Below are 230,686 nucleotides of genomic sequence, written 5' to 3'. Positions count from 1 at the left end.
ATCACGCTGATCGTGGTCGGCGTCGCCGGACATTTCCTCGGCTTCGAATTCATCTGGGGCGGCAGCAAGCTGGTCGAGACGCCGTCGCAGCCCGCGCGCGGCGGGGCGGGGGCGCGCCGAACCTCCCAAGGCGTCGGCGCGCTCCTCGCCGATCTGGCCGGCTGGCCGATCCTGCGTCTGATCGGCCGCCTGCCGGCCGGGGCGGGCGCCTGGACGGTGCGGATCATGGGCGGCGCGGTCATCGCCACGCTGATCGTGCCGATCGTGGTGGTGATGATTATCTCGTTCAGCAAGTCGAGCTTCCTGACCTTCCCGCCGCCGGCCTTCTCGCTGCGCTGGTACGAGAAGTTCTTCTCCGATTCCGAATGGATGGCCGCCTTCTTCAACTCGGCCATGATCGCCGCGCTGTCGGCCGCCATCGCCGTGTCGCTCGGCGCCGCCGCCGCCATGGGCATCGTGCGCAGCACGATCCGCGGCAAGACGCTGCTGATGTTGATCCTGGTCAGCCCAGTCGTGGTGCCGCCGGTGGTGCTCGGCCTGTCGCTCTACAGCCTGTTCCTGCGCGCCGATCTGGTCGGCACGCCCTGGGGGCTCGCGGCGGCGCATGCAGTCGGCGGCATCCCGATCGTGGTCGTGATTGTGGCGGCCGCGCTGCAGGGTGTCGACCGCCGGCTCGAACAGGCCGCCGCCGTGCACGGTGCCTCGCCGGTAACTGTGTTCCGTACCGTGACGCTGCCGGCGATCGCGCCGGGGCTCGCGGCCGCGGCCTTCTTCGCCTTCCTGCATTCGTTCGACGAACTGGTGCTCTCGCTGTTCCTGTCGAGCGCCCAGCTCAAGACGCTGCCGCTCCGCCTGTGGGCGGACGTGAATTACCAGCTCAATCCGGTTCTGGCGGTGGTCTCCTCGCTCGAGGTGCTGCTGGTGATCGGGGGGATCGCGCTGGCCCGGCCCGTACTGTCGCGGTCCGGCGGCGCAGCATGACGACAATCAAGATCAAACGGAGGATATCGCTCATGACATTCCAGGCCGCATTCCGTCGCCTTCTGACCGGGGCCGCCACCGCCGCCCTGGTGGCCGGCGCGGCGACCGTCGCGACCGCGCAGGACAACGTGGTCATCATGCAGGATCCGGGTGGCGCCTATGGCGAGGCGCTGCGCAAGATCATGTACGATCCCTTCGAGAAGGCGACCGGCATCAAGGTCGTCACCGTGCAGGAGGCGCGCAGCGGTCCGCGCATCAAGGCCCAGGTCGGCGCCGGCAAGACCGAGTGGGATCTGACATTCATCTTCGACCAGGAGACCAAGCTGCTCGGCGATTGCTGTCTCGCCGACATCGACTATTCGAAGCTGTCGGAGAGCGCGCAGAAGACCCTGGCGACCATGCCGGACAATCTGAAGCGCAAGAAGGGCGTCGCCCTGCAGGTGATCGGCGTGACGCTCGCCTATCACACCGAGAAATACGCCAAGGCGCAGCCGAATAACTGGGCCGACTTCTGGGACGTGAAGAAGTTCCCGGGCAAGCGCTGTCTGCCGGGCTGGCCGCGCTTCGTCTTCGAGGCCGCGCTGATGGCCGACGGCGTCGCCAAGGACAAGCTCTATCCGATCGACATGGATCGGGCGCTCAAGAAGATCGCCGAGATCAAGCCGCATGTCTCCAAGTGGTGGAATACCGCCGCGCAGGCGCCGCAGCTTCTGCTCGACGGCGAGGCCGACATGTGCATGGCCTATGCGGGCCGCATCAACAACCTGGTCGTGGTCGACAATGCGCCGGTCAACATGACCTGGAACCAGGGCTTCGTCTATTACGACTTCTTCTCGATCCCGAAGGGCGCGCCGCATTACGAGAACGCCCTGAAGCTCCTGTCCTGGCGCCTCGACGCCAAGCGGGCCGCCGACCTGACCATCGGCTATCCGGTCGCCGTGCCGTCGCCGCTGGTCTTCCAGGCCGCCCCGAAGGATGTCAGCCGGCTCTGGGCCAACAATCCGGAGAACGTCGCGCAGGCGATCGAATGGAGCCCGGACTACTGGGGTGCCATCTCGCCGGACGGCAAGTCGACCAATGAGGAATACGGCCAGGAAAAGCTGAACGCGCTCCTCGCCAAGTGATCCGCGACGCCGTGTCCCCGGTCTCTCCGGCCGGGGGCGCGGCGGCGTTTCGCTCTGCCCTTGGTCCGCCCCGCAGGGTCGTGCTAGAGCAGGTTTCGTTCGGGCATGAGCGTCCGGACGGAATGAAATTCTCTCCCGGCCCCGCAGCGCGCAGGATCGGCGACCGTCTGGTCGCGCTCAGGCGCGCCGGCATCCGGGTTGCGGGCGCGCCGGGCGGACGGATGGACAAGGCCTTCATCAAGGGTTTGAAACTGCTCGAGACGCTGGCGCTCAGCGAGGCGCCGCGCGGCGTGACAGATCTCGCCACCGAACTGCAATTCACCAAGAGCAACGTGCACCGCCTGCTCGCCACGCTGCAGAGCCAGGGCTATGTCCGCCAGGTGCCGCCGCACTCGACCTACGAGCTGACCACCCGCATCTGGGAGCTCGGCAGCAACGTCATCCGCCGCATGGATCTGATCAAGGTCGCCCGCCCGGCCATGATCAAGCTGGCCGAGGCGACCGGGGAGACCGTCCATCTGTCCGTGCTCGACGATATCGACGTGGTCTATGTCGACAAGATCGAGAGCGCCCATCACATCCGCGCCCATACCAGCGTCGGCGCGCGCGCGCCGGCCTATACGGTGGCGACCGGCAAGGCGATGCTGGCGCACATGCCTGACACCTATCTGGAGCGCTTCCGCCCGCATCTGAAGCGCTATACGGAAACGACGCGGACCACGCTCGAGGAGCTTCGCGCCGACATCGAGCAGGCCCGTCAGCAGGGCTTTGCCGCGGTGCCGCACGGGGAGTGGCGCGAGGGGATTGCCGCGGTCGCCTGCGCGATCCTCGGCCGCTCGGGCGAACTGATCGGCGCGATCGGCATGTCGGGACCGGACTCGCGCATCAAGCGCAAGCAGTTGAAGCAATTCTCCGTCGACGTGATGGAGGCCGCCCGGACCATTGGGCTGGCGCTGGGCTATACGGGCGGTCGCTGACCTCGTCGACGCCGCCCCCGGAACGGATCACTGAGGATCACATGGCTGACTATCCCAATACCCGCCTGTTCATCGACGGCGCCTGGTGCGACGCCATCGACGGCCGCACGATCGACGTGCTCGATCCGGCGACCGACGAAGTCATCGGCACGGTCGCGCATGCGGGCCGCGTCGATCTCGATGCCGCGCTCGCCGCCGCCGACAAGGGCTTCCGGGCCTGGAGCGCGACCTCGGCCTTCGAGCGCTACCGCCTGATGCGCAAGGCTGCCGACCTGCTGCGCGCCCGCGCCGAGACGATCGCCGCCATGCTGACCCGCGAGCAGGGCAAGCCGCTCGCCGAGGCCAAGGGCGAGACGCTCGCCGGCGCCGACATCATCGACTGGTTCGCCGAGGAGGCGCGCCGCACCTACGGCCAGATCATCCCGCCGCGCGTCGCCGGCGTGACCCAGATGGCGGTCAAGCTGCCGGTCGGTCCGGTCGCCGCCTTCACGCCGTGGAACTTCCCGATCAACCAGGTCGTGCGCAAGCTCTCCGCCGCGCTCGCCGCCGGCTGCTCGATCATCGTCAAGGCGCCGGAAGAGACCCCGGCCGCGCCGGCCGAACTGATCCGCTGCTTCGTCGATGCCGGCATTCCGGCCGGCGCGGTCAATCTGGTCTATGGCGATCCGGCCGAGATCTCGTCCTACCTGATCGCCCATCCGGTGATCCGGAAGATCTCCTTCACCGGCTCGACCCCGGTCGGCAAGCAGCTCGCCGCGCTCGCCGGCACGCATATGAAGCGCGCCACCATGGAACTCGGCGGCCACGCGCCGGTGATCGTGCTCGACGACGCCGATGTCGGCCAGGCCGTCAAGGTCATGGCGATGTCGAAGTTCCGCAATGCCGGCCAGGTCTGCGTCTCGCCGACGCGCTTCCTGGTCCAGGACGGCGTGCACGATGCCTTCCTGGCCGGCTTCACCGCCGCCGCCAAGGCGCTGCGCGTCGGCAACGGGCTCGACCCGCAGACCCAGATGGGGCCGCTCGCCAACACCCGGCGCATCCCCGCCCTGGAGGCGCTGATCTCCGACGCCGCCGGCCGCGGCGCCGAGATCGCCACCGGCGGCCGCCGCATCGGCAATACCGGCAACTTCTTCGAGCCGACCGTGATCGCCGGCGCGCCGACCGATTCGCGCATCATGAACGAGGAGCCGTTCGGTCCGGTCGCGATCGTCAACCGGATCGGCTCGCTCGACGAGGCGATCGCGGAGGCCAACCGGCTGCCCTTCGGCCTCGCCTCCTACGCCTTCACCCGCTCCGCCGACGCCGTCCACGCGATCGGCATGCGCGTCCAGGCGGGCATGACCACCATCAACCACAACGGCCTGGCGCTGCCCGAGGTGCCCTTCGGCGGCGTGCGCGATTCCGGCTACGGCACCGAAGGCGGCTCGGACGCCATCGAGCCCTATCTGGTGACCAAGTTCGTCACCCATCTGGCGAACTGACGGTCTCGATCGGGCAGGGCCCGGTCTCCCGGCGCCGGCTCCTCGCGAGCCGGCCTCGGGAGCGCTGTCGCACGTCCGCCCGAGCGGCGAGGGGATCCGTTCCAGACCTCAGGTCCGGCTGTCGTCCGGGCCGCGACTGCCATCGACGATCGCCGCAACGTCCCGCAAACGCAGCTGCAGGCGCGGCGTGACGAAATCCAGGAACGCCCTGAGCTTCACCGGCAACTGTGTCCGCGGGGCATGCACGATCTGGACAGGAAAGGGTGCCGGCGCCCATTCCGGCAGGACCTCGACGAGCGCGCCGTCGCGAAGGCTCTCGGCCGCCTGGTAGGACATGACATAGGCGATGCCCAACCCCGCTGCGGCCCCCGCGACGACGGCATCGGCCGTGTTCACGGAATAGCGCGGACGGACGACGATGGTCTGCAGGCCGCGCGGGCCGGCGAAAGTCCAGTCCCGCCAAAGTTCAAATCCTTCATAGGCGATGCAGGCGTGCCCGGACAGGTCTCCGGGCGAAGCCGGCCGACCGCGGCGTGCGAGATAGTCCGGGCTGGCACAGGCCAGCCAGCGCAGCGTGCCGACGCGCCTGGCCACGAGGCGGCTGTCCGGCAGATGGCCGAGGCGCAGCGCGACATCGACATGCGTTTCGACCAGATCGACGATGCCGTCGGTCAGCGCAAGCCTGACCGTCACCTCCGGATAGGCATCGAGAAATTCGTGAACGATCGGTGCGACATGCGTCTTGCCGAACTGGATCGGCGCGGTGATCAGCAATTCGCCCCGGGGCACGCGATATTCGCCGGATACGGCGCGTTCCGCTTCCGCCAGTTCGTCGAGGACGCGCCGTGCGGACGCCACATAGGCGGCTCCGGCCTCGGTGAGCAGAAGCCTGCGCTGCGTTCGCACCACCAGTTGGGAACCGAGCAGCGTTTCCAGATCGGAGACGCGCCGGCTGACGGTCGGCAGGGGAATGTTCAATTGACGGGACGCCGCCGACAGGCTCCCGCCGTCCACGGCGGCCAGCAAGGTCCGCATGGCCTCGAACCGGTCCATCGATCCTCTCGCAATATGGAAGTTCGGGTTCCATTTCTACAGCCTACCGCCGAAATGCGATAGGCGGCATCTCTGTCGGCACCGGTCGGGTATGGCCGAGGCGCAGAGGGACTTCCCAAGAGCAATCGCAGGGCCGAACGCCCGGCCGGACCCCCTCGCGGGCCGGTCCCTACGTGCCGTCGCCGGCCGACATCCCGGTGCGGCCGCGGTCTTCCGTCCGTCCGGGTGCGGTCGCTCCTGCGCTCCGAACCGGGCCGCGAGACATCCCCCGCGGGCGCCGCGTTCGCCCTGACCTCAGGACGAGCCCTTCGAGCCGGCACGTGCCGGCCTGCCCGGATCACGACCTCCCGCAACCCGGCGGCAGCGACGCGGAAGCGCGTTCGCGATCATCCCGTTTCACGCTCAAACCAGGAGAACAATCATGACGGTTCGCCATAAGACGATCGATGTCGATGGTCTTGACGTCTTCTACCGCGAGGCCGGCGACAGGCGCCGGCCCGGCATCCTGCTGCTGCACGGCTTTCCCAGCGCCAGCCACATGTTTCGCGATCTGATTCCGGAACTTGCCGGCCACTACCATGTCGTCGCCCCCGACCTGCCGGGCTTCGGCATGTCCGAGCAGCCGCCGCGGGGCAGCTTCGACTACAGCTTCCGCACCATCGCGAAGGTGGTCGAGCGCTTCACCGAGGTGATCGGCCTCACGCGTTTCGCCCTCTACGTTTTCGACTACGGAGCCCCGGTCGGCTTCCGCCTCGCCGTCGAGCACCCGGACCGCATTGCCGCCATCGTCACCCAGAACGGCAATGCCTATCTGGACGGCGTGTCGCAGGCCTTCGCGCCGGTTCAGGCCTATTGGCGCGAGCCGACCCAAGCCAATCGCGATGCCCTGCGCGACTTCCTCGCCCCGCAAACCACGCTGTTCCAGTATACCCATGGCGTCGACGACCCGACACGGGTCTCGCCCGATGGCCGCAACCTGGATGATTTCTACCTGTCGCGTCCGGGAAACGACGAGATTCAGCTCGATCTGCTTCTGGATTACAGAAACAACGTCGCCTTCTACGGCACGATTCACGACTATCTGCGCACGCACCGGCCGCCGGTGCTCGCCATCTGGGGCCGGAACGATCCGTTCTTCCTTCCGGCCGGGGCTGAGGCCTTCAAGCGCGACGTGCCGTCCGCCGACGTGCGGTTCGTCGAAAGCGGGCATTTCGCGCTGGAAACCCATGCGGCGGAGATCGGCGCGGCCATGCGCGGGTTTCTGGCGGAGCATTTGGGGTAGCTGAGGCATCCGGCCGGGTCGTCCCGCAGGATCGGGCGTCCGGTCCGGCGGCGACGCACCGGGCGCCGGATGGGCGCCCGCCAATGTCGGGGCCGGTCGGGCCCGCCGGGCCGAGTGCACCGTCCGCATGGACACCGGCGGGCGCTGCCGCCGGATCGGCTTGCGTCCGCAGCCCGGGCCGCCGGCGGCATCCGATCGACCGCCGGCTGCGTGAAAGGGGGCGGGCGGGCCTCCTGGCGCCGCCGGGGACGGGAAAGCGCGGTGTGATGTCGACAGATCGAGGCCGAGGGCGGCTGGAAATTCTCCCGGCAGGCCTGCCGGCGGGAGCGGCCGGGACATGACGGTGCTGCGCGTCATCCTCGGCGACCAGCTCTCGCCGCGCCTCGCGAACGTCGCCGGGGCGGAGACGGGGCGGGACGTGTTCCTGATCGCCGAGGTGATGGCGGAGGCGACCTATGTCCGCCATCACGTCAAGAAGATCGCCTTCCTGTTCTCGGCCATGCGCCATTTCGCCGAGGCCCTGCGCGCCGCCGGCCATATCGTGCGCTACGTCGCCCTCGACGAGGCCGCCAACACGCAGAGCCTGGAGGGCGAGATCCGGCGCGCCGTCGAGGCGCTGCAGCCGTCCCGCATCGCCGTCACGGAGCCGGGCGAATGGCGCCTGCGCGAAAACTTCGAGGCGATGCGGGACGGGCTCGGCGTGCCCTTCGACATCCTGCCGGACACGCGGTTCCTGTGTTCGCATGCGGACTTCGACGCCTGGGCGGAGGGGCGGCGCGAATTGCGGATGGAGTATTTCTATCGCGAGATGCGGCGCCGGCACGGCCTCCTGATGGAGCCGGACGGCACCCCGGCGGGCGGGCGCTGGAATTTCGACGCCGACAACCGCAAGCCGCCGAAACAGGGCCTCACATCGCCGCCGCGGATCAGCTTCCGCAAGGACGCCATCACGCTGGCCGTGCTCGATCTCGTCCGCCGGCACTTTCCCGACGGCTACGGCCGGCTCGAGCCGTTCCATTTCGCGGTCACGCGCCGCCAGGCGCTGCGCGAGCTCGATCATTTCATCGCCGAGATCCTGCCGGGCTTCGGCGACCATCAGGACGCGATGGTCAAGGGCGAGCCCTATCTCAGCCACTCGCTGCTCGCCGCCTATCTGAATGCCGGACTGATCGATCCGCTGGAGGTCTGCCGCAAGGCCGAGGCCGCCTATCGCGAAGGCCTGGCGCCGCTCAATGCCGCCGAGGGCTTCATCCGGCAGATCCTCGGCTGGCGCGAATATGTCCGCGGCATCTACTGGCGCTTCATGCCCGGCTATGTCGAGCGCAACGCCCTCGGCGCGGCTGAGCCGCTGCCCTGGTTCTATTGGAGCGGCGAGACCCGCATGGCCTGCATGCGCGAGGCCTTCGCGCAGACGCATGACCACGCCTATTCGCACCACATCCAGCGCCTGATGGTCACCGGCAATTTCGCGCTCCTGGCCGGGATCGACCCGAAGGCCGTGCACGAATGGTATCTGGCCGTCTATGCCGATGCCTATGAGTGGGTCGAGGCTCCCAACACGCTCGGCATGGCGCTCTACGCCGATGGCGGCCTGCTCGCCTCCAAGCCCTATGCGGCCAGCGGCAACTACATCAACCGCATGAGCAATTTCTGCAGCGGCTGCGCCTACGATCCCGCCCGCGCGGTCGGCGCGGGCGCCTGCCCGTTCAACGCCCTCTATTGGGATTTCCTCGCCCGCCACCGCGACCGCTTCAGCCGCAACGCCCGCATGCCCCATGTCTACGCCACCTGGGACCGCATGGCCCCCGACAAGCAGGCGGCCCTGCGCCACCAGGCCGAGGCTCACCGCGCCGCCATGCGCGAGGGGCGGTTGTGAGCGGTGCGATCCGGCGGGGGGCGATCGGGGAAGGGGCGATCGGGAAAGTGGACGATCGGGACCGAGGCGAGCGACGAGGAGGCGAGCGGGACCGGCAGGGTTCGGCAGAGGCCCCCGGAGCGAGTCGCGCCCGGGAAGCACGGCGACCGACGCCGCCCAAAAATCGCCGACCCGCCCCCGCGACCGGCGCCGGGTCCCCGATCGGAGCCGCTACGCGATCCGGACCGTCTCCCGAACAGGTCAAACCATGAAGAAGAAGCGCATCGAAAAGGCCAACCTCCCGACCAAGCCCTGCACCGTCTGCCAGCGCCCGTTCACCTGGCGCAAGAAGTGGAGCAAGGTCTGGGACCAGGTACTGTATTGTTCGGACGCCTGCCGTAGGGGGCGGCGGGGCGGATTCGGGAGGATGTGAGTGAGAGCGATCGCCTAATACCATCCGTGCGCAAATATCTTCTAAATTGTAAAATGAACAATACTGAAAAATGGGTACTGGCGAAGAAGTTCGCGCACTCGCCGCGGTGCGGTTTCGTGGACTAGGCAGAATAAATCGCATTCGGGCCGTCTGCGCATATCGATCATACCGGACACCATCTCGGCGGCGCCGGCTGAGGCTTGACTGGATCTGATCACTCTTATGGACCGCAGATGCTAGGTACGTTCCGCGAGAGTTGCGATTCGGACCTGATTGCATCGCCCTTTGGCCAGTGGCGAATGCTCTACTGAGCGTTCTCCGAAACATGGCATCGAGCTGGAGATGACATCTTGTGCGACACGTTCGCAGAGGGTGTTGGGGCGGCGAGGCTTAGGCCACGACGCCGATCGTCAGCCAACAAAGCGCAGGCCCCATGCCCCCCAACGGCTTAATGGAGGCTAGTATGCAATTTTCAGGGGCGAGGCGTGGTCCTCGGGGAACCAAAAGCGCGCCGGATCGGGGCGACCTCTCCCGGTGGGCGGGATCTGCAGTAATGCTTGCAGTGTCGGCTATTTTGCTGTACAGTGAGACTGCGGAATTTCGACTTGCCGTGGGCAACTCGCAGGGCACGGGCGTCTTGGTCTGGCTGCGTGTTGGCGATACTTCAGTCGGTGTTGGCGAATGCTCTACTGAGCGTTCTCCGAAACATGGCATCGAGCTGGAGATGACATCTTGTGCGACACGTTCGCAGAGGGTGTTGGGGCGGCGAGGCTTAGGCCACGACGCCGATCTTGCAATGGCCGCCCGGTGGGGGCAATTCAGCACGGGCGGCGGACTGCACTTAAATGTCAAGCTCGACTCTTGAGCGTTTATTTTCAAAGCAATCTGTCATAGAAGCGTGGAAAAGCTTTTACAGTGAAGCGCGCTCCCAGCAGTCGTCGGGGGTAGATGGCATCACTGTCCAGGACTTTGAGAAAAATAAGACTGTTTACTTAAATCGGCTTTGCGCTGACATCCGAGATACCTATAGATTCACGGCTCTTAAGCCAGCATTTGTTTCAAAACCGAATGGCAAATGGCGAGTTATTTGTATTCCTACAGTTCAGGATCGAATTGTCCAACGAATTCTCTGTAGATATCTCGCAGAGCTTCCGCGCCTTAGGATCAACAACGAGGTGAGCTTCGGATTTATTAAAGGCAGGGGCGCTTCGGCTGCCAGAGACAGGGCTGTTAAGCTCCGAAATTCCTTCCCGTGGGCGTACAAATCAGACATAAGTTCTTTTTTTGACAACGTGCGACGGGCGGAGTTGACAGAAAATCTTTCTAAGGCTTTGAGAGTAAGAAGTTTAGACCTCCTCCTTGCTGACGCTATTGGTTGTGAGTGCAAGGAAGCCGATAGCAGGACGGCCAGAATACTCGCTAGCTGTGGGATAAAAAAAGGCATCGGGATTCGACAGGGAATGCCACTCTCGCCCGTGCTCGCAAACTTCGTATTGCGTGAATTCGACGAAGAGATGACTAGGCTTGGGTTCAAAATGGTCCGCTATGCAGACGACTTCATTGTGCTATGTAGCACGGAGGTGGAGTGCAGGGCCGCCCACGAACATGCTACATCGATACTTTCCGCGATCGGACTTTCATTGCCAGAACTTGGTCGGAGCGAATCGAAGACCTCGATTGCCGATCCTTTCTGCCCGGTTGAATTTTTAGGTTTAGAGCTACGTCGCAAGCGATCGGATGATTATAGCCTCGTTATAACTTCAACTCAGATTGAGAAAATACGAAATCGAATTAATGATTACTCCAATGTTGACTTTCTTTTAAAACAAAAAATCACCTTCTTCCAGATAATACAAAGGGTGCAGGATATGGCGATAGGCTATAAATCTGCATACGCTTGCGCGTCTAATTTCGACGAAATCGAGAAATTTCTGGCGGATGCTCCGTATGCAGTTGTTAGAGCGCTTTTTAGACACTCGTTCGGCCCGGATGCGTTGGATAAACTGAGAGTCAGACAAAGGGAGTTTTTTGGTATGGAGCCAAGCCGCAACTCCGCCACCCCACGAAAGGCGAAGCAGAAAGGGGCGCGCGGTAGGTATCCGGTCATATCGGGGTATTAAGATTTTTAATCTTTACTTTGTTGACGCATCTCTTGGAGATGAGGGTAAGGGGAAACGGGATCCGACAAGACGTCAACACATCACGGAAAGTCATCCAGGTGACCTTCTTGATTTCGCCATCCCGCAGCGCACTGCGTGAGTTGGCTGAATGATTATTTTTATGGGGTGGGCTCCTATTTTCTTGACGACTACGGCCGCGTAACTCGCCTCGACATTGCCGACGACCTACTATCTACGTTCGAACCTGGTAGCCGTTAAACACTCGTCCTGAACTGCGTCCGATCGATGGCGAACAGAGCGACGTTGGCCAACCTCGGTATCGTAGCCTGATGCGGCGCGCGCATTCGGAGGGGGAATGAGCGAAGACGCTCGGATTTAATCGGCCGCGCAATTCTGCGCCGGGTACTCTACCTTTTCGCCGCACCACAGTCCTCGAAGGCGCAGACGGAGGCTCAATGCCGATCCGCTATCAAGATCACAGAGCGAGCAAAAACTGAGACCTGATGAAATAGCCGGTTTGAAATACAAACTAAGGTACGAAATGAGGCATGCAACCCAAGTTAAGTTTCTGAAATCTAACAATTTCAATGAAGTGGCTGGGGGACCTGGATTCGAACCAAGATTAACGGAGTCAGAGTCCGCTGTTCTACCGTTGAACTATCCCCCAACGGGCTCGGCCTTTCCCTTGCGGACGATTCTCCTTGGAGAACCGGGCGCTTGCGGGCCGGCGCGGGGCCGGGTGCGGCGAAGCGGGGGTGTGGTAACACCGGGGCTCGGGCATTTCAAGCGTCCCGATGCAGGGGATGCGCGTTTCTCGGCGTCGTCCCCAGCCGGCTGGCCCCGAGGGCCGGGTCGGAGCGGCGAAACCGGCCGCGATCGGGGGCTTATTCCGTTTGCCGGCATTGCACCGGGCGGGCGCGGAACCGGTCCGCGGCAGCCGGAGCCGGGGCGGGGGCGGGGCGGCCTATCGGTGCCGCAGCGGCCGGCAGCGGTTGAGGTGCAGCGCCTTCGGGGAGCGCGTTGACCGCGCGGCGAACGAAGCGGCGGCATGAGGCCGACCGGGAGGGTGCCGGGTCGACCGGGGCGGACGGCGTGCCGGCGGCGGGCATGCCGGGGCGGCGGGCGGGGTCGGCGGCGGGCAAGGGGCTCCGCGCCGGTGGAGAATTCGAGTCGCAGCACCCGGGAAGCGGCGTTGCGGGGAGATGGGATCGGCGCGCGGGCAATATCGCGAAGTCGTGATCGTATCGCAGATCGGCGATCGATGATTCCTCTGCCCCTCAAGAACGAATAAATCGTTCGATCCGGCCCATCTCTCCGCTGCCCGTAAAGTCTATCGGCTGCGGTCGGCCGGCGAATGCCCAGCAGATGACTGGAGGATGAACGGCCTATTCAGGCTGTCACCATGAGGGGGTGAATATAATATGGCCGCAATTGGGGCAGACACCAATATTGTGCGCCTTGACAGCCCCTCGGCGGCGTGCACACTGACGGAAAATCCCCAATCGCGCCATAGTGATCCGATGCCCACGGTCGCCATCGAAGTCGTCAATCACCGCACTGCCGAAACCATGCGCCGCGGCTACATGCTGCCGGTGCGGATCGGGCGCGGTGCGACCTGCGACATCCAACTCGACCCCGAGAATCGGGCCATCTCGCGGCTGCATGTCGAGATCGGCGAGGAGGACGGCAAGCCGGTCCTGATCAATCGCGCGCTGAACCAGAATGCCACGCACTATCGCGGCCGTTCGCTGAAGGCGAGCGAGCGGGTGCCGCTGGAGACCGGCGACAGCTTCCGCATCTTCGATTTCGAGCTGAAGGTTCTGGAGCCGGCGCAACTGATGGTATTGGCCGTCGACCGCGCCGACCTGCGCCCGCGCGGTGAATTCCCGCTGGTCCCGGGCGGCGCGCTGCTCGCCTATGGCGACGGCCATCGGCTGGCGATCGAGCAGGTCGCCAATCTGGCGCGCATCGACGCGACCCGGCTGGCCGACAAGCTGGCGCTGATCTTCTACTACGACGAGAGCGAGCCGACCTTTGCGGTCCTGTCCAACCCCGAGCGCCTGCAGGTCTATCTCGATCGCGGCTTCGTGCAGCAGGACGCACTCTACCTGCAGCCGCTCGATACGATCGAGCTCGGCGACCACCGTTTCGAGGTGCATCCGGTCGGCCAGCCGGCCATCGTCTGCGAGAATCCGACCTGCCAGGTGCTGAACGAGTACGACCGCGGCGACAATTGCCGCCTCTGCGGCACCCGTCTGTTCGGCGCCACCCGCATCGTGCGCGGGAAGACCTGAGCCATGATGCCGATCGAGATCCAGGTCCGCGACGCCGGCGGAAGGACGCTCGCCCGGTTTCGCCTCGCCGACGAGGGCGAGTACCAGATCGGCCGCGAACAGGCGAAGGTCGAGATTCCGCTCGTCGACGGCTCGGTCTCGCGCCGCCACGCCGCGGTCCGGCTGTCGGGCGGCCGGCTGTTCGTGACCGATTCGGGCTCGACCAACGGCACCAGGCTCGGTGAGACGCCGCTCGGCAAGCACTGGTACGAATGGCTCGCCGGCGTGCCCTTGGTGGTCGGCATCTTCACGCTGGTCTACGAGCCGGGCGACTTCGCCGAGGAGGCGCCGGCGGTCGAGACCGACGACGAACGCACCGCGCCGGTGCCGCGCGCCGGCACGGCCGACCCGGTGCCGTGGCTCGAATCGGAATTTCCCGGCCGGCTGTTCGCGCGCGACACGGTGCCGGTCGCCGAAATCGTCGCCAGCGGCAAGCTCGCCGGGGAGACCGACTATCTGGCCGTCGGCGGCGGCATCGGTTCCTTCGTCTGGGTCGACCATCTGCGCATCTGGGGCGTGCCGCAGGACCGCATCCGCGTCATCGGGGTGACCGCGAGCTGCTACGAAAAATGGAAGGAATATTGCGAGAATTCGCAGATTCCGGGCCGCGAGCGCATCCGCTCCAACTCGATCTCGACGCCCGACAATCTCTGGGGCTTTCCCGGCTACGCGCTGCGCGAGACCTGGCGCGAGGTCAAGGGCGGCGACATCCGCGGCTTCCGGCACATCCTGAAGGTGTTCGGCGAGCCGACTCTGGCGGAGACCTATACGCCGCGCGCCGACGACGTCTATGCCGCGCTCGATCGCGAGGAGCTGCGCATCGGCTGGCGGCAAATGCTGACCTTCGGCCGTGCCATCGCGCTGCGCAAGACGGATGACGGCCGCTACGTGCTGGCCTACAAGATCCCCGCCGACCAGGCCGGCGACAGCGACCGCGACCGCTATTTTCTCGCCCGCGTGGTGCAATTGGCGACCGGCTATCCGACCACGCGCTATCTCGACGACCTGCAGTCCTTCAAGCGTCAGAACCGCGGCTCCAACCGGGTCGTCAACGCCTATGAGGAGCATGAGGGCATCTACCGGGCGCTGGCCGAGCGCGGCGGCACGGTGGTGGTGCGCGGCCGCGGCATCGTCGCCTCGCGCGTCCTGCAGCGGCTCCACGAGACGCGCCAGCGCAACAAGCAGATCGGCGTGCTGCATCTGATGCGCGGGCCGGTCGAGGCGGGGGCCGCGTTCGATCTCGCCCGCCGGGCGGTCGGCTACGATGTCGAGATGCAGCCGTTCAACTGGCCGAAGGCCTGCTGGGGCGGCGAGTATCGCCGGCTCCTGGAGGCGGCGGCGCCGGAGAAGCGGGTCGAACTCCTGTCCGCCTGGGGCGGGACGACGACCGCCGAACGCGCCGACTGGATGGCCATCCTGTCGGCCGGCAAGCGCGAGGGCTGGTACCGCATCTATTTCGGCGAAGTGAAGAAGATGCGGCTGAAGAACGACAAGGTGGTCACCGAGATCGTCGCCAAGGGGCCCTTTTCCGAGACGCTCGACCTGGTCGCCGACTATGTCATCGACTGCACCGGCCTGATTGCCGACGTGACCTCCTCGCCCTTCCTCAAGGACCTGCTGGCGCGCTACAACCCGCCGCGCAACAAGGCGACCGGCAGCGGGCCGGACCAGCGTCTCGCCGGCATCGCCGTGACCAACCAGTTCGAGATCGCGGCGCTGCGCAACGGCCCCGGCCGGGTCTACGCCGCCGGCGTCGTTACCCAGAACGGCCCCTATGCGGCGGTCGACAGCTTTCTCGGCCTGCAATATGCCGCGCTGCGGAGCACCGACCACCTCGCCGCGGCCCGCGCGCCGGGCCTGAGGAGGATGGGCCCCTTGCGCTCCTTCGTGCAGTGGCTGAAATGGACGGCGGGGGCGAAGCCTTGAGCGGGACGACAGCCGGCGCCGCACCGGCGAGGAGGCCGATCGCATGACGCCGACCCTCTTCGGGCGCCTGCAGACGCGCCTCGCCCTCTATCTGCTGATCGGCCTGCCGGTCACGCTGGCGATCGCATTCCGCGCCTCCGGCTGGTCCTGGCCGCCGGCCGCCGAGCCGTGCTGGTTCATCGCCACGCTGTTCGCGCTCGGCCTGGTGCTGGAGCCGGTCTATTTCCAGATGCAGCGGTTCCGCTGGGATCAGGACTGGCCTTTCGCCTTCTTCGCCTTCTTCTCCGTGATGGAGTTCCTGGCCGTCTATGCGGCCATGCGGCTCGACTGGCTCCCCTACCTGCCGGCCTGCCTGCAGTCGCGCCTCGATCCGGCGCGCCAGGTGCCGGTCTGCCAGGTGCCGAGCCTCACGCTCGCAGAAGCCGCCGCGCATTTTGGGCTGGTCTTCGTCCCCATGCTGATCGCGCTCCTCGCGGGGCTGCAAATCTTCATGGTCCGTTGGCGCTACCGGGGCGGCCAGTTCGGTCGTTTCCCGGTGATCGACTGATTGCCCCATGAGCGCGCCGGGCCGGAGCACGAGCCGATGGATGTGGAGCGGGCAGGGGCTCGTGGTGCTGGCATTCGCGGCGGCGCTGCTGTGGCAGCTGAGCGCCGTGGGACTCGGCCTCGGCGGCCTTGCCCGGCTGGCGCCGGGCGTCCTGCCGGCAGGCTTCTTCGCCGGACTGGTCTCGGGAGCGACCGGCGCCGGTTCGGGTCTGGTGCTGGTGCCGGTTTTCGACTTCCTGCGCGACATGGGGCAGATCCGCATCACGTTTCAGCAGGGCGTGGCGACCGCCGTCTTCATACAGGCCTTCGCCATGGCCTGCGCGGCCTTCGGCTGGGTCGCCCGGCTCTACGGGCCGAATGGGCCGGCCGCGGCCATGCGCATCCCCGGCAACGACCTGATCTCGATCGTCTTCGCGACCCTCGCCACCGCGCTGCCGACCATTCTGATCACGCAGTCCAACGTCCAGCTGACCGACCGCACACTGCAGACCGCCTTCGTGATCTTCGCACTGGCGCTCGGCGTCACGCTCCTGATCTTCGCCTGGGCCTTCCGGCGGGTCGAGGCGACGCGGCAGCGGCCGGAGCGCTTCGACCTCTACATGTTCCTCCTGATCGGCGTCGCCGGCGGCTACGTCTCCGCCTTCTTCGGCTTCGGCATCGGCGAGTTCCTGGTCGTCTACCTGATCTTCCGGAAATTCCCGGTCTATGCCGCGGTGGCGGCCTCCGTGATCGTCTCGGCCGCAACGGTCGGCGCCGGCACGGTGGTCAATCTGGGGTTCGGCCGGATCGTCTGGGATCTCGCGCTGGCGGCCATCCCGGGCGGCATCGCCGGCGGCGTCCTGGCGCATTGGGCAGCGACCGCGATGGGGCCGCTCTGGGTCAAGACGGTTGCGGCGGCATGGATCGTCGTTTCGAGCCTGGCCATGATCATCAGGGCGCTGGCATGAGGGCGCGCGCGCAGGGGGCCGGAGAGCGTCGGATACTGCCGCGCGGAGCGGCCGATTTCGCGGGAATCGGCAACTGTTCTAGTCTCGCGTCGCGGCACAGTCCGCATCGCGCCCTGACGGCGCCGGACCGTCCGGGAACCAAGAGGAGAGGCACGCCTTGACCGCCGCAGGACCTTTGCGGGCGCTCGCCGCCCTGGCCTTGGGCTTCCTGGCGCTTGCCGGCGCGGCCGGGGCGCAGGATGCGACCAGCTTCCAGCCGCGCTGCATCGTCGCCACGCTCGACAACGCGCCGCATGCCATCTGCGAGACCGGCGCGATCGCGGGCGGCCGGGTGATGCATGTCCGCTATCAGAAGGAAGGCGCCACCGGGGTTGCCGAAGCGAATTTCCTGTCCTTCACCTCGGTCGGCAAGGCGTCCTCGGTGTTGGCGGTGATCGATCGAGGCGACCGCCGCCGGCAGCGGGTGGTCAGCCTGGCGTCTGGCGATGCGGCCCGCCTGATCGAGGCGGCGCGCGTCGCCGGCCCGAACAACCGCTTCGGCGTCGGCCAACTGGCCGACCGCTACGAGACCCTGGTGCCGATCGGGGCCAGCCGCGAGGAAGTGGCGCGGGCGACCACGGGCATGCGCGCCGACGGCACGATCGGCGATTCCGGACGGCTGCTGATCGATGCGTTGCGCCAGCTGACGCTCGCACAGTCCGAACGCCTGGTGCTGCTGCTCGCGTCCGACGGCAAGCCCGAGGATCGCGCCTATGGCCGCGACGACGTGGTCAAGGCGCTGCGCGACGCGAAGGTGGTGGCGGTGACGGTGGCCTTCCGCGAGCGCCCGGATGCGCCCGGGCCGGAAATCGCGGCCTTGCGGCGTCTGGCCGAGGATACCGGCGGGCTGTTCTTCGATGTCGGCAGCCAGAGCGGCCGGCTCGAGGATGCCGCGGTCACCCGATTTGCCCAGTTCGTCGGCTCCGGCGGCACCGCGACCTTCCCGCTCAACCGGGTCGATCCGCGCGGACGCTACCTGCTGACGCTCGAATTCGAGAATGGGCGGGCGGTCACCGGCGCCTTCTTCGCCGACGTTCCGGCCGGCTCCGGAACGCCGGCCAATCCGCCGCCGCCCGCACCGGCGCCGCGTGCCGCGCCGGGTCCGGCCACCGGCACCAATACGCCGGCCGGGAGCCCGTCGCCGGGGGCCGGTACGCGCCCGCAGCCCGGCTCGACCGAATTGCCGGGGCTGATGGACCGTTCGGGTCTCGACAATCTCGCCGACTGGTTCTCGGCGGAATGGCGCCAGCGTCCGACCCTGGTGATCGGCCTGCCGGCCGGTGCCTTGCTGATCGCCGCCGGGGTCGCCTGGCTGGCGGTGCGGCGCAAGCGGCGCAAGCCGATCCTGGCCTGGCTGGAACTGGCCGATCAGAATCGGACGCGCGTACCCGTCAAAGCCACGGCGGTTCGCATCGGCCGCCATTCGGAAAACGACATCCGTTTCGAGAACCGGAGCGTCCACCGTTATCACGCCATATTGACGCGCGATCTGGCGTCGGGCCGGTTCGTGATCTCGGATGTTTCCAAGGACCTGGAACATTCCAACGGGGTTCTGGTGAATGGCGAGATGTCGCTGAAATCCGTGCTCGCCGACGGCGACACGGTGGAACTCGGGGAGGTCAAGTTCCGCTTCCTCTATCCGTGACGGCGCAGCCAGCGCCGAGCGGGCAGGGCCTGCGGGGCGGTCGGCCGGGGTGGGGCGCCAACCGCGATCCTTGGAATAGGCACGTGCATTCATCGGCCGATCTCGTCGTGGGTGGTGACGGGCAGACGGCCGGACCCAATCAGGAGGCAACAGCATGTCCGATCAGGACCAGGACAACGAACCGACCCGGATCGTGCAGCGTCCCGGACCCAAGTCCCTGCCGCTCACGGTGGGGTCCGCACCGCTGCTGGCCGGACCGGCGCCGGTCTCGGTCAGCCCCCGCTCGCCCGCCGAGCCGGCGCGCGCGTCCGACGATCCGGAGGCGACGCGCGTCGCTGTGAGGCCGCGACTGACGCCGCCCGGAACGCCGGTCGGACGGGTACTGCCCCCCGCCGGCGCGCCTCCGGTGCATCCGGTCGTGCCGCAGACGATCAGCCCGCATCCGTCCGAGCCGGAGCCCTTCGCGTCGCCGGTCCCGCCGCCGACCTTCACGCCGACGCCCAGCCCGGCCCCGCTGCCGCCGGTGCCGCCGTCGCCCTTCATGGCCGCGTCGGCGCCGCCCGCCCCGGCCGACACCTTCCCGGGCTCGGCCTCGCGCGAGACGGCGCCACCGGTCGACATGCCGTCCTGGCAGCCGCCGCCGGCCCCGGTCGTGCCGGTGCGGCCGTCCGTCGCCGCGCCGCCGCCGCCGGTCTATACGCCTCCGCCGCCCGCCTATCAGCCGCCGCCACCGCCGGCGGCCGAACCGCGCTACGCGGCGGCCGCCGCGGCCGAGCGCACGCCGCTTGCGGTGCCGGAGAAGCCCGCCGTCACCCTCAGTCAGGCGCCGGCCGAGCCGGTCGTCGGCTGGGTCGTGGTCATCAAGGGACCCGGCCGCGGCGCCTCCCGCGAGGTCTTCTCGGGCCGCAACGCGCTCGGGTCGGACCCGGAGCAGATGATCCCGATCAATTTCGGCGATCCGGCCTTCGCCCGGCGCGGGCATGCCTTCATCGTCTACGACAATGAGGAGCGTGCCTTCTACATCGAGGACGGCAAGCAGAAAGAACTGGTCCGCGTCAACGGCCAGCTTCTGTCCGAAACGCGTGCGATCCATCACGGCGACGAGATCCGGGTCGGCCAGACGACCCTGAAGTTCGTGGCGCTGTGCGGCCCCGAATTCGACTGGGCCGACCGGACCGCGCCGCGCACCGACGCCGCCGCGTCGGCCGCCACCGCACGCCCGGAACCGGCGGCCCCGGTCGAGGCCGAGCCGCGTTCCGATGCGATGACGGATTCCGGCGACATGATCTGAGCGCCGACCTCGGAGCGGATCGATGCGTCCGGCGGTTCGGTCCGCCGGTCGCTCACCCCGGGCCGGCTGCCGTCGCGCCTGGTGGCCGGGATCGGCCGCCAAGCGGGCCATGGCCGTGTGTCGGTTCAGGCGATCGTCTGCAGGCTGATGTCGCCGCCGTGCAGGAAGCAGGCTTTGGTGAAGTGCTGCATGCTGACCGGATTCGGCAGCCGAATGTCTGTGATGTCCGGCAGGGGCTTCTGGGTCGGGTCGAAACCTCGGTCGATCTGCGAGATGAAGCCCAGGACGATCCCGGTTTCGGCCGCAAAGTCGCGCAGGGCGCGAACCTGGTCGGCAAGCGCAGGCTTGCTGCGCTGCTGATCGAGGATTTGCAGATAGTCTATGATGGCGACGGTTCCGCGGGGCGCCCCCGACAGATGGCGGATGATGAAATCCGCACAGATCGCGTCGGAAGCCACAATCTCCAGCTTGTCAGCCCAGCCCGATTCGCTCCGATCGAGCGATTGAATCCGCTGCCGCGCTTCGCGGATGGAATATTCGAGCGTGAAGAAGACCGCGCTTCGGCCCGCGCGGGCGGCGTCGAGCAGGAGCTGGAGCCCCAGAAGCGTTTTGCCTTGGCCCGGACGTGCGCCCAGAAGCAGGAGATCGCCATCGGCGAGGTGCGGCAGCAGGGCCGTCGGCGGCGTCTCGGCCGCATGCCGCGCCGAAAGCAGGCTCCAGCGCGGGAAACCCTCGGCGCGTGCGACGCGGTCCAGGGCTTCGTGCAGGGGGATCGTCTCGCGTCGCGCCATGCGCTTGGCGCGGTGCTTCAAATGGGGAATGGGTGTCTTCGGCTTCATCGGAACAGCTCCAGTGCGAGCCGGATACGCAACCCCTCCTCATGCGATGGCCCGAACGGACGGTCCGACGATTCCTGTACCCCGTATGTCGGATACTTCCCCGGCAGGAGGGGGGAGGCGCGGGTCGAGCCTTGCGTCGAGACATAACGGCGCGACCGAGTCGGGGCAAGACTGCTCGAGGCGGCCCGGGTCGGCACCCGGGATGTGGTGCCGAAACATCGACCGGCCGCCGATCTGCCGCATCGAGGTGGTCTGAGGCCAGGGTCCCCGGCGCATTCCGCGCGGCCCGGGATCAGGGGGGGGCGGCGGAACGCTCGGCTCCCCGGTCGGTGCCCCTTGCGCCAGCTGCGGGCCGACGCGACGGCTGAGGGCTTCGATCCGGCGATCGTGATCGGGACCGGTGCGGATATCGGTACAGCCCTTCAGAATCCGTTCGAAATGCGGCTGATCCCCAGTGTTGCGGCCGGTGACCCGGTAGACGTAGCGCTCGGGCGCGTCGAGCATGGCGATGCCGCCATAGCGCTCGATGCCGTCCAGGCAACTGCGCGTGCAGCCGGGACTGCGACGGGTGCTCCACACGGTTGCATGGAGCAAAGGCATATAAACTGTCAGCCCTATAGCCAAGCCTTAGTATATTTCCTTGAAAATCATGTAATTCAGTCATCGATAGTCAGCCGGATAAAAACAATCCGGAACCTTACCGCATCGATAACGTTGATGGGGCAGACGGCGCCGGGCGAAGGCTGATGTAGCTGCATGATATAATTGTAGTTGTATGCCGCACTATCCGTGCACATCCCCCAGCGTCGTGTCTCATGATCACAAGGAGAATACGATGCGCAACCTTTTGTTGACTGGAACCGCCATTGCCGTGCTGGTGACCGGAATCGCCACGGCTTCGGCCCAGACCGACCAGCGCAAGCCGATGAGCGGCCAGACCGAAACTCAGTCGTCCCCCAACGGCGCCGGCCGCTCCGACGCTGCCCCGGGCCAGAACAAGCCGCCGGCGAACACCAACAAGCCGGGTCGTTCGGAATCCGCCCCCGGCCAGAACCGCGGCGAAGCCAACTCGACGGCGCCCGGCAGGTCGGGAACCGCTCCCGGACAGATTCGTCCCGGCGCGACCGGTACCGGCGGCGATGTGAAGGACAATCGCTCGGAGATGAAGGACGACGAGAACAAGGGGAACAAGCGACGCGGCGCGGCGGAGAACGATGAAGGTCGCGGCAAGACCGGCGAAAAGGACCGTCGAAACACGGCGGGCGCGAAGAATGACGACGACAACGGCGGCAATCGGCAGCGCAATTCGGCCAGTGACGGCGTCGATAACGACAACCTGAAGAAGGATGGAAAGGATCGCAACGGCCGCGACCGGACCAACAACGCCAGCGATGACCGCAACGACAACAACAAGGCCAACCGTCAGGCCGGTTCGGACAACGATCGCTCCGGTGCCAAGCTCACCTTCAAGCTGAGGGGTGAAGAGAAGGTCAAGATCACCTCGACCCTGGTGGAGCGTGCGCGTCCGGTCGACAAGACCAAGATCAAGTTCAAGATCAATGTCGGCACCGTGGTGCCGCGCGGCTCCATCCAACTGTATGAAGTGCCGACGACCGTGATTTCGCTGGTGCCCGAGTATCGTGGCTACCAGTATTTCGTGGTTGACGACGAGATCATCATCGTTGAACCGTCGACCTTCCAGATCGTCGAAGTCGTCGATCGCAGCGGCGGCGGTCCCGCCACCGGCGCCGCCCGCCTCGTGATCGACCGTTCGAAGTTCTCGATGATCAAGCGCGAGTTGCGCTCGCAGAGCGAGATCAAGGTCAAGATCAATGCCCGTCAAGGCGAGATCCTGCCCGAGTCCGTCGATCTCTGGGACATCCCCGGCAGCGTCGTGACCGAAATGCCGGAACTGCGCAGCTATCGCTACGTCGTCTACCAGAATGAAGTCCTGCTGATCGAGCCGCGCACCCGCCGCGTCATCGAAGTCATCGACTGAGACATCGGCATCAGGCGGATGCCAGTGTCCGCAATGTGAAATGGGACCCCGTCGCCGTCAGGCGGCGGGGCTTCCGTGCGTGCGGAGGTGATGGCCGACGCGGCCGGCGAGGCGCTCCACGCGACGGTCATGCTCGACGCCGGTCGAAAGCCCGGTGCAGGCCTTCAGGATCTTCTCGAAATGCGGCGCGTCCCAGGTGTTCCGGCCCGTCACCCGGTAGACATAGAGCTCAGGCGCGTCGAGCTTGGCGATGCCGCCATAGCGCAGGATGCCGTGGGTCACGAAGGTGTCCTCGCCGCGCGCCAAGGCCGGATAGATCGGGATGGCTTTGCGCCAAGCCGTGATGGTGCCCTCCCAATGGCGCGGCCGGCTGATCGCGATCGTCCGGCGCGCCGGCCACCAGAAGGTCACCCGGTTGAGCATCGCGGCGGCCTTTTGCGATCGCACAAGGGCGGCCGCTGTCAGGCGCAGGCGGTCATGGGCGTAGATGTCGTCGTCATCCCATTGGCAGACGATCTCGCCGTCCGAGCGGGCAATGGCGAAATTGCGCAATTCGCCGAGCGTCGCGCCGTCCGGTGCGGCGATGATTCGCGCCTCGACCGCCTGCGCGGCGGCCGACCGGCGCACCGCATCGATCTGAGGTTCGGGGACGACCACCACGAGTTCGCGCCGGGCATGGTCTTGGGCCGCGAAACTGGCGAGCGCGCCGCCGATGATGTCAGGGAAGCCGCGCGAGACCATTACGCAGGATATCGAGTGCCCGGCGGCATCGTCCGCAACGGCGGGCAGGGCCGCGTATCCGGGCCAGGCGGCGCCCGGATCGGTCACCAATTCGTAGGCATCCCCCTTGGCGAGCGCGCCGCGCCGAAGGGTCTCCCGGCGCGCCGCGGCGAGGGCGCGAAGGGTCGATTTCCGGAGGGTCTTCAGCTGCTTGCGAAACGACATGGCGGGTCCAGATGCGGAACCGAAAATGAGCGGAACGCACCACCATAAGTCAACCCGGTGCCGCGACCGGCGCGGCCGATGCGTCTTGCACTGCGGCAATCGGGCGACTAGTGTCCGGCACGCAGGCTGGAGCCCTCCGGCCGGTCCGGCGCAGGCGGCGCCTTCGATGTCCCGCGATGCCGGATGGCATTGCGCGCGGCGGCGGAACCCGCTAACCGGGCGGACACGGGAAGCCGGTCGACGACGGCCTTCGGCCGGACGCCGCGGCGGGTCCGGCGGTCTGACGGAGCACGAACGATGGTTGCGCGCATCTACAAGCCGGCGAAGAACGCCATGCAGTCGGGCCAGGCCAAGACCAAGCGCTGGTGCCTGGACTACGAGCCCGAGGCCGCGCGCTCGACCGAGCCGCTGATGGGCTGGACCTCGTCCTCCGACATGCGCAGCCAGCTGAAGCTGTTTTTCGCCGAAAAGGAAGATGCCGTCGCCTATTGCGAGAAGAACGGCATCCCCTACACCGTGCAGGAGCCGCACGAGCGCAAGCCGAAGACCATGTCCTATTCCGACAATTTCAAGTTCGGCCGCATCGGCCACTGGACGCACTGACCCGAATGATCGGGGCGGGGACGGGCCTGCCCGGATCCACCGTTCCATCCACCGTTCCGCATTGCAGGATTCCCCGGCCCACCGGCCGGGCACGGCCCCGTAGCTCAACCGGATAGAGCACTCGCCTTCTAAGCGAGTGGTTGCGTGTTCGAGTCACGCCGGGGTCGCCACTCTTTCATGCCGCCGAACGGATCGATCATCTCGGCGCGGATGGATCGGCACGGCTGATTTCAAGCAGAACGGCCTCGTCCGCCATCAGGTTGGCGGCTGTGTTGGGGACATTGAGGCCGGCGACGAAGTCCGACAGGCGCGCACAGGAGATGTCGGCATAGACGCCCGATCCCTCTTGCGTCTTCCATGCGAGCAACGTTGAGAACACGTGATCTGGTGCATCGTCCGGCACGATGACCTTGAGATCCCAGTCGCTGACTGTCGTCGCGTCGCCACGCGCACGGCTGCCGTAGAGCAGGATCGCGACCGGGCGGTATGTGGCGCGGATGTGCCCAAGAGGTGCGGTCAGCTCTGGATGGCCTTTCTCCGAAGCCACTCGGCCGCCGAGCATTTCAGCCAAAGCCTGCATCCGTATCTCCCGCGTGCGATCGGGCCACAGGATCGGCCACCGCACCCGCTCTTTCCGGACCTTCCCGCTGATCCGTGTCCGTTCAAAAGAAATGGGCCGGATCGCTCCGGCCCACATCATGGTGTGCGGCTGAAACCTGCCGTCAGGCCGACAGGGCCTGGTCGAGGTCGGCGAGCAGGTCTTCGATGTCCTCGATGCCGATCGACAGGCGGACCGTGTCGGGGCCGGCGCCGGCGGTGGTCTTCTGGGCGTCGGAGAGCTGGCGGTGGGTCGTCGAGGCCGGGTGGATGATCAGCGAGCGGGTGTCGCCGACATTGGCCAGGTGCGAGAACAGCTTGACGTTGGAGACCAGCTTGACGCCCGCCTCGTAGCCGCCCTTGAGGCCGAAGGTGAAGACGGCGCCGGCGCCGCGCGGCAGGTATTTCTGGGCCAGCGCATGGCTCGGATCGTCCGGCAGGCCGGCATAGGAGACCCAGGACACGTCCGGCCGAGCCTTCAGCCATTCGGCGACGCGCTTGGCGTTGGCGCAGTGCTTCTCCATGCGCAGCGGCAGCGTCTCCATGCCGGTCAGGATCATGAAGGCGTTGAACGGCGACAGGGCCGGGCCGAGGTCGCGCAGGCCGAGCACGCGGACCGCGATCGCGAAGGCGAAGTTGCCGAAGGTCTCGGCGAGGATCATGCCCTGGTATTCCGGACGCGGGGCCGACAGCATCGGATACTTGTCGGAGGCGCGCCAGTCGAACGAGCCGCCGTCGACGATGATGCCGCCGATCGAATTGCCGTGGCCGCCCATGAACTTGGTCAGCGAATGCACGACGATGTCGGCGCCGTGCTGGATCGGCTGGCACAGATAGGGGGTGGCCAGCGTGTTGTCGACGATCAGCGGCACGCCCGCCTTGCGCGCGACCGCCGCGATCGCCGCGATGTCGGTGACGATGCCGCCCGGATTGGCCAGGCTCTCAATGAAGATCGCCTTGGTCTTTTCGGTGACGGCGCGCTCGAAGGACGACGGATCGGTCGCGTCGGCCCATTTCACGTTCCAGCCGAAGCTCTTGAACGAGTGGTTGAACTGGTTGATCGAGCCGCCATAGAGCTTGTTGGAGGCGATCAGTTCGTCGCCGGGCGTCATCAGCGCGTGCAGCGCGAGCACCTGCGCGGCATGGCCGGAGGCGACCGCCAGCGCCGCCGTGCCGCCCTCGAGCGCGGCGACGCGCTCCTCGACGACCGCGCAGGTCGGGTTGCCGATGCGGGTATAGATGTTGCCGAAGGCCTGCAGCCCGAACAGCGAGGCGGCATGGTCGACATCGTCGAAGACGAAGGACGTCGTCTGGTAGATCGGCGTCGCGCGGGCGCCGGTGGTCGGGTCGGGCTGCGCGCCGGCATGGACGGCGAGGGTCGCGAAGCCGGGCTGGCGATCGGACATGGGACGCTCCTCTTGACGATCGTCTTCTGGGGCCGGGCTTGGATCCGGCCGGAGGGACCGTCTTTGTGGCCGAAGGCGGCGGAAGCGTCAAATCACGGCCATTGCGTCCGAGGGCACCGGGCAGGAAAACCATTCCCCGGATGGCGGCTGCCGCGCGACGGCGCCAACCGGGCCGGTCCGAGGCGCGGTGGCGACCTGCGGTGACGCCGTGGGCGGCCGGAGGGGACGGCCGGACCCGACGCCGGGACGGTTCAGACGACGCCGGGCGGGCGGCGCAGGCCGAGATGCTGGAAGCCGCCGGAGCGGGCCGGCTTCTTCGACGAGATGGTGCGCGAATTGACGCCGATCCAGGAGATCTCGCCGCACAGCCGGCCATACTCGATCTTCGGGCAGCGGTTCATCACCACCCTGAGGCCGGCGGCCTCGGCCAGCGCCGCCGCCTCGTCGTTGCGGACGGAGAGCTGCATCCAGATCACCTTGGCGCCGATGCGGATCGCCTCCTCGACGATCGGCACGGCATGCTCGCCGGCGCGGAAGATGTCGACCATGTCGACCGGCTGATTCAGCTCGGCAAGGCTGGCATGGACCGGGCGGCCGAGGATGTCCTTGCCGGCCAGGCCCGGATTGATCGGCCAGACCTCGTAGCCCTTCGAGATCAGGTATTTCTGCACGAAATAGGACGGCCGGACATTGTTGTTCGAGGCGCCGACGACCGCGATCGAGCGGACCGATTCCAGGATGTCGCGGATATAGGCATCGTCATAGGCGTCGTGATTCATGGGATCAGCGCGGTCCGGTTTTGGGGCCGGGTGGCCCGGTCGGAGGGGTGTCGTCGTCGATCAGGTCGTCGATGGCACGGCGGGCGGCGAGCGTGGCACGCACCGTCAGGCTGGCGGCGCCGGCGACGGCGAAGAGCAGCGCCAGCGCGAAGGTCCAGGCCGGCCAGCTGCCGGTCGAGACGATCCCGCCGGCGATGGCCAGAACCGCGAAGACGGCGGCGGCGCCGAACAGCAGCCGCCACAGGCCGGCGAAGGTCGACGCCGCCATGGCCTAGGCCCCCCGCCATTGCGGCGGGCGCTTCTCGATGAAGGCGCCGATGCCCTCCTCGGCATCCCGGATCAGCATGTTGTCGACCATCACGCCGGCCGCATAGGCATAGGCGGCGTCGAGGTCCATCTCGACCTGCCGATAGAAGGCCTCCTTGCCGATCTTCAGCGTGGCGGGCGACTTCGCCGCGATGGTCGCGGCGAGCCGGCCGGTCTCCGCGGTCAGTTCGGCCGGCGGGACGACCCGGTTGACGAGGCCGAAGCGCAGCGCGGTGGCCGCGTCGACGGTTTCGCCGGTCAACAGCATTTCCATGGCATGCTTGGGCGCGAGGTTGCGCGACAGGGCGACCATCGGGGTCGAGCAGAACAGGCCGATATGCACGCCGGGCGTGGCGAAGCGGGCGCCTTCGCCGGCCACCGCCAGATCGCAGGAGGCGACCAGCTGGCAGCCGGCCGCCGTGGCGAGGCCGGAGATCTCCGCGATCACCGGCTTCGGCAGGCGCACCACGCTGGTCATCAGCCGCGCGCAGGTCTTCATCACCGTCTCGAAATAGGCGCGGCCGCGATCGGCGTCGGCACGCCGCGCGGTCAGTTCCTTCAGGTCGTGGCCGGCCGAGAAGGCCGGGCCGGTATGGCCGATGACGACGACCCGGACGGCGGGATCGGCGGCGGCGCGATCGAGTGCTTCCTGCAGGGCCGCCATCATGGCCTCCGACAGGGCGTTGCGGCGCTCGGCATGGTCGAGCGTCAGGCGCAGCACGCCGTCGTCCAGCCGTTCGCGCAGGATCGCGGCTGCGGCCGGAGCCGGTGCGGCGGATGCCGCCGCGGTTGAAACGGAAATGGACATGGCCTGCCTCGCATCGCGTTTTCGCCAAGACTAGGACCAAACGCGCCGGGACGCCACGGCATGGCGAGCATGCCGGGTGCGAACGGCGGCGCGCGGCGGCCGGTCGTCCGGCCCGCGATCGTCGCCATCGCCGGGCTCGTTCAGGGCGCGTTTACGGTCTTCGGGCAAAATCCTGGTCAAGTGTCGGCCGACACGGGAACGACGGCGCGCGACGCCGAACCCCGGGTACCAGGTCTTGCGTAAGTCCGCCTTCGTCGGTCTCCTTCCGTATGTTCTGGCCGTCATCGTGGCGGTGGCGCCGCTCGTGCTCGGCAAGCTGATCCTGAAGGCTCACTACGCCTCGATCGGCGGGGCGGAGGTGGAATCGGTGGCGGGGCGCTATCTTTCGCGCGCCGAGCGGGCCCTGTCGGAAGCCATCACGCTCCTGCGCGATCTCGACCGCGCCTCCCGTCATGCCTGCCTGGAGGCCGACCGCATCGATTTCGCCGAAAAGGTCGCCCAGGCGGATTTCGTTCGTCGGATGGGCCTCGTCGACCGCAACGGCTATGCGATGTGCCTCGAGCCGCCGCCGCCGGCCCGACCCGCCGCCCTGCTCGGACCCGCAGAGGATGACGAACGGCAGGTGACCATCATGGTCACCTCGGTGCCGAAGGGCCAGAACATCCAGGGCTCGATGGTGGTCGGATGGCGCAGCGCGAGCGGCGCGCGGCTGATCGCCGAAGTCGCCCCGGCGGCACTCGACATCGATCCCGGGCCGAGCTTCATGCGCGAGCAGCGCTCGGTCGAGGTGATCGTCGACGGCTCCAAGACCTGGATGCGCCTCGGCCAGGCGGATGGCGGCGCTCCGGGCGGTCTGGTCTCGGTACGCTCCCGCTCGGACATCTTCCCGCTGGAAGTCGTCGTGCAGGCCCCGATCTCCGTCTTCTATCCGATCGTGCGGGCGCTCGACCTGACGCTGACGGTCGGGGCGGTCGCGGTCTGCCTGGTCCTGTTCGGCCTGACCGCCTGGGTCACGCGCCGGCCCGAGAAGCAGGTCGACGACGAGATCTTCCTGGCGATCAAGAACGGCGAATTCATTCCCTATTACCAGCCGGTCATGAATATCGAGAGCGGCCAGATCGAGGGCTGCGAACTGCTCGCGCGCTGGCAGCATGCCGACGGTACGGTGGTCTCGCCCGGCCGCTTCATGCCCTATGCCGAGACCTCCGGCCATGTCTTCGAGATGACGCGCCAGCTGATGCGCCAGTCGGTCATCGATCTCGGCCCGCTGTTCCGGCGCCGGACGGACCTGAAACTGTCGATCAACCTGTTCGCCGGTCATTTCGACGACCGCCGGATCATCGACGACATCATCGCGATCTATGCCGACGGGCCGATCGGCTACGACCAGCTGGTCTTCGAGGTGACCGAGCGCTACCCGTTGCGCGATATCGAGCGCGCGCGCCGGATCATCGCGGAAATGCACGTGCTCGGCTGCCGGGTCGCGCTCGACGATACCGGTACCGGCCATGGCGGGCTCGCCTACCTGCAGCAGCTCGGCATCGACATCATCAAGATCGACAAGATGTTCATCGACGCCATGGGGGCCGATCTCGGCGCCTCGACGATCATCGACGTTCTGGTCGAACTGGCCAATTCGCTCGGCATGGGCATCGTCGCGGAGGGCGTCGAGCGCGAGGAGCAGATCGAGAAGCTGCGCGAGAAGGGCGTCACCGCCGCGCAGGGCTATGTCTTCGCGCCGCCGCTGCCGGCCAAGCTGTTCCTCGAACTGGCCGGGGCCCTGTCGGCCGACGGCGAGACCTTCGCAGAGCTGAGCGCCGCAAAGGTCGCCTGACCGTCGCGGGCGGGCGCTCGGCCAGGATCGCACCGGATCGGCCGGCGGCCGCACGCCGCGCGCCGGACGCACGCGGATGGCGGGGGAAGGCCGCGGCGGCTATGATCCGGCGGCGATCGGCCGCCGTAGACCCGGCGGCCCGCAGCCGGAGACGCCAGTCATGTCCATCAGCCGCCGCACCTTCGCCGTCTCGACCGTCGCGGCTGCGACCGCGGCGCTGGTCCCGGTGGCGGCCGTGACCGCCGCCCGCGCGGCCGGACCGGTCGAGACCGGCAACGCCTGGCGCTTCGCCTTCACGGCGTCGGACGGATCGCCCCTGCCGCTCGATGCGTTCCGCGGTAAGGTGCTGCTGATCGTCAACACCGCCTCGCGCTGCGGCTACACCTCGCAATATCGGGGTCTGCAGGCGCTCTACGAGGCGCATGGTTCGGCCGGTCTCGTGGTGATCGGCGTGCCGTCGAACGATTTCGGCGGCCAGGAGCCGGGCACGGATGCGGACATTCGCGGCTTCTGCGGCGGCACCTTCGGGGTGACCTTCCCGCTCGCCGCGAAGTCGGTCGTGCGCGGCGCCGGTGCCCATCCGTTCTACCGCTGGGCGTCCACCGTGCTCGGACCGGCATCGGAGCCGCGCTGGAATTTCCACAAATATCTCGTTAGCCGCGATGGCCGCCTCGACCGGGCCTTCCCGTCCCATGTCGAACCCGAGGATCCCCGCGTGGTCGCGGCGATTCGGGCCGCCCTGGACGGACCCGCCACCTGACGGCGGCCTAACCGGCTGCCCCCAATGGCGAACCGGCCGCCGCGGTGCGGCATGCTTGATTTGCGCGGACGGCTCGCCCATTTTGGACGCTTGTAGGTCAAGGAGACCGATCTGATGCGTCGGAAATTCCGGTGGATGCGCCCGGGCATGCTCGCGGCCGCTGCCGTCTCCCTGGTGTCCGCGGGCGGTCCCGCCGCGGCGGCCACGCTCGAAACGGCGCGGATCGCCAATTGGACGGCGGTCGCGCATGCGAGCGATCAGACCGGCGAATTCTCGCATTGCAGCATGTCGGTCGCCTATCAGAGCGGCACCACCCTGCGCTTCGCGATCGACCGCCGTTACGACTGGGCCATGGCGCTGCTCAACCCGGCCTGGCAGCTGCCGCCGGGCCAGATGGCGCGCGTCAACCTGGTGATCGACGAGTTCGAGCCGGTCGTGGCGACCGCCAAGGCGGTGTCGCCGAGCATGATGGCGATCCAGCTCAAGGACGACAGCGGGCTGTTCGATCTGTTTCGGCGCGGGCTGCTGCTGCGGATCGGCATCGGGCGCGACACCTACAATTTCCGTCTCGACGGCACGGCCGAAGGCCTCGCCTGGCTGCTGCGCTGCGTGACGCGCTACGAGCCCGCCCGCACCGCGCAAGGTCTGGCCGGTGCCCCGGGCACGGCCCTGCCGGGGGCACCGACGCCGCGGCCGGCTCCGCCCCGACCGCCGGAGGGTCCGACCGCCGAGTTCAGGCCGCTGACGCCGCCGTCGCCGGGACAGCCTGCCAACGGGCAGGGCGCGGGCGGTGCGCCGGCGGCGCCGGGTGGGGTCGCGTCGGTGAGCGGCGCGACGGCCGGAACCGTGGCATCGACCGGAACGGTCTCCGCAGGCGGCGGGCCGGGGGTTGCGGCCGCCGGTGCGGCGCCGCCGGGGTCCCAGCCGGCCGGCAGCGAGGCCGCCTCGATCGAAATGCGCTCGGAATCGACCGTGTTCCTGGCCAGCCTGATGGCCGGCGCCGGGGTGTCGGACTATCGTGTCATGCCGCCATCGGATGCGCCGGAAAAGCACCGCGGGGCCGATGCGATCTTCGCCACCGACGACGGCGTCATGGGAACGGTTCGAATCGTGCCGGAAGCCGATCCGCGCGGCATCACCGAGCGAATCGTGGCCAACGATGCGCGCACCTGCGCGGGGCAATATGCGTCCGGCAACCTGCCGGCACCGACCGGACGGGCGGAAGTGGCCCATATCTTCACGGGCTGCGAACAGACCGGGGCGCCGGCTGCGGCGCGCTATACGGTGCTGACGCGACGCAAGGGCGGCCACTATGTGATCGGGCTCTATGCGCAAGGCGCCGAGGCCGTGCTGGAGCGCCTGCGCCAGGTCGACAATTCCGTCCGGCAGGCGTCCAATGCGCTGGCCGGCCGGTTCTGACTGCAACCGCGGCGCGCGGGGGCTGCCGGCTTCCGCCACCGCCTAGACAGACTTCCGGGAATGCCCGGAAGCCAGTGGGTGTCCCGATGCGTATAGGCGAGTTCCTGATGGCCGGTCTGCTCGGCGTCGCCGCGCTGGCGGGTGTCGGCGTCGCGCGGGCGGCTGAACTGGAGACCTTCCAGTACGGCCGCTGGACTGGAACGGCGAATACCGACGACAGCGGCTCCTTCTCGCGCTGCGCGGTGACCGGGCGCTTCAAGCGCGCCTCGGTGACCAGCGGACGTGAAGTCGCCGCGGCCATTGCGCTCGATCGCATCAACGGCTGGACGCTCGGTTTCGCCGGCGGCGATACCGGCGCGGCGCCGGTCAGCTTCCGCATCACCATCGACGGCGAGGCGGTGATCGAGGGGCATCCGGAGGCACAGGCCGACCAGGTCGCGGTCATCGGCGTGCCCGACATCGAGCGGTTTCTCGGCGCCCTGCGCCGCGGTTCGACGCTCGGCGTGGCGGCGGCGGACGAACATTACGATCTGGCGTTGGCCGGGGTGGCGCGGGCGCTCGACTGGGTCGAGGCCTGCGCCAAGCGCTACGCGAATTTCGTCCCGCCCGGACGCGAGAAGGCAACGGCGGATGCCGCCAAGCTCCGTCAGGACATTGCCGGCCTGATGGGTCGCCTGCTGCAGGCGGTCGAGGCCAAGGAGGTCCGGGTCGGGCCGCCGCCGGGCATTCCGGCCTATCCGTCGGAGGACAAGTCGCTGTCCTGGAAGGCGGACGGCATGCAGGGCGAGATTCAGGTCTGGGCCGGCAAGAACGCCCAGAGCCTCGCCGACCGCATCATCGGCACCAGCCCCGGATGCCGCAAGCGCGCCGGGGAGGTCAAGAAGGCGCCCGCCCGCCCGAAGGCGGGACCGAAGAAGGCCGGCAAGCCGGATCCGATCGTGTTCGAGGTGGTCGACTGCGACGATCCGGGGGGAACAAGACGCATTGCCCTGGTGCTGCTGCCGCGTTCGCAAGGCGGCATCTATCTGATCTCCGTCCAGACCCGCGAACCGGGGGCTCCCGACAAGGTCGACCGGCTCGGCGAGCGGCTGGCGGAAGAGATGCGCCGGACCGTCTTGCGGTAGCGGCACCCGATTCCGGCCGGACCTCTGCGCGGCACCGGCTGATTCGCCCATCTTCGGCCGAAATGCCCCGTGCGGGGCTCCAGGCCGCCGGGTCGGACGCGGACCGTCACGAAATTGCCGGGAAATTCCCCAGGAAAAGTGCGGCCGAGCGCCTGTCGGAAACTCTGTTAACTCTTCTCGGCCATCCTCCTGCCGGATTTCCGGTCGCTTGCTTCCGCCGCTTTGAACGACCACTCTGCGCCGCCATCGTCCGAACGGAGGGGAGACTCCATGCAGCTTGGAACCCGGTCCGTGCTCCTGTGCGCCGGGGTTTCGCTGGTCTCCTGTATCCTGTTTCCGCTTTCCTTCCGCCCTGCCTCCGCCCAATCCGGCGTGATGGTCGTGCCCGGCCGCGAAGTGAAGCTCGGTGCGTGGACCGGTCAGCCGCAGGTGACGCAAAGGGGGCAGGTGTTCCAGTGCGTCGCGGAACGGACGCTCGGCGGCGGGCGCAAAGGCGACCGGATGTCCATCGTGATCGGCGGCGGTGCCGGCTGGGGCATCCAGGTCATCCGTTCGTCCTTTCAGCTCGATCCCGACAAGGACCAGGACGTGACGCTGCTGATCGACGGGCAGCGCACGGTGCCGGCCGACGCCTATGCCCTCGATCCGAACCGGTTCGCGATCCATCCGGGCGACGTCCCCGGCTTCGAATTGGCGCTGAAGCGCGGCCGGGTCCTGACGGTGAGGTCGCGCTCGGGCAACATCGACGATTCCAGCCTGCCGATCGACGGCATCGGGGCGGCGATGGAATGGGTCGATCACTGCGGCCGACAGTTCAGCCTCTATGGCGCTCCGGCCATCGATGCTGTCCCCCGTTTCGCGCCGCCTGCGCTCGCCGGGAGCGGCCGCATCGGATCCGGCGTGACCGGAGAGGCCGTCGGACCCCTGACCTTGGCGCCGCCCGCGCCCGGCGGAAAAGCGCCGCCACCGGCATTGGCGGACGCGAAGGCCGCCCCGCCGCCAACCGGTCCGCACGGGACCGGCCTTGCGGGCCATGCCGATCCGAGCGCCGGGGCCCCTACCGTCGACGGCCGCGGCAAGCCGCCGTTCGCCGGCAACCCGACCGCGGATGCCGGAGCGCCGACGGTCCGTCATGAACGGGTGCCCGAACGCAGGATTCCGCTGGCCGCCTATGCGCCGCCCGGCGACATGACGTCGGCCCTGCCGCCGTCGATCGAGCGCGCTCCCCCGCTGCCGACGCAGCGCCCGGCGCCGGCCGGCCCGGCACCGGGGGGCTCGCATACGTCCGCGTCGGTCGCCGCGCCGGCGATTGCCTACCCGTCCGCTGCGGTCCTGCCGCCTGCGGTTCCGTCCGGGCCGGGGACGCCGGCGACGGCAGCCGATCCGGTCGAGACCGGTCGCGGCGATGGTGCGCCGCTGCCGGGCCCCTCCGCACAAGTGGCCGCGATCGCGCCCGTTCGGACACCGCCGCCGCCGCTCGCATTGACGGGGCCGCGCATTTCGTCGCCGCCGCTGCCCAAGGGCGATCTGATTGCCAGGCCGCGCCGCGACGGCGCCGCGCCGGCCGGAACGCTGATCGTCAACGCCATCCCGAATGCCGCCACGACGGAGGTTTCCCACCCGCCGGAGGTGGTGGCGCCGGCCGGCCCGGTCCGCGTGATCCAGGGATTCTCGTTCCCGAATCCCAATCCAACCACCACCGAGCCGGCGGCACTTGCCGATCCCGCGCCGGCAACGACCGCGACGGTGCCGCCTTCCGCAGGGCTTCCGGCAGTCGCCGCCGGCGAGCCGCCGCCCGCCTACACGGCCCCGCTGCCGCGTCCGAAGCCGCGCTCGTGAAGGGCGCGGTCCAACCGCCGGCCGTCCGGACCCCGCGTCCGGCTCGAGCGGTTCGATCGAGACGGACGGTCCCCATCGGTCTCGTCAATCCGAACCACTCACATTTCGACCCCTGGGGTCACCGGAGCGGTTTTCGGCGGCTTTCGGTGCGGTGGCGTGCCCGGACGCCGGGTCGGAACGCGCCGCTGCTGCCCAAAGGTCACCGTCACATCCCTGCATCGTCCCGGGCCGAACCGTGAATCACGGGAACGTTCCTGCTGTGGCCGGTGGGCCGGATAGGGCGGTTCGGCTACCCTCGTGGTCATGACGATTCGATTTCCCGCCATCGACGATCGGGCGCCGGATCGGGCGGTGCTCGGCGTGGCGCGGTCCGTGACCGGACGGCGGTGGCGCGACCGGCTGGATGCGGTCGGGGAGGCGAGGGCGCTGGCGATCACGCAGCGCACCGGTATCGACCAGATGGTCGCGCGCATCATGGCGGGGCGTGATGTCGGCCTGGAGGCGGCGGTCGGCTTTCTTGAGCCGACCGTGCGCGCCCTGATGCCGGATCCCTCGGTGATGACCGCCATGGATGCCGCCGCCGCGCGCATCGCCGATGCGGTCCTGGCCGGCGAGGCGATCGCGCTGTTCGGCGACTATGACGTGGACGGGGCGACCAGTTGCGCGCTCGCGACGCGCTATCTCGCCGCCCTCGGCGTGCGGTCGACCGTCTACATTCCCGATCGCCTGATCGAGGGCTACGGTCCCAATGTCGAGGCGATCCGCGGGCTTGCGAAGGGCGGCGCGCGCCTCCTGATCACGCTCGATTGCGGGTCGACCAGCTTCGAGCCGCTGGAGGAGGCCCGGCGGCTCGGGCTCGACACGGTCGTGATCGATCATCATCAATGCGATGTCGCGCTGCCCCCGGCCGTGGCGGTGGTCAACCCGAACCGTCAGGACGACCTGTCCGGCCTCGGCCATCTGGCGGCCGTCGGCGTCACCTTCATGACCATGGTGGCGGTCAATCGCGAACTGCGCCGGCGCGGCGCCTTCGCGAAGCGCGCCGAGCCGGACCTGATGGCCCTGCTCGATCTGGTCGCGCTCGGCACGGTCGCCGACGTGGTGCCGCTGATCGGGCTCAACCGGGCCTTCGTGGTGCGCGGGCTCGCCGTCGCGCGCAGCCGGCGCAATGTTGGGCTGGCCGCGCTCGCCACCGTGGCGCGCCTGAACGGTCCGATCGCCAGCAGTCATCTCGGCTACCTGATCGGGCCGCGCATCAATGCCGGCGGCCGGATCGGCAATGCCGCGCTCGGCGCCGAACTGCTGGCGACCGAGGACCCGGTCGCCGCCGAACGGCTGGCGGCGGAACTCGACCGGCTGAACCGCGAACGGCAGGTCATCGAGACGGCGATGCTCGAAGAGGCCGTCGCCGAGGTCGACGCCATGGGCGACCCGGGGCCCGTGATCGTGACCGCCTCAGAAACTTGGCATCCCGGCGTGGTCGGCCTGATCGCGTCGCGGCTGAAGGAGCGATGGCGCCGGCCGGCTTTCGCGATCGCCTTCGATCGCGGTCCGGTCGGGACCGGCTCGGGGCGCTCGATCGGCGGCGTCGACCTCGGCGCGGCGGTGCGCTCGGCGGTCGCCGCAGGGCTGCTGGTCAAGGGCGGCGGCCACGCCATGGCGGCCGGCCTGACCATCGAGCGCGATCGGCTGGAGGCGTTCCGCGCCCATGTCGAGGCTCGCGTCGCCGATGCGGTCGCCGACAGCCTGGCGGTGTCCGACCTGGTGCTCGACGGTGTCCTGTCGGCCTCCGGCGCGACGGTCGGCTTCGTCGAGATGGTCGAGAAGGCGGGACCCTACGGGGCCGGCCATCCCGAACCGGTCTTCGCGCTGGCGGCGCATCGGGTGACCTATGTGGAAACCGTCGGCCAGGGCCATGTCCGCGCCAGCCTCGCGGCCGGCGACGGCACGACCCTCAAGGCGATGGCCTTCCGGGCCGCCTCGGAGCCGCTCGGCCGCGCCCTTCTGGAGGCGCGCGGCCGGATGATCCATGTCGCCGGTTCGCTGTCGCTGGACCATTGGCAGGGTGATGCAAGAGTGCAACTGCGGGTGCTCGATGTGGCGTTGCCCACAGGGCCCGGCTTGTGACTCGGATCGAGGCTGGTTAATCGGCCTCAATGTTAATCGAACCGTAATCGCTTCGGCGAAAATTGAAGGTGGGAATGACGTTGGAGTTGGGGAACCCTATGGCGTATCGGGCGGAAGGTACTGAGTTGATGGTCACGGTTGCGCCCGGCGCGTCGGAAGCCATGCCCGCTATGGTTGTGAAGCCGGCCGTGCATCCGGTCGATGCGCGGCGCGTCCGTCTTGCGGTCGGCCTGACCGTCCTGCTGGCGGTGATCGACCTGGTTCTCTATCTGCCGCGTCTTCTCTGACGGGGCAGCCGGGCGGGCGGGCAGCTGGCTCGGCCCGCGGAAAGGTCGCGGCGCGGTCCTTCATGATCGCCCGCGGCCCGCAAGGCATGCGGCGGCTGCCGGCCACGGACTTGACGCCGGCGGCCCAGTGGGCGATCGGCTTAAGGGCGGAGGGCTGATCGGCGACGGCATCCCGCCGGTCGTCGCGCGCCTTTGGGGATCCTGGGCTGGACCGGAACAACGTCCGGCCGCCACTCGAACGTTTTCAGGTTGGGGAGGGGCTGCGGCTCACACGCGAACGGCTCACGGCAGACCTTCCTTCGCGGGCACGCGCCCGTGCCGTCTCCGTTCGTCCTGCCTGCGGCCATGCTCCATTCGGCGGCGGCGCCCTCGACGCGACGAGCGCGCCGACCTCGATCCGTCGTCAGTCTGAGCGACGATTTCACAAGCATTCTCAGCGCTTCGGAGGCCGTTGCCGATTTTGGCAACGGCTCCGGACAACGCTACCCGCGCCGCCGGATGTTCTTTGGGGGCGCCATTGCGGTCCCCGTGCTGCCGGCACGACTGGCCGATATGAAGCGCCCCGCGTTTGGCCGGGCGCCTTGCGACCCCGGTCCGAAAGCCAGGGCTCCTCCCAGACTTCAATGCCGGCGCGACGTCTCCGGCCGCGATCGATTGAATTTCAGCATGCCGATACGACAGGAACAGGTTTTCCTATGAACAAATATGACCGGACGATCCGGGATCTCGAAACGCTCGGATCCGCCACCATGAAATGCTCCGGCAATTCGATGCTGCCGATCCTCAGCAATCCGTCGACCTGCGTCTATCGCAGGCAGGAGCGGTACGCGGTCGGCGACATCGTCTTCTGCAAGGTCAAGGGACGTTACATCGACGCCCATCTGATCACGCGCATCGCCGCCGACGGGCGCTATCTGATCGCAAACAATCAAGGCCACGAGAACGGGTGGACTTCGATCGTCTACGGACGGGTGGTCGAGGCGATCGACAAGGCCGGACGCATCAAGACCTTCTGACCGCCGGATAACCGCGCGCGGTCCTGAGCCGGCTTCAGGGCGCGACGATCGCGTCCAGCGCGTCTTCCAGGCCGGCGCACAGGCGATCGACCGCTTCGGGGCCGGTGGTCGGGGCGGCGAGCAGCATGTTGTGGAACGGGGTGACGACCACGCCGCGATTGATCAGCGCGAGGCGCAGAGCGCCCTCGATCTCGGCCGAACCGATCCGGGCCGCCGCGCCGCCGGTGCGCGGCGGCTCGGGGGCGAGCATGAATTCGACCCGGGCGCCGGCCGCGGTCACGCACCAGGGCAGCCGGCGCTCGGCGATGATCGCGCGCAGGCGTCCGGCGAGATCCGAAGCGGTCGCGATCATGTGCCGGTAGGCGTCCGCGGTCATGACCTCCTCGAACATGGCGCGCATGGCCGCCATCGCCAACGCGTTGGCCGACAGCGTCGTGCCGATGCCCGAATAGCCGGGCGCCTCGGCGCGCACCCGCGCCATGCCCTGCGAGACCGCTGCCGTAACGCCATAGACCGCCGCCGGCACGCCGCCGCCGATCGCCTTGCCGACGACCAGGAAATCCGGCTCGAGCGCATGGGCGCGGGCATAGCCGCCGGGGCCGGCCGAGAGCGTATGCGTCTCGTCGATGGCGAGCAGGGTGCCGGCGGCGCGGGTCAGCCGGCGCAGGGCGGCGTGATAGCCCTCGTCCGGCAGTACCATGCCGATATTGGTCATGACCGGTTCGGCGAGAACCAGGGCGACGCCGCCGTCGGCAAGGGCAGCCTCCAGGGCCGCGAGGTCGTTGAACTCGACCACACGGGTATGGGCGCGCATGTCGTAGACCTGCCCGACCAGGCCCGGCCGTTGGATCGGGGCGCCGTCGGCGAGGCGGACATGCACGTCGTCGACCGCGCCGTGATAGGCGCCGTTGAAGATCAGGATGTCGCTGCGGCCGGTCAGCGCGCGTGCCCAGCGGATGACGGCCCGATTGGCGTCGCTCGCCGTCAGCGTCGCCTGCCAGACCGGCAGGGCGAAGCGCTCGGCGAGCAGCCGCCCGACCTCGGGAACCAGGAGCGAGGGCAGCATCGCGGTCGCCCCGCGCGCGATCTGGTGGGCGACCGCCCGGCGCACCGGCTCCGGCGCGTGGCCGAACATGGCGCCGGTATCGCCAAGGCAGAAATCCGCATGTTCGTGTCCGTCGACGCAGGTCAGGCAGGAGCCGCTGGCCTCCTTGAGGAAGAGCGGGAAGGGCAGGCCCCAGTCGCTCATCCAGTGCAGCGGCACGCCGCCGTGCCAATGTTCGGACGCACGGGAGGCGAGCTCGGCGGAGTGCGGGTGGGCCCGCCGATAGGCCTGCTGCTCCGCCGCGAGGAAGGTGGCGAGGCGGACGGGATCGACGCCGTGAAGGCGGAGGGGGTCGAGACAGGCGACGTCGGCAGGATCGGTCATGGCGTTCCGGTGCCGGGCGGGCGGGATTCGACGCCGGCTCCCGGTCGCGGCGCTGCCGAAGTCTGCCGCAACGGCTCCGCTCGCGCTACGGCAAGGCGTCGCGCGCCTGGAGACAGGCCGACGGCGGCATGGTCGCTATTGCAGGGCGTGATTCGGCTACTGGATGGAGAGTGCAACCAGGGCCAGCGAAGCGAGACAGACGAGCAAAGCCGTCTCGAACAGGCTCGGCGCGGACAGGTGTCCGATGAAACGCTTCAGCTCTTGCACGGAAATCTACCCGGTCGGAGGAACGCGGTTGATAGGAAACTACTGCGGAAAGAATGACATGAAGTAAAGATCCCGACTCTTGAATCTTCAATGAGTTGCATAATTGCAACGATCCGTGACAAAAATATGAACTCTTCGCGAGTCGCATCGTGCGGTTGCGAAGCGCGCCGCACACGGAGCCGTTGGCCGGCTCGCAAAGCACCGCTACACTGATGCGGGGACCGGTCCGAACGGAGGGTCCATGGTCATCGACGTGCTTTCCGGCAGAGCGGTCGGCGTACCGCGCGAGACTGCCCCGGGCGATTTCACCGCGCCGCGGGGCGGGCTGGTGCTCGATGCCCGCATCCTGGACATCACCGACAAGGGCATGGTGCGCCTGTCGACCCGCCTCGGGGAACTGGACATCCCGCTGTCCGCGCTGATGGGCGCAGCCGAGGGCGTCGAGCCCGGCCGGCTGGTGGCGCTGGCGATCGAGCCGGGCGAAGGCGGCGGGCTCGTCGCGCGCCTGGCGGTCAAGGCAGCCGACGATGCCGCGCCGTCGGCTGCGGCCGATGCGCCCGCCTCCGATCCGGCCGCCTCCGATCCGGCCGCGGTCCGTCGGCAGGTGGTCGGCGAGGCCGTCATGGCGGCTGCGGCCCGGCAGGCCGGCATGGCGCGGCTCTTCGCGGACGCGACGGCGCTGGCGGCGGCGGCGCCCGACCGGGTCCCCGATGCCGTGCGCGCGGCCGTCGCCGACCTTCTCGGCCGGCGGCTCGATCTCGACCGGGCGCCGGACGCGCGCCGCCTGGCGCGCGCGGTACTCGGCTCCGGCGTCTTCCACGAGGCAACCGCCGCAGGAACTGGCCCTGCCGCCCGGGCCGGCCTCGCAGCGGGCGACGACCTCAAGGCGTCGCTCCTGCGCCTGCGCACGGCGCTCGGCGCCTGGCTCGGACCGTCCGCGACGGCCGGCGGCGGCAGTTCGCCGGCGGCGGCCCCGGCTGCCGGGCCCGCGCCCGACGCGCGCGGACTTCAGTCTGGTCTTTCGGGTGCCGCCGCCGGCGCGACCAGTGCTCTTCCGGGCGCCCCATCCCTTGCCGATCAGCCGGTGTCCGGCGCCGGTCTAGCGGCTGGTGTTCTGCCGGCCGGACCCGGTTCGATCGCGGCGCCGACCCTGCCGACGGGCGGCGCGTCGGCACAGGCCGGCGGCATGGCCGTGGCGCGGCCGACGGCCGAGGCCGGTCCGGACGCCGGCCCGTCGGTGCGAAGCGCGCCGGCGAACGGGCGGCCGAGCGGACCGTCGGGCGCCGGCTACGCACCCTCGGCGGCGCTTCTGTCGCGGCTTCCGGCGGCAAGCGGACAGGATCAGCTTCTGACCGGTGCCATGCCGGAGACCACGGCGGGGTTGAGGGCGCCCGCAGGTTCGCCGCCCGGCGCGGCCGGAGCCGGCCCCGGCCCCGGCCCTGAAACTGCCGACCCGGACGCCACGCCGCCGACGGGTCTGTGGGGACCGGATGCGGCCGGATCGGCCGCCGCCGCCGCCGGTCGGCCCGGCCGGGGGCCCGGCGGAGTGGCCGCCGGACCCGAGCCGGCATCGTCCGCGGGGCTGCCGGCACCCGATGACGTCGGGCCTGCGGCGTCGGATCGCCTGTCCGGGAGCGCGCCGACGCCGTCGTCCGCATTGGCGGGTGCCGATCTGCTGGCCGCCGCGCTCGCCGGCAGTGTCGCCGGCACGGGGTCCGAGGCCGGTGGCGCCCATGAGGCCGACGCCGTGGCGCGTCTGTTGCGCACGCTCGTGCAACGCGCCGCTGCGGCGGGCGAGGCCCCGGGCGGACTGCCGCCCGGCGAGGCGCCCGAAGCCGATCTTGCGGCGCGCCAGTTGATGGCCGCGCAGGCCCTGCGCGCGGCCGGCTCCGGCGCCGCACCGGTGGCCGGCGATCCGGACGGGTCGCCGAGCCCGCCGCCGCGGCGCGGGGGCGCGATTCAGGGTGAGGCGCCGGCCACGGGCCAGGGACCCGGCGCGGGCGATCCAGTCGGGCAGGGGCGGGTGGTGCGCCAGGAGACGGAGGCGGCGCTCGCGCGGCTGATGCTCAGCCAATATGCCTCGCTCGGGTCCGAGGCCGAGGCGGCGGGACGTTCGGCCGCGCAGGACCGGGCGCAGCCGCCGCAATGGACCTTCGAACTACCGATCCTGACGCGCGGCGAGACCGGCATCGCGCAATTCCGCATCGAGCGCGACGAGCGCGGCCGCTCCGGCCGGGACGGCAAGCTGGCCGCGCCGGTCTGGCGGGTGCGCTTCGCCTTCGATCTGGAACCCTTCGGGGCGATCCACGCCCTCCTGTCCCTGCAGGGCGAACACCTGTCGGTCGGCCTTTGGACCGAGCGGGTCGAGGCCGCCGCGCAACTCGGCGCCGAGGTCGGCCTGCTGCGCGACGCGCTGGAGGCGGCGCGGCTGACGGTCGACGAGATCCATCTGGCCGAGGGGCGGCCGCCGGTCGCGGACGGACGCGCGGCGACCCATTTTGTGGACCGCAGCGCATGAGCCCGCCCCCGGCCGACGAGGACCCCCGCCGCCGCATCGCCGTGGCGCTGACCTACGAGGCGCCGTCCGCACCGCGCGTGGTGGCGACCGGGCGCGGGCCGATCGCCGACGCGATCGTGGCCGAGGCGCGCGCCTCCGGCGTCGCCATCGAGCAGAACCCGGTGCTCGCCGACGCCCTTTCGCGGATCGAACTCGATGCGGAGATCCCCGAGGAGCTCTATCGCGCGGTCGCCGAGGTGATCGCCTTCGTCATCCGCGCCCGCGACCGCATCCGCTGAGCCGGCTCAATCTTCGTCGAAGAAGCGGCCGATGCGGATGCCGGCGGCTTCGAGGTCGGCCGGGAAGGCGTCGCTGCCGAGATGGGCATATTCGCGCAGGCGCGCCGGCATGATCGCGTCGGTCGGGTCGGCCGGATGGCCGTCGGCGGCCGGATGGCACATGACCAGCGGGACGCTGCCGGCGCCGGTCAGGAAGCGCTGCATGCAGGTGCGGAACGACGGTTCGGGCGAGAAGTTGGTCACGCCCCGGAAGCTGTCGTTGACGGCGGCGCCGGCGCGGCGGGCGTCGTCGCCCATGCCGCGCGACAGGAAGGCGATGAAGCTCGTCTTGGGCACCTCGATGCCGCGCCGGCGGATCGCCGTGAACGGTTCGGCGCAGGAACGCAGCCACATCCGGTGGCCGCGCCCGGTCAGGGCGGCGACCTCCTCGATCAGCGCGCGGCGGATGCCGGGCAGCACGTGGCAGTGCTGGTGGCCGTCGACGAAATCGGGCGGGCGGCCGAAAATCTCCGTGAAACGGGCCAGTTGGCGCCCGATCTCCGCCTTGGTCTCCGCATAGGCGATGCGGCCGGCGAGAGCCTTGCCGATCAGCGCCCCGATGGTTGGCACGGCGCCGCCCGGCATGGTCGCCGGCATTGGCCCGAGCGGGGCCAGATCGGTCAGGGTCAGATGCAGTCCGATGTCGGTCCGGTCGGCCAGTCGTGCCAGTTCCGCGCCGCCCGCCGCGCAGTCGGAACCTGCCACCATGCAGCTGACGGCACTCAGCCGGCCCCGTTCGACGAGGTCCAGAACCGCCGCATCCACGCCCCGCGACAGGCCGAAGTCGTCCGCGCAGAGGACCAGTCTCTTCTTGTCAAACATCGGCGAAGTCTGTCATTGACGATACGAACTGAGCGACGGGCGGGCGCGGCACCATAGCCGGCGCGGGCCCGAAAAGGAACGCAGTCCCATGACGATACTCCCGGTCGACTTCAAGGGTCGCGCCGTCGCCGGACCGGTCCTGTCGGTCGTCCTGCCGATGCGCAACGAGTCGCGCGGGCTCGATCGCCTGTTCGCCCGCCTCGTGCCGGTGTTGCAGGGCATCGGCCTGCCGTTCGAGATCGTGGCCATCGACGACGGCTCGACCGACGACACCCTGGCCCGCCTGAAGGCGCTGCGCGAGCATGTGCCCGGGCTCAAGGTGGTCAGCCTGTCGCGCAATTTCGGCAAGGAGATCGGCGTCACCGCGGGCCTTGCACGCACCAGCGGGCGGGCCGTGATCCTGATGGATTCCGACCTGCAGCATCCCCCGGAGGGCATCCCGGACCTGCTCAAGCCGTGGCAGGAGGAGGGCATCGCGATCGTCTATGCGCGCCGCGTCGGCCTCGACCGCGGCGGGTTCACCCGCAAGATCCTGACGAAGTGGTTCTATCGCCTGTTCGACATGATGAGCGAGGTGAAGATCGACCGCGAGACCGGCGACTTCATGCTGATCGACCGCAAGGTGGTCGACGCCTTCCTGGCCATGCCGGAGCGCAACCGCTTCAACCGCGGCCTGCTCGCCTGGGCGGGCTTCAAGACGCGCACCGTGCCGGTCGACATGGAGGCGCGCGAAAGCGGCGCCAGTCAGTTCGGCTTCCTGAAGCTGATGCGGCTGGCGATGAACGCGATCACCTCCTTCGGCACGCTGCCGCTGCGCATCTGGACCTATATCGGCAGCGTGGTGTCGCTGCTGGCGCTTGCCTACGGCGCCTATATCTTCATGCGCACGCTGATCTTCGGCGCCGACGTGCCCGGCTATCCGTCGCTGATCGTCGGCCTGATGCTGTCGGCCGGCGTGCAACTGATCGGGCTCGGCATCATCGGCGAGTATATCGGCCACGTCTTCTCCGAGGTGAAGCGCCGCCCGCTCTATCTTGTCCAGGAGACGGCCGGCTTCGACGACAGTCCGGCCGACGAGGCGGCGCTGCCGGCGGTCCCGCCTGCGACGCCGGGACCCGGAACCGGCCGATGAGTATGGCGGGGCCGGCGGGCCGCCCCGCGGCGGGGGGCTCGCGGACGGGTCTCAGCGTCTTCGCGGTCCTGGTCATCGGCGCTCTGTGGGGCTGGCTCGCCTGGCCCTGGATCTCCGGCACCTGGACCGTGCCGTGGGACGCCAAGGCGCATTTCCAGCCGCAGCTGCAGTTCCTGGCAGGATCGCTGAACCGAGGCGAATCGCCCTTCTGGAACCCGAACATCTTTGCCGGCTGGCCGCAGGTGGCCGATCCGCAATCGCTGATCTTCGTGCCGGCCTTTGTGCTGCTCGCGCTCGTCAATGCGGCGCCGAGCTTTGCGGCGATGGACGCGACCGTCTATGCGAGCCTGCTGGTCGGGGCGCTGTCGCTGTTCGTCTATTTTCGCGATCGCGGCTGGCATCAGGCGGCCGGCGCGGTGGCGGCGCTGTCCTTCGCCTTCGGCGGTTCGGCCGCCTGGCGGATCCAGCATACCGGTCAGGTGATCAGCTATGCGGCGATCCCGCTGGCGATGCTGTTGCTCGCCCGGGCGCTCGAACGCCGCTCCTTCGGCTGGGGGCTGTTGGCGGGCGCCGCGGCCGGCGTGCTGGCGCTCGGACGCGACCAGATCGCGCTGCTCGGGATCTATCTCCTGATCGGCCAGGTGATCGCCGCCGTCCTGTTCGGCGACGGCATGGGCAACCGCGGGCTCGGCGGGCGGGTCGCCGGTGCGGTGAGGCCGCTTTCGGCCGGGGCGATCGCGGGCCTGGCCGTGGTGGTGGTTCCGGTCGTGCTGACCTTGCTGCTGGCGGCGGAATCGAACCGGCCGGAGATCGACTATATCGGCGCCGGCCGAGGCTCGCTGCACCCGGCCTCGCTGATCACAGCCGTGATCGCCGACCTGTTCGGCCAGGGCAATCCGGACGTGCACTATTGGGGCCCGCCGAGCGCCGCCTTCGGGGTGACCGACATCTACCTCGCCCAGAACATGGCCGCCTTCTACGCCGGCGCGGTGCCGATCGCCGCCGTCCTGATGCTCGGGCTCGGCCGCGGACTTCTGGCGGCGCGCGAGATCCGGCTGTTCGCCGTCATGGCGGCGCTCACCGTCTTCTACGCCATCGGCTGGTACACGCCGGTCTTCACGCTGTTCTTCGACTGGCTGCCGGGCGTGAAGCTCTATCGCCGGCCGGCCGACGCCACCTTCATGCTCGGCTTCTGGATCGCGGTGCTGGGCGGCTACCTGACCCATCGCTGGCTCGACGGCACCGTGCCGCCGGCCGGACGGTTCGCCCGCGCGCTGCAATGGGGGCTGGCGCTTCTGGTCCTGGTGGTGCTGCCGGTCGCCTTCGGGCTCCATGCCGACCGGCTCAAGGAGGCCGTCAAGCCGACCGCGACCGCGATCCTGTTCTTCGGGGCCGCGCTCCTGGTGCTGGCGCTGGCCGGAACCGTCGCGCGCGGCCGCTGGGCGGCGCTGGCAGTCGTGCTCCTCGCCGGCTTCACCGCCGTCGACCTCGGCTGGAACAACGCCCCGAACGAATCGACCGCCTATCCGCCGGCCACCTTCGAGGCGCTGAAACCCGACAGCTCCGATCCGACGATCCGCTTCCTCAAGGCCCGGACCCGGGAGACCGCGACGGGCGCGCGCCGCGATCGGGTCGAACTGGCCGGTCTCGGCTTCCACTGGCCGAATGCCGGCATGGTGCATGGCTTCGACACGGTGCTCGGCTACAATCCTTTGCGGATCAACACCTTCCAGGCGGCGACCGCGGCGCAGGACACGATCGGCTTGCCGGACCAGCGGCTGTTCAATGCGATGTTCCCGTCCTATTCGTCCGTGATGGGGCGCCTTCTCGGTCTGCGCTACATCGCCGCCAATGTCCCGTTGGCGTCGATCGATCCGCACTATGACGCCAGCCGTATCGTCGAGATCGCCCATATCGGCGAGACGAGGATCTACGAGAACCGGGACGCCCTGCCGCGCGCACTGTTCGTCGCCCGGGCGCGTCAGGCCGATTTTGCCCGCCTGCTGGAGACCGGCCGCTGGCCGGAGGGCTTCGATCCGGCGCGCGAGGTGGCGCTGGAGGTGCTGCCGGCCGGCGTCGCCGAGGTGGCCAAGAATGCCGGGCCGGCGGCGGCCGAGCCCGGGCGGGTCGCGATCGCGGCCTACCACAACACCGAGGTGGTGCTCGAAGTCGATGCGGCCGAGGCCGGCTTCGTCGTTCTGACCGATGTCTGGCACCGGTGGTGGCGGGCCGAACTGGACGGCCGGCCGGCCGAGATGCTGAAGGCCGACGCGATCTTCCGGGCGGTGCGGGTGCCGGCGGGCCGGCATGTGATCCGCTTCACCTTCCATCCCTTTGCGGGCGCCTGGGCGGATGTCGTCGAACGGCTGGCCCACGGTCGGAGGGGATGATCGAACAACAGCCATGCCGCCGCACTCTTCGGCTGGCCGCGACGGCGCCAGGGCTATAGGATGCCTCACTTCCGAACCACGGAAGTCCATGGGATCATGACGTCGAACACCACCACCGGGACCCGGCCCGCCAGTGCCGCGAGCGTCGACATTCTTCGCGACCTCGTTTCCTTCGATACGACCAGCCGAAATTCCAACATCCCGCTGATCGCCTGGGTCGAAGACTATCTCGCCAATCGCGGTGTGCAGTCGACCCGCATCTACGATCCGACCGGCACCAAGGCCAATCTCTGGGCGACCATCGGACCCGCGGGCGAGGCCGGCTACGTGCTGTCCGGCCATACCGACACGGTCCCGGTCGACGGGCAGGACTGGGCTTCCGATCCGTTCCGTCTGGTCGAGCGCGACGGCCGGCTCTACGGCCGCGGCACGACCGACATGAAGGGCTTCATTGCCGTCGCGCTGGCCAAGGTGCCGGAGATGCTGCAGGCGCCGCTTCAGCGTCCGATCCATCTCTGCCTCAGCCATGACGAGGAGATCGGCTGCATCGGCGTGCGCTATGCGCTGGAGAAGATCGCCGACCTGGCACCGGTCGCCCCGGTCGCCGCCTTCATCGGCGAGCCGACCAGCATGCAGGTGATCGTCGCCCACAAGGGCAAGCACAACTACAAGGTCACCGTCACCGGCAAGCCGGTGCATTCCTCGCTGGCACCGGCCGGCGTCAACGCGATCGACTATGCGGCCGAGCTGATCCTCAAGATCCGGGACATCAACCGCCATTTCGCGGAGGGGCCGCGCGACGAGGCCTTCGACGTTCCGGTCTCGACCGCTCATACCGGCGTGATCGGCGGCGGCACCGTGCTCAACATCGTGCCGGAGACCTGCGAATTCGCCTTCGAGTTCCGCATGCTGCCGGGCATCTCGCACCAGACCTACGAGGACGAGGTGCGCAGCTTCGCGCGCGACGTGCTGGAGCCGCGCATGAAGGCGATCGATCCGGCGACCGGCATCGTCATCGAGCTGGTCAACGGCACGCCCGGCTTCGATACGGACCTGGGGTCCGAGATCATCCCGGTCGCCAAGGCGCTGGCCGGCCGCAACGACCACGCCAAGGTCGCCTATGGGACCGAGGCTGGGCTGTTCGTCCACATGGCCGGGGTGCCGTCCATCGTCGTCGGCCCCGGCTCGATCGAACAGGCGCACCGCCCGGACGAGTTCATCGAAATGGCCGAGCTCGGCCGCTGCGAGCGGTTCATCGATCGGCTGATCGAACGCTGCTGCTGAGATTTCGGGCGCGAACAGCAAGGCGGACGGCGCGGCGGGGGAAACGATTTCCGCCTCGTGTCCCCATGCCGCACTCGACCGCGCCGCCCCGGCGGGCTATCCGGCTCGGCGAACCGACACCCCGACAGACACGAAGAGGCGAATGATGAGCGAGATCTGGTTCCGCACCGGCGAGGCGACCGTGCTGGCGGCCGAGGGACAGGCGACGGACGCCATGCCGGAGGTCCTGATCGGGTCCGTGCGCGGCCCGGCCGGCCAGGCCTTCGCCTCGATGATGGGGCAGGTGGTCGGCCATACCCGCATGTTCGTGGTGCGCGATCTCAACCAGATGGTCCGCCCGGCGACCATGATGACCACCAAGGCGACCATCCACACGGCCGAGTATGTCGAACTGCTCGGCGGCGTCGTACAGGGCGCGATCGGCGACGCGATCCTCGATTGCGTCATCGAGGGCGTGCTGCCGAAGGACGGGCTTGACGACCTGTGCATGATCGTCATGGTCTGGCTCGATCCGCGCTGCGCGGAGGATCCGAACCTCGACAAGGCCGATCTCTACCGGACCAATTACGAGGCGACCAAGATCGCCATCGGCCGGGCCATGCGCGGCGAGCCGACCGTCGACGAACTGATCGCCAACCGGAAGACGGTGAAGCATTACGCGCTCGACGGCGTGGTCGAGTACTGACGGCCGGTCTCGCCCGGGCGCAGCCGGCCGTCCGCGCGGTCTGCCGCGCAACAGTCCGGGTGGCCGTCATCCGTAGGGTGACCGTCTTGTTTCCGCGTTCGGTCCGACGCATGGTCGGACCGAACGCGCCCGTCCGTCCGATCGCCGACTCCAGCCCGTCGCAACGAGGAGCCCGCCCCATGATCGTCTCGCGCCAACTCGCCGCCGCCGGTTCGCTCGCCTCGCTCGTCCTCTGGGCCGCGCCGGCCGCCGCCAAGGACTTCTGGTCGATGAGCTGCCCGCAGCTCTGGTACGAGCGCAATTCGATCTATCACGAGCGCGGCTACTGCTTTCAGACCGAGCGCGGCATCCGCACCTTCGGCAATGCCGGCTGTGTCACCTCCAACGAAAGCGCGCTCGGCCTCAGCTCGACCGAGCGGCGCACCATCGCGCTGATCGTCCAGGTCGAGCGGCAGAAATACTGCAAGTGACCCGGCGCGGCCGCGGCGACGGCCGACCACGCCGATCTTAAGCCTTTGCTAGGCCAAGCCGCATTTCGCCCGGGCCGGAGACGGCTCCGGGCGCTCCGGCGGTCGCGGGCTTAACGCCGTCTCAAAGCGGGACGGGCAGACTTCTCCGGCAACGGACTTGCGGAGGAGCCGTCCCATGCCGAGCGTCGACAAGCGCAGTCTTCTGGACCGGGTCCGAGCGACCGGCCGCGTCGAGCCCGAGGACGTGCGCGCGCTGCGCGGGCACTACTATGCCGACGCTCTGGTCGACCCGGCCGAGGCGGATTTCGTCTTCGACATCGAGCAGCGCGTGCGCGACGTGGTCCCCGACTGGTCGGACTTCTTCGTCGAGACCATGACCGACCATGTCGTGATGCAGACCGAGCCGCACGGCTATGTCGGCGGCGAGACCGCGCAATGGCTGATCGGGCGCCTCACCGAGGACGGCCATATCCGTTCCGAGACCGAACTCGAACTGCTGGTGCGAATCGTGGAGACCGCGCGCGCGGTGCCCTTTCGCCTGTCGGCCATGGCGCTGGCGGAAGTCCGCCGCGCGGTCGTCGACGGCACCGGCCTGACCCGGCACGGTCCACTCGATCCCGGTCACATCACCATGGCGGAGGTCGCGCTGGTCCGCCGCGTCCTCTACGGGGCGGGCGGCGAGGGCGGACTGGCGGTGTCGCGTGAGGAGGCGGAGGCGCTGTTCGACATCGATGACGCCATCGGGCATGCCGACAATGCCGAGACCTGGGCTTCACTCTTCGCCAAGGCGGTCGGCAACTACCTGATGGCCGCGGTGCTGCACGAGACGCCGGCGCGCGAGGAGGCCTTGCGGCGCCAGGCCTGGCTCGATGCTCCCGACGACGGCGCGAGCTTTCTCGATCGCTTCGTCGATGGCCTGACCGGGATCGGCAACCTGATCGAGGGTTTGACGCAGAGCCTCGGCGACAAGGTCGAGACCGCCCATCGCGAAACCAATGCCCGTCGGGCGCGCGCCATCGAGGAGGCCGAACGGCTGAGCGACGGCGAGGTCGACTGGCTGGTCGCCCGCATGGGCCGCAACGGCCGCCTCAGCCGTGCCGAGATGGCACTGGTCGAGTTCCTGCGCTCCGGCCACGGCCGCCTGCCGCTGCCGGTCGAGACCCTCGTCGCCCGCCTGGAGCGGGCGGCGGAGCGGGGGGCGTCGCCCTGTCGGCATAGGCAGCGCCGGTGGGAACCTTGTCCGGTTTCGAGGGCGGCCAAGACGGCCGGCCCGATCCGTGTCAGGTCGGCCCGCTGCCGAGAGCCGGGACGGGGTCCTTGGCGGGGGCGAGGGCGCGCAGCAGGATCGCGGCGAGGATCAGCGCACCGCCGATCAGGCTCGATGTGCGCGGCGTCTCGGCGAGCACCAGATAGACCCAGAGCGGCGCGAAGACGGTCTCGGTCTGGGCCAGCACGGTCAGGCCGACAGCGGGCACGACTCGGGCCGCGCGGTTGAACAGGATCGTGCCGATGCCGATCAGGACCGCGCCGTGGATCAGCGCCATGGCGGCGTCGAAGGGCGGCACGACGAGCGGTCGCCCGTTGACGAGCGTGGTGGCAACGCAGACGACCAGGGTCAGGAGCCCGTAGCCCGACAGCACCGGCGCCCAGTCGCGCCCCTTGCCGACCCGGACGCAGACCGCATAGACGGCGAAGCCGAAGGCCGACAGCAGGCCGCCGAGATTGCCGGCGAGGCTGCCCGAGCCGAGTTCGCCGCCGACCATGACGACGAGGCCGGCCAGCCCGATCAGGATGGCGGCGGTGCCGACCAGCCCGAGCCGCTCGCCGAGCACGATCCGGGCGAGGATCGCCGTCTGCAGCGGCGCGGTCGACGAGAAGAACACCGCAGCGGCGACCGTGGTCGACTTCAGCGCGAAGATGAAGGCGACGGCGGCCAGCACCAGACCGGCGGCGGCCAGGATGCCGAGCCCGTCGCTCTTCAGGAAGCGCGGCAAGAGGAGGCCCTGGCCGCCGACCAACGAAATCGTCTCCATGGCGATCAGCACGCCGATGCCGCGCCAGACCAGATACTGGAACGGGTCGGACTCCGTGGCGAAGCGCACTGTGAGGACGCCGAAGCTCCACAGGATGCCGGCGGTAAGCGCCATCAGGGAACCGACGAGCGCGGCCCGGGTCATGCAAGCATCCTCAATTGGGCGACCGCGCTGGGGCGGCCGAGACGGTCGCAGGCGGTCGGGAGGCCGCCAGCATGCGCCAGATCACATAGGCCGCCAGCACGGCGTGCACCACCGCATTGTGGACATGGAGGCCGCCCGGACCGAGTTTCGACATGGCATATCCGGCCGTGACCGGCCCGGCGATGGCGCCGACGCAATAGGCGAGCAGCAGGACCGCGGCGACGCCGACCGCGCGCTCCGGCCCGCTGCGGTCGTTCACATGCGAGACCAGGACATAGTATTGCGTCGCCAGCACCGAGCCGATCGCCAACCCGACGCCGTAGAGCACCAGGCGGGGCAGGGGGCCGGCGGCGGCGAGGAACACCTCGATCAGGCCCGTTGCGACGACCAGTCCGACCAGCACGGCGCGCCGGTCGGTGCGATCGGACAGGCGCCCGATCGGGATCTGCAGGAGGGCCGAGCCGATCGTCAGCATGGTCATGAAGGTGCCGACCTCGCCGGAGCTGAGTCCGATGCCGGCGGCGTAGATCGGCGTCAGGCTCCAGAACGGGCCGTTGGCGGCGCCGATCAGAAAGACCCCGATGACGCCGATCGGGCTGGTGCGCCACAGCCAGCGCAGCGGCAGTTCGGGCGAAGACGGCCGCTCGGGCGGATCCTCGTTGGTGATCATGACCGGCAATATGGCGGCGGCGAGGAGGGCCGCGGCGCCGGAGAAAAGCGTGAAGGAGGTCGGCTCGTCGAGGCCGATCAGCTGGTTGCCGACCGCCCAGCCGGCATATTGCACGACGCTGTAGGCGGCCAGCACCCGGCCGCGCACCGCATTCTCGGACTTGCCCTGCAGCCAGCTCTCGACCGTCGCATAGAGGCCCGCGAAGCAGAAGCCGAGCACGCCGCGGAACAGGATCCAGGCCCAGGCCTGATGGAACACTGCGAAGCCGAGCGTCGCGATCACGGCCAGCGCCACGGAGGCCGTATAGGCGCGCGCGTGGCCGGAGCGGCGCACTGCGGCCGGGTTGATCACCGCGCCGATCAGCATGCCGACGAAATAAGCCGAGCCGAGGAAGCCGATCTCGATCTCGCTATGGCCATGCGCCCGCGCGCCGAGCGGGATGATGGTCAACAGAAGGCCGTTGCCCGACAGGAGCAGGAACACCGACACGAGCAGTGCGGCGACGGAGCGATAGGCGGAGGCCAAGGCGAAAATCCGGGGAGAATCAGAGGGTCAGGATGCCAGACCCTTGGCCTGCGATCCGAACGAAATTGCGACGGGACTTGTCCGCCGCCGTCATGGTCGAAGCTGTCATCAATCTGACGGCGGGGTTTCGTACGGCCGTCATCCCATGCGGGGAAAGGTGGCGCACCGACTTCGATCCGATCGACCACTCCGGGAGACTGCCATGCGCACCTGCCTCGCCGCGATCCTCGCGAGCCTGACGCTCGCCACCGCAGCCCTCGCCGATGGCGAGCCGAAGTCCTTCAAGGCCACCCTGATGGGCCACGCCGTCCTGCCGGCGGCGAGCTTCGTCGACGCCCCGGCCGATGCGCCGGAGGATCTCAAGACCTCCGCGAAGTACACGCAGGGCGGCCGCCGCACCGACGCGATCGGCTCGATCATGGGCAAGTCCGGCATCCGTCCGACCGGCCTCTCGCTGCCCTTCAAGGGCCAGGCCGTGCAGGGCTTCTCGGGCGTCCGCTCGCTCGGCAACGGCGAGTATCTCGTCCTGACCGACAACGGCTTCGGCTCCAAGGGCAACTCGCCCGACGCCGCCCTGATGGTGCACCGGCTGAAGATCGACTTCGCGGGCGGCAAGGTCGAGCGCACCGCCACCACCTTCCTGACCGACCCGGACAAGAAGGTTCCGTTCCGGATCATGAACGAGGCGACCCGCGAGCGCTATCTGACCGGCGCCGACTTCGACATCGAGTCGATCCAGCCGATCGCCGGCAAGCTGTGGATCGGCGAGGAACTCGGCCCGTATCTCGTCCGCACCGACGCCAACGGCAAGGTCGAGGCGGTGTTCGAGACGGAAGTCGACGGCAAGGTCGTGAAGTCGCCGGACCACTATTCGGTCACCACCCCGGCCATGCCGGGTGCCCCGGTCGCCTTCCAGGTGCGCCGCTCCAAGGGCTTCGAGGGCATGGCCCAGTCGCCGGACGGCAAGTTCCTTTATGCGCTGTTGGAAGGCCCGATCTGGGACGAAGGCAAGAAGGCCTTCGAGACCGTCGACGGCAAGGAAGTGCTGCGCGTGCTCGAATTCGACGTGCAGGGCGAGAAGTGGACCGGCCGGTCCTGGAAGTACCAGCTGGCCGCCAACGGCAACGCCATCGGCGACTTCAACATGATCGACGCCACCACCGGCCTGATCATCGAGCGCGACAATGGCGAAGGCACCGCCGACAAGGCCTGCCCGGCCGGTGAGAAGAAGCCCGACTGCTTCGAGGACGTGGCCAAGTACAAGCGCATCGTGAAGGTCGAGTTCTCCGACGCCAATGTCGGCGGCCTGGTGCGCAAGATCGGCGACATCGACCTGCTCGCCATCCAGGACCCCCGGGAACTCGCCCGCCAGGGCGGCCGGGGTGGCAAGCTCGCCATGCCCTTCGTGACCATCGAGAATGTCGACGTGGTCGACGCCGCGGCCGGCCTGATCGTGGTCGGCAACGACAACAATCTTCCCTTCTCGGCCGGTCGCGAGCCGAACAAGGCGGACGACAACGAGTTCGTCCTCCTCGAAGTCAAGGATCTGCTCGCCGCCAAGTGAGCGCGTCGAACGCGAGCAGAGGCCGCGCGGACGGGTGCCGCGCGGCCTTCGCGTTTCAGGGGTGACGGGTCGCCGGCGATGCCGGCGCAGCGAACCGGATCAGGGTGCGGTGCCGTCCGGCATGGCCTTGCTGCCGGTGGAGAAGGGTGGCGCGGAGAAGCGGCGGATCAGCCAGGAGCGGAAGATCGAGACGGCCGTCTCGCCGAGGTCGTCCGGGTCGGTGGCGAGATAGTAGCCGTAGCCGTCGTCGATCATCAGATCGACCGGGCGGACGAGGCGGCCGCTGGCGATCTCCTCGCGGAACAGCAGGGGATCGACCAGGGCGAGGCCCTCGCCCGCCATGGCGTAGCCGGCGGCCATCTGGGCGGTGTCGAAGACGAGGCCGCGGTCGGTCTTCAGGTCCGGGCAGCCGGCCGAGCGGGCGAACATGTCCCAGAGATAGGTCTTCGGCCGCTCGTCGAGCCGGACATGCAGGAGGTCGTGGGCGGCCAGGAAGCCGGCGAGATCGCCCGGCCGGACGGTCGCGGCCACGTCCGGGTGGCACAGGATGGTCAGGCGCACCATCCACAAGAGGTCGAGCACCCGGTCGGTGACCTTCGGCTCGGAATAGACCACCGCCACATCGGCGCTGCGCTCCATCGGCCCGGCGACGGTGCGGCTGTCGAGGTCGATGCCGATATCGGGATGCTCAGCACGGAAATCCTTCAGCATCGGGATCGCCAGCTGGTGGGCGAAGGTGTGCGGCAGCAGCACCTTGAGCGCGCGGCGCGGCGTGCCCTTGTCGGCGCGCACCTCCTCCAGCACCTCGTCGATGCGGTCGAAGGAGCGCGTCACCACCGGCAGGATGCGGCGGCCGGCATCGGTCAGCGCAAGCTGGTGCGGCTTGCGTTCGAACAGCTGGATGCCGAGCAGGTCCTCCAGTCCGATGACGTGGCGGCTGACGGCGGATTGCGTCACCATCAGCGACTGGGCGGCGGCGGTGAAGCTGCGGTGGCGCCCGGCGGCCTCGAAGGCCCGGAGCGCATTGAGCGGCAGCCAGCGACGGTCCATGCGGGATCCTCGGGGTCGCCGGCCGGCGGTCAGCCGATGCGGGTCGCCGCGAGCCGGTCTTCATCCAGTTCGTAGCCCATCCCGGGCCGGTCCGACAGCACCACGAAGCCGTCGGCATCGATCTCCAGGGGCGCCCGCATCGGAAAATCGCGCCGGTCGAGCGACCATTCCGGCGGATCGAACGGGAATTCCATGAAGGGCGCGTCGGCGAGGCCGCAGGTCAGGTGCGCATTGGCGACCACGCCCATGCCGTTGGTCCAGGTATGCGGCGTGAACACCACATTGGCGGCTTCCGCCATGGCGGCGACGCGGCGCAGGCCGGAAATGCCGCCGACCAGGGCGGCGTCGGGCTGCACCACGTCGAGGCAGCCGTCGCGGATCAGGTCGCGGAACTCGTAGATCTCGCGGGTCATCTCGCCGCCGGCAATCCGCACGTCGACCATCTCGCGCAGCCGCCGCATGCCGTCGCGGTCGGCGCGGAACAGCGGCTCCTCCATCCAGTAGACGCGGAGCCGCTCCATCTCGCGGGCGACCTGGAGCGCATCCTTGAGCGACCAGGGTGCGTAGGCGTCCCAGGACATGCGCCAGCCCTGGTTGCAGTCGACCATCAGCTCCAGCCGGTCGCCGACCCGGGCCCGCACGGCTTCGAGCGCGGCCACGTCGGCGCGCCAGTCGCCGCGGTGAAAGCGGATCTTCAGCGCCTTGAAGCCTTGCGCCAGATAGGCCTCGGCCGCATCGGCCAACGCGGCCGGGGCCCTGAGCGTGCCCGAGGAGGCATAGGCGCGGACCCGGTCGCTGAGCCCGCCGAGCAGTTTCCAGACCGGCTGACCGGCGATCTTGCCGGCGAGATCCCAGAGCGCCAGATCGAGCGGCCAGCAGCGGCCGTAGTGGAACTGGATGTTGGACAGGATGCGGTAGTGCCGCTCGATGGCGAGCGGGTCCTGGCCGACGAACATCGGCTCATGGCCGGCAAAGCCCGTCATGGTGTCGCCGGACGCGATGCCCTCGAAGCCCTCGTCGGTCTTCACGCGCACGATGGTGGCGTCGAAATGGGTGCGCGGCCGGGTATCCCAGCTGGCATTGAAGGGCGGATCGAGCGGCAGGCGGTGATGGGTGATCTCGATGGCGGTGATCTTCATCGCGCGCTCCTGCCCCTCGCAGTCGATTTCTTGATTGCCCGGTTCTTGATGGCCGCTTCCGGCCGTCTCACCGGTAGGCGGTCCAGATGGTCTTGAAATCCATGTATTTCTCGATCGCATGCGGGCTGCGGTCGCGGCCGAAGCCGGACTGCCGGAAGCCGCCGAAAGGGGTGGCGAGCGACGAGCGGTCGAAGCAGTTGACCCACACCGTGCCGGCGCAGATCGAGCGGGTCAGCCGGTGGGTGGCGTTCATGTCGGCCGTCCAGACCGCCGCGGCGAGGCCGTAGATGGAATCGTTGGCGAGCGCGACCGCCTCGGCCTCAGTCTCGAACGGCGTCACCACCAGCACCGGGCCGAAAATCTCCTCGCGGGCGACGCGGGCGTCGGGGGCGACATCGTCCAGGATGGTCGCCTCCACGTAGAGCCCGGCGTCCAGCCCGTCTCCGCTCGCGCGCCGGCCGCCGCAGGCGATGCGGGCGCCCTCGACGCGGCCGGTCTCGACATAGCCGAGCACCCGCTCCAGGTGGCGCGGCTCGACCAGCGCGCCCATCTGGGCGGCCGGATCGAGCGCATGGCCGAGCGGGATCTGCGCCTTGGCGACGGCCGCAATCTTCTCGACCAGGGCCGCCTGGACGCTGCGATGGACCAGGATGCGCGAGCCGGCATGGCAGGTTTCGCCCTGATTATAGAAGATGCCCCAGGCGATGCTCTCGGCGGCGGCGTCGAGATCCGCGTCGGCCAGGACCACATGCGGGCTCTTGCCGCCGCATTCGAGCGCCACGCGCTTCATGTTCGACTGACCGGCATAGACCATCATCAGCTTGCCGACCTCGGTCGAGCCGGTGAAGGAGATCATGTCGACGTCCGGGTGCAGGGCCAGCGGCTGGCCGGCCCGCTCGCCGAAGCCGGGCACGATGTTGAGCACGCCGTCGGGCAGGCCGGCTTCCTTCGCCAGTTGGCCGAGCCGGATGGCGGAGAGCGGCGATTGCTCGGCCGGCTTCAGCACGACCGAATTGCCCGCCACCAGGGCCGGGCCGATCTTCCAGGCGGAGATGATCAGCGGATAGTTCCAGGGCACGATCGCGCCGACGACGCCGAGCGGCTCCTTGCTGACGAGTGCCGTGTCGCCCGGCCCGACCGGGGCGATCTCGCCGTACAGCTTGTCGGCGAATTCGGCGTAATACTGCAGGCAGTTGGCGCAGAAGGGCACGTCCACGGCGAGTGAATTGCCGATCACCTTGCCGACATCGAGCGTCTCCAGCAGCGCCAGATAGTCGATATCCGCGCGGACCTTGTCGGCGAAGGCGAGCAGGATGCGCTTCTTCTCGGCCGGCGGCAGGTTGCGCCAGCGGCCATCCTCGAAGGCGGCGCGCGCAGCGGCAACCGCGGCATCGACATCGGCCGCATCGCAATCGGCGACCTCTGCGATGACGCGGCCGTCGACCGGCGAGCGCTTCTCGAAGGTCCGTCCGGACCGGGCCGCGACCGGGCGGCCGTCGATGAAGGCGCGGCCTTCCGGCTTCAGGTCCGCGGCGCGGGCCTCCCAGCCGGCGCGGGTCGTCGGGCGGTCGAGCATGGCATTCCTCTCCGTTCCGGCTGCAGCGGGGCGGCCGGGCCGCACGCCTGCAGGGTGCCCGCAAGCGGGCGTCAGGCCTGGGTCAGCACGCGTTCGGCGAAGACGAGGAGATCGGGATCCTCGATCCTGCGGCGGTTGGACTGGCGCATGGCGGCATTTTCCGGCCGGGCCATCTGGGTGGCGAGCATCTCCGGCGTCACGCCGGCGAATTCGTCTGCGAGCGAGACCTTGATGCCGACCGCACGGGTCAGCCGCTCGAAGGCCTCGGGCAATTCGTGGGCGCCGGCGAGGCCCATCGCCTGGGCGGCGGCGTTGAAGCGGCCGTCGTCGTCGGCGAGGTTCCAGGAGAGCGTGGCGATCAGGCCGAGCGCGACCGAGCGGCCGTGATGCAGCGGCCGGAGCGAGGCGAGCGCGTGGCCGATATTGTGGGCGACCGCGGTGCCGCCGTTGTCGATGGCGATGCCGGCCAGCCATGCGGCGCGCTGCAGCCCGTCGCGCGCGGCGAGATCGCTGCCGTCCGCGACGGCGGCCTCCAGGTTTCGGCTCGCCAGCCGGATCGCCTCATGGGCGTAGAGGTTGTTGGCGGCGGTGGCGTTGCCGTTGGTGGCCGCCTCGAGCGCATGGACCAGGGCGTCGATGCCGGTCTGGGCGGTCAGAGCCGCCGGCAGCGACAGCGTCGTCTCCGGATCGAGGATGATCTCATGCGCCTTGATGGCGTCGCCCCAGAGCCAGACCTTGGCCTTGTCGGCGCGGGTCACGATCGCCGTCCGGGTCGCCTCTGAACCGGTGCCGGAGGTGGTCGGGATGCAGATGCGGGCGAGCGTCGCCGCCGGGAAATCGCGTTCGCAGAGCTGGTAGGTGACGGCCGGTGCGGTGTCGCCGGCGATCGCGCCGACCGCCTTGCCGAGATCGAGCGCCGAGCCGCCGCCGAGCGCCACCACGGCGCGGGCCTGCGTCCGGCGCGCCAGGTCGGCGGCCGCATCGACCTGGGCGGCGGTCGGATCGCCGGTGAAATCGGAGAAGACCGTGACGCCGAGGCTGGCGTGGGCGAGCGAGGCCGTGACCTCGCCGATCAGCGGCGTGGCGGCAAGGCCGGGATCGGCGACGAGCAGGACCGCCGCGCCCGGCCCGGTGCGGGCCGCGGTCAGGGCCCCGGCGGCCTGGCGCGCGCCGACGCCGCCGGTGACATGCGGGCTCATGGCGAGGTCCCAACGGCTCATGCGCGATCACTCCGGTTGACGGGCCTCAGGTTTAGAGAAGCCGCAAGCCGGCGGGAGCGCGATTTATTCGATGCCGCGATCCAAAAATGCGATCCCATCACGGCGACCCTTTTCGCGAGGCCGCCGACAGGGCAGGTTTCCGGTCGACGGTGCCCGACTGCGCGCGGCGACAAGGCGATCCATGACCATCGAGACGGCAATCCCCCAGGAGACCGGCGCCCCGGCCGGCGAGCGTCGCGGCCGCCGCGGCCGCGAGGAGCGGGCGCGGGCCGCACCGCAGGCCGCGCGCAAGCCGCAGCCGCGGCTGCCCTTCGCGCCCGTTGCGGCCGTCTCGGCGGACGAATTGGAGGCGATCCACCAGGCGTCGCTGACGGTCCTCGAAGAGATCGGCATGGACTTTCTCCATGTCGAGGCGCGCGCGATCCTGAAGGAAGCCGGCGCGGATGTGGACCCCGATTCCGAGCGGGTACGCTTCGATCGCGGCCTCGTCGAGAGCGTCATCGGCCGCGCACCGACCAGCTTCCGCCTGCATGCCCGCAACCCCGACCGGGACATGATGCTCGGCGACGGCTATGTCGCCTTCGGGTCGGTCGCCTCGACCCCCAACGTGGCCGACCGGCAGGGCGGCCGCCGGCCGGGCAACCGGGCCGATTTCCAGAACCTGGTGCGGCTCTGCCAGTCGCTCGACGCGATCCACATCGTTGCCGGCTACCCGACCGAGCCCGCCGACCTGCATGCCTCGATCCGGCATCTCGACGCGCTCTACGACATGCTGACGCTGACCGACAAGCCGATCCACGCCTATGCGCTCGGCCGCGAGCGGATCGTCGACGGCATCGAGATGGCCCGGATCGCCCGCGGCATTTCGCGCGATCAGTTGGAGCGCGAGCCCTCGGTCTTCACCATCATCAACTCGTCGTCGCCGCTGCGGCTCGACGCGCCGATGCTCGAAGGCGTCATCCAGATGGCACGTGCCAACCAGGTGACGGTGCTGACGCCCTTCACGCTCGCCGGCGCCATGGCGCCGGTGACCATCGCCGGCGCGGTCGCCCAGCAGAACGCGGAGGCGCTGGCCGGTCTCGTGCTCGCCCAGACCGTCCGGCCCGGCGCGCCCTTCGTCTATGGCGGCTTCACGTCGAATGTCGACATGAAGTCCGGCGCGCCCGCCTTCGGGACGCCGGAATACATGAAATCGGCCCTGCTCGGCGGCCAGCTCGCCCGGCGCTACGGACTGCCCTACCGGTCGTCCAATGCCTGCGCGGCCAATACGCTCGATGCCCAGGCGGCCTATGAGAGCGTCTTCTCGCTCTGGGGCGCGATCATGGGCGGCGCCAACCTGCTCATGCACGGCGCCGGCTGGATGGAAGGCGGCCTGCACGCCTCCTTCGAGAAGATGGTGCTCGATGCCGACATGCTCGGGATGGTCGCCGAATTCCTCACCCCGCTGGTGGTCGATGCCGACAGCCTGGCGCTCGACGCCATGCGCGAGGTCGGCCCGGGCGGGCATTTCTTCGGCTGCGCCCATACCCAGGCGCGCTACCGCACGGCCTTCTTCGCGCCGATGATCTCCGACTGGCGCAATTATGAGACCTGGCGCGAGGCCGGCAGCCCGACCGCCTACGACACGGCCGAGCGCCTCTACCGCGACAAGCTCGCCGCCTATGCCGAGCCGGCGATCGATCCGGCCGTCGCCGAGGAGCTTGCCGCCTTCGTCGCCCGCCGCAAGGCCGAAGGCGGCGCCCCGACGGATTTCTGACACGGATCCCTGGCCATGACCGACGCAACGATCCGCATCCTGCCGACGGCGCCGGAACATCGCGCGGCCTGGGACGACCTCTATGCCGGCTATGCCGATTTCTATCGGGTCACCCAGACGCCGGCGATGCGCGACACGGTCTGGTCCTGGCTGATGGATCCGGCCCATGAGGTCGAGGGGCTGGTCGCGGTCGACGCCGCCGGCGTTCCGGTCGGCATCGCCCATTTCCGGGCCTTCGCGCGCCCGCTCTCGGCGACCACCGGCGGCTTTCTGGACGATCTCTTCGTGTCGGAGGCCACGCGCGGATCCGGCACAGCGGATGCGCTGATCGCCCGGATCGCCGCAATCGGCCGCGCCCGCGGCTGGAGCGTGATCCGCTGGATCACCGCGGAGGACAATGCCCGCGCCCGCAAGGTCTACGACCGGCTGGCGATGAAGACGCGATGGGTCACCTATGACCTGGCGCTCTGACGCCGCCCGCCGCCGGGGCGGCTCTTGCGGCGGCCCCGGGGGCGGTTCAGACCTCGGCGAGGATCTTCTCGCGCGCCGCCGAGGCCAGGAAGGCCGACCGGGTCAGCCCGCGCGCCTTGGCGGCCATGTCGATCGACTGCAGCAGCCCGGCATCGAGCGAGATGTTGGCGCGCACCGAACGCCCGGATTCCTGGATCAGCGGCACGAGGACCGCCGCATGGCCCTGCGCGAGCGCCTCCAGGACGGCCGGATCGGTGCGCAGCTGGTCGAGCGTGCGCGGGAGGGCTTCGGCGGCGCCGTCCTCGGCCGCCTCGTCGGTCCAAAGCCTGAGCGCATCCTTCGCCTGTCCCAGGGCGGTCTCGAAGTCTTCGGCGGCCGTCGTGCAGCCCGGGCAATCGGGAAACCAGATGCTCCAAAGGGAGCCCGGTTCCTTCTCGACGATGCCGACAAAGTGCTTCATGGGACCCTCCAGGTCGCCGCTACGGCAGTCAAATCACAGCCAGCCGGCCTGTTGTGCAATCGAACGCGCCGTGCCGGTGGCCAGTTCGCCCCGATGGCGCGGAACCACCACGACACCCTTGCGCTCCGGATGCCGGAACACGTCGTGGGGACCGTCCTGCCGCACGATGGTCCAGCCTTCTTCCAGCAGGCGTTGCCGAATCCGGCGCAGGTCGCGTTCGATCGACGGCATTGCGTCGCTCTTGTGTATATATTTGCGCAAGACCGTATGGCAAGTCCTGGCCGTGCGCCGACTATCCCGTGCTCGATAACTTCTACCCTGAGATGCAATTCGGAGCCAAGACCATGAAATCCTCGACCCGTGTTGTCATCATCGGCGGTGGTGTGGTCGGCTGCTCGGTGCTCTATCACCTGACCAAGCGCGGCTGGACGGACGTCATGCTGATCGAGCGGGCGGAACTGACCGCCGGCTCGACCTGGCACGCGGCCGGCGGCTTCCACACGCTGAACGGCGATCCGAACGTCGCCAAGCTGCAGCAATACACGGTCGAGCTCTACAAGGAGATCGAGGCGATCTCCGGCCAGTCCTGCGGGCTGCACCTGACCGGCGGCGTCATGCTCGCCGGCACGCGCGAGCGCATGGAATGGCTCAAGATGGCTCATGCCCGGGGCCGCTATCTCGGCATGCACACCGAGATCATCTCAGCCGCGGAGGCCAAGCGGCTGATGCCGCTGATCGACGAGGCTAAGTTCGTCGGCGCCATGTACGACCCGTTCGAGGGCCATCTCGACCCCTACGGCACCACCCACGCCTATGCCAAATCGGCCAAGATCAACGGCGCCGAGATCGTGCTGCGCAACCGGGTGATCGACACCCGCCAGCGTGCCGACGGCACCTGGGACGTGATCACCGAGCAGGGCACCGTCCATGCCGAGCACGTGGTCAATGCCGGCGGCCTGTGGGCGCGCGAATGCGGGCGCATGATCGGGCTCGAACTGCCGATCCTGGCCATGGAGCACATGTATCTCCTGACCGAGGACATGCCGGAGGTCGCCGAGATCAACGCCGCGACCGGCAAGGAGGTGATCACCGCGCTCGATTTCGAGGGCGAGATCTACACCCGCCAGGAGCGCGGCGGCATGCTGCTCGGCACCTACGAGAAGGCCTGCAAGCCGTGGAGCGAGACGGCGACGCCGTGGGATTTCGGCCAGAACCTCCTGGAACCGGACCTCGACCGCATCGCTCCCTCGCTCGAGGTCGGCTTCGAGCACTTCCCGGCCTATGCCCGGGCCGGCATCCGCCGGATCATCAACGGGCCCTTCACCTTCGCACCCGATGGCAATCCGCTGGTCGGCCCGATCCGGGGCGTGCAGAACTACTGGGTCGCCTGCGGGGTGATGGCCGGGTTCAGCCAGGGCGGCGGCGTCGGGCTGGCGCTGTCGAACTGGATCGTCGACGGCGATCCGGGCTTCGACGTGTTCGGCATGGATGTCGCCCGCTATGGCGACTGGACCACGCTCGGCCACACCAACGCCAAGGTGCGCGAGAACTATTCCCGCCGCTTCCGCATCCGCTTCCCGAACGAAGAACTGCCGGCGGCGCGACCGTTCCGGACGACGCCGGTCTATGACCGTCTCGTCGGCATGAATGCCGTCATGGGCGATCTGTGCGGGCTGGAACATGCGCTCTGGTTCGCGCCGTCGCCCGAGGAGGCGAAGGACGACTTCTCGTTCCGGCGCTCCAACGACTTCGTCCATGTCGGCGCCGAATGCCGGGCCGTGCGCGAGGCGGTCGGCCTCCTGGAGATCTCCAACTTCGCCAAATACGAGGTGACCGGCGCCGGTGCCGAGGCCTTCCTCGACCGGCTGCTGCCGAACCGCCTGCCGGCGACCGGGCGCATGGTGCTGACGCCGATGTTGAATCCGGCCGGCCGCCTGATCGGCGACTTCACAGTTGCCCGGCTTTCCGACGAGCGCTTCATGATCTTCGGATCGAGCCTCGCGGAGGCCTACCACATGCGCTGGTTCCTGGCCGAGGTGCCGGCCGGCGTTTCCGTCCGTTCGCTCGGCCTCGGTCTCACCGGTTTCCAGATCGCCGGGCCGAAATCGCGTGAGCTGATGGCCCGGATCGCCCGGCGTGACGTTTCGGCGGAGGCCTTCCGGTTCATGGATGTCGCCGAATTCGATCTCGGCACGCTGCCGGCTCTGGTCGGCCGGGTCACCTATACGGGCGATCTCGGCTACGAGCTCTGGGTCAAGCCGGAACACCAGCGCGCGCTGCTCGACCTGCTCATCGCCAACGGCACCGATCTTGGCCTTCGGCCCTTCGGTGCCCGGGCGCTGAACTCGCTCCGGCTGGAGAAGAGCTTCGGCTCCTGGTCGCGCGAATACCGGCCGATCTACACGCCTTGGGAGGCGCGGCTGGAGCGCTTCGTCTCGACCCAGAAGACCGGCTATATCGGCCGCGACGCGCTGATGGCGGCCCGCGACAAGGGACCGGAGCGGCTGCTCGGTGCCTTCGTGGTCGATGCGCTCGATGCCGACGTGATCGGCGACGAACCGATCTGGCGCGACGGCAAGGTGATCGGTTGGGTCACCTCGGGCGGCTACGCCCATGCCTCGGGGGTTTCGGTGGCGCTCGGCTATGTCGAGGCGGGGGCTTCCGATCCGGCTGCGGCTTATGAGATCGAGATCATCGGCGAGCGCCGGCCGGCGCGCCTGCTGTCCGAGCCGCTGTTCGATCCGAAGGGCAGCCGGATGCGGATGTGAGCTTGAGTCCGCTGCGACAATCCGCGGCATAGCGGCTGTTATGCCATAACATTCCGTAAGGACAATATTAGAGCATCATCACTTACCCTGAACCGGTTGAGAAGGTGGCGACATCGTCTTGCCATCCAATCGTTACTCAGGACATCCCGATGATGCTCGCTTCGCTTCGCGTCCGGCTTCCTTTCGCGCTCGTGGCTCTGGCTGTCGCAAGCGCGGCGGTCATGGGCGGGATTGGTTGGTCGGGCGCGCGCAACGCGCTCGAAGAGGAGGCCTCCGAGCGATTGGCGCAGGCGGCCACGGCGCGCGAACTGAGCCTGGCCCTGGTCGCCGAGCGGATCGACATCGACACGGCCGCCATGGTGGCGGACCGCCTGATCGGCGGCAGCCTGGTCGATCTCGACGAGAATCTGGTGCCCGGCAAACCGGATTTCGATGTCGTCCGGGCGCATTTCACGGAAGGGCCCGTAGCCGAGCGCATCGCGCGGGACGGCGCCAAGCTCGGCAAGGTCTACGGCGTCCGCCACGCCAAGATGCACGGCGCCGCGCAGCAGCTGACCCGCACCGGCCGCTATGCCGACATCTTGTTCCTGAACAAGGACGGCCGCGTGGTCTATTCGGTGACCAAGGCCGGCGAGTTCGGTCTCGATGTTGCCGATCGGAGCCTGGCCGGCACCGGGCTGGCCCGCGTCTTCGCCGCGCTGAAGAGCGCCGCGGACGACAAGGCCGTGTTCCAGGATTTCGCCCCCTATGCGCCGGGCGGCGACGGACTGCCGTCGGCCTTCATCGGCCGGGCCGTGGTCAAGAAGGCGAATGTCGCCATGGGCGAGGCGCAGGCCAATGTCCGTGCCGGCTATGTCGTCGTCCGCCTGACTCCGTCGATCTTCGACCGGGTGCTCTCCGAGCGGAAGGGGCTCGGCGAGACCGGGCAGACCTTCGCGGTCGGTGCCGACGGCGTTCTGCGCTCCGATGCGCCGCTGGCCGGCAAACCCACCGCCGGCCTGGCGGCCGCCGAACTCGGATTGCCGGCAGATTTCTCGACCGCCTCCGGAACACTGCGCTACGTTGCGGGAGGCGAAGCTCGACTCGCCCGCACTGCAGAGGTCGGCATGTTCGGGGCGACCTGGACCATCGTGGCGGAGAAATCCGTCGCCGAGGCTCAAGCGGCCGCCGACCAGATCAGCCGGACGATGGGGCTGGCCGGCGCCGGCATCCTTGGCGCGACGGTTCTGATCGGCATCCTGGTTGCGCTCGGCATCACCCGGCCGATCCTGCGCCTGACCGGTGCCCTGAAGGCGATTGCCAGCGGCGATCTGGCCGCCGAGATCCAGGGCCGATCGCGCCGGGACGAGATCGGCGAGATCGCGCGTGCCGTCGAAACCATCAAGACCTCGACCGAGCAGCAGGCTCTGGAACGCGGCCGCGCCGCGGAGGCCGAACGCCAGACGCGCGACCGCGAGCGGCGCGAATCGACGACGCGGCTCGCCCGGGAATTCGAAGCCCGGGTCGGCGGGGTTGCCGAATCGGTCGGTCGTGCGGCCGTCGATCTGGAGACCGCTGCCGGCGCCATGGCGACGCTGGCGCGCCGGTCGGCCGCGCAGTCGACGACCGTCGCGGAAGCCTCCCAGGACGCCAGCCATGACGTGAGCAGCGTCGCCTCGGCGTCCGAGCAACTGTTCGGCTCGCTCAGTCGCGTCTCCGATCTGATCGCGCGGTCGGGTGCGGTCGCCGGCGAGGCCGACCGGCGGGCGGCCTCGACCAATGCGATCGTCGCCTCGCTGTCGGATACGGCGGACCGGATCGGGACCGTGGTCGACATCATCCAGGGGATTGCGGGTCAGACCAACCTGCTCGCGCTCAACGCCACCATCGAGGCTGCGCGGGCCGGGGAGGCCGGGCGCGGCTTCGCGGTGGTCGCCGCCGAGGTCAAGACGCTCGCCGGCCAGACCGCCAAGGCGACCGAGGAGATTACCGGCCAGATTGCGGCCATGCGGCGGGTGACCGGCGACGCGGTCGAGGCGATCGAGACCATCCGGCAGGTGGTCGGCGATATCGGTGGCGCGGTGCGCTCGGTCGCCGAGGCGGTCGAGGAGCAGACCGAGGCCACGCGCGCGATCACCACGGCGGCCGGCGGGGCTTCGCGCCGGACCGGCATCGTCACCTCCAATATCGGCGAGGTCCGCGCGGCCGTGGTCTCGACGGAGAGCGCCGCCGACGGCGTCGTCGACCAGGCCCGCCGGCTCGGCGGCCAGGCCAATGACCTGCAGGACGGCCTGCGCCGCTTCCTCGCCCATCTCGACGCGGCCTGATCGGCCGCGCCAGTGACCCGGCTGGCGCAGACCTCCCATCCGCGTCGACGCTCCGCCGCGGGATGTCGCCTTCTCGATAGCGGGCGGCGGCATCCGGTCGGACAGTGGGAATCGACCGGGGAGGGGCCATGCCGAGTGCTGCCGCTGCGTCTCGAAGGATCGCCTGCTCGCGCTGTGGCGCGGAGTTTGGATGCCGCAACGACGGCAGCGGGCGCTGCTGGTGCGGCCAGGAGGCGTTCCGCCTGCCCGTGCCCCTGCCTCCGGGCGTCGGCCCCTTCGACGATTGCCTCTGTCCGGACTGCATCCGGATCGTCGCGGCGGAACTGACCGCGCTCGGCCACGGGCCGCAGGCGAAGCCGACCGATTCGCAGGAACCTGCGTTCGAACGGGCCGGCGAGGCCTGTCGATGAGTGCGGGACCGCAATCCGAAGCACAGCCGGACGCGCGGCCCGACGATATCCGGTCCGGCGGCTGCCTGTGCGGTGCCGTGCGCTACGAGGCCAAGGCGCCGCTGCGGGCCGTCGTCGCGTGCCATTGCGTCCAATGCCGCAAGACCAGCGGCCACTATGCGGCGATGACCTCCGTGCCGCTCGACCGCTTCACCCTGACGCGCGCCGACGGCCTCGCCTGGTTTCGGTCTTCCGAGAAGGCCGAGCGCGGCTTCTGCAATCGGTGCGGCAGCAATCTCTTCTGGAAGCCGGCCGGCGAGGCGCGCGTCTCGATCACCGCCGGCACGCTCGACGGGCCGACCGGCCTGTGCATCGAGCGCCACATCTATTGCGATTTTGCGGGCGACTACTACGCCATCGCCGAAGCCGTCCCACAACTGCCGGAGCATTGAATGAACGCGCCCGTCCTGTCCGCTACGGCATCGAAAGACCCGTTGCTCCAGCCGTTCCGCCTGAAGCACCTGACGCTGCGCAACCGATTCATGTCGACGGCGCACGAGCCCTATTACACCGAAGACGGCATGCCGAAGGACCGCTACCGGCGCTATCACGCCGAGAAGGCGCGCGGCGGCATCGCGCTGACCATGATCGGCGGCTCCTCGGTCGTCTCCCATGACAGCCCGCAGGCCTTCGGCAACATCCTCCTCTACAAGGACGAGGTGGTGCCGTGGCTGAAGGCGCTCAGTGACGACGTGCACGAGGCCGGCGCAGCGGTGATGATCCAGATCACCCATCTCGGCCGGCGCACCGGCTGGAACAAGGAGGGGTGGCTGCCCGTGGTGGCGCCGTCGCCGGTGCGCGAGCCGGCCCACCGGGCCTTCCCGAAGGCGGCCGAGGATTGGGATCTGGCCCGGATCATCGCCGACTATGCCGATGCGGCCGAACGGGTGAAGGCGGGCGGCCTCGACGGCTTCGAGTTCGAGATGTACGGCCATCTGATCGACCAGTTCTGGTCGCCGGCCACCAACACCCGCGACGACCAGTATGGCGGCAGCCTGGAAAACCGCATGCGCTTCGGCATGGAGGTGCTGAAGGCGGTGCGCGAGCGCGTCGGGCCGGATTTCATCGTCGGCACCCGCATGGTCTGCGACGAGGACTGGGAGCGCGGCCTCAGCCAGGAGGACGGCCTCGCCATCGCGCGCCGGCTGGCGGACTCCGGGACGATCGACTTCATCAACGTCATTCGCGGCCATATCGACACCGACGAGGCGCTGTCGCACGTCATCCCCGGCATGGGCTACCGCTCGGCGCCGCATCTCGATTTCGCCGGGACGGTGCGCGAGACGACGAAGTTCCCGGTCTTCCACGCCGCACGCATCCAGGACGTGGCGACGGCTCGCCACGCGGTCGCCTCCGGCAAGCTCGACATGGTCGGCATGACGCGGGCCCATATCGCCGATCCGCATATCGGCCGGAAGGTGGCGGAGGGTCGCGAGAACGAGATCCGGCCCTGCGTCGGCATGGGCTACTGCATCGACCGCATCTATTTCGGCGGCGACGCGCTGTGCATCCACAATCCGGCGACCGGCCGCGAGGGCTTTATCCCGCACGAGATCACCGAGAAGGCGCCGCGGGCGCTGAAGGTGGTCGTCGTCGGCGCCGGCCCGGCCGGGCTTGAAGCGGCCTGGGTGGCGGCGGCACGCGGTCATCAGGTGACGGTGTTCGAGGCCGCGGATGCGGCCGGCGGCCAGATCCGGGTCGCCGCCGGCCTGAAGCGCCGGCGCGAGATCCAGGGCATCGTCGACTGGCGGCTGGAGCAATGCACCCGGCACGGCGTCACCTTCCGCTTCAACACCTATGCCGAAGCCGAAGATGTGACCGCGGAAGCCCCCGAAGTGGTGATCATCGCCACTGGCGGCCTGCCCAATGTCGACTTCCTGGATTCCGGCGCCGACCTGGTGACCACCACCTGGGACATCCTCTCCGGTACGGTCAAGCCGGCCGAGACCGTCATCCTCTATGACGACAACGGCAACCATCCGGGCATGACCGCGGCCGAGGCGATCGCCGAGGCCGGGGCGCGGCTGGAGATCGTCACGCCGGAGCGGACGCTCGCACCGGAGGTCGGCGGCACCAACTATCCGGTCTATTTCCGGGCCTTCTCGAAGCATGGCGTGGCGACCACGCTCAATCTGCGCCTGCGGTCGGTGCGGCGCGACGGCAACGGCCTCGTCGGCGTGTTCGAGCAGGAATATGGCGGAGGGCTGGTCGAGAAGCGGGCCGACCAGATCGTGGTCGAGCACGGCACGCTGCCGCTGGAGGATCTCTATTTCGCGCTGAAGCCGCTGTCGTCGAATGGCGGCGCGGTCGACTACAAGGCCTTCGCGGCCGGGCAGGCGCAGCCCACGCCGACCGGCGAGGGCTTCCGCCTCTACCGCATCGGCGATGCGGTCGCCTCGCGCAACATCCACGCCGCCGTGTTCGACGGCATGCGGATTGCCAAGGATCTGGCCTGATCGGGAGACCCGGCCGTCACCCCGCGGCCGGTCGTCGAATGAGGCGGATAGGGCTGGGGCTCGGTCCCCGCCGCTTCACTCGGCGGCTTCGCAGAGCGGGCCGGATGACAGCTTCTGGGCACGCTTGTCGGCATACATCGCGAGATCGGCCCGGCGCGCGGCCTGCTCCAGGCTTTCGCCCGGCATGGCCGTCGCGGCGCCGATGGCGAAGCTGAGCGGCTGGCCGGGATAGAACTGGTTGTTCAACTGGACCAGGTTGCGGATCTGCTTGATGATCTCCCCGGTCCCGCGCTCGTCCGTGAACGGCAGCAGAAGCGCGAACTCGTCGCCGCCGATGCGCGCGGCACTGGCCGGCGCCTCGGTGACCTTGTTCAGCACCTCGCCGGCGCGCCGCAGGAGGCTGTCGCCGGCGGCGTGGCCCAGGCGGTCGTTGGCGGTCTTCAGCCCGTTGAGATCGGCGATCACGATCGAGACCGGGAACAGCTTCTTGCGTTCCAGCCGCTTCATCTCTTCGGAATAATGCGCGCGGTTGAGGAGCTGCGTCAGCACGTCGTGGCGGCCGAGATATTCGAGATAGGCCTCGGCCTTCTTGCGCGCGGTGATGTCGGTCAGCGCGATCTGGACCAGCGACCAGTCCCGCTCGTGGCCGGGCAGGACGGAGAATTGCAGCAGCAGATGCAGCTCGACGCCCTCGATCGTGTAGTTCACGACCTCGCGGGTGTGGAACAGGTGCCCGTCCCAGAGCTGGATCAGCTGCTCGCGGAAATCCCGCACCATGGCGTCGCGAAAGATGTCGGGCAGGTGGCGCAGCAGCGTCGCCCGGTCGGCGGCCCCGAACAGGTCGAGCGTACGCTTGTTCACGTCGATGACGCGGATCTCGGCGGCGCACTGGTTGACGAATTCGGGATGCACGTCGGTGAAGACGCGGAAGTCGGCAATGCCGCGCTGACGCAGGCCGTCGAGCAGTTGCTTGATCCGGCTGAAATCCTCGACCCACAGCGAGACCGGCGAATGCTCGAACAGGCCCTGCGCGTAGGCCTCGCTGGCGGCCTGCCGCTTGCGGGCATATTCGCGCTCGGAAATGTCCTCGATCGCGACCAGGACGCGGTCCCAGGTCGCCTCGTGCCCGGGCAGGATGGTGCCCTGGAGATGGACATCGAGACGCCGGCCGTCGAGCCGGTAATTCACCGTGTCGCCGCCGAAGCGGGTCGCGCCGGACCAGAGCTGGACCAACTCGTCGATATGGGTCAGCAGCATCTCGTCGCGAAAGACGACAGGCAGATGGCGGATCAGATCGTCGCGATCCGCGGCGCCGAACAGGTCAAGCGTGCGGCGGTTGACCTCGACGATCCGGATCTCCGCCGAACAGGCCTGCACCCGCGCCCGGTCCTCGCCGAGATAGGCGCGCAGATCGGAAATTCCGGCCGCGCGCCAGGCATCGAACAGTCGCCGCAGACCACTATAGTCCTCGAGCCACAGCGAAACCGGCGCGAGTTCGAACATCGTGACGTGATCGTAGGCCGCCGTCGTCCTGCTCTCCTGCGGCTTGTCCATGCATTTCGTCCCTTTGAATCGTATGGAAGGGTACGGCCGCTCGACTAACGAACCGTTGATGGCTGCGTGGAAATTGCATGTCGCAGCGTAGTGACGGCATGAATCAGCGAGCATGCAAGCTGCGTTGAGTGAAAAACTGTCTCAATACAATAAATGATGAGTATTGAGATCTTATTACGGTAAAACTATCGAATGCCGGCCGGGATGTGAAAAGACGAAACGAGCGCAAGAGCGTGGCAAGCGCTCGCTCATAGAAGAACGGGATGGAGTATCGACGATGAAAAGCGACCGGCGGGGCGGACGGTTGCGCTGTGGCCGTCCGCCCCGCCGTGATCATTCTGCCGCCAAGGGCAGGGCGGACAACTTCGCCTCGGCCTTGCGGCGTTCGGCCGCCGTCAGGGCGACGATCGTCGCCGATGGGCCGTGGTCGCCCACCGCCTGCCCGCCGACCGCATGCGCGCCCGGAGCATGAGGGTGAGCGGCATGGCCGCCAGGGACCGCGACGGCCACGTCGCTCGGATGACCCGGCACGGCCGCCGCATCGTCCTCGTCCGGGCGGTTCGGGCGCAGGATCCAGGCGAAGGCCTTGCCGGTCCAGCGGCCGACATCGTCCATGATCGTGTAGAAGCTCGGGATGAACAGCAGCGACAGGACCGTAGAGACGATCAGGCCGCCGATCACCGCGATCGCCATCGGCGCGCGGAACTCGCCGCCTTCGCCCGCCGCATAGGCCGCCGGCATCATGCCGGCCACCATGGCGATGGTGGTCATGACGATCGGGCGCGCCCGCTTGCGGCCGGCATCGACGATCGCCTCGCGCTGCGGCATGCCGTGCTTCTCCTGCTCGACCGCGAAGTCGACCAGCATGATCGCGTTCTTGGTCACGATGCCCATCAGCATCAGGATGCCGATGACCACCGGCATGGAGACCGGGTTCTGCGTCGCCTGCAGGGCGAGCACCACGCCGGCGACCGAGAGGGGCAGGGAGGCCAGGATGGTGATCGGCAGGAAGACGTTGCCGAGCAACAGGATCAGCACCACGAAGACCATCATGATGCCGGCACCCATCGCATAGGCGAAGCCGGAAAAGACCTCGGCCTGGATCTCGGTATCGCCGGTGGATTGGATGCGCACCCCGGCGGGCAGGTTCTTGGCCTCCGGCAGCGCCATCATCGCGTCGAAGCCCTCGCCGGTGGCGTAGCCCGGCGCCATCGCGGCGCCGACGGTGACCCGGCGCTCGCGGTCGTAGCGCTGGATCGATGACGGCCCCTGGCCGAAGCCGATCTCCGCGACGCTCGACAGCGGCACCGACTTGCCCGATCCCGTCGGCACCCGCAGGGCGGACAGCGCGGAGAGATCGGCCCGCGCGTCGGTATCGACCTGGACGCGGATCGGAATCTGGCGCAGGCCCAGATTGAGCTTGGCGAGATTCGGCCCGTTGTCGCCGATCGTTGCGATGCGGATCGTTTCTGAGATCGACTCCGGTGTGATGCCGAGATCGGCGGCCAGATCGAAGCGCGGCACGATCCGGATCTCCGGCCGGTCCAGCGCCGCATTGGCGGTCGGATAGGCGTAGATCGGGTTCTTCAGCATGGCGCTCTGCAGGGCCAGCGCCGCATCGTTGACGGCCTTGCCGTCCGAGCCGAGCAGGCCGACCGTCAATTCGCGTTCGCCGCGATCGTTGACGAAGTAGAAGCGCAGGTCCGGGATGCCGGCGAGCGTTTCGCCGACGACGCCTTCCAGCGTCTTCTGCGAGCGCTTGCGCTCGTTCTTGCGCACGAGATTCACGGTCAGCTTGGCCCGGCGCAGTTCGAGCGTGCCGGTCGGCGAGGTGCCGCCGAGCACGAACACGTCCTTCACCTCGGGAATCTTCTTCAGTTCCCGCATCGCCGCATCGGTCACCCGCGCGGTGTCGTCGAGCGACGAGCCCGGCGGGAGTTCGATCGAAGCGACCAGACGCGACAGGTCTTCCGGCGGGATGAAGCCCTGCGGCAGGGTCGAGGCCGACATGATCGAGCCGATCGCGAAGGCGATGCCGGCAACGAGGGTCAGCCACCGAAACCGAAGCGTGACGCGCAGGACGGCCGTGTAGGCGCGCATGATCCAGCCGTCATGATTGTCCTCCTGCCCGTGGCTGCGGAACAGATAGGCGGCCATCATCGGCGTGATCAGGCGGGCGACCAGCAAAGAGAAGAACACCGCGACTGCGACCGTCAGGCCGAACTGCTTGAAATACTGGCCGGCGATGCCGCCCATGAAGCTGACCGGCGCGAACACCGCGATGATCGTCATGGTGATGGCGATCACCGCGAGGCCGATTTCGTCGGCCGCCTCCATGGCCGCACGGTAGGGCGACTTGCCCATCCGCATGTGCCGGACGATGTTCTCGATCTCGACGATGGCGTCGTCGACCAGGATGCCGGTGACCAGGGTGATGGCGAGCAGGCTGACCAGGTTGAGCGAGAAGCCCATCATGCTCATTGCCCAGAAGGTCGGCACGGCGGCGAGCGGCATGGCGATCGCGGCCACGATCGTCGCCCGGATGTCGCGCAGGAAGATGAGCACCACGAGCACCGCCAGCCCCGCCCCCTCCAGGAGCGAATGCATGGCCGACTCGTAGTTGCCGTAGGTCGAGAAGACGCCGTCGTCGATCTTGGTGAAGGCGACGTTCGGGTAGAGCTTGCCGAGTTCGGCCACCTTGGCGGCGGTGATGTCGTTGACGGTCGTGTCGGAAGCGCCCTTGGCGCGGTAGATCGAGAAGGACACGACCGGGCGGCCGTCGAGGCGGGCGAAGCTCTTCGGCTCCTCCCAGCTGTCGGTCACCGTGCCGAGATCGGCGAGGCGCACCAGACGGCCGCCGGGCAGGAAGATCTTGGTATCGGCAAGACCGGTCACCGTCTCGGCGGCGGCGAGCGTGCGGATCGCCTGCTGCTGGGAGCCGATCTCGGACTTGCCGCCCGAAACGTCGACCGTCGTGGCACGGAGCTGCGCGTTGACCTGGCCGGCCGTGATGCCGAGCGCCATCAGGCGGTCCGGGTCGAGCGCGACCCGGATCTCGCGCGTCACGCCGCCGATCCGCTCGACGCGGCCGACGCCCCTCAAACCCTGAATCTGACGCACGACGACATCGTCGACGAACCAGCTCAGCTCTTCCGGCGTCATGCCCGGCGACGCCGCGCCATAGGTGACGATCGACTGGTTCTCGACCTCGACGCGCTGGATGATCGGCTCGTCGACGGTGCGCGGAAGATCGGCGCGGATCTTGGCGATCGCATCCTTCACGTCATTGAGGGCGCGATCGGAGTTGATCTCCAGGCGGAATTCGATCGCGGTCAGCGACTGGCCGTCCGTGATGTCCGACTGGATATGCTTGACGCCGGTCACACCCGAGACCGCGTCCTCGATCTTCTTGGTGACCTGGGCCTCCAACTCGGCCGGTGCCGAGCCGCGATCGGTCACCGTGACCGAGACCACGGGCACGTCGATATTCGGGAACTTGGTGATCGGCATGTTCATGAAGCTCAGCCAACCGAGCACCATGAGCACGACGAAAAGCAGCACCGGGGGAACCGGGTTGCGAATAGACCAGGCCGAGAAATTCATATTCATCCGCCGATCTCCTCGGCCTTGGCGACGACCGGCGTCACCTGATCACCATGGCGTACAAAGGTGCCGGCCTTGACCACCACCTGTTCGCCGGCCTCGATCCCCGAGAGGATCAGGACGCGGCCGTCGCCCGAAAGCCCGACCTCGACCTTGCGCGTTTCGATGCGGCCGTCCTTGACCGCCTGGACGGTCGCGTGGCCGCGTTCTGTCATCACCGCCGAACGGGGAACGGAGACGCCCGAGCGCCGCGCCGTCTCGATCACGCCGCGCGCGAAGGAGCCGGAGCGGACCGCGGCATCCCCCGGCAGCGCGACGCGCACGCGGCCGAGCCGGGTGGTCGTGTCGATCTGCGGCGACAGCAGCCGGATCTCGCCCCGGATCGGTGCGGCGAACCCGGCCGGCGTCACGTCGACCGGCTGGCCGAGCCTCAGCTTGCTGATCTGGCCTTCCGGCACATCGGCCTCGAGCTCGATGCTGCCGTCCCGGGCGATGCGGAACAGCGGCTCGCCGGATCCGCCCGCGACCGCGCCGATGCGCGCGCTGCGGGCGAGCACGATGCCGGCCGTCGGCGCCTTGATCTCGGTCTTGCCGAGCCGGAGCTCGATCTCGCGGCCGGCGGCGACCAGCACCGCGCGGTCGGCATGGGCGACATCGAGTGCGGCGCGCGCCGCCTCGAGCCGCGCCACGGCGCCGCGCGCCGCGGAGGTGCGCTGCTCGAACACCTCCTGGCTGATGATGCCGCGCTCGCGCAGCGGCTTGGCCCGCTCGAGCGCCGCCGATGCCTCGACCTCCGCCGCTTCGGCATTGGCGATATTGCTGCGCGCCTGGGCGATGGCCGCATCGGCGCGGGCGACATTCGAAGCGTTTTGGGCGAGCTGAGTACGGATCGTGTCGTCGGCGAGGCGCGCCACCACCTGGCCGGCGGCAACGCGATCGGCCACGTCGGCGCCGAGGTCCAGGATGCGCAGTCCGTCGATGTCGACGCCGACCACGACCTCCTCGCGCGGCAGCAGGGATCCGGCCACCATCACCGTCTCAACCACCTCACGGGTCTCGGCGGCCACCACCGCAATGGCCGGCGGCTTCACGGTCGCAACCGCTGGCGTGCCGGACTTCGCCGTATTGGCCTCGGCCGCGATCGTCCGGCTGCCGGTGATCGGCAGCGCAGTTCCCGTCCATACGGCGCCGGCCAAAACCGCCGTGGCGCCCAATTGAAAAATCGTCCTTGTCGCGGTCATCAGCCGTGCCTCTTCCGAATCCATCCAGTATTCGTCTTGTCTTGAATTGCGGATCAGTCCGCCGGTGCGCTCGTGGTCAAAGAGTCAGTGGTTCAGATTCACGAGACGGAGGGGAACCATCCGTCTCGATCGAACCACTAGAGCCCGTCTCGTCGGGCCTGAGCAGCGCCACCACGACGTCCCGCAACAGCGGCTCGATCCGCTCCGGCGACAGTGCGCCGTCGAAGGCCATGCGCATGACAACGCCGTCCATGGTCCCGCACAGGAAGCTCATCACCGCTTCGAGATCGTGCGTCGGAGCGATCCGCCCGGCCGCCATCTGCTCTTCCATGAAGGCGCGGATGCCGACCCGCACCTCGTCCTCGTTGGAGAGAAACTTCTCGCCGAGCGTCGAATTGCGGAAACTCTCCGCATAGACCTCGGTCAGCAGCGCGACGGCGCCCGGCTCGTTCATCTCGCGCACGAACACCATCGCCACCGACATCAGCCGATCGATCAGCGGACCGGGACCGGACAGTTCGGCGAGGAGCCTGGCATTGCGCTCCCGCTGCTCCTCGACGATGGCGTCGATCATGTCGTCCTTGGAGCGGAAGTAGCGATAGAGGCCGCCCGGGCTCATCTGGGCCTCGGCGCAGATCTCCTGCATCGAGGCGCCATGGAAGCCGGACCGCGCGAAACAGGCCCGCGCGGCCGCCAGAATCTGGCGGCGGCGCTGGTCGTGCGGGGTGTCGGCCGACCCCGCCGAACAGCCGCCGAGCGCATGGCGCAAGGCCTCGGCAGCGGCGGCGAGCGGGCGGGTCAGCTTTTGCGAGCGAACGTTCATTCGCAACTTCTCGGCCGAAAAGTTTGAACTGTCAAGCTCCACCCTCAAGGGAACCCCGGGGCCCCGACAATCCGTGTCAGGAGCCTCATCGCACCGCGCGCCGCCGCAACGAATCTCCCAACATGGAGAGGCGGTCGACGGTCGAGACGTTTCTCGGGACGATTTCGTGTCGCTGCCACCCGATTTCCACCTGCTCGGTCTCCAGAACGGCGAGGCGCCGGCTCTTGCCCCGTGCCGCCGCCCGCGCCATCTTGCGTCTCGCGAGGACGACCTCGCGGCGCTCATGCCGACATCACTCCAAGGGGACGACCCCGAAAAATCGAGGGGATCGATCCCATGGCCTATCTCTATTTGCTCGTCGCCGGCCTCCTGGAGACCGTCTGGTCGGTCGGCCTGAAATATACCGAGGGCTTCACGCGGGTCTGGCCGACGCTCGGCACCCTGGTGGCGATGGCGGCGAGCCTCGGCCTGCTCGGGCTGGCGCTGAAGGACCTGCCGGTCGGCTCGGCCTATGCGATCTGGACCGGCATCGGTACGATCGGCACCGCCATCCTCGGCATGATCCTGTTCCAGGAGCCGGCTACGGTGGCCCGGATCGTCTCGATCCTGCTGATCGTCGCCGGTATCGCCGGGCTCAAGATGGCCGGATAGGGAACGGCAAGGCGCGATCGGCAACGGCGGAGCGGGGAATCGCCGATCCGCGCTGGCTTTCCGGCCGCCGATCCTGTATCGAAGCCGCCGAACCCCTCCTGCCGGAACTCGTGACGCCGCCCGAAACCAACGGGCCCGGCGCCCGGCCGGGTCTTTTCCAGATTGACGATCGAGCCCCCCATGGCCTTTTCCCGCGCACACCCTGCTCTCGGCAATGCCCTCGTCGCCCGCGCCTATGCGGTGCCGACGCCGGTGCAGGCTGCCGTCCTTCAGCCTGAAAGCGAGGGCCGGGACCTGATCGTCTCGGCGCAGACCGGATCAGGAAAGACCGTCGCCTACGGATTAGCATTGGCGCCGACGCTGCTCGGCTCGGCCTTGACCTTCCCGCAGGCCCATGCGCCGCTGGCATTGATCATCGCCCCGACCCGCGAACTGGCCCTGCAGGTCTGCCGCGAATTCGAATGGCTCTATGCCGACACCGGCGCGCGCATCGTCTCGATGGTCGGCGGCATGGACATCCGCCGCGAGCGCCGCGCGCTCGACGCCGGCGCGCATATCGTGGTCGGCACGCCGGGCCGCCTGCGCGATCATCTGGAGAAGGGCAGCTTCGATCCTTCGGCTCTGACGGCCGTGGTCCTCGACGAGGCCGACGAGATGCTCGATCTCGGCTTCCGCGAGGATCTGGAATTCATTCTGGAATCCGCCCCGGCCAGCCGGCGCACGCTGCTCTTCTCGGCGACAATCCCGCGGCCGATCGTGGCCCTCGCCAAGGCCTACCAGCGCGACGCCCTGCGCCTCGACGTCGCCTCCGACGCCACCTCGCATGCCGACATCGAGTATCGCGCCATCCGGCTCGCGCCGAACGATATCGAGCGCGCCGTGGTCAACCTTCTGCGCTTCTATGAGGCGCCGGCCGCGATGGTGTTCTGCTCGACCCGCGAGGCGGTGCGCCATCTCTACGGCGCCTTGCAGGAACGCGGCTTTGCCGCCGTGGCGCTGTCGGGCGAACTCAGCCAGCACGACCGCACCACCGCGCTGCAATCGATCCGCGACGGCCGGGCGCGCATCTGCGTGGCGACCGACGTGGCGGCGCGCGGCATCGACGTGCCGGACCTGGCGCTGGTCATCCATGCCGACCTGCCCAACGACGCCGAGACGCTGCTGCACCGCTCGGGCCGCACCGGCCGCGCCGGCCGCAAGGGCGTCTGCGTCCTGCTGGCGCCCTATACGCGCCGCCGCAAGGCCGAGATGCTGATCCACAATGCCCGCATCGAGGTCGAATGGTCGAGCCCGCCCTCGGCGGAGCAGATCCGTGCGCTCGATCAGGAGCGCATGCTGGCCGACCCGGTCATCGCCGAGAACCAGAGCGAGGAGGATCTCGCCCTCGGCCGCGCCCTGCTCGCCGGCCGGCCGGCCGAGGAGCTGGCCGCCGCGCTGGTGCGGCTCTACCGGGCGCGCCTTCCCGAGCCGGAAGAGATGTTCGAAGCCGGGTCCGCCCCGCAGCGCGAGCGTCCCGCCCGGCGCGGCGAGGGGCCTGCCGGCGGCGACCAGCATGGCGCACCCCCGGCGCGGCTCGGCCCCGACGAGGTCGTCTGGTTCCGCATGAGCGTCGGCCGCAACCGAAATGCCGACCCGCGCTGGCTGATCCCGCTGATCTGCCGGCTCGGCCACATCACCAAGAAGGATATCGGCGCGATCCGCATCTTCGACCGGGACACGCGGTTCGAGATCTCGCGCGAGGCGGCGCCGAAATTCGCCGCCGCCGTGCGCAAGGCCGATGACGAGGAAGTCCGCATCGAGCCGGCGACGGAGGAGACGGCACGCCCGCGTGCCGGACGCCCCGAACGCCAGGACCGCCCGGAGCGTGCCCCGCGCAAGCCGCCGCGCGCCGCAGCCGGCGGGCCCGCCGAGGCCGGCGATCGCCCGCAGCGCGAGGCTCATGGGGAAGCCCGGGGTGAGCCCCGAGGCGAAGGCCGTCCGCCGCGCCGGCGCGTGGCCGGACCGGGCGAGGGCAAGTCGCCCTTCGCGCCGCGTCCCGACCGGCCCGACCCGGCCGGCGGCCCCCGCCGCCCGGGCAAGCGCGAACGGGTCCGCGCCGCCCGCCGCTCGACCAGGCAATCGGACGAATAACGCAAGAAGCCCGCCGGCAGGACCGGCGGGCTTCTTCGATTTCGAGCGCGGAACGGGGCTTGCGGGCGGGCTCAGGCGGCCCGGACCGCCCCCAGGAAGCCGTCGACCTGATGGCCGAGGCGCTCCGCCTGACGGGTCAGATCGCGCGCGGCCGCCAGCACCGTCTCGGCCGAGCGGGTGGTGTCGACCGCGCTCGACGTGACCACCGAGACGGTCTCGACCACCGTCGCGGTACCGTCGGCCGCCGCCTGCACATTCTGCGAGATTTCGCCGGTCGCGGCGCTCTGCTGCTCGATCGCGCCGGTCACGGCCGCCGTATAGGTCGAGACATTGGCCATGGTGCCGGCGATCGTCTCGATCGCCTTCACGGCGGCTTCGGTCTCGGTCTGGATCGCGGCGATCTGCTGGGCGATCTCCTCGGTGGCGCGGGCGGTCTGGCCGGCGAGCGACTTGACTTCGGCAGCGACGACAGCGAAGCCGCGGCCGGCCTCGCCGGCGCGCGCCGCCTCGATGGTGGCATTGAGCGCGAGCAGGTTGGTCTGCTCGGCGATGTCGCGGATCAGCGAGACGACATTGCCGATGCGCGAAGCGGTCTCGGCCAGGGCCTTGACGCGCTGGTTGGCCCCGCGGGCCGCTTCGTCGGCCTGGTTCACCACCTGGCCGGTCTGGCCGATCGTGGCGGCGATTTCGCTGATCGAGGTGGACAGTTCCTCCGAGCAGGCGGCGACCGACTGGACGTTGCGCGAGGCGGCGCGCGAGGCGTCACCCGCCCGCCCGGCCTCGCTGCTCGCGGAGGCCGCAAGCGCCGTCAGCTTCTGCGCGGTCGCCTCCATGGCGCGGGCATTGTCGCTGACGCCGCGGACGACGTCGCCGATCGAGGTCGAGAAATCGCGCAGCAGGCCGTCGAGCGCCTTCTGCCGGCCCTGCCGGGCGTCGACCTCGCGCAACGAGGCGGCCTCCAGGTCGCGCCGCTCGATGCCGTTGCGCCGGAACACCTCGACCGAATGGGCCATGGCGCCGATCTCGTCGCGGCGGTTGACCGCCGGCACGGTGACTTCGTAGTCGCCCGCGGCGAGCCGGAGCATCAACTCGTTGAGGGCCCGGATCGGCGTGCCGAGATGGCGGGCGAGCGCCATGGCGATGCCGCAGCCGACCAGCGCGACCACGATCAGGACGACGACCAGCGTCCGGATCGCATCGCTCTTGGCGGCCACGAAGGTCGAGGCATCCATGGCGACCTCGATCGTGCCGAAGGCCTTGCCGGAATAGTTCTTGAGCGGACCGGCCAGGACCGCGAAGGGACGGCCGCCGATTTCGGCCATGCGCAGGCTGGTCGGCTGCACCAGCGCCGCCGTGTGGGCGGCGGGTTCGAGCAGGGTCTTTTCGGAGAAGGTCGCGCCGAGCGTCTGGATCTTGTCGTCGGCGACCACGTGCATGGCGATGTCGACGCGGTTGACCGCCTTCAGGTCGCTCAGGAACCGGTTCTCGAAGACCGAGCCGATGTCGATGACGCCGACGATGCGGCCGTCCTTCTTGGCCGGGACCGTGCCGAAGATGCTGATATTGTCGCGGCCCGGCTCGATGCCGACCACGCCCTTGCCGGTCTGCAGCGCATCGCGCACGGTCACGCGCCGGGCGAGCACGCTGTCGCCGAAATTGTCCGGGGCGTGGGAGCGGGCGAAATTGGTCCCGTCCGGCTTCTGGAAGCTGAACAGGCCGAGGTTAAGCCGTTCGCGGTTGATCGCGAAGGTCGGCTTCACGACCTCGAGCAGCGCCTTGCGGTCGTTCGCCGCGAAGGCATCGGCCAGACGCGGATCCTCGGACAGCGTCAGCGCCACGCCGAGCGCGCGTTCTCCGCGCTCCATCATGGCGGCGATCACCGATTGATAGCGCTGCGTCAGCGCCTCCTCGATCGCCGTCCGGCTCAGCGCTTCCTGCTCGCGATAGCTGACGATGCCGATCGCCCCCGCGGCGGCCAGCATCGCCGCCGCCACGCAAACCACCAGCTTGCCGCCGATGCTGCCCATTCCGAATCGTCCAGCCCCCGCCATGGAGTCCCCCTCAAAGCGTTTCGAGCCTATCTTTACGGAAGGACGTAAATTTACAGTGTTTTCGCATATGTCTTTTGCGGACCCGTCCTGCGCGACAGCGGCGCTATGGACGCCGACTCCGATGCGCGGTCGCGGTTTGTGCTCCGCATGCCGATCGCATCGCTTGCGGTGCGGCGGAAAAGCCACTATCCGATCGTCTGGCAACAAGGCGGGGCATAGCGCAGTCTGGTAGCGCGGGAGTTTTGGGTACTCCAGGTCGCAGGTTCGAATCCTGCTGCCCCGACCATTGTGCCTCTGTCCGCTTCGATCCAAGATCCCGTGGTTTCGCCGGTGCCCGGTCGTCTCATCTGCCACGGCGTCTGAGGCCTATGCCGGCGCAGCGCGGCAGCGCTCCGAGAGGCTCGGCGGTCGCCGGAGTAGGCGTTGCGGCGGGGCAGGGGTGTACGGCCGGGCGTGGCTGGCCGATCTGGCTGGGCCCGGCTTGCGGCGTATTTCCTTCAATGTTTCACGGCTCTGACCAGGATGGCTTAAGGCTGCGGCGAGTTTAGCCGGCAGGCGCCGCGCCGACGATGTATTCTGTCCGAAATATCAGGTTCGAACACCTGGGCTTGCAAGATGAGAATCCCAGCATCGCTTCGCCGTCTGCTCCAGGATCGAAAGGGATCCCTGCTTTCGACCTTTTCGCTGTCCTTCCTCGGCATCACCGTTATGACCGGCGGCATTCTCGACGTGGGTGTCGCGCAATCCGCGAAGCTCGACATGCAGCAGGCGCTCGACGCGACCGCCTTGGCGGTGGCGAAGGAGGGCTACGGCAAGACGGCGGCGCAGATCCAGTCGGCCGCGGACACGCATTTCCGTGCCCTGTTCACGAATGCCGACGTCAAGAACACCACTGTCACCGCCAGCATGCAGAGCGACGAAGCCGGCGGCAGCACCGTGACGGTGACCGGCGCCGGGACGGTGCAGACGACCTTTCTCGGCCTGGCAGGGATTCCGTCGATCGATGTCGGCGCGACCTCGGTCGCCGCCTGGGGATCGACCCGGCTGCGTGTGGCGCTGGTGCTCGACAATACCGGCTCGATGTCCAATTCGGGCAAGCTGTCGGCCTTGAAGACGGCCGGCAAGAACCTGTTGACCCAGTTGCAGACGGCCGCCAAGTCGGCCGAGGACGTCTATGTCTCGATCATTCCATTCAGCCGCAACGTCAATGTCGGCACCGGCAATGTGAACGCTTCCTGGATCCGCTGGACCGAATGGGATGCCGCCAACGGTTCCTACAATCGGCGCGGCACATGGATTCCGGCCGCCCGCAGCACCTGGAACGGCTGCGTCATGGACCGCGACCAGGACTACGACACCAAGAACACCGCGCCGGATGCGGCCAATTCGGCAACCCTCTATCCGGCGCAGCAATATTCGAGCTGCCCGGTGTCGGTGATGGCACTTTCCAACGACTGGACTGCCCTCAACGCCAAGATCGACGCCATGTCGGCGGCCGGCAACACCAACCAGGCGATCGGCCTGCAATGGGGCTGGTCGTCGCTAACCACCAGTCCCCTGGCGGTGCCGGCGATCGATGCCAAGTACAAGTATCAGACGGTCGTGATCTTGCTGTCTGACGGACTGAATACCGAGAATCGCTGGACTTCGTCGACCAGCTCGATCGATGCCCGCCAGAAAAAGACCTGTGACAACATCAAGGCCGCCGGGATCATGGTCTATACGGTGCAGGTCAATACAGGTAACGACCCGAAGTCGACCTTGCTGGAATCCTGCGCGACCGATACGTCCAAATTCTTCTATCTGACTTCGGCGAACCAGATCATCTCAACCTTCGGCACCATCGGCACCTCGCTGTCGCAGCTGCGCCTGTCGAAGTGAGTCGATGGACCTGACGGCGCACCCGGCCGGGGCCAAGCCGCCGGCCGCTCCGGTCAGCCGTGGATCTGCAGCCAGCGCTCGATCGCCTCGCGGGTGCGCCCGCCGATGACGCCGTCGACCGTATCGGCAAAGCCGCCCGCGCCGATCAGGAATTGCTGCAGGCCCCTGCGGGCGTCGGCGGACCATTCCTCGAGGCCGAGATCGCCGATCGTGCCGCGTCGGCGCGCGACCAGATTGTCGGGGCCATAGGCGGCCTGAAGGTACTGGATCAGGTATTTGAGGGCGAGTTCCGGGTTGCGCGGCACACCGCGGCCGCCGTCGTAATGCAGGCTCAGGAAGCGCAGGGCGCTCGGGTCGCGCTGATCGGCATCGCGCGAGAAGATGCTGAAGGCCTTGGAGAACCAGGCATAGGCCTGTCCCGGGTCCTGCGGCATCGGGCGCCGGTTGAGGCGGCCGCGCTCGTAGAGCTCGCCGAGCCGGTACATCGACGGCGCATGGCCGCGATTGGCCGCTTCGAGGAGCAGGCCGACCACATCCTGGTCGCTGGTCGGAGTGATCCGGTCGGAATAGGTGTAGAGCTGGGCCAGCGACGTGGAGGCCGGGGCGATGCCGCGCGAACGGGCGAGGCGGTAGTAGCGCTCGGCTTCAAGGTCGTCCTCCGGGCCACCCTGACCCTTGTCGAGCATGATCGCATAGAGGAAGGCGGCCGCGCCGCTGCCGCTTTCGGCCGCCTCGCGATAGGCCGCGCGCGCTTCCACCTCGCGCCCGTCGCGCTCCAGGGCGCGGCCGAGCGCCAGCCGCCAGCGCGCGGTCTGCGGCGCGGTGCTGAGCACGGCAAGGCAGGCCGGGATGGCTTTCGCGGGCTCGATATATTCGAACTGGCGGGGCTGCACCCCGCGCGGCAGATCGGTGTCGTAGAGATAGCCGGCCGCGCGATCGCACTCGGTCGCCTGGCCGGGCGAGGCGACATTGGCGGGCGGCAGAGGGTTGGCGGGCGCGCCCGGCGGGGCCGATATCGGCTGCGCGCCACTGCCGATCGACCCGGGCGGGACCGGGCCGCCGAGGCAGCTGCGCGCCAGATCGATCGCCCGGCGGCCGTTCGGATCGAGCACGCCGGCCACGACATTCTGGCCCGGGCCGGCCCCGGCCACGGACCCGAACAGCTGGCAGCTGCGCTCGGTGCGCGAATAGAGCCAGCCCTGGCAGGAGACGCCGGAGCGGCACAGGAACGAACATTGCTCCGCGCTCGGCTCGCGACCGAGCCCGACCGGGGCGGATAGTCCGTCGGGCGCGCAGTTCGGCGGCAGGTCGCGATAGTTGGCACGGGCCTGTTCGGACTGCACCAGCCGCTTGCGGGCCAGTTCGACCACGTTCGGCGCCGCGCCGCGATAGATGCCCGAGACGCGTCCGCTGTCCGGCACCACGTCGATCACCTGCGACAGCAGGGTGCAGCGCCGGTCGGCGGCGGCGAAGCTGTAGCCGACGCAGGTGCCGGTCTCGGCGCAGGCGGCCAGGCATTCCTCCGGGCTGCCGGCGCCGCGCGTGCGGTCGTTGGAGAGCGTGGTGCCGACCACATCGAAGCCGGCATAGAAGTCGGTCTGGCCGCGATTGGCCTCCGGTGCCGGCGGCTTCTCGCGCACGAGGGCGTCGATGCGCGAGACCAGCGCGGACTGGCGCACATCGACCAGCACCTCGGCATCCGCCCTGCGGCGGATATCGTCGACCTGACCATACTGGGTGCATTCGCCCTCCGCCTGCACGGCGGCGACGCAGGCCTGGTTGGCGAGGCACTGCGCCCGGCAGGCATTGCCGTCGGCGGAGCGTTCGCGGCCGATGACCCGTCCGGCCAGTTCGGCGCCGACGAAGGCCTGCGCGGTGCGCGACTTGGCGGTGACCGAGCGGCGCACGGCTTCCGAAATCTGGCCGTCCTGGTCCTCGATGCCGGTCGCGAAACTGACCGCCGGGCCGGCATTGGCCGGGTCGATGTCGGCGAAATGCCGGCAGGCATTGGCGAGCGGGGTATAGGTCCAGCCGCGACAGCTCTGGTCGGCCTGGCAGGAGAAGGCGCATTGGCCCTGGCTCGCCACGGTCCGCGGCGCGCCGCCACTGAGCAGCGAGACGCCGTCCAGGGTGCGGAAGGCGGTGCGGCGGCGGCTCTCCACGTCCAGGATGGCGCGCAGGCCCGCCGCCCCGGCCGCGCGTACCGCCGAGCGGGAATTGGTGTCCGGCGTGAGGCCCGAGGCCTCGGAGAACAGACGGCAGCTGTTCCCACCGGTCAGGCTGTAGCCCTGGCAGGTGCGATCGTCGCGGCACAGCGCGCGGCAGGCCTCGCCACCGTCGCCGGTCACGGTGCGCGCGGGAGCCTCGCGGCCGGTCAGCGCGAAGCCCGCGAAGTCGGACCAGGGGACCGGCAGTTCCTCCGGCGCGCGCGGCACCGGCGGCTTCGGCTGCGGCACGGCCGTGATGGTCGGACCCGGCGCATAGGGGGACCCTGTGCCGGGCCGGTCGGTTCCGGCCGCTGCCTGATCGCCCGGTCGCGGCGGTCCGCCCGCGCTGCCCGACTGGCCGCCCGCGGGCGTTCCCGGATCGACCGTGGTCTTCGGCATGCGGGATAGGATTTCGGGACCGATGAACAGCAGGCCGACGAGCAGCAGCACCGAGGCCACCGCACCGAAGACGAACAGCCAGTTCCAGCGCCGCGCCGGCTCCGGCGCCAAATCCATGCGATCGCCGAGACCGGGCGGCGCGATGCGGGTCTCGCCCTCCTCGAAGCCGTCGCCGCGTCGTGCGAGCGGCCGCGGGGCCGCCGTAAGATCGAGTTCGTAGCCGGCATCCTGCGGCACGCCGGTTGCCGGTTCCCAGGTCCGGTCGCCGGTCCAGTGATCCGCCGCCCGCGGCGCATAGATGCGGGTCGCCTCGTCGCTCGGGTCGCCGGCGGGGTAGTCGTCGTGGACGGTGTGGCTTTCGTCGTCGAGCCAGCCGAGCGCCATCCTCAGGTCTTCGATCGTCGCCGGACGGTCGCGCGGATCGAGCCGCAGGGCCATGTCGACGCCCGCCAGGAACTGCGTCGAGTAGAGCAGCGGCTCCCGGGCGGCGTCGGCGGCGGGAACATAGGGGTCGGCCGGGCGGCCGTTGAGCGCGACGGCATGCGAGCGGGTCAGCGGCTTGATCGGCGGCCGGCCGGCCAGCGCCCGGTACAGCATGCCGCCGAGCGAGAAGATGTCGGTGTGCCGGCCCTGCATCCGCGCGTCTTCTGCGGTCAGCTGTTCGGGCGGGGCGTAGTTCGGCTGGGCGAAGGCTTGGCTGTCGTGGCGCTCGGTGTCGAGGCCTTCGCCGCTGGCGCCGAAGTCGACCAGGATCGGCTCGCCGTCGCTGCGAATCATGACATTGCGCGGCGTCAGGTCGCGATGCATGCCGTTCATGCTGTGGATGTAGTCCACGGCATCGAAGACGCGCTCAAACAGCGCCCGCAATTCGAGTTCGGACGGCGGCGAAACCCGTTCCAGCAGCCAATGATCGAGGCTGATGCCCTCGATATATTCCATCACGAAATAGGCGGTGTTGTTCAGCCGCAAGAAGTTGACGCCGCTGACGATGTTCGGATGCCGATAGCGCCCGGTCAGCTTGGCGGCTTCCTGCTCGAACTTCTTGAGCGCCATCTCGTAGGAGCCGGACGAAACGTCCGAATGCAGGATGACGGTGCAGCCGTCGCGGCTGGCCAGGCCCTGCGGGAAGAACTCCTTGATCGCCACCGTCACGCCAGTCACCGGGTTGGTGGCCTGGTAGGTGATGCCGAACCCTCCGGCGCCGATCACGCGATCGACGACATAGCCGCTGATCTCCGTCCCGAGCGGCAGTGCAAAAGGATAGGCCCGGTCTTTCATGAACGTCCTTGGCGTCCGGTCCCGCGATCTTGACCCGACGCGAGCCCGATCACAACTCTCTCAAGTGGTCAAAAAGTTAGTGGTTCGGATTCACGAGACGGATGGGGACCATCCGTCTCGATCGAACCACGAGCGTCCCGAGCGGTCCGGGCCGACCTTCCGGCTCCCCCTTGACCGCGCCGGATGGCGTGCGATGGTTGACCAAGGGAGATAGTGAAGCCGTCACGAATAGCTGAAACCATGGCGGCTGCAAGGCGGATGGCCGAAGCCCCCGTCATTTGATAGCAGAGTTCGCCGAAACTTGCGCCGAGCGGACCCGGCATGTCCGTTCTGCGGAAGATTCGGGGGGAGGCGGACGTTCGGCAGGCGGGAGCACGGCGAAACCCGAAGGGGGCGCCGCCCGCCTCAGGCTCGCAAACGGCGTTGCCGCTGGCCGGGCCGGCATCGCGCACGGCCTCGCCGGGCCCCGGCGCGACCCGAACGGCCATTCGAGGGGTCCTGCATTGCAGTTCGAATTCGCATCCGGCCAGATCCAGGGGAAGCGGGCGGCTCAGGAGGACACGGTCGATGTCCTGCTCCCGTCCGACTCCCACGAGAAGCCTGGCGAATTGTGCCGCGCCGGGGCGGCGGCTTCCGTCGTGGTGGTGGTTGCGGACGGCATGGGCGGCCATGTCGGCGGGCGAATCGCCTCCAACCTTTCCTCGAAATATTTCCTGGACGCGGTCAACAAGACGCCCGGAAGCTGGGGCGAGCGGCTCGATCAGGCCCTGATCCAGGCCAACGACATTCTCCGCACCGCCACGGAAAAACGGCCCGAACTCGACGGCATGGGCTCGACGCTGGTCGGGGCGGTGGTCAATCAGCACGGTATCGGCTGGGTCTCGATCGGCGATTCCGGCCTCTACCTGTTCCGCGATCACGCGCTGGTCCGCCTCAACGAGGACCATTCCTTCGGCGCCTACCTGGACGAACAGGTCCGCCAGGGCCTGCTGGCGCCCGAACACGCCGCCATGGACCGGAGGCGCAACCAGCTCTTCCACGCCCTGCTCGGCGATCCCATCGACCACTACGAGCGCTTCGCCGGATTTCGCGACCTGCGGCCGGGCGACGCGGTGCTGCTCGCCTCCGACGGGCTGAAGACGCTGAGCGACGAGACGGTCGGCCGTCTGATTGCCGAACACGAAGGCGAATCGGCCGAGCAACTGGTCGTTCGCCTGCTCGAAGCGGTCGATGCCGAGAACCGCGAGCGGCAGGACAACACCTCGGTGATTCTGGTCAAGGTGAGGGACGGCGTGGCGCCCGGTCGCACCCCGGCCACCGAATCCTCCACCACCGTCCCGCTCAACATGATCGCGGCCGATGTGCTCGATCCCCTCAGTCCGGGCGAGGCGGAAGGTGCCTCGTCGATGGTCGATTCGACCGGACACCGGGCTGCCGCAACCCGCGAGACCGCTCCGCCGGCGGCACCCCATACCGTCGCATCTGCACCCGCCATGGCGGCCGCTGCGGCCGGTCTGCCGGCGGAAACCGTGCCCGGAGCCGGGCCGGAGCCGGGCCGGGGAACGACCGCCGGCCGGGCCGGCGGCGGCATTGTGGCGGCGCTGCTCGGGCTTGCAATCGGCCTAGGGATCGCTTTATGGTTGTATCGTGGGCGCCTGCCGCCCTGGCCCTTCTGACGGCGACAACGGCACCCCATCTTCGTGGATGAATGTTGCGCCCTTGCAACGGATCGGGCGACTGGTACACTCGGACCCAACGTGAAACACCAGTTGCGCCACGCGACCCGAGAGGGGCGCGGTTTCGGCAGCGGAGAACCAAAGTGGGGCCTGACGGCGACGACCCGCCGGTCGCGGGTCGTCCATCCCCCGACGTCGTGACCGATGCGCCCGGCAAACGCCGGCGGCGCAGACGTAGGGGAAAGCGCTCCCGGTGGCCCTATGCGGCCGCGCGGGCCGGGGATCTGCGCGCCGGTCCGGGGACCCCTGGCGGCGGCAAAGCGAAATCCGACTCACCGCCGCATGCGCTGCCCGCCGGCAGTGCCCCTTCAACGTCTGCGGTCTCGGCAGCGGGGCCTGCCGCGGCCGGGGCGACCGGTTATGGGAAGGGCAATTCCGGCGACGATATGGCCTCGGATGGCGGACCTGCGGCTCGTGGTGCGCGTCTTTCGGGCCCCGGCCGGATTTCGGCCGGTGATCCGACGGCCAGCGTTCAGGTGGCCGGCGATCCGGTGGCCGGTGACCCGATATCCCGTGACCCGATATCCCGTGGCCCGATAGCCCGCGACCCGGGAGTCCGTGACCCGGTGGCCGCTGGCCTGCCGAACAGCGGCGGCCCGAGGCAGGCTTTCCCCGATGCGGACGCTTCGTGGCCGGCCGGCGGCCAGCGAACGGCCGCTCCGCCCGGTATCGATCTGCCGGTCAGGGAACCGCCCACGCTGCGCCGTCCCGGGGATCCCGCGGATGCCGGTCTCGGACTGCTCGACCGGCCGCCGGATGACGGGACGGACCTGCTGCCGCCGATCCCGATGGCGCTGGCCCATCATCATCCGGCCGAACGCCATATCGAGCCCGGCCATCACCATCCGCACGAGCGCGCGCCGGTTCCCCGGCGGATGCATCGCTATCTGCCGCTCTATGCGGCGCTCGATCTCGGCACGAACAATTGCCGCCTCCTGGTCGCCGAGCCGCAACGGCACGGTTTCCGGGTGGTCGACGCCTTCTCGCGCATCGTCCGGCTCGGGGAGGGGATTTCGCATTCCGGCCGTCTGTCCGAAGCGGCGCAGGACCGGGCGCTCGAAGCCTTGCGCATCTGCCGTGCCAAGCTCGACCTGCGCGGCGTCGAGCGCGCCCGCCTGGTCGCCACCGAGGCGTGCCGGATTGCCGCCAACGGCTCGCATTTCCTCGAACGCGTCTATGAGGAGACCGGGCTCGAACTGGAGATCGTCTCGCGCGAAACCGAGGCGCGCCTCGCCGTCGCCGGCTGCGCGAGCCTGGTCGACTGGCAATCGGACGGTGTGATCCTGTTCGACATCGGCGGCGGTTCTTCGGAACTGGTCTGGCTCGACCTTGCCCGGGGCGAACGCACCGGCGATCTGACCCGCCATATCCGCGCCTGGACGTCGCTGCCGGTCGGCGTCGTGACCCTGTCCGAGCGCCATGGCGGGGTGTTCGTCGACGAGACGGTGTTCGAGGCGATGGTCGGCCATGTCGACGATCTGCTCGAAACCTTCGACCGCGACGGCGAACTCGAGCGGGCGCTCCGTGAGGGCCGCTTCCACATGCTTGGCACATCCGGCACGGTGACCACGCTCGCCGGCGTGCATCTCGGGTTGAAGCGCTACGACCGGCGCCGCGTCGACGGCACCTGGCTCGACGACGACGATGTCTCGCGGATGATCGACCATCTGGTCGGTCTCAGCTTCGACGAGCGGGTGGCCAACCCTTGTATCGGGTCGGATCGTGCCGATCTGGTGCTGGCGGGCTGCGCGATCCTGGAGGCGATCCGCCGGCGCTGGCCGTGCCGGCGACTGCGCGTCGCCGATCGCGGCCTGCGCGAAGGTATTCTGACCGAACTCATGGCCGCCGACGGCATGTGGCGGCGCTAAAACCGAACGGTACCCTATGACCGAAGATTCCGGCGCCCCGCGCCTGCTCAAGGTGCGCGTCAAGACGGCGAAGAAGCGCACGCCGTCCTCGAACCGCTGGCTCGCGCGGCAGCTGAACGATCCCTATGTGGCCAAGGCCAAGCGGGACGGATGGCGCAGCCGTGCCGCCTTCAAGCTGATCGAGATGGACGACAAGTACAAGCTCCTGAAGCCCGGCCAGCGCGTCGTCGATCTCGGCTGCGCACCCGGCGGCTGGTGCCAGGTCGCCGCCCAGCGCATCCGGTCCGCCGATGCCGAACCGCGCGTGGTCGGTATCGACTATCTCGACATGGACGCGATCCCGGGCGTGATCGTGCTGAAGAAGGACTTCCTCGACGAGGATGCGCCCGACACGCTGTTCGCTGCGCTCGGCGGCGAGAAGGCCGACGTGGTGCTGTCCGACATGGCCGCGCCGACCACCGGCCATCACAAGACCGACCATCTGCGCACCACCCATCTGTGCGAGGTCGCGGCCGATTTCGCCCGCCAGGTGCTGAAGCCCGGCGGCGCCTTCGTCGCCAAGGTGTTCCGCGGCGGCACCGAAACCGAGCTTCTGGCCGGCCTGAAGCGCGACTACGCCTCGGTGGCGCATGTGAAGCCGCCGGCGAGCCGGCAGGAAAGCGTCGAGATGTATGTGGTCGCCCGCGGCTTCCGCGGCGCGCAAGAATAGTCCCGTCCTCACAAGGGGTTGCTTCGGATCCCCGGACGGAGGTACCGGGCGGGGGTGAAATTCTCGTCGGGGGAACGTTCTCTCGTGCCACCAATTCGATTGGCGGCCGGCGAGACCTGGACGGCGAGACAGAAGGTTGAGCGGGGGTGTAGCGTCCGGCAGGTGTATGCAGGAGCCTCGCCATGCCGAACCTGGTCCGATCCGTCCTCCGTCTTGCCGTTGTCGCAAGCCTGATCTCTGCGGGGGCAGGCTTCGCCTCGGCCGGCATCACCAATCCGTCGACGACGGTCGCAGGCGTGAAACGGGAAACCTTCCTGGTGATTCACGCCAGCCTGCCGGGCAGAGCCGCGCTCGACTGCCTGTCCCCCTGCAACGGCAGCCCGCTCTCGGAGGTCTTCGTTCGCCATTTCGGCCGCGAAACGCGGGCGTCCGCGTTTGCCGATGCGTTTACGACCGAAGTGGACACGATCAGCGGCGGTCGTCAGCGCAGTTGGAGCATGAATGCGGGATCTTCGAGCCGGGCGATCCTGCCGGACGGGTGCAAGCCGGTCGCGCTGGTGTTCGCCAATGCGGACTACAGGTTCGCGTCACGGCTGAGGGGTCCGGTGCTCGATGAACGGCGCGTCACGCAGCATCTGCGGTCCCTGGATGTCCCGACGACAAGCATCGTCGACGCGGATGGCGCGACGCTTCGCGCCGCCTTGAGCGCTTTCGTGTCCAAGCTCGGATCGGACAGCTGCGCGATCGTCTACCTCGCCGGGCACGGCGTCGACATCGACGGCCGTCACTATTTCGCAGGAACGGACATCGACACGTCGGGTGGCAAGGCGCCGGACGAGCAGGCGATCGACATCGACGACCTGCTGCGGCAGGTGGGCGACGGCGCCGTCGTCGTCCTCGACATGAACTTCAGCAAAGTGAAGCCATCGGTGCGTTGAGCCCGAAATCGCCCGTCACCGTCAAGGGAGCCTCCCGATCATGACCCCTTTCCACCTGAAGCCCGGTGCCTGCGCCACCGCAGCCGCGATGCTCCTCGTCGCCACGTTTGCCGCCGAGGCCCGTCTTGCCCGCGTGCCGACTGATTCCGCAGGCCTGGTCGTCATCGAGGCGACCCTCCCGGGGGAGAATGCGCTCGATTGTGCCGACAATCCCTGCACCGGCAGTGCCATGTCGCCGGTTGCGGCGACTGCCCTGGAGCGCGAGCAGACGGTCGCGCGGTGGTTCGATCGCATCTCGGCCGAGGTCGCCGGCCGGTCGGGCGGCCGCCAGCATGCCCGCCTGATCGCCCATGGTCCGGTCGACCGCGCCACGGTGCCGGCAGACTGCAAGCCGCTCGGGCTGGTGGTGGGCAATGCTGCCTATCCGGCCGGACTGCGCCTGCAGGCGCCTAAGCTCGACGCCGAACGCGTCGCCGCGCGATTCCAGGAACTCGGCATCGAGACGACCAGCCTGATCGACGCCGATCTGAAGACGCTCAAGGCCGGGATCTCCGCCTTCATCGACGGCGCGCCGGAGAATGCCTGCCTGTTCGTCTACTATTCGGGTCACGGCGCGACCGTGCAGGGCCGCCGCTATCTGCCGGCGGTCGATGTCAATGTCGGCACTCCGAAGACCTTCGCCGAAGGGTCGATCGACGCCGACGACCTGATCAACCGGATCGGCAGCGTGCCGGGTCCGAGCCAGATCGTGCTGATCGACAGCCATTTCCCGGCGACCTACGAGGGCGCTCGCTGAGGGGGCCCGCCACGCGATCGCCGGGGCGGCTCAAGTCGAACCCGGCGCGCGGCACTGCCGAACCGCGCCCTTGGGCGCCGAAGGCCTTCCCGGGTCGTCCGCCCTGACGCCGCACCGGACCGGCACTGCGCGGCGGTTGGGAAGGGCACCGGCCGAGGGGATTCGGCCGGGCTGTGCGCGCTGCAGGACCGCGGCTCAGAACCGGATCAGTCCTTGTCCTTCTTGTCTTTCTTGTCCTTCTTGCGTTCGGCCTTCATCGCGTCCCAGGCGGTTACGAATTCCTTCGCGGCCGCTTCGGCGAAGGCGGCACCGGATGCGTCGAGGGCCTTCGTGGCCGCCGTCAGGGTGACCGAGAAGTCCTTGTCGGCATCGCCCTTGTCGTTGGTCCAATGGGCTGTCAACTTGTCGCCGACGAGCTCGAGCTTCTTCACATCCTTATGGAATTTCAGTGTTTTGACCGTGGCCTTGAAGGTCGCCTCGTCCATACCGGTTCTCCCGTATCGCAAGTGATGTCCATTTTCGCCCGCAAGGGACGTCGACATCTATTTGGGATCGGCGACAGCCATGTCAAACGGCGGACCCGGCGTCGCCGCTGCGGCATGCCGATCGGGGCGTTGTGCGCTTCCCCCACCGTCGAAACCATGTTACTCACCCGCGCCAACTTCACCTTGAGACGACAGAGGCGATCGGCGACGGGATTCCCCCCTGCCGCGCGTCGGTCGTTCATCCATTCGAAAGGACAGTTGGCCATGGCGGTCTTCTACGAACCCGCACAGGGACGCGAAGCGCTTACCTTCGACGACGTGCTGCTGCTGCCCGGCCACTCCGAGGTCATGCCCGGCGAGGTCGACATCCGCACCCGGGTGACGCGCGAAATCGAGCTCAACATCCCGATCCTGTCGGCCGCCATGGACACGGTGACCGATTCGCGCCTGGCCATCGCCATGGCGCAGGCCGGCGGCATGGGCGTGCTGCATCGCAACTTCACGATCGAGGAGCAGGCCGAGGAGGTCCGCCGGGTCAAGAAGTTCGAGAGCGGCATGGTGGTCAATCCGATCGTGATCGGCCCCGACGCGACGCTCGCCGACGCGCTCGCGCTGATGAAGTCCTATCGTATCTCCGGCATCCCGGTGGTCGAGAACGGTGGCGCCGGCGGTTCCCGGCTCGGTCGCCTTGTCGGCATTCTGACCAACCGCGACGTCCGCTTCGCCTCCAATCCGAACCAGCGCGTCTACGAACTCATGACGCGCGAGAACCTGGTCACGGTGCGCGAAGGCGTGCTGCAGGAGGAGGCCAAGCGGATCCTGCACAAGCACCGGATCGAGAAGCTGCTGGTGGTCGATGCCGACTATCGCTGCATCGGCCTGATCACCGTGAAGGACATCGAGAAGGCGCAACTGCATCCCAACGCCGCCAAGGATGCCCAGGGTCGCCTGCGCGTCGCGGCCGCGACCACGGTCGGAGACCAGGGCTTCGAGCGCGCCGAGGCCCTGATCGATGCCGGCGTCGACATGCTGGTGGTCGATACCGCCCACGGCCATTCCCAGCGCGTGCTGGACATGGTCAGCCGCGTCAAGAAGCTCTCCAACCTGGTCCAGGTCGCGGCCGGCAACGTGGCCACCGCAGACGGCGCCAAGGCCCTGATCGATGCCGGCGCCGATGCGATCAAGGTCGGCATCGGTCCGGGCTCGATCTGCACCACGCGCGTCGTCGCCGGCGTCGGCGTGCCGCAGCTGACCGCCATCATGGACGCGGTCTCGGCCGCGGCCGACCAGGGTGTCCCGATCGTCGCCGACGGCGGCATCAAATATTCGGGCGATCTGGCCAAGGCGCTCGCCGCCGGTGCCGCGGTGGCGATGGTCGGCTCGCTGCTGGCCGGCACCGAGGAGAGCCCGGGCGAGACCTATCTGCACCAGGGCCGCAGCTTCAAGGCCTATCGCGGCATGGGCTCGATCGGCGCCATGGCGCGCGGCTCGGCCGACCGCTACTTCCAGGCGGAGGTGCGCGACACCCTGAAGCTGGTGCCGGAAGGCATTGAGGGCCAGGTGCCCTACAAGGGGCCGCTCGGCGCCGTGCTGCACCAACTCGCCGGCGGCCTGCGTGCCGCCATGGGCTATGTCGGCGCGCCGACCATCCCCGAATTCACCCGCCGCGCCCGCTTCGTCCGCATCTCCGGCGCCGGCCTGCGCGAAAGCCACGTCCACGACGTGACCATCACGCGCGAGAGCCCGAACTATCCGTCGAACATCTGACGGCGACCGGCACGGTGCCGGACGATCATCGAAACCCGTCGTTCCAGACCGGAGCGGCGGGTTTCGTCATCTTCCGGCCGGCGATTGCGGTTCGGATGGCCGGTGCCGCGCGGTGCCGGGTTGTGGTCCGGCAACCACGTGCGGCCGTATCCCAAGTCAAAACCGGAGATCGATCCCTTGACCCTTGCCGAACGCCTGCTCGTCCTTGCGCTGCTGGCCCAGATCGTCTGGACCTTCCTGGTCATGCTCGCCGCCGGCCGGGCCCGCTTCCACTCCGTGAGGGCCGGCAAGGCGCCGAAGCGAGCCATGCTGGAGCCCTATGGCTGGCCGGACAAGACGCAGCAAATCGCCAACAACATGAACAACCAGTTCGAAACGCCGACCCTTTTCTATGCCCTCGGGCTGCTGGCGCTGGTCCTGAAGCTGGTTTCGCTGCCGCTCGCCGTGTTTGCCTGGGTTTACGTTGCCGCGCGCATCGGGCATACGGTGGTGCATGCCGGTTCCAATGCATTGCGACGCCGAGGGCCCATCTTCCTGGTGGGCGTGGTCGCATTGATGATCATGACCGCGATGCTGGCCGTTCCGATCCTGGTCGGGCGGCCGGTCTGACCGGGCCGGCCTTCACGAACGGAACGACCATGAAGACCGGCGGGCGGCTCGAAGCCGCGATCGAAATTCTCTCCGACATCGAAACGAACCATCGGCCGGTCTCCGAGGCCCTGAAGGACTGGGGCACCAAGCACCGCTTCGCAGGCTCCGGCGACAGGGCCGCGATCGGCAACCTGGTCTACGATTCCTTGCGCAAGCGGTCTTCGATCGGCTGGCGGATGGGCGCGGAAAGCCCGCGCGCCCTGGTGCTCGGCACCTATGTCTGGACCTGGGGGCAGGGGCTCGCCGGGCTGGACGTGGCATTGGCCGAGCCGCATGCGCCGGCGCCCCTGTCGGACGACGAGCGGACCCGGCTCGGCACCGAGGACGGCCTCGCCGATGCGCCCGATCCGGTGCGCGGCGACTATCCGGCCTGGCTGGAGACCGCGTTCCTGCGCGTCTTCGGCGACGATGCCGCGGCCGAAGGCGCCGCCCTGGCGACGCGGGCCCCGGTCGACCTGCGCGCCAACGCGCTCAAGTCGACGCGCGACAAGGCCCTGAAGGCGCTGGAGGAGACGGGCGCCGTCGCCGGACGGCTGTCGCCGGTCGGCATCCGGGTGCCGGTGCCCGGCGGCCCCGGCCGCGCGCCGCATATCGAGAGCGAGCCGGCCTATCTGAAGGGCCATGTCGAGATCCAGGACGAGGGTTCGCAGATCGCCGCCCTGGTCGCGGCGGCCTTCGGCGGCACGCAGATCCTCGACCTGTGCGCCGGCGGCGGCGGCAAGACGCTGGCGCTGGCTGCGGCCTTCGAGAACAAGGGCCAGATCTACGCCTATGACGACGACAAGCGGCGGATGAAGGACATCTTCGACCGCCTGAAGCGTTCCGGCGTGCATGACGTGCAGGTGCGCACGCCGGGCAAGACGGACGTGCTCGCCGATCTGGCCGGCCGGATGGACCTCGTGCTGGTCGACAGCCCCTGCACCGGTACCGGCACGTGGCGCCGCCGCCCGGATGCCAAGTGGCGGCTGACCGAGGCGGCGCTCGAGGCGCGCATGGCCGAGCAGGACGCCGTGCTCGACGAGGCCGTGCGCTTCGTGCGGCCCGGCGGCCGGCTGGTCTATGTCACCTGCTCGGTACTGGCCGACGAGAACGAGGACCGGATCGCGGACTTCCTGATCCGTCACCCCGACTTCACGCTGATCGAGCCGCTCGCCGGCCTCGCCAAGACGGACCCGGCGACCGCGGCCGCACTTGCCCGCTTCGTGCGCCGCAACGAGCGTGTCGCCCCGGTCCTGCGGCTGAGCCCGGCCTCGGCCGGCACCGACGGTTTCTTCGTCGCCGTGTTGGAAGCGGCTGCCTGATCCTGCCTCTCGCGCCTCCGGGCGGCGCCGCGTCGTCCGGGGGCAGAGGACTGGCAGCGGCGCAAGATTGGGCGATTGCCCGATAATTGTATGCATGACATTTCGGCGGTTCGGATCGCGTCAAGGCCCGGAACCTATGCGCGGGATGCGATAGATTATCCACGGCAGCCGTTTGTCGGAAAAAGCTCATGTCTTAAATGAGCGGCGTGCGGTTGGCGTAGGGCTGGCACGCCGGTTGCAAAACAGGTCTGCGAGGCGGCGGACCTGCCGCGACCGGAGACCCATCCATGCCGACCGACCTGATTGCCGTTCCCTCCCGCCGCCATGTCCTGGGTCTCGGAGCCGGTCTCGCCGCCGCCGCGACGATCGGTGCGCCCGCCATCGTCCGCGCCCAGTCGTCGAAGATCCGGATCGGCTTCTGGCCGATCGCCGGCGGCCTGCCGCTCTATGCCGGCGTCGAGGCGGGCATCTTCAAGAAGGCCGGGCTGGATGTGGAGGCGGTCAAGTTCGCCAGCGCCGCGCAGGTCGTCGAGGCCCTGATCGCGGGCCGGCTTGAGGGTTCGGCCAACGGCACCGCCTCGGCGGCGATCGGCCTCGGCGAAATCACCTCGCCGAACCTCGTCCGGATCATCTGCTCCAATCCGAGCAACAAGCAATATGTGCTCGATGAGATGCTGGTCGGTTTCGACAGTCCGATCAAGTCGATCGCCGAACTCGCCGGCAAGAAGGTCGCCTGCGGCCCCGGCATCCAGAACGTGACGCTTGCCAAGGTCATCCTGGAGAAGAACGGCATCAAGGATCCGAAGCCGGTCGAACTGCCGATCGGCCAGCATGTGCCGGCGCTGGCCGCCGGCCAGGTCGACGCCGTCTACACGCTGGAACCGACCGGCACCGTCGGCCGGCTGAAGAAGGCCGCGCGCGTCCTGGAGACCGGCGTCATCTCGACCTATGTGCTCGACGACGAGAAGGCGCCCTGGTTCGGCGGCTCCGCCTCCGTGGCGACGACCTTCCTGGCCGCCCAGCCGGATCTCGCCAAGCGCTACATCGCCGCCTATGGCGAAGCGGTCGAGATGGTGCGCAAGCGGCCCGACGAGGTGCGCAAGTACCTGAAGGGCTATACCGGCATCGAGGAGGATCTCGCGGCGGAAGTGCCGCTGCCCGGCTTCACGCTGGCGCACGAGTTCACGCCGTCCGATGTGGCCTTCTTCCAGAAGTTCTTCGACGTCTTCACCGATCGCGGCATCTTCACGAAGAAGCTCGATGTCGGCGCCATGCTGTACAAGGCCTGACGCGATGGAGACCTTCGACGCACGCCGTCTCCTGCCCATCATCGGGCCTATCCTGTTCTTCGCGGTCTGGTACGTGGCCGTCGCCTACGGCCTGGTCAACAAGGTGCTGTTCCCGTCGCCCTTCGAGACGGTCGCCCATCTGTTCACGTCCTTCGGCAAGGGCGGCATGCAGGTCGACGTCGCGTCGACCTTCCTGCGCACCGGCACCGCCTTCGTCATCGCAGCCGCGATCGGAGTGCCGATCGGCGTGGCCCTGGGGGCGTCGGAATCCGCCTATCGCAGCGTCGAGTTCCTGATCGACTTCTTCCGCTCGACCCCGTCGAGCGCGCTGATCCCACTGTTCCTGCTGATCTTCGGCATCACCGATGCGAACAAGATCGCCATCGCCTCCTTCGCGGCCTTCCTGGTGATCCTGTTCAACAGCGCCTACGGGGTGATGAACGCGCGCAAGACCCGCATCCTGGCGGCGCGCGTGATGGGCTCGAATTCCTGGCAGATCTTCAAGGACGTGCTGATCTGGGAAAGCCTGTCGCAGACCTTCGTCGGCCTGCGCACCGGGGTCTCGATCGCACTCGTCATCGTCATCGTGGCGGAGATGTTCATCGGCTCGGAAACCGGGCTCGGCCACCGCATCATCGACGCCCAGCAGGTGCTGAACGTCAAGGACATGTATGCCTCGATCCTGATCACCGGGGCGCTCGGCTATCTCCTCAACCTGGCGTTCCTCCTCCTCGAGAAGCGCTTCATTCACTGGAGCGGCAAATGAACATGGCCGGACCGGACCTCGCCGCCGCGGCGGACCTGCCCATGGCGCTCCGGCGCGAGCGCACGCACATCACGGTGCGCGGCCTCAACAAGGCCTTCAAGGGCCAGCCGCTCTACCGCGACTTCGACCTCGACCTGCCGGAAGGCCGGATCGTCTCGATCTTCGGGCCGAACGGCTGCGGCAAGTCCACGCTGATGAACATGATCGCGGGCCTGATCCCGGTCGATTCCGGCTCGATCCTGTTCGACGGGAAGAGCCTGAAGCAGACCGTGATCGGCTACGTCTTCCAGCAGTACCGCGAGGCACTGTTTCCCTGGCTGAAGTCGATCGACAACATCGCCTATCCGCTGCGCCGGGCCGGCATGCCGGAACCTGCCGTCAAGGCCCGCGTCGAAGAATTGATCGCCTCCTTCGAGATCCAGTTCGACCTGAACCGCTACCCCTATGAACTGTCCGGCGGCCAGCAGCAGACCGTCTGCATCATGCGCGCACTGGCGCCGCGCCCCGAGGTGCTGTTCCTGGACGAGCCCTTCTCGGCGCTCGACTATGAGATGACGCTGTTCATCCGCGAAAAGCTGCAGGAAATCTACCTGAAGTCGGGCGTCACCATGGTGATCGTGTCGCACGACCTGGAGGATGCAGTCTACCTCGCCGACAAGGTGCTGCTCCTGACCCGTCGCCCGACGCGCATCGCCGAATATATGAGCTTCGACATGCCGCGCCCGCGCACGCCGGACTCGATGTCCGATCCGCGCTTCGTCGCCGCCAAGGCGCATGCGCTCGACGTGTTCCGGAGGGAGGTGAAGGGGTAGGGGCCTCCACCTGTGCTATGCACGTCGGCAAAGAACCACAGGCGTAAGCAGGTCCCTTCTATGCATAGATAAATACTTAAGAATATTCGGCCTCTCACCCGAGATCAAAGCGCTTCCACCGGTGCCTCGGGTGATTGCCACATTGCTTCGAATACGAAATTCCTCAAGTCTGTTCATTTTGCCAACAATGTCAGGAGCGTAAATTGTCAACATGTCATCTTTTGAATCTGAAAAAAATATACTGATGCTTCCATCTATTTGCGTCATTTGAACGATGTTAACATCCTCGGGTCCGCTTGAAAAAGTAAGAACGGTTCCATCGCCAGATTTATAACGATAGTCTACGCTGATCCAGCCGGTCGAAATTTCCTTCAGTGTATCTTTAAATGCCTTCCCGGACATTAGATTTGAACACAAAATATCGCCGGATATTGTTGATCTTTGTCCCTTATCAAAAATTGGTTCTTTGATCTGATAGCAAGATTGCAGGAAAAGGCAGGCTAATGACACAGCAATAAGCTTAAACGTCTTTGTCATAGTGACGCCACCCGGAAAGCTGAAACATTTTTTACTCTCTCTATGAGTGTATTTCGTCGATAGGCATTGTCAAGATAGTGCCGCCTCGTGATCGCTATCTGGGAGGGGATCCATTGTCGTGCAGGATTCCGAAGTCAGCTCGTGGTTTCAATTTGGGTTGCCCGATACCGTCGACCTGATAGCCTGCCGTCATCATCAGGGGCGGCGGGCGAGGGGCCCGCCCGGGAGCGACATCATGACTGTGACGAAGGCGTTGAAGCGGATCGTGGCGGCCGGTCTGGCGGTTGCCGTGGTGGCGGGGGCGGGCGTGGCGGCCGCCCAGCAGATGAGCTTCTTCCGGATCGGCACCGGCGGCACCGCCGGTACCTATTTCCCGATCGGCGGCCTGCTCGCCAATGCGATTTCGAACCCGCCCGGCAGCCGGCCTTGCGACCAGGGCGGCTCCTGCGGCGTGCCCGGCCTGATCGCCACGGCGGTCGCCTCGAACGGCTCGGTCGCCAACATCAACGCGATCGCATCGGGCGCGATGGAATCCGGTTTCACCCAGTCCGACGTGGCCTATTGGGCCTATACCGGCACCGGCGTCTACGAGGGTAAGGGCAAGGTCGAGGGCCTTCGCTCGATCGCCAATCTCTATCCCGAGACCATCCATCTGGTCGCCCGCAAGGGCGCCGGCATCAAGTCGCCGGCGGATCTGAAGGGCAAGCGCGTCTCGCTCGACGAGCCGGGTTCGGGCACGCTGATCGACGCCCGCATCGTGCTCGGCGCCTACGGCATCTCCGAGAAGGACATCAAGCCGGAATATCTGAAGCCGAACGCGGCCGGCGACCGGCTGCGCGACGGTGCGCTCGATGCCTTCTTCTTCGTCGGCGGCTATCCGGCCGGCGCGATCTCGGAACTGGCCACCTCGGCCGGCGTCGAACTGGTGCCGATCACCGGGCCGGAATCGACCAAGATCCTGGCCGACTACAAGTTCTTCGCCAAGGACAGCGTCCCGGCCGGGACCTACAAGGATGTCGGCGCGATCGAGACCATCTCGGTCAACGCCCAGTGGGTCACCTCGACCAAGATCGCCGATGACCTCGTCTACGGCGTCACCAAGGCGCTCTGGAACGACAATTCGCGCAAGCTGATGGATGCCGGCCACGCCAAGGGCAAGGCGATCCGCAAGGAAACCGCCCTCGACGGCCTCGGCGTGCCCCTGCATCCCGGCGCCGAGAAGTTCTACAAGGAAGCCGGCCTCCTGAAGTGACGACTTGAGGTTGCGGCCGGGATTTGAGGCTCGCGAGTTCTCCAGCCGCCCGATCTCCAGGTTTTCCCCTTCTCCCCCTGCCAAGGGGGAGAAGGTGGCCGAAGGCTGGATGAGGAGGCCTGGATAGCCCAGTGGTGCCCAGGATTCCGGTACGAAGGCGGGGTCGCCATCACCGTGCGGGCAGGCAGGTGACGGGCATCGTCCCCCTCATCCGCCCTTCGGGCACCTTGTCCCCCCTCCGGAGGGAGAAGGGGATGGAGCCGCGGGGTCGGGACTTGCTGGTGGCCTGCAGACCTGAGCGCGGGAAAGGTCCGGCTGGACGAGAGTCTGGATGGCGTGCCTGAAGGCAGAAACTTAGGTAGGCGCTGGCAAGCCGAAACTCTGCCCTCGCAAGGACTTCCAACCGCCCAATCCCGCGGTTTTCCCCTTCGCCCCCTGCCAAGGGGGAGAAGGTGGCCGAAGGCCGGATGAGGGGGCCTGGATGCCGAAGCGTCGTGAAGGACCGGCGGTTCGGAGCGGCGGGGCTGGCGGCCGGACCGCCACATTGGGGCGTTGACGCGTGATCGACCCCCTCATCCGCCCTTCGGGCACCTTCTCCCCCCTTCAGGGGGCTAAGGGATGGCGCGCTGAGGGATTGAGGAAATCGCCCCGGCCGTCCTTTTCCTCCGCATGCGCAACGACGTCGATATCCCCGCAGACAGGCCATCCACCGGACCCTTCGATGACCCAGCTTGAACTCGACGAAGCCAAGGCGCGCGAACTTGAGGAGAAGTTCGATCCCGAAATGCGCTTCCGGCCGCTCGGGTCGCTGGCCGGCCGGATCGTCGGCGGTGCGCTGGTCGTCCTGTCGCTGTTCCACTACTACACGGCGGGGTTCGGGCTCCTGTCCGAGATGCTGCATCGGGGCATCCATCTCGCCTTCGTGCTCGGCCTGGTCTTCCTGGTCTTCCCCGCCACCCCGCGCGGCTACTCGGCACCGCCGGCCGGCCGCCTGCTGGCGCCGCTGGGCATTCCGCTGCTCGACTGGGTTCTCTTCGCCGCCGCACTCGCCGCCGTGCTGCATGTGCCGCTGATCCCGCTCGACGATCTCGCCTTCCGGGTCGGCAACCCGACCAGCACCGACGTGGCGCTCGGCGCCATCCTGATCGTGCTGCTGATCGAGGCCAACCGGCGCACCATCGGCTGGCCGCTGCCGCTGATCGCCATCTCGTTCATGGCCTATGCGCTGTTCGGCCCGCAGATGCCGGGCATCTTCGTGCATCCCGGCGCGACCGTGTCGCAACTCGTCAACCACCTCTACCTGACCAGCCAGGGCATCTACGGCGTCGCGCTCGGCGTCGTCGCCACCTACGTCTTCCACTTCGTGCTGTTCGGTGTGTTCGCGACCCGGATCGGGCTCGGCCAGCTTTTTCTGGATTGCGCCGCCTGGGTGGCCGGCCGCTATGCCGGCGGCCCGGCAAAGGTGTCGATCTTCGGCTCGGCCCTGTTCGGCATGATCTCGGGCTCCTCGGTCGCCAACACGGTCACGGTCGGCTCGCTGACCATCCCGATGATGGTCCGCCTCGGCTACAAGAAGCACTTCGCCGCCGCCGTGGAATCGACCGCCTCGACCGGCGGCCAGATCACCCCGCCGATCCTCGGCGCGGCCGCCTTCCTGATGATCGAATTCCTGAACCTGCCCTACACCACGATCATCCTGGCCTCGATCATCCCGGCCTTCATGCATTTCTTCGGCGTCTTCATGCAGGTCCATTTCGAGGCCAAGCGCGACGGGCTGCGCGGCCTCCGGCCCGACGAGATGCCGGACCTGAAGGCCGCCTTCAAGCGCGACTGGCCGACCGTGATCCCGCTGGTCGGCCTGATCTACATGCTGTTTTCAGGCTACACGCCCTATCTCGCGGCCTTCACCGGCATCACGCTGGCGGTGCTGGTCGGCCTCTTCAACCCGATGCGGCGGATGCGGCCGATCGAGATTTTCGAGGGGCTGCGCGACGGCGCCAAATATGCGCTCGCGGTCGGCGTCGCCTCGGCCTGCGTCGGCATCGTCGTCGGCGTGGTCACGTTGACCGGCGTCGGCTTCAAGATCTCCTTCATCGTCACCTCTTTCGCCGCCGACATGGCGCAGGCGACCGCGGCCCTGCTGCCGGCCTGGCTGATGGGCCTGCAGACGCTGACGCTCCTGTTCACGCTGATCTTGACCGCCATCGTCTGCGTGCTGATGGGCTGCGGCATCCCGACCACGGCGACCTACATCATCATGGTCACGGTCGCCGCCCCGGCGCTCGGGCTCCTCGGCGTCGAGCCGATCGTGGCGCATTTCTTCGTGTTCTATTACGGCGTCCTGGCCGACATTACCCCGCCGGTCGCCATCGCCGCCTATGCGGCCGCCGGAATGGCCGGGGCTGACCCGTTCAAGACCGGCAACACCGCCTTCCGGCTTGCGCTCGGCAAGGCCCTGGTGCCGTTCGTGTTCGTCTTCTCGCCCTCGATCCTGCTGGTCGCCAAGGGCTTCAACTGGCCGGACTTCGCGACCGCCTTCGCCGGCTGCGTGATCGGCATCACCTTCCTGTCCGCGGCCTTCTCGGCCTATCTCCTGGTGCCGGCACGGCTGTGGGAGCGCCTCGTGCTCGCAGTGGCGTCGTTCCTGCTGATCGCGCCCGAAATCTGGTCCTCTATCGCCGGTCTCGTCCTGGCGGGCCCGGTCATCCTGGCGCAGTTGGCGCGTAGGCGGGCAATTTAACGACGCAACCGGAAAACTTAGCTTGAATTTTCTTATGTGCGCTTGTAAGGACTCAAAATCCGTGTTACAAAGTGACAGTATTAATTATACAATTTCAGTTCAAAGATATGGTACGAGCGAGTTACATCGCTGCCTGGTAATTTTGTAGTTCGAGAATATGGAGTTAAAAATGACATGGTTGGTACGTTTCGCGACTTTATATTTTACCGCAATGTTTACATTTGCAACTCAAGCAGCCGATGATTTAAAGGTTGGATTGATCGCTCCCCTAAGTGGACCGCTTTCTATTATTGGCACCGAAGTTGTTCAAGCCAGCAAGCTGAAGATAGCTATGCTGAACGCAGGCGGTGGTATAGATGGAAGGAAAATTAGTTTAATTGAAATTGACTCGTCGTGTACACCAGGTAAAATATTGAGAAATGAATATCTTATTGCCGACCTTGACTTTGCAGTTGAATATAATTGTGGAGTGAACATTATGGCTAGTTTAGATGTTTTTCAAAGGCATAACGTTCCCCATTTGGTTTATGAGTTGTCAGAGCGTTTTGCACCCGAAATTTATTCGGGCGTCGGAATCTTTGCTAAACCGGAGTTGGTCAAATTATTTAAAGTCGAAAGAATGCTTAAAGAAAATAGCCAAGACATTACAAAGCATGCAATACTTGGGTATTCTTCGTTAGAAATTTTTGAACAAGCTATGCGCATCTCGAAATCATACAAAAGGCAAGATGTACTGAACGTTATTAAATTCAAAGAATTTCAAACTTCTGCGGGAGAAATCAAATTTAACACACATCAAAATCCTGTTTCTAGTTCATTTTTGATGGATATTTGGCAGAAGGAAGATGATTGCCCAAAATGCCCGAAAGCTGGGATGTGCCCCCAGGCGATTGCGGCAATGATCATCGAGAAAAAGGTCTGCAACAAAACCAAATGAATTCGCTTGGGAGCCATTAGATGTATGATATTTTTAGAAGAGAAAAAGCCAAGAAAGATGTAAGTAAAATCTATTTATTTGGTATTGAAGTTGGTGGCTGGGGTGCCGCGCTTGCGCTCCTTCTTTCGGTAATTGGTTTGGTATGGCAGGCATGGGGATATGTAATTGGTCCGGATGTGCGAATATATCCAATTCGTAGTTTGGAGTTTACTTGCTCCCACCAGAATGGCAGTGAATGCAAAGAGGATGCGAATCTTATAGTTGTTGTTGACCGTTTAGCACTTGCGAATTTTGGAGCTCAGGGATTTGACGCATCCGTAGACCCTGGAGAAGCTCAACTTGATTTGCTTGATGTCAAAGATCAGGTGATATTTTCAATTATCTTGACGGCTCAATATTATACTGAACGCACTCAGATAAGTATTGAACAGAAGTCAGCTTCCAAAATTTTCCTGAAGACTGGTTCTGGGGTCGATTTTGAGGTGGCTTACTATCCCCGCATGAAGATTAGCGTTGATGGCAAAGTTGACCGAAAAAACTTCATAATTTGGTCAGATTTCAAAAATTATCTTGAAAAAGGAGTAAACGGTAAGGAGGTTCAGCGGATTCGAGTAACGTTAAAGCCTTCGGCCTTGGGTCGAAATTGGTCTACACTGAAAGCGACTTGTATAGTCGTTGCGGATGAAAGGATGAGAAATTCCAATCGTGATCCTTTGATTGGTACAATACCTAGGGATTGCGCGGATTTGAACGAGTTAAAGCGTATTTAGTAAATATAAAAAGCGGGAACTGGCAAAATTTATTGTAAACTCAATTGATGCAGTTGTCTTATAAAATAATATATTTGCTATGGATTCAGTTTTGCCTGGATACATTTTAATTGAAGAATCATTGTCCAATAAACGAATCCTGCTTACAATTTATTGATGAAGTAATTCTGCTCTACCATCGGTCGCTTTGGCTATTGCCGGAAATGGCCGGGGCATCGTTGCAACCGGGTGCGGAGGTCGGCGACGAACCATTGTCCGGCCACCCCGAGCGGTCGGTCGCGCGGTTTCAGGATGTGCAGGGGCAGGGAGGCGGGGGGCGCGCCGGAGATTGCTAGCGTCGCCAGTCTTCCGGCCGCGATATGGCCTTCGACCATATGGCGCGGCATGTTGCACCAGCCGAAGCCGCCGAGCAGGAACTCCAGCCGCGTGCTCATATCGGCAAAGCGCCAGATGCGCCGGCTGATGATGCCGCCGAACCGATCGCGGGTCAGCGGCGTGCGGTCGGTCAGCACCAGTTGAACCTCGTCGAGCAGGTCGGCCGGCGCCAGCGGTCCCGGCCGCGCCGCGAGCGGATGGGACGACGCGACGACCGGCACCAACTGCACGCGGGTCAGGAATTCGGTATCGAGATCGGCGCTGTCCGGGCCTTCCCGATGCACGCCGATGGCCAGCCGCACGACGCCTTCGCGCAGACGGCTTTCCGGCCCGCCGAGCCCCTCGGTGAAGACCGTCACGGCGAGGCTTTCGTAGCGGGCGGCGACCGCCCGCAGGGTATCGGCCAATACCGCGACCGGAAAGATCGCATCGACCGCGACCGGCAGGTCCGGTTCGAGGCCTGCCGCCATGTCGGCGACGCGCGCCTTGAGGGCCCGCGCACTGTCGACCAGCCGTCGCGCATCGCCCAGGATGGCGCTGCCGACCTCGTTGAGCACCGGCGTGCGCCCAGAGCGGTCGAACACCGGCAGGCCGAGCGTCGCCTCAAGCGTCTGCACCGCCTGGCTGACCGCCGACTGCACCCGGCCGAGCCGCCGGGCGGCCCCCGAGAAACTGCCGGTCTCGGCGACGGCGATCAGGACGCGCAGCTGGTCGAGCGTGAGGTTTTCGATCATCCATCACCATTGCCGATAGATTGTGCCGGTTTAATGCCGATTGCTGCGATGCACATTGAGGCCTATTTCGGGTTCATACAAGACTTTCGAGGATGGCTCCCATGAACGCTCCCGCCCGCATCGCCGCTGCCGACCGCCTCGCCGAGGCCGATCTCGATCTTCTGTTCCGCGAGGCGCGCACCTACAACGCCTTCCAGGACCGTGCCGTCTCCGACGCATTGCTGACCGAGGCCATCGAACTGGCCAAGATGGGCCCGACCGCCGCCAACACCCTGCCGATGCGCGTTGTCTTCGTGAAGAGCGCCGAGGCCAAGGAAAAACTGAAGCCCACCTTGTCGCCCGGCAATGTCGACAAGACCATGGCGGCGCCGGTGACCGCGATCGTCGCCTATGACCGCGAGTTCTTCGAGAAGCTGCCGCGGCTGTTCCCGCATGCCGATGCCCGCTCGTGGTTTGCCGGCAATGCCGCCTTCGCCGAGAAGTCGGCCGCCCAGAGCAGCACCCTGCAGGCCGCCTATCTGATCGTCGCCCTGCGCGCGCTCGGCCTCGATACCGGCCCGATGACCGGCTTCGACGCCGACAAGGTCGACGCCGCCTTCTTCGCCGACGAGCCCTGGCATGCGACCATGCTGATCAACATCGGCTACGGCGACCGCGCGACCCTGTTCGGCCGCCTGCCGCGGCTCGAAGCCGACGAGATCGCCCGCTTCGCCTGACCAGGCCTGATCGCGATCCCGTCTCGACGGGGTATCGGCTTCCGGCCGCGGCCCGTCGCCGGTGACCACCCAGTGGGAATCGCGCTGCCGACGGCCCGCCCGATCCCACCGCGACTGCACCGGCAGGGCCCGCACCCTGCCGGTGCCTTTGTGCGTGGCGATGTCGGCCACCCGATCGCTTCCGGATCGGCTTTCCATCCATACCCGCCGCACGAGTCCTTCGCAGTCGTCCATCACGGTGTCGTGAGGGGTGAGGGGATTGGTGTTTCCTGTCTTGAACATTGTTCATTATGCGGTATGGTCTGCATATGAACAATGTTCATAACGGGAGCGAACCGATGCTCAAGACCATCATCACCCTGATGCGCGGCGAGGCGGCCGCGGCCGAGGAGGCCTTCGCGGACCGCCACGCCCTGGCGCTGCTCGACCAGCAGATCCGCGACGGCGCCGCCGCCCTCTGTGAGGCCCGCAAGGCGCTCGCCGTAGCCATCGCCGGCGACCGCGCGGAGGAGGGCGGCATCGCGGCCGCCGAGGCGCGCATCCGCGACCTGGAGGCCCGCGTCATGGCCGCGCTCGAAGTCGGCGACGATCGCCTCGCCGAGGAGGGCGCCGCCGCGATCGCCGGTCTGGAGGCCGATCGCGGCGCGGCAGTCGAGTCCCGCCGCCTCTTCGCCGCCGAGATCGGGCGACTCAAGGCCCATGTCGCCGATGCCGAGGCCCGGCTCGCCCGGCTCGACCGCGGCCGCCGCACCGCCCGCGCCGCGGAAGCGGTCCGGACCCTGCGCCGCGGCCGCATCGAGACCCCGTCGCTGCACCGCGCCACCCTGCGCGAGGCTGAGACGACGCTCGAGCGCCTGCGCAGCCGGCAGAGGCACGTCGCCGACGCCGAGGCCGCGCTCGACGGCCTGGAACGCGAGACCGGCCCGGATGCCGTCGCCGCCCGCATGGCCGCCGCCGGCCACGGCCCGCGCCCCTCGGCCACCGCGAATGACGTGATCGCCCGTCTCAGGCGGCGCATGGCCGGCGACCCGCCCGCCGGCCTCTGAACCCATCCCCGTACCGAAACTCGGCTTTGATCGAAGGAGACCGCCATGACCGCCACCGCCCATCCGCATACCTCCGCCTGGGTCAGCTTCACCTATGCGTCGACCTTCGCCGCCGCCGGCCTGGTCGCCACCGGCGTCCTGTTCCTGCCGGTCGACTGGTGGAGCAAGGGCTATCTCGGCATGGGCATCGTCACGCTCGTGCAGTCGATCGTGACGCTGACCAAGACGCTGCGCGACAATCACGAGGCCGGCCGGCTCGCCAGCCGCATCGAGGATGCCCGCACCGAGCAGATCCTGATGCGCGTCAAGGGGACCGACATGTGATGGATGAAGGGGCGGGGCGGGGGGCACCGCAATGGCCCGTGTCCCGCCCGCCCGACCTGGCGAGGCGGCGCCCGTCGGCCGGGCTACCGGGGCGGGCCGGTGCGCCGTGCTGATCGCGCGCGACCTGAGGGAAAGCGCCCCGCCGGACGCCCCGATATCCGCCCATGGAGCCGGCTTGGCCGCGCACGGCATGGCTGGTGCGAGGCCGCGGAAATCTTGCGCGCGGCGGTCGAACGCCTTAAACCCCGTCCATGCACACGAACTCTGTCCTCATCGTCGATTTCGGCTCGCAGCTGACGCAACTGATCGCCCGTCGCGTCCGCGAGGCCGGGGTCTATTCCGAGATCGTCCCCTACCAGAAGGCCGAGGCCGCACTCGCAGCCATGCGCCCGAAGGCGATCATCCTGTCCGGCGGTCCGGCCTCGACGACCGAGGACGACAGCCCGCGTGCGCCGCAGGCGGTGTTCGAGGCCGACGTACCGGTGCTCGGCATCTGCTACGGGCAGATGTGCATGGCCGAGCAGCTCGGTGGCCGGGTCGAGAGCGGCCATCACCGCGAATTCGGCCGCGCGCTGGTCGACGTGAACAAGCCCTCGGCCCTGTTCGACGGCGTCTGGGGCGCCGACGAACGGCACACTGTCTGGATGAGCCATGGCGACCGCATCGTCGCCCTGCCGCCGGGCTTCGAGGTCGCCGGCACGTCGGAGAACGCGCCCTTCGCGATCATCCAGAACGAGGCACGCAAGTTCTACGGCTTCATGTTCCACCCGGAGGTGGTGCACACCCCCGACGGCGCGAAGCTTCTGGCCAATTTCGTCCACCGCGTCGCGGGTCTTCCCGGCGACTGGACCATGGCGGCCTTCCGGCAGGACATGATCGCGCGCATCCGCGCCCAGGTCGGCTCGTCCAGGGTCATCTGCGGCCTGTCCGGCGGCGTCGATTCCGCGGTCGCGGCCGTTCTGATCCACGAAGCGATCGGCGACCAGCTGACCTGCATCTTCGTCGATCACGGCCTGATGCGCATGAACGAGGCCGAGGAGGTGGTCCGCCTGTTCCGCGGCCACTACAACATTCCGCTGGTCCATGTCGACGCCAGCGAGACCTTCCTCGGCGCGCTCGCCGGCGTCTCCGACCCCGAGCAGAAGCGCAAGATCATCGGCCGCCTGTTCATCGAGACCTTCGATGCCGAGGCCGCCAAGATCGGCGGTGCCGATTTCCTCGCCCAGGGCACGCTCTATCCGGACGTGATCGAGAGCGTCTCGGCCGTCGGCGGCCCCTCCGTGACGATCAAGTCGCACCACAATGTCGGCGGCCTGCCCGAGCGCATGAAGATGAAGCTGGTCGAGCCGCTGCGCGAACTGTTCAAGGACGAGGTCCGCGTGCTCGGCCGCGAACTCGGCCTGCCGGAGGCCTTCGTCGGTCGCCATCCCTTCCCGGGTCCGGGCCTCGCCATCCGCTGCCCGGGCGGTATTTCCAAGGACAAGCTCGACACGTTGCGCAAGGCCGACGCGATCTATCTCGACGAGATCCGCAAGGCCGGCCTCTACGACGCCATCTGGCAGGCCTTCGCGGTGCTGCTGCCGGTCCAGACCGTCGGCGTCATGGGCGACGGCCGCACCTACGAGCACGTCCTGGCGCTGCGCGCCGTCACCTCCGTCGACGGCATGACCGCCGACTTCTACCATTTCGACATGACCTTCCTGGCCCGCGCCGCCACCCGCATCATCAACGAGGTCAAAGGCGTCAACCGCGTCGTCTACGACGTAACGTCGAAGCCGCCGGGAACGATCGAGTGGGAGTGAAAGATGCAAGTTCACGGCGTTTCGCGAACGATCGCCACATCCTCATAACTGGCTGAAATAAAACAAAAAATCGGACGATCACTATCGGAGCCTATCGCCTTGAAGCGATGGGACTTGACGGTACGCGCGACGGTACGTGATTTTCGCCGTCAGCCGGATTCTTGCCCGACGGTCAGGCCGAAAACGGAAGCGCCCCATGGGAAGGCAAGCTAGTACGCTGTTTTATCACGATTATTCATGTTGATCGACGGTATTGGACTTGACGGTAAAAATGGAGGTCGAAAAGCGTTCTCGATCGTCAACGAGGCCGTCTCCATGCTTACCGAGATGGCCATCAAGAGGCTGAAACCAAAAGATAAATTATACAAGGTGGCCGACCGTGACGGTATGTACGTTTCCGTCGCCACGACAGGCCAAATCACCTTCCGGTACGACTACCGTCTGAACGGTCGCCGGGAGACGCTGACGATCGGCCGCTATGGCGCCGATGGCCTTACGCTCGCCGAAGCCCGCGAGCGTTGCATCGCCGCTCGCAAGCAGGTGGCGGAGGGGCTATCCCCCGCCCACGAGAAACAGCGCGACAAGCGACGCAAGGCCATGGAGCGCAGCTTCGGTGCGGTGAGCGCCTTATGGATCAAGGACGCGCGCATGGCGGAAAGCACCCGCTCGATGCGTAAGGCCATCCTCGATCGTGACATTCTCCCCACCTGGAAGAACCGCCTTCTGACCGAGGTGACGCCGGATGATCTGCGCCAACTCTGCGCTAAGGTGAAGGAGCGCGGCGCCCCCGCGACCGCCATCCACGCCCGCGACATCGTCAAACAGATCTTCGCCTTCGCCATCCTGCACGGCGAGAAGGTGCCGAACCCGGCTGACGAGGTCGGGCCGGCCTCGATCGCGACCTTCCAGCCGAAGGACCGCGCGCTGTCGCCGGCCGAGATCAAGATCATGCTGCAGCAGATCGAGCACGTGCCGACCCTGCCGACGATCCGTCTTGGCTTGCGCCTGATCCTGCTCACCATGGTGCGCAAGAGTGAACTGCAGGACGCCATCTGGGACGAAGTCGATTTCGAGAACGCCGTCTGGACCATTCCGAAGGAGCGCATGAAGCGGTCGAAGGCGCACAACGTCTACCTGTCGCAACAATCGCTCGACATCCTGATTGCGCTCAAGACCTGCGCCGGCAACTCGCGCTACCTGCTGCCGTCCCGCTACGACGCCGACGCCCCCATGTCGCGCGCCACCTTCAATCGCGTGACCACGGCCGTCGTGGCGCAAGCGAAGAAGGAGGGGCTGCCGCTGGAACCGTTCACGGTGCACGACCTGCGCCGGACCGGCTCGACGCTCTTGAACGAGATGGGTTTCAACAGCGACTGGATAGAGAAGTGCCTCGCCCATGAGGACGGGCGCTCATCGCGCGGCGTCTCCAACAAGGCGGAATACGAACCGCAGCGCCGGCATATGCTCCAGGAATGGGCCGACATGATCGACGCCTGGGTGAATGGAGAGAAACGCGTGCCGACGCTGTTGCCGCCCTCGATGGCGTTTATGGGCGGTCGGGGGGAAGGCTGACTGTAAGCCGGCGCGTTCTATGCCTAAGCCAAGTGGCTAGGCGGTATTCGATTTCCGTCCGGCGAAGAGTGCGGGCGGCAATTGAGAATCGGGCAAAATTCTGAGCGCCCGGCTTTTTGGCGTTTCCTCCGCCAGACTGTTACGTCCGGGATGGGGGCAGGAAGGAGACTCCGGTTTCGAACGACCCAGCCTCTGCCGAACTAGGTTGGCCGAATCTCACCGCTCGGTTTCTGCCGCCACCGATTGGCCTGCTGCCGGTTTCACGGACACCGAGTTTAGGTGTCATGATGGAATCGGAGACTTCGAATGGTACGCAGACGTTTCAGCAGAGAGTTCAAGTTGGAGGCCGTGAGGCTGGTCCGGGAGCGCGGCGTCAGCGTCGCGCAGGCGGCGCGGGATCTTGACCTGCACGAGAACCAGCTCCGCAAATGGGTCAAGGAATTTGCCTTCGATCCGGCTCAGGCGTTTCCTGGTCAAGGCCAGATGAAACCGGAACAGCTCGAGATCGAGCGACTTCGACGTGAGGTGGCCAAGCTCAAGGCGGAGCGCGACATTCTAAAAAAAGCCGCGGCCTTCTTCGCGAGGGAGTCGACATGAAGTTCGGCTTCATCGCGAAACACCGAGCGATCTGGCCGATCAAGTGGTTGTGCGAGGCGCTCGGTGTGTCGCTTTCCGGCTTTCACGCTTGGCTGACGCGTTCGCCGAGCCGTCGAGCAAGAGAGGATGAGGCCCTGTCGTCGAAGGTCCGTGCGAGTTTTCTCGACAGCGACATCATCCGCGCGCTGCGCAACGGCGCGTCCGACAGCATCAACCAGACCGGCCAGCAGATCGTGCAGCGTCAGCTCAACATTGCCCCGACGTTGACCATCCGGCCGGGCTTCCCCGTCCGCGTGATCGTCACCCGCGATCTCGTGCTTGAGCCCTACGGAGGTTGAGATGGCAAAGCTGAAACTCGGCCCGATCGCCGACGACAAGCCGGTAAAGGTCACGCTGGAGCTGCCCGCCAGCCTGCATCGGGACCTGACCGCCTATGCCGAAATCCTCGCCCGCGAGGCAGGCCAAATCGCCTCGGATCCTGTTCGCCTGATCGTGCCCATGCTGGAGCGGTTCATCGCTACTGACCGGGGGTTTTCGAAGGCGCGGCAAGTCAAGCCAGACGCGCACTGATCACACGAAGCAATCGAGGTCTGATATGCCGGCTTCACTTCAACATTTAGCGCAGCAGGATCATGGGGCGGCATCGCTACTGTGACTGCTCAATCAAAGCGCGGCAGGGCGAGACCGGGTGCAAGGGCCGAGCGATCCAGATCGGAGGCTTCGTCGCCAACCAGTTGAGGTCCGGCTACTGGAGGACATCCTCGCCACGACCGTCGGCAGGAGCAATCGGAACGCCGCCGCCAGCTCCCATCATCGTCTGGGGCCGACTCTCGACCGACCGGCTGCACCGCTAGAGATCCGTCGGATGCCCCGCCGGCACCGTTCTGATCGAATGGGGCGTTTCCAACCAGCTTCCTCTCAAATTCGTGGTGGAAGCTAGCTTTTGCAGGCGGACTCTGGCATCTTTTGCCAACCCCTAACCAGAGGCGCGGCCGATGCCCGATGAAATTCTTACGTTGCCGGAAGTGGCAGGCCTGCTGAAGGTGGCGGAGAAGACCGTCTATACGATGGCTCAACGCGCCGAGATTCCGGCGTTCAAGGTGAGGGGGCAGTGGCGGTTCAAGCGGGTTGATCTCGATGGTTGGATAGAGGCGCAGAAGGTTGTCCAGAACCCGTCGACGCCGAAAAATGACCCCAAGCCTTCGGACGATGAGGCGGCGGATCGTGGGAGTCGGGATGATCACTGACTTCCACGCAAAATACTTGGCTCACGAGCTGACAAAACGGTGCGCACCCGATAGTTCGGAACGTCTCGCGGGTGCGGTGGCCGGCGCTCAGGTCGATCTTAACCCGCATCAGGTCGACGCTGCGCTGTTTGCCTTCGCGTCGCCCCTTTCAAAGGGAGCGCTGCTCGCCGATGAAGTTGGCCTCGGGAAGACAATTGAAGCCGGATTGGTCATCTCTCAGAGATGGGCCGAGCGGAAGCGGCGTATCTTGGTCATTACGCCCTCAAACCTGCGCAAACAATGGCACCAAGAACTGAGTGAGAAATTTCTACTCCCCGGCGTGATCCTGGAGACCAAGTCTTACAACCAGTCCATTCGAGATGGATCTATTCAGCCTTTCGAAGTCAAAAATTCCATTGTGATCTGCTCTTATCAATTCGCGCGCTCCAAGGCGTCGGACGTGCAACGGGTGCCTTGGGATCTTGTCGTGATTGATGAGGCTCATCGGCTCAGGAACGTCTACAAACCTTCGAATGTCATTGCCAATACACTCAAGAACGCGCTTGCTCAGAAGAATAAGATCCTTCTGACTGCCACGCCACTCCAGAATTCGTTGCTCGAATTGTACGGTCTCGTCAGTTTCATTGACGAGCATGCCTTTGGTGACGTCAAGAGCTTCCGCGAACAGTTCGCGAATCCAGGCGACAAACGGAACTTTGAGGCGCTGAAGGAGCGCCTGAAGCCGATCTGCCACCGGACACTTCGGCGCCAGGTGACGGCATACATCCCCTATACACGTCGCCTGCCTCTGGTCGAGGAGTTTACACCCGCAGACGGTGAAGACCGCCTCTATCAACTTGTTTCCGACTATCTGCAGCGTGACAATCTGCAGGCGCTACCCTCTGGGCAGCGATCGCTGATGACGCTTGTCCTTCGCAAGCTGCTGGCGTCGTCGACATTCGCGATCGCAGGAGCCCTGAGTTCGATTTCGCAGCGTCTGCAGGCGAAGCTGGATTCGCACCCGGTCGCGAAACCTTTGGAGGATGAGCTTTCCGAGGATTTCGAAGCTCTCGATGCGACGGCCGACGAATGGCCGGAGGAGTCGGAAGACGAAGCGCTGACCGATGCCGATCGCAGAGCCATCGAGTCTGAAATTGCAGACCTCAAGTCTTTTGCCCAATTGGCGACGTCGATTGAGCATAACGCCAAGGGCAAGGCGCTCCTCAAGGCATTGGCCGTGGCGTTCGCGAAGGCGCGCGAACTTGGCGGTGCGGAGAAGGCGATCATCTTCACCGAGTCACGAAAAACGCAGGAATACCTTCAACGAATCCTCTCCAGCAGCCCCTATGCGGATGGCGTCGTCCTGTTCAATGGAACGAACACCGATCCGCTCTCGCGCGGGATCTACGTGCGCTGGATTGAGCGACACGCCGGATCGGATCGTGTCACTGGATCGAGAACCGCCGACATGAGATCCGCTCTGGTCGACTATTTCCGTGACGAAGGCCAGATCATGATTGCGACGGAGGCCGGAGCCGAGGGCATCAACCTGCAATTCTGTTCGCTCGTCGTGAACTATGACCTTCCGTGGAATCCGCAGCGAGTCGAGCAGCGGATTGGTAGGTGTCACCGGTACGGTCAGAAACACGACGTCGTCGTCGTGAACTTCATCAATCGCAAGAACGAGGCGGATCAGCGCGTCTATCAGCTTCTCTCAGAGAAGTTTCGGCTCTTCGAAGGGGTGTTCGGCGCGAGCGACGAGGTCCTGGGCGCGATCGAGTCTGGCGTAGATTTCGAGAAGAGAATTGCAAGCATTTACCAGGAGTGCCGCCAGCCCGAGCACATTCGGGCGGCCTTCGATCAATTGCAATTGGAACTGAGTCTCGAAATTGGCGCGGCCATGAGCCAGACGCGACAGAAGCTTCTCGAAAAATTCGATGACGAGGTTCGGGAGAAACTCCGTATCCGAGATGAGGATGCGAAGGTCTATCTCGATCGCTATGAGCAATGGCTGATGCGCCTGACCCGCCACGAGCTCGACGGATTGGCGACGTTTCACAACAATTCATCGTTCACTTTGCCTGAGCGGCCTGATTGGGCGAATGGTGCCACCATTCCGCCCGGGCTTTACGAGTTGCCGAGGCGATCCGGCGAGGCGCATACCTATCGTCTCAACCATCCTCTGGGCGAAGCCGTTTTGGCACGTGCGAAGGAACGTCCGCTCGTGCCGGCCGAGGTGCGTTTCGACTACGCCAATCATTCCGGCAAGATCAGCATTCTCGAACCTTACATTGGCAAGGCTGGCTGGCTGGTCGCATCCCTGATGACGGTTGAAGCGCTCGACGAAGCGGAGGATCACATCCTCCTCGCCGGCATCGCGGATGACGGCGATTTGCTCAGCAGGGAGGTCTGTGACCGCCTTCTGACAATTCATGGCACGCGCGGGCAGGATGTCACTCCCGACGGCGGGGTCATGATGCGTCTCGATCGGTCCCTGAGCGAAAGCCAGGCTCTGATCCGCAGAGGCGTGTCGGAACGGAACGCGCTGTTTTTCGAAGCCGAAGCTGACAAGCTCGATGGCTGGGCAGATGACCTCAAAGTAGGGCTGGAGCGAGAGATCAAGGAAATCGATCGGCTCATCAAGGAGGCCCGTCGTGCTGCCACGACCGCCCTGACCCTTGAAGAGAAGCTCGCGGGGCAGAAGCAGATCAAGACGCTCGAAGCGACACGCAATCAGAAGCGCCGGTCCCTCTTCGATGCGCAGGACCAGATTGACCGGCAGCGCGCCGAACTTATCGCCCAGATCGAGTCCAAGCTCGAACAGAAGGTCGATGTCGCGTCCCTTTTCACCATCCGCTGGACGTTGGATTGAATCATGCCCAATGCTGCGGAGAAAATTGCTCACATTGAAGCTGCGCTCCGGCACCGCTTCTTTCCGCTGGTGCCGGAACGCGCTCAGCGATGGACGGTTGAACAGCACGAAGTTGATCGTTGTTCACGTTCGCTCGCGGCCTATGCACTGTGCGGAATGTGCGGGATCGCGGATGCGACCGCCGCTGGCGCACTGGTCGACGGAAGTGATGATGGCGGGATCGATGCGCTTTATTTCGATCGCGCGCGGCAACGGCTCATCGTTGTCCAATCAAAGTACAAGCGCCCCAACAACGCCGATAATCCGCAGGGAACAGGCCCAAATCAGGCCGAGACACTCAAGTTCATCAATGGCACCAAGGCGCTCATGGAGCGGCGCTTCGACGGGTTCAATGCGGCGGTGAGGAACCGCTTGGACGAAATAGAGGAAGCCCTCGACACGCCGGGCGTGAAGATCTGCCTGATTCTGCCATTCCTCGGCGAGGCGTTGGACGTTCATGCGAAGGCGGATCTCGACGCTTTCGTTGCTCAATGCAACAACCTTTCCGACTGCATGAGCGCCGCCGTTGTTGGCATCACGCAGACCTATGACTGGATGGTCGCCGAGCAGGCAAACCAAGCCGTCGACGTCCGTCTCACCCTGGAGAAATGGTCGAGTGTGACCGCGCCGCGGAAGGCGGTCTATGGGCTGGTGAAAGGCCAGGACCTTGCGGCGCTCGTGACCGAGCATGGAACCGCGCTCTTCGAACGCAACATCCGGCACTATCTCGGTTCGGTCGGTGTGAATGTCGCGATTGAGGAAACGGTGCGACGGCGGCCGGAAGACTTCTTCTACCTGAACAACGGCATCACGGCTGTAACGGCTGCTATCACGCAGGCGCCAGGCTCCGCCGACCGTTGTGTCTTTGGTCTGGCGGCATTCTCCATTGTGAATGGCGCCCAGACCGCCGGCTCGATCACGACAGCATCGCTTGCGGCGGCGATCTCTGAAAACGCGAAGCTGCATATTACGATCATCGAGGTTCCGGATCCGGCCGATGATTTCGCCGTGCGCGTGACACGGGCGCGCAACTACCAGAATCAGGTGCGGGGCGTCGATTTCGCCGCGCTCGACCCCAACCAGGAGCGAATACGACAGGAACTCGCGGCAGTCGGTATTCGCTACCATTATCGACCGTCTGCGGAATCCCGGATTCGGCAGGACGATGCGTTCACGCTCGAAGAGGCGGCACTCGCGCTGGCATGCCTTGCATTCGTCGTTACGGACGGGCCGCGGAGAGGCCATCGCGGGCAGAACGCGATCGACTTCGTCGTCATTGCCAAGCGCGAGATCGGACGCATATGGGAACAGGAAGGTGCGATTTATTCCAATCTTTTCCCGGCATCGATATCCGGCATTCGGATCTGCCGGCTCGTCCGTATCTATCAGTTCATCGACCGCATTCTCGCCGGGAGCGAGCGGGCCGAGACGGCCTATGACCGCCGTATGTTTTTCCGACACGGCCGTTACTTCATCATGGCCTTCGTCGCCCATCGTCTGCCAAGGCTCATTGCGAAAGCGGCCCCCGGCCTAACCGCCGAAGAGGAGCGCGAGATATCGCAGGAGACCAATCACCTTTCGGAGGTAATCTTCGCGACCTCCCGGGCAATGCAAGTCGATCGCGGCTTTCTAGCCATCTTCCGCAATCTCACCGACGCGCAGCCGCTTGCCGAGAAGGTCCTTCTTCGACTGGCAGAGCTGGATGCCGCTCACAACCCACAGCCTCCTGCCAGCGCGGCTGCGCCGGCGCTCGCCCAAGCCGCCACGGACCAAGCATGACCAAAAAACAAAAGCTCGAACTGACCTGGGTAGGCAAAGAGAACCGGCCACGGCTGGAGCCGCGCATTCTGCTGGAAGACCCGGAGAAGTCCTATCACGCGAAGCATCGCGTGAGCGACGACGACATTTTCGACAACCGGCTGATCTTCGGCGACAACCTGCTCGCGCTGAAGGCGCTGGAGCAGGAGTTCACCGGCAAGGTGAAGTGCGTCTTCATCGACCCGCCTTACAACACGGGCAGTGCTTTCAAGCACTATGACGACGGCTTGGAGCATTCCATTTGGCTTGGTCTGATTCGTGATCGTCTCGAAATCATCAGGAGATTAATGTCCTCTGATGGATCTTTATGGATAACCATCGACGATAACGAGGTGCATTACCTAAAGATCGTCTGTGACGAAATTTTTGGTCGATTCAATTTTGTTGCAAACCTCGCTTGGCATAAGCGCGTTTCACCTGCCAACGATGCCAAATACTTCAGCGCGGATTTTGATCACGTGCTTGTCTATGCCGCAAACAAAGAAACATGGGCACCAAATCGACTCGACAGAACTGGACAGCAGCTATCGTATTACAAGAATCTCGACGAGGACCCCCGCGGGGCATGGAACTCGTCAGCCTATACATGCGCAAAGTCCGCAGAGGAGCGTCCAAATCTGTATTACCCTATTGTTAATCCGAATACAGGCCTTGAGATCTGGCCTAGCAAGACGCGTGTTTGGGCGTATGATCGGAACACTCATCAAAAAAATGTTGAGCAAAACCTAATATATTGGGGCAAAGATGGGCGAGGTACTATGCCCAGAATCAAAAAGTTCCTTGATCAGACGAAGAAGATTGTTCCACGTAGTATATGGTCGTACGAAGACGCTGGCCACAACCAAGAATCCAAGCTTGAAACTGAAAGACTTTTTCCTGGGGTGCCATTTGAGACACCAAAGCCAGAACGACTCTTGAAACGCGTTTTGGATGTGGCCACCAACCCCGGCGACCTTGTCCTCGACTCCTTCGCTGGCTCCGGCACGACTGGCGCCGTCGCCCACAAGATGGGCCGGCGCTGGATCATGGTGGAGCTGGGCGAGCACTGCCACACCCACATCATTCCGCGCCTGAAGAAGGTCATTGACGGTGAGGACAAGGGCGGCGTGACCGAGGTGACCGGCTGGCAGGGCGGCGGCGGCTTCCGCTATTTCAAGCTGGCGCCTTCGCTCCTCGAAAAGGACAAGTGGGGCCGTGAGGTCATCAGCAAGGCCTACAACGCCGAGATGCTGGCCGAGGCCTTGTGCAAGATCGAGGGCTTCACCTATGCCCCGAGCGATAGCGTCTATTGGCAGCATGGCACCTCGACGGAGCGTGACTTCATCTATGTGACGACGCAGACGCTGTCGCCGGAGCAGCTCGACGCCTTGAGCGAGGAGGTTGGCGAGGGATGCACGCTGCTCGTGCTCTGCGCGGCCTTCCGCGGCAATACGTCTGCCTGGCCCAATCTGACGGTGAAGAAGATCCCGAACCACATTCGCGAGCGCTGCGAATGGGGCCATGACGACTACAGTCTCAATGTCGAGAATCTGCCCAAGGCGCCGCCAGCCCGAGAAGCTTCGCCGCCCGCGCCGAAAACGACCGACAAGGCGTCGTCTCGTTCCGCCTCCCAGCCGGGCCTGTTCGATCTCGGGGGAGACGACCAATGAACCGTCACGTCAACGCCATCGCCGGCCGTCTCAGCTTGCGCGCCCCGCAGCGGCAATCCCTCGAAATTCTCGATCGTGTCACCGAACTGGTGCCGCCGCGAAAAGACTCCGATCTGGAGGCGGCGCTCGCGGCGATCCGAGCCGAATTTCCGAGCGTCACGGATTTCGAGCGCGACTTCCCTAGCCTGTGTTTCGCGCTGGCGACCGGCGTCGGCAAAACCCGGCTGATGGGCGCCTTCATCGCCTATCTGCACCTGGCGCACGGCCTCAACAACTTCTTCGTGCTCGCGCCTAACCTGACGATCTACAACAAGCTGATCGCCGATTTCACGCCCAACACGCCGAAATACGTCCTGAAGGGCATCGCCGAGTTCGCGATTTCGCCCCCGGTCATCACGACGGGCGACAATTTCGAGCGGCAGATCGCCAGCGGCGGCAATCTGTTCCCGGTCACCATCAACATCTTCAACATCTCCAAGATCAATTCCGAAGTGCGCGGCGGCCGCAGCCCACGCATGCGCAGTTTCCGCGAGGAAATCGGCAACAGCTATTTCGATTACCTCGCCGCCCAGAAGGACCTCGTCCTGATCATGGACGAGTCCCACCGCTACCGGGCGACTGCGGGCGTACGCGCCATCAACGAGTTGAAGCCGGTCATGGGGCTGGAGCTGACCGCGACCCCGTTTGTCGAGACGACACGCGGACCAGCGCCGTTCCAAAACGTGATCTTCGACTATCCGCTCGGCCGCGCCATGGCTGATGGCTTTGTGAAAGAGCCCGCGGTCGTCACCCGCGAGAACTTCGTCGCAACTGGCAAGTCGCCAGAGCAATTGCAGCAGATCAAACTGGAAGACGGCGTGCGCTTGCACGAAAGCGTCAAGGTCGAATTGGAGACCTATGCGCGACAGGCCGGCGAACGGATCGTCAAGCCCTTCATGCTGGTGATCGCGCGCGACACCACGCACGCCGCTGAGCTGATGACGCTGGTCAAATCCAACGCCTTCTTCGAAGGGCGCTATGCGGACAAGGTCATCCAGGTCGATTCCAGCGTGAAGGAAGAGGAGACGATCGAAAGGCTGCTGAAGGTCGAAAGCCCGGAAGAACCGACCGAGATCGTCATCCACGTCAACATGCTGAAAGAAGGCTGGGACGTCACCAACCTCTATACGATCGTGCCATTGCGCGCCGCCAATGCGCGTACGCTCATCGAACAGTCGATCGGGCGCGGCTTGCGTCTGCCCTATGGCCGGCGGACGGGTGTCACCGCCGTCGACCGGTTGAACATCGTCGCGCATGACCGCTTCCAGGAAATTGTCGACGAGGCGCGCAAACCGGATTCGGCCATCCGCCTCCAGCAGGTCGTGCTGACCGAAGGAGAGCTGCAGCAGAAGACGGTCACCGTCGAGTCCAGGCCTCAGCTCGCCGCCAAGCTTGGCCTGCGCTCCGATGCACCGGCTAACGGGGCGTCTGGTTTCGAGGAGGCGTCGGCCGAATTTACGCACGAAGAGCAACAGGTGGTTCGGATCGCCTATGATGTGATCCGCAAGATGGAGACCGAGCCATCGCGGCTGCCCAGCGTCGCACACCTACAGAAGCCCGAGGTGCAGGCAGCGGTTTTGCGCGAGGTTCAAAGCCAGTATCGGCCTGCCCAGTTGGAGCTGGATGGGATCGCCAAGCTACCCGACCTCACCGCCATCGTCGCCAAGACCGTCGACTTGGTCGTGCAGCAGACGATCGATATTCCCCGCATTCTCGTTACGCCGAAGGGCGAAGTGAAATCCGGCTTCCATCACTTCACGCTCGACCTGTCCCGCATGCGGTATGAAGTGCCGAATGAAACGCTATGGGCAGCGCATTTGCGGACGGGGCAAGTCGACCGCATCGGCCTCGGCGCCGGCAATATCGATGAGCAGCGGCTGGAGGACTATGTCGTCAGCGGCCTGATCGACTTCGACGACGTGGCCTACGACGAGCATGCCGATCTGCTCTACGATCTTGCGGCCCAGGTGGCGAACCATCTGTTGGCCACGCACCCGGAAGATGGCGTTCGCAAGATCCTGCGTCTCCACAGACAAGAGATTGCCCGCTTCGTTCATGCGCAGATGCAGAGCCACTTCTGGCAGGATACCGAGGTGGAGTACGAGATCGTCGTCACGCGCGGCTTTACCGAGCTGCGAAAGAGCGCCTATACGGCAGCGGCTGGGGAGGCGCCGCTCGATTTCCGTCAGTCCCCCGCGGACAAGGCCAACATGGCTCGATACCTGTTTGGCGGGTTCCAGAAGTGCCTATATCCCACTCAGAAATTTCAGTCGGATGCCGAGCGGAAGCTATCGGTCATTCTCGATCGGGAAGCGCAAAAGTGGTTCAAGCCGGCGCGCGGACAGTTCCAGCTATTCTATCGCAGCGGTACGGACCTTCAGGAGTATCAGCCGGACTTCGTAGCAGAAACAGATGACTGCATCTTGATGCTCGAACCCAAGGCATCAAACCAGATGACCGATCCGGACGTGTTGGCAAAGCGCGACTCCGCGCTTGAATGGTGCCGGCATGCGAGCGGTCATGCAGCGAGCTACGGCGGCAAGCCTTGGCGCTACGCTCTGATCCCGCATGACGCGATCGCGGAGAACATGACGCTCGTCGGTCTTCTACAGCAGTTCGGAGAGACAAGATGAGCATCCCAGACTACCAGTCGCTCATGCTCCCAGTTCTCCAGATTGCGGCGAAGGGGGAGACCTCCGTTCCGCTTGCGGAAGTGGAGATCGCGGCGATGTTTGCGCTCCCCCAGGAGGAGCGCGACCAGATGCTCCCGAGCGGCAAGCAGCGCGTCCTGCACAACCGGATCCACTGGGCTAAATTCTACCTGACAAAGGCGGGGTATCTGGAATCCCCCAAGCGTGGCCGGTTTGCCATCACTCCCTCGGGAACGGCTTTGCTCGCGAACCCGCCCACCAAGCTTGACACCCAACACCTGCTGTCCGTGCCGGCGTTCCGCGAGTTCTACCGGGCCGATCAACCTGAGGAGACAGTCGGCGCGACGACGCAAGGTGCAGCGCCCAGTGCGACACCCGAGGAAGTGATCGAGGCAGCGTTCAACGCCACGCAGGCCGCGCTTCGAATAGAGCTTTTGGAACGCATCCTCCAGAACGGACCGGGCTTCTTCGAGGGGCTGATTGTCGATCTTCTGGTTGCCATGGGCTACGGCGGTTCGCATCGGAATGCGGCGGCTCAACTCGGTCGAACCGGCGATGGCGGTGTCGACGGCGTTATCAACGAGGATGTTCTGGGCCTTGACCGCGTTTATGTGCAGGCCAAACGCTACACCCCCGGCACATCCGTTGGTCGTCCTGACGTTCAGGCTTTCACAGGTAGCCTAGTCGGGCTCGGTGCGACGAAGGGCGTCTTCGTCACCACCTCGATGTTTTCTCCGCAGGCAGTCGAGTTTGCCGCACGCATCCCGCAACGCGTCATCCTGATTGACGGGAAGAGGCTCACCGAACTCATGATCGAGCACGGCGTCGGCGTCCGATCGAGCCGCGTGCTGGAGTTCAAGCGTATCGACGAGGACTTCTTTGTCGAGGAATGACCGGCACGGTTGCCGCATTTCGCGGTCTTGCGTTCATGCCCAGTGCCTTCGATCTCCCTCTCTCGATGAACAAAGAGAACGCTGGCCGCCGCCGCGGCCCGGTCTCGACAAATTCTCTCTCCTGTTCGTTCAGCCACCTCGGCCGCTCACAGACGGAAAGACCACTCAACGGGCCTGTTTAGATGCCCGCGCATTCTCGACAAGGTCTGGGAAACCGCCTCAGATGCCCGCTTCAAGCTGCCTGGGATGGGTATGCGGATATTGCTCGCATCATACGCCGCAAATTTCGCGGTGATTGCCCTTGTCCATGCGGAGAAAGAAGACCATATTCACCGCGAAAGGTGCGGTGAATATGGTCTATATCCACGAGTTGGAAGATTGGCCACGGTTCAGGTGGGCGGAGGCAGTGATCAGCGGCCCGCTGGCAGCCGTTCGTCATCGCCAGGGCCGGCTGATTGGTCGCATGGAGGCGCTCGGCTTCGATCTCCGGACCGAAGCAGTTCTCGCCACTCTGACCGAGGACGTGGTCAAGTCGAGCGAGATAGAGGGTGAGAAGCTCGACAAGGAGCAGGTGCGCTTGTCGATCGCCTGGCGCCTCGGCCTGGACATCGGCGCGCTCACTCCGGTCGATCGAAACGTCGAAGGCGTGGTCGAGATGATGCTCGACGCCACGCAGAATTATGCCCGGGCGCTGACCGAGACGCGGTTGTTCGACTGGCATGCCTCACTCTTTCCGACAGGGCGAAGCGGCATGACCAGAATCGCCGTCGGCGCCTGGCGCGACGAAAGTTCTGGACCCATGCAAGTGGTCTCTGGTCCCTATGGCCGCGAGCGCGTGCATTTCGAGGCACCGAATGCGGGACGATTGCCTGAGGAGATGGCGGCCTTCCTCGCCTGGTTCGAGAGCGAAAAAAGCATCGACCCTGTGCTGAAGGCGGCCATTGCCCATCTCTGGTTTGTCACGATCCATCCCTTCGAGGATGGCAACGGACGGATCGCCCGGGCGATCGCCGACATGGCACTCGCTCGCTCCGAGGGCAGTCCGCAGCGCTTCTACAGCATGTCGGCCGAGATCCAATTGGAACGGAAGAATTACTACACCGCGCTCGAGCGCACGCAGAAGGGTGATCTGGATATCACGGAGTGGATCACTTGGTTCCTGGCCTGCCTCGATCGGGCTATTGATGGAGCCGAGGCGATTCTTGGCAAGGTTCTACACAAGGCTGGCTTCTGGGGGCGGATGGAGGGGCAGTCGTTGAGCGATCGGCAGCGTGCGATGATCAACCGACTCCTCGACGGCTTCGAGGGCAAGCTGACGTCGTCGAAATGGGCCAAGCTCACGAGGGTGTCGCCGGACACGGCCCTGCGCGACATAAACGATCTCGTGTTACGGGGGTTTTGGTCAGGGATGACGGCGGCGGGCGCAGCACGAGCTATTCGCTCGCGCCCAGCTGATTCGAATCCGAGCCCTATGGAGGCCGACATTTTGCTCCGGATTCGTGTTGCTCGCACTCCGGGGTTCCTTACGAGGATGGAGTGATGAAACCTCTGCCATCTGCGGAGTTTGCCGAGGAAACCTCACAGTGCCACCTACATTTCCGAACTACGATAATTGGTCATATATGAACGATAATCTGGATATATCATTCATATATGGAGGATTGCGTGAGCTCCCCAAAGGCGAGGACCGCCCTTAAAAGGCTTGGAAACGACGTTCGCGGCGCGCGCCTGCGCCGAGGCATCGCCGTAGCCGATCTGGCGGCGCGTGCCGGTACCTCGCCCAGCACGATCGCGCGGCTCGAAAAAGGTGATACTGGTGTTGGTATCGGTGTACTGTAAGCGCTGCCCTCAGGCCACGGCCCCGGCTTCCGCCTTGCGGAACGCCCATGGCAGCAGGTCGTCGATCCGGCTCTGTGGATGCCCAGCGACAATCCGGGTGATGACCTCAGCGAGATAAGCCTGCGGGTCGACGTCGTTGAGCTTGGCGGTCTCGACGAGCGAGGCGATAGTCGCCCAGTGCTCGCCGCCGCCGTCGGAGCCGGCGAAGAGGGCGTTCTTGCGGGTGAGCTCGATCGGTCGGATCGAGCGCTCGACGACGTTGCTGTCGATCTCGACGCGGCCGTCGTCCAGGAACCGGGTGAGCCCCGGCCAGCGCGAGAGGGCGTAGCGGATCGCTTCGGCGAGCTTGCTCTTCTGGCTGATGAGGCCGAGCTTGTCGCGCAGCCACGGCTCGAGGGCGTCGACGAGCGGGCGGGTCTTCTCCTGGCGCACGGCACGGCGCTTCTCGGCCGGACGGCCGCGGATCTCGTCCTCGATCCGGTAGAGCTCTGCGATCCGGCCGAGCGTCTCGCTGGCGATCGGTGCCGGTCCGGATTGGGCGAGTTCATAGAAGCGGCGGCGCACATGCGCCCAGCAGAAGGCCAAGCGCACGGCGTTGCGTTCGGCGAGCACCCGATAGCCCGCATAGCCGTCGACCTGCAGCGTGCCGACGAAGCCGCCGAGATGCCGGACGATGGTCTCGCCCTTGCGGTCCGGTGCGTAGAGGTAGACGACGGCGGGCGGACCCTGCCCGCCGAAGGGGCGGTCGTCGCGGGCATAGGCGAAGATCTGCCCAGTCTTGGTACGGCCCCGGCCCGGATCGAGCACCGGCGCCGTCGTCTCATCCGCGAACAGCTTGTCCGACGCCTTCAGTCTCTCAAACAGCCGCGCGTGGACGGGCTTCAGCAAGAAGGCGGCCTTGCCGACCCAGTCCGCGAGCGTCGAGCGGTCGAGGCGGATGCCCTGGCGTGCATAGATCTGCGCCTGACGGTAGAGCGGCAGGTGGTCGGCGTACTTGGACACCAGCACGTGGGCCACGGTCGCCTCGGTCGGGATGCCACCCTCGATCAGGCGCGCCGGTGCGTTCGGCGGGCGATCGCAGTGCGATCGCTTTGTCCGCCTCACCCTGGACCACGACCTCCTCGCAGGCCCGGCAGGCATACTTCGGCCGGCGGGTGACGAGCACCCGGAACTGGGCGGGGACGACGTCGAGGCGTTCGGAGACGTCCTCGCCCATGGCATGGAGCGGTCCGCGGCAGCAGGGGCAGCTCTTGTCCTCGACGTCGACCACCTGTTCGATCCGCGGCAGATGGGCGGGCAGCGCACCGCGGTTGGCGCGGCGCCGGGCGGCCCGAGCTTCCCGCCGGACCGGGTCGGCCGCCTCGTCGCCGGCGAGCCCCTCGGCCTCCACCTGCTCGGCCTCCTCCAGCGCCAGCAGCAGCTGGTCCTCGGGCAGGCTCTCGGCCTTCCTCCCGAAGCGGTGGCGCTGCAGTTCCTTGATGATCTGGCGCAGCCGCTCGTTCTCGGCGCGCTCGGCCAGGAGCATCGCCTGGAGCGCTCGGGCATCGTCGGGAAGGGTCGGGGCCGCGTCGGTCACGAGGCCGATTCAACCATATCCGTCAGCGATTTGACAGCAGAACGTGGTGCTGGTTCAGCTCGCGGTTCGGGGCTTTGCGACCGTTCGTGTCTCGTGCACCCGTCGCCAGTCCAGCCCCTCCAGGAGGGCCTGCAATTCGGCCGCCGTCAGCCGCACCACCCCGTCCGTGACCGATGGCCAACAGAACCTGCCGTCCTCCAGTCTCTTGGCGAACAGGCAGACGCCGGTGCCGTCCCACCAGACGAGCTTGACCCGGTCGGCCCGCTTGGCGCGGAACACGAAGATCGCGCCCGAGAAGGGATCGGCACCCATCGTCTCCCGCACCAGCGTGGCGAGCCCTTCGGCGCCCTTGCGGAAGTCCACCGGCTTCGTCGCGACCATCACCCGGACGGTGCCGATCGGCGTTCCCGCGACGACGAGGGTCACGACACCCCCTTCAAGGCGCCGATCACCGCCGCGACCAACGCCGGTGATGCGCCGTCGCCGATCCGCACCGTCACCCCGGCAGCCTCCACCTCGATCGCCGCTCCGGCAGGCTTCCGAGTGCGGCCGCTCTTCGGCCGGCCAGGCCTCCGGCACTTGCGCGGCTTCGCGACGGTCTCCGCCTCCGGCTCCGGCGCGACTACGGCAGGCACGAAGGCGAGCGCATCGGCCTCCGTCCGCTTGCGCGCCTCCCGGCGCCAGGTGAACACCTGCTGCGGCGTCAGCCCATGCCGGCGCGCAACCTCGGACACGACCGCCCCGGGCTCCAGCGTCTCGGCCACGATCCGCGCCCGATCATCTGCCGTCCACCGCCGCCGGCTGAGCGAGCCGTTGATCACCTCGAAGCGGCGCACCTCGGCCCGCGGCTCAAGTCTAGAGCGTTTCATGTTTTGATAGAAGCATATCCAGCGTTGGCCAGGTAGTTTGCGCATTCGCGCGGTGAGATGGTTTCGACGAGTGCGCCGACGTGTCGCCAAGTCTCCTCGACGGTTCGCTTCTGGGCGACCCGCATCCAGTGCTTGATCTTGGCGAAGGCCTGCTCGATCGGGTTCAGGTCCGGCGAATAGGGTGGCAGGAACCAGAGCCTGGCGCCGGCGGCCTGTATGGCCTGGCGGATGGCAGGCGATTTGTGGCTGCCGAGGTTGTCCATCACGACGATGTCGCCTGGCCTCAGCGTCGGGACGAGTTGTTGCTCGACATAGGCGCGGAAGCAGCGGCCGTTGATCGGGCCGTTGAAGACACAGGGGGCAGTGAGGGCATCGGCGCGCAGCGCGCCGAGAAAGGTCAGCGTGCGCCAATGACCCTGGGGAGCGAAGCCCTTCAATCGCTTTCCCTTCGGCCCCCAGCCGCGGATCGGCGCCATATTGGTTTTGATCCAGGTCTCGTCGATGAAGACAAGGCGCCCGGCGTCGAGGCCCTTCTGCCACATCTGCCAGCGACGCCGACGGCGCGCGATGTCGGTCCTGGTCTGCTCAAGCGCATACATCGTTTTTTTTGAAGCGCAGGCCCTCGTGCCGCAGGAACTCCCACACGGCGTTGTGCGAGACGATGACACCTCGCGCCGCCAACTCGGCCTTCAGCCCATGCAGCGTCAGCTGTGGGTTCTGGCTGATCCGCTCGGCGATGAAGGCCCGGTGCGGCTCCAAAATCCGCCGCCGATAGCCACCCATCTTTGCCGGCGCCACCGAGCCCGTCGCCCGTTGACGCTGCGACCACTTCACCACCGACGACACAGCCACGCCGAACCGCGCCGCCACCGATCGGGTCGTCTCGCCCGCCAGAACCGCCGCCACCACACGCTCACGCAGATCGTTCGAAAGAGCTCGCGCCATCCGATGCTGGCCTCCGCCCAGCCAGCATCTTGAATCACACTCTCAACCAAACCGGAATCCTCTCCGATTCAGATTCAAGCTGAAACGCTCTAGGGCCAAGTCCAGACACAAAACGATCCTCCAACGGATCGTCAAAATCGGCCTTCAAGCGGCGGGGAGGAAGGTGGGACCGGGACAGCGCTTACGGTGTACTCGCCGGCATTCTCGTAGTTCTGGGGCTTGTCGAGCGCTTGGCCGACCTCATCGATATCCGTAAGGACGATTTGGGTCTGGCGCTCGCCTCCGAACAGTTGCCACAGCGCGGAAGGACGTATGCAGCGAAGCTGCGCAAGCAGAATGCGCGCGCGTCTGAGGCCACGGTTGGGAAAAAGGACATCGTTGACCCGGACGGTGTGACCTTCTGATGCCTGTGTCGTTCTTGGTGGGAGCTTGAAGCCCGTTAGGGGCCTTTCGGGTGAGGCCATGGCGTCAAATTCGAGGAAAGGCATGGCAGGTATCATCGCGCGATGTTTCGCAGTCAATCGCGAACTTTTGTGATCGGCTCTGGCTATTTTTCCCGCGCTTCGTATATAATGCAAGCGTATGGATCGACGCCGCACACCGCGCCACATTTATTGTGGAAAAACAATTGCGTATTAATCTGACGGTAATCGTCGAATTCTTCGTTTTACACTCATCGAAAAATCAAATACTTACCGCTCCGGTTAATCATCGAGTGGGAGTGAGAGGTTGCTCCTCTGCGTTTCGTGCCGGGAAAGAGTCTCGGCGCGACGCGGAGGAGCGAAATTCTGCGATTGAAAGCAGGTTCTCGGATTCTGTCTGCCCGGTTTTCAGTGGGGTAGGCTTTCGATCGAGGGAATCTAATTGAATGTCCTTGTTCGTAGCCAAGCATATTGTCGTTGGATTGATGATCGAGTACTCCGGTTCGCAAGAACCCGTTCCATTATGCGGAAATTTGGATTGGCGACGCGGAGAGCCTGATGTTGGTCCATATCTTCGGTATCAAGGCGTGCGACACGATGAAGAAGGCGCGCGCGTTCCTTGAGGCGCAGGGCATCGAGACTGTCTTCCACGACTACAAGGTCGAGGGCGTGACGGCGGATCGTCTTTCCGGCTGGATCGCGGCAGTCGGCTGGGAAGCGCTCCTGAACAGGTCCGGCACGACCTTCCGAAAACTGCCCGAAGCCGATCGGCAGGACTTGACCGAGGCTAAGGCCGTCGCCCTGATGCTCGCGCATCCCTCGCTGATCAGGCGGCCCGTCTTGATGAACGGAGCGGAGATCCTGGTCGGTTTCAAGCCGGAGACCTATGCGCGGCTCGTTGGGTGAGGGGCCGGCCTCGATCGAGGACCTTCGGCCTGCGGGTCATGCGCCGGGCCGGCCGGGATCGTGATCGTGTGGCGGCGGACCGCGCAGGCGCCGGCCCGGCCGACGACCTGCCTCGGCTCGCGCCTGCTTACGCGCGTCATGGTAAGCGAGAGCGGCGGTGCCGGAGGGGAGGACCGGGGCCGATCTCGACATCGCCGCCGGGCCTGCCGGAGGCCTGCATGAAGCCGTCGGCGGCACAGATTATCGAGGCATCGCAACAGGTGCCCGGCGGCCCGAATTCGCAGAAGATCCGCGCCGGTTACGCATGCCAAAGCCGCGTCGTTCACCTCTCCTGCGACGCCGCCCGAGCGGGACGCGACCTCCGAGGCGCGGCACGCACACGGGCGAGTCGACACCGTCTTTGCACCGTGCAAGGCTGAAATCCGGCCCGATAGATCGAGGGCCCAAGCGGGCGTCGGATGGTGAAAATGCGCAGACGGGCAGGCCATGCGTTTTAGAGAACTGCCCGCTTAGCGGGAACTCTGCCGGAGCGGACGGCCCGGCAATATTGACATGGTCGCGGGTCGCCGGCCGGATCCAGGGCGAGCCTGATCTCATAGACGCCGACAAGGACCATGAGCCGATGGCTGAACGTCCCGTCTTCGTGCCGACCCCGGCCGAACCGCACTGGGTGCACGAAGTTCGCTTGCCATTCAAATGGCATTCAGGCTTCTCCTCATCGCAAAAGAAGAAGAACGTCCTGGCCTTGCGCGACTCTGCAAAGCAATCCGGCATTGCGCCGGTTCTCGAGGTTTCCAGCCAATCTGACCTGGCCTTGGGTCGCGCCTTGAGTGCGTTCAATCTGAGGACGGACATCGAGGGGCTGAATACGACGGTGGAATGCGCCTTCCAGGGCAGCAAGGTCTTTGCCGGTGGCGGGCCCTATACCGACCTTTACGAGACCGACAGCCGGTCGGCCAAGACGGACGAACGGCTCCGTCGATCGGGCCGCCTCGTCCAATTCCAGCTGCAGGGAACGGACTACCCGCTCGATCCGCCGACGGTCTTCTATGACTGGCTCTATATCACGGCGCTGAGCCGATTGCCCGTGGAGAGCACCGCGCTTCTTGACTATGCCGGTTTTACGGACATCGAATTCAACCCGGAACGCTCGTTGAACTGCCAGGCGAGATCGTGCGCGCTTTTTGTCGCCCTTCGAAAGGCCGGAGCCTTCGCCCGCGCCTCTCGTCCTTCGCCGCGTTCCACGCGACCATGTCCAAGACCGAAGGTCCCGATCAGACGTAGGGTCATGTGGCACCCGGCGGTCGACCGCCTGCGAGGCCAATTTGAACCCCGCATTCCCGATGCCCACCATATTCAATTTCGAAGGCTACGACATCCGCGGTCGCCGCTAGGCGCGGCTCCGCACACCGTGAGGGTGGACGGAAAGGCCGGCTTCGTGGCTTCTGATGGGACGAAGTTGGTCTCTACGCCCCGATCCTCGGCTCGAAGCCGCCGGCCGCTCGCCGGTTCAAGCTGTGGGGCACTGACATGGTCAGGCGTAGCAAGACATTTGAAGAACTAACTTCACGCCAGACGCTGCCGCAGAGAAGCCGGCAAACACCGCACCAAACCTGTTCATCCTGGCGCTTCGTTCGACGGAGACCCTATAGGGGTCATCGTCTGGAACGCCATCCCAATAGGAGAGCATGGCGGTGGCTTGCCTGCGGACGAAAACCAGCAACCTGCGGCCAAGAAGGCAAACGCTGCGAAACCAATGTCAGACAGCAGAGAAACCATAGACCACTTCTGGGGTAGAGGCCCGACAAAGTCCTGGGGGGGTAGAATCTCAACTAAGTCTTTGAAAAATAAATATAAAAATGCCGTGGCGCGCCCTACGGGAGTCGAACCCGTCTTTGCAACGTGAAAGGCTGCCGTCCTAACCGATAGACGAAGGGCGCGTGCGGGGGTGTATAGGCGGGTTCGGCCGGTCGGACAAGACGGTTTCGGCGGACATTGTCCCTTTCATTCGATCTTTCAACAGCGGATCCGGCGCGGGCCCCGGAATTGGCTCGCCCGGGGCGCGCGCGATCCGCATCTCTCCTGTGGATGAAGGCGCACTGCCGGTGGATCAAATGGGGATTGACGAAAGAACAAAACACGAACAATATGGGGATAACGGCCGCTGGCGGCCAATTTCGGGAGGTCGACATGATGGTGTTCATGCGTGAGGTGGTATCGGCGGGCGCTCTGCTGTCCTTCATGGCGATGCTGGCGGTCTGGGCCGACGTGATCATGCGCGCCGGCTGAGCTCGGAACAAAACAGGAATAACCGAGCGCCGGGTTATCCACAAGCACCGGCTTTGCGGGGACGGCCGGGATCGATGCGTTGCCTTGGCTGGACCTTGCGCGGAAGAGTCCGGGGCGTCCCGGACCGTCCGCCATCTGATTCGGCGGTCGGAACCGGGGCGGGGGACGTCGAATCGGGTGCGCGACGGCCGGGTCCGTGCCTGGGTCTGTCCGGACCGGGCGGCTTGGCGGGGCGCGCGGGGCGGTTCGGGGTCGGGTGTGAAGTTCGGTATCGGAGCGGGCGGGTGGGCGGAGAAGTCGGGTTCATCCATGTCAGGGCCCATTCGGCCTATTCCCTGCTCGAGGGGGCGTTGCCGCTCGGCAAGCTGATCGAGGCCGCCAAGGCGGATGCGCAGCCGGCGCTCGGTCTGGTCGACACCGGCAATCTGTTCGGGGCGCTCGAATTCTCCGAGAAGGCGTCCGAGAAGGGCATCCAGCCGATCGTCGGCTGCCAGGTGGCAGTCGATTTCGGTGAACCGGTCGAACCGGGCCGCCGGACGGCCCTGAACCCGAAGCGGCCCGCACTGGTGCTGATCGCCGCCACGGCGGAAGGCTGGGCGAATCTCGTTCGCATCGTGTCGCATTCCTTTCTCGGCACGGAAGGGACCGAGGATGCGCATGTGTCCGTCGACTTCCTCGGCGGCCATGCCGGTGGGCTGATCGTCTTGTCGGGGGGGCCGGGGGGACCGATCGACCGCGCCTTTGCCGAGGGGCGGGCCGACCTTGCTCGGGCCCGCCTTGAACGGCTGGCGCATTTGTTCGGCGACCGGCTCTATGTCGAGCTGCAGCGCCACATGGTCGAGGCCGAGCAGGCGGTCGAGGCGGATCTGATCGACCTCGCCTATGACCTGCATTTGGCGCTGGTGGCGACCAACGAGCCCTTTTTCCGCAACCGCGAGGATTTCGAGGCGCATGATGCGCTGATCGCGATCTCGGAAGGCAGGGTCGTCGCGGAGGAGGACCGGCGGCGACTGACGCCGGAGCACGGGTTCAAAAGTCGTGCCGAGATGGTCGCGCTGTTCGCCGATCTGCCCGAGGCCTTGGCCAACACGATCGAGATCGCACGGCGCTGCTCCTACCGCCCGCTCAAGCGCAAGCCGATTCTGCCGCGTTTCGCCGGTGTCGGCCAGGATGCGGAAACGGCCGAGCGGGAGGAGGCGCTGGAATTGCGCGCGCAGGCCGAGGCCGGCCTGGAGCAGCGGCTCGCCATTCACGGCACCGCACCGGGCCTGTCCGTGCAGGACTACCGCGAACGGCTCGCCTTCGAACTGTCGATCATCGTCCGGATGAAGTTCCCGGGCTACTTCCTGATCGTGTCCGACTTCATCAAATGGGCCAAGGCGCAGGGCATCCCGGTCGGGCCGGGTCGCGGCTCGGGCGCAGGCTCGCTGGTCGCCTGGTCGCTGACCATCACCGATCTCGACCCGCTGCGCTTCGCGCTGCTGTTCGAACGCTTCCTCAATCCCGAACGCGTCTCGATGCCGGACTTCGACATCGACTTCTGCCAGGACCGGCGCGACGAGGTGATCCGCTACGTCCAGCAGAAATACGGCCGCGATCAGGTCGCCCAGATCATCACCTTCGGAACGCTGCAGGCGCGTGCCGTGCTGCGCGACGTCGGCCGCGTGCTGCAGATGTCCTACGGGCAGGTCGATCGGCTCGCCAAGCTGGTGCCGCAGAACCCGGCCAATCCGGTCACGCTCGCCCAGGCGGTCAGCGACGAGCCGCGCCTGCAGGAGGCGCGCGAACAGGAGGCGATCGTCGAGAAGCTGCTCGACATCGCCATGAAGCTGGAGGGGCTCTACCGGCACGCCTCGACGCATGCCGCCGGCATCGTGATCGGCGACCGGCGGCTCGACGACCTGGTGCCGCTCTACCGCGATCCGCGCTCGGACATGCCGGTCACCCAGTTCAACATGAAATGGGTCGAAAGCGCCGGACTGGTGAAGTTCGACTTCCTGGGCCTGAAGACCCTGACCGTGCTGCAGACCGCGGTGGCGCTGGTCCTGAAGGAGCACGGTCGTGCGGTCGATCTCTCGGCCCTGCCGTTCGACGATCCGAAGACCTACCAGCTCCTGGCAAAGGGCGAGACGGTCGGCGTGTTCCAGCTGGAAAGCCAGGGCATGCGCAAGGCGATCGCCGACATCAAGCCCGATCGTTTCGAGGACATCATCGCGCTGGTCGCTCTCTATCGGCCGGGTCCGATGGCCAATATCCCGGTCTATGGCGCGCGCAAGCAGGGTCTGGAGACACCGGACTATCTGCATCCGCTGCTCGAGCCGGTGCTCAAGGAGACCTACGGCATCATCGTCTACCAGGAGCAGGTGATGCAGATCGCGCAGCTTCTGTCCGGCTATTCGCTCGGCGAGGCCGACCTGCTGCGCCGCGCCATGGGCAAGAAGATCAAGGCCGAGATGGACGCCCAGCGCGCCCGCTTCGTCGACGGCGCCCTGAAGCAGGGGCTGGCGCGCGAACAGGCCGATACCATCTTCGATCTGCTGGCGAAATTCGCCGACTACGGCTTCAACAAGAGCCATGCGGCGGCCTATGCGCTGGTCGCCTATCAGACCGCCTGGATGAAGGCCAACTATCCGGTCGAGTTCCTGGCCGCGTCCATGACGCTCGACATGTCCAACACCGACAAGCTGAGCGATTTCCGCCGCGAGGCCATGCGGCTTTCGATCCCCGTCATGGCGCCGGACATCCGCCGCTCGGGCACCGCCTTCGACGCGGACAATGGCCGGATCATCTATGCGCTGGCGGCCGTCAAGGGGGTCGGCACGCAGGCGGTCGACCATCTCGTGGCCGTTCGGTCCGAGCGGCCGTTCCGCGACATCTCCGACTTCGCCCGCCGCATCGATCCGCGCCAGCTGAACAAGCGGACGCTCGAAAGCCTGGTCGCCGCCGGCGCCTTTGACGGCCTGGAGCCCGATCGCGGCCGCCTGTTTCACGGCCTCGACCAGATCGTCGGCGAGGCCAACCGGGTCCGCAAGGACAGCGAGGACGGCCATTTCGACATGTTCGCGGGGGGCGGGGCGGAGAAGCCGCTGCGGCTTCCCGAGCAGGGTTGGACGCCGGCCGAGCAGTTGCAGCGCGAGCATGCGGCGATCGGCTTCTATCTGTCGGCCCATCCGCTCGACGAATATCGCAAGGTTCTCGAAGAACAGCGGGTCCAGATGTGGGCGGAGTTTCAGGAATCGGTCAAGCGCGGCGGCAATTTCGGGCGGCTGGCCGGCACGGTGACCAGTCGCCAGGAGCGCAAGACCAAAACCGGCAACAAGATGGGCATCGTGCGGATGTCGGATCCGACCGGACAGTACGAGGCGGTGATCTTCTCGGAGGGCCTCTCCAACTACCGCGACCTGCTGGAGACCGGGCGTTCGATCATTCTCTACGCCAATGCCGAGGAGCGGGCGGAGGGCATCAGCGTGCGCATCGAGAAGGTCGAACCTCTCGAAGTCATTGCAAGCCGTTCGAAGCAGAACCTGCGAATCTTCCTGCGCGATCCGAAGCCGATCGAAAGCCTCGGCAAGCAGCTCGAGCCGCGCGGGGAGGGCGAGGTCTCCTTCGTGCTCCTGGTCGGGGCGGGCGAGCGCGAGGTCGAGGTCAAGCTGCCCGGCAAGTGGCGCGTCTCGCCGCAGGTCGCCGGCGCGCTGAAGGCGGTGCCGGGCGTGGTGCAGGTGCAGGTCGTGTAAGGCGGAGCCCGGCGCCGGTTTAGTCGGTGGGCGGCCCTCGTCGAGGGGGAGGGGCGCGTTCGGGTGTAACGGCTCCGGGTGAGGTCGGCGGGTCTGGGAGCTTGCCGAAAGGCCGTCGGGACGGACGGGCGTGCGCTCCTCGGTCGGCGTCCGTGCGACGGGCCTGGGGCGGGTCAACCGCGGAAGGCGTCCGGATCGGCCAGGTAGGCGTGTTCGTCGGGGCGGCTCAGGCGGCCCAGGATGGCGTTGCGGTGGGGAAAGCGGCCGAACCGCGCGACGATTTCGGCATGGTGGCGTGCCCAGCGCGGGGCGTCGCCGCCGAGGCCTTCGGCCAGGAAGACGGACAGGGCCTGGTCGGCCGGATCTTCGGAATGCATGAAGGGGAGGGCGAAGAAGCGGGCGAGTTCGGGCGGGAAGGCGCGGTCGAAGCGGCGTTCGATCGCCCGGTGGGCGGTCCGCCGGGCGGCCGGATCGGTCGCATAGGCGTCGGCCGTGCCGCGGAACATGTTGCGCGGCATCTGGTCGAGCAGGAGGACGAGCGCCAGCGCACCGTCGGGCGTCTCGGCCCAGCGATCAAGCCGGCCCACGCGGGCGTCCTGCCAGGCGCTCAGGAAGGCCGCGCGACAGCGGGCATCGAAGCCCGGCCCGCCACCGAACCAGAGCTCCGGTCCGGCCTCGAGCCAGAAGGCGATCACGTCGTTGGCGTTCAATGCCGTGGCGTTCGACAGGGCGGCGTTCGGCATGACATCGTGCGACATGGCGGCTCCAGAAGGGGTCCTGCGTTGCGGCGCAGGATCGTCGGAGTGGCAGGATAGCGGGCCGTTCAACGCCGACAAGTTGGCGACCGAAACGCTGCCGATCGGCGCGGCCATGGCGGTCAAGAGCCGGCCGTCGAGCCCAGGCGTCGCACGGGCGCTGGGGCGTGCGGCATCTCGGCCGGATCCGGGCGGCGGTTCCATTGGGCCTTGCCGCCGTGAAGACATAGAGGACCCGTGCCGGTCGACCCCAGGGGGCGATCGGAACGGGTCCGGACGTAGGGAGAATTCAGGCATGCGGACGAAGCCATTCGGGGCGGGCGGCGCGAGCGTCGCGGCCATCGGGCAGGGGACGTGGAAGCTCGACGGCGACGAGCGGGCGGAGGCGGTCGCGGCGCTGCGGCGCGGGCTCGACCTCGGCATGAGCCATATCGATACTGCCGAGATGTATGGCGAGGCCGAGCCGCTGGTGGCCGAGGCCATCGCGGGCCGGCGCGATGCGGTCTATCTGGTCACCAAGGTGCTGCCGCACAATGCCTCGCTCCAGGGCACCAAGGCGGCCTGCGAGCGGTCGCTGCGCCGGCTGAAGACCGACCGGCTCGACTGCTACCTGCTGCATTGGCGCGGGTCCGTGCCGCTCGCGGAGACCATCGGCGCCTTCGAGGACCTGATCGCGGCCGGCAAGATCCTGTCCTGGGGCGTCTCGAACTTCGATGTCGACGACCTCGATGAGGCGCTTTCGATCGCCGGTCCGGGCCGCATCGCCTGCAACCAGGTGCTCTATCACCTGGAGGAGCGGGCGATCGAGCATGCGGTCATCCCGTGGTGCGCCGCCAACGGCGTCGCGGTCACGGCCTATACGCCGTTCGGATCGCCCGGCTTTCCGAACGCGGCGTCGCGCGGCGGCCGTGTCCTGGCCGAGATCGCGGGCCGGCACGGCGCGACACCCCGCCAGGTGGCGCTGGCCTTCCTGACGCGCGAGCCCGCGGTCTTCGCCATCCCGAAGGCCTCGCGCCGCGCTCATGCGGAAGACAATGCCGGCGCCGGCGATCTCGTGCTGCCGCCGGACGACATTGCCCGGCTCGACGCCGCCTTCCCGCGGGGGCCGCGCGGCCGGGGGCTGCCGATGCTGTAACCCGCGGACGGCGGCCGATGCACAGCCATCCGTCGCGCAGCCGTCCGCCGGACAACCATCCGTCCGGCGGCCGAAGGGCGGTCGGCGGGAGCGGGCGACCGAGGGCGGACGGGCTTGAGCATGACCGCAGGCGGATCGGCCGCGGCCGTCAGGCGCCGCCCTCCTGCAGGATGCGGCCGTAATCCTCCATGGTGATCACGCCGCCGGACTTTGCCGCCACGTCGGCGTCGCGGGCCGGCAGCGCGTCCTGGATCGCGTCGATGCGCTTCCAGGCCGGCGACGGCGCCGTCCCGTCGGCCGCCGGCACGAAGCGCGATCGGCCGCTCCGGGCATGGGGGTGGATATAGCGCGGGCAGTTGACGAAGAGATTGGTGACCGCGATCCGCACCACCAGGTCGGCGCCCGGCCAGGTCCCGACGAGCGGATCGTCCGCCGCGATGCGTGCCTCGCCATGCAGGCGGATCCGGTGCGGGTGCTCGAAATCGATGAACAGCAGCCCGACCTTGGCGGTCGCCGCGATGTTGCCCATGGTCAGGAACATGCCGTTGCCGTCGTAGCTCGGCAGGGCGACCGTGCGCTCGTCGAGCACACGGACGAAGCCCGGGGCGCCGCCCTTGTAGGAAACGGTCGGCTGGCCGTCGGGGCCGACGGTCGAGACGAAGACCATGTCGCGGGATTCGATGAAGGCCTTTTCGTCGTCCAGGATGGTGTCGTGGACGATGGCCGCGGTCAGCCGGTCGGCCAGGCGGCGGGTGTCGAAGCGATCTTGCAGGGCGCGCTGCGCCTCGCCGTAGAATTCCGGCATCGTCGTGTCCTCCCCGGCGGTCGCGCCGCCTTGTCGTTGCCGGGCCAGTCTGGCGGTGGCCGGTCTGCGCGGCAATTGCGGCGGGCCGGGAAGACTTCCCGCCCGCGCGGCGCCGATCGTCGCAGGCGCCCGAGGCGATCGGGCTTGCGGGTACGGGGATGAGCGCGGGGGGCGGCCGGACCGTCTCCGTCCCGAGCCGGTCTCGGGGCCTCGAAAGGGTTTGCGTGACCGCGTTCGCGGGCGTGGCCGGTCGTTCGGCCAGGCGGGACCCGTCCGGGTCGGCAGCTCGTCGGCCGCCTGGACCGATTCCGGCGACCCGGGGTGCGGTCCTGCATTGTTGGGGAACCCCGGACCGCGCGTCCGCCGGGTGCCGGCGGTCGATCGTCGATGTGGGCTGGAGACGAAAAAAGGGGCGCCGTTGCGGGCGCCCCTCCATCTCGACCGATCCGTTGGGATCAGACGCTGTAGTACATCTCGTACTCGACCGGATGCGGGGTCATCTCGTAGCGCATCAGCTCTTCCCACTTGAGCTCGATGTAGCTCTCGATGAAGTCCGCATCGAACACGCCGCCGGCGGTGAGGAAGGCGTGGTCCTTCTTCAGGCTTTCGAGGGCTTCGCGCAGCGAGCCGCACACGGTCGGGATCTTCTTGAGCTCCTTCGGCGGCAGATCGTAGAGGTTCTTGTCCATCGCCTGGCCGGGATGGATCTTGTTGTTGATGCCGTCGAGGCCGGCCATCAGCAGGGCGGCGAAGGCCAGATAGGGGTTGGCGGTCGGATCGGGGAAGCGGATCTCGACGCGCTTGGCCTTCGGCGACGTGGTGTAGGGGATGCGGCAGGAGGCCGAACGGTTGCGGGCCGAGTAGGCCAGCAGAACCGGCGCTTCATAGCCCGGGACCAGACGCTTGTAGGAGTTGGTCGACGGGTTGGTGAAGGCGTTCAGCGCCTTGGCGTGCTTCAGGATGCCGCCGATATAGTAGAGGCAGGTCTCGGAAAGGTCGGCATACTGGTTGCCGGCGAATACCGGCTTGCCGCCCTTCCAGATCGACTGGTGCACGTGCATGCCCGAGCCGTTGTCGCCGAAGATCGGCTTCGGCATGAAGGTCGCGGTCTTGCCGTAGGCCTGCGCGACCTGATGGATGCAGTACTTGTAGATCTGCATCTGGTCGCCCATCAGCGTGAGCGAGTTGAACTTCATGCCCAGCTCGTGCTGAGCGGAGGCGACTTCGTGGTGATGCTTCTCGACGGTGACGCCCATCTTGGCCATCATGGCGAGCATTTCGCCGCGGATGTCCTGGCAGGAGTCGATCGGCGGAACCGGGAAGTAGCCGCCCTTGGTCTTGACGTGATGGCCGAGGTTGCCGCCGTCATAGTCGGTGTCGGTGTTGATCGGCAGTTCCGGATCGTCGACCTGGAAGCCGGTCTTGTAGGGGGAGGTCGAGTACTTCACGTCGGAGAAGATGAAGAACTCGGCTTCCGGACCGACATAGATGGTGTCGCCCACGCCGAGCGACTTCATGTAGGCTTCGGCCTTCTTGGCGATGCCGCGCGGATCGCGGTTGTAGCGCTCGCCGGTCGACGGCTCGAGAATGTCGCAGACGATCGACAGGGTGGTCTGGGCGAAGAACGGATCAATGGTGGCCGTTTCCGGATCCGGCATGAGCATCATGTCGGATTCGTTGATGGCCTTCCAGCCGGCGATCGACGAGCCGTCGAAGGCGGTGCCTTCGGCGAAGATCTCTTCATCGACCATGGTGACGTCAAAGGTCACATGCTGCCACTTGCCCCGCGGGTCAGTGAACCGGAAATCGACGTATTTCACGTCGTTTTCCTTGATGAACTTCATGACGTCCTTAGCGGTCTTCATGGGACGGTTCCCTTTCTTGACTTCTCAGGGCTGTGGCCGGGTCCTTTGACATCCGGCCGTTGGGCGGGAATTCGGCGGGGTTTTCCAGGCGGGTGACTAGATCGCGTCCAGCCCGGTCTCACCGGTACGGATGCGGACGGCCTCTTCGACATTGGAGACGAAGATCTTGCCGTCGCCGATACGTCCGGTCTGGGCGGCCTTTCGGATCGCGTCGACCGCCTTCTCGACCATCTCGTCGGGAAGCACGATCTCGACCTTCACCTTCGGCAGGAAATCCACCACGTACTCCGCGCCGCGGTAGAGTTCCGTATGGCCTTTCTGCCGGCCGAAACCCTTCGCCTCCGTGACGGTGATGCCCTGAAGGCCGACCTCCTGGAGGGCCTCCTTCACCTCGTCCAATTTGAAGGGCTTGATGATCGCCTCGATCTTCTTCATTGCCTCCGACACTCCGAAGATGTGAGAGGGACCGGTTTGAACCGGCCCCGCGCCCGTCATTAGCACGCCGCGTGCCATTGGAAACCGTGTTCCCGCGAAAGCCGGGAAATCAATGTCCCGCGGGCCACAGGTCATTTTGCAAAGCCGATACCGTTCGGGCAATCGCCAATGGAATGTGCAATTGCACAAAAAGGCGCCATTCCTGCTGCCCTCATTCCATACGACCTGCCATCTTTGTCGAAGCCGCGGGCGGGCCCTCGGGAAAACGGTCCGGAGAACGCGACAAGGCGAAAGGACAAGGCGCAACGATAGGCCGCCGCCGTGCTGCGGGCGCGACTTCGTGTCGCTGGCGGGCAACGGCCCGCGCCGGGCCGCATTGTCGGCGCGTTCGGGTCGGACGCTCGCCCGGTCCGGCAAGAACAGGGAGCAGGGCGCCATGGGCCGCCATCGGATATCGGGGATTCTCGCCGCGGCCGTCTTGCTGCTCGGTTTGGGCTCGACTGGCCGTGCCGCCGAAACGACCGGCGTGGAAATGACCATTCCGGCGGGCGCCTCCGGCCCGGCCCTGCGGGCGCACGTCTGGTCGCCGGCCGGACCCGGCCCGCATCCGGCCGTGATCGCCCTGCACGGCTGTTCGGGGCTCTATGACCGCAAGGGCCGCGTCAGCGCGCGCCACGCCGATTGGGGCGAACGCCTGTCGGCCGCCGGATATCGGGTCGTGATGCCCGACAGCTTCGGCTCGCGCGGCGCCTCCGGCAGCCAGTGTCGCACCTCCGACCGGGTCGCCCGGGCCGGGCGCGAGCGCATCGGCGATGCCATGACCGTTCTCGACCATCTCGCCGGGCGCGCGGACGTGCGCCGCGACGCCATCTTCCTGCTCGGCTGGTCGAATGGCGGCAGCACGGTCCTCAATGCGGTCGGTTCGGCCGCCCGCGCCGCCGGATCGCCTGATTTCCGGGCGGCGATCGCCTTCTATCCGGGCTGCCGGGTGCAGGCCGAGCGGGGCACCTGGAAGAGCCGCACCGATCTCCTGATCCTGATCGGCGAGGCCGACGACTGGACGCCGGCCGAGCCCTGCCGGAGGCTGGCGGCCGGCGATCCCGGCCACGTGACGCTGGTCACCTATCCGGGCGCCTATCACGATTTCGACCATCCGGATCTCAAGATCCATTCGGCGGCCGGCCTCGCCTTCACCGGCAGCGGCACCGGATCGGCCCATACCGGCACCGATCCGGCCGCGCGCCGGGATGCGATCGAGCGCGCCGGCGCCTTCCTGGCCGCGCATCGCAGGTAGCGGCCGGCCGGGCCGGGCCGGGATCGTGCCGTGACATCGTTGCTTCCAACGATGAAATCCGGTTCCATCGGCAGCCATGAACGAACTTCTGACCCCGGCCGAGATGAGCCGCGCCGACCGTCTGACGATCGATGCCGGCACGCCCGGCATCCGGCTGATGGAGCGGGCCGGCCGTGCCGTCGCGGATGCGACCGCGTTCCGGCATGTGCTCGGCACGCGCGTGCTGGTTCTGTGCGGTCCGGGCAACAATGGCGGCGACGGCTTCGTGGCGGCGCGCATCCTGGCCGAGCGCGGCTATGCCGTCCGGCTCGCCCTGCTCGGCGATCGTTCGCGTCTTTCCGGCGATGCCGCCCTGGCGGCCGCGGCCTGGCGCGGCGCGACGGAACCGCTCGACGGGGATGGAGTGGTTCCCATGCTGGCGCAGGCCGGCGTCGTCGTCGATGCGCTGTTCGGGGCCGGCCTGGCGCGGACGCTCGAGGGCGAGGCGCGCCGCGTGGTCGAGGCGGTCGACCGGTCGGGCAGGCCGGTCGTGGCGGTCGACCTGCCGTCGGGCATCGACGGTCGGACGGGCGCGGTCTGCGGCGCGGCGCTCCACGCCCAGACCACCGTCACCTTCTTCCGCCGCAAGCCGGGCCACCTACTGATGCCGGGCCGGGCCCATTGCGGCACGGTGATCACGGCCGATATCGGCATTCCGGACTGGACGCTGCGCGAGATCGGCCCGGCGCTCCGCCAGAATTGCCCGGCGCTCTGGCTCGACCGGTTGCCGGCGCCGCGGCTCGGCGATCACAAATATTCGCGCGGCCATGCGCTGGTGCTGAGCGGCCCGGCGCTGCGGACCGGGGCGGCACGGCTGTCCGCGGAGGCGGCGCTCAGGGCGGGGGCGGGACTGGTGACGCTGGTCGCCCCGGAGGCGGCTGCGGCCATCGCCGCCACGCACCTGACCGCCGTGATGATCGAGGCCTTCGCCGATGCGGCCGGCTTCGCCGCGCTTCTGGCCGATCCGCGGCGCAATGCCGTGGTGCTCGGTCCGGCCGCCGGGGTCGGGGAGGGGACGCGGGCTCTGGTCGCAGCCGCGCTCGCCGGCCGCGCCGGGCTGGTGCTCGATGCCGACGCGCTGACCAGTTTCGCCGACGCTCCCGAGACCCTGTTCGACCGCGTCCGCGGGCGACCCGCACCGGTCATCCTGACGCCGCATGAGGGCGAGTTCGCGCGGCTCTTCCCCGATCTCGCCGAACGGGCGGTCGGCGACCGGCCGAAGACCGAACGGGCCGTGGCCGCGGCGCGCCGGTCGGGCGCGATCGTCGTCCTCAAGGGCACCGATACGGTGGTGGCGGCACCCGACGGCCGGGCCGCGATCAACGACAATGCGCCGCCGGATCTGGCTACCGCCGGGTCCGGCGACGTGCTCGCCGGGATCGCGGGCGGCCTGCTGGCGCGCGGACTGCCCGGCTACGAGGCCGCCGCGGCCGCGGTCTGGCTGCATGGCGAATGCGGGCGCCGGGCCGGGCCGGGGCTGATCGCCGAGGATCTGGCAGCCGAACTGAAGCCGGTGCTGGCCGATCTCTATCGCCGCGCCGCCCTGCCGCCGGCCGAGCCCCCGCCGGTCGCGATCCGCCAGGAGGGCCCGACCCTGCCGCCGCGCCGCCTCCTGGTCGGCAGCCAAGACGAGGACGAGCCGGGCGGCACGGACTGAGACGGCGGGCTTTCGGGCCGGCCGTCTGACGGTCCGTGCGCGCGGTCGGGCAGGGTTGCGGTTGCGGCGGAACATTGCCGGTTGATGCGGCGGAGCCATCGCCTAGACTGGCGGGCTCATCCGACCGGAGGCGTCATGAACCGTCCCGTCCCCGTCCGCATCGGCCACTCGGCCTGTCCGCATGATTGCCCGTCGACCTGCGCGCTCGATGTCGAGTTGATCGACGAGCGCACCATCGGGCGCGTGCGCGGCTCCGAGGACATGGACTACACGGCCGGCGTCATCTGCGCCAAGGTCGCCCGCTATGCCGAGCGCATCCACCATCCCGACCGGCTGACCACGCCGCTCGTCCGCACCGGCCCGAAGGGCTCGGGCCAGTTCCGGACCGCCAGCTGGGACGAGGCGCTCGACCGGATCGCAGAGGCCTTCGTGGCGGCGACCGCGCAGCACGGCTCCGAGGCGGTCTGGCCCTACTATTATGCCGGCACGATGGGCCTGGTGCAGCGCGACGGCATCCACCGGCTGCGCCATGCCGGGCGCTATTCCAACCAGTTCGATACCATCTGCACCAACATGGCCTGGACCGGCTACATCGCCGGCACCGGGCGGCTCGCCGGGCCCGACCCGCGCGAGATGGCGAAGTCCGATTTCGTGGTCATCTGGGGCACCAATGCGGTCGCCACCCAGGTCAACGTGATGACCCACGCCATCCGGGCCCGCAAGGAGCGCGGCGCCAAGATCGCGGTCGTCGACGTCTACCGCAACGCGACCATGGAGCAGGCCGACATGGCGCTGCTCCTCCGCCCCGGCACCGACGGCGCGCTCGCCTGCGCGGTGATGCACGTCCTGTTCCGCGACAATCTCGCCGATCGCGCCTATCTAGCCCGGTATTCCGACGTGCCGGCCGAGTTGGAGGCCCATCTCGCCACCCGCACGCCGGAATGGGCCGCCGCCATCACGGGGCTTTCGGTCGCCGAGATCGAGGCCTTCGCGCATGCCATCGGCACCACCAAGCGCACCTTCCTGCGCCTCGGCTATGGCTTCGCCCGGCAGCGCAACGGCGTCGTCGCCATGCATGCCGCCGCCTCGATCGCCACCGTGGCGGGGCTCTGGCAATACGAAGGCGGCGGCGCCTTCCACAACAACGGCGCCATCTACCAGCTCGACAAGACGCTGATCGAGGGCGCCGACATCAAGGACCGCTCGATCCGCAATCTCGATCAGTCGCGCATCGGCGCCATCCTGACCGGCGATCCGCAGGCCCTGCGCGGCGGCCCGCCGGTCACCGCCATGCTGGTCCAGAACACCAACCCGGTGAATGTCGCCCCCGAGCAGCGCCTGGTCCGCCAGGGCTTCGCGCGCGAGGATCTGTTCGTCGCCGTCCACGAGCAGTTCATGACCGATACCGCCCGCATGGCCGACGTGGTCCTGCCGGCGACCATGTTCCTGGAGCATGACGACATCTACCGCGGCGGCGGCCACCAGTTCATCCTGCTCGGCCCGAAGCTGGTCGAGGCACCCGGCGAGGCGCGCGAGAACCACTTCGTCCATGTCGAACTGGCCCGCCGGCTCGGCTTCGAGCATCGCGGCTTCCGCATGAGCCCGCGCGAGCATATCGACTGGCTGCTCCGTCATTCCGGCTGGGGCACGCTGGCCGAACTGGAGGAGAAGCGCTTCATCGACTGCCAGCCGGCCTTCGAGCGCGCTCACTATCTCGACGGTTTCGGCCATCCGGACGGCAAGTTCCGCTTCAAGCCGGACTGGACGCGCGTCAAGGCGCCGAACGACGGGCCGATGGGGCCGTATGGCGACCTGCCGGCGCTGCCCGACCACTGGGCCGTGATCGAGGCGGCCGACGAAGCCCATCCGTTCCGCCTGGTGACGCCGCCGGCGCGCAGCTATTTGAACTCGACCTTCGCCGAGACCCCCTCGGGCCGGAAGCGCGAGGGCGCCCCGGCCGTGCTGATGCATCCCGACGACGCGGCCCGGCTCGGCCTTGCCGCCGGCGCCCGCGTCCGCCTCGGCAATCCGCGCGGCGAGGTCGTGCTCGCGCTCAAGCTCTTCGATGGCGTGCAACAGGGCGTCCTGGTGACCGAGGGCATCCAGCCCAACGCCGCCTTCGAAGGCGGGGAGGGGATCAACACCCTGACCGGCGCCGATCCGGTCGCCCCCTTCGGCGGCGCCGCCTTCCACGACAACAAGGTCTGGATTCGCGCAGCCTGAAGGCCCCGCATCGGCCATGAACCGCACCGAACGCCTCCTCGCCATGGTGCAGATGCTGCGCCGGCACCGCCACCCGGTGACGGCGGACGCCATCGCGCGCGAATTCACCGTCTCGGTGCGCACCGTCTATCGCGACGTGATCGACCTGCAGGCGACCGGCGTTCCCGTGCGCGGCGAGGCCGGCATCGGCTATGTGCTCGATCCGGGCTTCGACCTGCCGCCCCTGATGTTCACCGCCGACGAACTGGAAGCCCTGATGCTCGGCGCCCGCTTCGTGCGCGAGCGCGGCGATCCGGGCCTGGTCCGCGCCGCCGAGGACGCGACCGCGAAGATCCTCGCCGTCCTGCCCCCGGCCCTGAAGCCGGTCTTCGCGGACGCGTCGGTGTTCGCGCCGAACTATCGCGAGCCGCTGCACGACCGGATCGACCTCGCCGTCGTGCGTCGCGCCCTGCGCGCGGGGCGCAAGCTCGAGATCGCCTATCGCGATCTCCAGGACCGTCCCTCCGAGCGCATCATCTGGCCGATCGCGGTCGGCTACATGGAGGCGTCACGGATGGTCGTCGCGTGGTGCGAGTTGCGCCAGGGGTTCCGGCACTTCCGCGCCGACCGCATCGAACGGATGACCGAACTCGACCTGCGCTACCCGGCCCGGCGTTCCGTCTTGCTGAAAAGCTGGCAGGCGGAAATGGCGGCAGAAAGGTCGCGCTATGACGCTACGTCGCAGAAATCGCCGCCGGCCCCTTGAGGGATGGCGCATGCTTGGATTAGACGGAGCCGGCCTGTAGCCGATTGTGTCGGTCCGTCAGGCGATCGATCGCCGAATTCGACCTCGTCCGGCCCCGCTCATGTCATCGGCTGCGGAGACTGGCGCGGCGAAACTGTTTCCATGATGCGGCCCGCGGGGGGTGTGGCCGTTGCCGGAGTCCGTGCATGTCGTCCCGTCTCGCCGCCTGCAGCCGTTTCGCCGTCGCCGCCGTCCTGCTCCTTGCGCCCCTCGCGCCCGCGATCGCCGAGGGCATCCCCGAGAAGCCCGTCACCCGCGATCTGGTCCGCCGGTCTCTCGCCGACTACTGCATCTATGGATTGAACGGGCGCGAGGGCGTCGACAAGGGCAAGCTGGTCGATTCCTGCACCTGCGCCGCCGAGCGCTTCCTGAAGACCGTCAAGGATCCCGACATCGCCACTTTGACCGAACTGCCCGACGCCTGGATCCGCACGGTCACGGAAACGTCGGCACGCTGCCCGAAGTGAGCGGCGCGGCCTGCCGGCCACGCCCATTGCCTCCGATCCCGCCCTGCCTTGTCCGTCTCCCGATCGGGGAGACGGCGGCGGTCTGTCGTTCGCATTGAGGATCGCTGGGGCCGGGGCGGGACCGGTTTCCAGGGTTTGTCCACAACCGCGGTCGCTGTTTTCCACACGCCGTCCACAGGCGGTGGCAGCGGATCGCCGGCTCGGTCATTCGCCGCGGCGGCTGTTCCTTTTCCCCTTCGGGAAAGTCGGAAGATCGTGCTTTTCTGAAGTCCCGGGAATTTCCCTGCGGGGTGGGGCGGGACCGGTTGTCCAGAGTTTATCCACAGGCCGGATTGCAGTTGTCCTCAAGCCGTCCCCAGGGCGCGGCGTCGGAACGCCGAAGCGGCCGGCCCGGGCGGTCGGTCTCCGAACTGGCCGCCTCGCCCTGATCCGCCGGCCCTCCTCATTCTTGAGGATGGCGGGGTGGATGCGGCAGCGCTCCAATGGCCGGATCGGTCCAGAGGAGGGCATTTCCGTGATGTCAGGATTCCATCGCCGCATATTCGCGCTGGCGCTCGTCGCCGGGTCCGCTTCGGCGGCCGGGGCCGACGAGCGTCGGCAGACCACGGTCGATCTCGCCGCCGAGATCGCGGCGGGCCGGACGACGGCCGAGCAGGCGGTCGGCGCGGCGCTGCAGCGGATCGAGAAGGCGGCCCCGCTCAATGCCGTCGCCCGGCTCGATGCCGCGCGGGCGCTGGCGGCCGCCAAGGCCGTCGACAAGGCGCGAGCGGAGGGCAAGCCGCTCGGGGCGCTGGCCGGCATCCCCTTCGTGGTCAAGGACAACATCCAGATCGCCGGCCTGCCGGCGGCGGCCGGCACGCCCGCCCTCGCCGGAGTGATCTCCACCGCCAACGCACCGGTGGTGGACAGGCTCGTCGCCGCCGGAGCGATCCCGGTCGCGACCACCAACATGCACGAATTGGCCTTCGGCATTTCCGGCTACAACCCGACCTACCAGACGGGGCCCCAGGTGGGCGTGCGCGCGGCCTATGATCCGACCCGCATGGCCGGCGGCTCGTCGAGCGGCACCGGCGCGCTGGTCGGCGCCGGCGCGGTCTCGGCCGGGCTCGGCACCGACACCGGCGGCTCCGTGCGCCTGCCGGCCGCCATCAACGGCGTCGCGGGCCTGCGCCCGACCCTGCTGCGCTATGCCCAGGACGGCGTCGTGCCGATCTCGCATACCCGCGACACGGTCGGCCCGATCGCCGCCAGCGTCGCCGACCTCGAACTCATCGACCGCGTCGTGACCGGCGCACCGGCCATCGGCAAGGCCGAGCTGAAGGGCGTCCGGCTCGGCGTCGATGCGGCCATGACGGCGGGCCTCGATGCGGAGACCGACGCGGTCTTCAAGGCCGCGCTGGGGCGACTTGAGGCGGCCGGCGTCGAACTCGTCCGCGTCGATCTGAAGGATCTCGCCCCACTCAACCAGGCGGTCAGCTTTCCGGTCGCGCTCTACGAGGCCCATGACGATCTCGTCGCCTATCTCGCCCGTTACGCGCCGGGCGTGACGGTGGCGAGCGTGGCGGCGGCCATCAAGAGCCCGGACGTGAAGGGCACCTATGACGGGCTGGTCATCCCGCGCAAGCTGCCCGGCCCGAACGGGCTGGTCGACGCCAAGCCGATCTACGAGGCCGCCATCGCGACCGGCCGGCCGGCGCTGATCGCCTATTACGCCAAGGCCTTCGCGGACAAACGGCTCGACGCGCTGATCTTCCCGACCGTGCCGAAGGTCGCCCTGACGGCGGGGCCGGAGACGAGCGCGCTCGATGTCTTCCTGACCTTCATCCGCAACACCGATCCGGGCAGCAATGCCGGGCTGCCGGGGCTGACCCTGCCGATCGGACTGACGGCTTCGAGCCGGATGCCAGTCGGCCTCGAACTGGACGGCCCGGCCGGTTCCGACCGCCGCCTGCTGGCGCTCGGCCAGGCCATCGAGGCGATCTTCGGCACGCTCGCGCCGCCGAAGTGATCCGACGATCGTGATCCGGCGATCGTGATTATACGACAGGCCGGACGGCGGCCTCAGCCCTTGGACGCCGCCGTCCCGCCGCCCTCGGCCAGACCGGCCTCCGCCAGCGCGGCACCGATCGCGGCGCGGCGGGCGACGCCGAGCCGCTCCTTGAGCTGGTCGACATGGCTGCGCACGGTGGTCGGCGCGATGCCGAGCCGGCGGCCGATCTCCTTGTCGGAGGCGCCGGCAGCGACCAGCCGTGCGATCGCCTGCTGCCGGGCCGAAAGCCGGATCGCGGGCACACCGGGCGGGCTGGTGCGGTCGCGCGCCTTGGCGAGGGCGCGCGACAGGGCCGGGCGGATCAGCGTCAGCAGGTCGACCGTGTCGGTGTCGAAATCGCCGCGGCGGCTCGCCCGCCACAGGCGCAGGTCGCCGACATGGTGCTCCCCGTCGACGCAATACATGTTGACGCCATAGGAGAGGCCGTCGCGGGCCAGGAAGTCGGTGAAGAACTCGGTCCGGACGAAGTCGGCACGCGGCATGATCGCCGAGACCAGGGTCGGCGCGGCGCGCTGCTTCAAGGCCGGGGTGATCGGATCGCGATACTGGAAATACCGGTCGTAGCGGTCGAGATTGGCGTCGTCCATGCCGATCTGCAGGCGCCGGGCGAAGCGCCGGTTCGCCTCGTCCCAGACGAAGGAGGCGAAATAGTCTGACCCGGTCAGCCGCAGCAAAAGCTCGCCGACCTTGAGCCGGATCGTCCGCTCCTCGTCCTCCTCGTGCAGCAGCGAGAAGAGACGCGCCAGGTCGGCCGATTGGTCGAAGGTCAGATGCATGGCTTCCCTCCCGTCGGCAGGGCATCCGAGGCGCGGCGGCGACCGTCCGGCGCCGACCGACCCACGCCGCTAGGGCCGGCCGCCGTCACGCCGAAGCGCGCAAGCGGATGCTGTCGGGCGGCCGCATGGATCGCAATCCGACTGTAGCCCGCACGACCGGCGCGCGAAAGAGACCGGGGCTCTTGCCGGCCTCAGCAGAGTTCGCGGCTTTGAATGGCGCGAGCGGGGGCAGGAACGGAAGTTTCAATGGGGAGACTTGGGACGCGGGCTTCCGGATCGCTCGCCCGACCGGCGCTGCTGTCCCTGCGTGAAGCGCTTGTGGGACTGCTGCGTTCTTGAAAGACATGGGACGGCCCCGGGGGCACCGGGTTGTCGAATGCCGCACCAACGTCTCCATGGCCACGTTTGTGGCACCACGGGCGGTCTTCTCATCCGCAGAAATGATCATTCGTCAGCTTTCAAACGGACTGTTAGTCACTCGAAATGTCGTATTCGCAAATATCTAGTATAGTTCGAGAATCGCTCACAAACTTCAGCAATGCACCGGGAATGTGAATGTCCGGAAACTCACCGGATCGGGTCTCGACAACAATATCTAACTTAACAACCCATTCTTCTGTCAATTTCTCTATAACTTTTGCTTTATCGCCAATCATTTCCTCGAGGCATTTCCAATGATCTCTGATATCCAAGGAGTTGATAATTTCCCCCGTGTCAATTCTCCATAGATTAACCCGTGCGGGCGGCGAAGGGCGGGATTTTAGGACGATACCTGTCGGTTCCGCTTCCAAAATTTCCGACAGCATCGATGGATCTTTGTCCGATGACCCAATAGTGAAATATAAATAGACCTTAATCATTGTGAATACTGATGTCCCCGGTATTCAGGCGCCGACATATCCCTGAACGTTCCGCTTACGACAGCGGCGCGTCAAGTTTTGTCGGGCTCGCAATCGTGGAGCACAGCCTCTGCTTCCCGTCCGGCGGCTATACCGCCGGACGGCCGTTCAGTCAGTCGCTCAGACCGGGCGGACGAGGATGTGCTTCTTCTTGCCGAGAGACAACTTGACGACGCCTTCCGGGGTCAGGTCGGCCGGGGTCAGGCGGGCCTTGTCGTCGGTGACGGGCTGGTCGTTGACGCGGACGCCGCCGCCGGAGAGGAGGCGGCGGACTTCGCCGTTGGAGGCGGCGAGGCCGGCGCGGACGAAGGCGGCGAGGACGCCGATGCCGGCGGCGAGTTCGTCGGCCGGGATGTCGATCGTCGGCAGGTTGGCCGAGAGCGCGCCCTCCTCGAAGGTCTTGCGCGCCGTTTCGGCCGCCTCATGCGCCGCGGCCAGGCCGTGGACCAGCGCGGTGACCTCGGTCGCCAGCACCTTCTTGGCTTCGTTGATCTCCGCGCCGCCGAGCGCGGCGAGGCGGGCGATCTCGGCCATCGGCAGGGTCGTGTAGAGCTTCAGGAAGCGCTCGACATCGGCGTCCTCGGTGTTGCGCCAATACTGCCAGTAGTCGTAGGGCGAAAGCAGGTCGGCGTTGAGCCAGACCGCGCCGGAGGCCGTCTTGCCCATCTTGGCGCCCGACGAGGTGGTCAAGAGCGGCGAGGTCAGCGCGTAGAGCTGCACGCCGTCCATGCGGTGGCCGAGATCGATGCCGTTGACGATGTTGCCCCACTGGTCGGAGCCGCCCATCTGCAGGATGCAGCCGGTGCGCCGGTTCAGCTCGACGAAGTCGTAGCCCTGCAGGATCATGTAGTTGAATTCGAGGAAGGACAGCGACTGCTCGCGGTCGAGCCGGAGCTTGACCGAATCGAAGCTCAGCATGCGGTTGACCGAGAAGTGCCGCCCGACATCGCGCAGGAATTCCAGATAGTTGAGCTTCAACAGCCAATCGGCGTTGTTGATCATCAGCGCGTCGGTCGGGCCGGCGCCGAAGCGCAGGAACTTGGCGAAGACCTGCCGGATGCCGGTGAGGTTGTGCTCGATGTCCTCGACGGTGAGGAGCTTGCGCGCCTCGTCCTTGAAGGACGGGTCGCCGATCATGGTGGTGCCGCCGCCCATCAGCGCGATCGGGCGGTTGCCGGTCTGCTGCATCCAGTGGAGCAGCATGATCTGGATCAGCGAGCCAGCATGGAGGCTGGTCGCCGTCGCATCGAAGCCGATATAGCCCGTCACCGGTCCCTTGGCGAAAGCCGCATCCAGCCCTTCCGGATCGGAGATCTGGTGGATGAAGCCGCGTTCGGAGAGAACCCGGAGGAAGTCGGACTTGAAACCGGTCATGATGCGTGAACCCTGTGGACCTGCGGCGCGACCATGACGGGACGGCGCGGCGGAGACGGGTCCATAGCACCGAATGCGGGGGAATTCACCCGGTGAGGCCAGACGTGAACGGGCGAACGACGTGAGCGACCTGCGACTTGCCGTCGGCATGATGAGCGGCACCTCGATGGACGGGGTCGACGTGGCCGCGATCGAGACCGACGGGGTCGTGGTCGGCGATTTCGGCCCGACCCTGTTCCGGCCCTATACGGAGGCCGAGCGCCGGCTGTTGCGCGCGGCGCTGGCCGCCGGCCCGGGCCTGCGCGACCGGGTCGAGCGGCCGTCGGTCCTGGCGGAGGCCGAGCGGGTGGTGACCGAGGCGCATGCCGATGCGCTGGCGCGCTTCTTCGCCCAGGAAGGCTTCGATCGCAATTCGGTCTCGGTGGTCGGCTTCCACGGCCAGACCGTGTTCCACGATCCTTCGCGCCGGCTGACGGTGCAGATCGGCGACGGGTTGGCGCTGGCGCGGCATTGCGCGGTGCCGGTGGTCTATGATTTCCGGGCCGCCGACGTTGCGGCGGGCGGGCAGGGGGCGCCGCTGGTGCCGGTCTATCATGCGGCGCTGGCTGCGCGGGCCGGTCTCGACTGGCCGGTCGGCGTGCTCAATCTCGGCGGCGTCGGCAACCTGACCTGGATCGGCGGGGCCGGCACCGGCGCCGACGACCTGATCGCCTTCGACACCGGCCCGGCCAATGCGCTGATCGACGACTGGTGCCTGGAGAAGACCGGCCGCACGCTCGACCAGGACGGGCGCCTGGCCGCCTCGGGCCGCGTCGACACGGCGGCGCTCGATCGCCTGATGGATGATCCCTATTTCGCGGCCACCCCGCCGAAGTCGCTCGATCGCAACGCCTTTTCGCGCGAACCCGTCGCCGGATTGTCGACCGAGGACGGCGCGGCGACGCTGACCGCCTTCACGGCCGCGACCGTCGCCAAGGCGCTGGCGGTCGTGCCGCGCCGGCCGGAGACGCTGGTCGTCGCCGGTGGCGGCGCGCGCAATCCGACCCTGTTGGCGATGATCGGCCAGCGCGCGCAGGCCCGCGTCGTGGCGGCGACCGAGATCGGCTGGTCGACCGACTTCCTGGAGGCGCAGGCCTTCGCCTTCCTGGCGGTGCGCCACCTCGAGGGACTGCCGCTCAGCTATCCCGGCACGACCGGCGTGCCGCATCCCTGCCGCGGCGGTGTGCTCGCGCTCGCCTGATGGCGGTGTCCGGCCGGGACGACGCGGTCGTCCCGGCTTTTCTCGTGTCCGCGGTGGCGGGGATCAGGCGCTGGCTTCCGGCGGCAGGAAGTCGACCTCGTGCTCGGCGGAGAGGCGGATCACCTCGGCCACGTCGGTCAGGTCGTTGAGAGCGATGAACAGATCTTCCAGCTTGCCGGCCGGAGAGACCCAGAAAAGCGCACGCGCCGGCTTGTCGGACTTGTTGAAATAGCCATGCGGGATGCCGCGCGGCATGCGCACCAGGTCGCCGGCCTTGGCCTGGGTCCAGACGCCGTCGAGCTTCAGGTCGAGGACGCCTTCCTGCACCAGGATGAATTCGTCCTGGGTCGGATGGATGTGGACCGGCACGAACTGACCCGGATCGCTGTTGGTCTCGAAGGCGAAGGTCGACTCGCAGCTGGCCTTCGGGAAATAGAGCTGGCCGAGGATGTTCCACTGCGTGCCGGCATAGCCTTCGCCGCTGCGCGTGATGCCCTTTTCCAGATCGCTCATGCGGTACCCTCCTGGTGGCGGCCTCTGCGGGCCTGGTGATGGGATCATTCCGCCCGGTATTGCGGCGCCGAGGCGAGATATCGTCCGAAGGACGGCGCATCCGGGAAGGAGAAATACTCGGCGAAGGGGTTGGCGCGCGTCCGCAGCCGCGCACCGATGTCGGCCAGAAGCTCGTCGAAATGCTTGAAGTGGAACGGGGCGACGCACAAGCCCCCATATTTGCGCGCAGCCGGACGCTCCTCCCGGCGCCACTGCAGCATCGTCTCGATATCGGCGGCCATCGCCGCGGGGCTGGGCTGGCGCGCCAACTGGCCGTCGGCGAAGCGCACCAGCCATTCGGCCAGCATTTCGGAGGTCAGCACCGTGCAGAAGCTCGAATTGAAGCCGACGAAGCCGAGGTCCGGCAGGTCCGGATTGACCGCGAAACGATGCAGCCGGTAGAGCCCGTCCGGATCGATCAGCCGCGAGCGCCAGGGCTCGCCGAGGAAGGGCAGGCTGCCCTTCCAGCCGGTCGCCAGGATGACGACATCGGCGCGGAGCGTCTCACCGCCGGTCAGCCGCGGGCCCGTCTCGGCATAGCCTTCGAAGCTGCCGCGGACCGGCCGGATCGCGCCGCTGTGGAAGGCCTCGAACATGCCGGGCGTCACGATCGGGATCGAGCAGGACACGTCCTTCTCGATCGGCACGTCCGGCACCATGTCCCAGCGGCGCAAGCCCAGCTGCAGTTTGAGGAGCGTCTCCAGGCCGCGGAAATTGGCCCAGACCAGCGGCGCGGTCAGGGCCTGGACGAGCTTCTGCGCCCGAGTCCGGCCCCAGCCGTTGAACTGCATTTCCTGGGCGCGCATGTAGAGCAGCCGCTTGAAATTGATGCCGCCGACGAAATAGGGCACCCGCCAGACCGCCTCGCGGCAGACCAGCGTCACCGCCGCCGCGCCGTTGCGGGCGGCGTTGACGGCGATGTCGGTGGCCGATTTCGAGGCGCCGAGCACCACGACCCGCCGCCCGCGGATCTGGGCCGGGTCGCGATAGTCGGAGGAATGCAGCAGGCGGCCGCCGGCCGCGCGAAAAATGTCCTCGCCGCCGAAGGTCGGCATGTGTTTTTCGGAAAAGTTGCCGACCGCGACGGCGACGAAATCGAAATCCTCGGTCGTGGCGCCTTCCGGGCCGGTCACCGACAGGCGCCAGCCGGCGCGCCCGTCCGGACGACGGTCGATCGCGTCAACGCGGGTGCGGAAGTGGAACAGCGCTCCGAGGCCGTGGTGGCGCGCGTAGCCGTCCAGATAGGCTTGCACCTGCGGCCCCGTCGGCCATTCCGGATAGGCGTCCGGCATGGCCATGTCGGTGAAGCGATAGAGTTCCTTCGGCGACTGCGTCTGCACGCCCGGATAGGACTTGGCCGGGTCCCAGACCCCGCCGAAGACCTCTCCGGCCTCGAAACCCGTCACCTTGTGCCCGCGCGCCGCGAAGGCCTTGGCGGCGGCGATGCCGCTGACACCGGCGCCGATCACGGCGACATTCTTCTGCGCGACCATGAGCCCCTCCGCCCGATGAAACCGACGCAAGACCGGGACCATCCTCCGCTCCCGGCGGCGAGCCGACTGGCCCGCCCGCAAGAGCATGCCGCCGGTCGGAGCGGGGCGTTATCCGGAAAGCGAAAATTTCAAGATCAAAGCAATTCGGGTTGAAAGCCGGCTCAGCCCACGTAAACTTCCGGATATGCCGCATGGCCACGCCATGTCGTCAAGGGAGCGCCTCGGCGCCCTGCGACTGTTCCAGTCCGAGGCCCTGGACGAAGCACGCGACTTTGTGGCGCGCGCCTTCTGTCCGCATCGTCTCGATCTGGACCGTCCGGCAACCCGGCTCGACGCGATCCACAACCATGCCCCGGGCCGGGATGTGTCGCTCAACTATCTGCGCTACGGCGCGGCGGTGACGATCGAGCCGGGCGAATTGTCGAGCTTCTACCTGATCCAGATCCCGGTGGTCGGCAGCGCGGATGTCCGCAACGGCGGCCGTTCGGTGACGGTCGCGCCGGGACAGGGGACGATACTCAACCCGACGCTGCATACCCGCATGCGCTGGTCGGAGACCTGCGCGAAGCTCCTGGTGCGCATCGACCGCGCCGCGCTGACCCGCGTCGCGGAGAGCCTGACCGGGCATCATCTCTCGGCGCCGATCCTGTTCGAGCCCGAATTGCGCTTCGACCATCCGGCGACGGCGCATTTCCGCACCCTGGTGCTGGCCTGCTTCGCGGCGGCGGAAGCCGGGCAGGCCTTCACGGCCTCGCGCGACGCCACCCGGCAGCGGCTGATCGAAGAGGGGCTGATGGCGGCCTTGCTGAACGGGCAGCCGAGCATCATCGAGCACGCCATGGCGGCCGCGGGGACGCCGCCGTCGTCGCGCCAGCTGCGCCGCGCCTGCGGCTTCATCGACGCCAATCTCGCCGGCGACTTCACGATCGCCGACGTGGCGGGGGCTGCCGGCTGCTCGGTGCGCTCGCTGCAACTCGCCTTCCGCGGCCGGTTCGGGACCAGCCCGCTGCAATATTGGCGCCGGCGGCGGCTGGCGCTCGCCCGGTTCCATCTTGGCAGCGGAGCCGCGGAGGGCGGCGTCGGTGCGGTCGCCTTCGCGACCGGCCACATCCATCTCGGCCGCTTCGCCACGGACTACCGGTCGGCCTTCGGCGAGGCACCGAGCGCAACCCTGCGCCGCGCCGCGGAACTGGCCGGGCGTTCGGCTTCCTAGCGGGCGCCGGGCGGGAACGATCGTCCCCGGAGCCCACGCCCCGGCATTTCCGTGACCGACCGGTCAAGCGCAGTTGCGCTCCCGCGGCTCTCCGCCCCCGCTCGCTCCGCGCTCGCATCATGCCCTTCTCCCCCTAAGGGGGGAGAAGGTGGCCGAAGGCCGGATGAGGGGGTGTGAGGCCTTGGCATCGTTTGGCTTTTCGGTTTGGGAGGGGCGCCAGGACCGCAAGTCGCGTGAAACCTGCGGTATCGTCCCCCTCAACCGCCCTTCGGGCACCTTCTCCCCCCCTGGGGGGAGAAGGGGAAAGTTTGTCCATCCCCTGGACAAAAGGGGCGGGTTTTGATGGGGAGGCAACTCCGGAAGGTCCGGTGGGGTGCGTCTTCGGGCGCCAGGGTACCCGACTCGGGTCTGGCCCCGCGCTCCGGCGACGCTCCGTTTCGGTTGCATCGGCGATGCGGCTCGGTCAAAATCGTTGCATGACGCAGGTGTTCGTCTCCTACGCGCATGAGGACGCCAAGGCCGCCGAACAGCTCCGGACGCAGCTGGCGGACACGATTCGTCATTTCGGGCTGACTTTGTGGTGGGATGCGAAGATCCAGGCCGGACAGGGGTGGAACCCCACCATCCGGCAGGCGATCGCGGATTCCGACGTCTTCGTCCAACTGGTCTCCAGCGCCTCTCTCGCCTCGCCCTACATCACCGAGACCGAGGCGCCGGCGATCGAGCAGGCCGAGCGTGGCCGCGGCGCGCTGGTGCTGACCGTCATCCTGGAAAAATGCAGCTGGCAACGCCGCTTCGGCGCGCGGCAGGCGATGCCGTCGGATGCCAAGCGCGATCTTCGCCCGGTCCGCGACTGGCGCCCGCAACGCGACGGCTGGCACGCAGTCATCCTCGAAAGCGAGGCGGCGATTGCGGCTTGGCTGAGTAAGCCGCCGGATCCGCGCTTCAACCCTGCGCCCGGCCCGACCTTCGGGCTGACACCGGACGGCTTCGCGCCGGTCGACGATCCCCCGGCGGCGGCGGAGCGGATCGATTCACAGCAGGTGAACCTGCACGGCCAGGTGAAGCGCGCGGCCGATCGGCTCGACCGCCGCATCACCGGGCTGCAGAACACGCATCCGAGCGTCTTCGACGAATACCAGGACCTGAAGACCTTCCTCGGCGACTCGGTCGCCGGTACGGATGTCGCGGGTCTCTGGGTGGCGAAGTTCGGCCTCGAATCCCTGCATGCGCGGTTCAGCGCGACTCGTGCTGTCGGCACCATGACCGAACCGATCGAGCCGGACCTGCTCGCCGGCATCGACAAGCTGCTCGGGGTGGTCGAGATATACGGTCTCGGCTTCCAGGAGTGGCGGGCACTGAACGCCCGCAACCGAGAGCGCGAGATCGTCGATCCGGTCGCCGAGGCGGTCGCAACGCGGGCGGCGCTGGACCGGCTCGCCCAGAAGAATGCGCCTTTCGCGCCCTCCGCCCGCCCGATCCTCGCCGCCGCGTCGAGGCCACTGCCGAGCCCGGACGATCCGAACCCAGCGGCGACCACGCCGGCCCCCGAAGTGGTGGCCGCCGCGGCCGGTGTCGGTGCGAACGCCATCGGCGCGCTGGCGCGCGCGGTGGTGTCGGCCTTGCGCGAGGTTGGCACGGTCGGCAGCGGCGTTTGGGTCCTGTCGACTATAGCCGGCGATCCCAATCTCGAATGGGTAAGGCAGGCTGCTGTCTTCCTGCAGGACCACTGCGCCCCCATCGCCGACTTCGCCGCCCGCCACCAGGATATCCGCCGCCTGATCGGCGGCACAATCGACCTGCTCACCCGCAAGCCGGTGCCGAGGGCGCGCACGGTGTTTCCGGACGCTTCGGCCGTGGACGGTTCGGAGGACACGGAGGAAGGCGGCGAGTTCGACTACGAAGCCGAGGCGAGGAAGTTGATCCTGGCCGGTGAGGCTCCGCCGCCGGCATGGATTCCGCATATCCGGCACCTCGACCTATCCGGGACCGGCGTGACGGACCTGTCGCCGCTGTCCGACCTCAAGGCGCTGGAGGAACTCGATCTAGAGTTTAACGGCGCAAAGGACTTGTCGCCGCTGTCCGGGCTTACTGCGCTGAAATCGCTCAATCTCGGCACAAACGGCCTAACGGACGTTTCGCCATTGTCCGGCCTGACAGCGCTGGAGACGCTCGCTCTAGACAACACCGGCGTAACGGATGTGACGCCGCTATCCGGTCTAACGTCACTGGAGACGCTCGAAATCAGCAACACCGGCGTAACGGATATTTCGCCACTATCCGGACTCTCGGCGCTGGCGACGCTCGCTCTCTTCGGCGCCCGCGTGGCGGACGTTTCGCCGCTGTCCGGCTTGACGGCTCTGCAGACGCTCGATCTTGACAACACCGGTGTGACAGACGTGTCGCCGCTGTCCGGCCTCACGGCGCTGAGGACTCTCCGCCTCGCGTACACCAGCGTGACGGATGTGTCGCCACTGTCCGACCTGACGGCGTTAAGCGAACTCTATCTCAACAATACCGGCGTGCTGGACGTGTCGCCGCTAACCGGCCTCACTACGTTGGAAACGTTCGCTCTCGGCAACACCGGCGTGACGGATGTATCACCGCTTTCTGGCCTCACGGCGCTGAGGGAGTTCCGCCTCGCCTACACCGGCGTGACGGACGTGTCGCCGCTATCTCGCCTCACCGCGCTGGAGACGCTCTCTCTCGGCAATAGCGGCGTGACGAACGTGTCGCCGCTGTCCGGCCTTACGGCTCTGCAGAGGCTCGATCTCGAAAACACCGGCGTGACGGATGTGTCGCCGTTGTCCGGACTCACGGCACTGGAGACGCTCGATCTCGACAACACTGGCGTGACGGATGTATCGCCGCTGTCCGGCCTCACGGCGCTGAAGACGCTCTATCTCGCCAACACCGGCATGACGGATGTGTCGTCGCTATCCGGCTTGACGGCGCTGGAGGCGCTCATTCTCGGCAACACCAACGTGACGGACATGTCGCCGCTGTCCGGCCTCACAACGCTGGAAACGCTCGATCTCAGCAACTCCGGTGTGATGGACATTTCGCCGCTGTCCGGCCTCACGGCGTTGAGGGCGCTTTATCTCGGCAACACCAGCGTGACGGATGTGTCGCCGCTGTCCGGCCTCACGGCGCTGGAGAGACTGGACCTCGCCGGCACCAAGGTAACGGACGTGTCGCCGCTGGCGCGCTTGCCGGTCCTTGCGACCTTGCGCTTGGCGAGGCTCGACCTGCGCCAGTCAGCGGCGTCGCTTCCCGCCTCCGTGAAAGAACTGGATCTGCGAGAGGCGAAATGGCCGCCCGGCCGACCCTTGCCCGATGTCCCCCGGCGGATCGATCCGGATGGCACGGTGCATCGATCACAAAGTGTTGGTGCTGTTTCGCCCTGGTTCAGCGGTTGGGCAAGCGAAGCCGACGAATTCCGCCAATCCCGCGCCAATCCCCCCACCTGACATCCCCGCCGCCCCGCGCTATATCTCTGCCCGCGGCGGCTGCCGTCCATCACCGACGGTGCCCGATCCGGCGCCGGCGGCTTTCTGCTGTTTTCGCGAGGCCCTTTCCATGTCCGGCACGCAGATTTCTTCCGACGGGCTCGCGCCCGCGCGCAAGCGGGCGTTGTTCCGCGCCTGGCATCGCGGCACCAAGGAGATGGATCTCCTGCTCGGCACCTTCGCGGACGCGCATCTGGGCAGCCTGTCGGAGGCGGATTTCGACGATTTCGTCCAGCTGATGGAGGTGCCCGACACCGACCTCTTCGCCTGGATCATCGACCGCCAGGACACGCCCGGCAACTACGACACGCCGGTCTTCCGCCAGTTGAAGGCCTTCCAGACCGCGCCCGGCGGGATCGTGTTCCGCTGATCTGCTGTCCGTTGATCCGTCGGCCGCGCGCCGACCATGTGCCGCTCCCGTTAGAGCGGTCCGGTTCGAGGCCCCAGGTCCGCAACCGACCGCTGCCAATTCCCTTCCAGTCCGGACGCTCCGATGAAGCCGCTCAAGGGTCTGTTCGACCGCACCGACCACGTCACGCTGGCGAGCCTGCCGGACGGGCTGGAAGCGCTGGCCATCGGCGATCTGGCACGCGCCGCCGGCGCCAAGGACGGGCGCCCCGGCCTCGTCGCCGTGTCCCGCGACGGCAACAGGATGGCGAGCCTGGAGGCCGCGCTCGGCTTCTTCGCGCCCGACATCCAGGTGATGACCTTCCCGGCCTGGGACTGTCTGCCCTATGACCGCGTTTCGCCGACGCCGGAGATCGTCGCGCGCCGGATGGCGACGCTGTCGCGCCTCGTCCGCCCGCAGGCCACGACCAAGCCGGTCGTGCTGCTGACCACCGTCAACGCCGTCGTCCAGCGCGTGCCGGAACGCAGCATGGTGGCCGCCGAGACCTTCGCGGCCGCGCCCGGCAACCGGGTCGACATGGCGGACCTGGTTCGCTGGCTGGAGAATAACGGTTTCAACCGCACCCCGACGGTGCGCGAGACCGGCGAATATGCCGTGCGCGGCGGTATTCTCGACCTCTTCGCCCCCGGCACCGACAGCCCGGTGCGGCTCGACTTCTTCGGCGATACGCTGGAATCGGTGCGCAAGTTCGACGCCGAGAGCCAGCGCACCACGGGCCAGCTGAAGCGGCTGGAATGGCTGCCGATGTCGGAGGTGACCATCGTCCCGGAGACGATCAGCCGCTTCCGCCGCGCCTATGTGGCCCGCTTCGGCGCCACCACCAAGGATGACGCGCTCTATGCGGCGATCTCCGAGGGGCGCCGTTATGCCGGCATGGAACACTGGCTGCCGCTGTTCCACGAGCGGCTGGAGACGCTGTTCGACTACATCGGCGACGCGACGATCGCCTTCGAGGCCCACGTCGAGGAGACGCTGACCGAGCGGCTCGGCCAGATCGAGGACCACTACCAGGCCCGGCGCGAGGCGCAGGCGACGCCGCAGGCCGGCGCCGTGCCGTACAAGCCGGTCGAGCCGGACGCGCTCTATCTGACCGCCGAGGAATGGCGCAGCCGGCTGGCGACGCGCCGGTCCGCCGCGCTGACCCCCTTCGCGGTGCCGGACGGCCCGACCCGCACCGTCGATCTCGGCGGCCGCCCGGGCCGGACCTTCCTGACCGAGCGCCAGGCCGGCGACGTGAACGTGTTCGATGCGGTCGTCGCCCATGTCGGCGAGCTGCAGAAGGCCGGCCGGCGGGTGATGATCGCCGCCTGGAGCGACGGCGCGCTCGACCGCCTGTCGCAGGTGCTCGGCGACCACGGCCTGAAGGACCTGCGGCCGGTCAAGACCTTCCCGGAACTGCTCGCGCTGCCGAAGGGCGCGGTCGGGGTCGGCGTGCTCGGCATCGAGGCCGGCGTCGAACTCGACGACGTGGCGGTGATCGGCGAGCAGGACATTCTCGGCGACCGTCTGGTCCGCCCGAAGAAGCGCCGCGCCAAGGGTTCGGACTTCCTGACCGAGGTCTCCGGGCTCTCGGAAGGCGACATCGTCGTTCATGTCGATCACGGCATCGGCCGCTTCACCGGGCTGAAGACCATCACGGCGGTCGGCGCGCCGCATGACTGCCTGGAACTGGTCTATCAGGGCGGCGACAAGCTCTATCTGCCGGTCGAGAATATCGAACTCCTGACCCGCTACGGCTCGGACGATACCGAGGTGCAGCTCGACAAGCTCGGCGGCGTCGCCTGGCAGGCGCGCAAGGCGCGCATGAAGAGCCGCATCCGCGAGATCGCCGACAGCCTGATCAAGACCGCTGCCGCGCGCCTGATGAAGCCGGCTCCGGTCCTGACCCCCGTGGAAGGCCTCTCCGACGAGTTCGCCGCCCGCTTCCCCTACGAGGAGACCGACGACCAGCTGGCCTCGATCGAGGCCGTGCACGAGGATCTGGCCGCCGGCCGGCCGATGGACCGTCTGGTCTGCGGCGACGTGGGCTTCGGCAAAACCGAAGTGGCGCTGCGCGCCGCCTTCACGGTTGCCGGCTCCGGCAAGCAGGTCGCCGTCGTGGTCCCGACGACGCTGCTCGCCCGCCAGCATTTCCGCACCTTCTCGGAGCGCTTCAAGGGCCTGCCGTTCCGCGTCGGCCAGCTCTCGCGGCTGGTTTCGGCCAAGGATGCCGACCTGACCCGCCAGGAGCTCGAAAGCGGCCACTGCGACATCGTCGTCGGCACCCACGCGATCCTCGCCAAAAGCGTCAAGTTCCGCGATCTCGGCCTGCTGATCGTCGACGAGGAGCAGCATTTCGGCGTCAAGCACAAGGAAAGGCTGAAGGAACTCAAGGCCGACGTGCATGTGCTGACGCTGACCGCGACGCCGATCCCGCGCACCCTGCAGCTGGCGCTGACCGGCGTGCGCGAACTCTCGGTCATCGCCACGCCGCCGATCGATCGGCTCGCCGTGCGCAGCTTCGTGTCGCCCTACGACCCGCTGGTCATCCGCGAGGCGCTGCTGCGCGAGCATTATCGGGGCGGCCAAAGCTTCTATGTCGTGCCGCGCGTCTCCGACCTCGCCGCCCGCGCCACGTTCCTCGCCGAGCACGTGCCGGAGGTGCGCGTCTGCACCGCCCACGGCCAGATGGCCGCCGGCGAGCTGGAAGACGTGATGAATGCCTTCTACGAGGGCAAGTACGACGTGCTGCTGTCGACGACCATCGTCGAATCCGGCCTCGACATTCCCACCGCCAACACGCTGATCATCCACCGCGCCGACATGTTCGGCCTCGCCCAGCTCTACCAGCTGCGCGGCCGCGTCGGCCGCTCGAAGCTGCGCGCCTATGCGCTGTTCACCGTGCCGGCCGACCGGCCGCTGACCCAGCAGGCCGAGCGGCGGCTGAAGGTGCTGCAATCGCTCGACAGCCTCGGCGCCGGCTTCCAGCTGGCGAGCCACGACCTCGACATCCGCGGCGCCGGCAACCTGCTCGGCGACGAGCAGTCCGGCCACATCAAGGAGGTCGGCTACGAGCTCTACCAGCAGATGCTCGAGGAGGCGGTCGCCTCGCTGAAGTCCGGCGAGCCGGATGCGGTCGCCGAGGAGCAATGGTCGCCCTCGATCACGGTCGGCACGCCGGTGCTGATCCCCGAGACCTATGTGGCCGACCTGCAATTGCGCCTTGGCCTCTACCGGCGCCTCGCCGATCTGGAGACGACCGAGCAGATCGACGCCTTCGGGGCGGAGATGATCGACCGCTTCGGCCCGCTGCCGGAGGAGGTCGAGCATCTCCTGAAGATCGTCTTCATCAAGGGCCTGTGCCGGCGCGCCCATGTCGACAAGATCGATGTCGGGCCGAAGGGCGTGGTGATCTCGTTCCGCGAGAACAAGTTCGCCAACGGCGCCGGCCTGGTGCGCTGGATCACCGAGCAGGGCTCGCTCGCCAAGATCCGGCCGGATCAGAAGATCGTGCTGTCGCGCGACTGGCCGGAGGCCGAGCAGCGCCTGAAGGGCGCCGCCGTGGTGCTGACCCAGCTCGTGCGCATCGCCGAGGGCAAGGACGTGCCCGTTCCGGCCGCCCAGAAGGGCAAGCCGGCCCCGGCCGCTGCCGCGCCTTCCGACCCGAAACGGCTCAACCTGAAGCCGACGCCGCCGCCGGCCCCGCCACCGGTCGTCCCGCGCGGCCGGTTCCCGTCGCTGAGCTCGATCGGCAAGGGCAAGCGCGGACGATAGACCGCGCCGGTGTGTCCCGGACCCGGGGCCGCGCGCACCGTACCCCCGGAATCTACGCGAGGACGGCCGGGCCGCCTCCGGTTCCGGCGGGCGCGATCCGTGATGTGAATATGTATCCAGGAGTTGTGTTCTCACCGAGGCCGGGCGAAGATGCGGGCTTAGGAGAGTGCCGCGTGACGTTGTCCCTGTTTCCGTCCGAGCGTCCGCAGCGGCGCCCCTTGGTCGATCCGGCCCCGCGCGGGCTGGCCGAAGAGACCCGGCCGCCCGACGGACAGTTCCACATCCGGCTGACCGAGCGGCAGCGCCGCAGCTGGCTGAAGCTGATCCGCACCGACAATGTCGGCCCGAACACCTTCATCCAGCTGCTCAACCGGTTCGGCTCGGCCGCCGATGCGCTCGACGCGCTGCCGGATCTGGCGCGCCGCGGCGGCGCGAGCCGCATCCGGATCCCGACCGATGCCGAGATCGACGCCGAATGGGAGGCGGCGCAGCGCGCCGGCGCGCGCTTCGTCGCGCTCGGCGAGGCGGACTATCCGGCCTATCTGCGCGCCGTGGACGGACCGCCGCCGATCCTGGCCGTCGCCGGCGACGCCGGCGTCTTCGCCCAGCCGGCCGTCGGCATCGTCGGCTCGCGCAATGCCTCGCTGGCCGGCCGCAAGATCGCCGCGCAGTTCGCGCGCGACCTCGGCGCCCGGGGCTTTGCGATCGTCTCGGGGCTGGCGCGCGGCATCGATGCCGCCGCCCACATGGCCAGCCTGGAGACCGGCACGATCGGCGTCTTCGCCGGCGGGCTCGATCGGATCTATCCGCCGGAACATGCCGATCTGGTCGCCCGCATCGTCGCGACCGGCGGTGCCATCGTCAGCGAGCTGCCGTTCGGCTGGGAACCGCGCGCGCGCGACTTTCCGCGCCGCAACCGGCTGATTTCCGGCATTTCCATGGGCTTGGTCGTGGTCGAGGCCGCACGCCGGTCCGGCTCCCTGCACACCGCCCGCTTCGCCGGCGAGCAGGGCCGCGATCTCTTCGCCGTGCCCGGCTCGCCGCTCGATCCGCGCGCGGAGGGCACCAACGACCTGATCCGCAACGGCGCAACCCTGGTCGCCTCGGCCGAGCATGTCGTCGAGGCCCTCGGCCCCCAGCTCGGTCGCGATCCGCCGCCGCCGTCCGCCTGGGAGCCGCCGGCCGGGCCGGGAGACGGGGACGGGACGGCCGGCGACGCCCCGGCCGATCTGCGCGCCGCGATCCTGGAGGCGCTTGGCCCGACGCCGGTCGCCGTCGACGAGATCATCCGCGCGACCGGTGCCCGTCCGGGCCTGGTCCAGCTCGTGCTGCTCGAATTGTCGCTCGCCGGCCGGTTGGAACGCCATGCCGGCGGCAAGGTCAGCCTCCTGATGTGACGGCCGAGCCGCTGCATCCGGATGGTGCCGTCGCGCGGGATCAGCCGCCGCGCGCCGCCAGGGCCTCGGCCTCGATCGCCAGGGCGCGGGCGAAGGCGGGGCGGGCGGTGCAGCGTTCGACATAGTCGGTGAAGGCTGGGCGCGGTTCGACGATCTTGAACAGGAGGCCGAAGCGCAGGCCGGACCCGATCGACACATCGGCCGCCGAGAAGGTCTCGCCCAGAAGCCAGGGGCCGCCGCTGCCGGTGATGCCGGCCTCGATCACGTCGAAGACGCGCTCGGCGCTGCCCCAGCCGGCCGAGGTCGGGTTCATCTCCAGCTTGGTGAAGATCTGCACATAGGCCGCCTCGATCGACGAGCCGGCGAAGAACAGCCAGCGCAGATAGTCGCCGCGGGTCGCATGGTCGGCCGCCGGGGCGAGTCCGGGCGCGGCATAGCGGTCGGCCAGATAGGCGATGATCGCTCCGGTTTCGGCCACCTTGACCGGCCCATCGGTCAGCGCCGGCACCTTCATCATCGGATTGATCGCCCGGAAGGCCGGGTCGGACTGGCGGCCCGAACGGATGTCGACCAGCTCGCGCCGATAGGGGATGCCCAGTTCCTCGAGCAGCCACAGGATCGAAAGCGAGCGCGTCTGCGGCGCCCAATACAGCGTGACCATTTCCCGAACTCCCGGTTCACAAGTGCCATTGACCTATCGCGCGACGACAAAGGGGAGTGCCGACGATTGCGGCATTAGAACATAACGAGAACATTCTTGCCTGTCCAGTCGGTGGGCGCGGCTCACTCGTCCTCGGTAGCCCAGCCGCGCGCGGGCCGGTTGAGGCGGTCGAGCGCGCCTTGCAGGATGAAGGCGGCGGCGAGCTTGTCGACCACGTCGGCCCGGCGCGCCCGGCTGGCGTCGGCCTCGATCAGGGTGCGGGTGACGGCCGCCGTCGACAGGCGCTCGTCCCAATAGCTGATCGGCAGGGTGGTCAGCGGGGCGAGGTTGCGCACGAAGGCGCGCGTCGACTGCACGCGCGGACCCTCGCTGCCGTCCATGTTGAGCGGCAGGCCGATGACCAGGCCGCCGACGGCATGTTTGGCGCAGATCGCGATCAGCGCCTGGGCATCGGCGGTGAACTTGGTGCGCCGGATGGTCTCCAGCGGGGTGGCGATGCGCCGGCCCGGATCGGACAGGGCGAGCCCGATGGTCTTGGTGCCGAGATCGATCCCGATCAGCCGTGCGCCGGGTTTCAGCCCGCCGGTCAGGTCTTCGAGGGCGACGGCATGATCCTGGGCCAAGGGCGGGCACTCGCGGTTCGATCAAGAGGGGACGCGGGTCCATCCCGTCGACCGAAGCACTAGACCAATTCCTGCATCCAAGCGAGCCGGTGCCAGGTCTTCCCGCACCAGGAAGACCGGCGTCCGGTCAGACCGGTTTGGCGTCGGGATCGCCGCTCTCGGCCAGTTCCCGGCGCAGGGTCTGCAGCAGCCGGTCGGCCGCGTCGCGGTCGGTCGCCGCCAGCGACTGGACCTGCTCGCGGATCTGGGTTTCGACCGCCTCGCCGTGGCGCGCCTTCACGGCATCGACCCGTGCCGCCAGCGTCCGCAGCCGAACGATCTTCTCCTTGGCGTCGGCATCCGCGTCGAGGGCGTCCGCCATCGGTCCCGCCAGCGCCAGAACCGCCTCGGTGACGATGCCGAGCTGCTTGCCGAAGCTCGCCACCTCGCTCTGCACGTCGCGCTCGATGGTGGCATTGCCCTGGTAGTTGACGGTGATCTGGGTGCCCCAGTTGGTTGCCGGGGCGATCGTCTGGAAGTTTCCGGGCAGCCAGAAGGACGGTGCGGCAAAGGAACCGAAGCTGGTCATCGCTGGCCTCGCGGGCGGGTTGGGGCCGGATTCGATCGAGAGGTGGCGCGGAACCGCGGGCAGCGTCCGGCCTGCCACCGATGCCAGCATCGGCTACTCGCCCCGCAACGGCAAGTCGAGCCGGACCCGTACGGACCGACAGCATCGCGACCGCATGGACGGCCGCCCCTGCGGCGCTATAGTGACGCCAGACTGTTGAGCGGCAGCAACGGGCGGACCGCCATCGCCGCCGGGGGACCCGCATGAAGATCACGTGGTACGGACATTCCTGCTTCCGCCTCGAAATCCCGGCCGACACCGACAAGGGCAAGGTCGAAATCCTGATCGACCCGTTCCTCACCGGCAATCCGAAGGCGACCATCACGCCGGAAGAGGCTGCGGTCGGGCTCGACCATATCGTCATCAGCCATGGCCATGACGACCATATCGGCGACCTCATCCCGATCGCGAAGGCCTCCGGAGCGGCCGTGACCGCCAATTGGGAGATCGCCATGTGGGCCAATGCCCACGGCGTGGAGACGATCAACCCGATGAATTCCGGCGGCACGGTCGATCTCGGCGCCTTCGCGGTCAGCCTGACGCCGGCGCATCATTCCTCCGCCAAGTCGAACGGCGACGGCACCTTCGCCTATCTCGGCAACCCGCACGGCGTGGTGATTGCGCCGAAGATCGGCCCGACGCTCTATTATGCCGGCGATACGGACATCTTTTCCGACATGGCTCTGATCGCCGAACTGTACGAACCGACCATCGGCATCCTGCCGATCGGCGACCGTTTCACCATGGGGGCGCGCTCGGCGGCATTGGCCGCGCGGCGGTTCTTTGCCTTCACGGACGTGATTCCCTGCCACTACATGACCTTCGGGCTGCTCGACCAGACGCCCGATGCCTTCGTGGCGGCCATGCACGGCTCCGGCGTCCGCATCCATACCCCCGCGCCCGGCGGCAGCGTCGAGATCGGCTGAAGCGGCGCAGGACCGGCGCAGGGCGGCGGCGTTGCGCCGGCGCGCCGGCCGGTGCTAGAAGGCTCGCCATCCTCCATCCGTCGGAAGCCGCGCCCATGTCCGTCGATCTCGACACCGTCCGCCGTGTCGCCCATCTCGCCCGCATCGCCGTGGACGAGGCCGAAGTCGCCAAGCTGCAGGGCGAGATCAATTCCATCCTGGGCTTCGTCGAACAACTCGGCGAGGTCGACGTCTCGGCCGTCGAGCCGATGACCTCGGTCACCCCGATGGTGATGAAGATGCGCGAGGATGCCGTGACCGACGGCGGCTATCCGGAGCGGATCGTCGCCAATGCGCCGATGACGGAGGACCACTATTTCGTTGTCCCGAAGGTGGTCGAATAATCCGCCGCCGCGCCGCCCGCCCGTTACCGCCCTCCCGGATGCCCCGACCGTGACCGATCTGACCCGCCTGTCCATCGCCGAAGCGCGCGACCAGCTGAAGGCCAAGGCCTTCACGGCGACCGAGCTGACCGAGGCCTATCTTGCCGCCATGGAGAAGGGCCGCAGCCTCGGCGCCTATGTGCTGGAGACGCCCGAGAAGGCGCGCGCCATGGCCAAGGCGTCCGATGCGCGGCTGGCCCAGGGCGAGGGCAGGGCGCTCGAGGGCATCCCGCTCGGCGTCAAGGATCTGTTCTGCACCGAGGGCGTCCGCACCACCGCCTGCTCGCGCATCCTGGGCAATTTCGTGCCCTCCTACGAATCGACCGTCACCGCCAATCTGTGGGCCGACGGCGCCGTCATGCTCGGCAAGCTGAACAACGACGAATTCGCCATGGGCTCGTCCAACGAGACCTCCGCCTTCGGCCCGGTCACCAACCCGTGGCGGCGCCAGGGCGACAATCGCGCGCTCGTGCCGGGCGGCTCCTCCGGCGGCTCGGCGACCGCTGTCTCGGCCTGGCTCTGCGCCGGGGCGACCGGCACGGATACGGGCGGCTCGATCCGCCAGCCGGCGGCCTTCACCGGCATCGTCGGCATCAAGCCGACCTATGGCCGCTGCTCGCGCTGGGGCATCGTCGCCTTCGCCTCCTCGCTCGACCAGGCCGGCCCCTTCGCCCGCACGGTGCGCGATACCGCGATCCTCCTGAAGAGCTTCGCCTCGGTCGACCCGAAGGATACGACCTCGGCCGACCGGCCTGTGCCGGACTACGAGGCGGCGGTCGGCCGCTCGGTCAAGGGTATGGTCATCGGCATCCCGAAGGAGTACCGCGTCGACGGCATGCCGGCAGAGATCGAGGCCCTGTGGAGCCAGGGCATCGCGTGGCTGAAGGCCGCCGGCGCCGAGATCCGCGAGATCTCGCTGCCGCACACCAAGTACGCCCTGCCGGCCTACTACATCGTCGCGCCCGCCGAGGCCTCCTCGAACCTCGCCCGCTACGACGGCATCCGCTACGGCCTGCGCGTGCCCGGCAACGACATCGTGGACACCTACGAGAAGTCGCGCGCGGCCGGCTTTGGCGCCGAGGTGCGCCGGCGCATCATGATCGGCACCTATGTGCTCTCGGCCGGCTACTACGACGCCTATTACGTCCGCGCCCAGAAGGTCCGCACGCTGATCAAGCGCGACTTCGAACTGGCCTTCGAGGCCGGCGTCGACGCGGTGCTGACGCCCGCGACCCCGTCGGCGGCCTTCGGCATCGGCGAGAAGTCGGGCGGCGACCCGGTCGAGATGTATCTGAACGACATCTTCACCGTGACGGTCAACATGGCCGGCCTGCCCGGCATCGCCGTCCCGGCCGGGCTCGATGCCCAGGGTCTGCCGCTCGGCCTGCAGCTGATCGGCCGGCCCTTCGACGAGGAAACCCTGTTCCAGGTCGCCCAGGTGATCGAGGACGCGGCCGGGCACTTCTCGCCGACGGCGTGGTGGGGATGACCCGGCCCCGGCGCCACCTGACCGCACTGCTGCGCCGCGCGCAGGCGCGTGGCATCGCGGCTGCGATCGCCGGGCTTGGCTTCGTGGTGGCGGTCGGTGCCGGTCCAAGTGCCGCGCAGGCGGTTCGGACCTTCTCGGCTGCCGACCTCATGAAGGGCACGAAGGTTTCGCGCGAAGCCTGTGCGAAGCTTGAGACATCGGTCTTCGTCGAAGCGGAAGGCGACGCCGTCTGCATCCGCTACTACATCGCCGGCGACGCGCGCGGGAAGCGGGCCGCGGTGTTCTTTCCGGGCGACAGCATCGGCGCCGATGCCAAGGGCAAGATCGCGCCGGATCCGGGCTACCTGACCCAGGCGCCAGAATATGTCCAGGCCGCCGTCGGGGTCTGGTCGCAGCGCCTCGGCGTGCCGTTCGTCTTCTTCGGCCGGCCGGGCCTGCACGGCTCCTCAGGCTGGCACGGCGACCGCCGCACGCGGCGCGAGGTGGCGCTGACGCGGCTCGCGCTCGACGCCATCAAGACCCGCGAGGGGCTAGCCGGCTATCACGTCGCCGGCATGTCGGGCGGCGGCATCCTGGCGGCGGCGGCGCTCGCCAGCCGCGACGATGTCGGCTGCGCCGCGATCGCTTCGGCACCGCTCGATTTCCGCGCCTTCGCCAAGACTTTCGCGATCCCGCTGCGCATCGACGGCCCGCGTGCCCATTACGACCTGATGCCCGAAGCCGCCACGGTCGCCGGCCGCAAGGGCGCCCGCATCCTGTTCCTGACCTCACCGAAGGATCGCGCGGTGCCGCCGGCAACGCAGCAGCCCTTCGTGGACGCGGTCAAGGCGGCCGGTGGGCGATATCTCCACCTGATGACCGACGGGCGCGGACCGGACCGGCACGCCCTGACGGAGAAGTCGCTGTTCAGCCTGGCGATGTGCATCGCAGGCGCCCCGGATGGGGAGATCGCGGTCCGCTACGGCAACACCGGTCCCGACGATCTGCCGCCGCCCTGAGCGGCGGCCCGGACAGGCGGAGGCGCGGACAGGCGGCGGCCGCCGGATTGTGGGATATATTTAGGAAATATAGAGATCGATTGTTTCCGGATGTCTATTTCCCTGGATCGAGGAAGATGAAATAAAGGCCGCGATCGGCATGACCTGCCTGATCGTGCCCCTTATCAGGTGAACCGACACCTCGTATGATACCGTGCTATGTCATCAATTTGAGGTCGAGGGTCGATCGGGCCGAGCGCATCGGTCGTGTATTCGGGGGTCTCGGCATCGCGTTCCGGCGCATCGATGCAATTCCGGTCACAGAGGTCAGTGACGAGTTGTCCCGGACCTGGGTACCGCCCGGACGGGATCGGCCGTTGGCGGTGGCCCATGTCGCCTGTTTCCTCAGTCACATGCGGGCCTGGCAGGCGATCGCGGACGGGTCGGATCGCTATGGAGCGGTCTTCGAGGACGACGTCATACTGGCGCCGGACATCGCTGCCTTCCTCGGCGTCGAGGACTGGATTCCGGCGGGCGCCGATGTCGTGAAGCTTGAAACCAAGGAAACACCCGAGGCACGGATCGACCGTCGCGCCTCGGGCGCGCTCGGCCGACACAAGGTGCACCGCCTGCGCGGGAAGCATCTCGGCGCGGCCGGCTATGTCCTGTCGCGCGAGATGGCTCTCCGTCTGCTGCAGCGCGACCTGCCGAAATATCCGGTCGATCGCGTCCTGTTCCACGAGACCGAGGGCTTGCTGTCGCACTGGAACATCCATCAGGTCGTGCCTGGCCTGTGTATCCAGGGGTCTGTTCTGGCGCGGATCGAGGGGCGCCCGCCGGAGCGCGAATTCGTGAGCGACATCGCCGCTTTGAGCCGCGACGAACGGGTCGGGCCGAAGCCCGCGCGCCCGCGGCATCTGCGCCGCCGCGGCCGCGGACTGCTCAAAGCGCAGATGGTGTTGGCGCGGCTCGGCCATCAATTCGGCCTTCTGCTCCGAGGCCAGAAAGGCGGCGCCATCCCGTTCCGGGACTGATCCGTCTCCGGCGATCGCCGGCGAGGGATCGGGCCGATCTGACGGGCTTCGTTGTTTCGTTGCCTGCAAAACTGCATGCGTCGATGGCGCACGCCGCTTCGAACAGTTACTTGCTGACCAAACGGAATTCTGCGGAACCGTGGTCTGGAGTCTCCATGCCGATCCATGCCTATGTCTTGAACCTGAAGCGCCGCCCGGATCGCGCCGACAGGATGAGTCAAATTCTGGAGCGTCAGGGGATACCGTTCGAGCTCGTGCCGGCATTGGACTATACCGACCCGGAGGTGATGGCGGAGGTGGAACGGCGCCGCGCGATTCCGGGCGGAATCCAGAATCGGGGCGCCATTGCCTGCACCATGTCCCACGAGGTGATCTGGCAACGGATTGCCGACAGCCATGCGCAGCATGCGGTCGTTTTCGAGGACGACATCGTCGTCGCCGACGATCTGGCGGCCACGCTCGCTGATCCGGCGCTCGTCCCGGCCGATGCCGACATCGTCAAGCTGGAGACCTATCTGAAGGCGCGCACGCGCTACGACCGGTCGGCAACGACGGTCGTCGGGCGCTACGGGGTGCACCGGCTGCGCGCGCACAGCATGGGTGCCGCGGCCTATCTGATCACCCGGAAGGCTGCGGTCGCGCTTCTGGCCCGACCTCTTCCGGCACGGGTCATCGACTGGATTCTGTTCGACGAGATCGAGGGCCTCCTGAATGAGCTGACCGTGTACCAGATGGTACCGGCACCGGTCGCGCAGGGGTCGGTCCTGATCCAGAAGCGGGACTGGCCGTCGGATCCGATCTATGCCAGCGATATCAAGCCGGTCATGGCGGAAACCGACAGGACCCTGTACAGGCCGCGACCGCCCTTCACGGTCCCCGATGACCGCAAGCTCCTGCTGACCCGTCGCTTCGGACTGTCCAGGCGGCTCCAGTCGATCGAGCGGTCCATGCGCACGCAAGCCTTTCGGGCTCTCTGGCGGCTTCGCGGCCAGTCCATGGGGGCCGTCCCGTTCGCGCTCGACGGCCAGGAACCGAAGGGCGCGTCCGACCGCACGCCGTGAGCCGGGCGCGCCCGCAAATCCGCCGGCCATCGTCCTCCCCTTGATCCGGGGGGCGCGAGGCAGTACCCACGGAGCACAGCGCCCGGTGACGCGGCGCGAGCGAATTGTCCGGGGCCTTTCATGAACGCTGTCGTCCGTACCGCCAAGCCGTCCCAGCTCATCCGTGGAGCGACCGGGGACTGGGAAGTCGTGATCGGCCTCGAAGTCCACGCCCAGGTCAATTCCGAGGCCAAGCTCTTTTCCGGGGCCTCGACCACCTTCGGCAACGATCCGAACGCCAATGTCAGCCTGGTCGACGCGGCCATGCCGGGCATGCTGCCGGTGATCAATGTCGAATGCGTCCGTCAGGCGGTGCGCACCGGGCTCGGCCTCAAGGCCGCCATCAACCGGCGCTCGATCTTCGACCGGAAGAACTATTTCTACCCGGACCTGCCGCAGGGCTACCAGATCTCGCAGTACAAGAACCCGATCGTCGGCGAAGGCCGCATCCTGATCGACATGCCGGACGGCGAGACCATCGAGGTCGGCGTCGAGCGGCTGCATCTGGAACAGGATGCCGGCAAGTCGATCCACGACCAGTCGCCGGTCTATTCCTTCGTCGACCTGAACCGCTCCGGCGTGGCGCTGATGGAGATCGTGTCGAAGCCCGACCTGCGCTCCTCGGAGGAAGCCAAGGCCTATGTGTCGAAGCTGCGCACCATCCTGCGCTATCTCGGCACCTGTGACGGCGACATGGAGAAGGGCAACCTGCGCGCCGACGTGAACGTCTCGGTGCACAAGCCCGGTACCCCCTTCGGCACGCGCTGCGAGATCAAGAACGTCAACTCGATCCGCTTCATCGGCCAGGCGATCGAATATGAGGCCCGCCGCCAGATCGGCATCGTCGAGGACGGCGGCACGATCGTCCAGGAGACGCGGCTGTTCGACCCCGGCAAGGGCGAGACGCGATCGATGCGCTCGAAGGAAGAGGCGCACGACTACCGCTATTTCCCCGATCCGGACCTGCTGCCGCTCGAATTCACCCAGGACTTCGTCGACGCGCTCGCCGCCCATCTGCCCGAACTGCCCGACGAGAAGAAGGCCCGCTTCGTGCGCGACTACGGCGTCACGCCCTACGACGCGATGGTGCTGACGCTGGAACGCGCCTCGGCCGACTATTTCGAGGCGGTCGCCAAGGGCCGCGACGCCAAGGCGGCGGCCAACTGGGTGATCAACGAACTGTTCGGCCGCCTGAACAAGGAAGGCAAGGGCATCGAGGCGAGCCCGGTCTCCGCCGACCAGCTCGGCGCGATCGTCGACCTGATCGGCGACGGCACCATCTCGGGCAAGATCGCCAAGGACCTGTTCGAGATCGTCTGGGCCGAGGGTGGCGACCCGCGCACCATCGTCGAGACCCGCGGCCTGAAGCAGGTGACCGATACCGGCGCCATCGAGGCGGCCTGCGACGCGGTCATCGCGGCCAATCCGGACAAGGTCCAGCAGGCCAAGGCCAAGCCGACCATGATCGGCTGGTTCGTCGGCCAGGTCATGAAGCAGACCGGCGGCAAGGCCAACCCGCAGGCGGTCAACGACATGCTGAAGGGCAAGCTCGGCATCGAGTGACCGACAACCGCTTCATCGAGCCTTCCTCCTGCATGAACGAAATCGGCCGTCGCCCTGAAGCGACGGCCGATTGATTCTGCGACGAAAAGCCGGACCGGATCCGCGAACCGGCATGGAGATCTATGCCGGGCCGGGGTCCGGGTCGATGGTCACATGAACAGCCGCTCGCCCTTGATGTCCTTGTAGAGATGGGCGACCTCGGCCGCATAGCCGTTGTAGAGCTGGGTCGGGACGCTTTCGCCGGTCGACAGCACGCGCTCGTGCGCCTGGCTCCAGCGCGGATGAGAAACCTCCGGGTTCACATTGGCCCAGAAGCCGTATTCGGTGTCCTGCAGCTGTTCCCAGAAGGTCTTCGGCCGCTCGGCCGTGAACGAGAAGCGCACGATCGATTTGACCGACTTGAAGCCGTATTTCCACGGCACGGCGAGACGCAGCGGCGCGCCATGCTGGTTGGGCAGCGGCTTGCCATAGGCGCCGACCGCGATGAAGGCGAGATCGTTGGTCGCCTCGGCCAGCGTCAGACCCTCGGTATAGGGCCAGGGATAGCCGGGCGAGCGCTGGTAGGGCGACTGGCTCGGATCCATGAAGGTCTGCATCTTCAGATATTTGGCGCCCGAGGTCGGCTTGGCGAGCTTGACCAGTTCGGCCAGCGCGAAGCCGGTCCACGGAATGGTCATCGACCAGGCCTCGACGCAACGCAACCGATAGAGCCGCTCCTCGAGCGGCATCTTCTGGACCAGTTCGGTGAAGTCGAGCGTGATCGGCGCCTCGACAAGGCCGTCGATGGTCACCTGCCAGGGGCGCGTCTTCAGCCGCCTGGCCGCACCGGCGACCGATTTCGAGGTGCCGAATTCGTAGAAATTGTTGTAGCTCGCATTGTCGGCCTCCGGCGTCAGCGGCCGATCGAGTTTGAAGGCCTCGTTGCGCTTGGCCGGCAGGAGCTTCACCAGCGGATCGTCGTCCGCCCGCGCCGGGCGCGCCATCAGGGCGGCGCCGGCGGCGAGACCGCCGAAACCCGCCAGCACCGCGCGCCGGTCCCAGAACAGGGCCTCCGGCGTCGCCGCACTCTCCGCCACCTGCCAGCGCCTGCGCTTCACGATGTTCATGTCCGTCACTCCCCTTACCCCGTCCGATACGCTCCAATCTGGCGGATCGTTACGGCTGGGCAAGCCGGGCAGGGGTCAAGCCATCGTGAGCGGGGCGCGCCGGGCCGTGCAGACGCGAAAAGGGCCGGCGTGGCGGCCGGCCCTCTCGTCTGGCGATGGCTCAGCCGGAGACTATGCCGCCCGGGCGGCCTTTTGCCGTTCCAGCACCTTGGCGGCAAGATGGCCGGACAGTTCGGCGAGATGTTCGAACCGGGCGCGGAAGGTGCCGACGCCGGCAGTGGCCGAGCGCAGTTCCACGATCAGGTGCTGCATCTCGGCCTGCGGGATCAGCGCCTGGACCGTGTCCCATCCGGCCCAGTCGGTGCGGGCATCGAAGCCGAGCAGCTGACCGCGCCGTCCGGTGACGATCTGGTTGATCCGGGCCGTCGCGTCGGACGGGCAGGCGATCTCGACCCTCAGAATCGGTTCCAGCAGGACCGGCTGGCAGTTCGGCAGGCCCTCGCGCATGCCGATCTGGGCGGCGGTCTTGAAGGCCATGTCGGAGCTGTCGACCGTGTGGTAGGAGCCGTCGACCAGCCGTACCGCGATATCCACGACCGGGAAGCCGAGCGCGCCGGCCTTGAGGCAGTCGGCGACGCCCTCCTCGACGGCCGGGATATAGTTGCGCGGCACCCCGCCGCCGGTGATCGCCTCGGTGAAGACGAAGCCGGACCCGCGCGGCAGCGGCGCGATCTCCAGCGCCACGTCGCCGAACTGGCCGTGACCGCCGGACTGCTTCTTGTGCCGGCCGCGCACGCTGGTCTTGCCGCGGATCGTTTCGCGATACGGCACCGAGATCGGTCTGAACTCGACCGTGACGCCGAACTTGGCTGTCAGGCGCTCGAAGGCGACGCGCAGGTGCATTTCGCCCTGACCCTCGACCAGCGTCTCGCCGGTTTCGGCATCGTGGCTGATGCGGATCGACGGGTCCTCCTCGGCGATCCGGGTCAGGGCCGCGTTCAGCTTGACCTCATCCTTGCGGTCGGTCGGGACCACGGCGGTGCCCATGACCGGCTCCGGCGGTGTCAGGGTGGCGAGCCGGGGCGTGCCGGTCTTGACGGTCGTCAGCGTGTCGCCGGTATGGGCGACCTCGACCTTGGCGAGGCCGACCGTCTCGCCGGCAAAGGCTTCGCCGCGCTTGGTCGTCTCCCGGCCCTGGATGCGGTAGATGCCGGAAATCCGGTCGCCGGCGCCGGTCGGATCGTAGAGCGTCGCTCCCTCGGCGAGCTTGCCGGCGAGCACGCGCGCGATCGACATCTTGCCGCCGTGCTGGGTGTGCAGCGTCTTCATGACCTGCACCACGGCCTCGCCCGGGCCGGCATTGAGGCCGAGCCGGTCGGCGGTGGCGGCGACCGATGGGGCGTCGTGCCGGATCGCCTTGAGCAGCCGCGTGACGCCGTTGCCGCGTTCGGCCGAGCCGATGAAGACCGGGCAGATCAGACCCTCGCGGGTCTCCCGGCGCAGGTCCTCGAAGATCTCGTCGCGCGGCGGCTCGATGTCGGAGAGCAGCTCCTCCATCAGGTGGTCGTCGTAGTCGGCCAGCTTCTCCAGCATCTGGTAGCGCGCCTCGACCTCCAGGGCCCGGTCGGCATCCGGGATCGGGACAATCTCGCTCTCGGCATGCTCACGGAAGACATGGGCGCGTTCGAGCGCGAGATCGATCGTGCCGATCGCGATGCCCTCCTTCCAGATCGGAATCTGGCGCAGCACCATCGGGACCGTCGAAGCGGTCTGCATCAGTTCCAGCGTTTCGCGCAGGCTCTGGTCGGCCTTGTCGATCTTGTTGAGGAACAGGACGTGGGGAACGCCGCGCGTCTCCAGGAGTTTCAACGTCAGTTGCAGCGCGGGAATTTTCTTCGCGTCGGCCTCGCAGACCACCACCGCCATGTCGACGCCGGGCAGCACCGCTTCACCCTCGAACAGGAACTCGACGGAGCCCGGGCAGTCGAGGATCGTGAAGCGCTCGCCCAGGAATTCGCAGTCCGCGACGTTCAACTCGACGCCCATGCGGTGCGCGCGCGCCTCCGGCGCGGCGTCGCCGAGGCTGGTGCCATCCGCCACGCGACCGGCCTTCTGGATTGCCCCCGTGCGCTCAAGGATCGCTTCGAGCAGGGATGTCTTGCCGCTCGCGAAGGGACCGACCAGTGCCACGCAGCGGGGGCCGGCTTGTCTGCCACGTCCCGCATTGCCTCCGATACCTGTCGAACCGTCTGCCATGATTGCCTCCCGTTCTTGGTATGTTCACACCAGCCCGTCCCCGCGGATCAGGGAAGAGCCGCGGGGATGGCACCGGGTCGAGGCGGAGGCGACCGCCTCTGGCCGCCATGGTCGCGCGATGTCTGCCCGCTGGCAAGGGTCGCCGCGCGGCCGGAGCCTCGGTAGCAATCCGGAGCCGGTTCACCGAGCCGTGCGCCCGAGCCCATGCGGGATGTCCCCCCGCGCGGTCCGGATTGTGCTAGGATCGTCGCGTTCGCAATGGACCAGGAGGGGCTCGGCGCCCGCGTTCACGGCATGATCGGTTTGGAACTTCTGTTCTTTTTCGCCCTGACGCTCGTGAACGGGTTCTTCGCGATGTCGGAAATGGCCCTCGTGTCGGCGCGCAGGGCGCGCCTCGGGCCACTCGCCGAATCAGGCGATCTGCGCGCCCAGCGCGCCATGGAACTCGGCGAGAACCCGACCCGGTTCCTGTCTTCGGTTCAGATCGGCATCACGGTCACCGGCCTTCTCGCCGGCGCGGCGTCCGGTGCGGCGCTGGCCAACCGCTTCGCCGAGTTCCTGATCTTTGCCGCACCGGGCATTCAGGCCTGGGCCGACGAGATCGCCTTTGCGGTCGTGATCGTGTTCATGACCTTCGTCACGCTGATCTTCGGCGAGTTGGTCCCGAAGCGGATCGCGATCGCCGCACCCGAGCCGATCGCCCTTTGGGTGGCGGGTCCGATTTCGGTCGTCAGCCGCATCGCCTCGCCCTTCGTCGGACTGCTTTCGATCGCCTCGAATGCCGTGCTGACCCTGTTCGGCGTGCGCGAATCGACCGGCGGCGAGGTGACCGAGGACGAGGTGATGCATGTGCTGGCGGAGGGTGTGCAGGCCGGCGTGCTCGACCCCGAGGAGCGCGAGATCCTCGAGGGTGTGATGCGCGTCGCCGACCGTCCGGTTCGGGCGATCATGACGCCGCGCCCCGATCTCTATTGGATCGACCCGAACGACCCGCCCGAGCAGATGCGGCGCGAGATCGCCGAATGCCCCTATTCCCTGGTGGTCGTTGCCACCGGTTCGATCGATGAGCCGACCGGCGTCGTCTACAAGAAGGACCTGCTCGCGGATGCCCTTGCCGGTCGCCCGGTCGACATCGCCGGCGCCTTGCGCGAGCCGATCGTGGTGCCGGAAAACGCCCAGGTTCTGAAGCTCCTGGAGACCTTCCGCGGCACGCCGACCCATTGCGCCTTCGTGGTCGACGAATATGGCAGCCTGCAGGGGCTGATCACCCTGACCGACATCATCGAAGGCATCGCCGGCGACCTCGCCGATGTCGACGCCCCCGGGGGCGGTCCGGTGCGCCGCGACGACGGCTCCTGGCTGCTCGACGGCGACACCGCCATCTCGGACCTGGAACGGCTGGTCGATCTGCCCGAACTGGAGCATGGCAGCTACCACACGCTCGGCGGCCTGATGCTGTCGGTGCTGAACCGCATCCCGACCGCGGGCGAGAAGGCCGCGATCGGCGATTTCGTGTTCGAGGTCATGGACATGGACGGCCGGCGCATCGACAAGGTGCTGATCTCGCCGCGCCCGACCGGCCGCGCCGTTCCGGAAGAGGATGTCGCCTGAGGATGTCGCCCTGACGGGCGGAGCGCGGTTCCGGCCGGCCTCACGGCCGTTGGCGGGCGGCCAGCTATTGCCGGGACCGTCCCTCGCGGGTCAGCCGACGGCATTCGGGCCGACCGCATTCGGGCCGATCACGTTCGGGCCGATCGCGGTCTCGGCAGGATCTTCGTTTCCCGCGATGGTAGCTTTCCCCCATCGCGACGCCGTCTTCATCCGGCATCGATCAAACAGAATTGCCTTCCCGGCGATGGTCGGCAATGCCGTCTGCGATCAGCACGCCCTGGCATTCTTGTCGGTGCAGCAGGGCGGCGGCGCGTCGCGACCGGCATCGCCGGGCGTGCAGGTCGGCTCGTCGGGCTTCTTCTTCTTCTTGACCAGCTGGCCGCCGGAGATGGCCTGCGCGACGGCACCGCCGGTCTGGGTCGACCAGGTGTCCGGATCGTCCTCGCGATGGCGGCGCATCAGCGACTTCTGCTGGCCGAAATAGACCTTCACGCCGCCGAGGCCGGCCGCATAGCCGTGCTCGCCGACGCGGCCTTCCGCGAACAGCGCGACATTGCCCCAGCCGGTCGAAGCCGGCAGCTGGTATTCGACGCCGCCGCGGCCCTGGTTGCCGGCGAAATCGTTGCGCCAGCCGGCATAGACGCGCAGGTCGTCGGTCGCATAGAGCGAGGCGACCGCATCGATGAAGCCGCGCGTCTTGACCATGTTGCCGTATTCGACACCGGCGATCGCCGACAGGCTGACCCGGTCGAGATAGAGCTCGCCTTCGGCGGCGACGCGGCCGAGGTTGAAGTCGCCCTTCGGCGCCTTGGTGGTGTAGCCGTCGGCATAGACGCCGAGCAGGGCGAAGGAGGGATTGCGCCAGAACAGGTGCCCGCCGACCGCGCCGCCGAATTCGCCGCGCGCCGTCTCGCCGGCCACGTCGAGCTGGGCGCCGAAGCTGTGGCCGATCGGCATCGCGACCGAGCCGGCCAGCCGGCCGAAGGCATGATCGCGGAAGGTCTTGTCGCCCCACTCGTAGCCGCCGGCGCCCTCGATCTTGCCGTTCAGGCCCGAGACCGCATCCAGCGCCTGCTGGGTCACCACGGGCACCGCCGGAGTGACCGGAACCAGAGGACGGGACAGGTCGGCCGCATTGGCGGCAGAGGCCGCCGTCAGGACCACCGCACCAGCCAACATCGTCGCGCGCATCAGGTTGCCATCCTCGGATTCTGTTTTTTGAAGGTATTGAACCTTGCATGGGGCCGGACAAAGCAAAAGCGCGGCCACCGGGGCCGCGCTCGCATTCCAATCTCTGTTGCCCAAGGGCCACGCATGCCGGTGCCCAACCGGTCTGGCGCCCTCTCGATCAGCAGCGCGTGCTCCTGGCATCGCAGCAGGGGGTGCGGGTGTCGCACGGCGGCGGCGGTTCCGGCTTGTCCTTCTTCTTCTTGACCAGCTGGCCGCCGGAGATCGCCTGCGCGACGGCGCCGCCGGACTGGGTCGACCAGGTGTCCGGATCATCCTCGCGATGGCGCCGCATCAGCGACTTCTGCTGGCCGAAATAGACCTTCACGCCGCCGAGGCCGGCCGCATAGCCGTGCTCGCCGACGCGGCCTTCCGCGAACAGCGCGACATTGCCCCAGCCGGTCGAGGCCGGCAGCTGGTACTCGACGCCGCCGCGGCCCTGATTGCCGGCGAAGTCGTTGCGCCAGCCGGCATAGACGCGCAGGTCGTCGGTCGCGTAGAGCGAGGCGACCGCATCGATGAAGCCGCGCGTCTTGATCATGTTGCCGTATTCGACACCGGCGATCGCCGACAGGCTGACCCGGTCGAGATAGAGCTCACCTTCGGCGGCGACGCGGCCGAGGTTGAAGTCACCCTTCGGCGCCTTGGTGGTGTAGCCGTCGGCATAGACGCCGAGCAGGGCGAAGGACGGGTTGCGCCAGAACAGGTGCCCGCCGACCGCGCCGCCGAATTCGCCGCGCGCCGTCTCGCCGGCCACATCGAGCTGGGCGCCGAAGCTGTGGCCGATCGGCATCGCGACCGAGCCGGCCAGCCGGCCGAAGGCATGATCGCGGAAGGTCTTGTCGCCCCACTCGTAGCCGCCGACGCCCTCGATCTTGCCGTTCAGACCCGAGACCGCATCCAGCGCCTGCTGGGTCACCACCGGAACCGCCGGAGTGACCGCCACCAGCGGACGGGAAAGGTCGGCCGCCGAGGCGGCAGAGGCCAATCCCATGAAAAGCGTACCGATCAGAAGCCTTCGAACCATCATTGCGCCACCCCGGACTCGCATTGTTTCTTAACCCAATCGTTTACATGCCGGGCGCTGCGCCGGAAGTGCGGTCAGGCGCCGTCGCATGCAATTCGCGCCCGCTGTTGCCCATCGGGCACGTTCCGCGCCGACGGCAATCCGGTGCCGGCTGCGCTCAGCCCAGGTGCGCTCGCTGCGCGGCAAGACACCGAAAAGCCGGCCCGGGCTCCCCCATGACCGGCTTCCGACAATGCAGCGACGAGGGGTCGCGTATCCAACAGGATCAAATCACTCGGGTTTGCAAGGCCTTTCCGCGCGCTCACAGGTCGGCTGGTTGTTCTTCTTCTTCTTGTTGAAGGTCCCGCCGGAAACCGCCTGGCTCGCTGCGGCATGGTTCTCGTTCGACCAGATCTCCGGGTCGTCCTCGCGATGGCGGCGCCACAGCGACTTCGACTCGCCGAAATAGACCCGCACGCCGCCGAGCACCGAGGCGTAGCCGTGTTCGCCGATACGGCCTTCGCCGAACAGCGCGAAATTGCCCCAGCCGGAGCTCGGCGGCAGCTGGTATTCGACGCCGGCGCGGCCCTGGTTGCCCGCAAAGCTGTTCGAGTAGCCGGCATAGAGCCGCAGGTCGTCCTGGACGTACCAGGAGGCCAGCGCGTCGACGAAGGCGCGCGACTTGATCCGGTCGCCGCTCTCGACGCCGGCGATGCCGGACAGGCGGAAGCGGTCGAAGTAGTATTCGCCTTCGACGCCGAGCCGGGCCACGTTCAGGCTGCCGCGCGGCACCTGCGTCGTGAAGCCGTCGGCATAGATGCCGAGCAGGCCGATCGACGGGTTGCGCCAGAAGGCATGGCCGCCGAGCGTGCCGACCCAATCGCCGCGCGTCGCCGCCGCCGAGGCATCGATCTGGACGCCGAATTCCGGGCCGATCGGGAAGGCGATGGCACCCGCGATCTTGCCGAGCGCGTGGTTGGAGAACTTGTCGCCCCACTCATAGCCGCCCGCGATGTCGAACTTGGCGTTGACGGTGGAGACGGCACTGTAGTTGGCCGGCAGGATGACCGGCGCCGCCGGGACCACATAGGGCGCCGGCGCGGTCAGATCGGCGGCGGCAGCGGGACCGGCCACAGCTGCCATTGCAGCGGCAGCGCAACTCGCCATGACGGCGTTTCGGACAACGAAGCCAACCATAAGCACCCCCACAGACGGGCCTGACCCCGACAGATCGCTAACCTGGAATTTTTGTCCCGGATCGGCAATCGGATTCCCCAGGGGCGGCAAGGCTCGCCGCCGGAATCCCGGATGGCGTGGCTTTCGGGAGACTCATATGCCGAAAACGGCAGAACCGCCGCGGCGGCCAAGCCAGCGCGGCGGTTCCGATGACTTTCAGGCTTCGGGCGAACCGCTCAGCGGGTCGCGGTCAGGGTCAGCCCGGCGATGCCGGCCGCGATGTTGGCACCGGTCTGCGCCTGGACGCTGATCGGATTGAGGATGATCGAGTTGCCGAAGCCGCCGATCAGCGCGTTGGCGCCGACGCCGACGCCGACGGTCGCCTCCGCGGAGGCACCGACATAGCCGCCGGCCAGCGCGCCGTGCGGCACCGCGGCCGGAGCCAGCACCGCCCAGGCGATGCCGGTAAAGTTGACGGCGCCGATATCGATGCCGAGGCGGGTGATCTCGCCCGCATAGGTCTCGCGCTTGTTGCTCGCCGCCGAGACATAGGTGCAGGCGAGCGTGCGGTGCGAGCCGACGATGAAGCCGGTGCCGCCGACCACCTGGCAGTTCAGCACGCCGAGCCGGATCGGGCCGTCGGCGACCGCCGGGGCGACGGCGAGGGGGGCGGCCGCAAGGGCGACGGCGAGGAGGGCGGTACGAATGGTCATGGCGTGATCCCGTGCGGTGGAACGGTCTGGCAGGTCGTGGCCGGCGTGATTCGGCCGGCCGCTCCATGGTTGGATCAGATCGTTAAGGCGACGCTGCAAGCGCTGTCAACGCTGCAACAGTCCGTAGCTGGAATGCCTCAGGGCGGTTTCGATCCGGGGAAACGGTCAACGCAATTCATTCTGCGTCCGGCAACACGCCTTCAATGGCGTTATGAGAAAACTCCGTGAAGCATTTGTGATATCGAAGAAATATCCTACGATCGGTGCTCCACTCCGTATTACGGCCCGTCCCGATCCGGCGGCGTCGCTCCTGCGGCGGGCCGCATCGACGCCCCGCCGACGACCGGTCTGCCGGGTGATGCCACCCGGCACCGGCTATCCGGTCTCGGTCCGCGATCAGCCGAAGCGCGCTTCCATGGCGCGGCGGACGCGCACGGCCTCGCTGCCGGCGTCGACCGTCACGTCGGCCCAGGTGACGATGGCGCCTGCCGGCACGTCGCGGACCAGCGGTACGCGGTGAGCGAGACCGATCGGAAGGGCGCCTTCCGCGAGCGATCGGGCGGCGGGAATGCATTTGCCCCAGACGGTCCAGCCGCCTTCGCCGTCGAGCGTCTCGCCGGCCTTCAGGTCGCGCTTGGCGACCGCCACCGCGTCGCCGGCGAAGGTCCGCGTCGAGCCGGTCGCCTCGCCGCGCAGGGCCGCGTTGAGCACGGAGATGCCGAGTTCCAGTCCGATCAGGTGATAGGGCTTGTACATCGCGGCGTAGCGGCCGCTGGCATCGGTCTTCAGGCCATATTGCCGGAAGCAGGCGGCGGCATAGTCCGACAGCGCCTCCAGTATGACGTAGACGCCCCAGCGCAGATCGCGGAACACCGGGCGACCGTCGCGCTCCAGCGACGAGACCACCTCGACCATGCCGGTCGTCTCCAGGACACCACCGGCTACCTTCGGGCGCAGGATATGCGGCAGGTCGTCGACGCCGCAGGGCGGGAACAGCAGGCCGTCGGAGGGCGGCGTCAGCTCGCAGGCATTGGCGATCGCGGCCATCTCGATGGCCGACTTGGTGCCGTCCATGAAGGAATTGAACATTTGCGGGTTCATGCCCGCCGCCGCCGCCTCGGCCGGCGTCAGTCCGTAATGGGTCCAGACGTCGTCCGGCGTCACCTGGTGGTAGGCCGGCAGATATTTGGTGCCCTTACCCGCGCAGGCGACGCGGAAGCCGGCCGCGCGCGCCCAGTCGACCATCTCGGAGGTCAGCGCCGGCTGGTCGCCATAGGCCATCGAATAGACCACGCCGGCGGAGCGCGCCGCGGCGGCGAGTTCGGCCCCGGCCAGGACGTCGGCCTCGACATTGACCATCACGACATGCTTGCCGGCGCGGATCGCCGCCAGCGCATGACGGATGCCGGCCGCCGGATGCCCGGTCGCCTCGATCACCACCTCCACGTCGTCGCGCGCCGCCAGTGCCGCGCCGTCATCCAGGAAGGCGGTGGCGCCGATGCGCTGGTCGTCCCAGCCGACGGTCCGGCAGGCCTGGCGGGCGCGGTCGGGGGCGAGATCGGCAATGGCGGCGATCTCCAGGCCGGGCGTGGTCGGCACCTGGGCCAGGAACATCGAGCCGAACTTGCCGGCGCCGATCAGGCCGGCGCGGACCGGCCGGCCGGCATCGCGGCGGGCGGCGAGAAGAGACATCAGGTTCATGGGACGGGCGTTTCCGGGTGTTGTTGTTTGCAGGCGCGATGGTACCGGCGGCACGGCGCCTTGTCCCATGTGCTGACGCGGCAGCTCGGTTGCACCGCGAGCCGGGATGGTCCGCCATGCGGTCCGCGCCGAAGTCCACGGCTGGTCATCGCCGGCCGATACGCCTATCTGCAGCCATGAAGCGATCGGGGCGGCCGAACGGGGCGCCGCGATCGTCCGGATCGCGCGGCTCCGACGGGCAGGGCGGTCGACGGCAGGACAGGTGGCGAGGGGTGCGGGTCATGACTGCGAAGATCGTCCTTGTCGTTCTCGTCATCCTGGCGGCGTCGGCCATCGCGGCCGTCGGTCTCTGGCGCTGGGTCGGCAGCGGCGAGCTGTCCGGCCACGGTTGGCTGGCCTTGGGGCTCGGCATCGTCTTCTCCATGGCGATCGGCATCGGGCTGATGGCGCTGGTCTTCGTGTCGAGCCGGCGCGGCTACGACGATCCGGATTCCTCGGTCTGACGCGGAATGACGGCCTTGCGCCGGCCGCGCAGCTCGCGCTTTGCCAGCGCTTCGGATCTGCGGTAGGTGTCTCGTCGCTGCACAGCGTGCCGCCGTAAGCGTTACCGTCAAGCAACGCATCGCCAGACCCGGGTTTCCGGGGTCGTGACGGTGCGTCTCACGCCCGCGGCACGGTCCTCGTCCGGGTCAGTCCTTTCGAGGCTTTCATGACTTCGTTCGAGTTGCCCCGCCGTTCCCGGCGCCTTCCGGCCCGCTACAATGCCCTGGCCCTGCCGCTGGTCCTGTCCATCATGATGACCTTCGTCGTGTCGGGGATTTCGACCGTCAAGGCACTCGGCTTCGTGCCGGGTTTCCTGTCCGCCTGGATGTCGGCCTGGGGCGTCTCCTGGCTGGTCGCCTTCCCGACGCTCCTGGTGGTCATGCCGCTGGTCCGTCGCATCGTGGCCATGGCGGTCGAGCCGCCCGGCCGGTAAGTCGGGCCGGCCCCGGCGGGCTGTTGGCGGGCTGTTCCTGCCCGGGGCCGCCCTGCGCAGGCGCGTCCTGCTCGGGAAGGGGCTTGTTCCCGAAGGGCGGTGCGATTAGGGTCCCGCCGCCTTTCGCACCCGCGAAATCCCCATCCGGAGCATTGCCATGGGCTTCCTCGCCGACTCGCTCAGCCGCATCAAGCCGTCCGCCACGATCGCCGCGACCAACAAGGCGCGCGAACTGAAAGCGGCCGGCCGCGACGTGATCGGCCTCGGCGCCGGCGAGCCGGACTTCGACACGCCCGACAACATCAAGGAAGCCGCCATCAAGGCGATCCGCGACGGGCTGACCAAGTATACCGCCGTCGACGGCATCCCGGAGCTGAAGCAGGCGATCGTCGCCAAGTTCAAGCGCGAGAACGGGCTCGACTACAAGCCGAGCCAGGTCTCCGTCGGCACCGGCGGCAAGCAGGTGCTCTACAACGCGCTGCTCGCGACCATCAATCCGGGCGACGAGGTGATCATCCCGGCGCCCTATTGGGTCAGCTATCCCGACATCGTGATGCTCGGCGGCGGCGAACCCGTCTTCGTCGGCACCACGATCGAGACCGGCTTCAAGGTCACGGCCGAGGCGCTGGAGCGCGCCATCACGCCGAAGACCAAGTGGTTCATCTTCAACTCGCCGTCGAACCCGTCGGGCGCGGCCTATACGCATGCCGAGCTCAAGGCCCTGACCGACGTGCTGGTGCGCCACCCGCATGTCTGGATCCTGACCGACGACATGTACGAGCATCTGGTCTACGACGAATTCACCTTCGCGACCCCGGCGCAGGTGGAGCCGGCGCTCTACGAGCGCACGCTGACCATGAACGGCGTCTCCAAGGCCTATTGCATGACCGGCTGGCGCATCGGCTACGGCGCCGGTCCGGAAAAGCTGATCAAGGCGATGGCGACGCTGCAGTCGCAGTCGACCTCGAACCCGTCCTCGATCTCGCAATATGCGGCCGTCGAGGCGCTGAACGGGCCGCAGGACTTCATCCCGCGCAACAACGCCGTCTTCAAGCAGCGCCGCGACCTGATCGTCTCGATGCTGAACCAGTCGCGCGGGCTGACCTGCCCGACGCCGGAAGGCGCCTTCTACGTCTATCCGTCCTGCGCCGGCACGATCGGCCGCACCGCGCCCTCCGGCAAGGTGATCGGCTCCGACGAGGATTTCGTGACCGAGCTCCTGGAGGCGGAAGGTGTCGCGGTGGTGCAGGGCTCAGCCTTCGGCCTGGCGCCGCATTTCCGCATCTCCTACGCGACCGCCACCGACCAGCTCGAGGAAGCCGGCCGCCGCATCCAGCGCTTCTGCGGCAACCTGCGCTGAGGCGGTCGGCTCCGGCCGTTCAGACTTGCTTCATCGCGCCGAAGTCAAGCTCGCGCGCGATGAAGAGGGCGATCGGAAGGAGTTCGGCATGACACGGCATCGGGCCATTGCAGTCCTGCTGTTTGCTATCGGCCATGCCGGCTCGGCCCAGGCCGACGGCGCCACGCCCGGCGTGGTCGCGGGCGGCAGTCCGGATGTGACCGTCAACGGACGGCCGGCAGCGCAGACCGGCACCACGGCGACCGGGGGCGGCGTGATCGTCGGCGGCTCGCCCAATGTCTTCATCAACGGCAAGCCGGCTGCACTCGCGGGCAGCGGGACCGATTGCGGTGGCGTGGTCGTCGGCGGCAGCGCCAACGTGCTGGTCAACGGCAAGCCGCTCGCCTCGGCGGGGTCTGCCGCGACGGGCTGTCCGGGGCGGTAGCGGCGCCGGCCGGGGCAGGGAACTGCGGGGGAGGGCCGGCGGGGGCGGATCAGTCCCGGCCCCGGAGGTTCGGGCGCCACGGGCCGCTTCGACGGGCCGCTGGACAATCCCGCCGCTCTCACGCCCTGACGCGGACGTAGCTGCCCGGCGCATCCTCGATCGGCTTCAGCTTGCGGCCGCCCGGCTTGCGCGCCTTGACGGTCTCGGGGGCGAGGCCCGAAACCCATGTCTGCCAATGGCCCCACCAGGTGCCGGGCGTCTCGGTCGCCTTGGCGATCCAGTCCTCCAGCGTGCCCTTGACCTTGCCACCGGTCCAGAACTGGTATTTCGGCTTCGCGGCCGGATTGACCACGCCGGCGATGTGGCCGGAGCCGGCCAGGACATATTCGACCGGGCCGCCGAAATATTTCGATCCCTCGAATACCGAGCGCGCCGGGGCGATATGGTCCTCGCGGGCGGCGAGATTGTAGACCGGGATGCGGACCTTCTTCAGATCCAGCGTCTCGCCGGCCATGACCATCTCGCCCTTGGTCAGCCGGTTCTCCAGATAGCAGTTGCGCAGGTAGTAGCTGTGGTTCGCCGCCGGCATGCGGGTCGAATCGGAGTTCCAGAACAGGAGATCGAACGGGAAGGGCTCCTTGCCCTTCATGTAGTTGTTGATGAAATAGGGCCAGATCAGGTCGTTCGAGCGCAGCATGTTGAAGGCCGAGGCCATCTTCTTGCCTTCGAGATAGCCCTTTTCCTTCATGCGTTCTTCGAGGATGCGAATCTGATCCTCGTCGACGAAAACCTTGAGATCGCCCGCATAGGTAAAGTCGACCTGGGTGGTGAAGAAGGTCGCGCTCTTGATCCGGTCGTCGCCGATCGCCGCGCAATAGGCGAGGGTGACCGCCAGCAGGGTGCCGCCGACGCAATAGCCGATGGTGTTGGCCTGCCGCTCGCCGGTCGCCTTCTCGATCACGTCGAGCGCCGTCAGGATGCCCTCCTTCATATAGTGCTCGAAGGACTTGTCGGCCTGGCGGGCATCCGGATTGACCCAGGAGATGACAAAGACCGTGTGGCCTTCGCCGACCGCCCAGCGGATGAAGCTCTTCTCCGGGTTGAGATCGAGAATGTAGAACTTGTTGATCCAGGGCGGCACGATCAAGAGCGGCCGCTTCAGGACCTTCTCGGTCGTCGGCTCGTATTGCAGGATCTGACAGACGTCGTTCTGGAAGATCACCTTGCCGGGCGTGGTGGCGAGATTCTCGCCGACCTTGAAGCGTCCTTCGCTCGCCTGCCGGATCTTGAGATCGCCGCCACCGGCGACGATGTCCTCGGCCATCATGCGGATGCCGCGGACCAGATTCTCGCCCGACGACTGCATCGTCTCGCGCAGCAGTTCCGGGTTGGTCAGCAGGAAATTGGTCGGCGCCAGCGCCGAGGTGATCTGGCGCATGAAGAATTCCGCCTTGTGGCGGATATGCGGCTCCAGCCCCTCGGCCTCCTCGACCATGTCCTCGGCCCAGCGCGAGGTGGTCAGGTACATCTGCTTGAGGAAGTCGAAGAACTGGTTCTCGCGCCAGTCGGGGTCCTGGAAGCGCTTGTCGCGCGGATCGGGCTCCACGGCCGGCGCGATATCCTCGCCGGCCATCCGCTTCAGCGAGCGGTCCCAGATGTCCATGTAGCCGGTCACCAGCCGGCGCTGCGCCTCCATGGCGCGCTGCGGGTCGGACAGCCAGTATTCGCCGACATGGGCGAGCGTCTTGAAGACATGGGCGAGTTCGTCGGCCAGCTCGTCCTTGGCCTGACCTTCCTCGCGCGGCTTCAGATAGGCGGCCGCAGCGCGGCCGGCCTGTTCGACGACCCGGGCCAGGTTCTGCGCGAAGGCCTCCGGATTCTTGACGATGTATCTGAGCAGCGGGCTCTCGGATTCGCCTTCCGCGGCCATGGACGTTCCCTCAAGATCTCGTCACCGTTGCGAAGCCTTCGCCTCCGATCGGACCCCGCTTGCGGCTTCTCTTCGGCCGCGATCCGGGGGGAGGCGAGGACCCATGACTTGACTTTCTATGTGGCAGGTCGGGCCGCCGCCGACAACAGCGACTTCCGTTGTGTCGCGCACAAACTTCACGCCCGAATCGGCCGCCGTCCCGGGGGCCTTGCGGCGCAAGGTCCCGGGTGTCGCGCGGGCGGAGATCTGGTAAAAGCGCCGACCGGCCTGTATGGCTGTCACGATTCCGCCGCGGAGCGGGTCGATTTCGGAACAACGGGAGAAGGGCGCCGGCGATTGTCGCCGGATGGCCGCGGTCACATCGAAAAGGACGTTCGCCATGGACGAGTTCCACAAGATCCGACGGCTGCCGCCGTACGTGTTCGAGCAGGTCAACCGTCTCAAGGCACAGGCGCGAGCGAACGGCGCAGACATCATCGATCTCGGCATGGGCAATCCCGACCTGCCGACCCCGCGCTTCATCGAAGAGAAGCTGATCGAGACGATCGGCAAGCCGCGCACCAACCGCTATTCCGCGTCCAAGGGCATCGCCGGCCTGCGCCGCGCCCAGGCGGCCTATTACGACCGCCGCTTCGGCGTGAAGCTCAACCCGGACACCCAGATCGTCGCGACGCTCGGCTCGAAGGAAGGCTTCGTCAACATGGCGCAGGCGATCACCGCGCCGGGCGACGTGATTCTGGCGCCCAATCCGAGCTACCCGATCCACGCCTTCGGCTTCCTGATGGTCGGCGGCGTGATCCGCTCGGTGCCCTGTGAGCCCGGCCCGGCCTTCTTCGAGGCGCTGGAGCGGGCGGTCGTGCATTCGATCCCGAAGCCGCTCGCGGTCGTGCTGTGCTATCCGTCGAACCCGACCGCGATGACCGCCGATCTCGATTTCTATCGGGACTGCGTCGCCTTCGCCAAGCGGCACGGCATCTTCCTGCTGTCCGATCTCGCCTATTCGGAGATCTATTTCGACAACGATCCGCCGCCCTCGATCCTGCAGGTGCCGGGCGCGACCGAGGTGGCGGTGGAATTCACCTCGATGTCGAAATCCTTCTCGATGCCGGGCTGGCGCATCGGCTTCGCGGTCGGCAACGAGCGGCTGATCGCGGCGCTCGCGCGGGTGAAGAGCTATCTCGACTACGGCGCCTATACGCCGATCCAGGTCGCCGCCGCCGCGGCGCTGAATTCGGGCGACGCGGCCATCGAGGAGATCCGCGAGACCTACAAGAAGCGCCGCGACGTGATGGTCGAGAGCTTCGGCAAGGCCGGCTGGGACATTCCCGCGCCGCGCGCCTCGATGTTCGCCTGGGTGCCGATCCCGGAGAAGTTCCGCAAGCTGGGCAGCCTGGAATTCTCCAAGCTCCTGGTCGAGAAGGCCGACATCGCGGTCGCGCCGGGCATCGGCTTCGGCGAGCATGGCGACGAATATGTCCGCATCGCGCTGGTCGAGAACGAGCAGCGCATCCGCCAGGCCGCCCGCAACGTGCGCCGCTTCTTCGACGGCGCCGACAAGATCCTGCACAACGTCATCCCGATGGCGGCCCATCGCTGAGACGGCCGGACGACGCCGTCCGCGCGTCGGAGAGGGCGCGGACGGCGGCTCGTCGTCAGCCGGGATTCCAATGGCTGGGTCCCATCGTCCGTGCCGCGGCGCCGACGGGAACAGAGAGGTCGAACCGATGGATGCAGCGCGCGAAGCTCTGAACACCCTGCTCGGATCCTTCATCGGCTTCGCCGAACAGATGCTCGAGCAGCACGGCGAGTTCTATCCCTATGCCGGGGCCATGAAGCCCTCCGGCGAGGTGGTCAGCATCGGCCACCAGGACGGCGACGCGCAGCCGCCCCGGATCGAAGCGCTCGAAAGCCTGCGCGGCTTCCTCGCCACCGAAGCCGGGGCCGGCCGCATCGTCGCCACCGCCCTGTTCTACGACTGCCGCGTCAGCGTGCCGGACTCCGATGCGATCTCCGACGCCATCGCGGTCGAGCTCGATCATGCGTCGGGCTCGTCGCTGGTCTGCTATCTGCCCTATCGGCTGGCGGACGGGACCCTGGAGACCGGGGATATCTTCGCCAATGAAGGTGCGAATGCCGTATTCGGCATCAGCTAGGGCGGAAACGAACCCGACCTGCAAGGCGCGCGGGCCGGATCGGCGCGCGCGTCACCCACAATGATCAACCGGGCATCTGGAAATGCGGCCGTCCAGGCCGTATGAGCTTCCGGTGTTCGCCACCCGCGGAACGGGATATCCCCATGCAGCCCAGCCTCCGTCTCGGCCTCGCCGGCCTCGGCACCGTCGGGGCGTCCGTCGTGCGCCTCCTGAACAAACATTCCAAGGACCTCGCGGTCCGGTGCGGCCGGCCGATCGTGCTGCGCGGCGTCTCGGCGCGCGATCGGACCCGCGACCGCGGCATCGACATCGGCAACGTCAACTGGTTCCAGGATCCGGTGAAGCTCGCCATGGATCCGGGCATCGACGTGTTCGTTGAACTGATGGGCGGGGCCTCCGGGCCAGCCGAAGATGCGGTGCGCGCCGCTCTCGAAACCGGCAAGCATGTCGTCACCGCCAACAAGGCGCTGCTCGCCCGGCACGGCAACGATCTCGCCCGGCTGGCCGAACGCAAGGGCGTCAGCCTCAATTTCGAGGCGGCGGTCGCCGGCGGCATCCCGGTCATCAAGACGCTGCGCGAGGCGCTCGCGGGCAATTCGGTCAGCCGCGTCGCCGGCATCCTCAACGGCACCTGCAACTATATCCTGACCCGGATGGAAGCGGAGGACATGTCCTTCGCCGACTGCCTGAAGGAGGCCCAGCGGCTCGGCTACGCGGAGGCCGATCCGACCTTCGATGTCGGCGGTTTCGACGCCGCCCACAAGCTGGCCCTGCTGACCAGCCTCGCCTTCGGCTCCGAGATCGACGTCGATTCGATCTATATCGAGGGCATCGAGCGGATCACGCTGGCCGATATCGAGGCCGCCGACGAGCTCGGCTACCGGCTGAAGCTGCTCGGCATCGCCGAGCGCACCGAGAGCGGCATCGAGCAGCGCGTCCACCCGACCATGGTGCCGAAGGCCTCCGCCATCGCCCGCATCGACGGCGTTCTGAACGCGGTCGCGATCGACGGCGACTTCGTCGGCCGCCTGATGCTGGTCGGCCCGGGCGCCGGCGGCGACGCGACCGCCTCCTCGGTGGTCGGCGACATCGCCGACATCGCACGCGGCACCGCGCTCGCCATGATGGGGCGGCCGTCCGAACATCTCGAACCCTACCGGCCCGCCGGCGTGCGCGCCCACAAGGGCGGCTACTATGTCCGGCTGTCGGTCTTCGACCGGCCCGGCGCCCTGGCGGCGATCGCCAGCCGCATGGCCGAAAAGGGGATTTCGCTGGAATCGATCGTCCAGCGGCGGCGCGCCCCGCATGCCGCCGTCGTCGGCACCCAGGCACCGGCGGAGCCGCAATCGATCATCATGATCACTTACGAAACGACCGAGGCCGCGGTAAGAGAAGCGCTCGATCTGATCCGCAACGACGGCCACGTCGCGGACGCGCCGCAATTCATCCGCATCGAGGCGCTCTGAAAGCGTCCGCCGGCAGGCCGCCGGATCTGCACTCGGGGGAACTTCCGAAGCCATGAGCACGCAAAGCCACCGCCATCACGGCCACACCATCGACGATGACCGGCTCGACCGCGTCCTGTCGCTCGAACTCGCGCGCGTGACCGAGCGCGCTGCGGTGGCGGCGGCGCGCCTGCGCGGTCGCGGCGACGAGAAGGCCGCCGACCAGGCCGCGGTCAATGCCATGCGGGCGGAGCTCAACAACCTCTCGATCGACGGCACCGTGGTGATCGGCGAGGGCGAGCGCGACGAGGCGCCGATGCTCTATATCGGCGAGAAGGTCGGCAACGGGAAGGGACCGAAGGTCGACATCGCCCTCGATCCGCTCGAAGGCACCACCATCTGCGCCAAGAACCTGCCCAACTCGATCGCCGTGATCGCGCTCGCCCATGAAGGCGCGCTGCTCTACGCGCCCGATGTCTACATGGACAAGATCGCCATCGGCCCGGGCTACCCCAAGGGCCTGATCGATCTCGACGCGCCGCCCGCCGAGAATATCCAGGCGCTCGCCAACGCCAAGATGGTGCCGATCTCCGAGGTCACCGCCTGCATACTCGACCGCCCGCGCCATGCCCGGCTGATCGAGGAGGTGCGCGCCACCGGCTGCGCCATCCGGCTGATCGGCGACGGCGACGTGGCCGGCGTGATCCACACCACCGAGCCGGCCGATACCGGCATCGACATCTATCTCGGCTCCGGCGGCGCCCCGGAAGGCGTGCTCGCCGCGGCGGCGCTGCGCTGCACGGGCGGCCAGATGCAGGGCCGGCTGATCCTCGACAGCCGCGAGAAGGTCGAGCGCGCCGCCAAGATGGGCATCACCGACCCGCGCCGGAAATATTCCCACGAGGACATGGCCCGCGGCGACGTGCTGTTCGCCGCGACCGGCGTCACCGACGGCAACATGCTCCAGGGCGTCAAATTCGGCCGCAACCGCATCGTGACTCACACGATCGTCATGCGCTCCTCGTCCAAGACCGTCCGCTGGATCCGCGCCGCCCACACCGACCCGGAGAAGTTCGATCCGGAGTGAGCTGGGGGCTCGGCAGGACCTGACCGCAATGACGGCGGGGCGATCGCGATGCGGTCGCCCCGTTTTGCATTCCGGTGTCATTGTGGGAGGGGCCGCGCGCCGGGTTCGTCGCGACGAAGACCCGTCGGCGAGGCGTGCGAAAGGTGCCCTTGGGCTGATGGCCTTGCGGGGCTTCAGTCGCGCTGTCGGGGTGAAGGATCTCCCGACTGGTCGCAGCCCGCGAGGAGATCCACCGTCTTTTGGGCTTGCTGCGACTACTCGCCCGCCGGGACCACGGTCGGGCGGATGTCGGCGGCGTCGCGCAGGCGTTCGAGATGGGTCAGCAGGACCGGGTCGGTCAGGACCGCCATCCGCTCCTTCGGGGTCAGCCAGCGCAGGGCCTCCTCGACCGAGACCGCTTCGCGGATCTTGGCCTCCGCCATGACCGGATCCAGTTCCGGCTTGCCGCGCTCGCGCAGCGGCGGCGGCAGCAGCAGATGCTCGTGCAGTTCGCGCATGCGCCGGTCGGACACGACCAGCGTCAGGCCGTCCTCGACCTCCGGCAGTTCGGCGACCGCCTCGGCCTCCCGGGCGGCCGCTGCCGAGATCACCGCCGGGGTCTCTGTCTCCTCGGGGATCAACAGCAGGCGGGCACGGCGCAAGGTCAGGCCGAGTTCCATCGAACCGCTGGCCCAGGAGATCGGAACCGCCAGCACGAGGCCGACCAGGGTGGGCGCCATCCAGGCCAGAATGGCCGGCGAGATCGCATAGGCGGCAAGGCCCATCACCAGCCCGATGGCGATATGCTGCCAGTGGTGGCGGAACACTTCGGAGACCGCGATGCCGCCGTCGTCGCGACGCTGGGTCTTCCAGCCGGAATCGCGCCCCGACAGGATCTCGATCACGTGCCGGCTCTGGATCAGCATCATCACCGGCGCGACCATGGCCGAGAGCAGCGTCTCGACGAACAGACTGCCGACGATGGCGAGGCCGCCGCCGGCCTTGCGCCGGATTTCCGGGCGCATCAGCGTCTCGATCGTGCCGAGCACCTTGGGCAGCATCAGAACGCCCATGGTGATGATGAAGAGCTGCAGCGCGCGCTCGGAATCGAAGCGCGGCCAGGCCGGGAACAGCGAGAAGTCCTTGGAGAAATATTCTGGCCGGATGAAGCGTGCCTGCAGGGCGAGGGCGAGGCCGGTCAGAAGCAGCATCAGCCAGATCGGTGAGGCCAGATAGCTCATGATGCCGGTCGCGAAATGGATGCGCGACGGCCAGGCGATGCCGCGGGCGACGACCAGCGGCGTGTGCTGGATGTTGCCCTGCGCCCAGCGCCGGTCGCGCGAGGCCACGTCGAGCAGCGACGGCGGACTTTCCTCGTAGGAGCCGCCGAGCCAGGTGACCATGTAGACCGCCCAGCCGGACCGCCGGATCAGCGCCGCCTCGACGAAATCATGGCTCATGACATGGCCGCCGAACGGCTTGCGGCCCTTGAGATCCGGCAGGCCGCAGGCCTCCGCGAAGGCGCGGGTGCGGATGATGGCGTTGTGGCCCCAGTAGTTGCCGTCGCGCCCGGTCCAGGTGGCGAGGCCGCGGGCGATCAGGGGACCATAGATGCGGCCGGCGAACTGCTGCAGGCGGGCGAACAGCGTGTTGCGGTTCACGATCAGCGGCAGGGTCTGGATGATGCCCGCGCGCGGGTCGTCCTCCATCATCTGCGCCAGCGTGGCGATGGTCTCGCCTTCCATCAGGCTGTCGGCGTCGAGCACCAGCATGTGGTCGTAGCGACCGCCCCAGCGGGTGACGAAATCGCCGACATTGCCGGCCTTGCGCGCGGTGTTCTTGTGCCGCCGCCGGTACCAGACCTGCATCACGCCGGCCAGCCGGTGGCGCAGGCGCATGAAGGCGACCTCCTCCTCGATCCAGGCGGTCGAATCGGTGGTGTCGGACAGGATGAAGATTTCGAAATGGGCGCCCTGGCCGGTCGCGGCGACCGAATGCGCCATCGCCTCCAGCGCCGAGACGGTGCGGGCCGGGCTCTCGTTATAGACCGGCATGACCAGCGCGGTGCGCGACTTGAGCGGCCGCGGCACGGGGCGCGGCGTGCGCCGCTCCACGATGCCGGCGATGAAGCCGACCACGCCGCTCGCCGCCGACAGGGCGATCCACGAGAAGGTGACGCCGAACAGCACGACCAGCGGCCATTCCAGGCCGACGATGCCGCCGGCCTTGACGACGCCGACCATCTCGCCGATGCCGAAGGCCGACAGCGCGATGGCGCCGCCGAAAACCGCGACGCGGGCGAGCAGCGTGCGGGCGTCCGTACGCCGGTCAACCACGGTCGGCCGCGGCCCGTCCCAGCGCCAGAAGGATTGCACCGGCATCGGGATGCGGCTTTCCGGCGGGACCGAGGGAATGAAGCCGCCGAGGCTGCCGATCTCGCCGGTGGCGGAAGGGCCGGCAGGAAGCGGCGGCTCCGCAAGATCAAATCCGGTCTCGGCGGCAAGGCTGTCGGTCACGTCGATCGTATCCGTGGTCGGGGTCAGGCGGTCCAGCGGTAGAGCCAGGTTTCGCTGACGGGTTTGGAACCGTCGTTGAGAAGCACGCGCAATTCCACCAGCGGGGCATTGCGCGGATCGAGTTCGAACAGGACTCGATAACCGCCCCGGACGGGATTCGGTTTCAAGACGAGATTGACGATCCGCCCGGCCGAGGAGGTCGCTTCGGCCTTGACGGCTCCGGCCGGCGGCATCTTGCCCTCGAAGTCGATCAGGAAGCGGCGGAAAGCCGGATTCGAGCCCTGGCCCGACCGGGTCGCGGCCACGCTGCCGAGCTCCCCGGCCGGCGGCGAGTTGCGGCCGTAGTGGAGCCGGTAGGCGGCCGAGAACTCCTGCTTGGCGGGCAGCTTCTGCTTCGGCCGCCAGTAGCAGATGATGTTCTCGTGGATCTCGCTCTCGGATGGCACCTCGAGCAGCTGCACCGCGCCGGCACCCCAGTCGCCGATCGATTCGACCCAGCAGGACGGCTTCAGATCGTAGCGCGCCTCCAGATCCTCGAACTCGCCGAACTCCTGCCGGCGCTGGACCAGCCCGAAGGCGCGCGGGCTCTGGTCGACGAAGGCGGAGATCTGCAGGTTGCGCGGGTTGGCGAGCGGACGGAACAGGTGCTCGCCGAGGCCGGTCACGATGGCCAAGCCGTCGGAGCCGTGGACCGCGGGGCGCAGGTCGTCGAACCGGGTCCGGCTGGTGCCGTCATAGAGGAACATCGAAGTCAGCGCGCCGATGCCGACATGGTCGAGATCGACGCGCGGGAACAGCGTCAGTTCCACGTCCAGTACCGTCTCGTCGCCGGGCCGCAGGGTGAAGCGGTAGACGCCGGTGCAGGATTTCGAATCGAGGAAGGCGTGGATGACGACCGAGTTGGCGTTGGGCTCGGGCCGCTCGATCCAGAAGCGCTCGAAGAAGGCGAACTCCTCGCCGCGCTCGTCGCCGGTATTGATGGCCAGGCCGCGCGCCGAGACGCCGTAGATCTGGCCGCGGGCGAGCGCGCGGAAGAAGGTCGCGCCCTGGAACATGGCGAACTCTTCCCAGCGATCGGAATTCAGCGGACGCCGAACCTTGAGGCCCGAGAAGGACAGATCGACCTTGTCGTCGGGCGGCTTGACGCTCTGCCCGTAGTCGAACATCTCGCGGTCGAACAGGATTTCGCGCGCCTGGCCCTCGTCGACGACGAAGATGTCGACCGGCTGCTTATAGATGAAGCCGGTATGCAGGAGGCTGACCTGGAAGCCGCGATTCTCGCCGCGCCACAGGAAGCGGTTCAGCTTGAAGCGGATGTCGCGATACTGCTCGTAGGTCAGGTTGGCGAAGCGCTCGGGCAGATCGAACTTCGGTTCCTGATAGGCCTCGCCGGCGCGCTTGCGTGCCTCGTCGAGCAGCATCGCGCGCGAGAACGGCATCGGGTCGCCGGGCGCGGCTTTGGCCTCGCCGATCAGACCGGCGAGCATCCCCGCGAAGCCGATCGCGCTGCCCACGGCGAGCGATTGGCTGAGAAAGCGACGGCGGGCCGGGTCCGGCAGCGAAAGGGCCTCGACCGGGCGGTCGGGGGAGGCGAGGTCGGAAGGATGCATCGGCCTGCGTCTGGTAGGGCCACCGATGTCTCAAGTTTGCGGCGGCGCCGGATGCGAAATCCGGTGGCGCTGGACTGGAGAGCCCGGAGCGGAGAAATCCCCTCGACCATAGCCGAAGAGTTCACGTTTTTCAAAAGCATGCTGATCCGACCGAACGATGGCGGAAGCGGGATCGCATCGCGGCGGAACGCTGTCGCGACCGGAGCCGACCGATGGGCATCGATGCCCGAAACGGCCGCCCCGGTCGCGACAGGACCGTCACTTGACCGTCGCCGCCGCCTTCTCGACGAAGCGCGGGTCGAAGGTCTTCTTCAGGTCGATCTTGGCATCCTTGAAGGCGGCCGGCTCGACCTGCTTCAGGAAGTCGAGCATGCCGGCGGCCGCCTTGTCGGTGACGGTGCCGGTGCGCGAATAGGTCGGCAGGCTGGCCGCGACGGCCTTGATGTAGAGCGCCTTGTCGCCGAGCCAGTATTCCTCCGGCACCGCTGCGGCGACATCCTCGGGCGTCGCCTTCTCCAGCCATTTCAGCGCCTTGTAGAGCGCATTGGTGAGCGCCTGGGTGGTCGCCGGATTGGCCTTCACGAAATCGGCCTTGAGGTAGAGGGTGGCGGCCGGGTTGGTCGAACCGTAGACCGCGATCGTACCGGCCTCGGTCCGGGTATCGACCAGGATGTTGACGATGCCGTCGGCCTCGAGCTTGGAAATGACCGGATCGAGATGGGAGATGGCGTCGACATTGCCGCGCTGCACCGCGGCCACCGCCGAGGCGCCGCCGCCGACGCCGACGATGGCGACCGAATCGGCCGGCACGCCGGCCTTGGCGAGCAGGTAGAGCGCCGTCAGGTGGGTCGAGGAGCCGGGCGCCGTGACGCCGAGCTTCATGCCCTTCAGATCGGCCACCGACTTGATCGGCTTGTCCTTGGCGGCGGCCAGCACGATGCCGGGGAAGCGGCCGAGTTCGAGGACGGCGACCACGTCCTGGCTCTTCTCCTGCATGCGAATCGTATGCTCGTAGGCGCCCGTCACGGCATCGACCGAACCGCCGATCAGCGCCTGCAGCGATTTCGCGCCGCCGCCGAAATCGTTGATGGTCACGTCGAGACCCTGCTCCTTGAAGAAGCCCTTCCGCTCGGCAATGGTCAGCGGCAGATAGTAGAGCAGCGGCTTGCCGCCGACGCCGAGTTCGAGCTTCGCCTTTTCTGGCGCCTGGGCGGCGGCCGGCGCGGCGAGGCCGGCGAGAAGCCCGAGGGCGGCCAGACCGGCCTTGAGAAATTTGTTCATGTCTTATGGTCCTCCCGGAACGGATGTTTGTTGATGCGGCCCGGTCTCAGGCCTGGGCGGCGGCGCTTTGCGGGCGCCAGTGGAGCAGCCGGTTCTCGACCAGCGTGACGACCCAGTCGACCACCAGCACGAAGCCGGCCAGCACGACCATGCCGGCAAAGACCCCCGTCGTGTCGAAGACGCCCTCGGCCTGATGGATCAGGTAGCCGAGCCCGGCCGAGGCACCGAGATATTCGCCGACCACGGCGCCAACCAGCGCGAAGCCGACGGAGGTGTGCAGCGACGAGAACATCCAGGACAGCGCCGACGGCCAGTAGACGTGGCGGAACAGCTGGCGCTCGTTCATGCCCATCATGCGCGCATTGGCCAGCACGACCGGGCTGACCTCCTTGACGCCCTGATAGACGTTGAAGAACACGATGAAGAAGACCAGCGTCACGCCGAGCGCCACCTTGGACCAGATGCCGAGGCCGAGCCAGAGCATGAAGATCGGCGCCAGCACGACGCGGGGCAGCGCGTTGACCATCTTCAGATAGGGGTCGAACACCGCCGCGGCGAGCGGCTTGCGGGCGAACCAGAAGCCTATGGCGATGCCGCCCGCCGCCCCGATCGCGAAGGCCAGGACGGTTTCGAGCAGCGTTACATAGAGATGGCCCCAGATCTTGCCACTCGCGAACATCTGTACGACCCGGCTGGCCACATCGAGCGGGGTCGAGAAGAAGAATTTCGGCAGCAGCGTGTAGCCGAAGATCGGAATGGTGGCGCCGACATGCCAGATCAGGAGCAGAACGACGCCGACCAGGATCTGCAGCGACAGGAGACCCGCCCGGCTCATGCTTCCTCCCCGTAGGTCTTGATCACCTCGGCCCGGAGCTGCCCCCAGATGGCCTTGTGGATGTCGTGGAAACGCGGATGAGTGCGGATGTCGGCCGCATCGCGCGGGCGGGCGAGGTCGATGCGATGGTCGCCGATGATGCGCGCCTCCGGGCCGGCCGACATGATCAGCACCCGGTCGGACAGCGCGATCGCCTCTTCGAGATCGTGCGTCACGAACAGGACCGCCTTGCGGTCGCCGGCCCAGAGGTCGAGCAGCAGGCTGCCCATGATCTGCCGCGTCTGGGCGTCGAGAGGGCCGAAGGGCTCGTCCATCAGCAGGATCTTCGGCTGGCGGATCAGCACCTGGGCGAGGCCGACACGCTTCCGCTGTCCGCCGGAAAGCTGGTGCGGATGGCGATCGAGGAAGCGGGCGAGCCCGACGCGCCCGAGCCAGTCGCGCGCCGCGCCGAGCGCATCCTCCCGACCGACGCCCTTGATCTCCAGCGCGATGGCGACGTTGTCGAGGGCCGTCTTCCAGGGCATGACGGCGTCCTGCTGGAAGAGATAGCCGGCCTCCGCATTCAGCCCCGCCAACGGCTGGCCGAACACCTCCACCTTGCCGGCAGCCGGCTTCAGGAGACCCGCCACGGCATTGAGCAGGGTCGACTTGCCGCAACCCGTCGGCCCGACGATGGCGACGAATTCGCCGTCGGCTACCGCGAGCGAGGTCGGCGCCACGGCCTTGTAGGGCGGGCGACCCTTGATGCGGAATTCGATGGCGATATCGGTCAGACGGACCGCGCTTGCCGTCGAGCCTTGCGCCGGCTTCAGCGGGATCACGGTCGCCATGCTGTCCTCCCCCTCGAACCGGCTGCCCGGTCGCATCGCCCGATCCCGCGTCCGTTCCCTCGCACCGGTCGGTGCCCTCGGGCTCGGCGCCGGGTTCTCGCAGTGCCGCCGATGCGGCGACCCTCCCGCCGCCGGCTCCATGTTTATGCGATGTTCGACCCGGCCAGAAGCCCCGAAAACGCGGCCCGCCGCATGCGTTGCGGACGCGCCGGTGCCGGGCACGGCCCCGGCAGCCGTCGGAGAGGCGCGGTCAGAACAGGCCGGCGCCGATATTGATCGTCAGTGCCAGGATCGTGGTGTTGAACAGGAAGGCGAGGACGCAGTGCAGCAGTCCGATCCGGCGCATCCGGTTGGACGTCATGGCGATGTCGGCGGTCTGGCCGGAGGTTCCGATGACGAAGGAGAAATACATGAAGTCCCAGTAGTCCGGATCGCCGCCGCCGGGAATGTCGAGGCCAGGATTGCGACAATCGAGATACTGCAGGAAATACTCGTTGGCGTAGTGCAGTGCGAACGTCGTGTGGATGAACAGCCAGGCGGTGATGATCGTGTAGCCCGCGGCGAGAATGTGCAGGCCGCGATAGGCCGGCCCGATATCCTTCACGGTGGCGAGTTCCACGACGATCGCGGCAAGACTGGCGACCGCGGCCAGGATCGACAGGAACAGGGCCGCGACGGCGCCGTCGTCCTGCAGCCGGGCGCGGATGCGCATGCGGTCCGGTGTCGCCTTGAGCATCATCGACCAGGCGAGCCCGAGGTAGAGCGTCGTCGCCACGTCCCAGGCGATGATCAGGCAGGTGGTCAGCCGCAACGTGCTGAGAAGGACGAGCGCGGCGACCAGGACGAGCCCGACCAGCGCGGACGCCAGAAGCCGCGGACGAAGTCGGAAATGGCGAACGAAGCGGGCGTGGATCAGTCTTTTCGCTGTCGCCACGGCTTTCGGTGTCGTCACGGATCAAGCCCGCCTTCGAAAAAAGCCACGGCCCGAAGCCACCGTCCGGGCCTCCCGGCGAGACGCGGTCTGCGCCCGCCGACGGGCGACTTTACGACATTAGCCCGGCGGGCGAAGCCGAATCACGGACTTTCCGGCCGCTGGTCGAGCTTTTGCTGATTGCGTACGAGCTTGTGCAGCGTCACCACGAAGGCCTGATACTCGTCTTCGTCGATGCCCTCGAAAAGGTCCGAGAAGTGCCCGTACATGGTCGGCCAGAAGCGCTGAAAGGTCGCGCTGCCCTCGTCGGTCAGCATGACCTCGCGCACGCGCAGATCGTCCTCGCGGGTGCGGCGGCGAATGAGGCCCTGATCCTCGAGCGAATCGAGCGTGCGGCTCATGGTCGACTGCTCGATCACGGTGAACAGCGACAATTCGTTGATGGTCAGCCCGGGCGCGATCGACAGCACCGCAAGCGTGCGCATCTTCGCGGTGGTCAGGTCGTAGTCCTTGAGGGCTTCCTGGAGATCGACGTTCCAGCGTGCCATCACCCGGTTCAAGAGATAGGGCGCGAACTGGTTGAGGCCGATCTCGCCCATGGTCGGGATCGTCTCGGTCCCGGCGCGGCTGCGGATGGCGCTGCCGAACCGGCCGCGGGTGATGCTGCGGGCTGCGGAGGACTCGTCGGTCACGGTCGCGAACCTCGGAAGGGACGGCGGCCCGCCGATCCGGCGGAAAACCGGACGGGCGGGCCGATGGCGATGGATCAGCGCGTATCCCGGAGACGCCGCGGCTGCAAGCCCCGGCGTCGGACATGCCTACTTGATCAGCTTCCAGGCGCCCTTCTCGAGCTTGACCAGGACGCGCGAACGCTCGTCCGTGCCGTAGCGCTCATCGGGCTTGAAGTTGTAGACGGCGTGGGTGCCGACCAGTTCCTTGGTGCTGACGATCGCATCGCGCAACGCGACGCGATATTCGGGCGTGCCGGGCTGGGCGGTCTTCAGCGCGCGCTTGGCGGCATCGACGAAGATCAGCCAGCCGTCGAACGAATAGGCCGAGAAGGCATTCGGGGTCGCGGTCGGCACGGCCTTGGCGAGCGCGGCCTTGTATTCGGCGCCGACCTTCTTGATCGGATTGTCGTCCGGCAGCTGCTCGGAGACCACGACCGGGCCGGTCGGGGCGATCAGGCCTTCGACCGAGGCCGCGCCGACGCGGACGAAATCGGGGTTGATCAGGGCGTGGGTGCCGTAGATCGGGCCCTTATAGCCGCGCTCGGCGAGCGCGAGATAGGGCAGGGCGCCCGGCGTGCCCGAGCCGCCGGTGATGACGGCGTCCGGCCGCGAGGCGACGACCTTGAGGGCCTGCGCGGTCACCGATGTATCGGCGCGCGCATAGCGCTCGTTGGTGGTCACCTTGATGCCGGCGGGTTCGGCCGTCGCGGTCAGCGCGTTGTAGACGAGGTCGCCCCAGGCGTCGGAAAAGCCGATGAAGCCGACCGACTTGATGCCCGACTTCTTCATCTCCGCCACGACGGCCGAGACCATCAGCGGCGCGGGCTGCGGCACGGTGACCATCCAGGCGCCGTCCGAGCCAGGCAGGTTGGCATTGGCGATGACGATGATCGGCGTCTTGGTCTCGCGCGAGACCGCCGCCATGGCGAGCGAACCGGGCGCGCCGGCCGTGCCGATCAGCACGTCGACCTTGTCCTCTTCGATCAGCTTGCGCGCATTCTTCGCGGCGGTCGAAGGATCGGAGGCGTCGTCGAGCGCGATCAGGGTGATCTTGTTGCCGTCGATCTCGGAGACATGGGCGTAGCCGGCCTTGATGCCGTGATCGTACGGGATGCCGATCGAGGAGACCGGGCCGGACAGCGAGGTGACGAAGCCGATCTTGATGTCGGCGGCTTCGGCCGCCGAAACCGAGGCGGCCAGCGCGGCCGCGCCGGTCATCACGCAGCCGGTCAGGGCAAAGAGGAATTTCCGCATCGGGACCTCCAACTTGCAGGCCGCTTGTCATCGGGCGGAACGGTTCGCGGCGGGGACAAGGCCGGTTCGGACCGGCCTCGGGGATCGCTCGAACTTGCCTCTTGCCTGCCCGACAATTTCATACATAAAATATTTAAGGCTGCAATAGTCGATCGCCCGAGGCGCCCGCGCTGCGGGCTGTCCCCGAGCGCGGCCGACCCGGGAAATGTCGGACATATCGCGATTTCTCTGCGATCTTCGCCGTCGATCCCGCGCCCCGTCGGCGTCCGGAGGGACCGTGTCGTGAACCGTCTCGTTCCATGCATTCGCAAAGATCGATGCCGGCGCACATCCGGCGGGCGGTCGTTCGCGATCCCCCGGCCCGCATCCTACGGGAGGTCGGCGCCATGACGCCAGACATCGCCCTGATCCTGACCGTCGACGGCCTCGCCAACGGCGCGATCTATCTCCTGGCCGGGCTCGGCCTGGTGCTGATCTTCTCCGTCACCCGGGTGGTCTTCGTGCCGTTCGGCGACATCGCCGCCTTCACGGCACTGACGCTCGCCGCGTTCCAGATGCAGCGCGTGCCCGGCACGATCGGGCTGGTCGCGGTTCTGGCCGCCGTCGCCTCGCTGATGGAGCTCGGCGCCGCGATCAGGCGGCGCTCGGCTGACGGGCTGGCTCAACGCATCGCCGGCTACGGCCTCCTGCCCTTGATCCCCTGCGCCCTGGCCTGGCTGATCGCCGCACGGGACGTTCCGGAGATCGTGCGCATCCCCGTCGCGCTCGGGCTGGCGCTGCCGATGGGGCCGCTGCTCGACCGGATCGCCTTCCGGCCGATCGCCGACGCCTCCGTCCTGGTGCTGCTGATCGTCGCCATCGCGCTGCACTTCGCGATCGCCGGGCTCGGCCTCCTGTTCTTCGGACCGGAGGGTTTCCGCACGACGGCGCTGGTCGACGGCATCTTCGAGCTGCCGGGCGGGCTGGTGATCACCGGCCAGCTGATCCTGATGATGGCTTCGGCGGTGCTGCTGGCGGTCTTGTTTTTCCTGTTCTTCGAGCGCTCGCTGATCGGCAAGGCGCTCCGGGCAACTGCCGTCAACCGCACCGGCGCGCGCCTCGTCGGCATCCGACCGGAGCGGACCGGCGTCACCGCCTATCTGATCGCCTCGGCGCTGGCCGGCATCTCCGGCATCCTGATCGGGCCGAGCACGACGATCTACTACGACTCGGGCTTTCTGATCGGCCTCAAGGCCTTCGTCGGCGCGATCATCGGCGGCCTCGTCTCCTATCCGGTGACCGCGCTCGGCGCGCTGTTCGTCGGCGTCATGGAGAGCTTCGCCTCCTTCTTCTCCAGCGCCATGAAGGAGGTGGTGGTGTTCAGCCTGCTGATCCCCGTGCTCCTGTGGCGCTCGCTGGCGCTCGCCCATGGCGGCGACGAGGAACATGAGGAGCTCGACGGATGAATGCCGCCCTGCGCCCGTTCGGCATCCTGCTCGCCGCCGGTCTGCTCGCCGCCGCCCCAGCCGTGCTGTCGACCTTCGCGGTCACGCTGATGAACTATATCGGCATCGGCGCGCTGGTCGCGGTCGGGCTGGTGCTGTTGACCGGCATCGGCGGGCTGACCTCCTTCGGCCAGGCCGCCTTCGTCGGCGTCGCCGCCTATTCGACCGCCTGGGCGACCACGGCCGGCGGCGTCTCGCCCTGGCTCGGTCTGCCCTTCGCGCTCTTCACGACCGGCCTCGCTGCCCTCCTGATCGGCGCCGTCACGCTGCGGCTCGGCGGCCATTTCCTGCCGCTCTCGACCATCGCCTGGGGCATCTCGATCTTCTATCTGTTCGGTAATTTCGAAGCGCTGGGCAGCCATACCGGGCTCTCCGGGATTCCGCCGGTCAGCATCGGCGCGATCGCGCTGATCGACAGCCGCGCCGTCTACTGGCTGATCTGGGCCGCGGTCGGGGCCGGCGCGCTGTTCGGCGCCAACCTGCTCGACAGCCGGCAAGGCCGGGCCGTGCGCGCCTTGCGCGGCGGCCCCGTCCTGATGGCCAGCGTCGGCATCGATCCGTTCCGGACCCGGCTGGTGATCTTCCTGATCGCCGCCCTCTATGCCGGGCTCGCCGGCTGGCTCTACGCCCATATGAGCCGCTTCGTCAGCCCGGCGCCGTTCGAGATTAAGCCGTCGATCGAATATCTCCTGATGGCGCTGGTCGGCGGCGCCTCGCATATCGTCGGCGCGCTGGTCGGGGCGGGGCTGGTGACCCTGCTCAAGAACTGGCTGCAGGACGTGCTGCCGCATGTCACCAGCAACGCCGCGCAATACGAGCAGATCGCCTTCGCGGTGATCCTGATCGTGATCATGCACCATGCCCGCGGCGGCCTGGTGCCGATGCTGACGCGCTTCCTGCCCCGCGTCCGCCGGTCCGCTCCGGTCGGGGCCGATCCGCTGCCGCGCCGAACGCTGCCCGAGCGCGGCCAGACCGTGCTCCGCGTCGATCAGGCGGTCCGGCGCTTCGGCGGCCTCGTCGCCGTCGACAAGGTCTCGTTCGAGCTCAGGGCCGGCGAGATCCTGGGGCTGATCGGCCCGAACGGCGCCGGCAAGAGCACCATGTTCAACCTCCTGACCGGCGCCCTGCGTGCCTCTTCCGGCCGGATCGAATTTCTCGGCCAGGACATCACGCGCATGCCGCAACGCCGGATCGCCGCTCTCGGCGTCGCCCGCACCTTCCAGCACGTCAAGCTGCGCCCGGCCATGACGCTGGTCGAGAATGTCATGCTCGGCGCCCACCTGCGCACCGGGGCCGGCTGGCTGTCCGGCGGTCTGCGGCTCGACCGCGCCGAGGAGGCCCGTGCCCGCGCCGATGCCTATGCGCAACTCGCCCGCGTCGGGCTTGCCGACAAGGCCGAGGATCTCGCCGGCAACCTGCCGCTCGGCCAGCAGCGCATCCTCGAAGTCGCCCGCGCGCTCGCCGCCGATCCGGTCATGATCGTGCTCGACGAACCCGCCGCGGGTCTGCGCCGCAAGGAGAAGGAGGCGCTGGCTGCGCTGCTCTCCGATCTGCGCCGCGAGGGCCTCGCCATCCTGGTCGTGGAGCACGACATGGACTTCGTCATGGGCCTGGTCGACCGGCTGGTCGTGATGGTCTTCGGCGCCCGCATCGCCGAGGGCGAGCCGGCCGCGATCCGTCGCAATCCGGATGTCCAGGCCGCCTATCTCGGAGGTGTGGCATGAGCGCCATGCTGGAGGTCGCCGACCTGCATGTCGGCTACGGCAAGGTCGAGGCGGTGCGCGGCGTGTCGCTGACGCTCGACAAGGGCCGCATCGTGACCGTGATCGGGCCGAACGGGGCCGGCAAGACGACCCTGCTCGGCGCCGCCATGGGCCTGCTGCCGTCGCGCGGCGTGCTGCGCTTCGAGGGCGCCGACCTGCACGAACTCGGCGTCGAGGATCGCGTCGAGCGCGGTTTCTGCCTGGTGCCGGAGCGGCGCGAACTGTTCGGCGAGATGACGGTCGGCGACAACCTGATCCTCGGCGCCTATTCGCGCCGCAAGGACGGCGCCTTCGTGAAGTCCGCGCTCGACGGCGTCTTCGACCGCTTCCCGCGCCTCGCGGAGCGACGGCGCCAGCGGGCCGACACGCTCTCGGGCGGCGAGCGGCAGATGCTCGCCATCGGCCGGGCGCTGATGGCCGGGCCGCGGCTGCTCCTGCTCGACGAACCGAGCCTCGGCCTCGCGCCGCTGATCGTGCGCGACATCCTGCGCATCGTCGCCACCCTGCGCGATGCCGGCGTCTCGATCCTGCTGGTCGAACAGAATGCCCGGGCGGCGCTGGAGACGGCGGATTACGGCTACGTCCTGGAGACCGGCGAGATCGCGCTGCACGGCGCGGCGTCGGACCTGCTCAACGATCCTCGTGTCATGGCGACCTATCTGGGCGGAGCCACCGAATGAGCGGAACCCGCGAGAGCCGGGGCTATCAGGGCGTGGCCGTCGCCGTGCCGGTGACGGTGCCCTATGTGCGCTATTCGATCCGCTCGGCGCACTGGTTCCTCGGCCGGGCGCTGCGGCTCCTGTGCGAGGGCGCCGGCATCACCAAGGACGCCATCGACGGGCTGTGTGTGGCGAGCTTCTCGCTCGCCCCCGACACCGCCGTCGGCCTCGCCCAGCATTTGGGCGTCAGCCCGCGCTGGCTCGACCATATCCCGATGGGCGGGGCGGCCGGCATCGTCTCGCTGCGCCGGGCGGCGCGCGCTGTCGAGGCGGGGGACGCCGAGATCGTCGCCTGCCTGTCCGGCGACACCAACCATGTCGACAGCTTCCGGCAGAACACGTCGAGCTTCAGCCGCTTCGCGGTCGACGCGGTCTACCCTTATGCGGCCGGCGGGCCGAACATGAGCTTCGCCTTCCTGACCCAGTACTACATGCGCACATACGGCGCCGAGCCGGCCGATTTCGGCCGCCTGTGCGTGGCGCAGCGCGCGAATGCGCTGAAGAACCCGCTCGCCCTGTTCAAGAAGCCGCTGACGCTCGACGACTATCTCGCCTCTCGCCCGATCGCCGACCCGATCCGCCTGTTCGATTGCGTCATGCCCTGCGCCGGCGCCGAGGCCTTCCTGGTCATGAGCGAGGACCGGGCGCGGAGCCTCGGCCTGCCCTATGCCCGGGCCCTGTCGGCGGTCGAGCGCCACAACGCCTTCCCGTCCGATCCGATCCAGATCCGCGGCGGCTGGGTCTTGGAGCGCGACCGGCTCTACGGCCGCGCCGGCCTCGGCCCGGAAGAGATCGACCTCGTCGAGGTCTATGACGACTATCCGGTGATCAGCCTGATGCAGATCGAGGATCTCGGTTTCTGCGCCAAGGGCGAGGGGCCGGCCTTCGTCCGCGCCCACGGCTTCGAGGTCGAGGGCTCGTTTCCGCTGAACACCTCCGGCGGCCAGCTCTCGGTCGGCCAGGCCGGCGCGGCGGGCGGCTCGCTCGGGCTCGTCGAGGCGGTCCGGCAGTTGACCGGCCGCCCGCTCGGCGCACAGGTCCCCAACGCCCGCCACGCGCTCGTCTCCGGCTTCGGCATGATCAATTTCGACCGCGGCCTGTGCACTGGCGCCGCCATCCTGGCCGCGGCCTGAGGGGAGGGCATCATGGTCATCCCGCACCGCATTCCCGGTGGGTCTTCAGGCGGCACAGATCTTTTCGGGGGTTCTGCCCGCATCTCACAACGCATTCCCGGCCGCGGCGCAGCGGAGAGCCGGGACCCACTCGCCTCGCAGCGGGCGATCGGGACCGAGTGGAAACCGCAGGTCCCCTGCCGGCCGCACAGCGAGTGGGTCCCGGATCGGCGGCGTTTGCGCGCCTTGTCCGGGAATGCGCCGCGGGATCGCGGATGGATGGCCGGCACCGAGCGTTTCGGAGGTTCTGCCCCCATCTCGCATCGCATTCCCGGGCGCAGCGCAGCGGAGAGCCGGGACCCACGCGCCTCGCAGCGGGCGATCGGGACAGAGAGCAAGCCGCTGATCCCCTCCGGGCCGCGGATCGAGTGGGTCCCGGATCGGCGGCGCTCACGCGCCTTGTCCGGGAATGCGCCGCTGGATGGTGGATGGGTCGGGGGCATCGAGCTTTTCGCGGGTTCTGCCCGCATCTCACAACGCATTCCCGGCCGCAGCGTAGCGGAGAGCCGGGACCCACTCGCCTCGCAGCGGGCGATCGGGATCGAGTTGGAACCCCGGATCCCCACCAGGCCGCTGCGCCATTGGGTCCCGGATCGGCGGCGCTTGCGCGCCTTGTCCGGGAATGCGCCGCGGGATGGTGGATGGGTTGGGGGCATCGAGCTTTTCGCGGGTTCTGCCCGCATCTCACAACGCATTCCCGGCCGAAGCGCAGCGGAGAGCCGGGACCTACTCTCATCGCAGCGGGCGATCGGGACCGAGTGGAAACCGCAAATCCCCTGCCGGCCGCAGAGCGAGTGGGTCCCGGATCGGCGGCGCTCGCGCGCCTTGTCCGGGAATGCGCCGCGGGATCGCGGATGGATGGCCGGCACCGAGCGTTTCGTGGGTTCAGCCCCGATCTCGCACCGCATTCCCGGCCGCAGCGTAGCGGAGAGCCGGGACCCACTCGCCTCGACGCGGGCGATCGGGACCGGGAGGAAACCGCAAATCCCCTGCCGGCCGCAGAGCGAGTGGGTCCCGGATCGGCGGCGCTTGCGCGCCCTGTCCGGGAATGCGCCGGGGGATGGTGGATGTGTCGGCGAAGCGCTGCGAAGCGGCCGGTCCGGGGGCATCCCAAGCCACGCGGGCTGTCTCCCAATGTTCCAACGGCAGGGCGGATGACCATGGCCAAGATCACGCGTCCCAAGCGCAAGAATCCGATCCTGCGCAGCCGCGTGCCGACCCTGCCGCCGGATCGGCGCAGCCGGACGGCGCTCGGGCTGGTCCGTGCCGCCGCGCTCGGCCGGTTCGAACTGCAGCATTGCCTGGAATGCGGCGCGGTGCAGTATCCGCCGCGCGACGCTTGCGCGGCCTGCCTGTCCGACCGGCTCGAATGGCGCGAGACCGACCCGAACGGCGACCTGCTCGCCGATACGGTCGTGCACCATTCGCAGGAGCTCTATTTCCGGGAGCGCGCGCCCTGGCGCACCGGGCTGGTCCGGCTCGATGCGGGCGCGACCGTGGTCGTCCACCTGCCGGACGACGCCCCGCGCGCACCGGCCCGCGTCACGCTGTCGGCCATGCTCGACCGGGCCGGCCAGGCCGTGCTGGTCGCCCGCGCTGGCGGGACCGGCACGCCGGCCGACGATCCGAAGCTGCGCGAGCTGACCGCCGACCCGCGCTTCCGCAAATGCCTCGTCACCGACGCCAAGTCGCCGGTCGGCCAGGCTGTGGTCAAGGCGCTGGTCGAGGCCGGGGCCGACATCGTCTGGGCCGGCCAGTGCGAGCCCTGGAAGGATCCGCCCGGCTGGGCGGCGACGCGCGCGCTGCCGGGCGTCACGGAGGTGCCGCTCGACGTGACCGACAGCCGCTCGGTCGATGAACTGGCTGGCGAGATCGGCTTCAAGGTCGACATCGTCGTCAACACCGCCGGCTACCACCGCATCCACTCGCTGTTCGGCCGCGCCGGCGTGGAGACCGCGCAGGCGGAGATGGAGGTCAACGCCTTCGGGCTGTTGCGTCTCGCCAAGGCCTTCGGCCCGGTGATGCGCGCGCGCGGCGCCGACGGACAGTCGAGCGCGGTTGCCTGGGTCAATCTCCTGTCCATCTACGCGATCGCCAATTTTCCCGAGGAGGCGACCTATTCGGCCTCGATGGCGGCCGGGCTCTCCTATGCCCAGGCGCTCAGGGCAGAACTGCGCCGCGGCGGCGTGCGCGTCGTCAACGTGTTCCCCGGTCCGATCGACGACGAATGGAACCAGCAGATCCTGCCGCCGAAGCTCGCCCCGGCCGCGGTCGCCAACGCCATCCTGGGGGCGCTGCGCGGCTCGGTCGAGGATGTCTATCCCGGTGACGTGGCGCAGGAATGGCTCGCACGCCTGCGCGACAACCCCAAGGCGCTCGAACGGGAACTCGGCCGATGACCGCCGTCCTGACTGACCTCCTCGCCGCGCTCGGCACCGGCGCCCTGCGTATCGTCGACCTGACCCATACGCTGGCGCCGGATTTCCCCAACATCACGCTGCCGCCGGAAGTCGGCCAAAGCCGGCCGTTCCGGATGGAGGAGGTTTCCCGCTACGACGAGCGCGGCGGCGCCTGGTACTGGAACAATCTCTCCTTCGGCGAGCATACCGGCACGCATTTCGATGCGCCGGTACATTGGGTCTCCGGCCGCGACCGGCCGAACGGCTCCTGCGACACGATCCCGGTCGGCGACTTCATCGCCCCGGCCTGCGTGATCGACTGCGTCGCCGACTCCGCCCGCGACGCCGACTTCCTGCTCACCCGCGGCTTCCTGGAGGCCTGGGAAGCCGAGCATGGCCGCATCCCGGCGGGAAGCTGGGTGCTGATGCGCACCGACTGGTCGAAGAAGACCGATCCAGTCGCCTACCAGAATTTCGACGCGATCGGCCAGCACACGCCCGGCCCCGACCCGGACTGCGTGCGCTTCCTGGTCGAGGAGCGCGACGTGATCGGCTTCGGCACCGAGACGATCGGCACCGATGCCGGCCAGGCGGCGCATTTCCTGCCGCCTTATCCGTGCCACTACTACATGCACGGCGCCGGCAAATACGGCCTGCAATGCCTCGCCAACCTCGACCTGCTGCCGCCGACCGGGGCGGTGCTGATCGCCGCGCCGCTGAAGATCCTGCAGGGCAGCGGTAGCCCGCTGCGCGTGCTCGCCCTGGTGCCCACCGCCGGACAGCGCGCATGAGCGCCCGCCTGATCCTGCCGCCGGCGGCCCGCACGCTGCCGCGGATGCTGCTCGCCGCCGCCGACCGGGCACCCGACCGGCCGCTCTTCGCCGTCGGCGAGACCCGCTGGAGCGTCGCGCAGGCCGTTGCGGCGGTCTCGGGCCGCGCCGGAGCGCTCGCCGCCGCCGGCATTCAGCGCGGCGACCGGGTCGCGGTCCTGTCGGCGAGCCGGGCAGAGCTGATGGAGCTGGTGCTCGCCTGCGGCTGGCTCGGGGCGATCGCGGTGCCGATCAACACCGCCGCGATGGGGCCGCAGATCGGCTACTATCTGCGCAATGCCGGTGCCGCGCTTCTGGTCGCCGAGGCCGAATTCCTGGCCCGGCTCGATCATGCCGGCCCCGAACCGCTGCCGATGCTTACCATCTGGTGCCTCGGCGAGCCGCCGGCCGGGTCCATCGCCGGCGTGCCGGTCGAGCCCTGGCCGGAGCGCGCCGACCCCGTCGCCGCCGCCGATCTCGGCCCCGGCGACAGCTTCGCCATCCTCTATACTTCCGGCACGACCGGCCCCTCCAAGGGCGTCATGTGCCCGCACGCGCAATATTACTGGTGGGGCCACAACACCGCCGACCTGCTCGAGATCGGCCCCGACGACGGGCTCGCCACCACGCTGCCGCTGTTCCACATCAACGCGCTCAACACCTTCGCCCAGGCGCTGGTCACCGGCGCGCGCATGCATCTGGAGCCGCGCTTCTCCGCCTCCGGCTTCTGGCCGGCCATGGTGGCGGCCGGCGCGACGCGGGTCTACCTGCTCGGCGCCATGGTGCCGATCCTGATGTCGCGCCCGGAGACGCCGGAGGAACGCGCCCACGGCGTCACGGTCGGCCTCGGCCCGGGCGTGCCGGCGGCCATGATCGAGGCCTTCCGCGTACGCACCGGCGTGCGCCTCCTCGAAGGTTATGGCTCGACCGAGACCAATTTCGTTATCGGCGCCCCGGCTTCCGGCCAGAAGCCGGGCAGCATCGGCCGCGTCCGCCCCGGCTTCGAGGCGCGCGTGGTCGACGGCGAGGACAATGCCCTGCCGGACGGCACGCCCGGCGAACTGGTGCTGCGCGCCGACGCACCCTTCGCCTTCGCGACGGGCTATTTCGGCATGCCGGAGAAGACCGTGGAGGCGTGGCGGAACCTCTGGTTCCACACCGGCGACCGCGTCATCCGCGACGAGGACGGCCATTTCCGCTTCGTCGACCGGCTGAAGGATTCCATCCGCCGGCGCGGCGAGAACATCTCCTCGCACGAGGTCGAGCAGGTGCTGCTGTCGCATCCGGCGATCGAGACCGCGGCGGTCTTCCCCGTCGGCTCCGATCTGGCCGAGGACGAGGTGATGGCCGCGATCGTGCCCAAGGCGGGAGCAAGCCTGACGCCGGCCGATCTGGTCGCCTTCTGCGGCCCGCGCCTGCCGCGCTTTGCCGTGCCGCGCTATATCGACATCGTCGCCGACCTGCCGCGCACCGAGAACGGCAAGGTGCAGAAGTTCAAGCTGCGCGAACGCGGCGTCGGGCCCGGCACCTGGGACCGCGAGCGCGTCGCGGCACAATCCTCCGGAGCGTCCGCCTCCGCGAACACCGGCGCTCAGCCCGGATCCGGCGCATGAGCGGCCCGGCGGCTGGGCAGGGGAGCAGCGACGAGGCTCGTTCCGGCGGTCCGTTGTCCGGGCGCACGGCCTTCGTCACCGGTGCGGCGCAAGGCCTTGGCCTCGCCATCGCCCACGGTCTCGCCGAGGCCGGCGCCGCCGTCGCGCTGGCCGACATTTCACCGGCCGTCATCGCGGCCGCCGAGGGGCTGGTGGCCGCCGGACACGAGACGATCGGCGCCGTTCTCGACGTGACCGACGAGGACGCCTTCCGGGTTTGCTTCGATCGGGCGGTCGCCCGCTTCGGGGCCATCGACGTGATGGTCAACAATGCCGCGGTCACGGCGACCGGGACGATCTGGGACGTGGCCGCGGCAGACTGGGACCGGGTCCTGGCCGTCAACCTGCGCGGCTGTCTCAACGGCTGCCGGCTGGCCGGCGCCCATATGCGGGCGCGCGGCTTCGGCCGGATCGTCAATCTCGGCTCCTATGCCGGCCACCGCGTCAGCCCCGCGACCGGCCCGCACTATGCCGTCTCCAAGGCCGGCATCGAGCAATTGACCCGCATCTTCGCCCTCGATCTCGCCCCCGCCGGCGTCACCGTCAACTGCGTCGCCCCCTCGGCCATCGACGGCCCCGCCGCCGCCGCGCTGCCGCCCGAGCGGCTCGCCGCGATCCGAGCCCGCATCCCGGTCGGCCGCCTTGGGCGCGACGCGGAAGTCGCCGCCCTGATCGTCCACCTCGCCTCCGACGCCGCCGGCTACACCACCGGCCAGGTCATCGACCTCGACGGGGGCAGGGGCCTCGCCTGAAGGTCCGGTGGGCCTGACGGTCGGGACGAATGGTCGACACATCTGAAGGCGCGCTTGGGTTCAGTTCACCGGCTTTACCGCCGCGCGCCCCCGTCTGTCTGTCTTTCGCACTGCCCTCGCGACCTCCCCTTCGCCCCCTGAAGGGGGGAGAAGGTGCCCGAAGGGCGGATGAGGGGGACGGTCTCGCGGTCAATAAGATCGATCGACGACCGGACTGCGGGTCTCGCGCCTGTTGCAGCATCGCCCCCCTCATCCCGCCTTCGGCGACCTTCTCCCCCCTCAGGGGGAGAAGGGGAAGGGGCCGCGGGATCGGACTGGGCTGTTTCTGTGATCCAACAGCAGGTTACCGGACCTGCAGATGGATTGTCGACCGTGCCGCCCGGATGAATGGTTGACAGTGCTGCAAGGCCGCCTGGGTCTGGCGCGCCGCTGTTCCCGCCTCGCGATCCCCCGGCAGTCCGCCCCTCACGCCGACTTCGCGACATTCCCTTTTCCCGCCTGATGGGAAAAGTTGGGAATAGCCGGTTGATGGATTGTGCATAAGTGCCCGCGACTCTCCGGCTTCTTCGCCTTCCTCCCGGGGCCGAGAAGAAGAAACAGACCGGAACCGGCGGGAGATGGCGACCGATTGCGCGGTGCGGCTGGGACGATCGATCGCCCCGATACCGGCCCGCCGGGACGCGTCCGGCCTGTAGCCGGCGCAGGAGGCAGGCGGTTGCCGGTGGCCGTCGCCCTTTGACATTACTTCAGCCTTGAAATATGGTTTTGCAAGGAACGTGGAGTCCCATCATGGCGGAACGATCCTTTGCCCGGGAAGTCGAGGACCTGAAGCTCGCCGATGGCGAGGTGTTCCGGGGCGAGGGCATCCTCGCCATCACCAAGGCGCTTCTGCAATGCGGCGTCGGCTATGTGGCCGGCTATCAGGGCTCGCCGATCTCGCACCTGATGGACGTGCTCGCCGATGCCGAGCCGATCCTGTCCGAACTCGGCGTGCATTTTGAATCGAGCGCCAGCGAGGCCGCCGCCGCCGCGACGCTGTCGGCCTCGGTGATGTATCCGATCCGCGGCGCCGTCACCTGGAAGTCGACCGTCGGCACCAACGTCGCCTCCGACGCGCTGGCCAATCTCGCCTCCGGCGGCGTGACAGGCGGCGCGCTGATCATCGTCGGCGAGGATTACGGCGAAGGCTCCTCGATCATGCAGGAGCGCAGCCACGCCTTCGCGATGAAGTCGCAGATGTGGCTGCTCGATCCGCGCCCGAACCTGCCGTCCATCGTCAAGGCGGTCGAGGACGGCTTCGCGCTGTCGGAAGCGACCAATACGCCGGTCATGCTCGAAGTGCGCATCCGCTGCTGCCACGTCACCGGCAGCTTCGTCGCCAAGGACAACCGACGCCCGGCCTATTCGCTGGCCCAGGCGCTCGAAAACCCGGTCCGCGACACCAGCCGCATCGTGCTGCCGCCCGCCTCCTTCCAGCACGAGAAGGAGAAGGTCGAGAAGCGCTGGCCGGCGGCCATCGAATATATTCGAACGCATAGGCTGAACGAGACCTTCGGCGACGACGGCCGTGCCGAGATCGGCATCGTCATGCAGGGCGGCATGTATAACGGCGTCATCCGCGCGCTGACCCGGCTCGGCCTGGCCGATGTCTGGGGCAATACGCGCGTGCCGCTGCATGTGCTCAACGTCACCTATCCGCTGGTCGACGACGAACTCGTCGCCTTCTGCCGCGGCAAGCGGGCCGTGCTGATGGTGGAGGAGGGCGCCCCGGAATATCTCGAGCAGGCGCTCGCCCACATCCTGCGCAAGGCCGACTGCCCGACCCGTCTGGAGGGCAAGGGCATCTTTCCGATCGCCGGCGAACTGACCGCGACCGTGATGCTCGACGCCATGACGGCCTTCGTCGAGCGCCACGCGCCGGACCTCCTCGGCAACCGGCCGCCGGTGCCGGATGCCCGGCCGATCCTGGCCGACCCGAAGGTCAAGGCGCTCGCCGACGTGGTGCCGCCGCGCCCGGCCGGCTTCTGCACCGGCTGCCCGGAACGGCCGATCTTCGCCGCCATGAAGCTGGTCGAGAAGGAACTGGGGCCGCACCATGTCGCGGCCGACATCGGCTGCCACCTGTTCTCGATCCTGCCGCCCTTCAATATCGGCGCGACCACGATGGGCTACGGCCTCGGCCCGGCCTCGGCCTCCGCCTTCAACGTGCCGGCGTCAAAACGCTCGATCGCCGTGATGGGCGACGGCGGCTTCTGGCACAACGGGCTGTCCTCGGGTGTCGGCAACGCCGTCTTCAACAAGCAGGACGGCGTCATTCTGATCGTCGACAACCACTATTCGGCCGCGACCGGCGGGCAGGACATCCTGTCGTCGCGCGCCTTCAACCGGTTGCGCGCGACCAACAATTCGATCGTTGCGGCCGTCAAGGGCATCGGCGCCCACTGGGTGCGTCAGATCGATCGCACCTACGATGTCGCCCGCCTGCGCGATACGCTGCGCGAGGCGCTGACCACGGACGAGAAGGGGCCGAAAATCATCGTCGCCTCGTCCGAATGCATGCTGAACAAGCAGCGCCGGATCAAGCCGCTGGTCTCCGCCGCCGTGAAGCGCGGCGAGCGGGTGGTGCGCGAGCGGTTCGGCGTCGACGAGGATGTCTGTACCGGCGACCATGCCTGCATCCGGCTGTCCGGCTGTCCGTCGCTGTCGGTCAAGCATACCGACGATCCCCTGAAGGAGGATCCGGTCGCGGCGATCGACAACAGCTGCGTCGGTTGCGGCAATTGCGGCGAGGTCTCGGAAGCCGCAGTGCTGTGTCCGTCCTTCTATCGTGCCGACATCGTCCAGAACCCGACAGGCTGGGACCGCTTCCTGGCCCGGATCCGCTCGGCCGCCATCGGCTTCCTGCAGCGCCGCCACGCTGCGCGCCGCATCGCCTTCCCGGCCTGACGACGATGCCGGCTCCTTCCGCCCAGACACCGCACTTCGGCCCCGCAAGCCGGTCAAGCGTATCCGCGCGCCCCCGGCTGTCCGCCCCGCACACTCCGCTCTCGCGCCATCCCCTTCTCCCCCTGAGGGGGGAGAAGGTGGCCGAAGGCCGGATGAGGGGGGGTGAGGCCGCAGCATCGCGTGGCCTTTCGGTTCAGCCGGGGTGTCAGGACCGCGGGACATCGGCAGACCGCGGTATCGTCCCCCTCATCCGCCCTTCGGGCCCCTTCTCCCCCCCTGGGGGGAGAAGGGGAAGGGACGTGGGTTTCGAGGGGGGGATGGGGCCTGAAGGCCCAGAGCAAGAGGTATCGGGGCGCCTGAGTTTCTGCCGCAGGTCTCGCTCCGCGCGCCCCCGGCTGTCCGCCCCGCACGCTCCGCTCTCGCGCCATCCCCTTCTCCCCCTGAGGGGGGAGAAGGTGGCCGAAGGCCGGATGAGGGGGTGTGAGGCCGCAGCATCGTTCGGCTTTTCGGTTCAGCCGGGGTTTCAGGACGGCGGGACATCGGCAGACCGCGGTATCGCCCCCCTCATCCGCCCTTCGGGCACCTTCTCCCCCCCTGGGGGGAGAAGGGGAAGGGTTGCGGGTTTCGAGGGCGGATGGCGGGACGGCAGGAGGGACCGATGAGCGTGCTTGAGACGACGAGTCCGGACGGGCGGGGCGGTATCCGGCGCGAGGATCGGCCGTTGGCGGTGGCGATCCTGGCCATGGGCGGGCAGGGCGGCGGGGTGCTGGCCGACTGGATCGTGGCTCTGGCGGAAGGGTCCGGCTGGGTCGCGCAGACCACCTCCGTGCCGGGGGTCGCCCAGCGCACCGGCGCGACGATCTATTATGTCGAGATGATCCGCGCCCGGGACGATGCCAGCCCGGTCCTGTCGCTGATGCCGGCGGCCGGCGATGTCGATGTGGTGCTGGCGGCGGAATGGATGGAAGGCGGACGCGCCATCCTGCGCGGCCTGGTCACGCCCGACCGGACCACCCTGATCGCCTCGACACACCGGTCCTTTGCGGTGGTCGAGAAGGAACGGCCGGGCGACGGCATCGGCGATGCGACGGCGGTTGCGGAAGCGGCCGGCATCGCCACGAAACGCACCATTGCCTTCGACATGGCCGCGCTCGCCGAGGCCAGCGGCTCGGTCGTCTCGGCGAGCCTGTTCGGCGCACTGGCCGGTTCCGGGGCGCTGCCGTTCTCGCGCGAGGCCTTCGAGGGCGCGATCCGCGCCGGCGGCGTCGGGGTCGAGGCGAGCCTGCGCGCCTTCGCGGCCGGCTTCGATCGCGCCGTCAAGGCCGGCAAACCCGACCTGCCGCCCAAGGGACCCGACAAGGCGCTGCCCGAACCGCCCGAACGGGTCGGCCAGCCGGCGCTCGATGCGCTGCTCGTGCGCATCCGGTCGGAGGTACCGCCGGCGGCCCGCGCCATGGCCTATGCGGGCGTGCGCCGGCTGACCGATTGGCAGGATGCGGCCTATGCGGACGCCTATCTGTCCCGGCTGAAGGCCTTCCTGGCCGACATCCCGGCGGCGACGACGCTCGGCTTCGGCGACGCCATCGCGGTCGAGGCGGCGCGCCAGATCGCCGTCGCCATGGCCTATGACGACATGTACCGGGTGGCGGACCTGAAGATCCGCGCGACCCGCTCCGAGCGCGTCCGCCGCGAGGTCGCCGCCCGCGCCGACCAGATCGTGCTGACGACCGAGTTCATGCATCCGCGCATGGAAGAGGTCTGTTCCGCCCTGCCGGCGCGGCTCGGCGCCTGGATCGAAAGCCGCTCCGGCCTGTTCCGGGCGCTCGACCGGATCGTCAACCGCGGCCGCCGCGTGCGCACCGGCACGATCCTCGGCTTCCTGCAGCTCTATGCAGTTGCATCTTTCAAGCGGTTCCGTCTTGGTGCACTGCGGCATGGCCGCGAGATGGCCCATATGGAGGCCTGGCTGGCGCTGGCCGCGCAGCATCTCGCCACCGATCCGGCCCTGGCGCTGGAGGTGCTGAAGTGCCGGCGCCTCGTGAAGGGCTATTCGGACACCCATGCCCGCGGCCTGTCCAAATATGACCGCGTCGCCGCCATGGTGCCGCGGCTCATCGGCCGGGCCGATGCGGCCGACTGGGTGCGGCGGTTGCGCCAGGCGGCGCTGCTCGACGAAGCCGGGACCGCGCTCGACGGCGCCGTGAAGACGATCGAGGCCATGCTGGCGGAGGCCGCGACCTGATGGAGACCCTGTCCCTCACCGTCATCGAGACGCGCAATGCCGCCCCGCGGGTGCGCGACATCCGTCTCGCCCGGCCCGACGGCGGCCCGCTGCCGAGCTGGCAGGCCGGCGCGCATGTCAAGATCCGCCTGCCCGGTGGGGACACGCGCTCCTACAGCTTGGTCAATGCGACCCCCGAGCCCGCCGCCGCGACACGGCCGCATCACTACCGGCTCGGCATCCGCCTGGAGGAGGCCTCGACCGGCGGATCCGCCTACATGCACGGGCTCGTCGCCGGCGACGCCGTGACGGTGGAGCCGCCGCAGAACAATTTCCCGCTGGAACCGGCCGAGGGTCCGGTCACGCTGGTCGCCGGCGGCATCGGGGTCACGCCGATCCTGGCCATGGCGGCCGAACTGGCCGCCGCCAACCATCCGTTCCGCTTCTACTATGCCGGCCGCTCGCGCGCCGATTTCGCCTTCCTGGACGAATGCCGCGCGGTCGCCGGCGACCGGCTGACCGTGCATGCCGACGACGAGGCCGGCGGCTTCTTCGATCTCCGGGGCGTCATGGCGGGGCTCGGCGCGGCCGGACCGCTCTATCTGTGCGGGCCGCTGCCGATGATCGAGGCGGCACGCGACCAGGCCAAGGCGCTCGGCTGGCGCGACGGCCGGCTGCATTTCGAGATCTTCACGGCACCGACCGCCGCCGACGGCGACCAGCCCTTCGAGGTGGTGCTCAAATCGTCCGGCAAGAGCTTCGTCGTGCCGCCGGGCAAGACCATCGTGGATGTGCTGGTCGAGGCCGGCGAGGACCCGATGTTCGATTGCCGGCGCGGCGATTGCGGCATCTGCCAGGTCGGCGTGGTCGAGGGCGTGCCCGATCATCGCGACTTCATCCTGACCGAGAGCGAGCGCGCGGCCGGCACGCTGATGCAGATCTGCATCTCGCGGTCGAAGACGCCGCGACTGGTGATCGATCTTTGATGGCTGATGTCCGTCCGGACCTCGGGGTTCGTTCGCGACGGCTGGTTTCCATCCGTCGCGTAACTCCGAACCACTGATCCTCCGACTACTAGGGAGGATCCGGATGGACGGCGGCATGGGAATGGACTCCGATCCGGAACCTGAACAGAGCCGACCGGGAGGATGGCGATGGCGAAATACAGAGGCAATGTCGAGGCGGTGCGCTCCCTGGTGCGCGAGACCGAGGTGCATCGCGATCTCTATGTCGACCAGGAACTGTTCGAGCTGGAGATGGAACATCTCTTCGCCAACACCTGGGTCTATGTCGGCCACGACAGCCAGATCCCCAATGCCGGCGACTACTACGGCACCACGGTCGGCACCCAGCCGGTGCTGATGGTGCGCAACGGCAACGGCGACGTGAACGTTCTCTACAACCGCTGTCCGCACAAGGGCGTGCGGGTGACCACGGAAGCCTGCGGCAATGCCGGCAAGTTCTTCCGCTGCCCCTATCACGCCTGGTCGTTCAAGCTCGACGGCAGCCTGCTCGCGATTCCCCTGAAGAAGGGCTACGAGAATACCGGCTTCGAGACCAGCCACGCGGCCGAGGGCCTCGCCAAGGTCCGCCACGTCAAGAACTATCGCGGCTTCGTCTTCGCCAAGCTCAACGATGGCGGGCTCGATTTCGAAGCGTTCTTCGGCGACAGCCTGTCGAGCTTCGACAACATGATCGACCGCTCGCCGGTCGGCCGGCTCCAGGTCGCCGGCGGCGTACTGCGCTACATGCACAACTGCAATTGGAAGATGCTGGTCGAGAACCAGACCGACACCTGCCATCCGATGGTCGCCCATGAATCCTCGGCCGGCACCGCGTCGGAGGTCTGGAAGAACGCGCCGCCCGGCACCAAGAAGCCGATGGCGGTGGAGATCTTCCTGCCCTTCATGAGCCCCTACGAGTTCTTCGAGGGCATGGGCATCCGCGTCTGGCCGAACGGGCACGGCCATACTGGCGTGTCGCATTCGATCCATTCCGACTATTCGGCCATCCCCGGCTATTTCGACCAGATGACCGCCGCCTATGGTGAGAACCGCGCCAAGGCGATCCTCGACGAGAACCGGCACAACACAGTCTATTTCCCCAACATCATGATCAAGGGGCCGATCCAGCTCCTGCGCAACTTCATCCCGATCGCCGCCGACAAGACGCTGGTCGAGAGCTGGACCTTCCGGCTGGTCGATGCGCCCGACATGCTCCTGGAACGCACGCTGATGTACAACCGGCTGATCAATGCGCCGACCTCGGTGGTCGGCCATGACGACCTGGAAATGTACGAGCGCGCCCAGGAAGGCCTGCGCTGTAACGGCAACGAATGGGTCAACGTGCAGCGGCTCTACGACCCGGCCGAGGAGGCGGACGCCACCGTCGTCACCAACGGCACGACCGAGTGGCAGATGCGCAACCAGTTCCGCGCCTGGTCCAAGTTCATGACCATGAGCATGTGAGGAGAGCGGCCATGACCGTCCATATTCCCGTGCTCACCGGCGCGCCGACCGACCAGCAGCTGATCGATTTCGTCGTCCGCGAGGCGCGCATGATCGACCAGCAGCGTTTCGAGGAATGGCTCGAGCTCTATACCGAGGATGCCTATTACTGGATGCCGCTGGAATGGGGGCAGACCGATCCGAAGCTGACCTGCTCGCTGATGTATGAGGACAAGCTCCTCCTCAAGATCCGCGTCGAGCGGCTCAAGGGCAACCGCACCTTCAGCCAGAAGCCGAAGAGCCGCTGCCACCATGTCCTGCAGGTCCCGCAGGTCGACCGGCGCGACGAGGCGGCCAACGAATACGTCACCTGGACCCCGATGCACTATGTCGAGACCCGTTTCGACGACCAGAAGCTCTACGCCGCCTGGGCGACCCACACCCTGACGGTCGTCGACGGCCAGATCCGCATCAAGCTGAAGCGCGTCGACCTCGTGAACTGCGAAGCCGCCTTCGGCAACATCCAGCTCTTCATGTGAGGCGAGGGGGCTCCCGACGGCCCTCCGATCTTCCGGCTTTCCCTTCGCCCCCTGAAGGGGGGAGAAGGTGGCCGAAGGCCGGATGAGGGGGTGGATCGGGCGGTTCTCCGCCAGATCCGCCGTCCCGGCCGTCTCCGGACGCGGGCCGGACAACCGGGTGGGGCGGGGGGATCGCCCCCCTCATCCGCCCTTCGGGCACCTTCTCCCTCAAGGGGAGAAGGGGATGTTGCGGGATCGGGGTAGAAGATTGGATTCTATGGGGTTTTGGCTCCGATCTACGGCTCCTTCCCCTTCGCCCCCCGGAGGGGGGAGAAGGTGGCCGAAGGCCGGATGAGGGGGTGGATCGGGCGGTTCTCAGCCGGATTCGCAGTCACGGCCGTCTCCGGACGCGGGCCGGAATTCCAGGGCGGGCGGGGGGATCGACCCCCTCATCCGCCCTTCGGGCACCTTCTCCCCCCTTGGGGGGAGAAGGGGATGCTGCGGGATCGGGGTCAGCGATTGGATTCGCCGGTGTTTAGGCTCTCCGATCTTCGGGTCTTTGCCCTTCGCCCCCCTGGAGGGGGGAGAAGGGGACGGAGCCGGGGGATGGCCGCCGTTGCAGGGGTGAGGCGGCGGCAAGGGTGATGGGGCAGACCAGGCGTATGAGCAGCGAGACAGTGATGACCGAGACCGTTCCGCAAATCGTTCATGCGGCCTTGCGAACCGTGCCGCAGACCGTTCATGCCGCCTTCCGCCAAGCGGCGGCGCGCTGGCCGGACCGGCCGTTTCTGGCGGTATTGCCGGAGACGGCAGAGCGCTACGGGATCGAGGCCGGCGAGATCACCTATGCGGCGGCGGCGGCGGTGGTCGAGCGGCTGTCGGCCGCCTGGGCACGGGCGGGCTTCGGGCGCAGCCACCGGGTCGCGCTCCTGACCGAGAACCGTCCGATCTATTTCCTGACCTGGTTCGCGCTCAACCGGCTCGGCATCTCGGTGGTGCCGATCAATCCGGATCTCCGCTCGGCCGAGCTCGAATATCTGATCGGCCATTCGGAAATCGCCGCCGCCGTGGTGCTGCCCGAGCGGATGGCCGACATCCGGGCGGCGGCCGAGGTCGCCGGGCGGACGGTCGCCGTGGTCGCGCCGGGTGAGGCGCCGGAGCGCGCGCCCTTCGATCCGCCGCGGCCGGGCACACCCGACGCCGATACCGAATGCGGCCTGCTCTACACCTCCGGCACGACCGGACGGCCGAAAGGCTGCGTGCTGCCGAACGAGTATTTCCTGGAGGCCGGCCGCTGGTATGCCGAGACCGGCGGACTGATCGCGCTCGAGGAGGGCGTCGAGCGGATGATCACGCCGCTGCCGGTCTTCCACATGAACGCGATGGCCTATTCGGCCATGGCCATGCTGATGACCGGCGGCTGCCTGATCGCGGTCGACCGGTTCCACCCGAAGAGCTGGTGGGACAATGTCCGCGACAGCCGGGCGACCGTGCTGCACTATCTGGGCGTAATGCCGGCCATGCTGATGGCCGCGCCGGAGGACCCGAGCGATCGCGCCCACACGGTGCGTTTCGGCTTCGGCGCCGGCGTGCCGCGCGACCTGCAGGCGCCGTTCGAGGCGCGCTTCGGGTTCCCGTTGATCGAGGCCTGGGCGATGACCGAGACCGGGGCAGGGGCGGTGATCGCCGCCACCGAGGAGCCGCGCCATGTCGGCACCAACTGTTTCGGCCGCGCCCATCCGACGATCGCGACGCGCATCATCGCGGAGGACGGCACTGAGGCGGCGGTCGACCAGCCGGGCGAACTCCTGGTCCGGCGAGCCGGGCCGGAGCCGCGCTTCGGCTTCTTCCGCGAATATCTGAAGGACCCGGAGGCAAGCGCGGAAGCCTGGAGCGACGGCTGGTTCCATACCGGCGACGTGGTCCGGCGCGGGCCGGACGGATCGTTCCATTTCGTCGACCGCAAGAAGAACGTGATCCGCCGCTCGGGCGAGAATATCGCCGCCGTCGAGGTCGAGGCGGTGCTGCTGCGCCATCCGGCCGTCAAGGCGGCGGCGGTCGCCGCGACGCCCGATCCGGTGCGCGGCGACGAGGTCTTCGCCCTGATCGTGCCGCACGAGAAGCCGGCCGACCCGCAGGCCGCCGTGCGCCTCGCCGGCGACGTCGTCGCCCATTGCCTCGGCCGGCTCGCCTACTACAAGGCGCCCGGCTGGATCGCCTTCGCCGAGGCGCTGCCGCTGACCTCGACGCAGAAGATCCAGCGCGGCGAACTGAAGACCGCGGTCGCCGAGCGGATGGCCGCCGGCGACGTCCACGACACCCGCGCCCTGAAGAAGCGCACCGCGTGACCGGAGCCGCCATGACCGAAGCCTTGTCCGTCGACCGCCCGGTCGCCGTCGTCACCGGCGGTGGCGCGGGGATCGGCGCCGCCATTTCGCGCCGACTGATCGATGCCGGCCACCATGTCGTCTCGCTGTCGCGCGGGGAGGCCGAGTTCGCCGACCCGCATCTCGAAACCGTCGCAGTCGACCTGAGCGATCCGGCGGCGACGCGGGCGGCGGCCACCGCGGTGGCGGCGCGCCATGCGGTCGGCATCCTCGTCCATAATGCCGGGACGATCCGGGCGCGGCCTGTCGAGGCGGTCACCGACGCCGATCTCGACGACCTGACCCATCTGCATGTCGGCGCGCCCCTGATCCTGCTGCAGGCCTTCCTGCCGGCCATGCGCAAGGCCGGGGCGGGGCGGGTGGTGCTGATCTCCTCGCGCGCCGCGCTCGGCCTGCCGACCCGCACCGCCTATTCGGCCACCAAGGCCGGCATGATCGGGATGGCGCGGACCTGGGCGCTGGAACTCGGACCCGCCGGCATCACGGTGAATGTCGTGGCGCCGGGTCCGATCCAGGATACGGCCATGTTCCGGGACGTGATCGAGCCCGGCAGCGCGCGCGAACAGGCGCTGGCTGCGGCCATCCCCGTCAAGCGGCTCGGCCGCTCGGACGATGTCGCCCGGGCGGTCACCTTCTTCACTGCGCCGGAGGCGGGCTTCGTCACCGGCCAGGTGCTCTATGTCTGCGGCGGCGCCAGCGTCGGCACAATCACGATCTGACCGGGCTCCACGATTTATCGGGCCCGCGGTCCGACGGGACGAATGCCCAAGGAATCGCCAAGGAACCGGGCAGGGCGCGCGCCCCTGCTCTGGCGTTTCGGCGCCTTCCGGGTGCATGAACGGGGGAGATCAGACTTCGTTCCCGGGAGCCAGACCCATGCAAGCCTTTCCGGCCCGCCACGTCGCCAATCCGCTCGCCCGCCGCGACCCCTATGGGGAGGCCGAGCGGGCGATCCTGTCCCTGGCCGGGGCGGAACGCGCGGCGGCGGAAATCACGACCTGGCCCGGCTATGCGCCGACGCCCCTG

178 protein-coding genes, 4 tRNA genes and 3 pseudogenes (2 of these 185 only partly in view) are annotated in these 230,686 nt (G+C 67.6%); 124 read left to right on the top strand and 61 right to left on the bottom strand.

Features of this window, described 5'->3' with window-relative positions:
• From KL771_RS01195 to KL771_RS01180, 4 genes are all read left to right on the top strand, one after another.
• Positions 1 to 981, top strand: the 3' portion of a protein-coding gene (locus tag KL771_RS01195; protein WP_261966737.1) for an ABC transporter permease subunit. Its footprint begins 807 nt before the window's first position; the window shows 981 of its 1,788 coding nt (coding positions 808–1,788); its start codon lies off the left edge, out of view; the stop codon is at positions 979 to 981.
• 32 nt (positions 982 to 1,013) lie between these two features.
• Positions 1,014 to 2,105 carry an extracellular solute-binding protein gene (locus KL771_RS01190; protein ID WP_261966736.1) on the top strand — a complete coding sequence of 364 codons (1,092 nt, stop codon included), beginning with the start codon at positions 1,014 to 1,016 and terminating at the stop codon, positions 2,103 to 2,105.
• Between the two features lie 122 nt (positions 2,106 to 2,227).
• Positions 2,228 to 3,082 carry an IclR family transcriptional regulator gene (locus tag KL771_RS01185; RefSeq protein ID WP_261966735.1) on the top strand — a complete coding sequence of 285 codons (855 nt, stop codon included), beginning with the start codon at positions 2,228 to 2,230 and terminating at the stop codon, positions 3,080 to 3,082.
• 41 nt (positions 3,083 to 3,123) lie between these two features.
• On the top strand, positions 3,124 to 4,563 hold the full coding sequence (locus KL771_RS01180; protein ID WP_261966734.1) for an NAD-dependent succinate-semialdehyde dehydrogenase: 1,440 nt from the start codon (positions 3,124 to 3,126) through the stop codon (positions 4,561 to 4,563).
• Between the two features lie 108 nt (positions 4,564 to 4,671).
• On the opposite strand, the gene KL771_RS01175 is transcribed toward KL771_RS01180, so the two are convergent.
• Entirely contained in the window at positions 4,672 to 5,616 is a 945-nt protein-coding gene (locus KL771_RS01175) for a LysR family transcriptional regulator (protein WP_261966733.1), read from the bottom strand.
• A 418-nt stretch (positions 5,617 to 6,034) separates the two neighbouring features.
• On the opposite strand from KL771_RS01175, the gene KL771_RS01170 reads away from it, so the two are divergent.
• The 4 genes from KL771_RS01170 (at position 6,035) to KL771_RS01155 (ending at position 11,306) form a co-directional block, all read left to right on the top strand.
• The gene (locus KL771_RS01170) at positions 6,035 to 6,898 is read left to right on the top strand and encodes an alpha/beta fold hydrolase (protein WP_261967074.1); all 864 of its coding nucleotides are present in this window, start codon (positions 6,035 to 6,037) and stop codon (positions 6,896 to 6,898) included.
• A 337-nt stretch (positions 6,899 to 7,235) separates the two neighbouring features.
• Entirely contained in the window at positions 7,236 to 8,774 is a 1,539-nt protein-coding gene (locus tag KL771_RS01165; RefSeq protein WP_261966732.1) for a cryptochrome/photolyase family protein, read from the top strand.
• Positions 8,674 to 9,186, top strand: coding sequence for a DUF2256 domain-containing protein (locus KL771_RS28345; RefSeq protein ID WP_390866502.1), 513 nt, complete (start codon positions 8,674 to 8,676; stop codon positions 9,184 to 9,186). Before KL771_RS01165 ends, KL771_RS28345 begins: the two co-directional genes overlap by 101 nt.
• An 845-nt stretch (positions 9,187 to 10,031) precedes the next feature.
• On the top strand, positions 10,032 to 11,306 hold the full coding sequence (locus KL771_RS01155) for a reverse transcriptase domain-containing protein (protein ID WP_261966730.1): 1,275 nt from the start codon (positions 10,032 to 10,034) through the stop codon (positions 11,304 to 11,306).
• 593 nt (positions 11,307 to 11,899) lie between these two features.
• Here KL771_RS01155 and KL771_RS01150 read toward each other — a convergent pair.
• A tRNA-Gln gene (locus KL771_RS01150) sits at positions 11,900 to 11,973 on the bottom strand.
• An 853-nt stretch (positions 11,974 to 12,826) separates the two neighbouring features.
• On the opposite strand from KL771_RS01150, the gene KL771_RS01145 reads away from it, so the two are divergent.
• From KL771_RS01145 to KL771_RS01120, 6 genes are all read left to right on the top strand, one after another.
• Positions 12,827 to 13,600, top strand: a complete 774-nt coding sequence (locus KL771_RS01145; protein ID WP_261966729.1) for an FHA domain-containing protein — start codon at positions 12,827 to 12,829, stop codon at positions 13,598 to 13,600.
• 3 nt (positions 13,601 to 13,603) lie between these two features.
• A complete protein-coding gene (locus KL771_RS01140; RefSeq protein WP_261966728.1) occupies positions 13,604 to 15,565 on the top strand; it encodes an FHA domain-containing protein in 1,962 nt (653 codons plus the stop codon).
• A 43-nt stretch (positions 15,566 to 15,608) separates the two neighbouring features.
• Positions 15,609 to 16,112 carry a hypothetical protein gene (locus tag KL771_RS01135; RefSeq protein WP_261966727.1) on the top strand — a complete coding sequence of 168 codons (504 nt, stop codon included), beginning with the start codon at positions 15,609 to 15,611 and terminating at the stop codon, positions 16,110 to 16,112.
• Positions 16,113 to 16,152: 40 nt separating this feature from the next.
• Positions 16,153 to 17,058, top strand: coding sequence for a sulfite exporter TauE/SafE family protein (locus KL771_RS01130; RefSeq protein ID WP_261966726.1), 906 nt, complete (start codon positions 16,153 to 16,155; stop codon positions 17,056 to 17,058).
• A gap of 157 nt (positions 17,059 to 17,215) precedes the next feature.
• Positions 17,216 to 18,742 (top strand): FHA domain-containing protein, encoded by a 1,527-nt coding sequence (locus KL771_RS01125; RefSeq protein WP_261966725.1) that lies wholly within the window; start codon positions 17,216 to 17,218, stop codon positions 18,740 to 18,742.
• A gap of 154 nt (positions 18,743 to 18,896) precedes the next feature.
• Positions 18,897 to 20,033 (top strand): FHA domain-containing protein, encoded by a 1,137-nt coding sequence (locus tag KL771_RS01120; protein ID WP_261966724.1) that lies wholly within the window; start codon positions 18,897 to 18,899, stop codon positions 20,031 to 20,033.
• 125 nt (positions 20,034 to 20,158) lie between these two features.
• Here the strand turns inward: KL771_RS01120 and KL771_RS01115 are convergent, their stop codons facing one another.
• Entirely contained in the window at positions 20,159 to 20,872 is a 714-nt protein-coding gene (locus tag KL771_RS01115; RefSeq protein WP_261966723.1) for a DNA helicase, read from the bottom strand.
• An 835-nt stretch (positions 20,873 to 21,707) separates the two neighbouring features.
• On the opposite strand from KL771_RS01115, the gene KL771_RS01110 reads away from it, so the two are divergent.
• Positions 21,708 to 22,871 (top strand): DUF1236 domain-containing protein, encoded by a 1,164-nt coding sequence (locus tag KL771_RS01110; RefSeq protein ID WP_261966722.1) that lies wholly within the window; start codon positions 21,708 to 21,710, stop codon positions 22,869 to 22,871.
• Between the two features lie 57 nt (positions 22,872 to 22,928).
• Here KL771_RS01110 and KL771_RS01105 read toward each other — a convergent pair whose 3' ends face one another.
• Positions 22,929 to 23,816 (bottom strand): glycosyltransferase, encoded by an 888-nt coding sequence (locus KL771_RS01105; protein WP_261966721.1) that lies wholly within the window; start codon positions 23,814 to 23,816, stop codon positions 22,929 to 22,931.
• Positions 23,817 to 24,113: 297 nt separating this feature from the next.
• Between KL771_RS01105 and KL771_RS01100 the strand changes: the two genes are divergently transcribed.
• Together KL771_RS01100 and KL771_RS01095 are read left to right on the top strand one after the other, a co-directional pair.
• A complete protein-coding gene (locus tag KL771_RS01100) occupies positions 24,114 to 24,419 on the top strand; it encodes an ETC complex I subunit (RefSeq protein ID WP_261966720.1) in 306 nt (101 codons plus the stop codon).
• Between the two features lie 93 nt (positions 24,420 to 24,512).
• Positions 24,513 to 24,589 (top strand) — tRNA-Arg (locus KL771_RS01095).
• Between the two features lie 26 nt (positions 24,590 to 24,615).
• On the opposite strand, the gene KL771_RS01090 is transcribed toward KL771_RS01095, so the two are convergent.
• The 5 genes from KL771_RS01090 to KL771_RS01070 form a co-directional block, all read right to left on the bottom strand.
• A complete protein-coding gene (locus KL771_RS01090; RefSeq protein ID WP_261966719.1) occupies positions 24,616 to 24,999 on the bottom strand; it encodes a nucleotidyltransferase domain-containing protein in 384 nt (127 codons plus the stop codon).
• Between the two features lie 142 nt (positions 25,000 to 25,141).
• Positions 25,142 to 26,422, bottom strand: a complete 1,281-nt coding sequence (locus tag KL771_RS01085) for an O-acetylhomoserine aminocarboxypropyltransferase (protein ID WP_261966718.1) — start codon at positions 26,420 to 26,422, stop codon at positions 25,142 to 25,144.
• A gap of 251 nt (positions 26,423 to 26,673) precedes the next feature.
• Positions 26,674 to 27,201 (bottom strand): CoA-binding protein, encoded by a 528-nt coding sequence (locus KL771_RS01080; RefSeq protein WP_261966717.1) that lies wholly within the window; start codon positions 27,199 to 27,201, stop codon positions 26,674 to 26,676.
• A 4-nt stretch (positions 27,202 to 27,205) separates the two neighbouring features.
• A complete protein-coding gene (locus KL771_RS01075; RefSeq protein ID WP_261966716.1) occupies positions 27,206 to 27,469 on the bottom strand; it encodes a hypothetical protein in 264 nt (87 codons plus the stop codon).
• 3 nt (positions 27,470 to 27,472) lie between these two features.
• The gene (locus tag KL771_RS01070) at positions 27,473 to 28,315 is read right to left on the bottom strand and encodes an enoyl-CoA hydratase (protein ID WP_261966715.1); all 843 of its coding nucleotides are present in this window, start codon (positions 28,313 to 28,315) and stop codon (positions 27,473 to 27,475) included.
• 235 nt (positions 28,316 to 28,550) lie between these two features.
• Between KL771_RS01070 and KL771_RS01065 the strand changes: the two genes are divergently transcribed.
• The 8 genes from KL771_RS01065 (at position 28,551) to KL771_RS01030 (ending at position 38,721) form a co-directional block, all read left to right on the top strand.
• Positions 28,551 to 30,149, top strand: coding sequence for an EAL domain-containing protein (locus KL771_RS01065; protein WP_261966714.1), 1,599 nt, complete (start codon positions 28,551 to 28,553; stop codon positions 30,147 to 30,149).
• Between the two features lie 160 nt (positions 30,150 to 30,309).
• Positions 30,310 to 30,909, top strand: coding sequence for a glutathione peroxidase (locus tag KL771_RS01060; RefSeq protein ID WP_261966713.1), 600 nt, complete (start codon positions 30,310 to 30,312; stop codon positions 30,907 to 30,909).
• 114 nt (positions 30,910 to 31,023) lie between these two features.
• Positions 31,024 to 32,328: a hypothetical protein gene (locus KL771_RS01055; RefSeq protein WP_261966712.1), complete on the top strand. Its 1,305-nt coding sequence runs from the start codon at positions 31,024 to 31,026 to the stop codon at positions 32,326 to 32,328.
• Between the two features lie 86 nt (positions 32,329 to 32,414).
• Positions 32,415 to 33,452: a hypothetical protein gene (locus tag KL771_RS01050; protein ID WP_261966711.1), complete on the top strand. Its 1,038-nt coding sequence runs from the start codon at positions 32,415 to 32,417 to the stop codon at positions 33,450 to 33,452.
• Positions 33,453 to 33,722: 270 nt separating this feature from the next.
• Positions 33,723 to 35,291, top strand: a complete 1,569-nt coding sequence (locus KL771_RS01045; protein WP_261966710.1) for a hypothetical protein — start codon at positions 33,723 to 33,725, stop codon at positions 35,289 to 35,291.
• Positions 35,292 to 35,594: 303 nt separating this feature from the next.
• A complete protein-coding gene (gene recJ, locus KL771_RS01040) occupies positions 35,595 to 37,418 on the top strand; it encodes a single-stranded-DNA-specific exonuclease RecJ (protein WP_261966709.1) in 1,824 nt (607 codons plus the stop codon).
• A 161-nt stretch (positions 37,419 to 37,579) separates the two neighbouring features.
• Positions 37,580 to 37,705: a hypothetical protein gene (locus KL771_RS01035; protein WP_261966708.1), complete on the top strand. Its 126-nt coding sequence runs from the start codon at positions 37,580 to 37,582 to the stop codon at positions 37,703 to 37,705.
• Between the two features lie 695 nt (positions 37,706 to 38,400).
• Positions 38,401 to 38,721: a hypothetical protein gene (locus tag KL771_RS01030; RefSeq protein WP_261966707.1), complete on the top strand. Its 321-nt coding sequence runs from the start codon at positions 38,401 to 38,403 to the stop codon at positions 38,719 to 38,721.
• 34 nt (positions 38,722 to 38,755) lie between these two features.
• On the opposite strand, the gene KL771_RS01025 is transcribed toward KL771_RS01030, so the two are convergent.
• A complete protein-coding gene (locus KL771_RS01025) occupies positions 38,756 to 40,150 on the bottom strand; it encodes a transaminase (protein WP_261966706.1) in 1,395 nt (464 codons plus the stop codon).
• Positions 40,151 to 40,658: 508 nt separating this feature from the next.
• Between KL771_RS01025 and KL771_RS01020 the strand changes: the two genes are divergently transcribed.
• Complete coding sequence (locus tag KL771_RS01020; protein WP_261966705.1) at positions 40,659 to 42,935, top strand: flagellar hook-length control protein FliK; 2,277 nt, start codon at positions 40,659 to 40,661, stop codon at positions 42,933 to 42,935.
• Positions 42,932 to 43,213, top strand: coding sequence for an EscU/YscU/HrcU family type III secretion system export apparatus switch protein (locus KL771_RS01015; protein ID WP_261966704.1), 282 nt, complete (start codon positions 42,932 to 42,934; stop codon positions 43,211 to 43,213). Before KL771_RS01020 ends, KL771_RS01015 begins: the two co-directional genes overlap by 4 nt.
• A 6-nt stretch (positions 43,214 to 43,219) precedes the next feature.
• Here KL771_RS01015 and KL771_RS01010 read toward each other — a convergent pair whose 3' ends face one another.
• Positions 43,220 to 44,074 (bottom strand): ChbG/HpnK family deacetylase, encoded by an 855-nt coding sequence (locus KL771_RS01010; RefSeq protein WP_261966703.1) that lies wholly within the window; start codon positions 44,072 to 44,074, stop codon positions 43,220 to 43,222.
• A gap of 88 nt (positions 44,075 to 44,162) precedes the next feature.
• Here KL771_RS01010 and KL771_RS01005 point away from each other — a divergent pair, with 88 nt between their 5' ends.
• The 5 genes from KL771_RS01005 to KL771_RS00985 all read left to right on the top strand — a co-directional run bounded on the left by KL771_RS01005 (position 44,163) and on the right by KL771_RS00985 (position 50,035).
• Positions 44,163 to 45,206 carry a glycosyltransferase family 2 protein gene (locus KL771_RS01005; RefSeq protein WP_261966702.1) on the top strand — a complete coding sequence of 348 codons (1,044 nt, stop codon included), beginning with the start codon at positions 44,163 to 44,165 and terminating at the stop codon, positions 45,204 to 45,206.
• Positions 45,203 to 47,596, top strand: coding sequence for a YfhO family protein (locus KL771_RS01000; RefSeq protein WP_261966701.1), 2,394 nt, complete (start codon positions 45,203 to 45,205; stop codon positions 47,594 to 47,596). The genes KL771_RS01005 and KL771_RS01000 overlap by 4 nt, the downstream gene beginning before the upstream one ends.
• Before the next feature lie 96 nt (positions 47,597 to 47,692).
• Entirely contained in the window at positions 47,693 to 48,880 is a 1,188-nt protein-coding gene (gene argE / locus KL771_RS00995) for an acetylornithine deacetylase (RefSeq protein ID WP_261966700.1), read from the top strand.
• A gap of 145 nt (positions 48,881 to 49,025) precedes the next feature.
• Positions 49,026 to 49,565, top strand: a complete 540-nt coding sequence (gene fae, locus KL771_RS00990) for a formaldehyde-activating enzyme (protein ID WP_261966699.1) — start codon at positions 49,026 to 49,028, stop codon at positions 49,563 to 49,565.
• A 179-nt stretch (positions 49,566 to 49,744) separates the two neighbouring features.
• Positions 49,745 to 50,035 (top strand): YARHG domain-containing protein, encoded by a 291-nt coding sequence (locus KL771_RS00985; protein ID WP_261966698.1) that lies wholly within the window; start codon positions 49,745 to 49,747, stop codon positions 50,033 to 50,035.
• Between the two features lie 1,280 nt (positions 50,036 to 51,315).
• On the opposite strand, the gene KL771_RS00980 is transcribed toward KL771_RS00985, so the two are convergent.
• The gene (locus KL771_RS00980; RefSeq protein ID WP_261966697.1) at positions 51,316 to 52,212 is read right to left on the bottom strand and encodes a DMT family transporter; all 897 of its coding nucleotides are present in this window, start codon (positions 52,210 to 52,212) and stop codon (positions 51,316 to 51,318) included.
• 10 nt (positions 52,213 to 52,222) lie between these two features.
• The gene (locus KL771_RS00975; RefSeq protein WP_261966696.1) at positions 52,223 to 53,407 is read right to left on the bottom strand and encodes an MFS transporter; all 1,185 of its coding nucleotides are present in this window, start codon (positions 53,405 to 53,407) and stop codon (positions 52,223 to 52,225) included.
• Positions 53,408 to 53,609: 202 nt separating this feature from the next.
• Between KL771_RS00975 and KL771_RS00970 the strand changes: the two genes are divergently transcribed.
• Entirely contained in the window at positions 53,610 to 54,971 is a 1,362-nt protein-coding gene (locus KL771_RS00970) for an esterase-like activity of phytase family protein (RefSeq protein WP_261966695.1), read from the top strand.
• 99 nt (positions 54,972 to 55,070) lie between these two features.
• Here KL771_RS00970 and KL771_RS00965 read toward each other — a convergent pair whose 3' ends face one another.
• From KL771_RS00965 to KL771_RS00950, 4 genes are all read right to left on the bottom strand, one after another.
• Entirely contained in the window at positions 55,071 to 56,021 is a 951-nt protein-coding gene (locus KL771_RS00965) for a LysR substrate-binding domain-containing protein (RefSeq protein ID WP_261966694.1), read from the bottom strand.
• Between the two features lie 29 nt (positions 56,022 to 56,050).
• A complete protein-coding gene (locus tag KL771_RS00960; protein WP_261966693.1) occupies positions 56,051 to 57,160 on the bottom strand; it encodes a mandelate racemase/muconate lactonizing enzyme family protein in 1,110 nt (369 codons plus the stop codon).
• A 67-nt stretch (positions 57,161 to 57,227) separates the two neighbouring features.
• A complete protein-coding gene (locus tag KL771_RS00955; RefSeq protein WP_261966692.1) occupies positions 57,228 to 58,736 on the bottom strand; it encodes an aldehyde dehydrogenase in 1,509 nt (502 codons plus the stop codon).
• 71 nt (positions 58,737 to 58,807) lie between these two features.
• On the bottom strand, positions 58,808 to 59,956 hold the full coding sequence (locus KL771_RS00950; protein WP_261966691.1) for an iron-containing alcohol dehydrogenase: 1,149 nt from the start codon (positions 59,954 to 59,956) through the stop codon (positions 58,808 to 58,810).
• Between the two features lie 181 nt (positions 59,957 to 60,137).
• Between KL771_RS00950 and KL771_RS00945 the strand changes: the two genes are divergently transcribed.
• Both KL771_RS00945 and KL771_RS00940 read left to right on the top strand, forming a co-directional pair.
• Complete coding sequence (locus KL771_RS00945; protein ID WP_261966690.1) at positions 60,138 to 61,712, top strand: trimethylamine methyltransferase family protein; 1,575 nt, start codon at positions 60,138 to 60,140, stop codon at positions 61,710 to 61,712.
• 15 nt (positions 61,713 to 61,727) lie between these two features.
• On the top strand, positions 61,728 to 62,183 hold the full coding sequence (locus tag KL771_RS00940) for a GNAT family N-acetyltransferase (protein ID WP_261966689.1): 456 nt from the start codon (positions 61,728 to 61,730) through the stop codon (positions 62,181 to 62,183).
• Between the two features lie 46 nt (positions 62,184 to 62,229).
• Here KL771_RS00940 and KL771_RS00935 read toward each other — a convergent pair whose 3' ends face one another.
• Together KL771_RS00935 and KL771_RS00930 are read right to left on the bottom strand one after the other, a co-directional pair.
• Positions 62,230 to 62,643 (bottom strand): type II toxin-antitoxin system HicB family antitoxin, encoded by a 414-nt coding sequence (locus tag KL771_RS00935; protein ID WP_261966688.1) that lies wholly within the window; start codon positions 62,641 to 62,643, stop codon positions 62,230 to 62,232.
• Between the two features lie 33 nt (positions 62,644 to 62,676).
• Positions 62,677 to 62,874 carry a type II toxin-antitoxin system HicA family toxin gene (locus tag KL771_RS00930; protein WP_261966687.1) on the bottom strand — a complete coding sequence of 66 codons (198 nt, stop codon included), beginning with the start codon at positions 62,872 to 62,874 and terminating at the stop codon, positions 62,677 to 62,679.
• A 113-nt stretch (positions 62,875 to 62,987) separates the two neighbouring features.
• On the opposite strand from KL771_RS00930, the gene KL771_RS00925 reads away from it, so the two are divergent.
• From KL771_RS00925 to KL771_RS00905, 5 genes are all read left to right on the top strand, one after another.
• Complete coding sequence (locus tag KL771_RS00925) at positions 62,988 to 65,411, top strand: GcvT family protein (RefSeq protein WP_261966686.1); 2,424 nt, start codon at positions 62,988 to 62,990, stop codon at positions 65,409 to 65,411.
• Positions 65,412 to 65,560: 149 nt separating this feature from the next.
• Positions 65,561 to 67,717, top strand: coding sequence for a methyl-accepting chemotaxis protein (locus KL771_RS00920; protein WP_261966685.1), 2,157 nt, complete (start codon positions 65,561 to 65,563; stop codon positions 67,715 to 67,717).
• A gap of 128 nt (positions 67,718 to 67,845) precedes the next feature.
• Positions 67,846 to 68,127: a cysteine-rich CWC family protein gene (locus tag KL771_RS00915; protein ID WP_261966684.1), complete on the top strand. Its 282-nt coding sequence runs from the start codon at positions 67,846 to 67,848 to the stop codon at positions 68,125 to 68,127.
• Positions 68,124 to 68,558 (top strand): GFA family protein, encoded by a 435-nt coding sequence (locus KL771_RS00910; protein WP_261966683.1) that lies wholly within the window; start codon positions 68,124 to 68,126, stop codon positions 68,556 to 68,558. Before KL771_RS00915 ends, KL771_RS00910 begins: the two co-directional genes overlap by 4 nt.
• Positions 68,559 to 70,622 carry an NADH:flavin oxidoreductase gene (locus KL771_RS00905; RefSeq protein ID WP_261966682.1) on the top strand — a complete coding sequence of 688 codons (2,064 nt, stop codon included), beginning with the start codon at positions 68,559 to 68,561 and terminating at the stop codon, positions 70,620 to 70,622.
• A 75-nt stretch (positions 70,623 to 70,697) separates the two neighbouring features.
• Here KL771_RS00905 and KL771_RS00900 read toward each other — a convergent pair whose 3' ends face one another.
• The 4 genes from KL771_RS00900 to KL771_RS00885 form a co-directional block, all read right to left on the bottom strand.
• Positions 70,698 to 72,176, bottom strand: coding sequence for a sensor domain-containing diguanylate cyclase (locus KL771_RS00900; RefSeq protein ID WP_261966681.1), 1,479 nt, complete (start codon positions 72,174 to 72,176; stop codon positions 70,698 to 70,700).
• 333 nt (positions 72,177 to 72,509) lie between these two features.
• Entirely contained in the window at positions 72,510 to 75,785 is a 3,276-nt protein-coding gene (locus KL771_RS00895; RefSeq protein WP_261966680.1) for an efflux RND transporter permease subunit, read from the bottom strand.
• Positions 75,782 to 77,020 (bottom strand): efflux RND transporter periplasmic adaptor subunit, encoded by a 1,239-nt coding sequence (locus KL771_RS00890; RefSeq protein ID WP_261966679.1) that lies wholly within the window; start codon positions 77,018 to 77,020, stop codon positions 75,782 to 75,784. The genes KL771_RS00895 and KL771_RS00890 overlap by 4 nt, the downstream gene beginning before the upstream one ends.
• A gap of 76 nt (positions 77,021 to 77,096) precedes the next feature.
• Positions 77,097 to 77,843: a TetR/AcrR family transcriptional regulator gene (locus tag KL771_RS00885; protein WP_261966678.1), complete on the bottom strand. Its 747-nt coding sequence runs from the start codon at positions 77,841 to 77,843 to the stop codon at positions 77,097 to 77,099.
• Positions 77,844 to 78,179: 336 nt separating this feature from the next.
• On the opposite strand from KL771_RS00885, the gene sugE reads away from it, so the two are divergent.
• Together sugE and KL771_RS00875 are read left to right on the top strand one after the other, a co-directional pair.
• Entirely contained in the window at positions 78,180 to 78,494 is a 315-nt protein-coding gene (sugE, locus tag KL771_RS00880) for a quaternary ammonium compound efflux SMR transporter SugE (RefSeq protein WP_261966677.1), read from the top strand.
• Between the two features lie 180 nt (positions 78,495 to 78,674).
• Positions 78,675 to 80,624, top strand: a complete 1,950-nt coding sequence (locus KL771_RS00875) for a DEAD/DEAH box helicase (RefSeq protein ID WP_261966676.1) — start codon at positions 78,675 to 78,677, stop codon at positions 80,622 to 80,624.
• Between the two features lie 71 nt (positions 80,625 to 80,695).
• Here KL771_RS00875 and KL771_RS00870 read toward each other — a convergent pair whose 3' ends face one another.
• Positions 80,696 to 82,651, bottom strand: a complete 1,956-nt coding sequence (locus KL771_RS00870) for a methyl-accepting chemotaxis protein (RefSeq protein ID WP_261966675.1) — start codon at positions 82,649 to 82,651, stop codon at positions 80,696 to 80,698.
• Positions 82,652 to 82,884: 233 nt separating this feature from the next.
• Here KL771_RS00870 and KL771_RS00865 point away from each other — a divergent pair.
• Positions 82,885 to 82,961: transfer RNA gene (locus tag KL771_RS00865), tRNA-Pro, on the top strand.
• Between the two features lie 329 nt (positions 82,962 to 83,290).
• A complete protein-coding gene (locus KL771_RS00860) occupies positions 83,291 to 84,556 on the top strand; it encodes a TadE/TadG family type IV pilus assembly protein (RefSeq protein ID WP_261966674.1) in 1,266 nt (421 codons plus the stop codon).
• 53 nt (positions 84,557 to 84,609) lie between these two features.
• Here the strand turns inward: KL771_RS00860 and KL771_RS00855 are convergent, their stop codons facing one another.
• Positions 84,610 to 88,440, bottom strand: a complete 3,831-nt coding sequence (locus KL771_RS00855) for a protein kinase domain-containing protein (RefSeq protein WP_261966673.1) — start codon at positions 88,438 to 88,440, stop codon at positions 84,610 to 84,612.
• Positions 88,441 to 88,943: 503 nt separating this feature from the next.
• Between KL771_RS00855 and KL771_RS00850 the strand changes: the two genes are divergently transcribed.
• The 5 genes from KL771_RS00850 (at position 88,944) to KL771_RS00830 (ending at position 94,487) form a co-directional block, all read left to right on the top strand.
• The gene (locus tag KL771_RS00850; RefSeq protein ID WP_261966672.1) at positions 88,944 to 90,116 is read left to right on the top strand and encodes a PP2C family protein-serine/threonine phosphatase; all 1,173 of its coding nucleotides are present in this window, start codon (positions 88,944 to 88,946) and stop codon (positions 90,114 to 90,116) included.
• Between the two features lie 626 nt (positions 90,117 to 90,742).
• The gene (locus tag KL771_RS00845; protein ID WP_390866501.1) at positions 90,743 to 92,044 is read left to right on the top strand and encodes a Ppx/GppA phosphatase family protein; all 1,302 of its coding nucleotides are present in this window, start codon (positions 90,743 to 90,745) and stop codon (positions 92,042 to 92,044) included.
• 16 nt (positions 92,045 to 92,060) lie between these two features.
• Positions 92,061 to 92,753, top strand: coding sequence for an RlmE family RNA methyltransferase (locus KL771_RS00840; RefSeq protein WP_261966671.1), 693 nt, complete (start codon positions 92,061 to 92,063; stop codon positions 92,751 to 92,753).
• 182 nt (positions 92,754 to 92,935) lie between these two features.
• The gene (locus KL771_RS00835) at positions 92,936 to 93,691 is read left to right on the top strand and encodes a caspase family protein (RefSeq protein ID WP_261966670.1); all 756 of its coding nucleotides are present in this window, start codon (positions 92,936 to 92,938) and stop codon (positions 93,689 to 93,691) included.
• A gap of 40 nt (positions 93,692 to 93,731) precedes the next feature.
• Positions 93,732 to 94,487 (top strand): caspase family protein, encoded by a 756-nt coding sequence (locus KL771_RS00830; protein ID WP_261966669.1) that lies wholly within the window; start codon positions 93,732 to 93,734, stop codon positions 94,485 to 94,487.
• 206 nt (positions 94,488 to 94,693) lie between these two features.
• On the opposite strand, the gene KL771_RS00825 is transcribed toward KL771_RS00830, so the two are convergent.
• Entirely contained in the window at positions 94,694 to 94,972 is a 279-nt protein-coding gene (locus KL771_RS00825) for a hypothetical protein (protein WP_261966668.1), read from the bottom strand.
• A 264-nt stretch (positions 94,973 to 95,236) separates the two neighbouring features.
• Between KL771_RS00825 and guaB the strand changes: the two genes are divergently transcribed.
• From guaB to KL771_RS00795, 6 genes are all read left to right on the top strand, one after another.
• Positions 95,237 to 96,739 (top strand): IMP dehydrogenase, encoded by a 1,503-nt coding sequence (gene guaB / locus KL771_RS00820; protein WP_261966667.1) that lies wholly within the window; start codon positions 95,237 to 95,239, stop codon positions 96,737 to 96,739.
• Positions 96,740 to 96,841: 102 nt separating this feature from the next.
• Entirely contained in the window at positions 96,842 to 97,348 is a 507-nt protein-coding gene (locus tag KL771_RS00815; RefSeq protein WP_261966666.1) for an MAPEG family protein, read from the top strand.
• Positions 97,349 to 97,377: 29 nt separating this feature from the next.
• Positions 97,378 to 98,691: an RsmB/NOP family class I SAM-dependent RNA methyltransferase gene (locus KL771_RS00810; protein WP_261966665.1), complete on the top strand. Its 1,314-nt coding sequence runs from the start codon at positions 97,378 to 97,380 to the stop codon at positions 98,689 to 98,691.
• A 287-nt stretch (positions 98,692 to 98,978) separates the two neighbouring features.
• Positions 98,979 to 99,980, top strand: a complete 1,002-nt coding sequence (locus KL771_RS00805; RefSeq protein ID WP_261966664.1) for an ABC transporter substrate-binding protein — start codon at positions 98,979 to 98,981, stop codon at positions 99,978 to 99,980.
• 4 nt (positions 99,981 to 99,984) lie between these two features.
• Positions 99,985 to 100,746 carry an ABC transporter permease gene (locus KL771_RS00800; RefSeq protein WP_261966663.1) on the top strand — a complete coding sequence of 254 codons (762 nt, stop codon included), beginning with the start codon at positions 99,985 to 99,987 and terminating at the stop codon, positions 100,744 to 100,746.
• The gene (locus KL771_RS00795; protein WP_261966662.1) at positions 100,743 to 101,558 is read left to right on the top strand and encodes an ABC transporter ATP-binding protein; all 816 of its coding nucleotides are present in this window, start codon (positions 100,743 to 100,745) and stop codon (positions 101,556 to 101,558) included. Before KL771_RS00800 ends, KL771_RS00795 begins: the two co-directional genes overlap by 4 nt.
• Positions 101,559 to 101,573: 15 nt before the next feature.
• Here the strand turns inward: KL771_RS00795 and KL771_RS00790 are convergent, their stop codons facing one another.
• A complete protein-coding gene (locus KL771_RS00790) occupies positions 101,574 to 102,095 on the bottom strand; it encodes a hypothetical protein (RefSeq protein ID WP_261966661.1) in 522 nt (173 codons plus the stop codon).
• A gap of 235 nt (positions 102,096 to 102,330) precedes the next feature.
• Between KL771_RS00790 and KL771_RS00785 the strand changes: the two genes are divergently transcribed.
• The 4 genes from KL771_RS00785 to KL771_RS00770 all read left to right on the top strand — a co-directional run bounded on the left by KL771_RS00785 (position 102,331) and on the right by KL771_RS00770 (position 107,794).
• The gene (locus KL771_RS00785; protein ID WP_261966660.1) at positions 102,331 to 103,347 is read left to right on the top strand and encodes a TAXI family TRAP transporter solute-binding subunit; all 1,017 of its coding nucleotides are present in this window, start codon (positions 102,331 to 102,333) and stop codon (positions 103,345 to 103,347) included.
• Positions 103,348 to 104,068: 721 nt separating this feature from the next.
• Entirely contained in the window at positions 104,069 to 106,087 is a 2,019-nt protein-coding gene (locus KL771_RS00780) for a TRAP transporter permease (protein ID WP_261966659.1), read from the top strand.
• A 169-nt stretch (positions 106,088 to 106,256) separates the two neighbouring features.
• On the top strand, positions 106,257 to 107,024 hold the full coding sequence (locus KL771_RS00775; protein ID WP_261966658.1) for an ABC transporter substrate-binding protein: 768 nt from the start codon (positions 106,257 to 106,259) through the stop codon (positions 107,022 to 107,024).
• Positions 107,025 to 107,044: 20 nt separating this feature from the next.
• Positions 107,045 to 107,794, top strand: coding sequence for a hypothetical protein (locus KL771_RS00770; RefSeq protein ID WP_261966657.1), 750 nt, complete (start codon positions 107,045 to 107,047; stop codon positions 107,792 to 107,794).
• Between the two features lie 191 nt (positions 107,795 to 107,985).
• Here the strand turns inward: KL771_RS00770 and KL771_RS00765 are convergent, their stop codons facing one another.
• Positions 107,986 to 108,903, bottom strand: a complete 918-nt coding sequence (locus KL771_RS00765; RefSeq protein WP_261966656.1) for a LysR family transcriptional regulator — start codon at positions 108,901 to 108,903, stop codon at positions 107,986 to 107,988.
• Positions 108,904 to 109,004: 101 nt separating this feature from the next.
• On the opposite strand from KL771_RS00765, the gene KL771_RS00760 reads away from it, so the two are divergent.
• The 16 genes and pseudogenes from KL771_RS00760 to KL771_RS00685 all read left to right on the top strand — a co-directional run bounded on the left by KL771_RS00760 (position 109,005) and on the right by KL771_RS00685 (position 127,986).
• Positions 109,005 to 109,619 carry a malonic semialdehyde reductase gene (locus tag KL771_RS00760; RefSeq protein WP_261966655.1) on the top strand — a complete coding sequence of 205 codons (615 nt, stop codon included), beginning with the start codon at positions 109,005 to 109,007 and terminating at the stop codon, positions 109,617 to 109,619.
• Positions 109,620 to 109,957: 338 nt separating this feature from the next.
• On the top strand, positions 109,958 to 110,665 hold the full coding sequence (locus tag KL771_RS00755) for a PspA/IM30 family protein (RefSeq protein ID WP_261966654.1): 708 nt from the start codon (positions 109,958 to 109,960) through the stop codon (positions 110,663 to 110,665).
• A gap of 45 nt (positions 110,666 to 110,710) precedes the next feature.
• On the top strand, positions 110,711 to 110,989 hold the full coding sequence (locus KL771_RS00750) for a YiaA/YiaB family inner membrane protein (protein ID WP_261966653.1): 279 nt from the start codon (positions 110,711 to 110,713) through the stop codon (positions 110,987 to 110,989).
• 251 nt (positions 110,990 to 111,240) lie between these two features.
• A complete protein-coding gene (gene guaA / locus KL771_RS00745) occupies positions 111,241 to 112,791 on the top strand; it encodes a glutamine-hydrolyzing GMP synthase (protein WP_261966652.1) in 1,551 nt (516 codons plus the stop codon).
• Between the two features lie 315 nt (positions 112,792 to 113,106).
• Positions 113,107 to 114,363 (top strand): tyrosine-type recombinase/integrase, encoded by a 1,257-nt coding sequence (locus tag KL771_RS00740; RefSeq protein ID WP_261967072.1) that lies wholly within the window; start codon positions 113,107 to 113,109, stop codon positions 114,361 to 114,363.
• A gap of 306 nt (positions 114,364 to 114,669) precedes the next feature.
• Positions 114,670 to 115,133: pseudogene (locus KL771_RS00735) on the top strand (transposase); the annotation flags it as partial.
• Positions 115,125 to 115,298 (top strand): annotated as a pseudogene (locus tag KL771_RS00730) (TrbI/VirB10 family protein); the annotation flags it as partial. The pseudogenes KL771_RS00735 and KL771_RS00730, both read left to right, overlap by 9 nt.
• Before the next feature lies 1 nt (position 115,299).
• Positions 115,300 to 115,530 (top strand): DUF2274 domain-containing protein, encoded by a 231-nt coding sequence (locus KL771_RS00725; protein ID WP_261966651.1) that lies wholly within the window; start codon positions 115,300 to 115,302, stop codon positions 115,528 to 115,530.
• Positions 115,531 to 115,955: 425 nt separating this feature from the next.
• Positions 115,956 to 116,207: a helix-turn-helix domain-containing protein gene (locus KL771_RS00720; RefSeq protein ID WP_261966650.1), complete on the top strand. Its 252-nt coding sequence runs from the start codon at positions 115,956 to 115,958 to the stop codon at positions 116,205 to 116,207.
• The gene (locus KL771_RS00715) at positions 116,197 to 119,058 is read left to right on the top strand and encodes a DEAD/DEAH box helicase (RefSeq protein ID WP_261966649.1); all 2,862 of its coding nucleotides are present in this window, start codon (positions 116,197 to 116,199) and stop codon (positions 119,056 to 119,058) included. Before KL771_RS00720 ends, KL771_RS00715 begins: the two co-directional genes overlap by 11 nt.
• Positions 119,059 to 119,061: 3 nt before the next feature.
• On the top strand, positions 119,062 to 120,876 hold the full coding sequence (locus KL771_RS00710) for an AIPR family protein (protein WP_261966648.1): 1,815 nt from the start codon (positions 119,062 to 119,064) through the stop codon (positions 120,874 to 120,876).
• Positions 120,873 to 122,564, top strand: coding sequence for a site-specific DNA-methyltransferase (locus KL771_RS00705; protein ID WP_261966647.1), 1,692 nt, complete (start codon positions 120,873 to 120,875; stop codon positions 122,562 to 122,564). The genes KL771_RS00710 and KL771_RS00705 overlap by 4 nt, the downstream gene beginning before the upstream one ends.
• Positions 122,561 to 125,236: a DEAD/DEAH box helicase gene (locus KL771_RS00700; protein WP_261966646.1), complete on the top strand. Its 2,676-nt coding sequence runs from the start codon at positions 122,561 to 122,563 to the stop codon at positions 125,234 to 125,236. The genes KL771_RS00705 and KL771_RS00700 overlap by 4 nt, the downstream gene beginning before the upstream one ends.
• On the top strand, positions 125,233 to 126,147 hold the full coding sequence (locus KL771_RS00695) for a restriction endonuclease (protein ID WP_261966645.1): 915 nt from the start codon (positions 125,233 to 125,235) through the stop codon (positions 126,145 to 126,147). The genes KL771_RS00700 and KL771_RS00695 overlap by 4 nt, the downstream gene beginning before the upstream one ends.
• A gap of 307 nt (positions 126,148 to 126,454) precedes the next feature.
• Positions 126,455 to 127,687, top strand: coding sequence for a Fic family protein (locus tag KL771_RS00690; RefSeq protein ID WP_315901466.1), 1,233 nt, complete (start codon positions 126,455 to 126,457; stop codon positions 127,685 to 127,687).
• A 113-nt stretch (positions 127,688 to 127,800) separates the two neighbouring features.
• Entirely contained in the window at positions 127,801 to 127,986 is a 186-nt protein-coding gene (locus KL771_RS00685) for a helix-turn-helix domain-containing protein (RefSeq protein WP_261966644.1), read from the top strand.
• Between the two features lie 9 nt (positions 127,987 to 127,995).
• Here the strand turns inward: KL771_RS00685 and tnpC are convergent.
• The 4 genes and pseudogenes from tnpC to KL771_RS00665 all read right to left on the bottom strand — a co-directional run bounded on the left by tnpC (position 127,996) and on the right by KL771_RS00665 (position 131,376).
• Positions 127,996 to 129,511, bottom strand: a pseudogene (gene tnpC, locus KL771_RS00680) (IS66 family transposase).
• 105 nt (positions 129,512 to 129,616) lie between these two features.
• Positions 129,617 to 129,988 (bottom strand): IS66 family insertion sequence element accessory protein TnpB, encoded by a 372-nt coding sequence (gene tnpB / locus KL771_RS00675; RefSeq protein ID WP_390866500.1) that lies wholly within the window; start codon positions 129,986 to 129,988, stop codon positions 129,617 to 129,619.
• Positions 129,985 to 130,398 carry an IS66-like element accessory protein TnpA gene (gene tnpA / locus KL771_RS00670; RefSeq protein ID WP_261966643.1) on the bottom strand — a complete coding sequence of 138 codons (414 nt, stop codon included), beginning with the start codon at positions 130,396 to 130,398 and terminating at the stop codon, positions 129,985 to 129,987. Before tnpA ends, tnpB begins: the two co-directional genes overlap by 4 nt.
• Positions 130,399 to 130,427: 29 nt before the next feature.
• A protein-coding gene (locus KL771_RS00665) for an IS630 family transposase (RefSeq protein WP_261966642.1) occupies positions 130,428 to 131,376 on the bottom strand; the annotation gives its coding sequence in 2 pieces (ribosomal slippage) (positions 130,428 to 131,039 and positions 131,041 to 131,376; 948 coding nt in all).
• Between the two features lie 230 nt (positions 131,377 to 131,606).
• Between KL771_RS00665 and KL771_RS00660 the strand changes: the two genes are divergently transcribed.
• The 3 genes from KL771_RS00660 to KL771_RS00650 all read left to right on the top strand — a co-directional run bounded on the left by KL771_RS00660 (position 131,607) and on the right by KL771_RS00650 (position 134,268).
• On the top strand, positions 131,607 to 131,780 hold the full coding sequence (locus KL771_RS00660) for a hypothetical protein (protein ID WP_261966641.1): 174 nt from the start codon (positions 131,607 to 131,609) through the stop codon (positions 131,778 to 131,780).
• 576 nt (positions 131,781 to 132,356) lie between these two features.
• The gene (locus KL771_RS00655; protein WP_261966640.1) at positions 132,357 to 132,704 is read left to right on the top strand and encodes an ArsC family reductase; all 348 of its coding nucleotides are present in this window, start codon (positions 132,357 to 132,359) and stop codon (positions 132,702 to 132,704) included.
• A gap of 622 nt (positions 132,705 to 133,326) precedes the next feature.
• Positions 133,327 to 134,268: a DarT1-associated NADAR antitoxin family protein gene (locus tag KL771_RS00650; RefSeq protein ID WP_261966639.1), complete on the top strand. Its 942-nt coding sequence runs from the start codon at positions 133,327 to 133,329 to the stop codon at positions 134,266 to 134,268.
• 301 nt (positions 134,269 to 134,569) lie between these two features.
• Here the strand turns inward: KL771_RS00650 and KL771_RS00645 are convergent.
• Positions 134,570 to 134,644, bottom strand: a tRNA-Glu gene (locus KL771_RS00645).
• Positions 134,645 to 135,277: 633 nt separating this feature from the next.
• Between KL771_RS00645 and dnaE the strand changes: the two genes are divergently transcribed.
• Positions 135,278 to 138,727: a DNA polymerase III subunit alpha gene (gene dnaE / locus KL771_RS00640; protein ID WP_261966638.1), complete on the top strand. Its 3,450-nt coding sequence runs from the start codon at positions 135,278 to 135,280 to the stop codon at positions 138,725 to 138,727.
• 173 nt (positions 138,728 to 138,900) lie between these two features.
• On the opposite strand, the gene KL771_RS00635 is transcribed toward dnaE, so the two are convergent.
• Complete coding sequence (locus tag KL771_RS00635; RefSeq protein ID WP_261966637.1) at positions 138,901 to 139,485, bottom strand: DUF924 family protein; 585 nt, start codon at positions 139,483 to 139,485, stop codon at positions 138,901 to 138,903.
• Positions 139,486 to 139,777: 292 nt separating this feature from the next.
• On the opposite strand from KL771_RS00635, the gene KL771_RS00630 reads away from it, so the two are divergent.
• Positions 139,778 to 140,617, top strand: a complete 840-nt coding sequence (locus tag KL771_RS00630) for an aldo/keto reductase (protein ID WP_261966636.1) — start codon at positions 139,778 to 139,780, stop codon at positions 140,615 to 140,617.
• Between the two features lie 148 nt (positions 140,618 to 140,765).
• On the opposite strand, the gene KL771_RS00625 is transcribed toward KL771_RS00630, so the two are convergent.
• The 3 genes from KL771_RS00625 to KL771_RS00615 form a co-directional block, all read right to left on the bottom strand.
• Positions 140,766 to 141,422 (bottom strand): pyridoxamine 5'-phosphate oxidase family protein, encoded by a 657-nt coding sequence (locus KL771_RS00625; protein ID WP_261966635.1) that lies wholly within the window; start codon positions 141,420 to 141,422, stop codon positions 140,766 to 140,768.
• Positions 141,423 to 141,877: 455 nt separating this feature from the next.
• Positions 141,878 to 143,287 (bottom strand): type I glutamate--ammonia ligase, encoded by a 1,410-nt coding sequence (glnA, locus tag KL771_RS00620; RefSeq protein WP_054357028.1) that lies wholly within the window; start codon positions 143,285 to 143,287, stop codon positions 141,878 to 141,880.
• 96 nt (positions 143,288 to 143,383) lie between these two features.
• On the bottom strand, positions 143,384 to 143,722 hold the full coding sequence (locus KL771_RS00615) for a P-II family nitrogen regulator (RefSeq protein WP_054357029.1): 339 nt from the start codon (positions 143,720 to 143,722) through the stop codon (positions 143,384 to 143,386).
• Positions 143,723 to 144,254: 532 nt separating this feature from the next.
• On the opposite strand from KL771_RS00615, the gene KL771_RS00610 reads away from it, so the two are divergent.
• The 6 genes from KL771_RS00610 (at position 144,255) to iaaH (ending at position 152,194) form a co-directional block, all read left to right on the top strand.
• Entirely contained in the window at positions 144,255 to 145,016 is a 762-nt protein-coding gene (locus tag KL771_RS00610) for a dienelactone hydrolase family protein (protein ID WP_261966634.1), read from the top strand.
• Between the two features lie 76 nt (positions 145,017 to 145,092).
• Positions 145,093 to 146,712 carry an NAD(P)H-hydrate dehydratase gene (locus KL771_RS00605; protein WP_261966633.1) on the top strand — a complete coding sequence of 540 codons (1,620 nt, stop codon included), beginning with the start codon at positions 145,093 to 145,095 and terminating at the stop codon, positions 146,710 to 146,712.
• 135 nt (positions 146,713 to 146,847) lie between these two features.
• Complete coding sequence (locus tag KL771_RS00600) at positions 146,848 to 148,935, top strand: molybdopterin-dependent oxidoreductase (RefSeq protein WP_261966632.1); 2,088 nt, start codon at positions 146,848 to 146,850, stop codon at positions 148,933 to 148,935.
• 16 nt (positions 148,936 to 148,951) lie between these two features.
• On the top strand, positions 148,952 to 149,680 hold the full coding sequence (locus KL771_RS00595; protein WP_261966631.1) for a helix-turn-helix transcriptional regulator: 729 nt from the start codon (positions 148,952 to 148,954) through the stop codon (positions 149,678 to 149,680).
• Between the two features lie 185 nt (positions 149,681 to 149,865).
• On the top strand, positions 149,866 to 150,186 hold the full coding sequence (locus tag KL771_RS00590) for a hypothetical protein (protein ID WP_261966630.1): 321 nt from the start codon (positions 149,866 to 149,868) through the stop codon (positions 150,184 to 150,186).
• Positions 150,187 to 150,703: 517 nt separating this feature from the next.
• Complete coding sequence (gene iaaH / locus KL771_RS00585; protein ID WP_261967070.1) at positions 150,704 to 152,194, top strand: indoleacetamide hydrolase; 1,491 nt, start codon at positions 150,704 to 150,706, stop codon at positions 152,192 to 152,194.
• Between the two features lie 53 nt (positions 152,195 to 152,247).
• Here the strand turns inward: iaaH and KL771_RS00580 are convergent, their stop codons facing one another.
• The 3 genes from KL771_RS00580 to tyrS all read right to left on the bottom strand — a co-directional run bounded on the left by KL771_RS00580 (position 152,248) and on the right by tyrS (position 155,285).
• Entirely contained in the window at positions 152,248 to 153,012 is a 765-nt protein-coding gene (locus KL771_RS00580; RefSeq protein WP_261966629.1) for a helix-turn-helix transcriptional regulator, read from the bottom strand.
• 470 nt (positions 153,013 to 153,482) lie between these two features.
• Complete coding sequence (locus KL771_RS28340) at positions 153,483 to 153,872, bottom strand: DUF4279 domain-containing protein (protein WP_390866499.1); 390 nt, start codon at positions 153,870 to 153,872, stop codon at positions 153,483 to 153,485.
• Between the two features lie 159 nt (positions 153,873 to 154,031).
• Complete coding sequence (tyrS, locus tag KL771_RS00575; protein ID WP_261966628.1) at positions 154,032 to 155,285, bottom strand: tyrosine--tRNA ligase; 1,254 nt, start codon at positions 155,283 to 155,285, stop codon at positions 154,032 to 154,034.
• 130 nt (positions 155,286 to 155,415) lie between these two features.
• Between tyrS and KL771_RS00570 the strand changes: the two genes are divergently transcribed.
• Entirely contained in the window at positions 155,416 to 156,525 is a 1,110-nt protein-coding gene (locus tag KL771_RS00570) for an anhydro-N-acetylmuramic acid kinase (RefSeq protein ID WP_261967069.1), read from the top strand.
• 63 nt (positions 156,526 to 156,588) lie between these two features.
• Here the strand turns inward: KL771_RS00570 and KL771_RS00565 are convergent, their stop codons facing one another.
• Positions 156,589 to 157,038 (bottom strand): cupin domain-containing protein, encoded by a 450-nt coding sequence (locus KL771_RS00565; RefSeq protein WP_261966627.1) that lies wholly within the window; start codon positions 157,036 to 157,038, stop codon positions 156,589 to 156,591.
• 44 nt (positions 157,039 to 157,082) lie between these two features.
• Positions 157,083 to 158,570 carry a flavin-containing monooxygenase gene (locus tag KL771_RS00560; protein ID WP_261966626.1) on the bottom strand — a complete coding sequence of 496 codons (1,488 nt, stop codon included), beginning with the start codon at positions 158,568 to 158,570 and terminating at the stop codon, positions 157,083 to 157,085.
• A 202-nt stretch (positions 158,571 to 158,772) separates the two neighbouring features.
• On the opposite strand from KL771_RS00560, the gene KL771_RS00555 reads away from it, so the two are divergent.
• The 5 genes from KL771_RS00555 to dprA all read left to right on the top strand — a co-directional run bounded on the left by KL771_RS00555 (position 158,773) and on the right by dprA (position 168,851).
• Entirely contained in the window at positions 158,773 to 159,783 is a 1,011-nt protein-coding gene (locus tag KL771_RS00555) for an AraC family transcriptional regulator (RefSeq protein ID WP_261966625.1), read from the top strand.
• A gap of 476 nt (positions 159,784 to 160,259) precedes the next feature.
• Positions 160,260 to 163,253, top strand: coding sequence for a leucine-rich repeat domain-containing protein (locus tag KL771_RS00550; protein WP_261966624.1), 2,994 nt, complete (start codon positions 160,260 to 160,262; stop codon positions 163,251 to 163,253).
• Positions 163,254 to 163,362: 109 nt separating this feature from the next.
• Positions 163,363 to 163,662 (top strand): FAD assembly factor SdhE, encoded by a 300-nt coding sequence (locus tag KL771_RS00545; protein ID WP_261966623.1) that lies wholly within the window; start codon positions 163,363 to 163,365, stop codon positions 163,660 to 163,662.
• Positions 163,663 to 163,785: 123 nt separating this feature from the next.
• Positions 163,786 to 167,454 (top strand): transcription-repair coupling factor, encoded by a 3,669-nt coding sequence (gene mfd / locus KL771_RS00540; RefSeq protein WP_261966622.1) that lies wholly within the window; start codon positions 163,786 to 163,788, stop codon positions 167,452 to 167,454.
• 242 nt (positions 167,455 to 167,696) lie between these two features.
• Positions 167,697 to 168,851, top strand: coding sequence for a DNA-processing protein DprA (dprA, locus tag KL771_RS00535; RefSeq protein ID WP_390866513.1), 1,155 nt, complete (start codon positions 167,697 to 167,699; stop codon positions 168,849 to 168,851).
• Between the two features lie 40 nt (positions 168,852 to 168,891).
• Here dprA and KL771_RS00530 read toward each other — a convergent pair whose 3' ends face one another.
• The 3 genes from KL771_RS00530 to KL771_RS00520 all read right to left on the bottom strand — a co-directional run bounded on the left by KL771_RS00530 (position 168,892) and on the right by KL771_RS00520 (position 170,703).
• The gene (locus tag KL771_RS00530; RefSeq protein WP_261966621.1) at positions 168,892 to 169,512 is read right to left on the bottom strand and encodes a glutathione S-transferase family protein; all 621 of its coding nucleotides are present in this window, start codon (positions 169,510 to 169,512) and stop codon (positions 168,892 to 168,894) included.
• 122 nt (positions 169,513 to 169,634) lie between these two features.
• Positions 169,635 to 170,135, bottom strand: coding sequence for a Holliday junction resolvase RuvX (gene ruvX, locus KL771_RS00525; protein ID WP_261966620.1), 501 nt, complete (start codon positions 170,133 to 170,135; stop codon positions 169,635 to 169,637).
• Positions 170,136 to 170,262: 127 nt separating this feature from the next.
• On the bottom strand, positions 170,263 to 170,703 hold the full coding sequence (locus tag KL771_RS00520; protein WP_261966619.1) for a hypothetical protein: 441 nt from the start codon (positions 170,701 to 170,703) through the stop codon (positions 170,263 to 170,265).
• A gap of 242 nt (positions 170,704 to 170,945) precedes the next feature.
• Here KL771_RS00520 and KL771_RS00515 point away from each other — a divergent pair, with 242 nt between their 5' ends.
• From KL771_RS00515 to gatB, 7 genes are all read left to right on the top strand, one after another.
• On the top strand, positions 170,946 to 171,668 hold the full coding sequence (locus KL771_RS00515) for a metal-dependent hydrolase (protein WP_261966618.1): 723 nt from the start codon (positions 170,946 to 170,948) through the stop codon (positions 171,666 to 171,668).
• Between the two features lie 95 nt (positions 171,669 to 171,763).
• On the top strand, positions 171,764 to 172,051 hold the full coding sequence (gene gatC / locus KL771_RS00510; protein ID WP_054357044.1) for an Asp-tRNA(Asn)/Glu-tRNA(Gln) amidotransferase subunit GatC: 288 nt from the start codon (positions 171,764 to 171,766) through the stop codon (positions 172,049 to 172,051).
• Positions 172,052 to 172,100: 49 nt separating this feature from the next.
• Complete coding sequence (gene gatA / locus KL771_RS00505; protein ID WP_261966617.1) at positions 172,101 to 173,579, top strand: Asp-tRNA(Asn)/Glu-tRNA(Gln) amidotransferase subunit GatA; 1,479 nt, start codon at positions 172,101 to 172,103, stop codon at positions 173,577 to 173,579.
• Entirely contained in the window at positions 173,576 to 174,577 is a 1,002-nt protein-coding gene (locus KL771_RS00500) for a prolyl oligopeptidase family serine peptidase (protein WP_261966616.1), read from the top strand. Before gatA ends, KL771_RS00500 begins: the two co-directional genes overlap by 4 nt.
• A 185-nt stretch (positions 174,578 to 174,762) precedes the next feature.
• Positions 174,763 to 175,590: a glycosyltransferase family 25 protein gene (locus KL771_RS00495; RefSeq protein ID WP_261966615.1), complete on the top strand. Its 828-nt coding sequence runs from the start codon at positions 174,763 to 174,765 to the stop codon at positions 175,588 to 175,590.
• Between the two features lie 83 nt (positions 175,591 to 175,673).
• Positions 175,674 to 176,651, top strand: coding sequence for a glycosyltransferase family 25 protein (locus KL771_RS00490; RefSeq protein WP_261966614.1), 978 nt, complete (start codon positions 175,674 to 175,676; stop codon positions 176,649 to 176,651).
• 120 nt (positions 176,652 to 176,771) lie between these two features.
• Complete coding sequence (gene gatB / locus KL771_RS00485; RefSeq protein WP_261966613.1) at positions 176,772 to 178,253, top strand: Asp-tRNA(Asn)/Glu-tRNA(Gln) amidotransferase subunit GatB; 1,482 nt, start codon at positions 176,772 to 176,774, stop codon at positions 178,251 to 178,253.
• 149 nt (positions 178,254 to 178,402) lie between these two features.
• Here the strand turns inward: gatB and msrP are convergent, their stop codons facing one another.
• Both msrP and KL771_RS00475 read right to left on the bottom strand, forming a co-directional pair.
• On the bottom strand, positions 178,403 to 179,359 hold the full coding sequence (gene msrP / locus KL771_RS00480) for a protein-methionine-sulfoxide reductase catalytic subunit MsrP (protein WP_261966612.1): 957 nt from the start codon (positions 179,357 to 179,359) through the stop codon (positions 178,403 to 178,405).
• A 171-nt stretch (positions 179,360 to 179,530) separates the two neighbouring features.
• On the bottom strand, positions 179,531 to 181,615 hold the full coding sequence (locus KL771_RS00475) for an elongation factor G (RefSeq protein ID WP_390866498.1): 2,085 nt from the start codon (positions 181,613 to 181,615) through the stop codon (positions 179,531 to 179,533).
• A gap of 258 nt (positions 181,616 to 181,873) precedes the next feature.
• Between KL771_RS00475 and KL771_RS00470 the strand changes: the two genes are divergently transcribed.
• Entirely contained in the window at positions 181,874 to 183,226 is a 1,353-nt protein-coding gene (locus KL771_RS00470) for a hemolysin family protein (protein WP_261966611.1), read from the top strand.
• Between the two features lie 267 nt (positions 183,227 to 183,493).
• Here the strand turns inward: KL771_RS00470 and KL771_RS00465 are convergent, their stop codons facing one another.
• From KL771_RS00465 to KL771_RS00445, 5 genes are all read right to left on the bottom strand, one after another.
• Complete coding sequence (locus KL771_RS00465) at positions 183,494 to 184,417, bottom strand: hypothetical protein (RefSeq protein ID WP_261966610.1); 924 nt, start codon at positions 184,415 to 184,417, stop codon at positions 183,494 to 183,496.
• A gap of 157 nt (positions 184,418 to 184,574) precedes the next feature.
• Positions 184,575 to 185,447 carry a hypothetical protein gene (locus KL771_RS00460; RefSeq protein ID WP_261966609.1) on the bottom strand — a complete coding sequence of 291 codons (873 nt, stop codon included), beginning with the start codon at positions 185,445 to 185,447 and terminating at the stop codon, positions 184,575 to 184,577.
• Positions 185,448 to 185,750: 303 nt separating this feature from the next.
• Positions 185,751 to 186,593: a hypothetical protein gene (locus KL771_RS00455; protein WP_261966608.1), complete on the bottom strand. Its 843-nt coding sequence runs from the start codon at positions 186,591 to 186,593 to the stop codon at positions 185,751 to 185,753.
• Between the two features lie 278 nt (positions 186,594 to 186,871).
• Positions 186,872 to 187,348, bottom strand: coding sequence for a DUF992 domain-containing protein (locus KL771_RS00450; RefSeq protein WP_261966607.1), 477 nt, complete (start codon positions 187,346 to 187,348; stop codon positions 186,872 to 186,874).
• A 396-nt stretch (positions 187,349 to 187,744) separates the two neighbouring features.
• Positions 187,745 to 189,049, bottom strand: a complete 1,305-nt coding sequence (locus KL771_RS00445) for an NAD(P)H-dependent oxidoreductase (RefSeq protein WP_261966606.1) — start codon at positions 189,047 to 189,049, stop codon at positions 187,745 to 187,747.
• A 281-nt stretch (positions 189,050 to 189,330) separates the two neighbouring features.
• Between KL771_RS00445 and KL771_RS00440 the strand changes: the two genes are divergently transcribed.
• The 4 genes from KL771_RS00440 to KL771_RS00425 all read left to right on the top strand — a co-directional run bounded on the left by KL771_RS00440 (position 189,331) and on the right by KL771_RS00425 (position 191,809).
• The gene (locus tag KL771_RS00440) at positions 189,331 to 189,552 is read left to right on the top strand and encodes a hypothetical protein (protein WP_261966605.1); all 222 of its coding nucleotides are present in this window, start codon (positions 189,331 to 189,333) and stop codon (positions 189,550 to 189,552) included.
• A 206-nt stretch (positions 189,553 to 189,758) separates the two neighbouring features.
• Complete coding sequence (locus KL771_RS00435; protein WP_140941641.1) at positions 189,759 to 190,025, top strand: DUF2798 domain-containing protein; 267 nt, start codon at positions 189,759 to 189,761, stop codon at positions 190,023 to 190,025.
• Positions 190,026 to 190,182: 157 nt separating this feature from the next.
• A complete protein-coding gene (locus tag KL771_RS00430) occupies positions 190,183 to 191,385 on the top strand; it encodes a pyridoxal phosphate-dependent aminotransferase (protein WP_261966604.1) in 1,203 nt (400 codons plus the stop codon).
• Between the two features lie 88 nt (positions 191,386 to 191,473).
• Positions 191,474 to 191,809 (top strand): PAAR domain-containing protein, encoded by a 336-nt coding sequence (locus tag KL771_RS00425; RefSeq protein WP_261966603.1) that lies wholly within the window; start codon positions 191,474 to 191,476, stop codon positions 191,807 to 191,809.
• A gap of 118 nt (positions 191,810 to 191,927) precedes the next feature.
• On the opposite strand, the gene phaC is transcribed toward KL771_RS00425, so the two are convergent.
• On the bottom strand, positions 191,928 to 193,739 hold the full coding sequence (gene phaC / locus KL771_RS00420; RefSeq protein ID WP_261966602.1) for a class I poly(R)-hydroxyalkanoic acid synthase: 1,812 nt from the start codon (positions 193,737 to 193,739) through the stop codon (positions 191,928 to 191,930).
• Positions 193,740 to 194,118: 379 nt separating this feature from the next.
• Here phaC and KL771_RS00415 point away from each other — a divergent pair, with 379 nt between their 5' ends.
• The 4 genes from KL771_RS00415 to glpX all read left to right on the top strand — a co-directional run bounded on the left by KL771_RS00415 (position 194,119) and on the right by glpX (position 198,424).
• Positions 194,119 to 195,336: an LL-diaminopimelate aminotransferase gene (locus KL771_RS00415; RefSeq protein WP_054357062.1), complete on the top strand. Its 1,218-nt coding sequence runs from the start codon at positions 194,119 to 194,121 to the stop codon at positions 195,334 to 195,336.
• 127 nt (positions 195,337 to 195,463) lie between these two features.
• A complete protein-coding gene (locus KL771_RS00410) occupies positions 195,464 to 195,892 on the top strand; it encodes a hypothetical protein (protein ID WP_261966601.1) in 429 nt (142 codons plus the stop codon).
• Between the two features lie 143 nt (positions 195,893 to 196,035).
• Complete coding sequence (locus KL771_RS00405; protein WP_261966600.1) at positions 196,036 to 197,358, top strand: homoserine dehydrogenase; 1,323 nt, start codon at positions 196,036 to 196,038, stop codon at positions 197,356 to 197,358.
• A gap of 52 nt (positions 197,359 to 197,410) precedes the next feature.
• Positions 197,411 to 198,424, top strand: coding sequence for a class II fructose-bisphosphatase (gene glpX / locus KL771_RS00400; protein WP_261966599.1), 1,014 nt, complete (start codon positions 197,411 to 197,413; stop codon positions 198,422 to 198,424).
• A 254-nt stretch (positions 198,425 to 198,678) separates the two neighbouring features.
• On the opposite strand, the gene mdoH is transcribed toward glpX, so the two are convergent.
• The 8 genes from mdoH to KL771_RS00360 form a co-directional block, all read right to left on the bottom strand.
• Positions 198,679 to 200,919, bottom strand: a complete 2,241-nt coding sequence (mdoH, locus tag KL771_RS00395) for a glucans biosynthesis glucosyltransferase MdoH (RefSeq protein ID WP_261966598.1) — start codon at positions 200,917 to 200,919, stop codon at positions 198,679 to 198,681.
• Between the two features lie 23 nt (positions 200,920 to 200,942).
• The gene (locus tag KL771_RS00390; protein WP_261966597.1) at positions 200,943 to 202,529 is read right to left on the bottom strand and encodes a glucan biosynthesis protein; all 1,587 of its coding nucleotides are present in this window, start codon (positions 202,527 to 202,529) and stop codon (positions 200,943 to 200,945) included.
• A gap of 258 nt (positions 202,530 to 202,787) precedes the next feature.
• Entirely contained in the window at positions 202,788 to 203,810 is a 1,023-nt protein-coding gene (locus tag KL771_RS00385; protein ID WP_261966596.1) for an ABC transporter substrate-binding protein, read from the bottom strand.
• A 46-nt stretch (positions 203,811 to 203,856) separates the two neighbouring features.
• A complete protein-coding gene (locus tag KL771_RS00380) occupies positions 203,857 to 204,645 on the bottom strand; it encodes an ABC transporter permease (RefSeq protein WP_261966595.1) in 789 nt (262 codons plus the stop codon).
• Positions 204,642 to 205,475: an ABC transporter ATP-binding protein gene (locus KL771_RS00375; RefSeq protein WP_261966594.1), complete on the bottom strand. Its 834-nt coding sequence runs from the start codon at positions 205,473 to 205,475 to the stop codon at positions 204,642 to 204,644. Before KL771_RS00375 ends, KL771_RS00380 begins: the two co-directional genes overlap by 4 nt.
• A 250-nt stretch (positions 205,476 to 205,725) precedes the next feature.
• Positions 205,726 to 206,409, bottom strand: coding sequence for a DUF1345 domain-containing protein (locus KL771_RS00370; RefSeq protein ID WP_261966593.1), 684 nt, complete (start codon positions 206,407 to 206,409; stop codon positions 205,726 to 205,728).
• 140 nt (positions 206,410 to 206,549) lie between these two features.
• Entirely contained in the window at positions 206,550 to 207,005 is a 456-nt protein-coding gene (locus KL771_RS00365) for a MarR family winged helix-turn-helix transcriptional regulator (protein WP_261967066.1), read from the bottom strand.
• A 219-nt stretch (positions 207,006 to 207,224) separates the two neighbouring features.
• On the bottom strand, positions 207,225 to 208,391 hold the full coding sequence (locus KL771_RS00360) for an ABC transporter substrate-binding protein (protein WP_261966592.1): 1,167 nt from the start codon (positions 208,389 to 208,391) through the stop codon (positions 207,225 to 207,227).
• Positions 208,392 to 208,777: 386 nt separating this feature from the next.
• Between KL771_RS00360 and KL771_RS00355 the strand changes: the two genes are divergently transcribed.
• The 16 genes from KL771_RS00355 to KL771_RS00280 form a co-directional block, all read left to right on the top strand.
• Positions 208,778 to 209,836, top strand: a complete 1,059-nt coding sequence (locus tag KL771_RS00355; RefSeq protein ID WP_261966591.1) for a branched-chain amino acid ABC transporter permease — start codon at positions 208,778 to 208,780, stop codon at positions 209,834 to 209,836.
• Positions 209,833 to 211,599, top strand: coding sequence for a branched-chain amino acid ABC transporter ATP-binding protein/permease (locus tag KL771_RS00350; protein WP_261966590.1), 1,767 nt, complete (start codon positions 209,833 to 209,835; stop codon positions 211,597 to 211,599). Before KL771_RS00355 ends, KL771_RS00350 begins: the two co-directional genes overlap by 4 nt.
• Positions 211,596 to 212,318 (top strand): ABC transporter ATP-binding protein, encoded by a 723-nt coding sequence (locus KL771_RS00345; RefSeq protein ID WP_261966589.1) that lies wholly within the window; start codon positions 211,596 to 211,598, stop codon positions 212,316 to 212,318. The genes KL771_RS00350 and KL771_RS00345 overlap by 4 nt, the downstream gene beginning before the upstream one ends.
• Positions 212,315 to 213,490: a thiolase family protein gene (locus tag KL771_RS00340; RefSeq protein ID WP_261966588.1), complete on the top strand. Its 1,176-nt coding sequence runs from the start codon at positions 212,315 to 212,317 to the stop codon at positions 213,488 to 213,490. The genes KL771_RS00345 and KL771_RS00340 overlap by 4 nt, the downstream gene beginning before the upstream one ends.
• Before the next feature lie 1,199 nt (positions 213,491 to 214,689).
• Positions 214,690 to 215,928, top strand: a complete 1,239-nt coding sequence (locus tag KL771_RS00335) for an SDR family NAD(P)-dependent oxidoreductase (RefSeq protein WP_315901465.1) — start codon at positions 214,690 to 214,692, stop codon at positions 215,926 to 215,928.
• Positions 215,925 to 216,719, top strand: coding sequence for a cyclase family protein (locus KL771_RS00330; RefSeq protein WP_261966586.1), 795 nt, complete (start codon positions 215,925 to 215,927; stop codon positions 216,717 to 216,719). Before KL771_RS00335 ends, KL771_RS00330 begins: the two co-directional genes overlap by 4 nt.
• Positions 216,716 to 218,350, top strand: a complete 1,635-nt coding sequence (locus tag KL771_RS00325) for an ATP-dependent acyl-CoA ligase (RefSeq protein ID WP_261966585.1) — start codon at positions 216,716 to 216,718, stop codon at positions 218,348 to 218,350. The genes KL771_RS00330 and KL771_RS00325 overlap by 4 nt, the downstream gene beginning before the upstream one ends.
• Before the next feature lie 53 nt (positions 218,351 to 218,403).
• Positions 218,404 to 219,141, top strand: a complete 738-nt coding sequence (locus KL771_RS00320) for an SDR family NAD(P)-dependent oxidoreductase (RefSeq protein WP_261966584.1) — start codon at positions 218,404 to 218,406, stop codon at positions 219,139 to 219,141.
• A 789-nt stretch (positions 219,142 to 219,930) separates the two neighbouring features.
• Positions 219,931 to 222,087, top strand: a complete 2,157-nt coding sequence (locus KL771_RS00315) for an indolepyruvate ferredoxin oxidoreductase subunit alpha (protein WP_261966583.1) — start codon at positions 219,931 to 219,933, stop codon at positions 222,085 to 222,087.
• Between the two features lie 658 nt (positions 222,088 to 222,745).
• Positions 222,746 to 224,329: an indolepyruvate oxidoreductase subunit beta family protein gene (locus tag KL771_RS00310; protein ID WP_261966582.1), complete on the top strand. Its 1,584-nt coding sequence runs from the start codon at positions 222,746 to 222,748 to the stop codon at positions 224,327 to 224,329.
• The gene (locus KL771_RS00305; RefSeq protein ID WP_261966581.1) at positions 224,329 to 225,294 is read left to right on the top strand and encodes a PDR/VanB family oxidoreductase; all 966 of its coding nucleotides are present in this window, start codon (positions 224,329 to 224,331) and stop codon (positions 225,292 to 225,294) included. The genes KL771_RS00310 and KL771_RS00305 overlap by 1 nt, the downstream gene beginning before the upstream one ends.
• Positions 225,295 to 225,462: 168 nt before the next feature.
• Positions 225,463 to 226,776, top strand: a complete 1,314-nt coding sequence (locus KL771_RS00300; RefSeq protein WP_261966580.1) for an aromatic ring-hydroxylating dioxygenase subunit alpha — start codon at positions 225,463 to 225,465, stop codon at positions 226,774 to 226,776.
• Positions 226,777 to 226,787: 11 nt separating this feature from the next.
• Positions 226,788 to 227,294, top strand: coding sequence for an aromatic-ring-hydroxylating dioxygenase subunit beta (locus KL771_RS00295; protein WP_261966579.1), 507 nt, complete (start codon positions 226,788 to 226,790; stop codon positions 227,292 to 227,294).
• A gap of 659 nt (positions 227,295 to 227,953) precedes the next feature.
• Positions 227,954 to 229,621, top strand: coding sequence for an AMP-binding protein (locus KL771_RS00290; RefSeq protein ID WP_261966578.1), 1,668 nt, complete (start codon positions 227,954 to 227,956; stop codon positions 229,619 to 229,621).
• Positions 229,622 to 229,632: 11 nt separating this feature from the next.
• Positions 229,633 to 230,379 carry an SDR family oxidoreductase gene (locus KL771_RS00285; RefSeq protein WP_261966577.1) on the top strand — a complete coding sequence of 249 codons (747 nt, stop codon included), beginning with the start codon at positions 229,633 to 229,635 and terminating at the stop codon, positions 230,377 to 230,379.
• Between the two features lie 157 nt (positions 230,380 to 230,536).
• A protein-coding gene (locus tag KL771_RS00280; RefSeq protein WP_261966576.1) for a diaminopropionate ammonia-lyase crosses the window boundary here: on the top strand, positions 230,537 to 230,686 show its 5' end (the start). The gene runs 1,056 nt beyond the window's last position; only the first 150 of its 1,206 coding nucleotides appear in the window; the start codon lies at positions 230,537 to 230,539; its stop codon lies off the right edge, out of view.

The sequence above is a fragment of the Prosthecodimorpha staleyi genome, from assembly GCF_018729455.1.
GTDB classification, from domain to species: domain Bacteria; phylum Pseudomonadota; class Alphaproteobacteria; order Rhizobiales; family Ancalomicrobiaceae; genus Prosthecodimorpha; species Prosthecodimorpha staleyi.
This window is presented reverse-complemented; position numbering and strand designations above follow the sequence as displayed.

Bases quoted from the DNA above. Each gene is read 5' to 3' on its own strand.
- KL771_RS01190 (WP_261966736.1), top strand. From the start codon at position 1,014: ATGACATTCCAGGCCGCATTCCGTCGCCTTCTGACCGGGGCCGCCACC.
- KL771_RS01185 (WP_261966735.1), top strand. From the start codon at position 2,228: ATGAAATTCTCTCCCGGCCCCGCAGCGCGCAGGATCGGCGACCGTCTG.
- KL771_RS01180 (WP_261966734.1), top strand. From the start codon at position 3,124: ATGGCTGACTATCCCAATACCCGCCTGTTCATCGACGGCGCCTGGTGC.
- KL771_RS01175 (WP_261966733.1), bottom strand. From the start codon at position 5,616: ATGGACCGGTTCGAGGCCATGCGGACCTTGCTGGCCGCCGTGGACGGC.
- KL771_RS01165 (WP_261966732.1), top strand. From the start codon at position 7,236: ATGACGGTGCTGCGCGTCATCCTCGGCGACCAGCTCTCGCCGCGCCTC.
- KL771_RS28345 (WP_390866502.1), top strand. From the start codon at position 8,674: ATGTCTACGCCACCTGGGACCGCATGGCCCCCGACAAGCAGGCGGCCC.
- KL771_RS01155 (WP_261966730.1), top strand. From the start codon at position 10,032: ATGTCAAGCTCGACTCTTGAGCGTTTATTTTCAAAGCAATCTGTCATA.
- KL771_RS01145 (WP_261966729.1), top strand. From the start codon at position 12,827: ATGCCCACGGTCGCCATCGAAGTCGTCAATCACCGCACTGCCGAAACC.
- KL771_RS01140 (WP_261966728.1), top strand. From the start codon at position 13,604: ATGATGCCGATCGAGATCCAGGTCCGCGACGCCGGCGGAAGGACGCTC.
- KL771_RS01135 (WP_261966727.1), top strand. From the start codon at position 15,609: ATGACGCCGACCCTCTTCGGGCGCCTGCAGACGCGCCTCGCCCTCTAT.
- KL771_RS01130 (WP_261966726.1), top strand. From the start codon at position 16,153: ATGTGGAGCGGGCAGGGGCTCGTGGTGCTGGCATTCGCGGCGGCGCTG.
- KL771_RS01120 (WP_261966724.1), top strand. From the start codon at position 18,897: ATGTCCGATCAGGACCAGGACAACGAACCGACCCGGATCGTGCAGCGT.
- KL771_RS01115 (WP_261966723.1), bottom strand. From the start codon at position 20,872: ATGAAGCCGAAGACACCCATTCCCCATTTGAAGCACCGCGCCAAGCGC.
- KL771_RS01110 (WP_261966722.1), top strand. From the start codon at position 21,708: ATGCGCAACCTTTTGTTGACTGGAACCGCCATTGCCGTGCTGGTGACC.
- KL771_RS01105 (WP_261966721.1), bottom strand. From the start codon at position 23,816: ATGTCGTTTCGCAAGCAGCTGAAGACCCTCCGGAAATCGACCCTTCGC.
- KL771_RS01100 (WP_261966720.1), top strand. From the start codon at position 24,114: ATGGTTGCGCGCATCTACAAGCCGGCGAAGAACGCCATGCAGTCGGGC.
- KL771_RS01090 (WP_261966719.1), bottom strand. From the start codon at position 24,999: ATGCAGGCTTTGGCTGAAATGCTCGGCGGCCGAGTGGCTTCGGAGAAA.
- KL771_RS01085 (WP_261966718.1), bottom strand. From the start codon at position 26,422: ATGTCCGATCGCCAGCCCGGCTTCGCGACCCTCGCCGTCCATGCCGGC.
- KL771_RS01080 (WP_261966717.1), bottom strand. From the start codon at position 27,201: ATGAATCACGACGCCTATGACGATGCCTATATCCGCGACATCCTGGAA.
- KL771_RS01075 (WP_261966716.1), bottom strand. From the start codon at position 27,469: ATGGCGGCGTCGACCTTCGCCGGCCTGTGGCGGCTGCTGTTCGGCGCC.
- KL771_RS01070 (WP_261966715.1), bottom strand. From the start codon at position 28,315: ATGTCCATTTCCGTTTCAACCGCGGCGGCATCCGCCGCACCGGCTCCG.
- KL771_RS01060 (WP_261966713.1), top strand. From the start codon at position 30,310: ATGTCCATCAGCCGCCGCACCTTCGCCGTCTCGACCGTCGCGGCTGCG.
- KL771_RS01055 (WP_261966712.1), top strand. From the start codon at position 31,024: ATGCGTCGGAAATTCCGGTGGATGCGCCCGGGCATGCTCGCGGCCGCT.
- KL771_RS01050 (WP_261966711.1), top strand. From the start codon at position 32,415: ATGCGTATAGGCGAGTTCCTGATGGCCGGTCTGCTCGGCGTCGCCGCG.
- KL771_RS01045 (WP_261966710.1), top strand. From the start codon at position 33,723: ATGCAGCTTGGAACCCGGTCCGTGCTCCTGTGCGCCGGGGTTTCGCTG.
- recJ (WP_261966709.1), top strand. From the start codon at position 35,595: ATGACGATTCGATTTCCCGCCATCGACGATCGGGCGCCGGATCGGGCG.
- KL771_RS01035 (WP_261966708.1), top strand. From the start codon at position 37,580: ATGCCCGCTATGGTTGTGAAGCCGGCCGTGCATCCGGTCGATGCGCGG.
- KL771_RS01030 (WP_261966707.1), top strand. From the start codon at position 38,401: ATGAACAAATATGACCGGACGATCCGGGATCTCGAAACGCTCGGATCC.
- KL771_RS01025 (WP_261966706.1), bottom strand. From the start codon at position 40,150: ATGACCGATCCTGCCGACGTCGCCTGTCTCGACCCCCTCCGCCTTCAC.
- KL771_RS01020 (WP_261966705.1), top strand. From the start codon at position 40,659: ATGGTCATCGACGTGCTTTCCGGCAGAGCGGTCGGCGTACCGCGCGAG.
- KL771_RS01015 (WP_261966704.1), top strand. From the start codon at position 42,932: ATGAGCCCGCCCCCGGCCGACGAGGACCCCCGCCGCCGCATCGCCGTG.
- KL771_RS01010 (WP_261966703.1), bottom strand. From the start codon at position 44,074: ATGTTTGACAAGAAGAGACTGGTCCTCTGCGCGGACGACTTCGGCCTG.
- KL771_RS01005 (WP_261966702.1), top strand. From the start codon at position 44,163: ATGACGATACTCCCGGTCGACTTCAAGGGTCGCGCCGTCGCCGGACCG.
- KL771_RS01000 (WP_261966701.1), top strand. From the start codon at position 45,203: ATGAGTATGGCGGGGCCGGCGGGCCGCCCCGCGGCGGGGGGCTCGCGG.
- argE (WP_261966700.1), top strand. From the start codon at position 47,693: ATGACGTCGAACACCACCACCGGGACCCGGCCCGCCAGTGCCGCGAGC.
- fae (WP_261966699.1), top strand. From the start codon at position 49,026: ATGAGCGAGATCTGGTTCCGCACCGGCGAGGCGACCGTGCTGGCGGCC.
- KL771_RS00985 (WP_261966698.1), top strand. From the start codon at position 49,745: ATGATCGTCTCGCGCCAACTCGCCGCCGCCGGTTCGCTCGCCTCGCTC.
- KL771_RS00980 (WP_261966697.1), bottom strand. From the start codon at position 52,212: ATGACCCGGGCCGCGCTCGTCGGTTCCCTGATGGCGCTTACCGCCGGC.
- KL771_RS00970 (WP_261966695.1), top strand. From the start codon at position 53,610: ATGCGCACCTGCCTCGCCGCGATCCTCGCGAGCCTGACGCTCGCCACC.
- KL771_RS00965 (WP_261966694.1), bottom strand. From the start codon at position 56,021: ATGGACCGTCGCTGGCTGCCGCTCAATGCGCTCCGGGCCTTCGAGGCC.
- KL771_RS00960 (WP_261966693.1), bottom strand. From the start codon at position 57,160: ATGAAGATCACCGCCATCGAGATCACCCATCACCGCCTGCCGCTCGAT.
- KL771_RS00955 (WP_261966692.1), bottom strand. From the start codon at position 58,736: ATGCTCGACCGCCCGACGACCCGCGCCGGCTGGGAGGCCCGCGCCGCG.
- KL771_RS00950 (WP_261966691.1), bottom strand. From the start codon at position 59,956: ATGAGCCGTTGGGACCTCGCCATGAGCCCGCATGTCACCGGCGGCGTC.
- KL771_RS00945 (WP_261966690.1), top strand. From the start codon at position 60,138: ATGACCATCGAGACGGCAATCCCCCAGGAGACCGGCGCCCCGGCCGGC.
- KL771_RS00940 (WP_261966689.1), top strand. From the start codon at position 61,728: ATGACCGACGCAACGATCCGCATCCTGCCGACGGCGCCGGAACATCGC.
- KL771_RS00935 (WP_261966688.1), bottom strand. From the start codon at position 62,643: ATGAAGCACTTTGTCGGCATCGTCGAGAAGGAACCGGGCTCCCTTTGG.
- KL771_RS00930 (WP_261966687.1), bottom strand. From the start codon at position 62,874: ATGCCGTCGATCGAACGCGACCTGCGCCGGATTCGGCAACGCCTGCTG.
- KL771_RS00925 (WP_261966686.1), top strand. From the start codon at position 62,988: ATGAAATCCTCGACCCGTGTTGTCATCATCGGCGGTGGTGTGGTCGGC.
- KL771_RS00920 (WP_261966685.1), top strand. From the start codon at position 65,561: ATGATGCTCGCTTCGCTTCGCGTCCGGCTTCCTTTCGCGCTCGTGGCT.
- KL771_RS00915 (WP_261966684.1), top strand. From the start codon at position 67,846: ATGCCGAGTGCTGCCGCTGCGTCTCGAAGGATCGCCTGCTCGCGCTGT.
- KL771_RS00910 (WP_261966683.1), top strand. From the start codon at position 68,124: ATGAGTGCGGGACCGCAATCCGAAGCACAGCCGGACGCGCGGCCCGAC.
- KL771_RS00905 (WP_261966682.1), top strand. From the start codon at position 68,559: ATGAACGCGCCCGTCCTGTCCGCTACGGCATCGAAAGACCCGTTGCTC.
- KL771_RS00900 (WP_261966681.1), bottom strand. From the start codon at position 72,176: ATGGACAAGCCGCAGGAGAGCAGGACGACGGCGGCCTACGATCACGTC.
- KL771_RS00895 (WP_261966680.1), bottom strand. From the start codon at position 75,785: ATGAATATGAATTTCTCGGCCTGGTCTATTCGCAACCCGGTTCCCCCG.
- KL771_RS00890 (WP_261966679.1), bottom strand. From the start codon at position 77,020: ATGACCGCGACAAGGACGATTTTTCAATTGGGCGCCACGGCGGTTTTG.
- KL771_RS00885 (WP_261966678.1), bottom strand. From the start codon at position 77,843: ATGAACGTTCGCTCGCAAAAGCTGACCCGCCCGCTCGCCGCCGCTGCC.
- sugE (WP_261966677.1), top strand. From the start codon at position 78,180: ATGGCCTATCTCTATTTGCTCGTCGCCGGCCTCCTGGAGACCGTCTGG.
- KL771_RS00875 (WP_261966676.1), top strand. From the start codon at position 78,675: ATGGCCTTTTCCCGCGCACACCCTGCTCTCGGCAATGCCCTCGTCGCC.
- KL771_RS00870 (WP_261966675.1), bottom strand. From the start codon at position 82,651: ATGGGCAGCATCGGCGGCAAGCTGGTGGTTTGCGTGGCGGCGGCGATG.
- KL771_RS00860 (WP_261966674.1), top strand. From the start codon at position 83,291: ATGAGAATCCCAGCATCGCTTCGCCGTCTGCTCCAGGATCGAAAGGGA.
- KL771_RS00855 (WP_261966673.1), bottom strand. From the start codon at position 88,440: ATGAAAGACCGGGCCTATCCTTTTGCACTGCCGCTCGGGACGGAGATC.
- KL771_RS00840 (WP_261966671.1), top strand. From the start codon at position 92,061: ATGACCGAAGATTCCGGCGCCCCGCGCCTGCTCAAGGTGCGCGTCAAG.
- KL771_RS00835 (WP_261966670.1), top strand. From the start codon at position 92,936: ATGCCGAACCTGGTCCGATCCGTCCTCCGTCTTGCCGTTGTCGCAAGC.
- KL771_RS00830 (WP_261966669.1), top strand. From the start codon at position 93,732: ATGACCCCTTTCCACCTGAAGCCCGGTGCCTGCGCCACCGCAGCCGCG.
- KL771_RS00825 (WP_261966668.1), bottom strand. From the start codon at position 94,972: ATGGACGAGGCGACCTTCAAGGCCACGGTCAAAACACTGAAATTCCAT.
- guaB (WP_261966667.1), top strand. From the start codon at position 95,237: ATGGCGGTCTTCTACGAACCCGCACAGGGACGCGAAGCGCTTACCTTC.
- KL771_RS00810 (WP_261966665.1), top strand. From the start codon at position 97,378: ATGAAGACCGGCGGGCGGCTCGAAGCCGCGATCGAAATTCTCTCCGAC.
- KL771_RS00805 (WP_261966664.1), top strand. From the start codon at position 98,979: ATGCCGACCGACCTGATTGCCGTTCCCTCCCGCCGCCATGTCCTGGGT.
- KL771_RS00800 (WP_261966663.1), top strand. From the start codon at position 99,985: ATGGAGACCTTCGACGCACGCCGTCTCCTGCCCATCATCGGGCCTATC.
- KL771_RS00795 (WP_261966662.1), top strand. From the start codon at position 100,743: ATGAACATGGCCGGACCGGACCTCGCCGCCGCGGCGGACCTGCCCATG.
- KL771_RS00790 (WP_261966661.1), bottom strand. From the start codon at position 102,095: ATGACAAAGACGTTTAAGCTTATTGCTGTGTCATTAGCCTGCCTTTTC.
- KL771_RS00785 (WP_261966660.1), top strand. From the start codon at position 102,331: ATGACTGTGACGAAGGCGTTGAAGCGGATCGTGGCGGCCGGTCTGGCG.
- KL771_RS00780 (WP_261966659.1), top strand. From the start codon at position 104,069: ATGACCCAGCTTGAACTCGACGAAGCCAAGGCGCGCGAACTTGAGGAG.
- KL771_RS00775 (WP_261966658.1), top strand. From the start codon at position 106,257: ATGACATGGTTGGTACGTTTCGCGACTTTATATTTTACCGCAATGTTT.
- KL771_RS00770 (WP_261966657.1), top strand. From the start codon at position 107,045: ATGTATGATATTTTTAGAAGAGAAAAAGCCAAGAAAGATGTAAGTAAA.
- KL771_RS00765 (WP_261966656.1), bottom strand. From the start codon at position 108,903: ATGATCGAAAACCTCACGCTCGACCAGCTGCGCGTCCTGATCGCCGTC.
- KL771_RS00760 (WP_261966655.1), top strand. From the start codon at position 109,005: ATGAACGCTCCCGCCCGCATCGCCGCTGCCGACCGCCTCGCCGAGGCC.
- KL771_RS00755 (WP_261966654.1), top strand. From the start codon at position 109,958: ATGCTCAAGACCATCATCACCCTGATGCGCGGCGAGGCGGCCGCGGCC.
- KL771_RS00750 (WP_261966653.1), top strand. From the start codon at position 110,711: ATGACCGCCACCGCCCATCCGCATACCTCCGCCTGGGTCAGCTTCACC.
- guaA (WP_261966652.1), top strand. From the start codon at position 111,241: ATGCACACGAACTCTGTCCTCATCGTCGATTTCGGCTCGCAGCTGACG.
- KL771_RS00740 (WP_261967072.1), top strand. From the start codon at position 113,107: ATGCTTACCGAGATGGCCATCAAGAGGCTGAAACCAAAAGATAAATTA.
- KL771_RS00725 (WP_261966651.1), top strand. From the start codon at position 115,300: ATGGCAAAGCTGAAACTCGGCCCGATCGCCGACGACAAGCCGGTAAAG.
- KL771_RS00720 (WP_261966650.1), top strand. From the start codon at position 115,956: ATGCCCGATGAAATTCTTACGTTGCCGGAAGTGGCAGGCCTGCTGAAG.
- KL771_RS00715 (WP_261966649.1), top strand. From the start codon at position 116,197: ATGATCACTGACTTCCACGCAAAATACTTGGCTCACGAGCTGACAAAA.
- KL771_RS00710 (WP_261966648.1), top strand. From the start codon at position 119,062: ATGCCCAATGCTGCGGAGAAAATTGCTCACATTGAAGCTGCGCTCCGG.
- KL771_RS00705 (WP_261966647.1), top strand. From the start codon at position 120,873: ATGACCAAAAAACAAAAGCTCGAACTGACCTGGGTAGGCAAAGAGAAC.
- KL771_RS00700 (WP_261966646.1), top strand. From the start codon at position 122,561: ATGAACCGTCACGTCAACGCCATCGCCGGCCGTCTCAGCTTGCGCGCC.
- KL771_RS00695 (WP_261966645.1), top strand. From the start codon at position 125,233: ATGAGCATCCCAGACTACCAGTCGCTCATGCTCCCAGTTCTCCAGATT.
- KL771_RS00690 (WP_315901466.1), top strand. From the start codon at position 126,455: ATGCGGAGAAAGAAGACCATATTCACCGCGAAAGGTGCGGTGAATATG.
- KL771_RS00685 (WP_261966644.1), top strand. From the start codon at position 127,801: ATGGAGGATTGCGTGAGCTCCCCAAAGGCGAGGACCGCCCTTAAAAGG.
- KL771_RS00655 (WP_261966640.1), top strand. From the start codon at position 132,357: ATGTTGGTCCATATCTTCGGTATCAAGGCGTGCGACACGATGAAGAAG.
- KL771_RS00650 (WP_261966639.1), top strand. From the start codon at position 133,327: ATGGCTGAACGTCCCGTCTTCGTGCCGACCCCGGCCGAACCGCACTGG.
- KL771_RS00635 (WP_261966637.1), bottom strand. From the start codon at position 139,485: ATGTCGCACGATGTCATGCCGAACGCCGCCCTGTCGAACGCCACGGCA.
- KL771_RS00630 (WP_261966636.1), top strand. From the start codon at position 139,778: ATGCGGACGAAGCCATTCGGGGCGGGCGGCGCGAGCGTCGCGGCCATC.
- KL771_RS00625 (WP_261966635.1), bottom strand. From the start codon at position 141,422: ATGCCGGAATTCTACGGCGAGGCGCAGCGCGCCCTGCAAGATCGCTTC.
- glnA (WP_054357028.1), bottom strand. From the start codon at position 143,287: ATGAAGACCGCTAAGGACGTCATGAAGTTCATCAAGGAAAACGACGTG.
- KL771_RS00615 (WP_054357029.1), bottom strand. From the start codon at position 143,722: ATGAAGAAGATCGAGGCGATCATCAAGCCCTTCAAATTGGACGAGGTG.
- KL771_RS00610 (WP_261966634.1), top strand. From the start codon at position 144,255: ATGACCATTCCGGCGGGCGCCTCCGGCCCGGCCCTGCGGGCGCACGTC.
- KL771_RS00605 (WP_261966633.1), top strand. From the start codon at position 145,093: ATGAACGAACTTCTGACCCCGGCCGAGATGAGCCGCGCCGACCGTCTG.
- KL771_RS00600 (WP_261966632.1), top strand. From the start codon at position 146,848: ATGAACCGTCCCGTCCCCGTCCGCATCGGCCACTCGGCCTGTCCGCAT.
- KL771_RS00595 (WP_261966631.1), top strand. From the start codon at position 148,952: ATGAACCGCACCGAACGCCTCCTCGCCATGGTGCAGATGCTGCGCCGG.
- KL771_RS00590 (WP_261966630.1), top strand. From the start codon at position 149,866: ATGTCGTCCCGTCTCGCCGCCTGCAGCCGTTTCGCCGTCGCCGCCGTC.
- iaaH (WP_261967070.1), top strand. From the start codon at position 150,704: ATGTCAGGATTCCATCGCCGCATATTCGCGCTGGCGCTCGTCGCCGGG.
- KL771_RS00580 (WP_261966629.1), bottom strand. From the start codon at position 153,012: ATGCATCTGACCTTCGACCAATCGGCCGACCTGGCGCGTCTCTTCTCG.
- KL771_RS28340 (WP_390866499.1), bottom strand. From the start codon at position 153,872: ATGATTAAGGTCTATTTATATTTCACTATTGGGTCATCGGACAAAGAT.
- tyrS (WP_261966628.1), bottom strand. From the start codon at position 155,285: ATGACCGGTTTCAAGTCCGACTTCCTCCGGGTTCTCTCCGAACGCGGC.
- KL771_RS00565 (WP_261966627.1), bottom strand. From the start codon at position 157,038: ATGAGCGATCTGGAAAAGGGCATCACGCGCAGCGGCGAAGGCTATGCC.
- KL771_RS00560 (WP_261966626.1), bottom strand. From the start codon at position 158,570: ATGGTCGCGCAGAAGAATGTCGCCGTGATCGGCGCCGGTGTCAGCGGC.
- KL771_RS00555 (WP_261966625.1), top strand. From the start codon at position 158,773: ATGTCGTCAAGGGAGCGCCTCGGCGCCCTGCGACTGTTCCAGTCCGAG.
- KL771_RS00550 (WP_261966624.1), top strand. From the start codon at position 160,260: ATGACGCAGGTGTTCGTCTCCTACGCGCATGAGGACGCCAAGGCCGCC.
- KL771_RS00545 (WP_261966623.1), top strand. From the start codon at position 163,363: ATGTCCGGCACGCAGATTTCTTCCGACGGGCTCGCGCCCGCGCGCAAG.
- mfd (WP_261966622.1), top strand. From the start codon at position 163,786: ATGAAGCCGCTCAAGGGTCTGTTCGACCGCACCGACCACGTCACGCTG.
- KL771_RS00530 (WP_261966621.1), bottom strand. From the start codon at position 169,512: ATGGTCACGCTGTATTGGGCGCCGCAGACGCGCTCGCTTTCGATCCTG.
- KL771_RS00520 (WP_261966619.1), bottom strand. From the start codon at position 170,703: ATGACCAGCTTCGGTTCCTTTGCCGCACCGTCCTTCTGGCTGCCCGGA.
- KL771_RS00515 (WP_261966618.1), top strand. From the start codon at position 170,946: ATGAAGATCACGTGGTACGGACATTCCTGCTTCCGCCTCGAAATCCCG.
- gatC (WP_054357044.1), top strand. From the start codon at position 171,764: ATGTCCGTCGATCTCGACACCGTCCGCCGTGTCGCCCATCTCGCCCGC.
- KL771_RS00500 (WP_261966616.1), top strand. From the start codon at position 173,576: ATGACCCGGCCCCGGCGCCACCTGACCGCACTGCTGCGCCGCGCGCAG.
- KL771_RS00495 (WP_261966615.1), top strand. From the start codon at position 174,763: ATGATACCGTGCTATGTCATCAATTTGAGGTCGAGGGTCGATCGGGCC.
- KL771_RS00490 (WP_261966614.1), top strand. From the start codon at position 175,674: ATGGCGCACGCCGCTTCGAACAGTTACTTGCTGACCAAACGGAATTCT.
- gatB (WP_261966613.1), top strand. From the start codon at position 176,772: ATGAACGCTGTCGTCCGTACCGCCAAGCCGTCCCAGCTCATCCGTGGA.
- msrP (WP_261966612.1), bottom strand. From the start codon at position 179,359: ATGAACATCGTGAAGCGCAGGCGCTGGCAGGTGGCGGAGAGTGCGGCG.
- KL771_RS00475 (WP_390866498.1), bottom strand. From the start codon at position 181,615: ATGGCAGACGGTTCGACAGGTATCGGAGGCAATGCGGGACGTGGCAGA.
- KL771_RS00470 (WP_261966611.1), top strand. From the start codon at position 181,874: ATGGACCAGGAGGGGCTCGGCGCCCGCGTTCACGGCATGATCGGTTTG.
- KL771_RS00465 (WP_261966610.1), bottom strand. From the start codon at position 184,417: ATGCGCGCGACGATGTTGGCTGGTGCGGTGGTCCTGACGGCGGCCTCT.
- KL771_RS00460 (WP_261966609.1), bottom strand. From the start codon at position 185,447: ATGGGATTGGCCTCTGCCGCCTCGGCGGCCGACCTTTCCCGTCCGCTG.
- KL771_RS00450 (WP_261966607.1), bottom strand. From the start codon at position 187,348: ATGACCATTCGTACCGCCCTCCTCGCCGTCGCCCTTGCGGCCGCCCCC.
- KL771_RS00445 (WP_261966606.1), bottom strand. From the start codon at position 189,049: ATGAACCTGATGTCTCTTCTCGCCGCCCGCCGCGATGCCGGCCGGCCG.
- KL771_RS00440 (WP_261966605.1), top strand. From the start codon at position 189,331: ATGACTGCGAAGATCGTCCTTGTCGTTCTCGTCATCCTGGCGGCGTCG.
- KL771_RS00435 (WP_140941641.1), top strand. From the start codon at position 189,759: ATGACTTCGTTCGAGTTGCCCCGCCGTTCCCGGCGCCTTCCGGCCCGC.
- KL771_RS00430 (WP_261966604.1), top strand. From the start codon at position 190,183: ATGGGCTTCCTCGCCGACTCGCTCAGCCGCATCAAGCCGTCCGCCACG.
- KL771_RS00425 (WP_261966603.1), top strand. From the start codon at position 191,474: ATGACACGGCATCGGGCCATTGCAGTCCTGCTGTTTGCTATCGGCCAT.
- phaC (WP_261966602.1), bottom strand. From the start codon at position 193,739: ATGGCCGCGGAAGGCGAATCCGAGAGCCCGCTGCTCAGATACATCGTC.
- KL771_RS00415 (WP_054357062.1), top strand. From the start codon at position 194,119: ATGGACGAGTTCCACAAGATCCGACGGCTGCCGCCGTACGTGTTCGAG.
- KL771_RS00410 (WP_261966601.1), top strand. From the start codon at position 195,464: ATGGATGCAGCGCGCGAAGCTCTGAACACCCTGCTCGGATCCTTCATC.
- KL771_RS00405 (WP_261966600.1), top strand. From the start codon at position 196,036: ATGCAGCCCAGCCTCCGTCTCGGCCTCGCCGGCCTCGGCACCGTCGGG.
- glpX (WP_261966599.1), top strand. From the start codon at position 197,411: ATGAGCACGCAAAGCCACCGCCATCACGGCCACACCATCGACGATGAC.
- KL771_RS00390 (WP_261966597.1), bottom strand. From the start codon at position 202,529: ATGCATCCTTCCGACCTCGCCTCCCCCGACCGCCCGGTCGAGGCCCTT.
- KL771_RS00385 (WP_261966596.1), bottom strand. From the start codon at position 203,810: ATGAACAAATTTCTCAAGGCCGGTCTGGCCGCCCTCGGGCTTCTCGCC.
- KL771_RS00380 (WP_261966595.1), bottom strand. From the start codon at position 204,645: ATGAGCCGGGCGGGTCTCCTGTCGCTGCAGATCCTGGTCGGCGTCGTT.
- KL771_RS00375 (WP_261966594.1), bottom strand. From the start codon at position 205,475: ATGGCGACCGTGATCCCGCTGAAGCCGGCGCAAGGCTCGACGGCAAGC.
- KL771_RS00365 (WP_261967066.1), bottom strand. From the start codon at position 207,005: ATGGGCGAGATCGGCCTCAACCAGTTCGCGCCCTATCTCTTGAACCGG.
- KL771_RS00360 (WP_261966592.1), bottom strand. From the start codon at position 208,391: ATGCGGAAATTCCTCTTTGCCCTGACCGGCTGCGTGATGACCGGCGCG.
- KL771_RS00355 (WP_261966591.1), top strand. From the start codon at position 208,778: ATGACGCCAGACATCGCCCTGATCCTGACCGTCGACGGCCTCGCCAAC.
- KL771_RS00350 (WP_261966590.1), top strand. From the start codon at position 209,833: ATGAATGCCGCCCTGCGCCCGTTCGGCATCCTGCTCGCCGCCGGTCTG.
- KL771_RS00345 (WP_261966589.1), top strand. From the start codon at position 211,596: ATGAGCGCCATGCTGGAGGTCGCCGACCTGCATGTCGGCTACGGCAAG.
- KL771_RS00340 (WP_261966588.1), top strand. From the start codon at position 212,315: ATGAGCGGAACCCGCGAGAGCCGGGGCTATCAGGGCGTGGCCGTCGCC.
- KL771_RS00335 (WP_315901465.1), top strand. From the start codon at position 214,690: ATGGCCAAGATCACGCGTCCCAAGCGCAAGAATCCGATCCTGCGCAGC.
- KL771_RS00330 (WP_261966586.1), top strand. From the start codon at position 215,925: ATGACCGCCGTCCTGACTGACCTCCTCGCCGCGCTCGGCACCGGCGCC.
- KL771_RS00325 (WP_261966585.1), top strand. From the start codon at position 216,716: ATGAGCGCCCGCCTGATCCTGCCGCCGGCGGCCCGCACGCTGCCGCGG.
- KL771_RS00315 (WP_261966583.1), top strand. From the start codon at position 219,931: ATGGCGGAACGATCCTTTGCCCGGGAAGTCGAGGACCTGAAGCTCGCC.
- KL771_RS00310 (WP_261966582.1), top strand. From the start codon at position 222,746: ATGAGCGTGCTTGAGACGACGAGTCCGGACGGGCGGGGCGGTATCCGG.
- KL771_RS00305 (WP_261966581.1), top strand. From the start codon at position 224,329: ATGGAGACCCTGTCCCTCACCGTCATCGAGACGCGCAATGCCGCCCCG.
- KL771_RS00300 (WP_261966580.1), top strand. From the start codon at position 225,463: ATGGCGAAATACAGAGGCAATGTCGAGGCGGTGCGCTCCCTGGTGCGC.
- KL771_RS00295 (WP_261966579.1), top strand. From the start codon at position 226,788: ATGACCGTCCATATTCCCGTGCTCACCGGCGCGCCGACCGACCAGCAG.
- KL771_RS00290 (WP_261966578.1), top strand. From the start codon at position 227,954: ATGACCGAGACCGTTCCGCAAATCGTTCATGCGGCCTTGCGAACCGTG.
- KL771_RS00285 (WP_261966577.1), top strand. From the start codon at position 229,633: ATGACCGAAGCCTTGTCCGTCGACCGCCCGGTCGCCGTCGTCACCGGC.